214 protein-coding genes and 2 tRNA genes (2 of these 216 running past the window's edge) are annotated in these 226602 nt (G+C 59.2%); 151 read left to right on the top strand and 65 right to left on the bottom strand.

Features of this window, described 5'->3' with window-relative positions:
• The 5 genes from fhuB to ACQUTG_RS14780 all read right to left on the bottom strand — a co-directional run.
• Positions 1-1474: the 5' portion of a Fe(3+)-hydroxamate ABC transporter permease FhuB gene (fhuB, locus tag ACQUTG_RS14800; RefSeq protein ID WP_428920147.1), read on the bottom strand. Its footprint begins 557 nt before the window's first position; 1474 of the gene's 2031 nt are visible here — the first part of the coding sequence; its start codon is at positions 1472-1474; the stop codon falls past the left edge of the window.
• Positions 1464-2396, bottom strand: a complete 933-nt coding sequence (locus tag ACQUTG_RS14795; RefSeq protein WP_428920146.1) for an iron-siderophore ABC transporter substrate-binding protein — start codon at positions 2394-2396, stop codon at positions 1464-1466. The genes fhuB and ACQUTG_RS14795 overlap by 11 nt, the downstream gene beginning before the upstream one ends.
• Positions 2386-3159: an ABC transporter ATP-binding protein gene (locus ACQUTG_RS14790; RefSeq protein WP_428920145.1), complete on the bottom strand. Its 774-nt coding sequence runs from the start codon at positions 3157-3159 to the stop codon at positions 2386-2388. The genes ACQUTG_RS14795 and ACQUTG_RS14790 overlap by 11 nt, the downstream gene beginning before the upstream one ends.
• Positions 3160-3236: 77 nt before the next feature.
• Positions 3237-5027 carry an ABC transporter ATP-binding protein gene (locus ACQUTG_RS14785; RefSeq protein ID WP_428920144.1) on the bottom strand — a complete coding sequence of 597 codons (1791 nt, stop codon included), beginning with the start codon at positions 5025-5027 and terminating at the stop codon, positions 3237-3239.
• 85 nt (positions 5028-5112) lie between these two features.
• Positions 5113-5565 carry a YaiI/YqxD family protein gene (locus ACQUTG_RS14780; RefSeq protein ID WP_428920143.1) on the bottom strand — a complete coding sequence of 151 codons (453 nt, stop codon included), beginning with the start codon at positions 5563-5565 and terminating at the stop codon, positions 5113-5115.
• Positions 5566-5830: 265 nt separating this feature from the next.
• On the opposite strand from ACQUTG_RS14780, the gene ACQUTG_RS14775 reads away from it, so the two are divergent.
• The 9 genes from ACQUTG_RS14775 (at position 5831) to ACQUTG_RS14735 (ending at position 13048) form a co-directional block, all read left to right on the top strand.
• Entirely contained in the window at positions 5831-6412 is a 582-nt protein-coding gene (locus tag ACQUTG_RS14775) for a histidine phosphatase family protein (RefSeq protein ID WP_428920142.1), read from the top strand.
• Between the two features lie 61 nt (positions 6413-6473).
• Positions 6474-6812 carry a zinc ribbon domain-containing protein YjdM gene (locus tag ACQUTG_RS14770; RefSeq protein WP_428920141.1) on the top strand — a complete coding sequence of 113 codons (339 nt, stop codon included), beginning with the start codon at positions 6474-6476 and terminating at the stop codon, positions 6810-6812.
• A 40-nt stretch (positions 6813-6852) separates the two neighbouring features.
• Positions 6853-7371 (top strand): phosphate-starvation-inducible PsiE family protein, encoded by a 519-nt coding sequence (locus ACQUTG_RS14765; protein WP_428920140.1) that lies wholly within the window; start codon positions 6853-6855, stop codon positions 7369-7371.
• 77 nt (positions 7372-7448) lie between these two features.
• The gene (pdhA, locus tag ACQUTG_RS14760; protein ID WP_428920139.1) at positions 7449-8531 is read left to right on the top strand and encodes a pyruvate dehydrogenase (acetyl-transferring) E1 component subunit alpha; all 1083 of its coding nucleotides are present in this window, start codon (positions 7449-7451) and stop codon (positions 8529-8531) included.
• Complete coding sequence (locus ACQUTG_RS14755) at positions 8528-9520, top strand: alpha-ketoacid dehydrogenase subunit beta (protein WP_428920138.1); 993 nt, start codon at positions 8528-8530, stop codon at positions 9518-9520. The genes pdhA and ACQUTG_RS14755 overlap by 4 nt, the downstream gene beginning before the upstream one ends.
• Positions 9521-9613: 93 nt before the next feature.
• Positions 9614-10735 (top strand): dihydrolipoamide acetyltransferase family protein, encoded by a 1122-nt coding sequence (locus tag ACQUTG_RS14750; protein WP_428920137.1) that lies wholly within the window; start codon positions 9614-9616, stop codon positions 10733-10735.
• Positions 10736-10838: 103 nt separating this feature from the next.
• Complete coding sequence (locus ACQUTG_RS14745; RefSeq protein WP_428920136.1) at positions 10839-11342, top strand: copper chaperone PCu(A)C; 504 nt, start codon at positions 10839-10841, stop codon at positions 11340-11342.
• A gap of 341 nt (positions 11343-11683) precedes the next feature.
• Positions 11684-12454 (top strand): hypothetical protein, encoded by a 771-nt coding sequence (locus ACQUTG_RS14740; protein WP_428920135.1) that lies wholly within the window; start codon positions 11684-11686, stop codon positions 12452-12454.
• Between the two features lie 63 nt (positions 12455-12517).
• Positions 12518-13048, top strand: a complete 531-nt coding sequence (locus ACQUTG_RS14735) for a hypothetical protein (protein ID WP_428920134.1) — start codon at positions 12518-12520, stop codon at positions 13046-13048.
• Positions 13049-13412: 364 nt separating this feature from the next.
• Here ACQUTG_RS14735 and ACQUTG_RS14730 read toward each other — a convergent pair whose 3' ends face one another.
• On the bottom strand, positions 13413-14630 hold the full coding sequence (locus ACQUTG_RS14730) for a GGDEF domain-containing protein (protein ID WP_428920133.1): 1218 nt from the start codon (positions 14628-14630) through the stop codon (positions 13413-13415).
• A 465-nt stretch (positions 14631-15095) separates the two neighbouring features.
• Here ACQUTG_RS14730 and rho point away from each other — a divergent pair, with 465 nt between their 5' ends.
• Entirely contained in the window at positions 15096-16004 is a 909-nt protein-coding gene (gene rho, locus ACQUTG_RS14725; RefSeq protein ID WP_428920132.1) for a transcription termination factor Rho, read from the top strand.
• A gap of 211 nt (positions 16005-16215) precedes the next feature.
• Positions 16216-16710: a gamma-glutamylcyclotransferase family protein gene (locus ACQUTG_RS14720; RefSeq protein ID WP_428920131.1), complete on the top strand. Its 495-nt coding sequence runs from the start codon at positions 16216-16218 to the stop codon at positions 16708-16710.
• On the opposite strand, the gene ACQUTG_RS14715 is transcribed toward ACQUTG_RS14720, so the two are convergent.
• Both ACQUTG_RS14715 and ACQUTG_RS14710 read right to left on the bottom strand, forming a co-directional pair.
• The gene (locus tag ACQUTG_RS14715) at positions 16707-17747 is read right to left on the bottom strand and encodes a succinylglutamate desuccinylase (RefSeq protein ID WP_428920130.1); all 1041 of its coding nucleotides are present in this window, start codon (positions 17745-17747) and stop codon (positions 16707-16709) included. The genes ACQUTG_RS14720 and ACQUTG_RS14715 overlap by 4 nt on opposite strands.
• The gene (locus tag ACQUTG_RS14710; RefSeq protein WP_428920129.1) at positions 17744-19228 is read right to left on the bottom strand and encodes a hypothetical protein; all 1485 of its coding nucleotides are present in this window, start codon (positions 19226-19228) and stop codon (positions 17744-17746) included. The genes ACQUTG_RS14715 and ACQUTG_RS14710 overlap by 4 nt, the downstream gene beginning before the upstream one ends.
• A gap of 250 nt (positions 19229-19478) precedes the next feature.
• On the opposite strand from ACQUTG_RS14710, the gene ACQUTG_RS14705 reads away from it, so the two are divergent.
• The 6 genes from ACQUTG_RS14705 to ACQUTG_RS14680 all read left to right on the top strand — a co-directional run bounded on the left by ACQUTG_RS14705 (position 19479) and on the right by ACQUTG_RS14680 (position 26038).
• Positions 19479-20468, top strand: a complete 990-nt coding sequence (locus ACQUTG_RS14705) for an NAD-dependent epimerase/dehydratase family protein (RefSeq protein ID WP_428920128.1) — start codon at positions 19479-19481, stop codon at positions 20466-20468.
• Position 20469: 1 nt separating this feature from the next.
• Positions 20470-21864, top strand: coding sequence for a glycosyltransferase family 2 protein (locus tag ACQUTG_RS14700; RefSeq protein WP_428920127.1), 1395 nt, complete (start codon positions 20470-20472; stop codon positions 21862-21864).
• On the top strand, positions 21861-23666 hold the full coding sequence (locus ACQUTG_RS14695; RefSeq protein ID WP_428920126.1) for a tetratricopeptide repeat protein: 1806 nt from the start codon (positions 21861-21863) through the stop codon (positions 23664-23666). Before ACQUTG_RS14700 ends, ACQUTG_RS14695 begins: the two co-directional genes overlap by 4 nt.
• Before the next feature lie 104 nt (positions 23667-23770).
• On the top strand, positions 23771-24421 hold the full coding sequence (locus ACQUTG_RS14690; protein WP_428920125.1) for a DUF998 domain-containing protein: 651 nt from the start codon (positions 23771-23773) through the stop codon (positions 24419-24421).
• 66 nt (positions 24422-24487) lie between these two features.
• The gene (locus tag ACQUTG_RS14685) at positions 24488-25252 is read left to right on the top strand and encodes an SAM-dependent methyltransferase (RefSeq protein WP_428920124.1); all 765 of its coding nucleotides are present in this window, start codon (positions 24488-24490) and stop codon (positions 25250-25252) included.
• 135 nt (positions 25253-25387) lie between these two features.
• Positions 25388-26038, top strand: coding sequence for a class I SAM-dependent methyltransferase (locus ACQUTG_RS14680; protein ID WP_428920123.1), 651 nt, complete (start codon positions 25388-25390; stop codon positions 26036-26038).
• A 149-nt stretch (positions 26039-26187) separates the two neighbouring features.
• Here ACQUTG_RS14680 and ACQUTG_RS14675 read toward each other — a convergent pair whose 3' ends face one another.
• The gene (locus tag ACQUTG_RS14675) at positions 26188-29031 is read right to left on the bottom strand and encodes an AMP-binding protein (protein WP_428920122.1); all 2844 of its coding nucleotides are present in this window, start codon (positions 29029-29031) and stop codon (positions 26188-26190) included.
• 49 nt (positions 29032-29080) lie between these two features.
• Between ACQUTG_RS14675 and ACQUTG_RS14670 the strand changes: the two genes are divergently transcribed.
• The 5 genes from ACQUTG_RS14670 to ACQUTG_RS14650 all read left to right on the top strand — a co-directional run bounded on the left by ACQUTG_RS14670 (position 29081) and on the right by ACQUTG_RS14650 (position 32879).
• On the top strand, positions 29081-29770 hold the full coding sequence (locus ACQUTG_RS14670; RefSeq protein ID WP_428920121.1) for a DUF2703 domain-containing protein: 690 nt from the start codon (positions 29081-29083) through the stop codon (positions 29768-29770).
• Positions 29771-29786: 16 nt separating this feature from the next.
• On the top strand, positions 29787-30173 hold the full coding sequence (locus ACQUTG_RS14665; protein WP_428920120.1) for a hypothetical protein: 387 nt from the start codon (positions 29787-29789) through the stop codon (positions 30171-30173).
• 441 nt (positions 30174-30614) lie between these two features.
• Positions 30615-31358: a diguanylate cyclase domain-containing protein gene (locus ACQUTG_RS14660; RefSeq protein WP_428920119.1), complete on the top strand. Its 744-nt coding sequence runs from the start codon at positions 30615-30617 to the stop codon at positions 31356-31358.
• A 59-nt stretch (positions 31359-31417) separates the two neighbouring features.
• Complete coding sequence (locus ACQUTG_RS14655; RefSeq protein ID WP_428920118.1) at positions 31418-31633, top strand: GDCCVxC domain-containing (seleno)protein; 216 nt, start codon at positions 31418-31420, stop codon at positions 31631-31633.
• A 4-nt stretch (positions 31634-31637) separates the two neighbouring features.
• On the top strand, positions 31638-32879 hold the full coding sequence (locus tag ACQUTG_RS14650; RefSeq protein ID WP_428920117.1) for a Glu/Leu/Phe/Val family dehydrogenase: 1242 nt from the start codon (positions 31638-31640) through the stop codon (positions 32877-32879).
• Here ACQUTG_RS14650 and ACQUTG_RS14645 read toward each other — a convergent pair.
• Entirely contained in the window at positions 32876-33805 is a 930-nt protein-coding gene (locus ACQUTG_RS14645) for a hypothetical protein (protein ID WP_428920116.1), read from the bottom strand. The genes ACQUTG_RS14650 and ACQUTG_RS14645 overlap by 4 nt on opposite strands.
• An 82-nt stretch (positions 33806-33887) precedes the next feature.
• Between ACQUTG_RS14645 and ACQUTG_RS14640 the strand changes: the two genes are divergently transcribed.
• From ACQUTG_RS14640 to ACQUTG_RS14630, 3 genes are all read left to right on the top strand, one after another.
• A complete protein-coding gene (locus tag ACQUTG_RS14640; protein WP_428920115.1) occupies positions 33888-34946 on the top strand; it encodes a hypothetical protein in 1059 nt (352 codons plus the stop codon).
• Between the two features lie 164 nt (positions 34947-35110).
• On the top strand, positions 35111-35635 hold the full coding sequence (locus ACQUTG_RS14635) for a DUF6647 family protein (protein ID WP_428920114.1): 525 nt from the start codon (positions 35111-35113) through the stop codon (positions 35633-35635).
• Positions 35636-35826: 191 nt separating this feature from the next.
• Positions 35827-36288 carry a methyltransferase family protein gene (locus ACQUTG_RS14630; protein ID WP_428920113.1) on the top strand — a complete coding sequence of 154 codons (462 nt, stop codon included), beginning with the start codon at positions 35827-35829 and terminating at the stop codon, positions 36286-36288.
• Here ACQUTG_RS14630 and ACQUTG_RS14625 read toward each other — a convergent pair.
• Entirely contained in the window at positions 36267-37223 is a 957-nt protein-coding gene (locus ACQUTG_RS14625; RefSeq protein ID WP_428920351.1) for a DMT family transporter, read from the bottom strand. The genes ACQUTG_RS14630 and ACQUTG_RS14625 overlap by 22 nt on opposite strands.
• Before the next feature lie 126 nt (positions 37224-37349).
• Here ACQUTG_RS14625 and ACQUTG_RS14620 point away from each other — a divergent pair, with 126 nt between their 5' ends.
• The 5 genes from ACQUTG_RS14620 (at position 37350) to ACQUTG_RS14600 (ending at position 40104) form a co-directional block, all read left to right on the top strand.
• Positions 37350-38246, top strand: coding sequence for a LysR family transcriptional regulator (locus tag ACQUTG_RS14620; RefSeq protein ID WP_428920112.1), 897 nt, complete (start codon positions 37350-37352; stop codon positions 38244-38246).
• Between the two features lie 179 nt (positions 38247-38425).
• Positions 38426-38920 carry a nitroreductase family protein gene (locus ACQUTG_RS14615; protein ID WP_428920111.1) on the top strand — a complete coding sequence of 165 codons (495 nt, stop codon included), beginning with the start codon at positions 38426-38428 and terminating at the stop codon, positions 38918-38920.
• 224 nt (positions 38921-39144) lie between these two features.
• Positions 39145-39477 (top strand): SMR family transporter, encoded by a 333-nt coding sequence (locus ACQUTG_RS14610; RefSeq protein ID WP_428920110.1) that lies wholly within the window; start codon positions 39145-39147, stop codon positions 39475-39477.
• A gap of 43 nt (positions 39478-39520) precedes the next feature.
• The gene (locus ACQUTG_RS14605; RefSeq protein WP_372987809.1) at positions 39521-39751 is read left to right on the top strand and encodes a hypothetical protein; all 231 of its coding nucleotides are present in this window, start codon (positions 39521-39523) and stop codon (positions 39749-39751) included.
• Between the two features lie 2 nt (positions 39752-39753).
• Entirely contained in the window at positions 39754-40104 is a 351-nt protein-coding gene (locus tag ACQUTG_RS14600) for a DUF3147 family protein (RefSeq protein WP_428920109.1), read from the top strand.
• Here the strand turns inward: ACQUTG_RS14600 and ACQUTG_RS14595 are convergent.
• On the bottom strand, positions 40101-40922 hold the full coding sequence (locus ACQUTG_RS14595) for a zinc-dependent peptidase (protein WP_428920108.1): 822 nt from the start codon (positions 40920-40922) through the stop codon (positions 40101-40103). The genes ACQUTG_RS14600 and ACQUTG_RS14595 overlap by 4 nt on opposite strands.
• A gap of 131 nt (positions 40923-41053) precedes the next feature.
• Positions 41054-41620 carry an OsmC family protein gene (locus tag ACQUTG_RS14590; RefSeq protein ID WP_428920107.1) on the bottom strand — a complete coding sequence of 189 codons (567 nt, stop codon included), beginning with the start codon at positions 41618-41620 and terminating at the stop codon, positions 41054-41056.
• A 161-nt stretch (positions 41621-41781) separates the two neighbouring features.
• Between ACQUTG_RS14590 and ACQUTG_RS14585 the strand changes: the two genes are divergently transcribed.
• The 4 genes from ACQUTG_RS14585 (at position 41782) to ACQUTG_RS14570 (ending at position 44528) form a co-directional block, all read left to right on the top strand.
• Positions 41782-42810, top strand: a complete 1029-nt coding sequence (locus ACQUTG_RS14585; protein ID WP_428920106.1) for a GlxA family transcriptional regulator — start codon at positions 41782-41784, stop codon at positions 42808-42810.
• Between the two features lie 82 nt (positions 42811-42892).
• Positions 42893-43348: a CopD family protein gene (locus ACQUTG_RS14580; RefSeq protein WP_428920105.1), complete on the top strand. Its 456-nt coding sequence runs from the start codon at positions 42893-42895 to the stop codon at positions 43346-43348.
• A 32-nt stretch (positions 43349-43380) separates the two neighbouring features.
• On the top strand, positions 43381-43845 hold the full coding sequence (locus tag ACQUTG_RS14575; protein WP_428920104.1) for a MaoC family dehydratase: 465 nt from the start codon (positions 43381-43383) through the stop codon (positions 43843-43845).
• Positions 43846-43901: 56 nt separating this feature from the next.
• The gene (locus tag ACQUTG_RS14570) at positions 43902-44528 is read left to right on the top strand and encodes a response regulator (protein ID WP_428920103.1); all 627 of its coding nucleotides are present in this window, start codon (positions 43902-43904) and stop codon (positions 44526-44528) included.
• Here the strand turns inward: ACQUTG_RS14570 and ACQUTG_RS14565 are convergent.
• Complete coding sequence (locus ACQUTG_RS14565; RefSeq protein WP_428920102.1) at positions 44525-46273, bottom strand: hybrid sensor histidine kinase/response regulator; 1749 nt, start codon at positions 46271-46273, stop codon at positions 44525-44527. The two genes, ACQUTG_RS14570 and ACQUTG_RS14565, sit on opposite strands and share 4 nt — an antisense overlap.
• 10 nt (positions 46274-46283) lie before the next feature.
• Positions 46284-46787: a hypothetical protein gene (locus tag ACQUTG_RS14560; protein ID WP_428920101.1), complete on the bottom strand. Its 504-nt coding sequence runs from the start codon at positions 46785-46787 to the stop codon at positions 46284-46286.
• 191 nt (positions 46788-46978) lie between these two features.
• Here ACQUTG_RS14560 and ACQUTG_RS14555 point away from each other — a divergent pair, with 191 nt between their 5' ends.
• Entirely contained in the window at positions 46979-47812 is an 834-nt protein-coding gene (locus tag ACQUTG_RS14555) for a DUF6544 family protein (RefSeq protein WP_428920100.1), read from the top strand.
• Complete coding sequence (locus ACQUTG_RS14550; protein ID WP_428920099.1) at positions 47805-48638, top strand: CPBP family intramembrane glutamic endopeptidase; 834 nt, start codon at positions 47805-47807, stop codon at positions 48636-48638. The genes ACQUTG_RS14555 and ACQUTG_RS14550 overlap by 8 nt, the downstream gene beginning before the upstream one ends.
• A 10-nt stretch (positions 48639-48648) precedes the next feature.
• Here ACQUTG_RS14550 and ACQUTG_RS14545 read toward each other — a convergent pair whose 3' ends face one another.
• Positions 48649-49068, bottom strand: a complete 420-nt coding sequence (locus ACQUTG_RS14545) for a universal stress protein (protein WP_428920098.1) — start codon at positions 49066-49068, stop codon at positions 48649-48651.
• A 161-nt stretch (positions 49069-49229) separates the two neighbouring features.
• Here ACQUTG_RS14545 and ACQUTG_RS14540 point away from each other — a divergent pair, with 161 nt between their 5' ends.
• Positions 49230-49562, top strand: coding sequence for an antibiotic biosynthesis monooxygenase family protein (locus ACQUTG_RS14540; RefSeq protein WP_428920097.1), 333 nt, complete (start codon positions 49230-49232; stop codon positions 49560-49562).
• Positions 49563-49641: 79 nt separating this feature from the next.
• Positions 49642-51141 carry a CoA-acylating methylmalonate-semialdehyde dehydrogenase gene (locus ACQUTG_RS14535; protein WP_428920096.1) on the top strand — a complete coding sequence of 500 codons (1500 nt, stop codon included), beginning with the start codon at positions 49642-49644 and terminating at the stop codon, positions 51139-51141.
• A 39-nt stretch (positions 51142-51180) separates the two neighbouring features.
• Here the strand turns inward: ACQUTG_RS14535 and ACQUTG_RS14530 are convergent, their stop codons facing one another.
• The gene (locus ACQUTG_RS14530; protein WP_428920095.1) at positions 51181-52158 is read right to left on the bottom strand and encodes a ribonuclease Z; all 978 of its coding nucleotides are present in this window, start codon (positions 52156-52158) and stop codon (positions 51181-51183) included.
• Between the two features lie 69 nt (positions 52159-52227).
• On the opposite strand from ACQUTG_RS14530, the gene ACQUTG_RS14525 reads away from it, so the two are divergent.
• Positions 52228-52863, top strand: coding sequence for a phosphoribosyltransferase (locus ACQUTG_RS14525; RefSeq protein ID WP_428920094.1), 636 nt, complete (start codon positions 52228-52230; stop codon positions 52861-52863).
• Positions 52864-52912: 49 nt separating this feature from the next.
• Here ACQUTG_RS14525 and ACQUTG_RS14520 read toward each other — a convergent pair whose 3' ends face one another.
• A complete protein-coding gene (locus tag ACQUTG_RS14520; protein WP_428920093.1) occupies positions 52913-53416 on the bottom strand; it encodes a hypothetical protein in 504 nt (167 codons plus the stop codon).
• Between the two features lie 248 nt (positions 53417-53664).
• Between ACQUTG_RS14520 and ACQUTG_RS14515 the strand changes: the two genes are divergently transcribed.
• Together ACQUTG_RS14515 and ACQUTG_RS14510 are read left to right on the top strand one after the other, a co-directional pair.
• Entirely contained in the window at positions 53665-54519 is an 855-nt protein-coding gene (locus tag ACQUTG_RS14515; protein ID WP_428920092.1) for a crotonase/enoyl-CoA hydratase family protein, read from the top strand.
• A gap of 3 nt (positions 54520-54522) precedes the next feature.
• Entirely contained in the window at positions 54523-55119 is a 597-nt protein-coding gene (locus tag ACQUTG_RS14510) for a lysostaphin resistance A-like protein (RefSeq protein WP_428920091.1), read from the top strand.
• A 5-nt stretch (positions 55120-55124) separates the two neighbouring features.
• Here the strand turns inward: ACQUTG_RS14510 and ACQUTG_RS14505 are convergent, their stop codons facing one another.
• The 3 genes from ACQUTG_RS14505 to ACQUTG_RS14495 all read right to left on the bottom strand — a co-directional run bounded on the left by ACQUTG_RS14505 (position 55125) and on the right by ACQUTG_RS14495 (position 57105).
• Positions 55125-55529: a DUF2721 domain-containing protein gene (locus tag ACQUTG_RS14505; RefSeq protein ID WP_428920090.1), complete on the bottom strand. Its 405-nt coding sequence runs from the start codon at positions 55527-55529 to the stop codon at positions 55125-55127.
• 104 nt (positions 55530-55633) lie between these two features.
• Positions 55634-56203, bottom strand: a complete 570-nt coding sequence (locus tag ACQUTG_RS14500; protein ID WP_428920089.1) for an NnrU family protein — start codon at positions 56201-56203, stop codon at positions 55634-55636.
• The gene (locus ACQUTG_RS14495; RefSeq protein ID WP_428920088.1) at positions 56200-57105 is read right to left on the bottom strand and encodes a LysR family transcriptional regulator ArgP; all 906 of its coding nucleotides are present in this window, start codon (positions 57103-57105) and stop codon (positions 56200-56202) included. Before ACQUTG_RS14495 ends, ACQUTG_RS14500 begins: the two co-directional genes overlap by 4 nt.
• 88 nt (positions 57106-57193) lie before the next feature.
• On the opposite strand from ACQUTG_RS14495, the gene ACQUTG_RS14490 reads away from it, so the two are divergent.
• Complete coding sequence (locus tag ACQUTG_RS14490; RefSeq protein WP_428920087.1) at positions 57194-57799, top strand: LysE/ArgO family amino acid transporter; 606 nt, start codon at positions 57194-57196, stop codon at positions 57797-57799.
• Between the two features lie 28 nt (positions 57800-57827).
• Here ACQUTG_RS14490 and ACQUTG_RS14485 read toward each other — a convergent pair whose 3' ends face one another.
• Positions 57828-58331: a C40 family peptidase gene (locus ACQUTG_RS14485; RefSeq protein ID WP_428920086.1), complete on the bottom strand. Its 504-nt coding sequence runs from the start codon at positions 58329-58331 to the stop codon at positions 57828-57830.
• A 95-nt stretch (positions 58332-58426) separates the two neighbouring features.
• Between ACQUTG_RS14485 and ACQUTG_RS14480 the strand changes: the two genes are divergently transcribed.
• The 3 genes from ACQUTG_RS14480 to ACQUTG_RS14470 are packed head-to-tail and all read left to right on the top strand — an operon-like array spanning position 58427 to position 60980.
• Positions 58427-60346: an intermembrane phospholipid transport protein YdbH family protein gene (locus ACQUTG_RS14480; protein WP_428920085.1), complete on the top strand. Its 1920-nt coding sequence runs from the start codon at positions 58427-58429 to the stop codon at positions 60344-60346.
• A gap of 36 nt (positions 60347-60382) precedes the next feature.
• Complete coding sequence (locus ACQUTG_RS14475; RefSeq protein WP_428920084.1) at positions 60383-60604, top strand: YnbE family lipoprotein; 222 nt, start codon at positions 60383-60385, stop codon at positions 60602-60604.
• 31 nt (positions 60605-60635) lie between these two features.
• Positions 60636-60980, top strand: coding sequence for a YdbL family protein (locus tag ACQUTG_RS14470; RefSeq protein ID WP_428920083.1), 345 nt, complete (start codon positions 60636-60638; stop codon positions 60978-60980).
• A gap of 14 nt (positions 60981-60994) precedes the next feature.
• On the opposite strand, the gene ACQUTG_RS14465 is transcribed toward ACQUTG_RS14470, so the two are convergent.
• Both ACQUTG_RS14465 and ACQUTG_RS14460 read right to left on the bottom strand, forming a co-directional pair.
• Entirely contained in the window at positions 60995-61666 is a 672-nt protein-coding gene (locus ACQUTG_RS14465) for an SOS response-associated peptidase (protein ID WP_428920082.1), read from the bottom strand.
• 8 nt (positions 61667-61674) lie between these two features.
• Complete coding sequence (locus tag ACQUTG_RS14460; RefSeq protein ID WP_428920350.1) at positions 61675-62733, bottom strand: alpha/beta hydrolase; 1059 nt, start codon at positions 62731-62733, stop codon at positions 61675-61677.
• A 109-nt stretch (positions 62734-62842) separates the two neighbouring features.
• On the opposite strand from ACQUTG_RS14460, the gene ACQUTG_RS14455 reads away from it, so the two are divergent.
• From ACQUTG_RS14455 to ACQUTG_RS14410, 10 genes are all read left to right on the top strand, one after another.
• Positions 62843-63160 carry a DUF2007 domain-containing protein gene (locus ACQUTG_RS14455; protein ID WP_428920081.1) on the top strand — a complete coding sequence of 106 codons (318 nt, stop codon included), beginning with the start codon at positions 62843-62845 and terminating at the stop codon, positions 63158-63160.
• 37 nt (positions 63161-63197) lie between these two features.
• Entirely contained in the window at positions 63198-63869 is a 672-nt protein-coding gene (locus tag ACQUTG_RS14450) for an SDR family oxidoreductase (RefSeq protein WP_428920080.1), read from the top strand.
• 12 nt (positions 63870-63881) lie between these two features.
• Positions 63882-64640 carry a glucose 1-dehydrogenase gene (locus tag ACQUTG_RS14445; protein ID WP_428920079.1) on the top strand — a complete coding sequence of 253 codons (759 nt, stop codon included), beginning with the start codon at positions 63882-63884 and terminating at the stop codon, positions 64638-64640.
• 3 nt (positions 64641-64643) lie between these two features.
• The gene (gene thpR, locus ACQUTG_RS14440; protein WP_428920078.1) at positions 64644-65213 is read left to right on the top strand and encodes an RNA 2',3'-cyclic phosphodiesterase; all 570 of its coding nucleotides are present in this window, start codon (positions 64644-64646) and stop codon (positions 65211-65213) included.
• A 42-nt stretch (positions 65214-65255) separates the two neighbouring features.
• Positions 65256-66824, top strand: a complete 1569-nt coding sequence (locus tag ACQUTG_RS14435) for a nitrilase-related carbon-nitrogen hydrolase (protein WP_428920077.1) — start codon at positions 65256-65258, stop codon at positions 66822-66824.
• Positions 66825-66931: 107 nt separating this feature from the next.
• A complete protein-coding gene (locus ACQUTG_RS14430; protein WP_428920076.1) occupies positions 66932-67324 on the top strand; it encodes a hypothetical protein in 393 nt (130 codons plus the stop codon).
• Positions 67325-67341: 17 nt separating this feature from the next.
• A complete protein-coding gene (locus ACQUTG_RS14425) occupies positions 67342-67950 on the top strand; it encodes an ABC transporter ATP-binding protein (RefSeq protein ID WP_428920075.1) in 609 nt (202 codons plus the stop codon).
• On the top strand, positions 67937-68740 hold the full coding sequence (locus tag ACQUTG_RS14420) for an ABC transporter permease (protein WP_428920074.1): 804 nt from the start codon (positions 67937-67939) through the stop codon (positions 68738-68740). Before ACQUTG_RS14425 ends, ACQUTG_RS14420 begins: the two co-directional genes overlap by 14 nt.
• A 63-nt stretch (positions 68741-68803) precedes the next feature.
• Positions 68804-69793, top strand: coding sequence for a CobW family GTP-binding protein (locus ACQUTG_RS14415; protein WP_428920073.1), 990 nt, complete (start codon positions 68804-68806; stop codon positions 69791-69793).
• Between the two features lie 116 nt (positions 69794-69909).
• Complete coding sequence (locus ACQUTG_RS14410; RefSeq protein WP_428920072.1) at positions 69910-70449, top strand: class I SAM-dependent methyltransferase; 540 nt, start codon at positions 69910-69912, stop codon at positions 70447-70449.
• 12 nt (positions 70450-70461) lie between these two features.
• Here the strand turns inward: ACQUTG_RS14410 and ACQUTG_RS14405 are convergent, their stop codons facing one another.
• Entirely contained in the window at positions 70462-71457 is a 996-nt protein-coding gene (locus ACQUTG_RS14405; protein ID WP_428920071.1) for a PA2778 family cysteine peptidase, read from the bottom strand.
• Between the two features lie 12 nt (positions 71458-71469).
• Positions 71470-71871: a PA2779 family protein gene (locus ACQUTG_RS14400; protein ID WP_428920070.1), complete on the bottom strand. Its 402-nt coding sequence runs from the start codon at positions 71869-71871 to the stop codon at positions 71470-71472.
• Positions 71872-72225: 354 nt separating this feature from the next.
• Here ACQUTG_RS14400 and ACQUTG_RS14395 point away from each other — a divergent pair, with 354 nt between their 5' ends.
• Genes ACQUTG_RS14395 through ACQUTG_RS14385 form a run of 3 tightly spaced genes read left to right on the top strand, consistent with a single transcriptional unit; the run spans position 72226 to position 74942 of the window.
• Positions 72226-73821 carry a protein kinase domain-containing protein gene (locus tag ACQUTG_RS14395; RefSeq protein WP_428920069.1) on the top strand — a complete coding sequence of 532 codons (1596 nt, stop codon included), beginning with the start codon at positions 72226-72228 and terminating at the stop codon, positions 73819-73821.
• The gene (locus ACQUTG_RS14390) at positions 73821-74573 is read left to right on the top strand and encodes a PP2C family protein-serine/threonine phosphatase (RefSeq protein WP_428920068.1); all 753 of its coding nucleotides are present in this window, start codon (positions 73821-73823) and stop codon (positions 74571-74573) included. The genes ACQUTG_RS14395 and ACQUTG_RS14390 overlap by 1 nt, the downstream gene beginning before the upstream one ends.
• Positions 74574-74591: 18 nt before the next feature.
• The gene (locus ACQUTG_RS14385) at positions 74592-74942 is read left to right on the top strand and encodes an FHA domain-containing protein (RefSeq protein WP_428920067.1); all 351 of its coding nucleotides are present in this window, start codon (positions 74592-74594) and stop codon (positions 74940-74942) included.
• An 18-nt stretch (positions 74943-74960) separates the two neighbouring features.
• Here the strand turns inward: ACQUTG_RS14385 and ACQUTG_RS14380 are convergent, their stop codons facing one another.
• Positions 74961-75686: a glutamine amidotransferase gene (locus ACQUTG_RS14380; protein ID WP_428920066.1), complete on the bottom strand. Its 726-nt coding sequence runs from the start codon at positions 75684-75686 to the stop codon at positions 74961-74963.
• Positions 75687-75938: 252 nt separating this feature from the next.
• Here ACQUTG_RS14380 and ACQUTG_RS14375 point away from each other — a divergent pair, with 252 nt between their 5' ends.
• Positions 75939-76433 carry a CAP domain-containing protein gene (locus ACQUTG_RS14375; RefSeq protein ID WP_428920065.1) on the top strand — a complete coding sequence of 165 codons (495 nt, stop codon included), beginning with the start codon at positions 75939-75941 and terminating at the stop codon, positions 76431-76433.
• Between the two features lie 21 nt (positions 76434-76454).
• On the opposite strand, the gene ACQUTG_RS14370 is transcribed toward ACQUTG_RS14375, so the two are convergent.
• The 4 genes from ACQUTG_RS14370 to ACQUTG_RS14355 all read right to left on the bottom strand — a co-directional run bounded on the left by ACQUTG_RS14370 (position 76455) and on the right by ACQUTG_RS14355 (position 79699).
• Complete coding sequence (locus tag ACQUTG_RS14370; RefSeq protein ID WP_428920064.1) at positions 76455-77177, bottom strand: YebC/PmpR family DNA-binding transcriptional regulator; 723 nt, start codon at positions 77175-77177, stop codon at positions 76455-76457.
• Positions 77178-77309: 132 nt separating this feature from the next.
• The gene (locus ACQUTG_RS14365) at positions 77310-78110 is read right to left on the bottom strand and encodes an MBL fold metallo-hydrolase (protein WP_428920063.1); all 801 of its coding nucleotides are present in this window, start codon (positions 78108-78110) and stop codon (positions 77310-77312) included.
• A gap of 147 nt (positions 78111-78257) precedes the next feature.
• Positions 78258-78686: an SRPBCC family protein gene (locus ACQUTG_RS14360; protein WP_428920062.1), complete on the bottom strand. Its 429-nt coding sequence runs from the start codon at positions 78684-78686 to the stop codon at positions 78258-78260.
• Positions 78687-78778: 92 nt separating this feature from the next.
• Positions 78779-79699 (bottom strand): AraC family transcriptional regulator, encoded by a 921-nt coding sequence (locus tag ACQUTG_RS14355; RefSeq protein WP_428920061.1) that lies wholly within the window; start codon positions 79697-79699, stop codon positions 78779-78781.
• 116 nt (positions 79700-79815) lie between these two features.
• On the opposite strand from ACQUTG_RS14355, the gene ACQUTG_RS14350 reads away from it, so the two are divergent.
• The 35 genes from ACQUTG_RS14350 to ACQUTG_RS14180 all read left to right on the top strand — a co-directional run bounded on the left by ACQUTG_RS14350 (position 79816) and on the right by ACQUTG_RS14180 (position 118206).
• A complete protein-coding gene (locus ACQUTG_RS14350) occupies positions 79816-81309 on the top strand; it encodes a CoA-acylating methylmalonate-semialdehyde dehydrogenase (protein WP_428920060.1) in 1494 nt (497 codons plus the stop codon).
• A 79-nt stretch (positions 81310-81388) separates the two neighbouring features.
• Positions 81389-82555, top strand: coding sequence for an acyl-CoA dehydrogenase family protein (locus ACQUTG_RS14345; protein ID WP_428920059.1), 1167 nt, complete (start codon positions 81389-81391; stop codon positions 82553-82555).
• Positions 82556-82697: 142 nt separating this feature from the next.
• On the top strand, positions 82698-83477 hold the full coding sequence (locus tag ACQUTG_RS14340) for an enoyl-CoA hydratase (protein ID WP_410329300.1): 780 nt from the start codon (positions 82698-82700) through the stop codon (positions 83475-83477).
• A gap of 20 nt (positions 83478-83497) precedes the next feature.
• A complete protein-coding gene (locus ACQUTG_RS14335) occupies positions 83498-84568 on the top strand; it encodes an enoyl-CoA hydratase/isomerase family protein (protein WP_428920058.1) in 1071 nt (356 codons plus the stop codon).
• A gap of 64 nt (positions 84569-84632) precedes the next feature.
• Positions 84633-85520 carry a 3-hydroxyisobutyrate dehydrogenase gene (gene mmsB, locus ACQUTG_RS14330; RefSeq protein ID WP_428920057.1) on the top strand — a complete coding sequence of 296 codons (888 nt, stop codon included), beginning with the start codon at positions 84633-84635 and terminating at the stop codon, positions 85518-85520.
• A 337-nt stretch (positions 85521-85857) separates the two neighbouring features.
• On the top strand, positions 85858-87978 hold the full coding sequence (locus ACQUTG_RS14325; RefSeq protein ID WP_428920056.1) for a type VI secretion system Vgr family protein: 2121 nt from the start codon (positions 85858-85860) through the stop codon (positions 87976-87978).
• Positions 87975-88769, top strand: coding sequence for a DUF4123 domain-containing protein (locus ACQUTG_RS14320; protein WP_428920055.1), 795 nt, complete (start codon positions 87975-87977; stop codon positions 88767-88769). The genes ACQUTG_RS14325 and ACQUTG_RS14320 overlap by 4 nt, the downstream gene beginning before the upstream one ends.
• On the top strand, positions 88769-90886 hold the full coding sequence (locus tag ACQUTG_RS14315) for a LysM peptidoglycan-binding domain-containing protein (RefSeq protein WP_428920054.1): 2118 nt from the start codon (positions 88769-88771) through the stop codon (positions 90884-90886). Before ACQUTG_RS14320 ends, ACQUTG_RS14315 begins: the two co-directional genes overlap by 1 nt.
• A complete protein-coding gene (locus tag ACQUTG_RS14310; protein WP_428920053.1) occupies positions 90855-91859 on the top strand; it encodes a formylglycine-generating enzyme family protein in 1005 nt (334 codons plus the stop codon). The genes ACQUTG_RS14315 and ACQUTG_RS14310 overlap by 32 nt, the downstream gene beginning before the upstream one ends.
• A 136-nt stretch (positions 91860-91995) precedes the next feature.
• Positions 91996-93099: an AI-2E family transporter gene (locus ACQUTG_RS14305; protein WP_428920052.1), complete on the top strand. Its 1104-nt coding sequence runs from the start codon at positions 91996-91998 to the stop codon at positions 93097-93099.
• Between the two features lie 101 nt (positions 93100-93200).
• Positions 93201-94343: a zinc-binding dehydrogenase gene (locus ACQUTG_RS14300; protein ID WP_428920051.1), complete on the top strand. Its 1143-nt coding sequence runs from the start codon at positions 93201-93203 to the stop codon at positions 94341-94343.
• Positions 94343-95404: a proline racemase family protein gene (locus ACQUTG_RS14295; RefSeq protein ID WP_428920050.1), complete on the top strand. Its 1062-nt coding sequence runs from the start codon at positions 94343-94345 to the stop codon at positions 95402-95404. Before ACQUTG_RS14300 ends, ACQUTG_RS14295 begins: the two co-directional genes overlap by 1 nt.
• A 142-nt stretch (positions 95405-95546) precedes the next feature.
• Positions 95547-97196: an AMP-binding protein gene (locus ACQUTG_RS14290; RefSeq protein WP_428920049.1), complete on the top strand. Its 1650-nt coding sequence runs from the start codon at positions 95547-95549 to the stop codon at positions 97194-97196.
• Positions 97193-97618: a PaaI family thioesterase gene (locus ACQUTG_RS14285; protein WP_092006667.1), complete on the top strand. Its 426-nt coding sequence runs from the start codon at positions 97193-97195 to the stop codon at positions 97616-97618. Before ACQUTG_RS14290 ends, ACQUTG_RS14285 begins: the two co-directional genes overlap by 4 nt.
• A gap of 78 nt (positions 97619-97696) precedes the next feature.
• Positions 97697-98497, top strand: a complete 801-nt coding sequence (locus ACQUTG_RS14280) for an ABC transporter ATP-binding protein (protein ID WP_428920048.1) — start codon at positions 97697-97699, stop codon at positions 98495-98497.
• The gene (locus ACQUTG_RS14275; RefSeq protein WP_428920047.1) at positions 98494-99216 is read left to right on the top strand and encodes an ABC transporter ATP-binding protein; all 723 of its coding nucleotides are present in this window, start codon (positions 98494-98496) and stop codon (positions 99214-99216) included. The genes ACQUTG_RS14280 and ACQUTG_RS14275 overlap by 4 nt, the downstream gene beginning before the upstream one ends.
• Before the next feature lie 72 nt (positions 99217-99288).
• Positions 99289-100500 carry an ABC transporter substrate-binding protein gene (locus ACQUTG_RS14270; RefSeq protein WP_428920046.1) on the top strand — a complete coding sequence of 404 codons (1212 nt, stop codon included), beginning with the start codon at positions 99289-99291 and terminating at the stop codon, positions 100498-100500.
• Positions 100501-100608: 108 nt separating this feature from the next.
• Positions 100609-101496: a branched-chain amino acid ABC transporter permease gene (locus ACQUTG_RS14265; RefSeq protein ID WP_239039219.1), complete on the top strand. Its 888-nt coding sequence runs from the start codon at positions 100609-100611 to the stop codon at positions 101494-101496.
• Positions 101497-101498: 2 nt separating this feature from the next.
• Complete coding sequence (locus ACQUTG_RS14260; protein ID WP_428920045.1) at positions 101499-102494, top strand: branched-chain amino acid ABC transporter permease; 996 nt, start codon at positions 101499-101501, stop codon at positions 102492-102494.
• Positions 102495-102778: 284 nt separating this feature from the next.
• Positions 102779-103612: a helix-turn-helix domain-containing protein gene (locus ACQUTG_RS14255; protein ID WP_428920044.1), complete on the top strand. Its 834-nt coding sequence runs from the start codon at positions 102779-102781 to the stop codon at positions 103610-103612.
• 210 nt (positions 103613-103822) lie between these two features.
• The gene (locus ACQUTG_RS14250; protein ID WP_428920043.1) at positions 103823-104011 is read left to right on the top strand and encodes a Flp family type IVb pilin; all 189 of its coding nucleotides are present in this window, start codon (positions 103823-103825) and stop codon (positions 104009-104011) included.
• 77 nt (positions 104012-104088) lie between these two features.
• Positions 104089-104607 carry an A24 family peptidase gene (locus ACQUTG_RS14245; protein WP_428920042.1) on the top strand — a complete coding sequence of 173 codons (519 nt, stop codon included), beginning with the start codon at positions 104089-104091 and terminating at the stop codon, positions 104605-104607.
• 231 nt (positions 104608-104838) lie between these two features.
• Positions 104839-105963, top strand: a complete 1125-nt coding sequence (locus ACQUTG_RS14240; protein WP_428920041.1) for an AAA family ATPase — start codon at positions 104839-104841, stop codon at positions 105961-105963.
• Between the two features lie 5 nt (positions 105964-105968).
• Positions 105969-106778 (top strand): Flp pilus assembly protein CpaB, encoded by an 810-nt coding sequence (cpaB, locus tag ACQUTG_RS14235; protein WP_428920040.1) that lies wholly within the window; start codon positions 105969-105971, stop codon positions 106776-106778.
• A gap of 70 nt (positions 106779-106848) precedes the next feature.
• Positions 106849-108339: a type II and III secretion system protein family protein gene (locus ACQUTG_RS14230; RefSeq protein ID WP_428920039.1), complete on the top strand. Its 1491-nt coding sequence runs from the start codon at positions 106849-106851 to the stop codon at positions 108337-108339.
• A 10-nt stretch (positions 108340-108349) separates the two neighbouring features.
• Entirely contained in the window at positions 108350-108637 is a 288-nt protein-coding gene (locus tag ACQUTG_RS14225; RefSeq protein WP_428920038.1) for a hypothetical protein, read from the top strand.
• 15 nt (positions 108638-108652) lie between these two features.
• Entirely contained in the window at positions 108653-109843 is a 1191-nt protein-coding gene (locus ACQUTG_RS14220; RefSeq protein ID WP_428920037.1) for a Tad domain-containing protein, read from the top strand.
• Between the two features lie 32 nt (positions 109844-109875).
• Entirely contained in the window at positions 109876-110337 is a 462-nt protein-coding gene (locus ACQUTG_RS14215; protein WP_428920036.1) for a TadE/TadG family type IV pilus assembly protein, read from the top strand.
• Complete coding sequence (locus ACQUTG_RS14210; protein ID WP_428920035.1) at positions 110334-110819, top strand: TadE/TadG family type IV pilus assembly protein; 486 nt, start codon at positions 110334-110336, stop codon at positions 110817-110819. The genes ACQUTG_RS14215 and ACQUTG_RS14210 overlap by 4 nt, the downstream gene beginning before the upstream one ends.
• Before the next feature lie 22 nt (positions 110820-110841).
• Positions 110842-112020, top strand: a complete 1179-nt coding sequence (locus ACQUTG_RS14205; protein WP_428920034.1) for an AAA family ATPase — start codon at positions 110842-110844, stop codon at positions 112018-112020.
• A 10-nt stretch (positions 112021-112030) separates the two neighbouring features.
• Positions 112031-113398 (top strand): CpaF family protein, encoded by a 1368-nt coding sequence (locus tag ACQUTG_RS14200; RefSeq protein ID WP_428920033.1) that lies wholly within the window; start codon positions 112031-112033, stop codon positions 113396-113398.
• 3 nt (positions 113399-113401) lie between these two features.
• A complete protein-coding gene (locus tag ACQUTG_RS14195; RefSeq protein WP_428920032.1) occupies positions 113402-114385 on the top strand; it encodes a type II secretion system F family protein in 984 nt (327 codons plus the stop codon).
• Between the two features lie 12 nt (positions 114386-114397).
• Positions 114398-115357, top strand: a complete 960-nt coding sequence (locus ACQUTG_RS14190) for a type II secretion system F family protein (protein ID WP_428920031.1) — start codon at positions 114398-114400, stop codon at positions 115355-115357.
• A 29-nt stretch (positions 115358-115386) separates the two neighbouring features.
• Positions 115387-116367 (top strand): tetratricopeptide repeat protein, encoded by a 981-nt coding sequence (locus ACQUTG_RS14185; RefSeq protein ID WP_428920030.1) that lies wholly within the window; start codon positions 115387-115389, stop codon positions 116365-116367.
• Between the two features lie 477 nt (positions 116368-116844).
• Positions 116845-118206 carry a fibronectin type III domain-containing protein gene (locus tag ACQUTG_RS14180; RefSeq protein ID WP_428920029.1) on the top strand — a complete coding sequence of 454 codons (1362 nt, stop codon included), beginning with the start codon at positions 116845-116847 and terminating at the stop codon, positions 118204-118206.
• 66 nt (positions 118207-118272) lie between these two features.
• Here the strand turns inward: ACQUTG_RS14180 and ACQUTG_RS14175 are convergent, their stop codons facing one another.
• Positions 118273-118713 (bottom strand): DUF7282 domain-containing protein, encoded by a 441-nt coding sequence (locus ACQUTG_RS14175; protein ID WP_428920028.1) that lies wholly within the window; start codon positions 118711-118713, stop codon positions 118273-118275.
• A 160-nt stretch (positions 118714-118873) separates the two neighbouring features.
• Positions 118874-119848: an AraC family transcriptional regulator gene (locus ACQUTG_RS14170; protein WP_428920027.1), complete on the bottom strand. Its 975-nt coding sequence runs from the start codon at positions 119846-119848 to the stop codon at positions 118874-118876.
• 132 nt (positions 119849-119980) lie between these two features.
• Here ACQUTG_RS14170 and ACQUTG_RS14165 point away from each other — a divergent pair, with 132 nt between their 5' ends.
• From ACQUTG_RS14165 to ACQUTG_RS14150, 4 genes are all read left to right on the top strand, one after another.
• Positions 119981-121594, top strand: a complete 1614-nt coding sequence (locus ACQUTG_RS14165; protein WP_428920026.1) for an FAD-dependent oxidoreductase — start codon at positions 119981-119983, stop codon at positions 121592-121594.
• A 5-nt stretch (positions 121595-121599) separates the two neighbouring features.
• Positions 121600-122793 carry an L-lactate dehydrogenase gene (locus ACQUTG_RS14160; RefSeq protein ID WP_428920025.1) on the top strand — a complete coding sequence of 398 codons (1194 nt, stop codon included), beginning with the start codon at positions 121600-121602 and terminating at the stop codon, positions 122791-122793.
• A complete protein-coding gene (locus ACQUTG_RS14155) occupies positions 122790-124448 on the top strand; it encodes an acetolactate synthase large subunit (protein WP_428920024.1) in 1659 nt (552 codons plus the stop codon). Before ACQUTG_RS14160 ends, ACQUTG_RS14155 begins: the two co-directional genes overlap by 4 nt.
• Before the next feature lie 186 nt (positions 124449-124634).
• A complete protein-coding gene (locus ACQUTG_RS14150) occupies positions 124635-125906 on the top strand; it encodes an MFS transporter (protein ID WP_428920023.1) in 1272 nt (423 codons plus the stop codon).
• Positions 125907-125973: 67 nt separating this feature from the next.
• Here the strand turns inward: ACQUTG_RS14150 and ACQUTG_RS14145 are convergent, their stop codons facing one another.
• The 8 genes from ACQUTG_RS14145 to ACQUTG_RS14110 form a co-directional block, all read right to left on the bottom strand.
• Positions 125974-127662, bottom strand: a complete 1689-nt coding sequence (locus ACQUTG_RS14145) for an AMP-binding protein (RefSeq protein WP_428920022.1) — start codon at positions 127660-127662, stop codon at positions 125974-125976.
• 53 nt (positions 127663-127715) lie between these two features.
• Complete coding sequence (locus ACQUTG_RS14140; protein WP_428920021.1) at positions 127716-128294, bottom strand: peroxidase-related enzyme; 579 nt, start codon at positions 128292-128294, stop codon at positions 127716-127718.
• Complete coding sequence (locus ACQUTG_RS14135) at positions 128291-129199, bottom strand: hydroxymethylglutaryl-CoA lyase (RefSeq protein ID WP_428920020.1); 909 nt, start codon at positions 129197-129199, stop codon at positions 128291-128293. Before ACQUTG_RS14135 ends, ACQUTG_RS14140 begins: the two co-directional genes overlap by 4 nt.
• Positions 129199-131187, bottom strand: coding sequence for an acetyl/propionyl/methylcrotonyl-CoA carboxylase subunit alpha (locus tag ACQUTG_RS14130; RefSeq protein ID WP_428920019.1), 1989 nt, complete (start codon positions 131185-131187; stop codon positions 129199-129201). The genes ACQUTG_RS14135 and ACQUTG_RS14130 overlap by 1 nt, the downstream gene beginning before the upstream one ends.
• 5 nt (positions 131188-131192) lie before the next feature.
• On the bottom strand, positions 131193-131996 hold the full coding sequence (locus tag ACQUTG_RS14125; protein WP_428920018.1) for an enoyl-CoA hydratase-related protein: 804 nt from the start codon (positions 131994-131996) through the stop codon (positions 131193-131195).
• Positions 131997-132011: 15 nt separating this feature from the next.
• A complete protein-coding gene (locus tag ACQUTG_RS14120) occupies positions 132012-133619 on the bottom strand; it encodes a carboxyl transferase domain-containing protein (protein ID WP_428920017.1) in 1608 nt (535 codons plus the stop codon).
• A gap of 190 nt (positions 133620-133809) precedes the next feature.
• Complete coding sequence (locus tag ACQUTG_RS14115) at positions 133810-134976, bottom strand: isovaleryl-CoA dehydrogenase (protein ID WP_428920016.1); 1167 nt, start codon at positions 134974-134976, stop codon at positions 133810-133812.
• A 44-nt stretch (positions 134977-135020) separates the two neighbouring features.
• A complete protein-coding gene (locus tag ACQUTG_RS14110; protein WP_428920015.1) occupies positions 135021-135467 on the bottom strand; it encodes a MerR family transcriptional regulator in 447 nt (148 codons plus the stop codon).
• A 103-nt stretch (positions 135468-135570) separates the two neighbouring features.
• On the opposite strand from ACQUTG_RS14110, the gene ACQUTG_RS14105 reads away from it, so the two are divergent.
• The 3 genes from ACQUTG_RS14105 (at position 135571) to ACQUTG_RS14095 (ending at position 138766) form a co-directional block, all read left to right on the top strand.
• Complete coding sequence (locus ACQUTG_RS14105; protein WP_428920014.1) at positions 135571-136332, top strand: SDR family NAD(P)-dependent oxidoreductase; 762 nt, start codon at positions 135571-135573, stop codon at positions 136330-136332.
• Positions 136333-136416: 84 nt separating this feature from the next.
• On the top strand, positions 136417-137568 hold the full coding sequence (locus tag ACQUTG_RS14100; protein WP_428920013.1) for an acyl-CoA dehydrogenase family protein: 1152 nt from the start codon (positions 136417-136419) through the stop codon (positions 137566-137568).
• A 16-nt stretch (positions 137569-137584) separates the two neighbouring features.
• Positions 137585-138766 carry a thiolase family protein gene (locus ACQUTG_RS14095; protein WP_428920012.1) on the top strand — a complete coding sequence of 394 codons (1182 nt, stop codon included), beginning with the start codon at positions 137585-137587 and terminating at the stop codon, positions 138764-138766.
• 25 nt (positions 138767-138791) lie between these two features.
• Here ACQUTG_RS14095 and ACQUTG_RS14090 read toward each other — a convergent pair whose 3' ends face one another.
• Positions 138792-140729 (bottom strand): sigma 54-interacting transcriptional regulator, encoded by a 1938-nt coding sequence (locus ACQUTG_RS14090; RefSeq protein WP_428920011.1) that lies wholly within the window; start codon positions 140727-140729, stop codon positions 138792-138794.
• A 302-nt stretch (positions 140730-141031) separates the two neighbouring features.
• Between ACQUTG_RS14090 and ACQUTG_RS14085 the strand changes: the two genes are divergently transcribed.
• From ACQUTG_RS14085 to cynS, 4 genes are read left to right on the top strand one after another with little or no spacing between them, the layout of a single operon-like run.
• Positions 141032-142456 (top strand): ABC transporter substrate-binding protein, encoded by a 1425-nt coding sequence (locus ACQUTG_RS14085; RefSeq protein WP_428920010.1) that lies wholly within the window; start codon positions 141032-141034, stop codon positions 142454-142456.
• A 2-nt stretch (positions 142457-142458) separates the two neighbouring features.
• The gene (gene ntrB, locus ACQUTG_RS14080; RefSeq protein ID WP_428920009.1) at positions 142459-143286 is read left to right on the top strand and encodes a nitrate ABC transporter permease; all 828 of its coding nucleotides are present in this window, start codon (positions 142459-142461) and stop codon (positions 143284-143286) included.
• Between the two features lie 55 nt (positions 143287-143341).
• Entirely contained in the window at positions 143342-144250 is a 909-nt protein-coding gene (locus ACQUTG_RS14075; RefSeq protein ID WP_428920008.1) for an ABC transporter ATP-binding protein, read from the top strand.
• 27 nt (positions 144251-144277) lie between these two features.
• The gene (gene cynS / locus ACQUTG_RS14070; RefSeq protein ID WP_428920007.1) at positions 144278-144721 is read left to right on the top strand and encodes a cyanase; all 444 of its coding nucleotides are present in this window, start codon (positions 144278-144280) and stop codon (positions 144719-144721) included.
• A gap of 428 nt (positions 144722-145149) precedes the next feature.
• On the opposite strand, the gene ACQUTG_RS14065 is transcribed toward cynS, so the two are convergent.
• Positions 145150-145428: an ACT domain-containing protein gene (locus tag ACQUTG_RS14065; protein WP_428920006.1), complete on the bottom strand. Its 279-nt coding sequence runs from the start codon at positions 145426-145428 to the stop codon at positions 145150-145152.
• Complete coding sequence (gene ilvG, locus ACQUTG_RS14060) at positions 145425-147125, bottom strand: acetolactate synthase 2 catalytic subunit (RefSeq protein WP_428920005.1); 1701 nt, start codon at positions 147123-147125, stop codon at positions 145425-145427. Before ilvG ends, ACQUTG_RS14065 begins: the two co-directional genes overlap by 4 nt.
• Positions 147126-147470: 345 nt before the next feature.
• Here ilvG and ACQUTG_RS14055 point away from each other — a divergent pair, with 345 nt between their 5' ends.
• The 3 genes from ACQUTG_RS14055 to ACQUTG_RS14045 are packed head-to-tail and all read left to right on the top strand — an operon-like array spanning position 147471 to position 152411.
• On the top strand, positions 147471-148553 hold the full coding sequence (locus tag ACQUTG_RS14055; RefSeq protein WP_428920004.1) for an efflux RND transporter periplasmic adaptor subunit: 1083 nt from the start codon (positions 147471-147473) through the stop codon (positions 148551-148553).
• A gap of 5 nt (positions 148554-148558) precedes the next feature.
• The gene (locus ACQUTG_RS14050) at positions 148559-151648 is read left to right on the top strand and encodes an efflux RND transporter permease subunit (protein ID WP_428920003.1); all 3090 of its coding nucleotides are present in this window, start codon (positions 148559-148561) and stop codon (positions 151646-151648) included.
• 4 nt (positions 151649-151652) lie between these two features.
• Positions 151653-152411 carry a pseudouridine synthase gene (locus ACQUTG_RS14045; protein ID WP_428920002.1) on the top strand — a complete coding sequence of 253 codons (759 nt, stop codon included), beginning with the start codon at positions 151653-151655 and terminating at the stop codon, positions 152409-152411.
• Here ACQUTG_RS14045 and ACQUTG_RS14040 read toward each other — a convergent pair.
• Positions 152378-153865 carry an amidase gene (locus tag ACQUTG_RS14040; RefSeq protein ID WP_428920001.1) on the bottom strand — a complete coding sequence of 496 codons (1488 nt, stop codon included), beginning with the start codon at positions 153863-153865 and terminating at the stop codon, positions 152378-152380. The genes ACQUTG_RS14045 and ACQUTG_RS14040 overlap by 34 nt on opposite strands.
• A 144-nt stretch (positions 153866-154009) precedes the next feature.
• Here ACQUTG_RS14040 and ACQUTG_RS14035 point away from each other — a divergent pair, with 144 nt between their 5' ends.
• Complete coding sequence (locus ACQUTG_RS14035; protein ID WP_428920000.1) at positions 154010-154618, top strand: methyltransferase family protein; 609 nt, start codon at positions 154010-154012, stop codon at positions 154616-154618.
• A 3-nt stretch (positions 154619-154621) separates the two neighbouring features.
• Here the strand turns inward: ACQUTG_RS14035 and djlA are convergent, their stop codons facing one another.
• Both djlA and ACQUTG_RS14025 read right to left on the bottom strand, forming a co-directional pair.
• Positions 154622-155401, bottom strand: a complete 780-nt coding sequence (gene djlA, locus ACQUTG_RS14030) for a co-chaperone DjlA (RefSeq protein WP_428919999.1) — start codon at positions 155399-155401, stop codon at positions 154622-154624.
• A gap of 50 nt (positions 155402-155451) precedes the next feature.
• Positions 155452-158280 (bottom strand): HD domain-containing phosphohydrolase, encoded by a 2829-nt coding sequence (locus ACQUTG_RS14025; RefSeq protein ID WP_428919998.1) that lies wholly within the window; start codon positions 158278-158280, stop codon positions 155452-155454.
• Positions 158281-158364: 84 nt separating this feature from the next.
• On the opposite strand from ACQUTG_RS14025, the gene alkB reads away from it, so the two are divergent.
• The gene (gene alkB / locus ACQUTG_RS14020) at positions 158365-159015 is read left to right on the top strand and encodes a DNA oxidative demethylase AlkB (protein ID WP_428919997.1); all 651 of its coding nucleotides are present in this window, start codon (positions 158365-158367) and stop codon (positions 159013-159015) included.
• A gap of 11 nt (positions 159016-159026) precedes the next feature.
• Here the strand turns inward: alkB and ACQUTG_RS14015 are convergent, their stop codons facing one another.
• On the bottom strand, positions 159027-160307 hold the full coding sequence (locus ACQUTG_RS14015; RefSeq protein WP_428919996.1) for an MgtC/SapB family protein: 1281 nt from the start codon (positions 160305-160307) through the stop codon (positions 159027-159029).
• A gap of 177 nt (positions 160308-160484) precedes the next feature.
• Between ACQUTG_RS14015 and ACQUTG_RS14010 the strand changes: the two genes are divergently transcribed.
• Positions 160485-161336, top strand: a complete 852-nt coding sequence (locus ACQUTG_RS14010) for a universal stress protein (RefSeq protein ID WP_428919995.1) — start codon at positions 160485-160487, stop codon at positions 161334-161336.
• A 224-nt stretch (positions 161337-161560) separates the two neighbouring features.
• Entirely contained in the window at positions 161561-162673 is a 1113-nt protein-coding gene (cfa, locus tag ACQUTG_RS14005) for a cyclopropane fatty acyl phospholipid synthase (protein WP_428919994.1), read from the top strand.
• Positions 162674-162683: 10 nt separating this feature from the next.
• On the opposite strand, the gene ACQUTG_RS14000 is transcribed toward cfa, so the two are convergent.
• Genes ACQUTG_RS14000 through ACQUTG_RS13990 form a run of 3 tightly spaced genes read right to left on the bottom strand, consistent with a single transcriptional unit; the run spans position 162684 to position 165038 of the window.
• The gene (locus tag ACQUTG_RS14000) at positions 162684-163877 is read right to left on the bottom strand and encodes an NAD(P)/FAD-dependent oxidoreductase (RefSeq protein ID WP_428919993.1); all 1194 of its coding nucleotides are present in this window, start codon (positions 163875-163877) and stop codon (positions 162684-162686) included.
• Positions 163878-163920: 43 nt separating this feature from the next.
• Positions 163921-164724 (bottom strand): PhzF family phenazine biosynthesis protein, encoded by an 804-nt coding sequence (locus tag ACQUTG_RS13995; protein WP_428919992.1) that lies wholly within the window; start codon positions 164722-164724, stop codon positions 163921-163923.
• Positions 164721-165038: a hypothetical protein gene (locus ACQUTG_RS13990; protein WP_428919991.1), complete on the bottom strand. Its 318-nt coding sequence runs from the start codon at positions 165036-165038 to the stop codon at positions 164721-164723. Before ACQUTG_RS13990 ends, ACQUTG_RS13995 begins: the two co-directional genes overlap by 4 nt.
• 205 nt (positions 165039-165243) lie before the next feature.
• Here ACQUTG_RS13990 and ACQUTG_RS13985 point away from each other — a divergent pair, with 205 nt between their 5' ends.
• Positions 165244-166653: a PLP-dependent aminotransferase family protein gene (locus ACQUTG_RS13985; protein WP_428919990.1), complete on the top strand. Its 1410-nt coding sequence runs from the start codon at positions 165244-165246 to the stop codon at positions 166651-166653.
• Here ACQUTG_RS13985 and ACQUTG_RS13980 read toward each other — a convergent pair.
• Both ACQUTG_RS13980 and ACQUTG_RS13975 read right to left on the bottom strand, forming a co-directional pair.
• Positions 166650-167300, bottom strand: coding sequence for a response regulator transcription factor (locus ACQUTG_RS13980; protein WP_428919989.1), 651 nt, complete (start codon positions 167298-167300; stop codon positions 166650-166652). The two genes, ACQUTG_RS13985 and ACQUTG_RS13980, sit on opposite strands and share 4 nt — an antisense overlap.
• Complete coding sequence (locus ACQUTG_RS13975; protein WP_428919988.1) at positions 167293-168798, bottom strand: sensor histidine kinase; 1506 nt, start codon at positions 168796-168798, stop codon at positions 167293-167295. The genes ACQUTG_RS13980 and ACQUTG_RS13975 overlap by 8 nt, the downstream gene beginning before the upstream one ends.
• 154 nt (positions 168799-168952) lie before the next feature.
• On the opposite strand from ACQUTG_RS13975, the gene ACQUTG_RS13970 reads away from it, so the two are divergent.
• From ACQUTG_RS13970 to ACQUTG_RS13945, 6 genes are all read left to right on the top strand, one after another.
• Positions 168953-170581: an acyl-CoA synthetase gene (locus tag ACQUTG_RS13970; RefSeq protein ID WP_428919987.1), complete on the top strand. Its 1629-nt coding sequence runs from the start codon at positions 168953-168955 to the stop codon at positions 170579-170581.
• A gap of 98 nt (positions 170582-170679) precedes the next feature.
• Positions 170680-172056 carry a solute carrier family 23 protein gene (locus tag ACQUTG_RS13965; RefSeq protein WP_428919986.1) on the top strand — a complete coding sequence of 459 codons (1377 nt, stop codon included), beginning with the start codon at positions 170680-170682 and terminating at the stop codon, positions 172054-172056.
• A 250-nt stretch (positions 172057-172306) separates the two neighbouring features.
• The gene (locus tag ACQUTG_RS13960) at positions 172307-173140 is read left to right on the top strand and encodes a metal-dependent hydrolase (RefSeq protein ID WP_428919985.1); all 834 of its coding nucleotides are present in this window, start codon (positions 172307-172309) and stop codon (positions 173138-173140) included.
• A 108-nt stretch (positions 173141-173248) separates the two neighbouring features.
• Positions 173249-174199 (top strand): DegV family protein, encoded by a 951-nt coding sequence (locus ACQUTG_RS13955; RefSeq protein ID WP_428919984.1) that lies wholly within the window; start codon positions 173249-173251, stop codon positions 174197-174199.
• A 144-nt stretch (positions 174200-174343) separates the two neighbouring features.
• A complete protein-coding gene (locus ACQUTG_RS13950; RefSeq protein ID WP_428919983.1) occupies positions 174344-175378 on the top strand; it encodes a hypothetical protein in 1035 nt (344 codons plus the stop codon).
• Between the two features lie 27 nt (positions 175379-175405).
• Positions 175406-176035, top strand: a complete 630-nt coding sequence (locus ACQUTG_RS13945; protein WP_428919982.1) for a LysE family translocator — start codon at positions 175406-175408, stop codon at positions 176033-176035.
• Positions 176036-176104: 69 nt separating this feature from the next.
• Here ACQUTG_RS13945 and fdxA read toward each other — a convergent pair whose 3' ends face one another.
• Together fdxA and mutS are read right to left on the bottom strand one after the other, a co-directional pair.
• Positions 176105-176428 (bottom strand): ferredoxin FdxA, encoded by a 324-nt coding sequence (gene fdxA / locus ACQUTG_RS13940; RefSeq protein ID WP_239039160.1) that lies wholly within the window; start codon positions 176426-176428, stop codon positions 176105-176107.
• A 164-nt stretch (positions 176429-176592) separates the two neighbouring features.
• A complete protein-coding gene (gene mutS, locus ACQUTG_RS13935; protein ID WP_428919981.1) occupies positions 176593-179214 on the bottom strand; it encodes a DNA mismatch repair protein MutS in 2622 nt (873 codons plus the stop codon).
• A gap of 67 nt (positions 179215-179281) precedes the next feature.
• Here mutS and pncC point away from each other — a divergent pair, with 67 nt between their 5' ends.
• The 3 genes from pncC (at position 179282) to ACQUTG_RS13920 (ending at position 181532) form a co-directional block, all read left to right on the top strand.
• Positions 179282-179821, top strand: a complete 540-nt coding sequence (gene pncC, locus ACQUTG_RS13930; RefSeq protein ID WP_428919980.1) for a nicotinamide-nucleotide amidase — start codon at positions 179282-179284, stop codon at positions 179819-179821.
• Between the two features lie 176 nt (positions 179822-179997).
• Positions 179998-181044, top strand: a complete 1047-nt coding sequence (gene recA, locus ACQUTG_RS13925; protein ID WP_092004504.1) for a recombinase RecA — start codon at positions 179998-180000, stop codon at positions 181042-181044.
• A gap of 26 nt (positions 181045-181070) precedes the next feature.
• The gene (locus tag ACQUTG_RS13920) at positions 181071-181532 is read left to right on the top strand and encodes a flavodoxin family protein (protein WP_428919979.1); all 462 of its coding nucleotides are present in this window, start codon (positions 181071-181073) and stop codon (positions 181530-181532) included.
• A gap of 12 nt (positions 181533-181544) precedes the next feature.
• Here ACQUTG_RS13920 and ACQUTG_RS13915 read toward each other — a convergent pair whose 3' ends face one another.
• Positions 181545-181922 (bottom strand): PilZ domain-containing protein, encoded by a 378-nt coding sequence (locus ACQUTG_RS13915; protein WP_428919978.1) that lies wholly within the window; start codon positions 181920-181922, stop codon positions 181545-181547.
• A gap of 250 nt (positions 181923-182172) precedes the next feature.
• On the opposite strand from ACQUTG_RS13915, the gene ACQUTG_RS13910 reads away from it, so the two are divergent.
• Genes ACQUTG_RS13910 through ACQUTG_RS13900 form a run of 3 tightly spaced genes read left to right on the top strand, consistent with a single transcriptional unit; the run spans position 182173 to position 186882 of the window.
• Positions 182173-184581, top strand: coding sequence for a Lon protease family protein (locus ACQUTG_RS13910; RefSeq protein WP_428919977.1), 2409 nt, complete (start codon positions 182173-182175; stop codon positions 184579-184581).
• Between the two features lie 39 nt (positions 184582-184620).
• Positions 184621-185241: a response regulator FixJ gene (gene fixJ, locus ACQUTG_RS13905; protein ID WP_428919976.1), complete on the top strand. Its 621-nt coding sequence runs from the start codon at positions 184621-184623 to the stop codon at positions 185239-185241.
• Between the two features lie 51 nt (positions 185242-185292).
• A complete protein-coding gene (locus ACQUTG_RS13900; RefSeq protein ID WP_428919975.1) occupies positions 185293-186882 on the top strand; it encodes an ATP-binding response regulator in 1590 nt (529 codons plus the stop codon).
• Here ACQUTG_RS13900 and ACQUTG_RS13895 read toward each other — a convergent pair.
• On the bottom strand, positions 186879-187754 hold the full coding sequence (locus ACQUTG_RS13895) for a MaoC family dehydratase (RefSeq protein ID WP_428919974.1): 876 nt from the start codon (positions 187752-187754) through the stop codon (positions 186879-186881). The genes ACQUTG_RS13900 and ACQUTG_RS13895 overlap by 4 nt on opposite strands.
• Positions 187755-187906: 152 nt before the next feature.
• On the opposite strand from ACQUTG_RS13895, the gene ACQUTG_RS13890 reads away from it, so the two are divergent.
• The gene (locus ACQUTG_RS13890) at positions 187907-188938 is read left to right on the top strand and encodes an AraC family transcriptional regulator (RefSeq protein WP_428919973.1); all 1032 of its coding nucleotides are present in this window, start codon (positions 187907-187909) and stop codon (positions 188936-188938) included.
• Between the two features lie 132 nt (positions 188939-189070).
• Positions 189071-189147, top strand: a tRNA-Asp gene (locus ACQUTG_RS13885).
• 206 nt (positions 189148-189353) lie between these two features.
• On the opposite strand, the gene ACQUTG_RS13880 is transcribed toward ACQUTG_RS13885, so the two are convergent.
• Positions 189354-190412 carry an AraC family transcriptional regulator gene (locus ACQUTG_RS13880; protein WP_428919972.1) on the bottom strand — a complete coding sequence of 353 codons (1059 nt, stop codon included), beginning with the start codon at positions 190410-190412 and terminating at the stop codon, positions 189354-189356.
• Positions 190413-190550: 138 nt separating this feature from the next.
• Between ACQUTG_RS13880 and ACQUTG_RS13875 the strand changes: the two genes are divergently transcribed.
• The 21 genes from ACQUTG_RS13875 (at position 190551) to ACQUTG_RS13775 (ending at position 217628) form a co-directional block, all read left to right on the top strand.
• Complete coding sequence (locus ACQUTG_RS13875) at positions 190551-192614, top strand: FAD-dependent oxidoreductase (RefSeq protein ID WP_428919971.1); 2064 nt, start codon at positions 190551-190553, stop codon at positions 192612-192614.
• A gap of 181 nt (positions 192615-192795) precedes the next feature.
• Complete coding sequence (locus ACQUTG_RS13870; RefSeq protein WP_428920349.1) at positions 192796-194049, top strand: DNA repair protein; 1254 nt, start codon at positions 192796-192798, stop codon at positions 194047-194049.
• A 110-nt stretch (positions 194050-194159) separates the two neighbouring features.
• The gene (locus ACQUTG_RS13865) at positions 194160-195044 is read left to right on the top strand and encodes an NAD(+) kinase (RefSeq protein ID WP_092004477.1); all 885 of its coding nucleotides are present in this window, start codon (positions 194160-194162) and stop codon (positions 195042-195044) included.
• Positions 195045-195046: 2 nt separating this feature from the next.
• Positions 195047-196060 (top strand): metallophosphoesterase, encoded by a 1014-nt coding sequence (locus ACQUTG_RS13860; RefSeq protein ID WP_428919970.1) that lies wholly within the window; start codon positions 195047-195049, stop codon positions 196058-196060.
• Between the two features lie 46 nt (positions 196061-196106).
• Positions 196107-196961 (top strand): rhomboid family intramembrane serine protease, encoded by an 855-nt coding sequence (locus ACQUTG_RS13855; protein ID WP_428919969.1) that lies wholly within the window; start codon positions 196107-196109, stop codon positions 196959-196961.
• Positions 196962-197136: 175 nt separating this feature from the next.
• Positions 197137-197430, top strand: coding sequence for a YeaC family protein (locus ACQUTG_RS13850; RefSeq protein WP_428919968.1), 294 nt, complete (start codon positions 197137-197139; stop codon positions 197428-197430).
• Positions 197427-198266, top strand: a complete 840-nt coding sequence (locus tag ACQUTG_RS13845; protein WP_428919967.1) for a DUF2797 domain-containing protein — start codon at positions 197427-197429, stop codon at positions 198264-198266. Before ACQUTG_RS13850 ends, ACQUTG_RS13845 begins: the two co-directional genes overlap by 4 nt.
• Positions 198267-198288: 22 nt before the next feature.
• The gene (gene pepN, locus ACQUTG_RS13840; protein ID WP_428919966.1) at positions 198289-200931 is read left to right on the top strand and encodes an aminopeptidase N; all 2643 of its coding nucleotides are present in this window, start codon (positions 198289-198291) and stop codon (positions 200929-200931) included.
• Positions 200932-201114: 183 nt separating this feature from the next.
• On the top strand, positions 201115-202500 hold the full coding sequence (locus tag ACQUTG_RS13835; protein ID WP_428920348.1) for a DUF1329 domain-containing protein: 1386 nt from the start codon (positions 201115-201117) through the stop codon (positions 202498-202500).
• A 137-nt stretch (positions 202501-202637) separates the two neighbouring features.
• Positions 202638-203783 carry a WD40/YVTN/BNR-like repeat-containing protein gene (locus ACQUTG_RS13830; protein ID WP_428919965.1) on the top strand — a complete coding sequence of 382 codons (1146 nt, stop codon included), beginning with the start codon at positions 202638-202640 and terminating at the stop codon, positions 203781-203783.
• A 46-nt stretch (positions 203784-203829) separates the two neighbouring features.
• Complete coding sequence (locus tag ACQUTG_RS13825; RefSeq protein WP_428919964.1) at positions 203830-206214, top strand: efflux RND transporter permease subunit; 2385 nt, start codon at positions 203830-203832, stop codon at positions 206212-206214.
• A 186-nt stretch (positions 206215-206400) separates the two neighbouring features.
• Positions 206401-207384 carry a TAXI family TRAP transporter solute-binding subunit gene (locus ACQUTG_RS13820; RefSeq protein ID WP_428919963.1) on the top strand — a complete coding sequence of 328 codons (984 nt, stop codon included), beginning with the start codon at positions 206401-206403 and terminating at the stop codon, positions 207382-207384.
• Between the two features lie 87 nt (positions 207385-207471).
• Entirely contained in the window at positions 207472-210072 is a 2601-nt protein-coding gene (locus tag ACQUTG_RS13815) for a TRAP transporter permease (RefSeq protein WP_428919962.1), read from the top strand.
• Positions 210073-210236: 164 nt separating this feature from the next.
• Positions 210237-212162: a threonine--tRNA ligase gene (gene thrS / locus ACQUTG_RS13810; RefSeq protein WP_428919961.1), complete on the top strand. Its 1926-nt coding sequence runs from the start codon at positions 210237-210239 to the stop codon at positions 212160-212162.
• Positions 212159-212704, top strand: coding sequence for a translation initiation factor IF-3 (gene infC / locus ACQUTG_RS13805; protein WP_239039229.1), 546 nt, complete (start codon positions 212159-212161; stop codon positions 212702-212704). Before thrS ends, infC begins: the two co-directional genes overlap by 4 nt.
• Positions 212705-212796: 92 nt before the next feature.
• A complete protein-coding gene (gene rpmI, locus ACQUTG_RS13800; RefSeq protein ID WP_092004438.1) occupies positions 212797-212988 on the top strand; it encodes a 50S ribosomal protein L35 in 192 nt (63 codons plus the stop codon).
• Positions 212989-213038: 50 nt separating this feature from the next.
• Positions 213039-213392 carry a 50S ribosomal protein L20 gene (gene rplT / locus ACQUTG_RS13795; protein ID WP_092004435.1) on the top strand — a complete coding sequence of 118 codons (354 nt, stop codon included), beginning with the start codon at positions 213039-213041 and terminating at the stop codon, positions 213390-213392.
• Between the two features lie 138 nt (positions 213393-213530).
• Positions 213531-214529: a phenylalanine--tRNA ligase subunit alpha gene (gene pheS, locus ACQUTG_RS13790; protein ID WP_092004433.1), complete on the top strand. Its 999-nt coding sequence runs from the start codon at positions 213531-213533 to the stop codon at positions 214527-214529.
• Positions 214530-214603: 74 nt separating this feature from the next.
• On the top strand, positions 214604-216976 hold the full coding sequence (gene pheT, locus ACQUTG_RS13785; protein ID WP_428919960.1) for a phenylalanine--tRNA ligase subunit beta: 2373 nt from the start codon (positions 214604-214606) through the stop codon (positions 216974-216976).
• Positions 216977-216979: 3 nt separating this feature from the next.
• Positions 216980-217282: an integration host factor subunit alpha gene (ihfA, locus tag ACQUTG_RS13780; protein WP_007151838.1), complete on the top strand. Its 303-nt coding sequence runs from the start codon at positions 216980-216982 to the stop codon at positions 217280-217282.
• Positions 217263-217628, top strand: a complete 366-nt coding sequence (locus ACQUTG_RS13775) for a MerR family transcriptional regulator (RefSeq protein WP_092004428.1) — start codon at positions 217263-217265, stop codon at positions 217626-217628. The genes ihfA and ACQUTG_RS13775 overlap by 20 nt, the downstream gene beginning before the upstream one ends.
• Before the next feature lie 63 nt (positions 217629-217691).
• Here the strand turns inward: ACQUTG_RS13775 and ACQUTG_RS13770 are convergent, their stop codons facing one another.
• On the bottom strand, positions 217692-217880 hold the full coding sequence (locus ACQUTG_RS13770) for a YgaP family membrane protein (protein WP_428920347.1): 189 nt from the start codon (positions 217878-217880) through the stop codon (positions 217692-217694).
• 116 nt (positions 217881-217996) lie between these two features.
• Here ACQUTG_RS13770 and ACQUTG_RS13765 point away from each other — a divergent pair, with 116 nt between their 5' ends.
• The gene (locus ACQUTG_RS13765; RefSeq protein ID WP_428919959.1) at positions 217997-218638 is read left to right on the top strand and encodes a Crp/Fnr family transcriptional regulator; all 642 of its coding nucleotides are present in this window, start codon (positions 217997-217999) and stop codon (positions 218636-218638) included.
• Between the two features lie 52 nt (positions 218639-218690).
• On the opposite strand, the gene ACQUTG_RS13760 is transcribed toward ACQUTG_RS13765, so the two are convergent.
• Both ACQUTG_RS13760 and ACQUTG_RS13755 read right to left on the bottom strand, forming a co-directional pair.
• Positions 218691-218767 (bottom strand) — tRNA-Pro (locus tag ACQUTG_RS13760).
• 110 nt (positions 218768-218877) lie between these two features.
• Positions 218878-220524, bottom strand: coding sequence for an FMN-binding glutamate synthase family protein (locus tag ACQUTG_RS13755; protein ID WP_428919958.1), 1647 nt, complete (start codon positions 220522-220524; stop codon positions 218878-218880).
• 248 nt (positions 220525-220772) lie between these two features.
• Here ACQUTG_RS13755 and ACQUTG_RS13750 point away from each other — a divergent pair, with 248 nt between their 5' ends.
• The gene (locus ACQUTG_RS13750; protein WP_428919957.1) at positions 220773-222362 is read left to right on the top strand and encodes a BCCT family transporter; all 1590 of its coding nucleotides are present in this window, start codon (positions 220773-220775) and stop codon (positions 222360-222362) included.
• Between the two features lie 61 nt (positions 222363-222423).
• Here ACQUTG_RS13750 and ACQUTG_RS13745 read toward each other — a convergent pair whose 3' ends face one another.
• From ACQUTG_RS13745 to ACQUTG_RS13730, 4 genes are all read right to left on the bottom strand, one after another.
• Positions 222424-223371 carry an alpha-L-glutamate ligase-like protein gene (locus tag ACQUTG_RS13745; RefSeq protein WP_428920346.1) on the bottom strand — a complete coding sequence of 316 codons (948 nt, stop codon included), beginning with the start codon at positions 223369-223371 and terminating at the stop codon, positions 222424-222426.
• Position 223372: 1 nt separating this feature from the next.
• Entirely contained in the window at positions 223373-224890 is a 1518-nt protein-coding gene (locus ACQUTG_RS13740; protein ID WP_428919956.1) for an inactive transglutaminase family protein, read from the bottom strand.
• The gene (locus tag ACQUTG_RS13735) at positions 224887-225681 is read right to left on the bottom strand and encodes an ATP-dependent zinc protease family protein (protein ID WP_428919955.1); all 795 of its coding nucleotides are present in this window, start codon (positions 225679-225681) and stop codon (positions 224887-224889) included. Before ACQUTG_RS13735 ends, ACQUTG_RS13740 begins: the two co-directional genes overlap by 4 nt.
• A 147-nt stretch (positions 225682-225828) precedes the next feature.
• Positions 225829-226218 (bottom strand): hypothetical protein, encoded by a 390-nt coding sequence (locus ACQUTG_RS13730; RefSeq protein ID WP_428919954.1) that lies wholly within the window; start codon positions 226216-226218, stop codon positions 225829-225831.
• Positions 226219-226534: 316 nt separating this feature from the next.
• Between ACQUTG_RS13730 and rmuC the strand changes: the two genes are divergently transcribed.
• A protein-coding gene (gene rmuC / locus ACQUTG_RS13725; protein WP_428919953.1) for a DNA recombination protein RmuC crosses the window boundary here: on the top strand, positions 226535-226602 show its start. The gene runs 1321 nt beyond the window's last position; 68 of the gene's 1389 nt are visible here — the first part of the coding sequence; its start codon is at positions 226535-226537; its stop codon lies beyond the right edge, outside the window.

Raw genomic sequence — 226602 nt, 5'->3', positions numbered from 1 at the left:
TGCCGGCAAAGCGGTGTCGCCGCGCCAGCAGAATCAGCAGGCCCAGCGCTCCGGCGGCGCCGGCGGTGGCGGCTACCAGCTGCCCCATGCGGCCGGCCTCAAGACCGGAAAGCACAATGACTACCATCACCAGAGCGGCCCCACCGCTGATGCCCAGCATTTCCGGGCTGCCCATGGGGTTGCCGGTCATTCGCTGGATCAGGGTGCCGGCCAGCCCGAGGGCTATTCCTGCCAGTACCGCAGCAAGCATCCGCGGGCCGCGCCAGACCCAGGCCTCGTCCCATTGTGCGACGCCCGCCCAGCGCCAGCCATCGAGCCCGGGCGACCAGCCCATGGAAACCACCACCGTAATCAGTAGGAACCCGGTGAGCACGGCTGAAACCAGCAGGATCGGACGGCGTTTGGGCAGGAATCCGGCCGGGCTGGAGGTCTGTCCTGGCATGTGATGGGTATTCCGGAAGCCCTGAAGGGCCAGCAGGATGATCGGCCCGCCAATTAAAGCCGTGGTGGTGCCGGTGGGAATCAGGGAACCGTCGCCCCAGGTGGACGCCCAATGGGCCAGGGTGTCCGCCAGTAACAGCAGACCACCGCCAAGCAGGGTGCTCCAAAGTATGCGCCCGCCGAGAGTGCGGGCGCCCAGCAGCCGGGCCAGCACGGGTGCGGCAAGGCCAACAAAGGCAATCACGCCCACCCGGCTTACTACCGTCGCGGTCAGTAGAACCACAAGGAACAACGCCAGGGCCCGTACCCACGCGACCCTGGCACCCAGGGAGCTGGCGGAGGTCTCGCCCAGTTGCAGTAATTGCAGTGGCCGCATCAACAGCAGCATCAGGGCCACCAGGATCACGACCCTGGGCCAGAGATCCGCGAACGGTTGCCAGTTGTTCTGGACCAGGGAGCCGGCGCCCCAGATGAACAGGTTGCCCAGCCACTCGCCCTTGAGCAACAGGAACGCCATGTTGGTGGCGCCGAGGAAGAAGGTGATCACCAGGCCGGCGAGGATCACGGTGACCGGGGAAAAGCCCAGCCGCCAGGTGAGGGCGATGACCATGACGATGGCCAGCAGGCCGCCGGCAATGGCAGGCAGATCCGGGCTGAAGGCGAGCAGGCCCGGGAAGAACAGAGAGGCGACGGTGACGCCAAACTGGCTCCCGGCGGCGACGCCGAGGGTGGTTGGTGAGGCCAGGGGGTTGCCGAGGATCTGCTGGGTCACGGCACCGGCAAGCCCCAGCGCCGCGCCGACCAAGACTGCCATGGCCACCCTGGGTGCCCAGCTGAAGTGCGCCAGCACCGACGCGTAGATATCCGGATTGAAGGTCCAGAAAGCACTGAGCAGGGCCATCGGGTCCAGCTGCTGCAGCCAGGGCAGGGCACTGGCCAGAAGAGCACTCAGCCACAGGAGCGCGGCCGCCACCGGCAAGCGGGCGGGAAGGATCGGGCGCTGGGCCGGGAGGGTGGCAGTATTACTGTACATTACCGGAGCCTCCCGCCAGCAGACTGTCGGTAATCTGGGTGGCCAGCCGCTTGACCGGGTAGATGCCCCCGAAAGGCCACGTGGCCTCCACCTGGTACACCTGGTCCCGTTGCACCGCCGGCAGGTAGGTCCAGAATGGACTTTCGCCAAGAGTATCGGTCAGCCCCGGCGGTGTCGGTGAGATCACTACAAGCTGGGCTTCCGGAAACGGCGCAATCGCTTCCAGACCGACCACGGAAAACCCCCAGAAATTCCCCGGGTGAGGCCAGGCGTTGGTCAGCCCGAGGGCTTCGAGCGCAGTCTGGTAGAGCCCGTTCGGGGCATAGATGCGCACATGTCGGGCGTCGAGGAAGTTCACCAACGCTACCGGTCGCTCTGTAATACCGGCTTCGGCAAGTCGCTCCCGCTGGTTGGCGAGGGTCCGTTCGACATCCTCCACCACTGCCTTTGCCTGAGCTTCCCGACCCAGCATCTCGCCGAGGGTGATCAGCATGTCCCGGGCTTTGGTGTAGGGTTGCGAGCCTTCCTTGTACACACTGGCCACGTAGGTGGGGGCCAGTCGTTCGAGCAGGTCGGCAGCGGGGGCCATTTCGGCGCTGGTCACGATCAGGTCTGGCTTCAGTTCGGCAATGGCCTCCAGGCTGGGTGCCACCCGGGTGCCGACATTGCGCACACCGCTGTCCGGCAGTGCTGGCTCCCTGACCCAGTGGCTGTAACCTGCCAGATCGGCCACCCCCACCGGGGTGACTCCGAGCAGCAGTAACGCCTCGGTCGCGGCCCAGTTGAGGGCGACGATGCGCTCGGGGACCTTGTCGAGGGTGAGTGTTCCGTTCTCATGCTGCCAGGTGCCTGCTGTGGCGGGCATGGCGAGTGTGATTAACAGGAGAAAGAGGCCGGCCAGCCCCGTGGATTTAGTGCACATAGGAAACCCACTGCCCCGGAGCCCGTTCCATCACACCCATGGGCACGCCATAAATGGTCTCCAGGATGCCGGAATCCATGATGTCGGAGGGACGGCCATCGGCCACCAGTTGGCCGGACTTGATGGCCACCAGCCGGTCACAGAAACGGGCGGCCAGGTCCACGTCGTGCAATACCACAATCACGGTCAGCTCCCGCTGCTCCGCCAGGCGGTGCACCAGACGCAGGGTTTCCACCTGGTGTTTTACATCCAGCGCGGAAATGGGTTCGTCCAGGAGCAGGCAGCGGGTCTGCTGGGCCAGCAGCATGGCAATCCATGCCCGCTGGCGCTCGCCACCGGAGAGGGTATCCACGGAGCGATGGGTGAACGCTTCAAGGCCGGTGTCGGCAATGGCCTGGTCGATCAATCGGTGGTCTTCCCGGTTATAGCGGCCGAGCGGTCCCCGCCAGGGGTAACGGCCGAGGGCAACCAGTTCGCGCACCGTCAATCCGTCCGTACCCGGTGGATGCTGGGGCAGGTAACCGACCGTACGGGCAAATTCCCGTGCCCCGGTGGTGCGAAAGGACTGGCCGAGAAGGCTGACGGTGCCCTCCGAGGGAGCCTGGTGCCGGGCCAGCACCTTGAGCAGTGTCGATTTGCCAGAACCGTTGTGGCCCAGCAGGGCAGTAACTTCCCCCTCCTGAAAACCGATGTTGATATTGCGAAGAATGGGGGTGTCACCGATACGGACACCCAGGCTGGATACTTCGAAGAACGCCGACATGCAGACTCCCTTGTTCTGAGAGCCTGCAGGTTAATCTAAATACGAATTACTATCAATAATGATATTGTGTTCCGGGATCACACCTGCCCGGTCTGGACGCGCCATTGGGCCCGGTAGGCGCCGTCCGTTGAGAGCAGGGTTTCGTGGTTGCCCTGTTCGAACACCCGGCCGTTTTCGATCACGGCAATGGTGTCCGCATCCACGATGGTGGACAGACGGTGGGCGATCATGATCACCGTGCGATTGTGGCCGATCCGGCGCAGGGAGCGCTGGATGGCGGCTTCGGTTTCGTTGTCCACAGCGCTGGTGGCTTCGTCCAGCACCAGGATCGGCGGGTTCTTCAACAAGGCACGGGCCAGGGAGAGGCGCTGACGCTGGCCGCCGGACAGCCGAACTCCTCGCTCGCCGACCGGGGTACCCAGGCCTTCCGGCAGGGCTTCGATAAAGGACCATGCTTCAGCGGTCTTCGCGGCCTCGATGATCTCCTCGTCGGTGGCATCGGGCTTGCCGTAGGCCAGGTTTTCCCGGATAGAACCTTCAAAAAGATACACATCCTGGCTGACCAGGCCGATGGCCCCGCGCAGGGACTTGAGGTTGATGTCCCGGATAGGCTGGCCATCAATGCGGATATCACCGTGGCTCGGGTCGTAGAAACGCAGCAGCAGCTTGATCAGGGTGGACTTGCCGGAGCCGGTGGCGCCCACCAGAGCCAGGGTGTTGCCGGCCGGAACGTGCAGGCTGATGTCCCGAATGCCGGCGCCGCTGGCAGCGTAATGGAAGCTCAGGTTCCGGAATTCCACTTCACCCTTTACCGGCTGTGCCAGGTCCTTGCCGCCTTCATCGCGCACATGCACGGGTTCGGCCAGAAGGTTGAGAATCCGGCGGGTACTGGCCATGGCCCGCTCGAACAGGTCGATGACTTCTGCCAGTCCGGTCAACGGCCAGAGCAGGCGCTGGGTCAGGAATACCAGCACGCCGTAGGCGCCGACATTCAGGGTGCCTTCCAGGGCCATCATGCCGCCGACGGTAAAGGTGGCCAGGAAGCCGGCGAGAATCGCCATGCGGATAATCGGGATGAACGCGGAACTGATGCGGATGGCCCTGCGGTTGGCATCCACGTAGGCCTCGCTACTGGCCTTGAGCCGTTCAGCCTCCCGTTGCTCGGCAGTAAAGCTCTTGATGGTGGCGATGCCGCCAAGGTTGTTGGCCAGACGGCTGGACAGGTCGCCGACCTTTTCACGAACGTCGGCATACAGGGGGCCGGCCTTGCGCTGGAAGTAGAAGGCGCCCCAGATGATCAGCGGAATCGGGGTGAAAGCCAGAAGGGCCACGGTGGGTGAAATTACGAAGAACACCGCACCGACGGCCACCACGGTAACCAGCACCTGGATCATGGCGTTGGCGCCGCCATCGAGAAAACGTTCCAGTTGGTTGACGTCGTCGTTCATGGTGGCCACCAGTTGCCCGGAGCTGCGCGCCTCGAAGAAGCTCATGTCCAGCCGCTGGGCATGTTCGTAGGCATCCTGGCGAAGGTCCGACTGCAGCCGCTGGGCCAGGTTGCGCCAGAGTATCTGGAACAGGTATTCGAACAGGGATTCCCCGGCCCAGATGAAGAAGGTCAGTACCGCGAGGATGGTGATCTGTTCCCGGGCGGTCTCGAAGCCGAGCCCGGCGACGAAGCTCTGTTCCTGGTTCACCACCACGTCGATGGCGACACCAATCAGGATCTCCGGGGCAATGTCGAAGAGTTTGTTGATGATGGAGCAGGTGGTGGCGGCAATGATCTGGCGGCGGTAGCCGCGGGCGTATCTCAAGAGCCGGGCGAGGGCGGCGAAGCTGTTGGTGTTGGTGTGACTGCTGGTGGACATTTCCGCTTTCTCCCAGATGGTTGGCCCGACATCGATGGGGCAGGGAGGTTAGCGGAAATGCCGGGCAATTAAAATAGAATCATTATCATCTTCTGGCGTTGCGCTGTAGCCATCGGTCGAGCTGGTCGGCGAATTCCTTGCGGTCGGTCTGGCTGAACGGGGCCGGCCCGCCGGTGACCTGGCCGGCGCTGCGCATTTCTTCCATGAAGTTGCGCATGGCCAGGCGTTGGCGAATATTTTCTTTGGTGAAGGCCTGGCCCCGGGGGTTGAAGACGTCGGCGCCTTTTTCGATAGCCTCGGCGGCCAGGGGGATGTCCTGGGTGATGACGAGGTCGCCTTTGGTCATCTGGTCCATGATTTCGTTGTCGGCGACGTCGAAGCCGTGGGGGACCTGGCGGCGGCTGATCCAGGGGCTCGGCGGCAGGGTGATGGCGTGGTTGGCGATGAAGGTGGTCTGGATTTGCCAGCGGGTGGCGGCGCGGCAGAGGATTTCCCGGATGGGGACGGGGCAGGCGTCGGCGTCGACCCAGATTGGCATCTCGTTTTTCCTTTGGTGTTGGTTTCAAGGCTAGAGTTTAACTGTTCTGGGATTGAGCTTGTTAGTGGTTGGCCGCGTATTTCTCCTAGCCTGCGATGGTTGGAGCAGGGCGGCTTTGGGGCGAGCCTCCCAAAAACCGCTACGAGCACGTCCATGTGCGCTTGTTTCAGGCCATCCCTGGCCTTCAACATTTTTGGGAGGCTCGCCCCAAAGCCACCCCAAACCTCACGATAACTCCGCGACTGCGGAAGGAGGGCGAACTGCCATGATCAGGAAACTAGTTCTTGGCCTCACTCTGAGCGTTATCACCTTTGCTTTTTCCTTGAATGCCTCTGCCAGCGACAACAACGCGGAAGCCTGGCAAGCCCTGCGAGACGGCCAGGCCATCCTCATCCTCCGCCACGCCCTGGCTCCCGGCACAGGCGACCCCGGCAATTTTGATCTGAACGACTGTAGTACCCAGAGGAACCTGAACGAGACCGGCCGGGAACAGGCGCGGGCGTGGAAGCCGTTTCTGGCAGAGCACGGGATTGAACAGGCCCGGGTGTTTACCAGTCAGTGGTGTCGGTGTCGGGATACAGCTACGGAGATGGACGTGGGGGAGGTGACGGAGTGGCCGTCGCTGAATTCGTTTTTCCAGGGCCGGGGCGATGGGCCTACCCAGACCCTGCAGACGATTGCCCTGGTGAACGAGCTGGAGGCGGGGTTGCCGGTGGTGATGGTGTCGCATCAGGTGAATATCACGCGGTTGGCTGGCATCTATCCTTCGTCGAATGAGGGGGTGATTCTGGCGTTACCCTTGTCGGGGGATCCGACGGTGTTGGCGCGGGTGGCGCCGGGGCATTAGGGAACCGGGGGCTGGGGTTTCTGGTATAATCCGGTTCTCATTCAATTAACAGGCAATGATAATGTCCCAGCTTCCCCCTTGCCCCCAGTGTGGTTCCGAGTTCACTTATGAAGATGGTGTTCAGTTGGTTTGTCCCGAGTGCGGGCATGAGTGGTCGGAGGCTGAGCAGGCCGATGCTGATGCCGGTAAGGTGGTTCGTGATGCCAATGGCAATGAACTCCAGGACGGCGATACGGTCACTGTCATCAAGGATCTGAAGGTCAAGGGCTCAAGTTCGGTGGTGAAGGTTGGCACCAAGGTGAAGAATATTCGCCTGGTGGAAGGTGATCACGATATCGATTGCAAGATCGACGGCATCGGTGCTATGAAACTGAAGTCGGAGTTCGTCAAGAAAGCCTGACGGGTTTTGTCCGTTACCGGGAGCTTCATGGAGAGAGCAGATGGTTGAAAAGGACCAGGAAGGGGTTTCACAGCCTGAGGTCCCGCCTCACAAGAAGCACGAGCTGCACCAGGAGCTTCCGGTGGATTTTCCGGATCCGTTTTTCCGGGGCCTGCACAGGGTTATCCGTTTTGCCATCCGGGTGTTGGCCGTCCTGATGGTGGCGGTGATTCTCTGGGGCGTGGGTGATGTGATCTACATCATCTACGATCGTCTGATCACGCCGCCTTTCCTGCTTCTGGATATCAACGATATTTTCTACACTTTCGGCGCCTTCATGGCGGTGCTGATTGCGGTGGAAATCTTCATCAACATCCGGCTGTATCTGGGCACGAATGTGTTCCCGGTTCAGTTGGTGGTGGCGACGGCGTTGATGGCGATCGCCCGGAAGGTGATCGTGCTCGATTTTGAAACCCTTACTCCCATGTATCTGATTGGTATCGCGGCAACCACGCTGGCGCTGGGATTGACCTACTGGCTGCTCCGGCAGGGTAACCAGTACCAGGAGTGGGATGACTGACACCCCGGATTGATCAATTGCCTCCTCTCGTCTAAACCTTAAACAGAGCTCCGTCGGGCCAGGGTAAGGAGTACGGGATGAGACAACGCCATGAATTTCATGTGGATAGCACCCGCTATCTGGATGACCACGGCAAGCCACTGGATGACTTGCCCGCCCTGGCCGGCGACACCGAGCGTGTCCTGGCCGCCTACCGCAATATGGTGCTGACTCGCACCTTCGATTCCAAAGCCATCGCCCTGCAGCGCACCGGCAAGTGCGGTACCTATCCCTCTGTGCTCGGGCACGAGGTGATTGGAACCGCCATCGGTCAAAGCATGGCGAAAACCGATGTGTTCGTACCCTATTACCGGGACCAGGCCGCGCATATGTTGCGCGGGGTGAGCCTGAGGGAAATGCTGCTGTACTGGGGCGGAGACGAGCGGGGCAGTGCGAACTGGGAGAATTGCCCGGAGGACCTGCCCATTGCGGTTCCCATTGCGACCCAGTGCTGCCACGCGGTCGGGGTGGCCTCGGCGATCCGGATCCGGGGCGAGGAGCGGGCAGTGGTCTGCTGCGTGGGTGATGGCGGCACCTCCAAGGGGGATTTCCTGGAGAGCATCAATCTGGCCGGTGCCTGGCATTTGCCGGTGGTGTTTGTGGCCATCAACAACCAGTGGGCGATTTCCACGCCCCGCAGCCTGCAGACCGGGGCCGAGACCATTGCCCAGAAGGCGATTGGTGCAGGCCTGCCGGGCCATATGGTGGACGGCAACGACTATTTTGCGGCCTCGGAGGCTCTCGATACCGCCCTGGAGCGGGCCCGTGGCGGCAAGGGAGCGTCCCTGATCGAGGCGGTGACCTACCGGCTCGGGGACCACACCACCGCCGACGACGCCACCAGGTATCGCACCGCCGAGGATCTCAAGCGGGCCTGGGAGAAGGATGGCGTCAAGCGCCTTCAGAGTTGGCTGCATGATAACGGCCACTGGGATGCGGAGAAGGAAAAGGCGCTGCAAACCGAGAGCAAGAAAAGGGTGGAGACGGCGGTCGAAGAATACCTGGCCGTGGAAGCAGAGCCGCCCACCGCCATGGTGGACTACCTGTTCGAAACCCTCCCACCGGCCCTTCAGGCCCAGCGTGAACGGATTGCCGCCAGGTACCGGGGAGGTGAGTCATGAGCAGGGGCGAGCTGCGTGACGTGACCCTGGTGGAGGCGGTCAACATGGCCCTGCACTGGGAAATGGCGCACGACGAGAACGTGGTGGTGCTGGGTGAGGACATCGCCACCAACGGCGGTGTGTTCCGGGCCACCGTGGGCCTTAAGGAAAAATTCGGGTTCAAGCGGGTGATGGATACCCCTCTGGCGGAAAACCTGATTGCCGGCACGTCCGTGGGTATGGCCACCCAGGGCCTGAAACCGGTGGCCGAGTTCCAGTTCATGGGCTTCATCTACGCCGGCATGGAGCAGATCGTCAGCCATGCCGCCCGTATGCGTAACCGCACCCGGGGCCGGCTGCATTGCCCCATCGTATACCGGGCGCCTTTCGGCGGTGGTATCCACGCCCCCGAGCACCATTCCGAGAGCACCGAGGCGCTGTTTGCCCACATCCCGGGCCTGCGGGTGGTGATCCCTAGCTCACCGCAGCGCGCCTACGGGTTGCTGCTGGCGGCCATCCGTAATCCGGATCCGGTGATCTTCCTGGAACCCAAGCGCCTCTACCGGGCGGTGACCCAGAGCGTCGAGAACCATGGCGAGGCGTTACCGCTGGACACCTGTTTCACCTTGCGCGAGGGCGATGACGTGACTCTCATCACCTGGGGCCCCTGCGTCATGGAGACCCTGCAGGCCGCCGAGAAACTGGCACACCAGGGCGTAACCTGTGAGGTCATCGACGTGGCCACTATCAGCCCCCTGGACCGGGAAACCCTGCTCTGCTCCGTCGCCAAAACCGGCCGTGCCGTCATCATCCACGAAGCCTGCCGCAACGGCGGCGTAGGCGCCGAAATCGCCGCCTCCCTCGCCGAAAGCGCCTTCCTGGACCTCCAGGCCCCGGTCGTGCGGGTAACCGGCTACGACACCGTCATGCCCTACTACCGAAACGAAGCCGCCTACCTGCCGCAGGTGGAGGATATCGTAGATGCCGTAGAACAGGTCATCGCCCTGTAGATGAGACCTGACTCGATGGCCGGGTCCACCCCCGGGGTTGATTGGGCACCGGGGTCTAACCCCACCTTCACAAAAGAAACCAGGGGAGTAAAAATGAAAAACTTCAAACTTCCAGATTTAGGCGAAGGCCTCCCCGAAGCCGAAATCGTCGAATGGCACGTCAAAGTCGGCGACACCGTCGAGGTCGACCAGACCCTCGTCAGCGTCGAAACCGCCAAAGCCATCGTCGAAGTCCCGTCCCCCGAGGCCGGCACCATCGCCAAACTCTACGGCGAGCCGGGCGACATCATCCACACTGGCGAACCGTTGCTCGCCTTCGAAGGCGAGGGCAGTGACAGCGGCACCGTGGTCGGCGAACTCAAAACCTCCGGTAAGGAAGACAAGGGCAAGGCCGGCGAGGAACAATTCATCATCGGTGCCGCCGCCTCCAGCAAACGCGCCCGTGCCAACCGGGCCACACCGGGCGTGCGGGCGCTGGCGGAACGGTTAGGCGTAAACCTCGAGCAGATCAAAGGCAGCGGCCCCGGCGGGCTGATCACCAACGACGACGTCCACCGCCAGGCCAGCCACCAGAAAAAACTGGGCGACGCCGAGCCCCTCCGGGGCACCCGCCGAACCATGGCAAAGAACATGGCGCTGTCGCATGCGCAGGTAGTGCCGGTTTCCATCTTCGAGGATGTGGACATCGGCGCCTGGAAGAAAGGCACCGACATCACCATGCGCCTGGTTCAGGCCATCGGTGCCGCCTGCGAAGCCTGCCCCGAACTCAACTGCTGGTTCGATGGCGACAATCTCACGCGGCGGTTACTGGAAGAAGTCCACGTAGGCATCGCCGTGGACACCCCCGATGGCCTGTTCGTGCCCGTGCTCCGGGACATTACCCATCGCAGCCTGAAAGACCTGAGAAAAGGCCTGGAGAACCTGAGGGAGGCAGTCTCTACCCGCAAGATTCCACCCAAAGAAATGCAGGGCGCAACCATCACCCTCTCCAACTTCGGCACCATGACCGGGCAGTACGCCAACCCGGTCATCATTCCACCGCAGGTGGCCATCATCGGATCCGGCAGGATCCGGGAGAAAGTCATGCCCGTGGATGGCAAACCGGCGGTGCGAAAGGTGTTGCCACTGTCACTGACCTTTGACCACCGCGCCGCCACTGGCGGGGAGGCTTCCCGGTTCCTCGGGGCTATGATGGAAGCGCTCTCCGGGGCATAAGACCACCAAGCTGCGACCATTTGCCGCACACTGCCACTTGGCACGCGTACCAGACCTTCCTATGCTGGCACTAACCGGTTTACCCATTGAAAGGATCCACCCGATGAAGAAAGGCCTGAGCATCCTGCTTCTGTGCATGGCCACACTGGCCCCCTCTGCCTTCGCCGCTGATTACCAGAGCGGTGATGTGAAGATCGAAAATCCCTGGAGCCGCCCGACACCGCCCGGCACCCCCATGGGCGTGGGCTACATGAGCATCACCAACAACGGTGACAGCGACATCACCCTCGTGGCCGCCGAAACACCCCGCGCCGGCCACATCTCCATCCACGAAACCAGCATGAAAGACGGCGTGATGCGGATGCAGCCGGTGAAGGGCGGCCTGGTGGTACCGGCGGGTGCAACCGTCGAACTCAAACCCCACAGCTACCACCTGATGCTGGAGAAACTGACCCAACCCCTGGCGGAAGGCGAAAACATCCCGGTAACCCTGGATTTTGAAGGCGCCGAAGACATGGCCATCGAGCTGGCAGTGCAGCCTCTGGATGGCGGCATGAAGATGGAGAAAAAGGAAATGGACCACTCCGGGCACCAGATGGGTGACTGACGCCAACCGCTGATTGGCGGATTCATTTTATCCCCCCCCCATCCTCCCAAGACCGGAGTTATGCGAGCCAAGGCGTATAACTCCGGTGTTCTCCTCCCAACTCTCTGGTTTCCCCGCACCTTTTGACCTCTTTCCCGGAATCAGGCGCCTTGATGTTGCCGCTGGCGTGATCCAGCGTTCGCAAAAGACCATCAAGGGCTTTCGGAATGCATGATTTAACGTTTTGAACTATATTGGATTTTTGGTTTCGTTCGTGAGAGGGCAGTTGGAGTTATACGAATGCGCGATAGGCGCCCGGAGTTTTGCGAACGTGTTCGTATAATTTGCTGTTAGGTTTTAAAATGGGTAAGAAGAGCCGGCAAGAAAGGCCGAGAAGGGATTATATCTATGCGACTACGAAGGGTGAGGTTTCACACCTGACTGTCCACTATGATCCCGCCCACGATAGGGTGACAATTGTTGATGCAGATCCCGACACTGTAAGGTTAGAAACTCGGTACGAGCGTCCTTCGTCCGGCAAGGAAAAAGTCGTTAACTCCATCGCAGCGCCTTCACTGGGAGCATCATTTAGCACGTTCACAACGCTTAAAGATAGTTTTGACTACCTCATTGCCATCGACACGAATACAAAGAAAATTGGCGACCATCAGTTAAGTGTTTGCGCGTCTTACCTTATTGAACAGCCATTGAAATCTTATGTCAGTGAAGTTCCCTTCGTTGGCGGTCCCTGCTACGCAATGTTGGATGTAAATGCAGCAGTCAACTCCGAAAGGCTGGGGTGGCACTTGGTCATCAAAAAACATTTTCGAGCGTCCCCTAATGTTCGTATAGGTGTGATAGTAGACTGTGAGCTAGGTGAGCACCAGGGCATGAACTCGCGAGCCGTTCCGTATTATGAAGGGCATTTCCTGCCCGAAAACGTCAGCCTAATTTATGCCTCTGATGCGTCAAGTGACTCTTTGGTAAACCAGATGATCCGCTATTGTGACAAGCTAGCAGCTCGGGCAATTAGCGAAATATCAGGAAAGATAGACGATTTAAAGAAGGCAAGAAGTCGGGATGATAACTGCGCTGCGTACGCATACTTCAGGCCCAGAAAACCTAACCAATAGCGGCACACGGACACGCTAAAGCGTGCCGGTGCGCACCGCGTTATGTGTCATAAGAGATGAATCATGTTTGAGGTTCTGTTTGTGAGCTCTGGGATTGCTTTTATCGGCGGCGCCCTTCTAATTTTTATCGGTCTTGGCTTTTTCTTATTCCGCCGCACTCAATTAACAAAACTATTTGCCAATCGCCCTGAATCCATCGCTCTGCTTACATCAATTTTTTTGGCTGTAGCGGGCTTCACCGCGCTACTTGTTGCTCCAGTGTACCAAGGCACGGAGACACGGACCCAAATATCAATAGAGCCTGCCACGGGGGTTACTTTCGGCGAGTCAACAACGGAAAAAACAACCAAATCGTTTGTAGAGGTTAACGGCATTGAAATCTTACCTCTTTTTATCGGCCCGGTATTTATCGCTCTGCTACCCATGCTATTTTTTAAGCTTAGAATCCGCCCCGCTGTCGAAGGCATCTGCGCGTTGCTGCTTGGTGGACAAGCAGCTATAGGGATGACAGGTTACGGCACCTTTTTCGGACCAAGTGGGTTAGTAATGGTAATAGCTGGCATCTTGGCGCTGAGATCAAACAATGCCACATAACCAGGCCAGTCACGGCGACGTCTACTACATTGCGGCTTCGCCTCCATTTCGCAGCCGCGCATGCTGGTGGCGTTAAAACAAAACACAGGAGGTCACATTCAACGGACCGCATCACAAACTCTCTGGCGGATTAATCTACTCTTTCTATCCCGACTCCCGAGCTTTGTCCCTGCAGGCAACTCCGCTCCTGAAGACTATCTCGCTGGCAAACCGTTGGTATTGGACGTTCAGTATTGTGAGTGTCAGGCCACCAAAACTGACAGGGAACCCTCTGTCCTTTTGCCCAGTTTTCTGAAAAAGTTCAGAGTCAGCGTCATATAAAAAGCATGCATGCACGGGTTTACTAGCTGGCCTATATTTAGGTCTATGTCTGCTCAGCCAGCTTTAGGTCAGTTTTCAAGCTCTGGTTCGCTGTTGCCAGGTCGACAACTCGGTTACGACCCTGTTTTTTGGCAGCGTAAAGCGCATTATCAGCACGGTGCAGCACCGCACTCCATTCACTGTCACCAGCACAGTAATGAGCCACCCCGAAACTGGCTGAAAGAGTCAAGCTGATATCACCATCAATGGTAATCTGAGTTGCTGCTGTTTTTGCTCTGAGTTGCTCCGCAACCTGTAATCCCTGTTCGGTATTGCTGTTAGGCAACAGTAAAATAAACTCTTCGCCACCAAAACGCGCCACCACATCATGCTGGCGTATTCTGTTTTTGAGAATAGCAGCAAAGTGCCTCAACACCTCATCACCTATATGATGGCCGTGCTGATCATTCACTTTTTTAAAGTGATCTAGATCGCACATTATAATGGCGAAAGAAGTACCCGAACGCTGCGCGCGGCTGAATTCAATATCACAACATTCGTCGAATGCCCGCCTATTGTAGATCCCCGTCAAAGGGTCAACCCGGGCTATTTCTGAGAGCTCATCCTGCAGTTCATCGGAAGCCATCCATATAGTGCAAAACGATGATAAAATAACCAAAAACTCCCCGGCAATAATCGCCAACGCACTAAGCAACCCTGCATTCATGAAATCATCAGGCGGTATTTCATAAAACGACCAAAGCAAACGGAAAATAAAGAAGGCGCCCACCAGCAAAAACATGGCGATAAGCATTTTGGCGGCCATACGGTTATGGATTTCACGGTGTTGCAACAACCCGCTGGCACCAATAAAGCAGGCGGCTGCAAAGGCGATAGAGAAAGCCTGTATTCGCTGGTTTACATCTGGAATATGAAAGGTATAAAAATACAGTACACCTGCAAGCATCACCACCAGTGTCGGGCTCAGCCAACGCTCAAAACGCAGAGAGATACCGAGAAAGTTAAAAAGTCCTCTGTAGATCAGCACTACACCCATAATGATCGCGATGTTGGAAATCACTATGGAAGCAAAATCATAAATAAAATGACGCAGGCCGAGCAGCACACAGCCACCACCAATCAGAAAATAACCTACACCGATGGTTTTTATACCGGGGAACTTGGCATGCTCTCTGGAATAAGCAAACATACCAAGACCGAAAACCAGGCTAAAAAGCATCAATGTCAGGCTAAGGGTGCGAAAATCAAGCTGAATAGACATGGGCTTTCCTGTAAACGTACGGCAGCAGCGCCTTGCAAAGGAATATTGTAGCCTTTAACCCAGCTCCATGCAGACTATAAATGGGGGGGATTACCGTGGCACGGAACTCATCTCAGAATCGCAGTCTGAAGATTCTGAGCTTTTGCATCACGTCGAAATTTACTGCTACAAAGGCGAGAAATTCCAGTGCTGAGTAAGGCCGCTTTAACAAATGGGGAAAACCGGGACAGACCTATTTTGTGCACTGAAATTGCACCCAACAATTAGTTTTAGTTCGCCTTGGCCTGGCTTTGTCGAAAATGGTCTTCAGCAATCTGTTAGGGCTTCTGGTTTTTGGCGTTATCAGCCCATTTCGAAAAATATCTATCAAACAAGAGCCATCAAACAGCTATGACGAGACAGACATTAAGCTTGACCCGGAAACCAAATAAAGACGCTAAACCAGTGGCTAAGGAAGCCGAAGCTATGGTTGAGGTTGAAGGTGAGGCTGATCCACAAAAACGTTTTTTAAACGGTGTGGCTATCAATCCAACGCCGGGGATTCGCCTGGAGTCAGGTTCAGAAAAACTCACGGTGCGCGCGATGGATTTGATCACGCCGATTGGAATGGGGCAGCGAGGTTTGATAGTTGCACCGCCGGGGTCTGGAAAATCGACGATTTTAAAAGATATTTGTCAGGCGGTGGGAAAGGCGTATCCCGACATTAAACTTTACGCGTTATTGATAGATGAGCGACCCGAAGAGGTGACTGATTTCAAGCGTAGCGTCCCGGCTGAGGTACACGCTTCTTCTTCGGATGAAAGCTATGCTCATCACGCTCGCGTTGCCGATGAGCTTCTTGATATCGCCCGCCAACAAGCTGGCGAGGGTCACAACGTCATGATTGTGATTGATTCTCTCACGAGGCTTGCGCGTGTGCACAATGCGGAGCGAAAGAGCAGCGGTCGTACTATGTCTGGCGGGGTTGATGCGCGAGCGATGGAGATCCCGCGGAGGTTGTTTGGCTCTGCACGAAACCTTGAGAATGGCGGCTCGCTTACCATTTTGGCAACCGTTTTGGTTGATACCGGCAGCCGTATGGACCAGGTTATATTTGAGGAATTTAAAGGCACGGGGAACATGGAGCTGGTTTTATCAAGAGACGTTGCGAATCAGCGAATCTTCCCCGCGCTGGATATTTCAAAAAGCAGTACACGCCGTGAAGAGCTGCTGTTGGATCCGAAAGATTTGGACAAAATAAGAGCGTTGCGCCGAGCGCTTAGCGGTCTCAAACCGCTAGAGGGCACAAAAAGGCTGGTTGAGCTGCTTGAGAAGTACCCCACAAATGCCGAGCTTCTGAAAAACCTCCCCGGGACGCCCATCGATTGCGCATAACCCCCTCTTTTGGGTTGGTCCGAAGGATGAAGAAGCCTAACCAGGCAATGGAAGGAGCTCTAATGACTGATCATTTGGGTTCTTGTCTGTGCGGCACCGTGAGTTTTGAGGTAAAAGGTGATTTCGACAGTTTTTACCTGTGCCATTGTCTGGCAAGCCCAAAAGAGAAGCTACGGCCGTCACACCCTGGCATTAACCGCACGGAGACATCGTGAAGTATTTTGCCTACGGATCAAACATGTCACTCCCAAGATTGAAGGCGAGGGTCCCCAGTGCCGAGAGAATCGGTATGGTCACGCTTGTCGAGCATTCTCTCCGGTTTCACAAGTTGAGTAGAAAAGATGGTTCGGCAAAATGCGACGCGCTGTTCACCGGGAATCCCGATGACTACATCATTGGTGCACTGTTCGAAATACCGGTTTACGAGAAAGGCCCGCTGGATAACGCCGAGGGGTTGGGTTTCGGCTATGAGGAAAAACGGGTTACGGTAACGGATGCTCAGGGGAATTCCCTTGAAGCGTTTACCTACTATGCAACCGATACCGATCCGTCCTTGCTGCCTTACTCCTGGTATGTGCATCACGTCATCTACGGCGCGAGGGAAATCGGGGTTCCAGCCGACTATCTCGATACCGTGCTAGCCACAAAAAGCCGGGAAGATCCCGATAGAGAAAGAGATGCCAGAGAGCGGGCAATATACCGTTAAAAAATCGGTTCGCCCGTTGCCTTGACCGCATAGAACAGACAGTCACTCTTCGCGATAACCGGGTTGGTGGTAATCATGAAGGCTTTGAGGGCCTGGGCGGGGTAGATCTGCCCATTCCTGACCCGAAGAACCTGTTCCATGTTCTCCGTCCGGTTGTGGCTGATCGCCGTGAGTATGCCAAGGCCTTTTTCTCCAACCCATCCCAGAGGCTCGTCCGGGGAAACAATTCCGAAATTGCGGTGTTCGATGTCTGGCGGAAAGGTGAGGTCAGCCTGACCGCTTGGCTCAAGGCGGTATTCGATGGTCGCTTCAGGCGCCAGCTCCACCCGGATCGGATTTCGCAGTACGGCGACGTCCCACTCCGCTTTTTCCAGCGACAACACGTCGGGTCTTGAGGTGTACCGAACGAGTCCCTCGTACGCCAGTTCATGGGCCTGATCATCCTCGGCCCCGCCACACTCGATGGTTACCGTGGGTACCTCCTGTTCTGAATATTCCATTAGTGCTCCCAGGCGAAGATCCGTCATGATGAGGCGGTCGGTGAAGAGGGAGGTTAGCGCCTGATGGGCAGCGTCATTGGTGATGGTCACAGCGAAGGCAGGGCCTGTGCCTGAGGTGTTGTGCACGTCCAGCAGGCATTCAGGTTGCGCCTTGTGAAGCTCTGCCAGCATGGCTTGTGCGATGGCTCCTTCCTCGCCCTCGAATGGTTCCTTGAAACACCGGTTGAGGTCGCGTCCTTCGTGCAGCTGGCGAAATGAAAATGCTGGTGGAATTTTTGCGGGATAGACGCCTCCGAGCAGAAACAGCATGTTGACCTCGGGCGTGTGCTGCTCAATCAGCCACCGGTGAAGCGCAAACAGACCCGAAGGCTCGTTGCCGTGAAGAAGCGTTGCCATGGCCCGGGTACGGGAGCGATCCCGACCGGCCACCCGAATCACCGTGGGTTTGCGCAGTCGGTCCAGCCACTCAAGGGGGGAGCGCCCCAGCGTTTGGGGTGACGGGTTATTGAGATACTCAAGTACGTTCGAATTGCTCACGGTGACAGTGTCCATTCATGGAGCGGCAGGTTTTTTTTCTGGTTGGCCATGTAACGAAACAGCATAGTCCTGAATGCCTCATCGGGGCTCAGGGACCTGAATAAAGACTCGGTGATATGGCGCTGCCACCGGGCGCCGGACATGGCGGTTTCAATGCGGCCTTCGATGATTCCCAGCAGACGGTGAATTTCCGCCTCGTCCACGGCTGTTTGTTGCAATGCCTCCCGGGCGCGGGGCAGCAGCTCGCGGGCCACGGTTAGCAGGGGCGTATCCTGCAACTGAACCTGATCCTTGTGCGGCCAGATGATGTCTGCGCCGATACCGTCTTTGGCGGCGCGGTAGAAATTGTGTTCGGTGTAATGGAAGGGGAGTATGGACGTCAGATGACGGATGTCATCGAGCACGGCCAACGCAGCCCCGATCACGAACAGTCCGTTGGCACACATATCGACGGCAGTCGGACCTGCCGGCATGGAACGAATCTCGATGCGCAGATGGCCGCCGGCGGAGTCATCGTAGATGGCCCGGTTCCATGGCCAGGTGGTGCCCTGATGCAGGCGCAGTTCGGAAAGTTTTGGCACCTCGCCACGATCAATCACCGCCATGGGATCTTCATCCGACATCAGTGGAATGATCGGCGGATACAGCGATGCGGAGGCCGCAAACAATTCCCAGGCGCTGTGTATCCAGCCGTTGCCATAATAGACCCGTGGCGGATGGCGCCAGGTTTTGCGATTGGGGGATCGGCTGTCGATGGATTGCTTGAACAGGGCAATCCGGGTTTCGTCCCAGAGGTGGTGGCCAAAGAGGCTGGGCGAATTGCTGGCCAGGGCCAGAACAATCGGCGTGACCAGCTGAATTGAATTGAAATAGTCGGCGAAACGGTGGGCGGGCACACGCCAGTGCAGCTGGAACGAGGTATTGGCCCCTTCCATATAGACGTCGTCGGCCTCCAGGTTGATGACATCGTTGCCACCGATATGGATGCTGAATGGCTCGCCCCGTTGCTTGAGCAGCGCCCTGGATAGGGCATGATAGCGGGGCTCATCCGTCATCACATGCGCGCCCATATCGGACTGGCGAAGTGTGGGCAGAATGCCGATCGGTACCAGCTCCCCATCCAGTGGTGCGGCGTGCTGGTTGATTCGCCGGATGGCTGCGAGCAGCTCACGCTCCGTCCTGGCAAACGGATCTCCCTTGAAAGCCTGGGGGCTGAGGTTGTATTCGAGATTGAAGCGGTTGAGCTCAACGGTCAGTTGCGGGTCCTGAACGCTGGCGGCGATTTCTGTGTTGATGGGTTGAACGTTCAGATCACGGTTTACGATGTAGAACTCGACCTCGGCTCCGATGGAACTCTCTCCCTCACCAAAGCCGGGCCGGTCCAGAAGACGAGTGAGTGCCGTAAGGTCGGTCCGGACCTTGGCAGCAAACCGTTCAAACTCTTCCGGCGCAAATTCTGTTGTTTTGATCGACAGTCCCACGGTAAGTCGTCTCTAGCACTGACTTACCTTGATAGTAGTGGAAGATGCGCCCGGCACCAGCCCTGGTTACGCAGACTCTCAGGAATGGATTGTCCCTGGCGTTTTGCCGGTGATCATTTTCTTGCCTTGAAGCAAAAATGGACAGATCAAGCTGTGAAAGAATCACTCTTGAGCTATCCTGATGTCCGAAACTGACACAAAATAGTGACAGCATTCCCGCTATAGCTGAGTTTTGATAACGGAGTGTCCCTTGCACATACTCGTCACCGGTGGCGCCGGTTTTATTGGCTCCAACATTGCTGAATACCATCTCAAACGGGGCGACAAGGTACATGTGGTAGACAACCTCAGTACCGGCTCGGAAGCCAATGTCGCCGCTTTCATCGGAAATCCCAATTTCCGGTTTGACCAGGCGGACATCGTCACCTGGGATGGCCTCGACACGGCCGTTGCCTGGGCGGACCGTATCTACCATATGGCGGCGGTGGTGGGTGTGTACCGGGTGCTCAGCGAGCCGGTGGGTACCATGGCCACCAACATCGCCGGCACCGAGCGTCTGCTACGGTCAGTGAACCGTGACAGCTGGGCGCCGCAGGTGATCCTCGCCTCCAGTTCGGAGGTTTATGGCCCGCACACAGAACCGAGGTTGACCGAGGACGACTCCCTGATCATCCAATCTGGCGCCCCCCTGCGCTGGAACTATGCCATCAGCAAGCTGGCGGACGAGGGCTTTGGCCTGGCCTATGCCCGGGAACACGATATTCCCGTGATCATCGCCCGTTTCTTCAATACCGTGGGACCACGGCAAACCGGCCGCTACGGAATGGTGGTGCCCCGCTTCGTCCAGAAAGCCGTGGCCAATGAGCCGATTACCGTGTTCGGAGATGGCGAGCAGTCCCGCTCCTTTTGCGATGTGCGGGATACGGTCGTCGCGCTCGACCGCCTGGCTTCCATGCCGGATCTGCCCAACGGTGAGATCGTCAACGTCGGCAGTGATCGGGAAATCAATATCAATGAGCTCGCCCGGCTGGTGATCGAATGCGCCGGGAGCCGCTCGACCATCAAGCATATTCCCTACCGGGAAGCCTATGGCGCGGAGTTCGAGGATATCCGCCACCGTCGCCCTTCGCTGGAAAAACTCCGCCGGCTCACCGGCTTCGAACACGCCTGGACCCTCGAGGAAACCCTCAGGGATCTGATCAACCGGGCCCGCGAACAGATCACCGAAGGAGAGAAGTAGTATGGCAACCGCGCCCTGGTTCGTCATCGGTCCCAGCACGCTGGTTGCCTTCATCGGCCTGATGCGCGGGCCGGACAAAACCCCGCCCGAGAGCTCGGAGGACTGGCACGATGCCACTGTGGATGTGGTCATTCCAGCGCTTAACGAGGAGCAGAATATCCTGCTGGCTCTCAGTTCCATCGCCCGCCAGAGCCTCAAGCCCCGCAAGGTGGTGCTGGTGGATGACGGCAGCACCGACAGGACGGCCGAAGTTGCCCGTGCCTTCGGCGAGGATCTTGGCCTGGACCTGGAAGTGATCCGGCGGGAAGAATCGATCGGCAAGACCCCGACCGTCAAACGCGAGGCGAGGGACCTGGATGCCGATGTGGAGGTCGTCCTCGATGGCGACACCTTCCTGGAATCGGAGAACTACATCGAGCGGCTGGTCCAGGAAATCTATAAGGCCCCCGGCGTGGCTTCGGTCTGCGGCGTGGTGCAGCCGATGCGGGAAAAGGACCGCCGCACGATCAGCGATGAGCCGCCCCTGAAAGGCTTCCTGGAGAAACACGCAAACTACGTTACTCCGCGTCCCGGTGCCTGGCACCGTTTCAACCGGGCCATCACCAACTTCTATCGCGGCATTCTCTATACCTTCCTCCAGCGCTTCGTGTACCGGGGCCAGATGACCGTGTTCGGCAGCATTATCAATCCCGTGGGGTGTGCCGTGGCCTATCGCCGCGAATACCTCAAGGAGCTGTTCGATTACTACGAACCAATCCTGGGGGACGACCTGACCAACTCCGAGGACATCTTCATCGGGTTTGCGTTGCTGAACGAGGGTTACCGCAACGTACAGCTGCAGGATGTCACGGTACGCTCACTGGAGCCGGAGTTCCCCCGGCTGGCCCATCAGCTGTACTTCTGGTCTTCCAGCTTCCTGCAGAGCTGCTACTACTTTGACGGCCTGTTACGCAGCCCCTTCAAGGGCTTCCGCCGCTATCGCCAGAAGCATGAGGCGAAGCAGTATGAGGAAAAGCATCCGGATACCCGTGACCACATCCACCGGCGCGGTGAACCGTACCGGCAGCCCTGGGGGCAGGGGTACACCAAAAAATACGGCCGGCCCATGGGCTGGGCGGTCTTCATGGCGGCGCTGGAGAAGATCGCCTTTCCCACGGCCCTGCTGATCATGTTGATTCTCCAGTTATGGGAGCCGTTGCTGATTACCTTCCTCGCCGAGATGACACTGGTGATCCTGATCCTCATGTTCAATGCCCCGGGCCACCGGTTCCGGGCCTTCTGGGAGGCCATTGCGGTGACTCCGCTACGCTACGGCAGCCTGCTGTTTGATGCCGTCAACATCGGGCGCTTTGCAACCGATCTCTGGATTACCCGTAACCGGAGGTGGCGCAAATGAAACAACTCGTTGCCGGATTGCTGTTGTCGCTTTGTGCCGGTGTGCTGACGGCCGCCCCTGCCGTGCCCGAGGCGGGTCTGAAGGCCGAGATGGCCGGGGAGTGGGAGAGTGCGCTGACGGTCTACCGGTCGGTGCTGGAGCAACAGCCCCGACGGGTGGATCTCTGGCTGCGGATGGCCGATATCTACCATCGACTGGAGCGCCCGGACGAAGCGATTGACGCCCTGGAGCAGGCCACACAGCTTGCCCCGGACGACGCCGCCCTTGCGTATCGTTTGTCCCGCGCCTATGCCATGGCAGACCGCCCCCGGGATGCCCTGGAGCAATGCCTGAACGCGGCGGGGCTGGAGCCGACCAACGTGGAGTACCTGCATGCCTGCCTGCAGCAGGCCAACTGGGCTCGCGATCGCGCGGCGGCGCACGCCAGTATCCAGTCACTGCTGGAACTGGCGCCCGGCGACCAGGAAGCCCTGCGCAGCCGGGCGCTCTGGCACCAGTGGATGGGTGAGTACCCGGAAGCGGCCACCGCTTATGACGACTACCTGCAGTACTTTCCGGACGACCACGATGCCGCCGTGGCCCGGATTCAGGTATTGAGCTGGGCCGGCGACCGGGAAGGCGCCACCGAAGCCCTCGCGGAGTACCGGACCCGCTTCGGAGACACCGACGAGTACCAGCGGGCCAAAGCCCAGCTGCTGCTGCAACGCGGTCGGTTCTATTCCGCCTCCGATCTGCTCACGCCCCTGGCAAAGCGCCACCCGGACGACTACGACATCCATTTTGCCCGAGTTTTGGCCACCCGCGCCTCCGGCCAGCCCTCCGAAGCGCTGGGAAGTCTCGCGGTGATGGAAAAGCTGAAGCCGGAGGAACCGGAGACCCGTGAGGTTGGCCGGGTAACCCGCGCGCCCCTGCGTTCACTGGTGGGCATCACCGGCGATCATCAGTTTGACGCCGATGACATCCGGATCACTACCGGTACCGTGTTTGGTGAACTGGCGCTGACCCCGGAGACCCGCGTGCTGATGGGATACAGTGCCCGCCGGGTTAGCACCCGGGAGGATTCGGAATTCGAGGCGGACGACGGCGACCGCAACACCATGGATTACGTCGGCTGGGTAGGTGCCCGCCACCAGCTGCACCGCCGCCTTGAAGTGGAGGCGCGGGTAGGCCGCGGCAATATCGAAGGCGGTGGCGACTATGGCCATTACCGTCTGGAGGGCAACTGGTATCCCCACGACGACCTGATGCTGCAGCTGTCCCGGGAACGCTCGCTGTATGCGCTCTCGCCCCTGTCGGTCTCCCGCGAGATTGTCGAAACCGAAAACCGCCTGCGGGTTGTATGGCATCCGTACCCGCTCTACCAGGTGGAAGGCTGGGTCAGCGCCTCGGACTTCTCGGACGACAACAGTCGCCTGGAGTTCTACCTGGCGCCCAGCCGCAACGTCTACCAGAGCGGTCCCTGGGGCGTAAACCTGGGCCTTTCCGCCCAGCGCTTCACCTTCGACAAGGACCTCGACAACGGCTACTACGACCCGGACTACTTCAACCGCTTTGCCGGCACCGCGCTCTTCTACTGGAGCCCGAACGTGGATGACTGGGTAGGCCTGCGTACCAGCCTCGGCTGGCACAAGGACGACACTTTCTCCAGCTACGAATTCGGTTCGGATGTCGAACTCGAGGCCCTCATCGGCCGCTACCGGGACTGGCAGTTCCACGGCCGGATCGCCTATGCCGACCGGCTGCAGGAAACCGGCCGGTATTACGGTACCTCCCTTCACCTGGGTGTGATCCGGCGGTTCTGACGATTATCTATCTTTCCCTGATGGGGTGCTTCAGGCGGAGTTATGCGAACGCGATCATACAATTAGCTGTTAGGCGGCATTGCCAAGGCACGACACGTGGCATCATGGACATAGACACCAAGACCAATAAGCTGCTGTTGTGGTGCGGCATACTGTCCGGCCTCGCTTACATTGCCGTCGACCTCATAGCAAGCTTCCTGTATCCGGGCTACAGTCTCCGTGGACAGGCCGTCAGTGAGCTGTTCGCGGTCGGCGCGCCCACCAGTCGCTGGGTCGTTCCGCTGTTCAGCCTGTCCAGCGTGCTCCTGTTTGCCTTCGCTGTCGGCGTGTGGCGCACCGCTGATGCCAGGCGCCTGGTCCGTGTACTCGCGCTGACGTTCGCCGGCTCCGCAGTCGTCGGCTTGCTCATTTGGAATGTCTTTCCGATGCACATGCGAGGCGCCGAGCGAACCTTCACGGATACGATGCACCTGATACTGGCGACCAATCCGTTCGTGCTGCTGAGCCTCATCCTCGCGATCGCCGCATTTCGCGGTGGACTTCGCATCTATTCCGCGGTAACGGTTATCATCATGCTGGTGCCCGCTATCTTCGCATTCTCCTATGCGCCAGCGTTGGAGCTGAACGAACCGACGCCTTGGCTGGGCGCCACCGAACGCCTCGCGCAATATGGCTACTTGGCATGGCAGATGGTGTTGGCGATTGTCTTGTTGAGGAGACAGGATCGTTCCAGTGCGGATGCCCCGTCCTGTTGAAAGGATGTCCTGCCTTGGCGTTAGGCCTTTAGCGACCCCATTAGCACCTGTAAGGAAATCTACGCAATGGACATCCCACGCATCTTCAACATTATGGAAAGTGCGCACCGCATCCATAACCCGTTCACACCCGAAAAGCTTGCGACTCTTGGTGCAGCCCTGCATCTGGAATCGGGTACCCGGGTTCTTGATATTGGCAGTGGCTCTGGCGAGATGCTGTGCACATGGGCACGTGATTACGGTGTCATTGGCACCGGTGTCGACATGAGCCAATTGTTCACTGAGCAGGCTATACTTCGTGCCGAAGAACTGTGCGTGGACCATCAAGTCCAGTTCATCCATGACGATGCGGCAGACTATGTCTCGGACGAAAAGGTCGATGTGGCGGCCTGCTTGGGTGCTTCCTGGATCGGTGGGGGTGTCGCCGGGACGATTGAGCTTCTGGCGCGGAGCCTAAGCACTGGCGGAATCATCCTTGTCGGCGAGCCTTACTGGCGGCAATTGCCACCCACGGAAGAAATTGCCAAGGGTTGTCTGGCGACCGCAATCTCTGACTTCCTTGTGCTGCCAGAACTGGTCGCATCTTTCGGCCGCCTGGGTTACGACGTGATTGAAATGGTTTTGGCTAATCAAGACGATTGGGACAGATACGAGGCGGCCAAATGGTTCACTATGCGCCGATGGCTTGAAGCCAATCCCGATGATGAATTGGCCCAAGAGGTGCAATCCAAGTTGATCTCGGAGCCTGAGCGCTATGCTGCGTACACACGCGAATATCTTGGCTGGGGAGTGTTCGCGCTGATGCCGCGGCTCTTCCTCAAGCAGGCCTGAAAAGCCATCGAGCTACCTCAAGGATTCCGAAACGACCATGGAAATGTTCAAGAAACGCTATGCGAAGGGAGAGATTGCGCGAGAGGAATCCGAATAAGGGAAAAAGGACCTTCAAAGCTGACTGGGACAATCCGTATGAAAGACATCCTCGATGCCCAACGGCAACACTGGCAAAAGACTTTCCTCCAGAAGCCTGAAATATTTGGCAACGAACCGAGTCAACCAGCCCGGACCGCTGCGGAATTATTCGAGAAGGAAGGCAAAATCAGGATTCTTGAGTTGGGCGGTGGACAAGGACGGGACACGCTGTTTTTTGCCCGCTCAGGTTTTCGCGTTCATGTGCTCGACTATTCAGACATCGCGGTGAATACAATCGCGGAAAAGGCTCGGCGCCTGGGATTGACTGAGTCGGTCACTGCCGTACGACATGACGTCCGGGAACCGTTGCCTTTCGACGATGAATCGTTCGACGGTTGTTATTCGCACATGTTGTACTGCATGGCTCTGACTACGGCTGAGCTGGAATTCCTCTCTGCGGAAGTCAGGCGAGTCTTGCGTCCCAATGGCCTTCACATTTATACCGTCCGGCACACCGGCGATCCCGACTATGGAACGGGAATCCACCGGGGTGAGGACCTGTATGAAGTCGGTAGCTTCATCGTTCATTTCTTCAATAAGGAAAAGGTTGAGCGTTTGGCGAAGGGGTACGAGATACTGGGTGTAGATGAATTTGAAGAGGGAAAGCTTCCCCGAAAACTATTTCGCGTCATCCTACGCAAGCGATGACTTCTGGCGCACAATGTCAGCTCTGAACAAGAAGTTGATCAGGTAATTGCTCACAATCCATTGTTCTGGGTGGGGCCTTCTGATGAGCCAGGATAACCAATCGCAGCATTATTCGGGCCGAAAACGTTTAATAAGTAGCGGCAACGCTACTAGCGGAGTAACCGGTCCGGCTCGCCGCTGATCTCAAGTATGGTTTTCCGTGCGCGGTCCCGCAGCTGGACCGCCGATTTCCAGTCATCGCCTTCGGGCTGGATCGGTTCACCAATGACCACGCTCACCGGCCCGGGCCTCGGATTCCAGCGGTCCGCGGGAAGCTTGCGCCGCGTACCTCTGATGGCAAGAGGTATGACCTTTTCTTTCAGCACCGTTGCCGTCATGAATGCACCCATGTGGAAGGGTCGCAGGCCCGGTGCCGCATCGAAACTCCCCTCCGGGAAAAATACCAGCCGGCGGTTTTTGGTGTTCGCGGCAATCCGCCTTGAATCACTTACACTGCTCTGAGCGTCTGCGCGATCCACGGGTTCAATCCCCATGCGCGTCAGAAAACGCTTCAGGCCGCGAACGTTCATCAGCTCCGCCTTGGCAATGAAGCTCACCGGCACGGGAATCAGTGCGGCCAATACCAGGGAGTCGAGGTAGCTGGTGTGGTTGGAAACGATAATACAGCCCTTCGGAAGTTTCCTGAGTCTTTCGGCTGCCTCCACATTCAGCCGGGTTCCGGTGAACAGGGCCAACAACCTGGCACCCCAATGGGCTATCTGCCAGCGCAGCGGAAGACCCGGAAGGACATTGACGAGAAGCCATACCGGTATCGAAATCACGCCCAGCACCGTCCAACTCCAGGCTGAATAGAGCCAGCGGGCAGCGCTTTTCAGGCTACGCTGTCCTTGCTGGCTCCAGGTGCCACCGATCAGCCTGGCCAGCTGCCGCCACACGGGCTCGCTTTTGCGCTCAAGTTCATCTCGCTCATATCGGAGCCGGCAGTCGTTGCGCCGCAGTTTACCGCTGGAGGTCTTTGGCACTGTGTGGGGACGAACCATGAGGACCTCATCCACCTCTATGCCCAGGGAGTCCATAGCGATGCGGTGGATTTTTTCTTTGATTTCGTCGAGTTTTTTCTGGTCCCTTTCACGGGTCTCGGCGACCACTATCAGCCTTTCCCCTTCGCTTTCTCCCATTCCCGATGCAAAAGCCACAACGCAGCCGGCCCGGACCAGTTCAAGCTCGCCCACAGCCTCCTCGATTTCACCTGGGTAGATATTGCGGCCAGCCCGGACGATCAGGTCTTTGTTTCGACCGGTCAGGTAGAGTTCGCCATCGGCGATATAGCCCCTGTCTCCGGTATTCAGCCACTGGCCGTCAAAGAGCGCTGCCGTCTTGTCTTCATTCCGGTAATACCCCCTGGTCGCCGAGGGGCCGGTGAACTGCAGGTTACCCTCCTGTCGTTCGCCCAGTTCGTTGCCGTCATCATCCACAATCCGGATGTCATGGTTTGGAATGACCTTGCCGCAGGACACGAATCTGAGGGCGGATTTGTCACCGTTGGGAACCGGTTTTGCCTCCCCGTCTTTCTGGAATCTGTCCCGGTCAATGTAGTCGATGACGGGCTTCCGGGACTCCTCGGGAAAGGTCAGCGCCACGCAGTTCTCGGCCAGGCCGTAGACAGGTGCCATGGACTCGGCCCTGAATCCCCACTTGCTGAAGCGTTCGATAAAACGTGCCACCGTATCCGGGCTGACCGGCTCGGCGCCGTTGAAGGCCACACGCCAGGAGCTCAGGTCCAGCCCTTCCATGTCTTCATCATGGATTCGTTTCAGGCAGAGCTCGTAACCAAAATTGGGAGACGGCGAGAGGGTGCCGCCAAACCTGTCAATGGCCCAGAGCCAGTACTGGGGCCTGGTGAGAAAAAGCAGTGGCGACATGATTGCCAGATGCAAGCCATACCAGAGGCTGGACAGACAGGTGCCGATCAGCCCCATATCATGGTAAAGGGGCAGCCAGCTTACGAACACATCACCCTGATCCACCTGGATCACCTCGTTTCCGGCGCCTATATTGGCGAAAATATTGGCGTGGCTCAGGGATACGCCTTTGGGGTTCCCTGTGCTGCCTGAGGTGTATTGCAGGAAGGCAATGTCGTCGCCTTGGACCCCCGTTACTGGCCGGTCCAAGGAGTTTGCCCAGATTTCATCCAGCGTCAGTACATGCTTAAGGGACGGCACCATGCCTTTGACCACGGCGGCGAGCTTTTTGGCTTCTGGCACGGTGATCATGACCCGGGGCTGTGCATTGTTGAGAATCGCGGCCTGTCTTTTCAGGTGCTCTTCGATCTCTGAGGCCCTCATGGGCGGATACAGGGGAACAGGTATGGCGTTGGCATAGAGGGCGCCGAAAAAACCGTAGAAGTAGTCGTGACTGGTGGGGAGCATGAGGGCTATTGTGTCCCGCAGCTCGATGTCGTGCTGGAACAGACCATTGGCGACTCTCAGGGCGCCTTTGTGAAGATCCCCGAAGGTTAGGGATCTCACATCATCGTAGCTCTTTATCCAGTGAAGGTAGGTGCGATGAGGGTGCTCCCGTGCATGCCAGCTCAGTGCTTCCTGCAGGGTTTCAAAATCGGGAACGGAGAAATGGTCACGGTTTTCATTCCCGGCGTCGAGAGCGGCTTCGGTCTCTTTACCTCCCGCCCGGTGCCTTTCGGATTTCTTCTCTGGTTGCTCGCCCTTGAGGCGCATGACCTCATCAAGAATGTCACGGGGTGTGTCCGCCTCGCTGAGGAGCTGTTCCGGCAGCTGAACCCCGAATTTCCGCTCCACCGTTACCAGCAATTCTGCGCGGGTCAGGCTGTCCAGGCCCAGATCGCTGTCGAGCCTGCTGTCCATGGTGACTTCGGGTTGCCGCCCCCGGTTTTTCGGCATCGCCTCGGCCATGGTTTCCGAGACAGCATCTGCCATGTCTTCTTCCATGCTTCGTTGATTTCCCGGATGCGCCATGGTCCCTCCAGACACAGGGTTCATTGACGATTATAGTTAAGAATGGAGCATGCTCTTACAAGACCGCTTCAGTCCGGGGATGGTGGTTTCTTTTCATGGTTTGGTTCATTGGTATTGGTATCAAGCTATTCAGCATGGGAAGAAATCAAGTACAGATTCGGAACAGATGATGGCTTGTATAAATCGAGGCAAGGAGCGCATTCTGATAGCCGTGACGTTGCCGACTACTTTGGGCTGCGCCAAGTTATCGAGAAACGGCATGAGAGGAAGGGATGAGATGAAAGCACTGACTATTCGGTGGCAGCGCCTGGTCGATGACCAGGGGAGAACCTGCGACCGCTGCGGCGCTACGGAAACGGCTGTAGAGGGTGCAGTTCACAAGCTTCGGCGTGCCCTCAAAGAACTGGACATAGACGTCGTTCTGGAAAAACATATGGTTGATCCGGCCACATTCGATGAAGACCCGCTGCAATCCAATCGGATCTGGATTGGCGGCAAGCCGCTCGAAGAGTGGTTGTCGGCAACAACTGGCCAAAGCCAATGCTGTTCGACCTGCGGTGAGGCGGAGTGCCGAACGGTGACGGTCGGCGGAGAGACCTACGAGGCCATTCCTCCTCAACTGATCATAAAGGCCGGACTCATGGCGGGCGCACAGCTGCTCGACGCCGAATTCCCGGAAGAGTGTGGCCCTGAAGCATGTGCACCGAAAGATAGCGGTGGCTGTTGCCCCGCATCGTAGTGGTAGTGGAGCAACAATGAAGCTTTCCGTAAGATCGTGGTATTCCGGCGTGCTCTGTTTGTGTTTATCCAGTCTTGCGAGCGCCGAGTCTGAACCGGTGTTTGCTTTGTGCGCGCCTTACGTGGAGAAATCTTTGGTGGGCGAGCCGGCAGCCCAGGGCGGGTGGCCGGTTTATATCGGACTGACGGAGGCTGGAGCCGAGAGCTTTCAAGCATTCACCAGGGAAAATGCTGGAAAGACAATCCGCATTGAAGCGGGTGCTCGCCAGTTTGCCAGATTCACAATATGGATGCCTCTTGATAGCCGTAGGCTAGGCGGGCATTTTGTTTCCCGGGAAGAAGCTCTGGCCTGGCAGCGGATTCTGGAAGACGATTTGCCATCAGGTCCGTGTGGTGTCACCTGAGGAAATACTCTGGCCTCCGTGCAGTAGCCAATGACTGGCGCCTGCTCGCCGTCCTGTGGCATGGCTACTTTCTGATTCTCGTTCTAACGCTCGTCTCCGGTATTTGCCCAACACGGCAAGTGGCTGGGTTCTTCCTGGCGTTGCCGGTTACCTCGGTGAGTGTTCTGGCGTGGATCAACGGCAATCCATTTAACGGGGCTTCATTCGCCCTGATAACTGTTGCTCTGGGGGCGATTGCTGCGGGTTGGTCACGGCTGCGCGTGAAGGTCGCGCCAATTCAGCTGGCTGCGCCCGGAGTTCTGCTGATTTTGTTCGGATGGATCTATCCACACTTTGTGGAAGACGCCCGGTAGAAACACCGCGTATTGCAGCGGATAATGGCTCGTTTGCGCCGGCTGTTACGTACATTCAAATCCTTACCCGGCAATGATGAGACCATCCATGAAGCTGCTTACCATCAAAGATGTCATCCTGCGGATTGTCGCCATTATCATAATGGCAGAATTCCTGGTGATGCTGGTTTTACGAGCTGTCCCCCATAACGCCAGCACATTCACCGAGGCGGTTCTGGATGCCGCGGCACTCGCCTTCCTCTCCACTCCGGCCATCTACCTCTGGGTTATCAAGCCTTTTGTGTCCGCCAGAGATGATGCCTTGGCCAGAATCCGCCATCTGGCGAATGTTGATCCATTAACCAAGCTGGCAAACCGGCGACTATTGATGAGCCACCTGGAAAAGGCTTTGGCCGGCAGCATCCGGCACAAGGATCACGGAGCGGTGCTGCTCATGGATCTTGATGGTTTCAAAGCGGTAAACGACAGGTATGGGCACCCTGCCGGCGATGCATTGCTGGTTGAGGTTGCACAGCGCCTGCAGGGGTCAGTTCGCACCGATGACGTCGTGGGGCGACTGGGTGGTGATGAGTTCATTGTTCTGCTGCATCGCCTCGGAGCGAGTGAGGATGAGGCGAGGGAGAAAGCGTTGCGCGTTGGTGAAAAATTAATCAGCATTGTCGCCCCTACCGTCAACTTCGAGGGACAGAGTTTGAGCGTCGGTGTGAGTGTCGGGATTCGTATCATCGGATTTGAAGAAAGGGACGCCGAGGTTGTCATGGCTGATGCCGACACTGCCATGTATTCCGCAAAACAGAGAGGTGGAGGGTGCGCCGCCTTTTTCGGGAGTTGAACCTGACAGCTTCCGGTCAGCTATAGTGATCGGTGAAGACTGATCACAAGGAGGCAAACATGGCTGAAGTTATTCTGGAATCCACCATCACCTGTCCCGAGTGCGGTCATCAGAAAATGGAAGTGATGCCGACCAATGCCTGCCAGTATTTCTACGAGTGTGAGTCCTGTAAGGCGTTGCTGAAGCCGAAATCGGGTGATTGTTGTGTGTTCTGCTCGTTCGGCACCGTGGCGTGCCCACCGGTTCAGCAAGGTCTCTTTGCGTGTGGAGGGTAATGCCATGGATTATGATTTTCTGGATGAAAGTGGGCAGATTCTTCGTGAGGCTGGCCGTCTCGGCAGGATTGACCCCAATGTGATTGAATTTCTTGCGGCACCCGGGCGCGTGGTGACGTTCCGCATTCCGATGAAAATGGACGATGGCAGTTTCCGGGTGTTTGAGGCCCACCGTGTACGATATAACGATGCCCTCGGGCCGAGCCGGGACGGGACGCGGATTTCCCCCGATCTCGACCTGGATGAGGTGAAATCGCTCGCGATGATCATGTCAATCAAGCACGCTGCGGGCCGAATTCCGGCCGGTGGCGGCAAGGGTGGCATCGTGGCCGACCCGCGTGAATTGAGTGATAGGGAGTTTCAATCACTTTGCCGTGCCTATATCCGCTACCTGCGTCCGAGAGGGCAGGCTTACGATGTACCCGGTGCGGACATTGGTACGGATCTGCAAACCATGAGCTGGATGCTGGACGAATACGAGTCGGTCACCGGCTACCATGAGCCAGCTGCAGTTAATGATAAACCACCTATTCTCGGCGGTTCTCTGGGGGGCTTTGAGGCGACCGGGAGTGGGGTTTTCGATGTGTTCAGGGAAGCCGCCGAGCAGGCCGACTTTGATATCGAAAATGCCCGTGTGGCGATCCAGGGATTCGGCCAGGTCGGGTCGGTGGCGGCGAGTATGTTCTACGAAGCCGGCTGTGATGTTGTGGCGGTTTGCGATAGCCGTGGCGGCGTTTATTCGAACGACGGGCTCGATATTCCGGCCCTGCTGGCACACAAGAAGTCCACGGGAAAAGTCTCGGACTTTGCCGGCAACGAGCCGATGACCAGCGAATCGATGCTGGAATGTGACTGCGACGTGTTAGTGCCTGCCTCGGTTCAGGGTGTGATTACTGCGGACAACGCGGACCGGATACAGGCCCGTATGGTGGTCGAAGCCGCCAATGCGCCAACCACGTTGAAAGCGGATGCGATGTTGCTGGAAAGGGGCGTCATCATTGTTCCGGATGTGCTGGCTAATGCCGGAAGCGTGCATTTGTGCCAGATGGAGCGTAGCCAGGGTCTTTCCGATAATTACTGGGATATCGATACCATCAACCACTTGCGACAGGAAAGATTGGCAAGAAGCTATCGGGAAGCCGTGAATACTGCGGCTGAACACCAGGTGAAATCTGTCCGGCTGGGCGCATGGATTAATGCGCTCAAGCGGATTGAGGAGGCGATGCACCTGCGTGGCTGGTGTTAGGTGGGTATGGCCAGGTCAGCTCCACCGGTGGGTGAGCATTTGAGGTCCGGGTTTTCCTGGCCGATCAACTCCAGTGCCACGGCGGCATTGCTGACCCGGTCGCGCATCATCTCGTTGTGATAGCTGTCCGGGTTCCATGGTGAGTACATGGTTTCCTCCGATGGACCCGGCTCGATTTTGAAATAGCAGGGGGCCGCAACCCGGGCGATCTCGGCAGCCTCGTAGAAACGCACGAAGCCTCCCATGGACTGGACCAGGCAAAGGTATACATCCATCGGGATCTGGATACTGCTGCGGATGGCCGAAAGCATCGGCAGGCTCAGGTCGGCGAGGGGGTTGAAAGTATCCGCCCCCAATTGTTGGGCCACATGCGCACCTGCCGGGTTGGCCTGGCCGGCAAAGACTGACAGCTTGAAGATGACATCCTTCGGAATGACGCCCTTCTGGCGTAATTGGTTGACCAGCCACAGCACGCCTTCATCCGTAACCAGAAAACCACGAAATCCGGCATTCATGCAGCGTTCGAGGTCTTTCAGCCAGTGCCGGACGGAATCCATGCCGCGCAGGCGCATGCCCGAAACGAGACCCTCGGAGGTGGCCATTTGTCGGCCAGCATCCCAGCTGCGGCGTGGGCCGGGCGTCATCACCACTTCGATCTTCTGTTCTCGCGCCAGCCGCGCAAAGTCTTGCAACTCCGACTGGGTCAGATAGGTGGCGCCACCGACGGTCGCAATGATGCGATGTACCGGTACTTTCTGGCGCTCCGCCTCTTTGATCATCGCCTCCAAGGCGGAAACACGCTCGACTCCGGAGATTTCGATGCGGTAGTGGCCGCCATCGGGGAACCGGAGTCCGGATGATGTTAGTTCGTTGTTGTCATGAGCCGGTAGACCGAGCTGCTCGAGCGCTTGTTCCAGATTATCCATCACTGCCTCTTGTCCTCAGTTGTATGGGCTATCCTTCACTATTAGCACACCACACTGGAAAAGGTGGAAAACGGAGGTTCCCATGGCACTGAGTAGCGCCGAACTGATTAACGATCCTATCGGTTGTTACCCGCAGGCGACTGTGGCCTGCTTCGATCCCAGTCGTGGCGAACTGCCACGGAGGCAACTGGATGAGGTCCGGACACAGGCATTTCTCGAACGCCTTGCCGCCGCCGGGGCTCCCGCTGCACTCATCGCATCATCCACCGGCCAGGGGCACCTGCGCACCGTGCATGAGTTGGCCGCCTGGTTTCGTTGCGCGGCGGAGGCGAGCACCCGCGATATGCTGCTCATGGGCCTGCTGAGGCCCGAGGACGGGATCGATGCCAATAAGCGGCTATTAGACCTGCTGGCCGACCTTCAGTATCCGGTGGCTTTTGTACGCCCGGGAACCGACCTGTCCAGGCAGGCCAGCGATGAGCAGGTGAGTGACAGCCTGGCGCCGATCATAGCAGCGGCAGCAGATCGGGGGCTGGCCATCGGGCTGTATTCGATTTCTGATGTCAGTGGCCTGCCGCTCAGTGCCGGATCCGCAGCGCAACTGCTTGGTTGCGATGGCGGGCAACACATCGTCGCCGTGAAAGTGACCGAGACTGATTACGAGGCGAGCACCGCACGATTCCTGGCGCACCCGGCGCTGAGTCGCCTGAAGATTGTTCAGGGCTGGGATCCCCACCTGAGCCGTGCCTTGAGGGATGGTCGGCGTTTTGATGGTGAAGGCCGGCAACGTTCCGGGATCACATCGGGGCTGATGTCGTTGGCGGTTTACCAATATTTGCATATCCTGGATGCGGCCGCCGACGAGAACTGGGACGAGGTAGCGGCGGCCCAGGATTCGACCGATGCGATTTTTCGCTCAATGCAGGACGATCCCGGGCACTTTGCGGACCTTCAGCGTGCCAAGTTCATGATGGGCCTTGGGCATCCGTTAACAGGGCAAGTCAGCGACGATCAGGTCGAGCGGGTTTTTGAGGCACTTGAGCATTTGCCCCGAAACGCCGATCGGCAACGTATTGCCCGCAGCCTTGATTTGATGGGGGATGGACCGTTTCATGATCGACTTTGTCGTTTGCAGGGCTAGATTCTTGCTGTTCGGTCGTTATCAGCGTCAATAGCACCCCCCACCGCAATCTCGTGCTAGCCTTTCAGGACAGACCACCATTCACGAAGCTCTCTCGTGAAAAGGGGATTGTCATGTTACGGGGCAGGCCTGGATCGTCCGGGCGCTCTCTTTTGACCAGGAGAATGGCACTCGTCTGGCGCCTGTTTTTGCTGTGGTTGCTTGTGGTTTCCTTCCCGGTCCATGCTGTCAGCGCCCAAACCCCAGATAGTCGTCAGGCTGAATTACGGGCATTGGCCGATACGCTGAGCGGCTGGATCATCGAACGGACCGGTTATTCGGAAACGGAGCTTCCGGACATTCAGTTCAAAAGCCAGGCAGGACTGGAAGAACTGTGCTTTCCCGGATTTTCCCATGATCTTCTACCCAGCATTCGGGGCGCCTACGATGCCCGTTCGGTGGTTGTCTATCTGAATACCGATTTCGATTCCGACAGTCTTCTTGATATCAGTTATCTCCTGCATGAGCTGGTACATCATTTCCAGGTTCAGAATGTGCCCAGCAGCAACCGGGCCTCAAAGGCGGTCATGGAAGCCAGGGCACTTCGTATGCAGACGGAATGGCTGGAGCAGAAAGGCTTGACTGATGCAATGGAACAGTTGGGTGTCGACGAAAAAACACTTCGTATCCTTGAAGCGTCGCCCCGATAAAGGCCAGCGGTCCAGTTCCGAAAACACGCGCATGAAATCAGACATATATTGTTCGTGTGTGCTCATATTTTTCGATTACCATTCGGATTCGGGCGGGCCGCTCGCTCAATCCCGGCGATCAGTTTATGTTTGCGGTCAGTAAACAATGGCGCCGGCGAACAGGTCAAAGGAAAGACGGACGACAATCGATCATGAACGCACTTGAACTCAAGATCCCACCCCTGCTGCTGGTTATTTTCTTCGGAGGGGCCATGTGGGCAGTCTCTCGCCTTCTGCCGGCCGGTTACCTCACTATTCCCGGCAAGCTCTGGCTGTCCGCAGCGGTTTTGGCAATCGGTGCGTGCATTGCTTTGCTGGGCGTTCTTGAGTTCAGGTCTGCGGGCACCACGGTGGACCCGCGCACCCCGCATGAGGCGGACGCTCTGGTGGTAAAGGGTGTGTACCGTTACACGAGAAACCCGATGTACCTGGGATTCCTGCTGATGCTTGTCGCCTGGGGGCTGTTCCTGGGCAGCGTATTCGCCGCTTTATTGTTGCCACTGTTTATCGTCTACATGAACCGGTTCCAGATCCTGCCGGAAGAACGGCATATGCGGTCCTTGTTCGGAGAGGCCTACGATCTTTATGCATCTCAGGTGCGGCGTTGGCTCTGAACCCCTGTGGGCGTTTGATTTGTAGACTGTTTTTCGGAGCTCGCACGATTGCTCAGCCGAAGCCCTGTAATCACGGCAATAACGCCCAGCCAGATCGTCAGTGAATACTGTTCCCGGAACCAGACCACACCAATGAGCAAACCGAACACCGCTGCTACCGCGCCGAGCTGGCTGAAAAACACGGGTGTCGCGCGTTTCTGGATCTCGAAGGAACAGAGGTAGGCCAGTGCGGTGAGTACACCCTGGAGGACAACCACTTTCACAAGGCCTGGACCGAAATCGACCGAGACCAATGGGGTGCTGGTCAGGCTGGCAAACAGGGCGAGCGAGACTGCGCAGGCGAGCAGAGTTCCTGCCGCCAACGTCATTGGGCTCGTGTGCCCGGGCCAAGCCACTGAGCGATAGATATTGCCGACGGATAAAGCTGCAGGTATTAGCAGCCCTGATAGAAACCAGATCGGGCTTGAATCACTCAGTTCGGAGTGGCGCTGTAGGATGATCCAGGCGCACGCCATTACCGCGATCAACAAACCGGTCAGCTTGCGCCAACTGCGTTGTTCCAGGCCCATCGAGGTTGCCATCAGGAAGGTAAAAATTGGTGGCAAGGCGTACATGATGCCGGTGAAGCCGGTTCCGAGTTTCGAGACGAGGAAGAACCCGGTCACATTGGGGATTGCGATACCCGAAAGACCGCTGATCAGGAAATAGGTCAGTAGTCGCCTGTTAAGCATCTGCCTGATCGGAGCCGATCTCAGCAGAAGAATCGAACCGGCAATGAGGGTCTGCCAGAAGGCGTAGGTTGTGGCGGGCATCCCCTGGGTCGTGGCGGTTTTCGATAGCGCCAGCATCAGTGCGATAAGGAAGCCGTTGGTTATCAAGAGGCTCCAGACAATTGCCTGGGGGAAGGGGGTTAGACGTTGAGCCAGAACTTTCATCACCCGCTTGCTCCGAAGTGAGAATAAATGAGTGCTGGCCCTGAGTGTGCCCTGTTCCATTGAATTGATAATCAGAAGAGATCGAATAATACTTATTCCAATTCGGAAACGGTTGGAGAAAGGGTTGTGGCCACGGACAAACTTGCCGCTATGAAGATTTTTCGGCGTGTGGCGGAATTGGGGAGCTTCACCAGAGCGGCGGATGATTTCGGAGTCACCGCTGCCACGGTGAGCAAACACATTGCATTTCTGGAGCAGGATCTCGGCACACGGCTGATTAACCGGACCACGCGACGAATGAACCTGACTGACGCCGGTCTGGCATTTCTGAAACGGGCTCAGACCTTGCTGGACGATCTGGAGGAGGCGGAGCTTGAAGCCAGGGGATTTCAGGCGGAGCCCCGGGGTACGATCCGGCTAAATGTGCCCATGTCGTTCGGTCTGACCCACATCACCGGTGCCATCGACAGTTTCCTCGACCGCTATCCACTCATCGACATTGATCTTCAGCTCAATGACCGAATCATCGACCTGGTCGAGCAGGGAGTTGATATTGCCATTCGGGTCCGCAGCGAACTCTCCGATTCCAGCCTGCGCGCGAAGCCGCTGAGGAAATCCCGCAACATTGTGTGTGCATCACCTGACTATCTGGCAAATACGCCGGAGATCCAATCGCCTGGCGATCTCGCTCGACATAATTGTCTGAGGTATACGCTCCACGACAGGCCCGGAATCTGGGAGTTGGGTGACGAGCAGGTCACGGTCAGCGGTAATTATCGAACTGACAGCAGCCTGGCTATCCGTCAAAGCCTGCTGCGTGGCCTGGGCGTGGGGCTGTTGCCGCGATTTCTGGTGCAAGAGGATATCGAGAGCGGAGCGTTGATTCCTCTTCTTGAGGATTATCCGCCTAAGGGTTACACAATCTTCGCCGTGTTTCCTCCGGGGCGCATGCAGTCGACCAAGGTCAGAATGCTGGTGGAGCATCTGGACCAGTACCTTGGCGATAGGCCTTACTGGGAATAACCCCGCTTGGTGGATTGCGCCCGGTGTGGCCATCGATTATTTCTGTTCAGGAAACAGTATTCTTCTTTTTAATCGATTTATCGTATTAACTTGCTCATCTAAATTAACCCCTCCAATGAGCGGGAGCTCCGTCGGGTTCCCTGTATGTCGGCCCTGAAATCGCGGGATGGAGGCGGTTTATGAATATACACGAAGCCCTGGACTGGCGTTATGCCGTCCGTGAATTCTCAGCTGAAAAGCTGGATAACCAGGTCGTCGAGGAATTAATTGAGGCCACCCGAAAGAGCGCCTCCTCCTATGGGTTGCAGCCCTACCAACTGGTTGTGATCGAATCGGAGTCCGTGAAGCAGGTTCTGCTGCCGTATTCGTTCGGCCAGCAGAAGGTGGTGGATTGCTCCCACCTGGTGGTTCTGGCAGCTCATACCGACGTCGGGGATCACACCGTTGACCGGTACATCGATCGGTACATGAAGGCCCGTGGCGTTCCTTATGAGGACATCGCCGGATACGCCCGCCACATGAAGGAAGCGGTGGGGAGTAGAACGGATCAGGAGAAGCGCGAGTGGGCCCATCAACAGGCGTATATAGCCCTTGGCACGTTGCTGACGGCAGCCGCTGTTCTGAAGATCGATAGCTGTCCCATGACAGGATTCGACCATAGGGCTTATGACTAGGTGCTCGGCCTGAACGAAATGGGACTTGAATCCTCTGCCATCGTGGCGCTCGGCCATCGCAGTCCGGTGGATGAGCATGCCCGGCTACCGAAAGTGCGCTTTGATGATGAGGACATGGTGATCCGCATGTGAGCGCCTCCGCAGATCTCCCTATGCGGACGGGGGTAGGCAACTCTGAGCGTCTCAGCTAGAGTTCGGCTTTTTTCGCGATTGGGTTGTGACTGATGAAAAGCTGGATTTTCCTGGGTATTGCAATCGTCGCCGAGGTGCTCGCCACGTCCGCACTGAAGGCCAGTGACGGGTTCACCAAACTGGGGCCCAGTGTTCTGGTGGTCGGCGGCTACGCCATCGCGTTCTACTTTCTGGCGCTCACACTCAAGGCAATTCCGGTTGGCATTGCCTATGCTGTATGGGCCGGTCTGGGCGTTCTACTGGTGGCGCTGATTGGCTGGCTGGCGTTTGGCCAGCGGCTGGATCTGCCGGCGGTAATCGGGATGACGCTGATTGTTTCGGGAGTGCTCATCATCAGTCTGCTTTCGAAATCCAGTGCCCACTAGTGCGAGCAAACATGGGCCATATTGATAAGGTTCAGGTAGCCCCATGAAAGAGGATGATTTGGATACCCTGCTGGAAACCATTCCGGATGTACGGGATGGCCTGACCCGCACCGAGCGGATCATCCTGTATGTGTTGAATGAAACCCAGCGGGAGCTGAACGGCCGCAATGTGCCTACGGTAATGCTTTATGGTCGGGTACTGGAGTATGTGAATATCAGTGAGCAGGAACTCCACGTTTATCTGGACCGGCTGGGTGTCAAAGGAGACGGATAACGTTGGTTTACTACATCACTAAAGTGGCTGTGACCGCTGTCCTGGTGGTCCTTATCTCGGAAATCGCCAAGCGCAGCTCCGTGATTGGCGCTATTCTCGCTTCAGTTCCGCTGACTTCCGTCCTCGCCATGATCTGGCTGTATGTGGATACGGGGGATGTCCAGAAGATCAGTGACCTGGCGTCCAGCATCTTCTGGCTGGTACTGCCTTCTCTGGCCCTGTTCATTGCTCTGCCCCTGTTGCTGGGCAAGGGGATGAATTTCTATCTGAGCCTGATTATTTCAATTGCCATCACCGCATTGTGTTACCTGGTGATGGTGCTTGTGTTGAAACACTTCGGGATCAGTCATTAGCCCGGATTCAGCGGGTCGAATCGGTAGTAGTCTCTTAGAGCGTTGAACACTTTCGGCTGCTCGTGTCGCAAGTGCTCCGGCTGTTGGAAGAACGCTTCGGTCAGCACCGCGAAGAATTCCGCCGGTTCGGTGGCACCATACGGATCGAGCCAGGGCTTGTGGTGATGCTCAATGGTGTTTCGCAGGTGCTCATAGGCCTTCGTCATGGTCTTCTGCCAGTGTCTGGCCTGCTCGCCGCTGAGCGGAGGCGCGCCGTCGGCGGAGCCGTCCAGGTAATCCAGCTGGTGGGCGAACTCGTGGAGGATCACGTTATGCGGACTGTGGGAATCGTTGGCGGCATGCTCGCATTCGCTCCAGGCCAGCACCACCTGGCCGTGGCTTGAGGCTTCTCCCGCGCGCACTTCCTCGCCCTCGTGAACGATCATGCCATGTTCCCAGGCGTGCTGTACGCGGTACACATCCGGGTACACCAGGATGCTGCGGATATCGTCGTAGTGGGAGAAGGAGCGGCCAAGCAGCAGAAGGCAGGCGTGGCCGGCAATCGTCAGCCGAACACGTTCGTCCACTTCAAAGCCGTCGCAGCCGTAAAAGTCTTTTTCCGAGAGGAAAAGCTGAACGAAGCGTTCCAGGATCTCTTTTTGTGGTTCCGGCAAGCGGCGATAGAAGGGTACCTGCTGCTCAAGCACCGGCCGCCACTGCTCAGGAAAGGGCTCGCTGAGCTCGCGTTTGCGGCGCCAGGTCCGATAGAAAAACAGGTAGAACACCGAGACTGAAATCAGGATGACCGCAAAAACGGCAAATACCACGGGTGATGACATACAACTCCTGGCGGCTGGGCGTCGACTTAATCCCGATCATACCTGAAAGTCCCGGCACCCACCGAATACCAGAGGTCGAATCAACCAGCCGGTTGGGGACTCCGGGGCGGAGGCCGCCCCGGAGTTGTCGGTCAGGCCCGCTCGAGGGTAACGGGCACCGGTCGGCAGACGGTATTGCAGACCGGGGAATGGTCCCTGGCGAAGCTCAGCAGGTCATCCAGTTCCTCATCGCTGCAATCGGCCTCGATATCCATCACGATGCGGATGTTTTCATAGCCGATGGTGGCCTCATCATTCAGCGCCAGCAAACCTTCCAGGTTGATGTTGCCGGACAGTTTGGTGGCCAGCTTGTGGATGGTGATACCCCGCGCTGCGGCATGCAGGACCGTGGTGGTGGTCACACATCCGGCCAGTGCGTGCAGCAGGAATTCCACCGGGTTGGCGCCCTCGTTGTGGCCAAGCAGGACGGGCGGCTCGCCGTTGGTGAAGACATAGTCTTCGGTCCGGGATGTGTCCTCGGCGCCGGCGCCGTAGAAGCCGCGGATGGTGGAGCGGTTTTCGCCGCCGTTCACCCACTGGTTGCGGGCCCGGAATTCGAACTGTGCCAGAGCGGGATCGTTCTTCAGGGCTTCAACAGTCTGGCCCATTTGTACCAGATCGAGGCCGTTGCGGGTTTGGATGTGTACCTGGGTATTCATGTTCATTCACCTTGTTTCATTGTCGTAGGGATCCCCGGGGAAACCGGGAGGCGCTTTATCCGGCGCCTGGGTATAAAGTAAGGGTTTGGGGGCTGCGGGATCAGATGGACTTCTGACAAAAAGAGGGCATTCATGCCACGAAATGTCGGGAGGGCCTGAAAATGGGGCCGAAACAGACGAAAGTCCTGATTCTGGCGCTACCGGAAACCGCCGGGTCAGCGCTTTACGGGATGGTGGATGTGTTGAAGGCCACCGGAAATATCTGGCAGACCCTTGTAGGGGACGCCATTCCTTATCAACCCTTCGATGTCCGGATTGTGTCCATACAATCCGCGCCCTTTCATTGCGGCCACGGCATTCCGGTGGAACCCGCGTGTACCATCGACGATGAGCCTTGCGGTGAGCTTCTGATCCTGCCGGAAATCTGGCTCGGACCGGCGGAAGATATCGGTGGCCGGTATGAGGCCCTGATGGACTGGATCAAGCACCGTTATCGATCCGGCATGACCATCTATTCGGCCTGCTCCGGCTCGGTGCTGCTGGCGGAAAGCGGCTTGCTGGATCACTGCGAGGCGACATCTCATTGGGGTTACCAGGACCTGTTTCGAACCCGCTACCCGAAGGTGCATTTTCGACCGGAGAGCAACCTGGTCTATGCTCATCCCGGTGGCCGACTGGTGACAGCCGGGGGAACAACCTCCTGGCATGACCTGGCGCTGCATATCATTGCCCGTTATGTCGGGATCGGCGAGGCGCTCCGTATTGCCAAGGTGTATCTGCTGAAGTGGCATGGCGAGGGCCAGTTGCCGTTCACCGGGCTGGTTCGCCGGACCCATCACGCAGACTCTGCCGTACGCAAATGCGAGGAGTGGCTCAAGGAGCATTTCCGGGAGCCGGGTGCCATTTCCCGGCTGGTTGAGGCTTCGGCGCTTCCGGAGCGAACGCTGAAACGCCGGTTCAAGGAGGCCACCGGAAACTCCCTCATCGGGTACCTGCAGAACCTGCGTATCGAAGAGGCGAAAAGGGCCCTTGAGCATGGCAATCTGTCTGTGGAAGAGGTGAGCCTGGCCGCAGGCTACGAGGATGTTTCCTTCTTCCGCAGACTGTTCAAGCGCCTCACCGGTCTTACGCCTGGCGAATACCGGCGCCTGTTCCGGCCGCTGCTGGAGGAGTCGGCACTGACTTCGTGACGGGTTGGCTTCATGACAGGTTGGCTTTCTAGCAGGTGGCGCTTATGCTCATCACACATATTTCTCTTCCGGGAGTCGTTTTATGAGTCTGGCTGTTGCATTGCACCTCCTTTCCGCCGTGATCTGGGTCGGCGGCATGTTTTTCGCCTACATGGCCATGCGGCCGGCGGTGGTCGAGGTGATTGAAGCGTCCCAGCGCGGTGTACTCTGGTGCCATACCTTGTCCCGCTTCTTCCGGTGGGTGTGGGCGGCCGTGATCCTGTTGCTGGTGACCGGTTACTGGATGGTCTTCAGCGTGTTCGGCGGTATGGCCGGCGCCGGCTGGCATATCCACGCCATGCAGGGGCTGGGCATCGTGATGATGTTGCTTTATTTCCACGTATATTTCGCGCCCTTCCGGCGGCTCAAACAGGCCGTTGCCAACAAGGATCCCCAGGAGGGCGGGCGTCAGGTGGCGCAGATCCGCAGGCTGGTGGGTACCAACCTGATACTGGGATTGGTCGTTGTGGCGATCGGTGCCGGTGGCCGGTATCTCTGAACCAGGCGGCTGTTGATCGGAGATCCGGATTGATGTCACCCATACGCGAGAAGGCCATTGCGGGTCTGAAGGCCGGCGACTCCTTTACCATCACCCGCACCTTTACCGAAGAAGAAACCCTGGCGTTCGGCGAGATCAGCCGGGACCACAATCCGGTTCACTACAATGACCGGTTTGCCGGGGAAAAGAACCTGCAGGGCCGTATCTGCCACGGGCTGCTGGTGGGCGGAATGATTACCGAAGTGGGCGGCCAGATCGGCTGGCTTGCATCCGGCATGAATTTCCGGTTCCGGCGGCCGGTGTATTTCGGGGACACCATTGCCTGCGTGTTCACGATCACTGAGGTGGATGAAAGGAACCGCGCTAAGGCGGAGGCGGTTCTGTCGAACCAGCAAGGAGAAACAGTGATCGAAGCCTGGTTGACGGGCGTGCTGCCTGGCGAGCCTGAGCGCCAGATCATGGCGGAGTCGTCTGGCGTTTCCCGGGAAACGTCCTAGAATTTGGGGAAGGTCCGGGATCCGGGATGGAAGCCGGCCAAATGCAGGATGCGCCAATGAAACTGTTCATTGTGGACGACCATCAACTCTTCATTGATGGTATGCGACACCTGCTCGGTCATCTGGAAGGTGTCATTGTCATTGAAGAATGCAATCGGGCTGAGGAGGCAATCGAGAGGCTTGAGGCAGAGGACAGTTTTGACCTGGTGCTGGTCGATCTCGGCATGCCAGGCATGGATGGTCTGGCCATTCTCCAAAGGCTGCGGGAAACCGGCTCTGTCACCCCGGTTGTTGTCGTCTCCGCCGAAGAAGATATCGTCCGTATCGGAACCGCGCTCGAGCTGGGCGCCCTGGGCTACATTCCCAAGGAGCAGAGCGGGATCGACATGCTCCGTGCCCTGGAGCAGGTGTTATCGGGTGAGATCTATGTGCCCGCACCGGTTCGAGAGCGCCTCAGCCATTACCATTCCCGCCGTCATCCAGAGCATGGCACCCTGACCCGGCGCCAGATGGATGTTCTCGGGCTGGTCGCCAAGGGCTATTCCAACAAGCAGATCTCGGCCGCATTATTCGTAGCGGAACATACGGTCAAGGTCCACATCGCTGCCATTCTGAAAGCGCTCAATGCCAACAATCGGACCGAATGTGTGCATAAGGCCCGGAGCCTGGGTCTGCTGGATTAATCGATACTGGCAGTGTTGGTGAGCTGTCGCTGTATGAGGCTCCTGAGTCTGGCCGGGCTGACCGGTTTGTGAATCATCCTGAGACCGCTCCTTTCAACCTCCCGCAGCTGCCGGGAGCTGGTGGTGCCGGTGATAATGATGCCTGGTAACTCGGCCCCATATCGTCGCCTGAGGCTCCGGATGACTTCAACACCATTTTTCGAGCCCTCCAGACTGAAGTCAGACAGCACCAGGTCCGGTTGCTCCGGTGATTGCCGGAGGGCTTCCGCCAGGGATGACACGGCAGTGACCCTGAACTTCCAGCGCCTCAGCAGTATGTCCATCGCATTAAGCACATTCCTGTCGTCGTCGATGACCAGAATGCGATGTCCTGAGGCCTGCCAGATCGGCTCCGCAGGTTGCTCTTCCCTATGTTTCATCCTGGCCGGATCACCGTGTGGAATAGTGAGGCTGAAAACGGATCCCCTGCCTTCGTCGGAGCGCAGGTCCAGCGGCAGCTCCATCAGCTCACAGAGCTTGTGAACGATAGCCAGGCCAAATCCCAACCCCTTGTCTCTCTCATCCTCGTGGGGAGAGGGGTGTGCCTGTTCGAACTCCACGAAAACTCGCTCCCGTGCCTCCCGGGGAATGCCGATGCCGGTATCCCATACCTGGACAAGTGTCGAGTCCTCCCTCGGACGGGCGCTGATGAGAACGCCCCCCGAGCGGGTGTATCGAATGGCATTGGCGATCAGATTACGCATCACTCGCTCAAGAAGGCCCCGATCGACTCTCACTACGGCGGGTCGGGTATGAAGCCTGAGATCCAGTTCCTTCTGTTCGGCTTTTTCCCGGAATTCTTCCGATAGCTGAATGAGAAAAAATTCAATGTCGAAGTCCACCGGCTCCGGCTGGATAATTTTGGCATCGAGCCGGGAAATATCGAACAGGGCATCAAACATCCGGCGCATGGCATCCAGGGAGGTATCGATCCGGCGGAGAATGCGTTGTTCTTCCTGTGGGCTGCCCGCGCCTTTGAGTGCATCGAAGAAAAGCGAGAGTGCGTGCAGAGGCTGCCGGAAATCATGGCTCGCTGTTGCCAGGGTACGTGACTTTGCCTGAATGGCGGTCTGCAGTTCCTTGGATTTCTGCCTGAGCTGATCGGCAAGATCGGCGGTTTCGAAGCGAAGGTGCATTTCCGAACGCACGATGGAGTTGAGCTTTTTGGCAAAGCTGTAGGACGCCAGAATCGCGAACGCGACCATCATCGCCAGGGCAAACCAGGCGACTTCTCCGAGGCTGATAAAGTGTGCCACCAGAGCGCCCTTGATGGGCATGCCGTAGCTGTAATAGAGAGGCAGCCAATGGGTACCGGCAGAGATGGAGCCGATGCCCAAGATCAGGGCCATAGTGATCATGAATACCTGATGGGGCACGGACTCGGTGCCCGCAAACAGAAAAACCGCGATCGCCCACAGGGCTCCGAGGTAAACCTGTAACATAAGGAGTTTACAATGCCAGGGTTCGGCACTGGTGAGGGTGACATCCTGCTTCTGGTAGGCGGCCGTGAGCAGATAGCGGGTGCCAATGCCCGCGATCACAAGAACGAACCATCCTGAAAGCAATACCCGGTCCACCTGGTTCCACAGAACCAGAACAACGGTCAGGGGAACCAGGATGGTAATAGCAGCCCACTCACGCATCTTGTTGAAGTGAGGGGCCAGCGCCTCGAACGTGATGCGTTGCTCGATCTCCGTGGCATTCATGGGTGGCCGGTTACCTCAGCGCCTGTATGGTTCGCTGGTTTTCCTGGTGTCGTTCCACGAGAACCGAGAAGGTTTGCGGACGACACTGAACCCACCAGGAGCCGACAAAAGGCCTCTGGCGGTGCGGATGTGCCACTTCGCGACCGGTGTTAACGAATCCCCAGTTTGTTGCTTCATCCAGAAGCATGGCCCGTTCTCTGGAGAAAGCAAACGGTTGGGTCCTGGCAGGGCCACCACGGGGATCGCTGGCTTTCATGTTGCCACAGACCACCATGCCTCCGTCCGGCCCCGCGCCGGCAACGCCATAGACGTTGAAAAACTCGACGTCCCCGGCGTCCGCCAGCAGCTCGCCGACAGAACTGGTGGCAGCGGCCTTCTGCTCGGAAGAGAGGATGACCAGAAGTGATTCCGAATTATCGGAAGCAGGTGGGGTCAGTGATGCATAGCGCTGGGTATCGGTGCTCGCACAGCCGGTGATCACGGCAAGTGCGAGCAGTAAGGGTAAGGTTTTCATTGTTATCTCCGCTATTCCCTGTTCAGGCTCTGGTTGAGCCATCTCCCGGGGCTGAGATAGTCGCCGGGTCCTTGCGTGAAACTGCAATGAGCGTCACATTTCAAGTATTGGGAATCGGCGGTGGTTCTTGTATTACTCAAAAGAGCTAATTTCATGGCCCGAAACGAACAGACAAGGAAAGTCCTGTAACCATGGTGATCTACGCACTCAGCACTCTGATCTTGCTCGGACTTGCCGGACTGTCTGCCCGCCGCTTTGCCGATCACAGGGCAGATTGCCGGACCGTGGAGTCACTGGTCCGGCACCAACCACGGGATCCCGCCCGGTTCGACCCGGCCATGGTCGACCACCTGCCGGAACCGGCTCGGCGTTACTTTCGCTACACCATCGCCCCGGAAACGCCGCTGTATACCGTGGCAACGTTCTCGATGGAGGGAAAGTTCGGGATGGGAGATCGGGACTTACCAAAATACCTGGCGATGTCGGCCCGGCAGACCCTGGCGGCGCCGGTCGGTTTCATCTGGAGTATGAATGCGCGGCGCGACTGGATGCGGCTCTCAGGTTCGGACACCGGTCGCTGGACACGATTCTGGTTAATGGGATTGCTGCCGGTGGCCCGCATGGGGGGTACGCCGGATCATGCCCGTTCGGCATTCGGGCGCTACGTGGCAGAAGCCGTGTTCTGGACGCCCGCAGCGCTGCTGCCCGGGCCTAACATGCATTGGGAGCTGGTGGATGTGAATGTTGCCCGGGTAACGGTGCGGCATAACGGGTTATCCCAGGCGGTGGATGTGACAGTTGCAGAGGATGGCCAACCGATTCAGGTGCGCTTTGATCGCTGGAGCAATGCCAATCCGGAAAAGGAATACCGCTGGCAGCCTTTTGGTGGCTATCTCTCAGAGTTTCGGGAAGTGGAGGGCTTCCGGTTGCCGATGCATGTTGAGGCGGGCAACCATTTCGGAACGGAGCGCTATTTTCCGTTCTTTGTGGTGGATGTAACGGAGATCAGTTTTCCCAATGCCTGAGCAGAGAGAGCGGGTGGCGAAGCTGGGGACCTGGGTTCGCGCGCATCCGGTGCTGGCATTTCCTCTGGTGTATCTGGGCTGGGCTTACCTGTTCTGGATGCCCGTTTTGCTCTCGGACTCGTCGGTCTGGGCCTTCCCCAATCTGTTGTGGTTCCTGTTAGGCGGTGCCAGCCCCTTGGTGGCCGGGCTATCACTGGCGGCGCTTTCCGGCGGCAGGCGCCAGTTGCGTGATCTGGGCAGGCGACTGGTGGACTTGCGCCGGATTCCCGCCACTTGGTGGTTGGGAATCCTGCTGTTTTGGCTGGTGTTTGACCTCGCCAAGGCGGGTATCGCCGTTTTTCTCGGTATCACGGACACACCGCTGGATCCGGACTGGGGGTTGTTTTCCAACCCTGGTCCTCTGTTGTTTCTCCTGCTGTTATCCTTCGTGTTTCCGGCGATTGAGGAAGTGGGCCTGAGGGGCTATTACCTCGAGACTTTGCAACAACACCTGAACCCGGTCCTGTCTGGCGTGATCAATGGCCTGGTCTGGGCCACCTGGCATGCGCCCTTTGTCTGGTTCCCGGGCTACTATGCCAATACCACCTTCAGCCCGGAGCTATACTGGTGGCTGCCCATGATTGTCTGCCATACCCTGATGATCATGCATGTCTACAATCGCACCGGCCGCAGTATCCTGGCGGTACTGGTCTTCCACGCGATGATGAACTTCACCGGCGAGTGGCTGCGCATCTCGCCGGATATGTATCCTTTCATGCTTGCCGGTAATGTCATTCTCGCCACACTGGTCGTTATGGTGTGGCAGAAACGGAATTTAGCGACCTGATGTTCCGTGCTTAGCGAACAACGAAGATCGACACATCACTATGCTTTACCAGCCTGGCAGCGTTGGAATGCAGAATATGCAGCCGGTCGCCGGTGCCGGGCGGATGGGAGGCCATCACCACAAGATCCGCGCCTGTTTCCTTGATCACATCCAGAAGCCTGTCATCAAGTTCCACTGCGGTGTCCGGCGTCTCGATCACTTTTGACTGGGTCTTGATGCCGTGGGACTTGCCTTGCTCCTCTGCGAACTCCCGGAGCTTTTCCGCCAGCTCTTTGGGATTGTGAGCGGCAGCACCCGGCGTCGTGTTGGTGACGGTCACGTAGCAGAGGGTGGAGTTGTAATGTTTGGCGATATCAATGGATATCTCCAGCGTTTTGGGCATTTTATCGAGGTGAGACAGGTCCACCGGAACCAGGATTTTGCTGAACATGGCGTGTTTCTCCTGTTTGGCTTGGCAAATGCGTGTTGTTCTACATACTCAAAGAGTGGCATCCAAAAGCGGATGCTGCCAATTCTTTGGCCGGCTGGTTTGATTCGACGCAAATTCACTCGGACTATGGTCGTGAAACAAAGTCGAAATGGGAGCGAGCGATGAAATTTATCTTCGAAGTCCGGGTCCAGGAAGGCCACACCGCCGAGGAATACGCAGACGCCTGGGTTCGCGCCAGCGAACTGATCCAACAGGCGCCGGGCGCCCGTGGCACCATGCTCCACCGGAAAATTGGAGAGCCGAACACCCTGATTGCCATCGCATCCTGGGACAGCAAGGAAGCGCGGGATGCCATGGAGTCGGGCAAGGACCCCCGCATAACAGAAATCATCCGCAGTGCAGCTCCCTTTGTGGAGATCACTCCGCTGGGAGAGTTCGAGGAGCCGGAGTGGGTGGTGATGCCGCCGGACTCGGGGCAGGAATGGGGAATGTGAGCGACGGCTGACCCGGCGAGGAACGATCCAGTGGTCTATATTTATTCGACGCCCTGTTTCGTTCATCCGGAGGTCAGTCATGTCTGTTCGTGAGATACCCCTTTTCATTGATGGTAAGCCAGTCCGTTCGGAGAGTTCGGAGTGGCGCGATGTTATTAATCCGGCCACCCAGGAGTTGGTTTCCCGGGTGCCGTTTGCCACTGAGGCTGAAGTTGAGCGGGCGGTGTCGTCAGCCCGGGAGGCATTCCGTGATTGGCGCAAAGTGCCGCTCGTTCAGCGCATGCGCATCATGCTGAAATTCCAGGCTCTGGTACGGGAGCACACCACGGAGCTGGCGGAGCTGATAACCGAGGAACACGGCAAGACCCTGCCGGATGCCGAGGGTGAGGTCGGCCGGGGCCTGGAGGTCATCGAGCACGCCTGTTCGATCACATCATTGCAGTTGGGTGAGATTGCCGAGAACGCCGCAGGTGGCGTGAACGTCTATTCGCTGAACCAGCCGCTGGGCGTGGGCGCGGGAATCACCGCTTTTAACTTCCCTGTGATGTTGCCCTGTTTCATGTTCCCGCTGGCCATTGCCACCGGTAACGCGTTTATCCTGAAGCCTTCCGAGCAGGATCCCAGTTCCACCATGCGACTGGTGGAGCTAGCCCACGAAGCTGGCATTCCAGCCGGGGTGTTGAACGTGGTCCATGGTGGGCCGGATGTGGCCAACATGATCTGTGATCACCCGGATATCAAGGCAGTCTCCTTCATTGGCTCCACCCACGTCGGTACCCACATATACAACCGCGCAGGTGCAGCAGGAAAACGCGTCCAGTCCATGATGGGTGCGAAGAACCACTGCGTAATCATGCCTGATGCCAACCGCAGCCAGGCTATCAACAACATGATCGGTTCAGCGTTTGGTGCGGCCGGCCAGCGCTGTATGGCCAACTCGGTGCTGGTTCTGGTGGGCAAGGCCCGGGAGTGGTTGCCGGAAATCATTGAGAAATCGAAAAATCTGAAGGTTGGCCCGGGCATCCAGCGTGATGCGGATCTGGGCCCGTTGGTCTCTCCCCAGGCGCTCAAGCGGGTCGTCGGCCTGATCGAGAAAGGCGAGAAGGAGGGCGCTACCCTGGCGCTCGATGGTCGTGGTTGCACGGTTGAGGGGTATCCGGAGGGCAATTTCGTGGGGCCGACGGTCTTCACCAACGTGAAGCCGGAAATGATCATCTATCAGGAGGAAATTTTCGGGCCCGTACTGTGTGTCGTCGAGGTGGATACCCTGGATGAAGCCATCGAGTTCATCAACCGGAACCCGAACGGCAATGGCACGTCCATCTTCACCGGTTCTGGCTGGGCCGCCCGTCGTTTCGAGAACGATATCGATGTGGGCCAGGTGGGTATCAACGTGCCGATTCCCGTGCCGGTCGCCTTCTTCAGCTTCACCGGCTCCCGGGGTTCCAAGCTGGGCGACCTGGGGCCCAATGGCAAGCAGGCGATCCAGTTCTGGACTCAGACGAAGACGGTCACCGCACGCTGGTTTGAGCCGGATCATCTGTCTGAAGAGGTGAATACCACCATCTCGATGAAGTAGCGCTGCGTTGCCGTTCGAAGCTGGCGGCCCAATGCTGATCTATTGTCCCGCCGGCTCCCGAAGCTGGAGTGTCAGGTCCTTTTCGAGCCGGTAGCTGGCGAAATCCCGGGCAAGAAAAAGCGTTCCGCGATACAGCCCTGTGGCTTCGGCTTCGACTTCGCCGATGTGGGGGTAGGCATCCCGGCTTAGCTGATAGCGGGAGCTGAAATGCGTCAGCACCAGGTTGGGAATGCCCACGGCCTCGGCGAACCGGGCGACCTGTGCCGCCGAGCTGTGCTGAGGCCAGGAGCCAACGCGGTCAGCGACTTCCTGGGTATAGGTGGCCTCGTGGATCAGCACATGGGCGTCCTGGCAGGCGGCTTCGAGTAGTTCCGGGTTGTCGTTGTCGCCGCCCACCACGATTTTTCTGGGTTGCCGGGTAATGGCGGTGTACTGGTCACTGCGAAGTACCGTCCCGTTCTCCAGCACCACATCCCTGCCTTGCTGCAATTCTCCCCAGGCCGGGCCCGGTTCGACATTGTCGGCCTCGAGTCTGTCCTTCAGCAACTGCCGTTCAAGGTTCTTCTCGGTGAAGGTGAAGGCGCGGCTGGAAACCCGGTGGGAGAGCGGGGTGGTCATGACCTCGACTGCGTCGTCTTCCCAATAGAATTCGTCGGCTTCCGAGTCGATGAATTTGAGCTCATAGCTCAGGCTGGAATCGCTGTTGCCCAGGGCGGTTTCCACAAAGGTTTTCACCGGCCTGGGAGCAATCAGGAACAGGGGCTCGGTACGGCCGAGCATGGAAGCGCTGGTGAGCAGGCCGGGCAGGCCGAAGGTGTGGTCACCGTGCACGTGGGTGATAAAAATCGCCTGCAGCTGCATCACGGAGTGGCGGGTGTGCAGCAGTTGGTGCTGGGTGCCTTCTCCGCAATCGATCAGGTACCAGTGTTTCGGTTTGCCGTGCATCAGTGCCAGGCCAGTGACATTCCGGGCCTTTGTTGGTGTGCCGGCGGAGGTGCCGAGGAAGGTGAAATCCATGGAGTTTCCTGTGGTGGCTTTCCAGAGAGTATAAAATTGAAAGACAGGATCACAAGCAAGGAGTGCCCGATGGCAGAGCCAACAATCATGCAGGTCCAGTTACTCACACCGGATGATGTGGTGGATGCCTGCGATACGGTGGCGCGGCACATCCTGGCAAGCCGGTTCCGCCCGGATATGATCGTCGCCGTCGCCCGCGGTGGTTTCATGCCTGCGCGTTTTCTGTGTGATTTCCTGAATCTGGGCACACTGTGTTCTATCCGTGTCCAGCATTATGAGGCCGGTGCCAGTAAGGGTGAGGAGGCTCGGGTGACCATTCCACTGGCAACGGATATCCGCGGTGCCCGGGTGCTGGTGGTTGACGATGTGAATGACAGCGGCGATACCCTGCGGGCCGCCCGCGCGTACCTGGAACGCCTCGGGCCGGCGGAGCTCAGAACCGCCGTTCTGCATGAAAAACTGGTGACTACCTGCCCGGCGGATTTCAGTGCCGGTGAGGTGCGAAAGTGGCGGTGGATTCTCTATCCCTGGGCCATGGTGGAAGATATCGCCCAGTTTGTCCGGGAAATGGCGCCTGCTCCACATGATGCAGACGAAACCTTGCAGCGTTTGCAGACCTGTTATGAGCTGGAACTGACGCCCACCCAATTGTCCCGGGTGGTCTATTTCGGCGGTTTACCGCACGCCCTTTTGCCGGGTGCCTGACAAACAAACCCGCACCTCGCAGGCGCGGGTTCGCGTCAAGCAAACGGCCTTACCAGCCCTGATAGTATTGGCGCTGGCGGTCCTGGAGCTGTTGGCGCTGCTCGTCAGTGAGCACGTCGTTCATTTCTTCCTGGAATTTCTGACGCCGCTCGTACATCTCCTGCATTCTCTCCTGTTGTTGTTGCCAGTGCCGGTTCTGGATTTCCTGCATGCGCTGTCTTTGTTCATCTGTCAGGTCCAATCCGGCACCCGGCCCCATGCCCGGGTAGCCCCCCATCATGCCCGGGCCGGGGCCATAGCCCATGCCGGGACCCATGCCACGGTGCATCCCGGGGCCGTAGCCCATGCCCGGTCCCATGCCATGCATTCCGGGGCCATAACCCATACCAGGGCCGTAACCCATACCTGGCCCCATGCCATAGCCCATTCCGGGGCCCATACCGGGTCCCATCATACCGGGCCCCATGTAACCCTGTGCCGCTGCGAGGCCGGAGAGACCGAGCCCCATAATGGAGACCAGCAATGTTTTCCTGAATGCTTCTGAAGTGCGCATTCCGGCTTCCTCCCTGTTGAATCAGATGATGAATCCCGAAAAAGGATTTGTTCACGTTAAAGCTTGGCACAAGTTTTTCTATCGGCAAGCGGAGGGCAGAGTTGGGACGGAGTTGTAATGCGCCGCTTTCGTCTGTGGCGGTTGAGCGGTATATTCGGAGGCAATCACGGAAAATCATCAGAAAATAGCTGAAAATATTACAAAATTTCCGATATTTATCGCTTTTAATGACCCAGCGGAGACAAAACGTGACCGAATCCTTCTCCTATCAGAGCTTCTCGGTTGATGTGTCCAATCACATTGCCCATGTCCAGTTCAAACGACCTGATGCCCTCAACACCATGAACAAGGCCTTCTGGCTGGAATTGCCCCGTTGCGTGCAAGATATCGAAGCATACTCCGATGCACGTGTCATCGTGATCTCGTCTACCGGCAAACATTTTTCCGCCGGCATGGATCTCGGGGTGTTTACCGATCCCAAAGCAGTGCCGATGGGTGGCGATCCCGGCCGGATGGCCGAGAACCTGCGCCGGGTGGTACTGCAGCTGCAGGATACCCTGAGCTCCCTCGAGAAGGTGCGCCTGCCGGTGCTGGCGGCGGTGCATGGAGGCTGTATCGGTGGTGCCCTGGACCTGGTCTGCGCGGCAGACAGTCGGTATTGCACCGCCGATGCCTACTTCACCATCAAGGAAACGGAACTGGGCATGACGGCGGATGTGGGCACTCTGCAACGCCTGCCCAAACTGATACCGGAAGGTGTGGTGCGTGAGCTGGCCTACACCGGTCGTAAATTTGGTGCGGAAGAGGCCCACCGGCTGGGGTTCGTGAATACCGTATATGACAATCACGAAACCATGCTGGAAGGTGTGATGGAGATCGCCGCCCGGATTGCTGCCAATTCGCCGCTGGCCGTTACCGGCTGTAAGGAAATGATCAACTACAGTCGGGACCATTCTGTGGAGGACAGTCTTAAGTACATGGCCACCTGGCAGGCCGGTATGTTCCGTCCCAACGACATGATGAAGACCTTCCAGGCCAAGGGGCAGAAGCAGCCGCCAGAGTACGATGACCTGTTTCCGGTAAAAGACCTGTTCAGCCAGTAAGTCATGGCAAAATCCGGAGGTTCTTCCATCTCCACCAGGGCTGCCCTGGTTTTTCAGGGCGGCATCGGTGTCGTTGGCCTGCTGGCGATCTGGCTATTCGATATTCCGGTACAGTGGGGTGGTTTGGGCGGGTTCGATATTGTGCTGTACGGCGTTCTTGGCGCTGTCGGCACTTATCTGACCCTGATTCTGGTAACCCGGATTCCGGGGTTATTCCCCGACAATCTGGAACGGCAGATGCGCGGGCTGCACAGTTTCGCCCGAAGCTTTTCCTGGACGGTTCTGGTGGCCTTGTCGGTGCTCGCCGGTGTCGGGGAGGAGCTTCTGTTCCGGGGAGCTGTCCAGGGCTGGCTGATTCAACACACCGGGCCCTGGACTGCGGTTATTGCATCATCGGTGCTGTTTGGCCTGGTCCACTACGTGTCATTTACCTATTTCCTGGTGGCCACGGGACTCGGTCTGGTCCTGGGCGTTGCCTACCATCTCTCCGCCAGCCTGGGCATGGTCATGCTCTGGCATGCGCTTTACGACGTGCTGGCCCTCTATTGCCTGCTGCGCTTCCCCCACTGGTTCGGAATCGACTCCACGGGCTCACGATAATCGCTTCAGCCCTGACTCTCACTTTTTCTCGCCTCGAAGTTGGATAGCTCCACATTGATTGCATTGGTGGAAATCTGGATTTCGTATAGCGAGTAGAGGAGTGACAGCGACAGCAAGACCAGACTGGTACCAAACGCCACAATGCCCGGCATTTCAGATCCCAGAAACAGCAGGAACATGGAGACGGTACACAGGAAAAAGCTGAGCACGCCAAATGTCTGCATTCGTTTGGTCAGCACGATGCGCTTTCTCAGCATACCGATCTGGCGGGCAATCAGGGCGTGATCGTCTTCGGAATCCATCTGCTTGAGCTGGCGGATCAACTGCGCCAGCACGAGGAATCGGTTGGTGTAAGCCAGCAAAAGCAGCGAGATGGCCGGGAAGAGCAGCGCAGGGGTGGTCAGGTCCAAATGTAAATCCTGTAATGTGCCAGTGTGGTTTCTTACCAGTTTTCGAAGGCAATAAGCTCTTTACTGGTAACGGGTTGGTTGTAAACAAGAGCCCGAGCCATTGCTCAGACCGGTGATACACCAAAGAGCCACTGGTGGGCCCAGAAGACCGTGATGACGTATATCGCCAGGCCACCGACAACCGCGATGGCATCGTTGGCCCGTGACGCCGGCAGCGTCGGGATTGACCGCTCGGTGCGGCGTTTCATGGAGATCCGGTCCACCACCGCCCAGGCCAGAAAAGCGCCGAAAAGCAGCACATCATGCAACATGCCGTTGGCCAGCAGGTGCGCCAGGGCCCAGAGCTTTACGGCAACCAGCATCGGGTGTTTGAGCTTTGCCTTGATCTTCCCCGGGAAATAAGTCGCGAACAGTAACGGAAAAACCGGAATCAGTAACAGCATGGCCAGGTGCCGGAGCCATCCGGCAGGTGTGTACAGTACCGTTGGTTCCATCCGCGCAGCCCCATATCCCCAAACAATCAGCACCAGGCCGATGATAGAAACCAGCGAGTAGAGGCCCTTGTACGCGCCCTCCCCAAGCCGATCATGTAGCTGGTTGCGCAGCGGTTCATTGACGATGGACAGGGAGTGGATTCCCAGAAACAGGATCAGGCCAACAATCAATATGGTCATATACAGCGACTCCTTGGTTTGTTCCTTTCCGCGGTAAGCGCGCAGGCATTCTGCAGGGCCTTGGTAAGGCGATCCATGGCACCTCCGCTGTGGCGCCAGAAATGCCAGTATAGCTTCACTTCCAATTGTTGCCCGTTGGCGATGCTGGTCAGTCTTCCCGCCTCCAGTTCCTCCCGCACCTGGATTTCCGGAATCATGCCATAGCCCATGCCGGTGGTTGCCAGCTTTACAAATCCTTCTGAGGACGGGCAGAGATGGTAGGGAAAGGAACCATGAAAACCGCATTGTGCCAGAAAACGATGCTGCAACTGATCGTTCGGTCCGAATACAATTGCCGGTGCCTGACGGAGTGAATCGTCGATCAGTCCGTCCGGAAAGTAGCGTTTTATGTATTCGGGGGTTGCCAGCGGCAAGTAGATCATTGAGCCCAATGGCACGCAGCGCGCGCCCGCCACCGGTTGCGGGCTGCTGCACAGGCAGGCGGCGACGTCGCCCTCGCGCATGCGGCGCAGACCAATGTCCTGATCCTCGATCACAAGGTCGAGTAACAGCGCCTCGTCCCGGCAGAAGTCAGCGATGGCATCGGCCCACCAGGTGGCCAGGCTGTCGGCGTTCAAAGCAATGCGTAGCCGCGCCGAGGGCTCGTTCAGGGTGGGCAGGGATTTCGCCAGATCCCGTTCCAGTAACTGCACCTGCTGAACATGGTTGAGCAGCCGCTGGCCGGCGGGCGTGGCTTTCAGGGCTGGACTGCGAACGAGCACCGGCTGGCCCAGCCGAATCTCCAGTGTTCGGATTCGCTGGGATACTGCCGACTGGCTGAGCCCGAGGGCAGCGCCGGCGCGCTCAAAGCCCCCGCATTCGATGACCGTCGCCAGCGCTTCCAGCAGTTTGTAGTCAATCATAAGAAAAACTGATGCAATATTACGAGTATGAATTTCCAGTATATAGCCGTCGCGGTATGCTTGCGCCAGTTTTTCAGGGAGATTGAGCGTGTTTGAGAGTTATCTGACCGGGTTGGTGGTTTGCGGCGGTATTATTGTGGCGATCGGAGCCCAGAATGCCTACGTATTGAGCCAGGCTATCCGCCGCGAGCATCACTGGTGGTCAGCCGGACTGTGCATGGCCTCGGATGTGATCCTGTTTACCCTCGGCATGTTCGGCGTGAGCGCGGCATTGATGGCCATGCCCCAGGCCCTGGAGTTGCTGCGCTGGCTGGGTGTCGCGTTTCTCGGCTGGCTGGCTCTGCAGGCGCTGGTGAGGGCAAGCCGGGGCAGGGCGGCGCTTGAGGCCGGGGAAGTCACCCGGCGCAGTCTGAAAGGGGTCCTGTTTACCACCCTGGCCGTCACTCTGCTCAATCCCCAGGTTTATCTGGACACCCTGCTGCTGATCCCGGCTGTGGGCGCCCAGCAGGAAGACGCCACCAGCTTTGTGGCGGGTGCCAGCAGTGCGTCGATCCTGTGGTTCGGCGGACTCGCCTGGTGCGGCTCGGCACTGGCACCGGTCCTGTCACGGCCGGTGGCCTGGCGGATAATTGATGGGGTAATCGGACTGATGATGGCCGCCATCGCCATGCAACTGGCCATTGGAGGGCTGTAATTCTGTTGCCGGGCCGGCGACCTGCCGGTCACTTCTCTTCGAAACGCCGTGCTTCGGTAAAACGGTCTGCCCAGTAGTAGCCGTCCAGTTCTGACAGGGTGACTCCGACAGAGGTGGACGCATGAATGAACCGGTTCTCCCCCATATAGATGCCGGCATGCTGCTCCTTGCCGCCAATCCTGAAGAACACCAGGTCTCCCGGTTCTACCTGGTCCGGCGATACCTCCCGACCATGGCGAAGCATCTGTGCGGTGGTACGGGGCAGTTGCTGGCCAAGGCCCTCCTGATAGGCGGTGATGATGAACCCGGAACAGTCGAACCCCCGGGCTGACGTGCCGCCGTATTGATAGGGCGTACCCTGATAGCGCTCGAAGACCTGCCACAACCGGTTGATCTTCTCGGGTGAATCAGGCGCTTCGACAGGCGCGGGCTGTACGCTCTTCCCGGTCTGCAGGTGCTGATTACTGGCGCAGCCGCCCAGTGCCAGCCCCAGCAATGTCATAACGAGAATTTGTCGCAGCATTGACGCCATGCCGTTACTCCGCAACATTGAATCTGTATAAACCTTATTACTGATTGGGCCGGATGTCAGGTTACGGCTTGTTTGACGTTGGCAGGAAGGGATTAGTGGGAGCAGAAAAGCGTACAAGGGCCAGCAGGATCGGCCGGTGGGTCGCCGGGGCCGCTGTTGTTCTGTTGCTCGTGGTAATCGGTGCGGGTATTTATGCCCGGGACGCCTGGCAACAGTTGATGGCGAACCAGGCAATCCGGGAGTTGGACTGGCAGGGAATGCACCTCTCGTTGGACGGAATTCGTGCCGATGGCTTCTCCCTGGTCAGCTCCGATCCGGCGCGGCCGTTCGCGGTAAGCGGTTCCGGTTTTGTGATGGGTTGGGACTGGCAGACTTTCTCGCTGGCCAGTGTCCGGATTGAGCAGCTCAACGTTGAACTACCAGCATGGCCGGAGCCCGCATCGGATGGGGGAGGGGCGAGTCAGTCGCTGTTGCCCGAGCAGACGCCAACGTGGCTTCCCGACACAATCTCGGTAGACAGTTTGGAGGTCGATCTGCCCGAAGAAACCGAAATCCGCGGCAACCTTTACGTCGAGCTGGCGCCGGCTCCGGCGCAGTGGCGGATGGAGACGACCGAGCTCTGGATCAGCGGTTCGTTGCCGGACTCCGAGCGTTCAGGCTGGCGTATCAGCAGTGTCGACGGGCGTATCGGCCTGGCCGGAACCGCGGGTGCGGAGTCAGCGAAACTGGACATTCTCGCCGGTTCAATCCTGCAGATGGATAGGGTGAGTAGTCCGGACGATGGCGCGACACTTACTCTGGCGCAGGTGGAGGTGCGGCCGGGCGGTAGCACGCTGGAAGCCGGCTACAGCCTGAGCGATCCAGGCCTTGGGACAATGCGCGTGGCTGGCCCTCTGGGATTCGATGTCGGGACGTTGCAGCAGGCCAACCTGAAGCCGCAGTCCTGGAGCTTTGAGGGCCAGCTGGATGCCGGTTTGAATCGGGTCGATATCCTTGGCGCGGCGAAGGGGGCCTCGGGGCTGGTATTGGATGTCGATGCCCGCTGGCCCATCAGCGGGACTCCCGAGGTGGATGTCAGCGCGGAGCTGGAGGGCAGTCAGGCGAGCCGGATCCTGGGGGAGACCCTTGAGCAGTGGCCAGCCGGGATCGAGATCAGCGATGGGCGTCTTTCTGCCCAGGCCCGTGTTCGCCTGCCAGACACGGGGCCAGAGCTTGAGGGCAAGGTAATCGCCAGCGGGATGTCCGGTATTGCGGATCGAATGGCCTGGACCGGACTGAACGGCACTCTGGAACTGTCCCTGGACGATGCCCTGATCGCCCGCACCTCGGAACTGCAGCTGGAACAGCTCAATCCCGGTGTGCCGCTGGGGCCGGTCTCCATCACGGGTAGCTACCGTGCGCCGTTGCAGGCACTGACGAAAGGAAAGGTTTCACTGATCCGGGGGCATGCCGGATTTCTGGGTGGAGAGATCCGGGTCAAGCCGGGAGAGTGGAGCCTGGCTGATCTGCCGGTGACCGTCCCGGTGTGGCTCAATGACATACAGGTCGACCGTCTGATGACCGTGTATCCCGCCGAGGGCCTGGCAGGCAGTGGCACGCTTGAGGGCGAGGTGCCACTGGTGATCGACAGCGATGGTGTGGAGGTTGCCGGAGGCAACATCAGGGCAGTCGCCCCGGGGGGCACCCTGAGACTCCCCGCGGACCGGTTGCAGGCACTCGCCCGGAACAATGAGACTATGGACCTGGTGGTCCGGGCCCTTCAGAACTTTAACTATTCCGTACTCAGCAGCACGATAGACTATGATCAGAAGGGAACCCTGAACCTCGGCCTCAGGCTGGAGGGCAACAATCCGCAGGTGCGGGATGGCCATCCGATTGTGGTGAATCTCAACCTGCAGGAGGATATTCCGGCACTGTTGACCAGCCTGCAGCTCAGCGGTCGGGTGAACGAGGCGGTCACGGAGAAGGTCCGGAAAATGATGGAGAAGCGTGAGGCCGGTAACGGGGAGAACTGATCCCGCTGGTCCGGCCACAATCTACGGGGGACATCTATGAAAGTGCAAAGCCGGAAATTTCCCGGCACCGCCCGATTACGGCAGGGTGCTGGGATACTCACCTTTGCCCTGCTGTCCGCGGCCTGCACGCCAACGGTGCAGATGGCGGCGCCAAAGGAGCCCATCACCGTCAACCTGAACGTCAAGATCCAGCACGAGATCTACGTAAAAGTTGATAAGGAAGTGGACGAGTTGTTCGAAGACCAGGGCCTGTTCTGATGGTCTGGGACGCTTCAAGGGGGAGAGAATCATGAGATTGTTCAGTAAATTCGGCGTGCTTCTGCTGGCCCTGTGTCTGAGTCTGCCAGCGCTTGCCATGAGTCTCGAGGAGGCCAAGCAGCAGCTCGACACTGCCAAGCAATCCGGGCTGGTGGGTGAGACGCCCTCGGGGTATCTGGCGGTGGTGAAGGCTGAAGGAAACGCCCGGGAAATCGTCGAGGCCATCAATGAGGCCCGGCGCCAGGAATACAGCCGCATTGCCTCGAAGCACAATATTCCGGTTGCCGAAGTGGAGGCTGTTGCCGGCAAGAAGGCCGTGGAAAAAACTCCCGCCGGCCAGTTTGTCCGGATCGGTGACAAGTGGGTGCGGAAATAGCCGGCCGATCCCGTCTATTTTACCTTCTGCAAAAGCTCCGGATTGTTGTGGCGGGGATTGTTGACCGCCTGGGATACTTCGTATTCCTGAAGACGCTCCGGAGGCAGCCGGTGTGTTGACGCCCGGACCTCGCTGCGGCCGGTGAGCTCCGGATCCAGCCAGTTCCGAAGGCAGCCGGGATCGAGTACCACGGGCTGTCGGTCATGAATGTGTTTCAGGGAGTCGTGGGCGGGTTCGGTGATGATGGCGCAGGCTGTGGTCTCATCCCCTTCCATAGGCGTCCAGACGCCGGCAAAAAAGATCGCCGGGTCCTTGTCCGGAGCCCTCGAAGTGACGTAGTGCGGTTCCTTGCCATGATCCGTTATCATCCATTCATACCAACCGTTGGCAGGGATCAGGCACCGGTGGTGGGCGAAGGCCTCCCGGAAGTATTTTGAGGCGGCCACGGTTTCAGCCCGGGCGTTAATGGGTGAGGGCGCTTTGTCGCCGGCCCAGACCGGACGGAAGCCCCAGTGGGAGTGGGCCATGACCAGGGTGCCGTTCATGGTCATACGGATCATGGGAATGCCCACCCCGGGCGTGATGTTGTAACTGGGGTCAAACTGGCCATCCACCTCCAGGCCTTCCGGAAAATACTCCAGAATCAGGGTTTCCGGCGGTGTGTAAAAGGTGAACCGTCCACACATGGGGCAACCTATTCGCTCTTGCCGGCCTCGACATCGGCCAGGAATTCCCGGATGTCCTCGAACGCTTCCTCGGCCTCCGGGAGCATGTCACCAAAAATGTGCCATACATGCACCATGCCTGGCCACGTATGGAGCTCTACCACGGATCCTTCGGACCGGGCCTTGGCAGCATAGCGCCGGGCATTATCCAGCAGCATTTCGGTATCACTGGCGTGGATCAGGGTCGGTGGCAGGTTGGCGAGACTGCCCCGTAGCGGGGAGGCGACTGGATTGGTCGGAGAAACGCGCAATGCCGCCAGGGTTCCCCACCAGATAATCGGCAGCGGGATCTTTGCCAGACCGCCAAACACCGGGCCCAACAACGGATCGGTGGGAATGTTGTTGCGGTTGCTGGGGGCGGTCAGGGTCAGGTCGGTTGAGGGTGCCAGGGCAACAGCCGCATCGGCCTGCCTGAGGCCATTATCCCTCGCCCAGGCCAACAGGCTGAGAGTGTGGCTGCCACCGGCGGAGTCTCCCGCCACCACGACAAAGCTGGCGCGCTCCCCACCGTCCGGTCCGTGATCCAGCAGCCAGCTGTAGGCCCTTTGACAGTCCCGTACCCCATCCATGAAACGGTGTTCCGGCATCAGCCGGTAATCCACGGCGAAAACCGCGGCATTGGCCAGCCTGGAGAAACGGTCGGTAATGGTCCGGTGACTTCTGGGGCTGCCCGCCGCCCAGGCCCCACCGTGAATGTAGAGCACACGCCGGCGGGTATCGACGCCCGGGGCAATAACCCATTCGCCTCGCGGCTCCTCGTTATGTCGGAACTCGGATACCAGCTCCATGCCTTCGCTGAGGGTGTCCATGTGCTGGCGCAGGGCTATCAACCGGGCCTTGCCCTTGAGGTCCCTGGCAGCTTCCCTCAGCTCCCGGAGCTGTCCCAGGACCTGCTGATGACCTTCGCTCGGGGTTCTTTCCCGCACCGGGTAATCGCTGTCGTCCAGGTGGGACAGGTCTTCAATCCTGAACAGGAGAAAGGTGGCGGCCACGATGAGCAACACGATGGCCAGAACAATCCAGATAATATCCACTGCGTATCCTTGATGGCTCCCTGGAGCGGGTGGGTCTATGCTGAAATCATAACCGCGTTAACGGGCGGGTGCTGCCCCTGAATGTCACAGAAGGAGTAGGCCTTTGCAAATAGCCTATCGGGCCCGAGACATTACCGAAGCACACATTGTAGCCGGGTTTCTGGAGGTCCATGGTATCGAATCCCACGTTGGCGGCCATTACCTGCAGGGCGCTCTGGGGGAGATCGGTGCGGCGGGTTTCAGCAATGTCCATGTGGATGATGAAGACCTCTACCGGGCCCGCGAGCTGATCCGGGAATACGAAGAGGGAGGCTCCACAATCACTGCTTCATCCCCGGATGAGGACAAACCCGACCAGTACGCCCGCTGGTTTCTGCTGGCACTGATCGTTACAGTGTGGCTGCTCGTCCAGATTTACTGATCCAACCAATTGAATCCAATAGTGAAACGGAGGAATCATGTCTGCATCTGGAGTAGTTGTCATTACCGGTGCCAACCGGGGAATCGGCCTGGAACTGGCGCGGCATTATGCCCGTGAGGGCTGCGATGTGATCGGCGTATGCCGGCAGTCTTCCGATGAGCTGGGAGAAGTGGCCTCCGAAGTCATCGACGGCGTCGATGTCACCACCGACGCCGGTATCGAGAAACTGAAATCGGCCCTGGCGGGCAAGAAGATCCAGCTGCTCATCAACAATGCCGGCCTGCTGCAGGACGAACAGCTCGGCAGCATCGATTTCGATTCCATCCGCAAGCAGATGGAGATCAATGCCTACGCGCCGCTGCGGGTAGCCGAGGCCCTGGTACCGCAGATCGCAGAGGGCGGCAAGATCGCCAACATCACCAGCCGCATGGGCTCCATTGCCGACAACGATTCCGGCGGCCGTTATGGTTACCGCGCCTCCAAGGCGGCCCTGAACGCTTTCGGCAAGTCCCTGGCGGTGGACCTGAAGCCCAAGGGCATTGCCGTTGCCCAGTTGCATCCGGGCTATGTGAAGACCCGCATGGTGAACTTCGGGGGGATGATCACGCCCGAGGAATCGGCCCGTGGGCTGGCGGATCGGATTGCCAACCTGAACCTGGAGAACACCGGCTCCTTCTGGCACAGCAATGGCGACGAGCTGCCCTGGTAAGCGGAGGTCACTGTGACAAACGAAGCCCGAGTGGCCCTGGTAACCGGCGGAGCCCGGGGAATTGGGCGTGGCCTGGTGCAGTTCCTGGCCGACCGTGGCTGGCAGGTGGCCTTCTGCGATGTTGACCGGGAGCAGGGTGAATGGTTGCAGCAACGGCTAGGCGACCAGGTGCGGTATTTCCAGGCCGATGTGGCCAGTGAAGCGGAAGTTGCCGGCATGATCCGCGCGGCGACCGACTGGCACGGCCGACTGGATGCGGTGATCAACAACGCCGGGCTGGCCGGCCCGGAGAACGGGCCTGTTGAGGAGCTGGACCTGGCTGTCTGGCAGCGTCGACTGGACGTGAACCTGACCGGCCCCTTCCTCGTTACCAAGCATGCGGTACCCCATCTCCGCAAAAACGGCGGCGCCATCGTCAATATTGCCTCCACCCGGGCCCTGCAATCGGAGCCGGATACCGAGGCCTATGCGGCCACCAAAGGCGGCATGGTTGCCCTGACCCACGCCCTGGCCATGAGCCTGGGGCCGGAAATCCGGGTCAACTGCATCAGCCCCGGCTGGATCGACACCCGTGCGTGGCAAGATAGAGTGGAAAAGGCGCCGCCGCTTTCAGAGAGTGATCATAGCCAGCATCCCGCCGGACGAGTGGGGGTGCCGCGGGATATTGCCAGCCTCGCGGCCTTCCTGATTTCCGAAGAAGCGGGTTTTATCACGGGCCAGAATTATGTGGTGGACGGCGGCATGACCCGCAAGATGATCTACGAGGACTGAACCGTGTCCCGGGTGTTTTTCGGGGTGGAAATCCCGTCAGAGGTCAAAAAGCGCTTGCTGAAGCTCAAGAGTCCGATCAACGGGGCCCGATGGCAGAGCCGAAATCAGCTGCACATGACCCTGATCTTTATCGGGAGCGTGGAAGATGAGGATCTTGAGACGCTGAGCTACGCCGCCTCCCTGGTTTCCACGCCCGCCTTCGAGGTGGAGGTGACCGGTCTGGGTGCTTTTGGCCGCCCGGAACACCCCCGGAATCTCTGGGCCGGCGTCTCACCGGAGGCGGGTGTGGCGGAGTTGTACCGACAGCTGTCCGCCCAGGTTGCGGCTGCCGGCTTTGAGATCGAGCACCGTGGTTTCCGGCCGCATATCACGGTGGCGCGGTTCCGCAAGCAGGCTGCCTCGATTGTGAACCTGCTGGAAGAGCACGGACAGGACCGGTTCGGGGTTGTCCCGGTGACGGAATTTGTTCTGTTCGAGAGCGCCCCGGGAGCCGGCGGATCGGTATATACCGTGATCGAACGCTTCCCGCTGCAGCCACCGCTTGACGAAACGGATCAGCCCGACCAAATATGAGTGCATGCCACCGCGCATTTCCGCGCCCGCTTCGAGGTATGTATGTGCCCACCTTTCTCCGATCCCGACCAGCGCCTTTTTGTTCGCAACGCCACCCTCTCTGATATACCCGGCATCATCGACCTTAGCCGCCGGGTCTACGAGGGCACCGGCATGTACGGCTATACCAAGGGGCCCCTGACCGGACAGATCAATACCTTCCCGGAGGGGCAGTTTGTCGCCATGCTCGGGGACCAGGTTGTGGGCTACTGCGCCACTTTCCGGATTGCCGGCGAGGTGGCCCTGGCCCGCCATGACTGGACGTCGATTACCGGCAACGGTTATGCCTCCCGCCATGACCCGGAGGGCGACTGGCTTTATGGCATGGAGGTGTGTGTTGATCCGGAGTGCCGCGGGTACCGGATCGGCGAGCGCCTGTATAACGAACGAAAAAACCTGTGCCAGGCCCTGAACCTCCAGGGCGTGGTGTTTGCCGGGCGATTGCCTACCCTGCGCCAGAAACTGAAGAAATACGGCACGGTGGAGGCCTATGTTGAGGCCGTCCGTAACAAGGAACAGAAAGACCCGGTGCTGTCGTTCCAGATGCATCAGGGCTTCGAAATCCACGACATCATTCCCCACTACCTGGATGCCGACCATGATTCCATGGGCTATGGCATTCACCTGGTCTGGCGCAATCCCAAGGTTCCCCAGAGCGGCCGGGACGAGAAGCGCAAGCGATACGGGCACCGGATGCCGGATACCGTTCGTATTGGGACGGTCCAGTACCAGCAGCGGCCCGTGGCTTCGTTCGATGAGTTCAGCGAGATCGTCCGTTACTTCGTGGATGTTGTCTCTACCTACAAGGGCGATTTTGTGGTCTTCCCCGAGCTGTTCACCCTCCAGTTGCTGTCCATCGAGGCCCGTAGCGGCAGCCCGGCGGAGGCGTTCTCGGCGGTCACCCACTACGCCGAACGCTACCGGGAGCTGATGCGGGATCTCGCGCTGCGTTACAACATCAATATTGTGGCGGGCTCCACCCCGGTGCGGGAAGAGGACGGCACCATCCGGAATATGGCCCATGTGTTCCTGCGGGATGGCCGGGTGTACACTCAGCCGAAGATTCACCCGACACCCAACGAGGCCTACTGGTGGAATGTGCGTGGCGGCAACCGCGTGAATGCCATTGAAACCGATTGCGGCACGATCGGGGTGCTGATCTGCTATGACGCGGAGTTCCCGGAGCTGGCCCGGCACCTGGTGGATCAGGGGGTGAGCATTATCTTCGTGCCGTTCTGCACCGATGAACGCCAGAGTTACCTGCGGGTCCGCTACTGCTGCCAGGCGCGGGCGGTGGAGAACCAGGTTTACGTGGTGCTGTCGGGAAATGTCGGCAACCTGCCCAACGTGCCGAACATGGAGATCCAGTATGGCCAGAGCTGCATTCTGACCCCCTGTGATTTTCCCTTCGCCCGGGACGGCATCGCGGCGGATACCGAGCCTAATGTCGAGACGGTGGCGTTTGCAGACCTGAGGCCGGAGACCCTGATCACTGCCAGGAACAGCGGAACGGTAAAAAACCTGCAGGATCGACGGCACGATCTCTACAGCGTGAACTGGCGCGGCGAGTAATCCCGGTTGGTGGTCTCGGCTGGTACTCCAGGCCGGTCTCTGCCATATTGTTGGCCGACTATGGCCGCTGGCCAATCGGCTTTCAAAACAACAAGTTCAGGGGCTCCATGGAAAAAACCCGGATTACCATCGTCGCGATTACAGGCATTGTCCTGTTCTTTCTTGCCAACTATTTGTGCCGGTTCCTGCTCGGTTTCAGCGGGCTGCTGGCCTCGCTGATTATTGCTGCGGCCATTGCCGCCTACATGGGCTTTTCTGTGGCGAAAGCGCTGGAACGCCTGCCCATGGCCGAGGAAAGATCCAGGCTGCTGTGGATTTACGGTGGTTTCCTGGGGGCATTGTTCGCTGCTTTCACAGCCTGGTTGTTTCTTGGGGAGGGTTTCGACGCAGTGGTGCTGGCAACCCTGTTCCTGCATTACCTGCCTTACCCGGCGCTGGCGCATGTTTTCCTCTCCGACGGGGTGATGCGGCGCTTTCTCGGCAGCAAGCACAAACCCTGATCAACGGAGTTCCGGATTTGAGTGAGCTGCGTCTCGACACCGTATCGGTCGGCACCCTGCGGGAGGCCTCGTTGCTGGTTGGAAGCGGGGCGGTGGTGTGCATCTCGGGTGCCTCCGGTAGTGGCAAGAGTCGCCTGCTCCGGGCGGTGGCCGATCTGGAGCCCCACGATGGCCGGGTCTACCTCGATGGTACTGAGCAGGCTTCTCTACCGGCGCACGAGTGGCGTAAACGGGTGGTGATGATCCCCGCGGATAGTCAGTGGTGGTTTGATGAGGTAGGTGCCCACTTCGCCGAGGATGCACGTCACACCATGCCCGCAGCCCTCGGCTTTCCTCCCGGGGTAATGGATTGGCCCGTGAGTCGGCTTTCATCCGGTGAACGCCAGCGCCTGGCCCTGTGGCGGGCGCTGGCAATGGCACCCGAAGCCCTGTTGCTGGACGAGCCCACGGCGAACCTGGATGAAGACATGACGGGTGCGGTGGAGGCCTGGCTGCTGGATGAAATCCGGCGCCGGAACCTGGCCGTGCTCTGGGTGGCCCATGATCAGGGGCAGATCCGTCGGGTGGCGAATCACCACTACCGCATCAGCGGATCGCAGCTGGAGTGTGTGAATGGGAGTCATTGACCTTGCCTGGTGGAAGCTGGGGCTGGCAGCCTTGCTGGTTCTGGCGCTGGCTGGCGTCAGCCTTTGGGCCAGGCTGGGTATCACTCGCAGCCTGCTCATCGCCAGTGCCCGTACCGGCATCCAGCTGGCTCTGATCGGGCTGGTGCTTGAGGCGCTGTTCGCCTCCGCGAGGCTGTACTGGATTGCCTTGTTGGCCACGGTCATGCTGCTGGTGGCAGGCAGGGAGGTGATGGCGCGCCAGCAACGCCGGTTGCGGGGCATCTGGGCGTTCGGGATCGGCACTGGGGCGATGTTCATTTCTTCCTTTGCGGTGACGGTATTGGCCCTGACGGTCATTATCGGTCCATCGCCCTGGTATGCACCTCAATACGCCATCCCTCTGCTGGGCATGATGCTGGGCAATACCATGACCGGTGTCGCCCTGAGCCTTGATCGCCTCAACGAAGCTGTCTGGCACCAGCGGGCGGTGATCGAGAACCGACTGATGCTCGGGCAGACCTGGCGTGAGGCGGTGGAAGATATCCGCAAGGACGCCATGCGCGGGGGCATGATGCCGTCCATCAACGCCATGGCCGCTGCCGGTATCGTCAGCCTGCCGGGCATGATGACGGGCCAGATCCTCGCCGGCAGTCCACCCGCGGTTGCCGTAAAATATCAGATCCTGGTGATGCTCATCATTACTGTCGGCACCGGCTTTGGTGCCCTGATGGCGGTATCCTGGGGCAGTCGCCGACTGTTTGACGAGCGCGAACGGCTCCGGCTGGACCGGCTGGTGAAAGTGGGAAAATGAATCGATGCTGGTCAACGCCGTAGCGAGGTTGTTATATTATAACAATTTCGAGGCCCGTAACCGATGCCGGACATTTCCCGCCCCATTCCAACCAGCCTGATTCTGGGTTTCCTCGGTGTTGGCAAGACCACCGCCATTCTGGATCTGCTCCGGCACAAGCCGGAACATGAAACCTGGGCTGTACTGGTCAACGAATTCGGTGAAGTCGGCATCGATGGTGCGCTCCTGGAGACCGAAGGGGCATTTGTTCGGGAGATACCCGGCGGATGTATGTGCTGCGTGGCAGGTTTGCCCATGCAGATCGGCCTGAACCAACTGATCCACAAGGCCCGGCCGGACCGGTTGCTGATCGAACCGACGGGGCTGGGCCACCCTTCCCAGATTCTGGATACCCTGACCAGCGAGCACTACCGGGACATCCTGGCGATCGGCCCTGTGATTACTCTGGTCGATCCCCGCAAGCTGGAAGATCCGCGGGTACTGGGAAATGTGCAGTTCCGGGATCAGGTCGCCGCCGCCGATATCCTGGTGGCCAACAAGACTGACCTGTGCACCGACACTCAGCTTGCGGACTTCGACCAGTGGGCCGCAGCCCTGGAGCCCGCCAAGCAGCAGGTTTTCCATATCCTGCATGGCCAACTGTCACCGGCCTGGCTCGACGGCAAGGCGGATCCAAGAGACGTAAGTGATCCCCACGCCCATCATCACCATCATGCCAAACCCGCGACCCCGGCACCGGATATGGAAGACGAGCCCTGGCAGATGGTAGCCAATCGCGGGCAGGGGCATTTCAGTCTGGGCTGGCGGATTCATCCGAAACTGGTATTCGACGAAAACCTGCTGATGGCGCTGGCCATGGATGAGCGTGTCGTGAGGTTCAAGGCTGTGGTGCATACCCTGGACGGCTGGCGCGCGATCAACATGGTGGATGGAGCTCTCTCGGTATCGCCTTCCCAGTCACGCGAGTTGAGTCGGATCGAGTTGATCAGTGCGGTTGAGCCCGACAGCCAGGAATTCGATCAGGTGCTTCGGTCGGCAGCGGGGCTGGATTGACTATGGCCAGCGCCGAACTATCCCGCTGCCCACTCTGTCTCGAGGGACATCCGGAATTTTTCCGGCAGATCGGCAAACAAATCTACCTGCGGTGCTCCACTTGCCGGGCGACAATCATGGCCCCGCAATCCCGGCTGACCGCAGGGGAAGAAAAGCAAATCTATGAACTCCATGAAAATGACCCGGAGGACGAAGGCTACCGGCGATTTCTTGCGAAACTGGCCAATCCGCTGACAGAGCGGCTGGCACCCGGGGCGGAAGGGCTGGATTTTGGCTGCGGGCCGGGCCCGGCCCTGGCCAGAATGCTGGAGGAGGCCGGTTTTGCCATGGCGCTCTACGACCCCTTCTTCCACCCGGACAAGGCGAGTCTGGCCCGGTCCTACGATTTCATTACCTGTACCGAGGTGGTGGAGCATCTTCACGAACCGGCCGAGGCTTTCAGCCTGCTGGACCGGTTGCTCAGGCCCGGCGGCTGGCTTGGCATCATGACCTGTTTCCAGACCGACGATGAGCGATTCGATAACTGGCACTACCGTCGGGATCCGACCCATGTGGTGTTCTATCGGCAGGCAACCTTCAAATGGCTGGCATGGAAGTATGGCTGGACGCTGGAGGTGCCGGTGAAGGATGTGGTGTTGCTGAGAAAAGGCCGGTAATCACCGGCCCCTTCACTGAGTGGGCGCAGGGCAGGATGGCAGGACCGGGCAGTTCTCGCCGTCGCCGGTTTGCTCGGCATCGAAGGCTGCCTCTTCCTTGCTGAACCGCTCTGGTGCCAGGGTCCGGGCGCAGGAAAAGGCAGATGTCGCCTGTGCCGGGCAGCCAGCCCGGTCGAGGGTATACGCCAGATTGTTCCAACCCTCGGCGTAGTCCGGAAATTGCTCCACCACCCGCCTGAAATGGACCACCGCTCCGGGCCACTGCTGTTGCCCGTAGGCCAGATTTCCCTGGGCCATGATGGGAGCCGGTTGTTGCGGCCAGGTCTGCTCCGCCGTCTGGTAGGCAGTGAGTGCTGCCCGGGTATGCCCGGTGGACTCCAGGTCGTGCGCGGCCCTGAGGAAAGTCAGGGGGTCTGCCGTGGCGGGTATCTGCTCCGGAGGCAGAACCACGACGGCCCAGCGCTCGGCCCGGCTCCAGGTGGCGTGGAAAGCCTTGTAGGGCATGGCGTGGTGTTTGCGGGTATCGGTGTTAAGGATGATGGCTTCATCGTCACTGTCAAAGCCCACCACAACCGCGAAATGCCACTGGGGCCACCAGTCGATGAGCAGGTTCTGCATGACCAGCACCGGATTGCCGGCACTGACTTCCTCGAGAACGGCCTCCAGTTTCGGCTCCAGCGGGTACACGACCATGTTGTGTGAACGGGCACCCGCCACCATCTCGACCTGCAGCGAGCCTTCCCGGGCGGGAATGTAGACCAGTTCCTTGAGCACATCAGGGTCGGTTTCGAGCCCCTGGCTGTTAAGCATCATGGCCAGGGAAGCGGGGCCGCACTGGTACTTTTCCTGGGCATAGAAGGGCACATCTTCCAGAAGGACACGGTTGGGCAGTACGGGCTTGCCAGCCGCGGATTCAGGTTCCGGCCAGGGTGGGGTGGAGGCACACCCGACCAGCAGGACCAGCCCTGTCAGAGTCAGGATCCTGCTGGCAATTCTCAGTCGATACATCAGGACGTTCGATCAGCGTATACAGTTGATGAACGGGAAGATGTTTGTGGCACAGAGCATGTCGGTGATGATGAACACCAGCAGGAACAGCACGATAATCCCCACCACATCCTGGCCGGCGGGTGCCTCTGCCAGCTGTTGTTCAAAATCGGCCAGTTCGGCCGGCGTCAGGTTCTGGATGCGATCAGCCACCTGATCCTTGCTCACCCCCATCTCCGCCAGCTTTTCCTGGACCTCCTGCCTTTCCAGCATGTTGAGGAGTTGTTGCCGGTCCAGTTCGACCTGTTGTTGCTGGATGATTTCTCCGGTCCCGACCATGCCGGCCTGGGCGGTGGTGGAGAAGGTAGTGGCCATGGCCATGAGTACGGCCATCACCAGTGAAACCTGCTTCAGATAATTACGTATCTCGGACATTTCAGGCTCCTTCTTGTGTTGTCATCTAAAACAGTAGGTTCAGATATGTATTCATTCAACCTACAAAATTGTCATGATCGCCGGATCTCAGGACGCCGCTCGGGCCAGTGGAGAATCGCCGACCGTCGAATCATCGTGCTCGCAAGCCGGGGAAAGGCTTCCTCGACCACCCCGGCGGCAAACTCCTCCACAAAGTCCGACTTGAGAACAGCACGCGCTTTCTGGGGGCCGGGTTCCATACGTGACCTCGCTCTCAGGTAAACAAACCCTTACAAAAAACGCCGGCCGGCAACTGTCACATCATTGGTTCGCTTTCTAAACTAGCCGGATCAATCATTTACAACGAAGTTGCCTGTGAATCCGTTATCACATCCGTTATCGAGCCTGTTCAGTCTGCGTTCGCTCGTGGTCGCGCTTGCGGCTGTCTTTATCGTGGCCGGCCAGCAGATCCCCTGGGTTGCCTGGCTGGATAGCGAGCTGCTTGCATTTCTGGGCACCGAAGAGACCGGAGGCCTCGACCTGCCTGTCTGGGGCCGGCTTGCGGTGGATGCCGGTCTGGTGCTTGCGGCGGGCTACCTGGTATTCGCCATCCCCCGGATGGGCGCGTTTGTTTCGTTGCCGGTGACACTCCTTCTGGCGGGTGGTCTGTTGGTGCTCCAGGCAGCGCTGATGTTCTACCACAACGTCTGGCTTCCCCTGGGAGAGATCAACACCCTGCTGGCGGTGGGGTATGGAATCATGCTGTTCTGGCTGCAACCGTACCGGCAGATCCGGGCGCTCACGGACAACGCCAGGGAGGCACGGCTGAGACTGGGTCAGCTATTGCTGGACCAGGGGCAGACCGACGAAGCACTCGCGGCTATGGCCAGCTGTCCGGAGGGAGAGGAAAGCCTGGACCTGCGCTACCGTATCGCCCTGCAGCAGGAGCGGAAACGCCAGTACGATAAGGCCATGCAGACCTACAAGGGCATCCTGTACCGCAAGAAAAAATTCCGGGATACGGCTGAACGCCTGAGCGCGCTGGAGAAACTTGCATCCGGATCGGTCGGAGTAGCGCCAGGGAACATTGACGCTACCCAGACTCTGGTGATGCCGGACCAGTCGGTCAGCCGGCCAACATTGGGGCGTTATGAAATTGAGCGGGAGCTGGGTCGGGGCGCGATGGGGGTGGTGTACCTGGGCAGGGATCCTGCCATTGCCCGCACGGTGGCCATCAAGACCTTGAGCTATCAGGCATTTGAAGGCAAAGAGCTGCAGGCTCTCAAGGGTCGCTTTTTTCGTGAGGCCGAGGCGGCAGGCCGGCTCAGCCATCCGGCCATCGTCACCGTTTACGATGTGGGCGAAGAGGCAGACCTGGCTTATATTGCCATGGATTACGCTCGGGGGCGGCCTCTGAGTGAGTTTGGCCGGGCCGGCCGGCTCTTGCCTCTGGTAACTGTGCTGGATGTGGTCGCGCGGGTGGCGGATGCCCTGGCCTATGCGCACGAGCAGAAGATCATTCACCGGGATATCAAACCGGCGAACCTGATCTATGATCCGGACAGTGGTGACATTCGGGTTACCGATTTCGGGATCGCCCGGATCTCCGACGATTCCGTTACCAGGACCGGGAGCGTGATGGGTAGCCCCCTGTATATGTCTCCCGAACAGCTGAAAGGGCAGAAGGTGACCGGAGCCTCGGATATCTACAGCCTCGGGGTTACCCTGTACAAACTGGTGACCGGGGAAACGCCGTATCAGGGCGACACCCTGGCCAACCTGACCTACCAGATCCTGAACAAGCGGCCGCGAAGTGCCCGTTCCTTGAATCCGGATCTGCCCAACGGTGTGGTCAGGCTGATAAACAAGGCGATCCAGCGTGAGCCTGACAAACGATTCGCCAGTGCTTCCGACATGGCCGAAGCACTCAGGCGCCAGGCACAGCGCGAGGCAAGGGAGGTGGCCTCCTGATGGACTATGACATTGCCGGCGACTCCCACGTAGGGGCGGTGCGCCAGACCAATCAGGACAGGGTGGAGTGGCGGCGCAGCCATGATGGTCGCCAGGTTTTGCTGGTGTTGGCGGATGGTATGGGTGGCCACCAGGGCGGTGAGATGGCCAGTCAGCTTGCGGTAGAGGCGGCGCTGGATTCCATACTGCCCGCGCTGTCTGCCTCGGTGGTTCCGGACTCGGTGGCCGTCCGGGAACGGCTGGACGTCGCATTCGGTGTGGCTACGGCGCGGATACAGGAAGAACAGGCCAATGACGCCCGGCTGGAAAAAATGGGCACGACCCTGGTGGTGGTCTGGGTCATCGATAGCACCGCCTTTATCGCCCATATCGGTGATTCCCGCTGTTACCTGATTGCGGACACCGGCCTCCGGTGCCTGACCCGGGACGATACCGTGGTCCAGAACATGATCGAGGATGGCAGCATCAGCGAAGCCGAAGCCCCAAGGGTGCCGTTCCGGAACGTGCTCACCCGGGCCGTGGGTGCTTCCGATGACGCCATGCCCAGCTTCCGGGTGCAGGAGCTGGTACCCGGGGAGAGCCTGCTGCTGTGTTCTGACGGTCTCACCGAAGCGCTGCCGGAGGCCCGGTGGGCCGAGATCATCGGACATGGTGAGGATGCAGATGAAGCTGTGCAGGCACTGATTGACCAGAGCCTGGAAAACGGCGCCGGAGACAACGTCTCCGTTGTTTTAATGATGTTGAAGGACTAAGGACTGAGGAATACGAGAATGGCATCAATTTCGCAGCTGGTGGACAACGTGGTGGTCCATACCTTTGAGCTGGAACAACCCGTGACCCGGATCGGACGGCGGCCGGACAATGACATTCGTATCGATGAGATTTCCGTGAGTGGGCAGCACGCTGTCATTGAGGCGTCCCCTAATGCCTACCTTGAGGGTACGACTGATTTCTACATCGTCGACAGCAACAGCACCAATGGCACCTTTGTGAACGACCTCCGTGTGGAGGGAAGGCAACGGCTCAACAGTAATGACATGATCCGGGTAGGCTGGAATGAGTTCCGGTTTATTGATGAGGAAGAAAACACCCTGGAGAAGACCGCCTACATCCTCGACTGACCGGCGGTCTTCCGCCCGTCAGGTCTGCCCCTTCAAGACCAGCTCGGAGAAGCGCTGCAGAAGACCGCTTGCCTCTGGAGCCGGTGCGACGTCATTGAGCAGCGCCTGCGCATCCAGCCCTTCCCGGTCCAGATCCGGCGCCTGGACTTCCAGGTAGGCCCGCATGATGGCATCGGAAAATTCAGGGTGGAACTGCACGCCCCAGGCGCATTCGCCCACCCGGAACGCCTGGTGTGGCTCGAAATCGGAGTGGCCCAGCAGTACGGCATCAGGCGGCAGTCTCAGGACCGACTGTTTGTGGGTCAGTTGCGCCCGGAAGCGCCGGGGCATAGGGCTGAACAAGGGATCCTGCCCGGCCTCGGGAAACAGTTCGACGATCCTGGTGCCGGTCTCGCGGCCTTTGGGGTGGTAGCCCACCTCTCCGCCGAGGGCATGGGCCAGCAACTGGTGGCCGTAACACACGCCCAACACCGGGACGCCGGCGTCCACCGCCTTCGCCAGCCACGCCGCTGCGTTTTCACTCCAGTCTTTCCGGTCACTGACCATGGCGGGGGAGCCGGTCACCACAATGCCGTCCCACTCCGAAGGGGCTCCCGGTTCTTCGCCGTGGGGAAGATCCATCACGGTGAGCTCGAGTTCCGGGGCAAGGCCCTTGATGAACCAGTCCTCGAAATCGCCGAAGTCAGCGCGGATGTCGGCGTAGGTAGTGCCCGTTTTGAGAATCAGAACTCGTGTCTGTGCCATTGATCAGTTCACCCGTGTAACAGCGTAAGCGTGATTTATTTCGGTTTTGGTAAGCTGTGTAAGGAAATGTAGTTTCGTGGATCCAATTGTGGGGATCGTTCGTTAGATTGCGTACGTTTTCGAAATTAAACCCGAACGGCAGTCGACTATTCAATGAATACATTCCCCAGATTGTTATTTTTCCTTCTTTTGACCGTGATTGTCACGGGCTGTGGCGGCGGATCCGGCGGTGGTGGGTCCTCGAAATCGGCAGTGTCCGACACCAATGATCAGAACCGTTCAGCAGCGACCGAGCCGGCCACGATACTGGTGGATGGCTGCGAGGTGCGGGAGTATCAGGCGGCGATGCTGGAATATGTGAACGCCGCGCGCACCCAGGGTCGCGAGTGCGGATCCGAGTATTTTCCTGCGGTTGAGCCGCTCGTTTATAACTGTCCCATCGAGGCGGCTGCCACGAAGCACAGTAACGATATGGCAGAGAATAATTTCTTCAGCCACATCGGTTCCGATGGTCTCCGGGTTGGCGGCCGTGTTACCGAAACCGGCTACGAATGGTCCGTGGTCGGCGAGAACATTGCCGCGGGCTATGACGATGTGGAAGCGGTCATGACCGGCTGGCTGGAGAGCCCGGGACATTGCCGGAACATCATGGACAGCCGGTTCACAGGCATCGCTGTTGTCAGGGTGAATGCCCGGGCAGCAGATTATCCGAATTACTGGACCCAGGTATTCGCCAGGCCCCGGTAACGGGGCTGTCAGTCCAACCGGTTATTCGCTGACTTCTGCGTTGTGATAAACGTTCTGGACGTCATCCAGTTCGTTCAGCATGTCCAGGAATTTCTCGAACATGGCCACGTCGTCGCCCTCCACCGGAGTGGTGGTTTTCGGCAGGAACTGGATTTCGTCCACGTCGAACTCGATTCCCTCGAAGGCAGCTTCCAGGGCCTGCTTGGCCTTGGCGTACTCTGTGTTCGGTGTGAATACGGTGATGCGGTCGTCCTCGTTCTCGATATCCGTCACGTCCACGTCTGCTTCCATCAGGGCCTCGAGTACCGCTTCCTCGTCCTGACCGGTGAAGGCGAAAATCGCGCAGTGATCGAACATATGGGCAACGGCCCCCGGAGTCCCGATCTTGCACTTGGTCTTGGTGAAAGCCAGTCGGACGTCGCCGAAGGTGCGGTTCGGGTTGTCGGTAAGGCAGTCCACGATCACCATGCAGTTGCCGGGCCCGTATCCTTCGTACCGGGCAGGGGAGTAATCTTCGCCACCGCCACCTTTCGCCTTGTCGATGGCCTTTTCAATGACGTGGCTCGGCACCTGGTCCTTCTTGGCCCGGTCAATGAGGCCGCGCAGCGTCAGGTTGGCCTGGGGGTCAATGCCGCCTGACTTGGCGCACATGTAGATTTCGCGGCCATACTTGCTGTAGACCTTGGTTTTTGCCGCAGCCGTCTTGGCCATGGACTCTTTGCGGTTCTGGTAGGCTCTGCCCATCTGACCTGCCTCTTCTTGCTGTTCAGGAAAACGCCGGATTTTACTCAACAAAACGGTTCGGGGACAGGTTTAATGCTGTTGTGCTGATTCAGCAGGGGAAACGGGCGGCGACAGCACCGCCGCCCGGAGGGGTCAGATGTAATCGGTCGGCGGGGTGTAATTGTCCGGCCCCATCAGATCGATCCCGCAGGGTACATCCGAGACCCAGTTCAGGAAACGCTCCACCATCTCGGGACCTTCGAAACGCTTGCCATGCTGGGGCACGATCATGCTCACCTCCAGTCCCCGAACCATGTCAGCCCAGAGGCGGCAGACCTTCTGGGAGGCAATGTAGCGTTTGTGGAAGCCGATCATGCTGGGAATGTGACGGTCGAAATCCTGTACCGGCTTGTGATCGTCCTCGCCACCAAGCGAGGCGCCCAGGTCGCCCGAGAAGAGGATCTTTGACACCGGATCGTAGAACTGCAGATTGCCGACCGAGTGCATGAAGTGCGCCGGCAGGCAGGTCAGGTAGGCGTTGCCGAAAGGTACCCTGGCTCCGGGATCCGGGATGCTGACAATCCGGTCGTAGACGCTGCCGGTGAGCTGGTTGGTCACATAGCTGGACACCAGATGCGGCAGGAACCGGGCCCAGAGCCGGGATGTCACAATCTTGGCGCGGGTGTGGACGATCCAGCGGTCAATGGCGCCGATGATGTCCGGATCCTGGTGGGAGGCAAAGACGTAGTCCATGTCCTTGATGTTCATGTAGCGCGAAGCAGCCACAGAGAGCGGGGTGTAGGTCAGGTCTCCGCCCGGATCGATCAGGGCTTCGTGCTTGCCGTCAACGATCAGGAACTGGTTGGACTGCACGCCCTCACCGGTTACCAGGGAATCGAACATCAGGCATTTGTGGTGTCCGTCATCGAACAGAACAATGGGCTCTGCTGCCATTACTGTCTCCCGCCAGGATATTGTTTTCGGCCGATTAGCCGGATATTGCAAACCTGGCGGAAGATTACAGAATTGATAAATGCAAATTTTTGCCTCAAGTCAATTCTGTGACATTCATCAAGTAACGGTTTGTTGCCGGCTGGCGTGTCAGGCCAGATCCGGCACCCGTTTGATTCCCCGGCGAATTCCCTGTTCCAGAGCGCTGGAGACCACCTTTCCGGTGAACGGAACGATGTCCTCGAAGCTGATGGTGTAATGCACCCGGGTCTGACCGTCCGGGGTGTCTTCAAAGCGAATCCGTCCCAGGTGATTGCGTATCGGGCTCATGCTGGTAACCGTGTATTCGATCAGCGTTTCCGGCTCGAAGCTGAGCACGGTTTCTTCAAGGCCGATAGGCCCGATGCCGATCTTGCGGACCGAGCCGATGCCGTTGGGATCGGCCTGGTCGCTGTCCCGGATCCGCTTGACAGGAGCACCCAGCAGCTTGCCGAAGCGCTGGTGGTCGGCAAACAGGGCGAACACCCGTCGTCGTGGGATATCGAAGGTTTCGTCGATTTCTATTGTGTACTGTGCCATGGCGCAATCTCTTGTTATTGGCTATGGCCCCAGAGTAACGGTTCGGCGTATTCAACGAAAGTCGTAGGCGGGACGCCCGCTCACTCTGGCCTTCAGTGACGGGCCGTGTGCCGGTAATCCCTCGGCGATTGGCCCATTACCTTCTTGAACAGTCGAGAAAAATAGTAGGCATCGTCGTAACCCAGCCGGCGGCTGATGTCCGCAAAGCTGAGGCCGGTGGTGTCCAGCATCTGACACGCACGCTCCACTTTCAGGTGCAGGAAATGCTGGATGGGCGAGGTGCCCGTTTGTTCCCGATAGCGAGTGGCAAAGTGCGCCGGAGAAAGGCCTGCCAGATCCGCCAACTGTTCGAGGGACAGGCGCTCCTCCAGGTGCTCGCGCATGTAGTTGTGGATGGTGTCCAGTTCGGACTGGCGTTCCTGGCTGGTTTCATCCGCATTCAGAGGTACCGCAGCCAGTAGCTGGCGCAGTCGGTTGGCGGCATGGATCAGTCCCCGGGTGCGGAAGCCGGTCTGGCGTACCGAGAGCAGGCCGTTGAAATCCACCAGCAGCCGGGGCTGGCGGCCCAGGTGCCGGATGCGGGTAGGGCCATCAAATCCCATGTAATTGCGGAAGTCCTCGGCCAGCGGGCCGGTGTAGTGCACCCAGTGTATGGTCCAGGGATTGTCCGGGTCGGCGGTATAGCGATGGCTGGCTCCCGCAGGCAGCAACAGCAAATCACCGGCCTCTACGGTATAGGGCTCGCCCGCGACGTTCAGGAATGCCTTGCCTTCCGTGCAATAGATCAAAAGATTGTCTCGATGGTGCTCCCGGTGCATGTGGTGGCCGGCCGCCTTGCGATAATGCCCGAAGGCCAGTGGATAGAGCTCCCGGGTCAGGGGGTGACTGGCAAGCAGGCGGACAATGGGGTCCGGCACCACGTAGCGGACGCTGTCTGGTGGTACCGGCCATTGCGAGGTTTGTGCTGTGGATTGTCTATTCAGAACTCTGCTCATCGAAAAATAATCCATCATGGGCGAAATTTAGTCAATCACCTCCGGCCAAACCACGTGCTAGGATTTTTGCAATCGTGGCCGAACCCCGCCGGGGCGAGGCTGTTCCCGCATAACAACAAACCAGGGATTTCAACATGAAAAATGTTCCCCAGTATATTGCCGGTGAATTTGTCCAGAGCCAGACCAGTAACTGGATCGACGTCACCGATCCTGCCACCAACGAAGTGATCGCCAAGGTGCCGTGCGCCACCGAAGAGGAGATGCGCAAGGCCATCGATAACGCCGGAGAGGTGTTCAAGACCTGGAAAGAAACGCCGGTTTCCGAGCGGGCGCGGGTCATGCTCCGCTACCAGGCGCTGCTGAAAGAGCATCACGATGAGATTGCCCAAATCCTGTCCCAGGAAACCGGCAAAACCTTCGACGACGCCAAGGGCGATGTCTGGCGCGGTATCGAGGTGGTAGAGCACGCCGCCAACGTGGCCTCCATGATGATGGGTGAGACCGTCGAGAACGTGGCCCGCGAGGTGGATACCCATTCCTGGATCCAGCCGCTGGGCGTGTGTGCGGGCATCACCCCGTTCAACTTCCCGGCCATGATTCCGCTGTGGATGTTCCCGATGGCCATTGCCTGCGGCAACACCTTCATCCTGAAGCCGTCCGAGCAGGATCCGCTGACCCCGATGCGTCTGGCCGAGCTGTTCGAGGAAGCTGGTGCACCCAAGGGCGTCCTGCAGGTGGTCCACGGTGCCAAGGAGCAGGTTGATACCCTGCTGACCGACCCGGCCATCAAGGCCATTTCCTTTGTCGGCTCTGTCCCGGTTGGCCGTTACATCTACGAAACCGGCACCCGTCACATGAAGCGTGTCCAGAGCTTTGCCGGTGCCAAGAACCACATGGTGATCATGCCGGATGCGGACAAGCAGCAGGTCATCAACGCCCTGGTGGGTGCCTCCGTGGGTGCAGCCGGCCAGCGCTGCATGGCGATTTCCGTCGCGGTATTCGTAGGCGAGGCCCAGCAGTGGATTCCGGAACTGAAAGAAGCCATGGCGAAGGCCCGTCCGGGCGCCTGGAACGACTCCGGTGCCAGCTATGGCCCGATCATCAGTGCCAAGGCCAAGGACCGTATCGAGTCCCTGATTGCCACTGGCGAGGTCCAGGGTGCCAAGCTGTTGCTGGACGGTCGCGGCTGTACCGTTGATGGCCTGCCGGACGGTAACTGGGTAGGGCCGACCCTGTTCAGTGAAGTGACGCCGGACATGGACATCTACAAGGAAGAGATTTTCGGCCCGGTACTGTCCTGTGTGAACGTGGACAACCTGGGCGAGGCGATCGACCTGATCAATCAGAGCCCCTACGGTAACGGTACCTCTATCTTCACCAACCACGGTGGTGCCGCCCGTCGCTTCCAGCATGACATCGACGTGGGTCAGGTGGGTGTGAATATCCCCATTCCGGTGCCCCTGCCGTTCTTCTCCTTCACCGGCTGGAAGGGCTCCTTCTACGGTGACCAGCACGCCTACGGCAAGCAGGCGGTTCGCTTCTATACTGAAACCAAGACGGTAACGTCCCGCTGGTTCTCCAGTGAAGCGACCTCCTCTGAAGCCAATTTCTCCATTCAGCTTCGTTAAAGCGTTGAGGGTGAGGTCTTGGGCCGGAATCTTTTCCGGCCCCTTCTTTTTACCCTTTTGACATGACAGGAGCCTGGTAATGGACTTTAACCTGACCGACGACCAGCTGGCGTTCCGGGATGCGGCCCGGGCCTTTGCCGAGAAATCCATGGCCCCCCATGCCGCCCAGTGGGATGAGGAGCACATCTTCCCGGTCGACGTGATGAAGGAAGCCGGCGAGATGGGCTTCATGGGCCTTTACACCCCGGAATCCCTGGGTGGGATGGGACTGTCCCGACTGGATACCTCGGTGATCGTGGAGGAGCTGGCGGCAGCCTGCCCGTCCACGGCCGCTTTCATCACCATTCACAACATGGCGACCTGGATGGTGGCCAGTTTTGCTTCCGATGATCTGAAGCAGGAGATTGTGCCCAAGCTCGCCAGCGGTGAATGGCTGGCCTCCTATTGCCTCACCGAGCCCGGCGCCGGCTCCGATGCAGCCAGCCTGCGTACCAAGGCTGTACGCGATGGCGACAGCTACGTGATCAACGGCAGCAAGATGTTTATCTCCGGCGCCGGTAGTACCGACATCCTGGTACTGATGGCCCGTACCGGGGATGCCGACAGTGGTTCCAAAGGCATTTCCACCTTTGTGATTCCCGCCGATGCCGACGGCGTTTCCTACGGCAAGAACGAGGACAAGATGGGCTGGCACAGCCAGCCGACCCGCCTGGTCAGCCTGGAGAATGTGCGCATTCCCGCCAGTAACCGGGTGGGCGAGGAAGGCGACGGCTTCGCCATCGCCATGAAAGGCCTGGACGGTGGCCGCCTCAACATCGCCACCTGCTCACTGGGCGGCGCCCAGGCGGCCCTGCTGAGGGCCCGCAACTACATGCACGAGCGCGAGCAGTTCGGCAAGCCACTGGCAGCGTTCCAGGCCCTGCAGTTCAAGCTGGCGGATATGGCTACCAACCTGGTGGCGGCCCGGCAGATGGTGCGACTGGGCGCATTCAAGCTCGACAGCGGCGATCCGGAAGCGCCCCTGCACTGTGCCATGGCAAAGCGGTTTGCCACCGACGCCTGTTTCGACGTGGTCAATGAGGCGCTGCAGCTCCATGGTGGCTATGGTTATATCCGGGAGTACCCACTGGAACGCTATGTCCGGGATCTGCGGGTGCACCAGATTCTCGAGGGCACCAACGAGATCATGCGCCTGATTATTGCCCGCCGGTTGTTGGACGACGGCGTGGCTGAGGCGATTCAGTGAGTTGAACGCGAAAACGGGGTCATAAAAAGGGGTCTGAAGAACGCCTTCTTCTGACCCCATGTTCAAGCTGAACCCCAAAGTCAAACCCGGGGTCAGAAGAACGCTTTCTTCTGACCCCATGTTCACAGGAAGGAAAAACAAAATGAGCGACCTCATCCAGCTCGAAAAACGCGGACACATCGCAATCCTGACCATCGACAACCCGCCGGCCAACACCTGGACGGCAGAATCCCTGCAAGCCCTGACCAAAACCATCGAGGAACTCAACGAGGACAAGCACATCTTCGCGCTGGTGGTTACCGGGCAGGGTGAAAAATTCTTCTCCGCCGGTGCCGACCTGAAATCCTTTGCCGACGGCGACAAGGCCAACGCCAACTACATGGGCCAGCTCTTTGGCCAGGCCTTTGCCGCACTGACCGCCTTCCGCGGCGTATCCATTGCTGCCGTCAACGGATATGCCATGGGTGGTGGCCTGGAATGCGCCATGGCCTGTGACATTCGCATTGCTGAAGAACACGCCCAGATGGCGCTGCCGGAGGCTAGTGTGGGCCTGCTGCCCTGCGCCGGTGGCACACAGAATCTGCCCTGGCTGGTAGGTGAAGGCTGGGCCAAGCGCATGATCCTCTGTGGTGAGCGCGTTGATGCCGACAAGGCCCTGAAAATCGGTCTGGTCGAGGAAGTGGTACCCGCCGGAAAAGGTTTGGAAAAGGCACTGGAACTGGCTGAGGGTGCCTGTAAACAGAGCCCGTCTGCCGTTGCCCGCTGCAAAAACCTGATCATGAGTGCCCGGGACGGCCGCAGCCACAGCGATGGCTGGCGCATGGAGCGGGAGCTGTTCGTGGAGCTGTTCTACACCGAAGACCAGCGGGAAGGCGTGAACGCATTCCTTGAAAAGCGCAAACCGCAGTGGAAGAACCGGTAACCGCCGGGGCGAGGACTGTTATGAGCGATCAACCGATTGTCTTTGAAGAGTGGAAAACCGCCGACGGCAGCGTAATTGCCGTGGCCCGGCTGAACACTCCGAAAAACCTGAACTCACTGTCCATGGACATGATTCACCTGCTCAAGCCCCAGCTCCAGCGGTGGGCGAAGGATCCGCAGGTGTGTGCGGTATGGCTCGAGGCCGAGGGTGACAAAGCGTTCTGCGCAGGGGGCGATATCGTCTCCCTGTACCGCAGTATGACCGAGCCGGGCACTGCCAGTGAGGGCGAACGATTCTTCACTGAGGAGTATGAGCTCGATTACCAGATTCATACTTTCCCGAAGCCCCTCATCTGCTGGGGCAACGGTATCGTGATGGGCGGGGGGATCGGGCTCATGGTGGGCGCCTCCCATCGGGTGGTGACCGAAAACTCGAAAATGGCCATGCCCGAGGTAAACATCGGACTTTACCCCGATGTGGCCGGTGGCTGGTTCCTCAATCGCATGCCGGGACGTACCGGTTTGTTTCTCGGAGTGACCGGAGCCCGGATCAACGCTGCCGACGCGCTGTTTGTGGGCATGGCAGATCGTTTTGTGAAGCACAGCCTCAAGGAGCGGGTGATCGAAGCGCTCACCGCGAGCGAGTGGCGCGATGACAATGCCCACGCCGTGGTTGGCGGGGTGCTCCGCCAGTTCGAGCAGCACAGCCAGGACGCCCTGCCGGAGTCGCCGGTTCGGCGACACTTCGATGAGATCAATCAGGTAACCGATGCCGACTCCCTGGAGCAGGTGGTCAATCAGTTGACCGAGCTGGGCAGCCGTGAGGACTGGATGGGCAAGGTCACCAAGGGGCTTGGCAATGCCTCGCCCACCTCCCTCGCGTTGGTGTGGCGCCACCTCCATGGCTGCCGGCACGACAGTCTCAAGGAGGTGTTGAACAAGGAACTGGTGCTGTCCTGCAACTGCCTGAAGAAGGGCGAGTTTGCTGAAGGTATCCGGGCACTGCTGATCGACAAGGATCTTCAGCCCCGCTGGCGCTACGCCTCGTTGGAAGAAATGGACAGCGACTGGATCGACGACTTTTTCAACTGATTGCCGGATCGGCCGTGGGGAGCCTCGGCCCGCTCATCGGAATACAACAACAAGGGGAAGAGATATGGCAAAGATTACATTTATCGGTCTGGGCAACATGGGTGGACCCATGGCTTCAAATCTGGTCAAGGCCGGCCAGGACGTGACAGTGTTCGATCTGTCCAAAGCAGCAGTCGAAGCCCTGGTGGGCGAGGGTGCCAAAACCGCGGACAGCGCCGAAGCAGCCGCTCAGGGCGCGGAGTGTGTGATCACCATGCTGCCGGCTGGCAAGCACGTGGAAGCGGTTTACCTCGGCGACGACGGCCTGCTGGCCAAGCTGCCTGCGGGAACGCTGGTCATTGATTCCTCCACCATCGCGCCGGAAACGGCCCGTGGAGTGGCGGAAGTTGCAACCGACAAGGGGCTGGATTTCATCGATGCCCCGGTTTCCGGTGGCGTCGGTGGCGCCAAGGCCGGCACCCTGACCTTCATCTGTGGTGGTGAGGAGAGCACCTTCAATCGCGCCAAGCCGATCCTCGAGGGCATGGGGAAGAACATCTTCCACGCCGGCCCCCACGGCTCCGGCCAGGTCGCAAAAATCTGCAACAACATGCTGCTGGCGATTCTGATGGCGGGCACCAGCGAGGCCCTGGCCCTGGGTGTTCGGAACGGCCTGGACCCTGCCGTGCTCTCCGAGATCATGAAGCAGAGCTCCGGTGGCAACTGGGCCCTGAACGTCTACAACCCCTGGCCAGGCGTCATGGAAGGCGTACCCGCCTCCCGCGACTACCAGGGCGGTTTCCTGGTCAACCTGATGACCAAGGACCTTGGCCTCGCCTTCGACAACGCCGTCAAGAACCAGGCCTCCATCCCCATGGGCGCCTTGGCCCGCAACCTGTTCCAGCTGCACGCCGGACAGGGCAATGGCGAACTGGATTTCTCCAGCATCCAGCGGCTTTACAAGCCCGAGTGACCAGAGACTGCGCCCCGGTGAAAACGGGGTCGGTTCAGCCTAAGGGGTTTGATGAAAACCTTCATCTGACCCCAAGTTCAGCCCACCCCAAAAGCTTCCGGGTAAAGTCGGGGTCAGAAGAAGGCTTTCTTCAGACCCCAAGGTCTTGCTCAAGGTCATGCTCAGGGGTCTGATGAACTCGTTCATCTGACCCCATCTTCATTCCCATCCCCCAACTCTGGATTTTCTCCAAACACGCTGGTACCTTTCCCCACTTCGCGGGCACCCCATCAAGGATCCGATGGCCAAAACCCGCACCGATTCAACGGACCGAATCAACCCTTCAAGGACTGAAGACATGCCCCAGGCAAGCGGACTGCAGTTCACCGCCCGTGTCGGTGACTTCCCCTCTGATCATTTCGCCGTGGTCGCCTTTGCGCTGACCGAGAGCCTCTCCGAGCTGTTCCAGGGCCGACTGGAACTGGCCAGCACCGATCCCGACGTCTCTGCCGAATCCATGCTGGAACAACCCGTTGACCTGGTGGTCTGGCAGGACGGCCAACCCCTGCGCCGTTTCACCGGCGTGGTCAACGAATTCGCCCGGGGCGACACCGGCCATCGGCGTACCCGTTACGAAGTGTTATTCCAGCCCCCGCTCTGGCGCCTGGGTCTGATGCACAACAGCCGTATCTTCCAGGGCCAGAGCCCGGAGACCATCGTCCGCACCCTGCTGGAAGAGCGGGGCATTGTGGATACGATTTTCGATCTCAAGCGGGGCCCTCAGGAACGGGAATACTGCGTCCAGCACCGGGAAAGCGACCTGGCCTTTATCGAAAGGCTGGCCGCCGAGGAAGGCTGGCATTACCGCTACCAGCACGGCAGTGTGGATGGGGAAGACCAACCGGCCCTGATTTTTGCCGATCACCATGGCGATGCCCCGAAACTGGAGCCGGCACCCTACAACGGCCGGGCCGGGGGCAGTACCCGGCAACCCTGTATTTTCCGCTTCAAATACCAGGAGCGGGTCCGGGCTGGCTCGGTGGCCCTTAAGGACTACACCTTCAAAAATCCCGCCTACGCCCTGCTGCACGAGCAGGCGGACGCCGACCTGAACCACCGGGAAGACTACCAGCACTACGACTACCCGGGTCGCTACAAGGCCGACGCCAGCGGCCAGCCCTTCACCCGGGCCCGCCTGGACGCTCTGAGAAACGATGCGGCCACCGGCCACGGAGAAAGCAACCGACCGGATTTAGCCCCCGGCGCCAAAGTCGCGCTCACCGACCATGACAACGAAGCCCTGAATCGGGAGTGGCTGCTCACCGCCGTTACCCATACCGGCAAACAGCCCCGGGCCCTGGAAGAGGAGGGCGGTCAGGAACCGACCACCTATCACAACTTCTTTAGCGTTGTGCCCGCCGACCGAACCTGGTGCCCGAGCTGCGAACACAAACCCTGCATGGACGGCCCCCAGATCGCCATCGTCACCGGCCCGGAGGGCGAGGAAATCCACTGCGACGAGCACGGTCGGGTCAAGGTCCGGTTTCCGTGGGACCGATACTCGAAAAACAACGAACACAGCAGCGCCTGGTTAAGAGTCAGCCAGGGCTGGGCCGGCGGCCAGTACGGGTTCATGGCGCTGCCCCGCATCGGCCACGAAGTGATCGTCAGCTTCCTGGACGGCGATCCGGACCAACCCATCATCACCGGCCGAACCTACCACGCCACCAATCAGCCACCGTACGAACTACCGGCGCACAAGACCCGCACCACCCTGAGAACCAAGACCCATAAAGGCGAGGGCAGCAATGAGCTGCGCTTCGAGGACGAGGCGGGAGAAGAGCAGGTCTACATTCATGCCCAGAAAAACCTGGACCTGCTCACCGAACACACCCGCACCGAGGTCATCCGGAACGACAGTCATCTGACTGTGGACAACAACCGTCTCAGCCACACCAAAGGTAACGAGCACCACATTATTGGTGGCGAGTATCGGACGGCTGTTGGCCGTGACTACAGCCTGGCGGTGGGTGGAAGCCACCACAGCAAACTGGGCAAAAACCAGCTTGTTGAAGCGGGCAGCGAAATCCACCACAAGGCCGGTTTGAAGATCGTCATTGAGGCGGGGGCAGAGGTGACTATCAAGGCGGGTGGCAGCTTCTTGAAGTTGGATCCCAGCGGCGTCACGGTTTCCGGACCCCTGGTGCGAATGAACTCCGGTGGCGGGCCGGGGAGTGGGAGCGGGGCGGCGGTTCAAGGCCCGGAATTGCCCGCGAGTCTGAGCGGGCAATCAGGTAGAAATGCGCCTGTGCAGCTCGCGGATACCGACACCCGACCCCTGTCAGGTGCCGCTCCAGGCACGGTGCAGGCCTTGAAGGCGGCGGCGAAGAAAGACGTTGCACTGGTTAAACAGTGTGGGCGACAGCCCGATGGCTCCTGCGCGCTTTCTTCCTGTTCTTGCGGGAATGCAATTCTATGACCGGACTGGAATCGAACACCATGTTGCAGGCCTGCATCCTGCTGGACGGCGCGGCCATCAACGCACCACGGTTTATCTACGAAAACGATGATCAGCCTGATGTGGAGTATCTGTTTCTGGGCACGCCCCACGAGCCAGCCCTGGAAGTCAGTCCATGTCTGGTGAAGCCGTCCGGAGCGACCCGGCTATGGCAAGCGCAGTCACAATGGCGGGATAAAGCCGTGGTTCTGATTGCAGACGAGAGCCTGCCGGTCATCGCGGAGCATTTGCGCAGCCTGCTGAGCGTTCAGTTACCGGATGGCGGGTATTCGTACCTGCGGTATTACTCGCCCAAACACCTTCAGCGGTTAATGTTGGCATTCAATGATCAGGAGCGAAACCGCTTCAGCGGCCCGGTCCGGGAGTGGCTGGCATTCCAGCCTGATGGCTCCTGGCAGCGAATTACCGCTGAGCGTACTGGCCCTTCCAAAGCGGCTTCCGAGGAAGGATGGTTTGTGCTCTCGGAGCAGCACATCGCAGCGTTATCGGTGGGAGCAAGGGATGAATTCGTTGAAAAACTGGCCCGCTTTCTTGGAATGGATGATCGAACCAGGCTGAACCTCTGGATTGAGGACGCAAATTCACTCGGTTTCCGGACCGAGAAGGATGTGAGCCAGTATGCGGAGCTGACTCTGGTTCATGGGGACCGGATTAAACACCCGGAGAGCCAGATCATCTTGTCGAACCATCAGCTGTCGACTGGCTCGCGCTTAAAAGAATTGGATAAACATTTGGCATACGGAGTTGCCTGATGAGTTCTGAATACACCGTTCGCTCCGGCGATACCCTCAGTACGATTGCACAACGGCACCAAACCACCCTGAGCAGCCTGATGCGGCTCAACCCTGACATTGAAAACCCGGACCGTATTTTCCCGGGGCAGTTGCTCAAGCTGCCGGCCGCAAATGATTCAGGGTTTTCCAGGTGTGAAGTAGGGCAGGTTGCACAGGAGCCCTCCTGTTCCGAGACAATCGTCGAAGTTGTGCACGTTACCGGCACCGATGAACTGATCCTTCTGACGGAGGATGAGCTTGCCGAGTGGATCGAGGAAGAAGAGTTCGTCTGTGGGCCCGTCAACGATTTCTATAGCAGGCTGGATAGGCTTGATGACGGCAAGATGGATTCTGATCTCAGCCCAACGGATGGCGAAGGGCAGCTGTTGTCGGAGGTACAGCAGGAAAAGGAACGCCTGGTCAACGAACTGGAAGCGCGTGCGGTGTTGACCAACGACATGCAAACCATCCCGCCCATTACCGAGATAAAGCGGTTGGCTGGCAATAAACACGTCACCTTTGTGCGCTCTGACAAGATAGCGAATCACCCGCGCAGGTACCCTGTTGGGGCCAGAGATCGGGCGCGTAGTCAGGGCTGGTTGACTGAAAACGGCGTTGACCCGACAAAGCTGCGGGATGCCATTCGAAGCGAACTCAACATCAAGTTCAACGCGACCTTGTGGGACCCGGATCAGAATGGCGCGCTCATGACAACGCTGAACAGGTTCTACGACGAGGCGTCCTGGTCCGTCTGGGGCGATGCCCAGACCCGACAGGAAGCTGTGGATGAAACCGGGTTCGACGCCTCTGGCGAGGCACAGTTCATGCGCTTCGCCGCTGGCGCGACGGCCTCAGGTGAATTCGATCCCCGCAAAGGAAAAGTGCATTTCCAGGCGAAAGCGGAAGGACAGTATGCGCTGGCGCAGGGCAAAGTGGGCATTGAGCAGGCGTTCCCGGTGAACAATCGGTCAGAGATCAGGATTCCCTACCGGGTTGGAGGCTGGGACGGGGAACGAAGAATCGCTTCACTGGGCCATTTTCAGGCGGCGATCAATGCTTCGCTTGCCGGCTTCGCCGGTGCTTCGGCGCTGATCGCCGGCAACGTTCACGTGTCCACCACCGATGGCCTTCCAACGCTGAAGGGGATTGCCGCGCGAAAGAACGGGCAAAAAGCGGATATGGAAGCGGGCGTATTCGCAGGCATTCGTGGCGGATGTGAGGTGGCCGGTGAGCTGCGCTGGAAGGATGTGTTATCCGAGCAGCCTGACTGGGATAGGTTGTGCCGGATAGGGAAGAAAGTGGAGATGGCGCTGGGGGCAGGTGCGGCGGCCGAAATCAGGCTGCTGTTCAGCCCGGGAACCGGCAAGTTTTACTTTAACGTGCATGCGGGACTTGTGTTGGGAGTAGGGCCATCTGGCAGCTTTCTCCTGGAGGTCGAAACTGAAAAAGTCCTGCGGATGCTTCACTTCGTCTACAACGCTTTGCTTGATGTGGATTTTAGGTACTTGGAGTTGTTTGATCAGAGAACATTTGCATTTGCTTGGTATCAACGGATGAGCTTGTATGCACTGTGTCGTGGTTTGACCGCGATTGATGCTGCCGTTGACTTCGCTGCAGTTGCAACTGATCGAATCAGCGAACTGATAAATGACGTATTCGTTGGTCGCAAACGTGAAAGCAAAGGGGCTGAGCTCGCCCAAAATATCGTTAATGATATCAAGCTCAAAGAGGACTCAGTCTTTCTCCACTCACCCCCCGAGGTAAAAGGAATAGTACTGGATAACATTCTTTACGACTGGTGGGTAACGCCCGACATATGGAGCGACACGGATATTAAGATACAAGCCGTTAATGAGATTCTGAATTCGTTTCAAGGTTGGCGCGATTTTGAGGAAACCGTGGTTAGAATGAATCCGGAGGGCAATGCCCAGCGCTCAGAGTTTGATAAAAACATTGAAAGATTGTTCGATTTCATTGGTAAAAACAAATCGGATCAGCGTCTCTTTATCCGCGGGTTGCGTGACCAGCCTGCCATAGCTAACAGGCCGGTGAGGAAGGATCCTTTTGACGTTTGCCGCATATGTAGAATTGGTTAAGGGAGCTTTGTTTATGTTCAGGGATGACCGGCTAAAGCTATCTGGTTGGATTGTATTATCCGCTGTGTTGGTTGCTTGTGGGGGCCTGGCTGCTGATAATCAGGCGGCCAAGTCAGTAAAGCGAATTGCAGAACAGGCTGTCGATAATCAGGTTTTCGTTGAAGGAGGAACCTTTGAGCTCGGAGATGTGGGGCGCCCAAATGGTTCTCCTTATGTAGTTCTTACGGACCACGCCCGGCCCACAGTCGAAGTAAAAGTCGATGGCTACTCCATCTCCCGGTATGAAACCACCTGGGGCGAGATGGAGGTATACTATGCCGATGTCGGGCGAGCACATTTATATGAGGACGAGTTTACCGTAAGCAAGTACCTGAAAGCCTCGGATGACCCTCTGTCGCCATACTACTACCGTAAACCGGCGAGGGTGCCCAATTACGGCGAGGCTGAACGTTATTGTGCATGGTTGGCTGAGCAATCAGGATTACCTTTCGCACTGCCGACTGAAGCTCAGTGGGAATTTGCTGCACGAAGCCGGGGGCGGAATGTTCCTTACGCGACGAATACAGGGAAAGAAGATAACGACACCTATTTACAACGACCCAAGGAGTACATCGATCCAAGCGTACGTCCGTCAGGTAATATGCTGAGCCATTCTTCTCTTGTCATGGAGCGCCGACCGGTTGGAACCTACCCTCCGAATCCTCTGGGTCTCTATGACATGACCGGAAACGTTGGTGAATGGACGCAGGATTGGTTTCAGAAAGATTATTACAAGCACGCACCCTTCGATAATCCGCGGGGCCCTGTGGAGCCTGTCAATCCGGACAAGCCAGAAAAAACTGTCAGGGACTGGGCTGGAAAGGGCGGTGGATTTGGAGGTGGCGGCACAGTGTTTGCCCGGAGTGGCGTGCACGTTGACGCTCCCGGCACTGGCTTCCGCTGCGTCGTCAATCATCCCGAGCCGATCAACTGATCGCTCCGACGGGACACCAGGAACCATGGTGTCTCATGGCACCGACGTGATTCCATCGTCAGATGCACCCCGTAACCGGGATAGGTAAACTGGTCGTTCTTACTCCGGAATTCTCTGATCGTTTACAGGATCTTTCATGGACGGCCAATCCCCGAACAACGAAGCGGCGGGCAATGATAAACGCCCGCTGATTTCCTCGGATCTCGCCACACCGATCTACGGCCTGTTTGGTCTGGGTATCCTGTACACCCTGTATGTCGCCCATCAGATCATCTTGCCCATCGTTCTTGCCGTGATGACCAGCCTGCTGCTGTCGCCGCTGGTAAAAAAGGCTTATGTGAAGTGGCGAATCCCCCGGATGGTGAGTTCCATGGTGTTCGTATTGCTGGTGCTGGCCGGTATTGTCGGCATCACGTTGGCCGTAGCCACACCGGCCCTGAAATGGGTCGAGGAAGTGCCCGGGGCAATTTCCCGCGTACTGGTGGGGGAGAGTGAAATCAGCCGCCAGATTGCCAGGGTGACCGAGTCCGCCGAACAAGTGGAGAAGTCGGTCGAGCAGCTCTCGGATGGCGAGCAGCGGCAGCCCACGGCCGTGGTTCTGCAAACCGATTCCTGGCGCAGTCAGCTGATGAACAAGGTTCAGAACGGCATTGTCGGCCTCGCTCTGGCCCTGGCGCTTACCTACTTTCTTCTGGTAAGCGGGGACCGTCTGATCCGGAACTTTGTGCGCCAGTTGCCTATGGGCCAGCGAAAGACGGTGCTGCGAATAACTCATGACTCCCAGCACCTGATTGCCCAGTATCTTGGTGTGCTGGGGTTAAGCAACATCTTTGTTGGCGCAGCCACGGGGTTGATCTGCTGGGGGGTGGGCCTGCCAGATCCTGCGGTGTGGGGGCTGGTGGCGGGGCTGGCCCGGTTTGTTCCGTATCTGGGGGTGGTTATCTCAGTCTCCATGCTTTCTGTGATTTCCGTTATCAGCCTGGAAGAATTCTGGATGATGGCCATCGCCCCGCTCGGATTCCTGGCGCTGACCACCCTGGTGGGCGCCTTTATCGAGCCCTGGATTCATGGCTTCCGCATGGCCATCAATCCGGTCATCATCTTCGTCTCCATCTTTTTCTGGGGCTGGCTTTGGGGGCCCGTGGGCGTGCTGCTGGCGGTGCCACTGATGACGGTCATTCAGGTCGTGCTCAAGCAGATACCCAAGCTGCGTCCGGTGTACCGGGTCATCGCCCGCTAGGGCAAATAACGGATACCCGCAACACGCCCTGACACGCCCGGGAATCTCACCTATTCTGTCTGGATAACCCAAATTCAGCAGACAGGGAGGATGCCCCGTCCATGATCCCGAACACCATGAAAGCCATGGTACTTACCGGTCACGGCGATATCGACAAGCTCGAATATCAGGACGTTCCCACCCCTCAACCGGGGCCGGGCCAGGTCCTGGTCCAGGTGACGGCAACCGCCAAGAACAACACCGATCGCAAGGCGCGGGAAGGGCTCTATCCCACCAAAAAAGGCGAGATGACGTCCTTCAGGATGGGCGGCAAGCCAACCCTGACCTTTCCCCGTATCCAGGGCGCCGACATTGCCGGTCGGGTAGTCGCTGTCGGTGAGGGCGTCGAGGAGAGCCGCATCGGCGAACGCGGACTGCTGGACTTCAATATCTACGCCGATGGCCGTCGGGACATCAACCTCACGCCGGACTACTACGGCCATGGCGCCGACGGTGGGTTTGCCGAGTACGTCGCGCTGCCCTCCGACCAGTTCCATCACATCCCGAATCCGGACTTGTCCGATGCAGAGCTGGCGGCCATGGGCATGTGTTCCTACCAGACCGCCATGCATATGCTGACCTCGGCCAATATCCGGGCAGGGGAACGGGTTCTGGTTACCGGCGCTAGCGGCGGAGTCGGTACCGCGCTGATCCAGCTGTGCCGGATCATGGGCGCCATTCCCTACGCGCTCAGCAAGAAGGACAAAACCGACGCGCTGATGGCCCTTGGTGCCGAGGCGGTACTGGATCGCTCGGACATGGACAGCTTCGAGGAGCGGGTGAAAGCGCAGACCGGAGGCAAGCCCATTGATGCGGTCATGGATCTGGTGGGCGGTGAAATGACCGACCGGTTCATCGACACCATGATCTTTGATATGAATGCCCGCGCCACCTACCCGCGCCTGAGCATTGCCGGCGCCAGTGGCGGCAATATCAGCGAGATTCTCTGGACCCGAATCTATCTATATCAGGTACAGATCTTTGGTGTCTCCCACGGCACCCGTGAGGAGGCGGAACAGCTGATGGCCTGGATCCGGGGAGGCCAGCTCAAACCGGTTCTGCACGGAGCCTTCAGGCTCTCGGATCTGCATCGTGCCGAAGAATACTTTGTTAACCGGGGCAGCAATTATCTCGGCAAGATCGTGATCGTTCCCGACGCCCAGTGGGAAGAGCACGGCAAATCCTATGCCCTGGAGAACGCCTGATGAAACCAGAGCTCACCATTCAGTTGATGGATACCCATGCCGGCGGTGATGTCAGCCGGATCGTGACCGGCGGTATTGATCTCTTGCCCGGAGACACCGTGCGTGACCAGATGGAGTACCTGCGGGATGACGCCGACGGTCTCCGGAAACTGTTGCTGGAGGAGCCCTACGGAATCCCGGAAATGTCGGTGGACCTGCTGGTTCCCGCCACGGACCCGCGTGCGGCCGCCGGCTACATCATCATGGAAGTAATGGGTTACCCCATCTACTCCGGTTCCAATACCATCTGCACCGCCACCGCCGTGCTCGAGGCCGGTATCGTGCCCAAGCAGGAAGGCAAGCAGAACTTCATGCTGGAATCGCCGGCCGGACTGGTCCAGATCGAGGCCACCGTACACGACGGCGTGGTCGAGGCGATCACCTGTGAGGGGTTGCCCAGCTATATTCACACCTATAAAGCCAGTATCGAAGTGCCGTCAGTGGGCAAGGTGACCTACAGTGTCGCCTACAGTGGTGGCTTCTACGCGCTGGTGGACGCAAAAGAACTGGGCTTTGATCTGACCCTGGACGAGGAGCGAAAGCTGGCGGAAACCGCCCATGCCATTGTCGAGGCGATCCAGGCGGAACGGGGCTTCTCCCATTACACCCTGGGGGATGTCGGCCCGCTTCCGTTCCTGCATTTCATGGGGCCGGAGGAGCACGTAGCGGAAGGCTATTACCGGTCTCGCTCGGCCACCTATGTTCATCCGGGAGTCATCTGCCGCAGCACCACGGGCACCGGTACCTCGGCGCGCCTGGCATTGATGAATTATGAGGGCAGGATCCGGCCAGGCGACAAACTGGAGACCGTGTCCCTGAGGGAAACCGGTTTTATCGGCGAGTTTACCTCGGTGGAAACCGAGGGCGATTACCAGGTGGTCAAGAACAGCATTACCGGTAAGGGCTATGTGATTGCCCGCTCCGATATCGTGGTGAACTGCGATGATCCGATGGTCGACTGTGACGGCCTCCATCATGTCCTTTCCGCACGCCACAAAGGTGATATTACGCCAACATCCTGATCTCCCGGCCCGTTTGTGGATGACGTGATAAAACGAACGCAAATGGGCCGGTTATTAGTCTAAGGTTTACCTTTACGTAAAGTGAAGCCTGTGCTAAACCTTGGACCTGTGCATTCAAAGATAAAAACAACAGGAGTTCACGATGAGCCTTCCGAAATACACCGATGTGTACAACAACTTTGATGCGGCCGCTCTGGAGGCGGACATCCTGGACGGACGTCTTGATAGCGGCCTGAACGTATGCCACGAGATCTGTGACAAGTGGGCCAACGACCCCCAGAAGGTAGCCCTGTTCTACGAAACAGTAGACGGCGGTGATGGCACCCTGACGTTTGCGGAGCTCAAGGCCGCCTCTGCCCGCTTTGCCAACTACCTGACATCCCAGGGAATCGGCAAGGGCGACCGGGTTGCCGGCCTGCTGCCCCGAGGCCCGGAACTTCTGATTGTTATTGCCGGCGCCCTCCGGGCTGGCGCGGTCTACCAGCCGCTGTTTACCGCGTTTGGCTCTGGAGCCATCGAATACCGCCTTGAGCGTGCCGGTACCAAACTTGTTGTAACTGACCCCGCCAACTACCCGAAACTGACCGAGGTCAAAAACTGTGCGCCGGTACTGTGCGTCAATGCCAGTGATACGGGCGCGGATGTCCAGGACTTCGAGGAGACCCTGGCGAAGCAGTCCGATCAGTTCGAGCCGGTGATGATCAAGGGCACGGATCCGTTCCTGCAAATGTTCACCTCCGGCACCGTCGGCAAGGCCAAGGGTGTTGCGGTACCGGCGAAGGCGCTGCTGGCGTTTTACGTTTACATGAAGTACGCCATCGACCTGCGCGAGGACGATGTGTTCTGGAACGTGGCCGATCCGGGTTGGGCCTACGGCCTTTACTATGCGGTGGTCGGCCCGCTGATGATGGGCCACGCGACCCACTTCAACCCGGGCGCGTTCACTCCGGAGTCCACCTACGACATGATCCGCAAATACAAGATCACTAACCTGGCGGCGGCCCCCACGGCTTATCGTCTGCTCAAGGCTAACGATCATGTGTTGCCGGAGGGCGAGAACCTCGGCCTGCGGGTCTGCAGCAGTGCCGGTGAACCTTTGAACCCGGAGGTGGTCAACTGGATCAAGAATCGTCATTTCTGTCCGGTGAAGGACCACTACGGCCAGACTGAGACCGGCATGACCTGCTGCAACTTCCATGGCCTCGAGCATCCGGTACGGGAAGGCTCCATGGGTTATTCCTCGCCGGGTCACAAAGTGGTCGCGCTGAACGAAAAGAACGAAGAAGTAGGTGAGGGCGAGATCGGCCAGCTGGCCGTGGACGTGAAAGCGTCTCCGTTGTTCCACTTCGACGGCTACACCTGGGGTGAGAAAGATCCGTTCGTGAAAGGCTACTACCTCACCGGAGACATGGTGATCTGCCACGGCGACGGCAGCTTCTCCTTCAGTGGCCGTGACGACGACATCATCACCACCGCCGGATACCGGGTCGGTCCGGCCGACGTGGAGAGTACCCTGCTTGAGCACGCGGCCGTGGCGGAATCCGGTGTTGTAGCCAAACCGGACGAGAAGCGGGGCGCTATCATCAAGGCCTATGTGGTCATCAAGAGCGGTCAGGAGCCAGCCGATGAGCAGGCCCTGAAAGACGAGCTACAGGAACTGGTTCGCCGCCGCCTGTCCACCCACGCCTTCCCCCGGGAGATCGAATTCGTGGACGAGCTGCCCAAGACTCCGAGCGGCAAGATCCAGCGATTCGTGCTCCGTAGCCGTGCCAAGGACGAAGTCGAAGCATGATCATCACCTTCGAAGAGCTTCAGGCGTTCCTCGAGGAGCAGTTTCCGCAGGGTGAGGCATTCGGCACCCTGCAGAAGCTCGGGGACGGCTGGGCCGAGATGCGGCTGGAGGTGGACGAAGAGCACTTGCGGCCCGGAGGCACTGTCTCCGGACCGGCTATGATGGGCCTGGCGGACGTGACCATGTACGCCGCCCTGTTGAGCAAGATCGGGTTGGTGCCCCTTGCGGTGACCACCAACCTGAACATCAACTTCCTCAGAAAGCCGGCGGCGCATGCCGCGATATGGGCCCGTGCCAACCTTCTGAAGGTCGGTCGCACCATGGGGGTCGGGGAAGTGTTTGTCTATTCCGAGGGGGTGGAAGAGCCGGTGGCGCACTCCACCATGACCTATTCGATTCCCCCGGAAAAATACAGGAATTAGGTATTGACGTTTACGTATACGTCAATCTACTCTGTAGTTAATTCAGAAGTACAACAATAACAAAGGGTATAGTGGCTCATGAGTGAACAGTACGTTCTCGAGACCCGTAACCTGGTCAAGGAGTTCAAGGGGTTCGTCGCCGTAGACGACGTGAACCTCAAGATCCGGAAAGGTGATATCCATGCGCTGATCGGCCCTAACGGTGCCGGCAAGACCACGGTTTTCAATCTCCTGACCAAGTTCCTGATCCCGACCAGGGGACAGATCCTCTATAAAGGCGAGGACATCACCTCCCTGAAATCCGCAGCCATCGCCCGCAAGGGTGTGGTTCGCTCCTTCCAGATATCGGCTGTATTCCCCCACATGACGGCGCTCGAGAACATTCGTGTTGCGCTGCAAACGTCTGAGGGCACCTCGTTCAGTTTCTGGAAGTCCGGTAACTCACTGCACAAGCTCAACCAGCGTTGTATGGAGCTACTGGATGCTGTGGGCCTGGCGGAATTCGCCAATACCACCACAATCGAGTTGGCTTATGGTCGCAAACGGGCGCTGGAACTGGCGACGACCCTGGCCATGGAGCCTGAGATCCTCCTGTTGGATGAGCCTACACAGGGCATGGGGTCGGAAGATGTGGACCGGGTCGTCGAACTCGTTCGCAAGGCCGCTGATGGGCGAACCGTACTGATGGTGGAACACAACCTCAGCGTGGTCAGCAAACTGTGTGATCGCATTACCGTACTGGCGCAGGGCTCAGTTCTGACCGAGGGGGACTACGCTGCTGTCTCTGCCGACCCGAGGGTGCGCGAGGTATACATGGGCAGTGAAGGCAGCGGTGAGCGGGGAACAGCCAGCAGCGAACAGGCGGAGGCAGCACAATGAGCGCGATTCCGGATCGGGAATACGAACAGCTTCGGCTCTCCGGGCTGCATGCTTTCTACGGAGAATCCCACATTCTTCATGGTATCGACATGGTGGTGAACCGCGGCGAGCTGGTGACGCTTCTGGGCCGTAATGGCGCGGGGCGAAGCACGACGCTAAAGGCTATCATGAACATGGTGGGCCGCCGCACCGGCTCCATCATGATCAACGGTGAAGAAACCATGGCGCGCGCGCCGCATCACATTGCCAGGTTGGGTGTCGGGTATTGCCCCGAACACAGGGGCATTTTTTCGTCACTCAGCGTCCAGGAAAACCTGACCCTGCCCCCGGTGGTACGTAGTGGGGGCATGAGTCTGGAAGAAATCTATAACATGTTCCCCAACCTCTATGAGCGGCGCTACAGTCAGGGCACCAAGCTGTCCGGCGGTGAGCAACAGATGCTGGCCATGGCCCGTATCCTGCGCACCGGTGCCAACATGCTGTTGCTGGATGAGATTACCGAAGGTCTGGCGCCGGTTATTGTGGAGAAACTGGGGGAGGTCCTGGTGGCCCTGAAAGAAAAAGGGCTGACCATCGTCCTGGTAGAGCAGAATTTCCACTTTGCGGCACCGTTAGCCGATCGTCATTACGTCGTGGAGCACGGTCAGATCGTGGAAGAAATCAGCGCCAATGAACTGAGTGCCAAGCAGTCGGTGCTGGACAGCTATTTGGGAGTCTGATCCCGGATAGAACGAAAGTAAGAAAATCAACAACAACCCGAACCAACGCAAGACAGTAGCGGAGATAAAACAATGACAATGATGAAAAAGCTTCTGACATCAGCCGTTGCATCAGCCCTGATGGTGGGCGGCGCCCAAGCAGAAATGTCCAACGATACCGTCAAGATCGGTTATCTGGCAGATATGTCCGGCACCTACCGGGATCTGGCTGGTCCGAACGGACTGAAGGCACTGGAAATGGCCATTGCTGATTTTGGCGGTAAGGTAAACGGCACCAAGATTGAAGTGGTCAGTGCCGACGACCGTAACAGCCCCGATTCCGCCTCCAGCACCGTTCGTCGCTGGGTCGAAAACGAGAATGTAGACCTGGTGGCGGGGATGGTTGCTTCCTCCGTTTCCATCGCGGTCAGCAAGATTCTCGAAGAAAACGACCGGCTGGGTATCATTTCCGGTTCTGCAGCCTCCAGCATCACCAACGAGCACTGCACACCGAACCACATCCATTACGTCTACGACACCTATCCACTGGCTAATGGTACCGCCAGTGCGGTTGTAAAAGAGGGTGGCAAAACCTGGTACATGCTGACTGCGGACTACGCCTTCGGCCACGCATTGGAGGGCGACGTGACGCGGGTTGTCGAGGCCAATGGCGGTGAAGTGATCGGCACCGTGCGCCACCCGTTCCCGACCCAGGATTTCTCATCCTTCATTCTTCAGGCTCAGGCCTCTGGCGCTGACGTGGTTGGCCTGGCAAACGCAGGTGCAGACACCACCAACGCAATCACCACTGCCAGTGAATTCGGGGTAACCCAGTCCGGCCAGACCCTGGCGGCGCTGCTGCTGTTCCTGACCGACGTTCACGCCCTGGGTGCCGAAACCGCTCAGGGTATCCAGCTGACCACCGGCTGGTATTGGGACATGAACGACGAGACCCGTGAATGGTCCGATCGGTTCATGGAAGAAACCGGTGTGCGTCCGACCATGGTTCACGCGGGCATCTACTCCAGCGCCATGCAGTATCTGAAAGCTGTTGAAGCGACCGGCTCCGACGATGCTCAGACTGTTCGCCAGCAGATGATGGACACGCCGATCAACGACATGTTCGCCAAGAACGGCAAGATCCGCGTTGATGGCCGCATGGTCCACGATATGTACCTGGCGGAAGTGAAAACTCCGGAAGAGTCCACAGGCGAATGGGACCTGTACAAGATCCTGCGGACCATTCCGGCTGAAGAGTCTTACCGTCCGCTCTCCGAGAGTAAGTGCAAGCTGGTAAACAACTAAGAAAAGCTGCAACAACGGAGCTCCCCGCAATCATGCGGGGAGCGCCCGGAAACCTGCAGAGACGAGAAGTCCAACAATAACGTCTGTGCTGCTTTTGGAGTTAGCAACATGTCCATGATTTTCGGCGTCCCTCTCGCTGTGCTCTCTGGCCAGCTCCTCATCGGAATCATCAACGGCGCCTTCTACGCCCTGCTGAGCCTGGGGCTCGCGGTAATCTTCGGCCTGCTGAAGATCATCAATTTTGCCCATGGTGCCATGTATATGCTGGGCGCCATGACCACTGTCCTGATGTTTGACTACCTGGGCGTCAACTACTGGGTTGCCCTTTTCCTGGCACCGCTTGTGGTTGGAGTCTTTGGTGTTGTCATCGAATACTTCCTGCTTCGCCGCATTGCCGGGCAGGACCATATCTACAGCCTGCTCCTGACCTTCGGTGTGGCCCTGATCATTCAGGGCGTGCTGATTAACTGGTTCGGTGTTTCCGGCCTGCGCTACACCATGCCTGACATGTTCAAGGGAGGAGTGAACCTCGGCTTCATGTTCATGCCGTACTATCGAGCCTGGGTCATCGTAGCGGCCCTGCTGGTGTGTTTCGGTACCTGGTTTGTGATCGAGAAAACCAAACTGGGCTCGTATCTGCGAGCCGGCACCGAGGATTCGCAACTGATGCAGGGCTTCGGCATTAACGTACCGCTGCTGATCAGCCTCACCTATGGTTTCGGGGTGGCTCTGGCCGCGTTTGCCGGAGTCCTGGCCGCACCCATTTACTCCGTTACGCCGGTCATGGGCTCCAGTACCCTCATTGTGGTCTTCGCAGTCGTGGTTATCGGCGGTATGGGTTCCATCGGCGGGGCGATCATTACCGGTATTCTCATGGGGGTCATTGAAGGCCTCACCAAAACCTTTTATCCACCGGCGTCGTCGGCGGTCATCTTCCTTGTCATGGTTCTGGTACTGATGTTCCGGCCCAGTGGCTTGTTCGGTAAGGAGGCATAAACATGAATCAGCCAGTCAATTCCGCCGACATTCACAAGGCTATTGTGGAACAGCAAGCCGCCCAGGACCGCAAGAAACTGGTGCTCAATGGCGTGCTGTTGCTCCTGCTGCTCGCGGCGCCGTTCATGATTTACCCTGTCTTCCTGATGAAGATCCTGTGTTTCGCGCTGTTTGCGGTGGCATTCAATCTGCTGTTCGGTTTTACCGGATTGCTGTCCTTTGGCCACGCCGCCTTCCTGGCGACCGGCGGATACACCACCGGTTACCTGTTGAGCAATTATTCCGGACTGACCACCGAGATGGGCATCATTGCCGGGACCCTGACCGCAACGGCGCTTGGTGTCGCCTTCGCGCTACTGTCCATCCGCCGGCAGGGCATCTACTTCGCCATGGTCACCCTGGCCCTGGCGCAGCTGGTGTTTTTCTTCTTTGTGCAGTCCGAGTTCACCCACGGTGAGGACGGTATGCACGGAATTCCCCGCGGCGAGCTGTTCGGCCTGATCAACCTCGAAGACAACCTGAACATGTACTACTTCGTGCTGGTGGTCTTTATCGCCTGTTACCTGTTGGTACAGCGCATCGTAAGCAGCCCCTATGGCCAGGTTCTCAAGGCAATCAAGCAGAACGAGCCGCGAGCGGTGTCACTCGGCTACAACGTGGACCGTTACAAGGTGCTGGCGTTCGTTATTTCTGCGGCGCTTGCCGGACTCGCCGGTTCCATGAAGTCCGTGGTGTTCCAGCTGGCCTCCCTGAATGACGCTCACTGGCATATGTCCGGCGAAGTGATTCTGATGACGCTGGTTGGCGGCATGGGGACTCTGCTTGGCCCGGTGGTGGGGGCTACATTTGTCGTGAACATCGAGTATCAGCTATCCCAGGGTGCCCTCAGGGACTGGGTGGATCCGATTCTTGGCGGTATCTTTGTATTGACGGTTCTTGCCTTCCGTAGCGGGATCGTGGGTGAACTCCAGAAGTTCGTCAAAAAGAACCTCGGTTGATCCCTGGCTGAAGTCCGCCAGGTCGGGGTCAGATGAAAAACCCGTTTTTCATCTGACCCCTTTTTCATGCTTTTCACTTCTTTTCGCACACCTGTCTCTCAGATTTCCTATCCCACCAGTTACAAAACACTGCAATAAAATGTGCCTGCTTTCTTGACGTGTACAGTTGCCTTTCCTATTAGTTGGTATTGCGTCATCAATTTATTAAGAAAAATACATGTTAATCCCACCAGGTCCAGACGGAGCTGGAAGCCCAAGAATCAAGAAAAAGGGGAAATGGGGGGATGGAGAGAGCTACGGTTGTACTGGTGGACGCCACGCAGTATGGGGCGGACCCGGAGGTCGTCAGGGTTATTGAGCGGCATTTTCCGCTGGTCAGGGTTTCCGCGAAGGATGAACTGGCATCAGTTTATGCGTCGTATAATCGTGTGATCAGCTGTTTCGAGTTCGATTTTCCGGATATTACCAGTCTGTCCATCCTGAGTGAGGCCAAGCAGGAGTTCACCTCCGTGCCCGTGGTGATGTTCACCCAGCAGCACTCAGAGGCCCTGGCAGTATGGGCTCTCCGAAGCCGGGTGTGGGATTACTTTGTCAAACCGGTGCAGACGGACAGCGTTCTGGACTCCCTGCAAAGGCTGGAAAAGCTGGTCGGTAATCGCAGGGAACGCTCCGAACGGACCACCATCCTCAAGTCCCAGCCTCTTCCTGACGACGCCCGCTTCAAGAAACACCGTTGCGAGGACAAGGTTGTCGAATCTGCCGTCGCGTTCATTGAGCAGCATCTCTCCGAAAAGCTGATGCAGACGGACATCGCCGAGCTCTGCGGCAGCAACAGCTACCAGCTCAGCCGGGCTTTCAAGAAAGCCCACGGCATTACCTTCCAGGAATACATCGTCCGGCGCCGGATCAAGAAGGCGACCGAGCTGCTGCAGAACAACAGTGCATCAGTGATTGATGTTTGCTGGGCTGTAGGCTTCCACGATGCATCCCACTTCACCCGGATGTTCCAGCGCCATATGGGCATGACGCCCAGTCAGTATCGCCATAAATGCCATGCCAGTCGTGAAGAGGCAGCTTCCTCTCCTCAGCTTTCTCTGTATCAATTCCTTGAAACCTGACCGGCACCTGCTAGGGCGCCTCTGATTAACCCGGAACCGCCTGTGCGTATTCTGAAGGCTTCCGGGATCCTCCTTTTGCAAAATCCTCCTATTGTTTCGCCGGAATACTCCTAACCGACTTCTGAATAACTTCTTATGCTGAAACTACAGCGCACGGAGATGGCGCTGTGCCATCAAGGAAGTATGTCTAACGACTGCAGGAGTTATGAGATGAAAAACTTCAAGGAAAAAGTAGTTGCGTTTATTCGTGATGAGGAAGGTTTGGAGCTGTCTGAGTATGCGGTGGCTGGGTCTTTGATTGTTCTTGGAGCCGTTGCTGCGTTTACGCTTCTGGGTGACAACATCGCAATCGTTATTGACGGTATCGCGGACATTATTGTTCCTCCAGCGGGGGGTTAACCACGAAGTGACTCACGCCAGGGGAGGGCAAAATGATCCCTCCTCTGGCCCCTCAAGCTGGTTTGTCGGAGGAAGCAATGGATGCCACTAGCGTAGGGATAGCGACGACACTCCTTTTCGGACTGCTTACCGCGGTCTACTTCGACTTTTCAAGTCGCAGGATCCCGAACATTTTAACGTTTTCAATGGTGGTTCTCGGAATCACTCTCCACAGTCTCGGCGGGCAGTGGCAAGGAGCCGCGTTTGCGTTCTCGGGTCTACTCGTTGGCTTGTTCTGTTTCTTGCCATTGTACTTTTTCGCAGCGCTTGGTGCAGGGGACGTCAAGCTCCTCGCCGCTGTTGGTGCTCTGATTGGGCCCTATGCCGTGTTTTTGAGCGCTGTTATGACTTTGCTTGTCGGCGGAGTTTTTGCCTTGGCGTTTATTGCCTGGAAAGGCGGGCTGTTTGTGATGGTTCGTCGGTATTGGTCAATGTTTTTATCTCTTGCCTACTTACAGCCGACATACATAGCCCCTGCGGAGGACGAGGCTGCAGGGCTGAGGCTGCCTTACGCACCGGCAATAGCCTGCGGAACAGCCCTGTCGGTTCTTCTTTAGGCGGAAAAATTAACGGAAGTGAAGGAGCAAGCAATGGACGCCGAACTTTTGTTAACCGACTACAGGGATAAGCATCCAAAAGCGAGTAATGATGTTAGCCGTCCCCATAGCCTTCCGGACACTGGCCTTGACCATTTCTTTGTCGCGGACCTGCTAATCAAACATCTTAACCTCGCAAGCAACCAGCCCCTCCAGCAACTGGCCAGGAATATTTCCCTGCCAGGCGCAATTTTGGAACCGGTTATTGGGCACCTGCGCCAGGAAGCAAAGGTTGAAAGCAAGGGTGCCGACTTCTCGGAGGGCGGTGTGCGCTATGCCCTGACAGACCGTGGTCGTGCTGCCGCTCTCGAGGCGCTATCCCGCGACGGCTACTGCGGCCCCGCGCCAGTAACTCTGGAGGCCTATTCAAAGCTGGTGCGCCGGCAATCGGTCTCCAAGTGCGTGGTCACTGAAGACGATATCCATCGCCTGTTCCGGGATACCGTCATCGACGAAAACCTTCTGGCCCAGCTTGGACCAGCGGTGCACTCCGGTCGCGCCATGTTCATCTACGGCCCGGCGGGCAGTGGCAAGAGCTACATTACCCGTCAACTGGTCAAGCTCCTGGCCGGCCCGGTATATGTCCCTTATTCCATCCTGGTAGGCGACACGGTCATCAGCCTGTTCGATCCTGAATTCCATCACCCGGTTCATGGCGAGGAGCAGGACCCCGTGCACCTGGGGAACGGCCATGATCCCCGCTATGTCCTGTGCCACCGACCGGAAGTGACCACCGGCGGCGAGCTTACCCTCGATATGCTTGACCTGAAATTCGACGAGCAACGCAAGCAATACCAGGCACCGCTTCAGCTGAAGGCAAGCAACGGTATGTTGCTGATCGACGACCTGGGCCGGCAGCGGGTATCTCACGTGGACCTCCTCAACCGGTGGATCGTGCCGATGGAGGAAAAGCGGGACTTCCTCAACCTGAGGGCAGGGCAGCACTTTGCGGTTCCCTTCGACATGCTGTTGATCTTCTCCACCAACCTGAACCCGCTGGAGCTTGCAGATGAGGCGTTTCTCCGCCGCATCGGTCACAAGATCGGATTCAAAACCCTGGAGCCGGAGCCGTTCCTGCGGCTGTGGCAACAGGTCTGCCAGACCATGGGGATCGACGATGATCCCGAAACAACCCGGTACATGATGACAGAGCTTTACCCGACCCAGGGCAATGTCCTGTTGCCCTGTCATCCCCGGGATCTGCTTGGTCTGGTAAGTGATTACTGCAGGTACCGCGGGTTACCGGCCCGGCTCACTACCGAATCCATTCGGTGGGCCTGGCAAAACTACTTCGTGCAGCTGGAAAACGTGGGGTGACCGCTATGTTCAAGTCAAGAACCATTCTGATGCTCTCTTTTGCCCTGATCATGGGCCTAGGCGCCGCATACCTGGCCAGGGGCTGGGCGCTTGACCGATTTGCGTCACCAACTACGGAGGATGGTGTCCCTGTCGTTGTGGCTGCCCTGCAGATTCCCTTTGGCAAGAAGGTGGAAGCCAGTGACCTGAAAGTCGCCACCATGCCGAAATCCATGGTTCCGTCCAGTGCACTGACCGAAGCCGAGTCAATTGAAGGACAGGTAGCGACCACGACGATCTACCCAGGCGAAATGATCCTGAAGGAGAAGGTGGCCGCGTTTGGTGGCGGCAGTGCCCTCTCAGCAGTGATTGCGCCGAACAAGCGCGCGGTGACGGTCCGGGTCAATGACGTTATTGGTGTGGCCGGCTTCCTGATGCCTGGTAACCGGGTGGATATTGTCGCGGCTAAGCGAAACGGTAACTACCGCTACGAATCCCGCACCCTGCTGGAAAACGTCAAGGTGCTGGCGGTGGATCAGACCGCTTCTCCCGAGAAGGACAAGCCCGTCATTGTGCGTGCTGTCACGCTCGAGTTGAGTTCGGATGAAGCCGAGGAATTGGTCAAGGCCACCCAGGAGGGCATGATCCAGCTGGCGCTGCGCAATCCTCTGGATGACAGCATGCGTCCGGCTCCTGAGCCCGAACCTGTGAAGGAGGAAGTCGTGGCCGAGGCCAAGCCGGCTCCGAAACCTGCGCCACGCCGGGTTGTCGTGACCAGTTCCCGCGTAACCATCATCCGTGGAACCGATGTCAGCACCTCGAAGGTCTCCATGTAAGACGGATTTGAATGCAGCGGTTGCCGGGGGTTGGCAGCCGCAAAGGAAGTAACCCAGGGAGTGAGTGACCATGACAATAAACACGAAGAAGCTGTCACTGCAGGGATGCCTGATCGGGCTGTTCCTGCTCTTGTCCGCCATCCCGGTCGCAGTGAAGGCCCAGGTGATGCTGGCAAGCGGAATGGACCGGCAGGTGGTTGAAGTAGCCCTTAACCAGTCCCAGATCCTTTATCTTGAACAACCGGTGGCGAAGATCTCTGTTGGTAATCCCGATATTGCCGACATCCTGATCCTGCGGTCCCGTCAGCTTTATGTGGTAGGTAAACAGCTCGGCTCCACCAACGTGACCCTGTGGGATAACAATAACCAGGTGGTGGCCGCCGTCGGCATCGATGTGACCCACGACCTGGAGGGCCTGAAAGCCAAACTGCATCAGGTGCTGCCCGGCGAGGAAATCGAGGTTCGGTCCTCCCAGGGCGCCATCATTCTCAGTGGTGAAGTCGGCAGCTCTGCCCGCATGGCGGCGGCACTGGATCTGGCCCGGAGTTTCCAGGGTGGGGATGACGGCAAGGTCCTGAACATGATGCAGGTGGGCGGCGCCCAGCAGGTGATGCTGGAGGTCCAGGTAGCTGAAGTCTCCCGGGACTTTCTCAAGCGCATCGGCGCCAAGTTCGAGGCCATGAACGCCAATTCCCTGCTCACCATCGGTGCCGGCAATAACGGAACTGCCCTGGCACCCGCCGCCTCGATACCGGGCGGCGGCACCAACACCCTGAGCCCCTTCGGTCCGCCGGCAACCCAGATTCTGAGGGAACCCCTGACTTTCGAAAGCACTGGTCTGTTCGCCAGCTTTCTGGATGGTGACACCCTGTTTGATCTGGTGATTGATGCAGCCCAGGAAAACAACCTGGCGAAGGTGCTGGCCGAGCCGACTCTCACCACCCTCACCGGGCAGGAAGCCACTTTCCACGCCGGCGGCGAGTTCCCGATTCCCGTCGGCAGCGGGCAGGACAACGGTATCAAGATCGAGTTCAAGGAATTCGGGATCAGTCTTGGCTTCCTCCCAACAGTCCTGGACTCAGGGATGATCAGTCTGAAGCTCAATATCAAGGTGAGTGAGCTCAGCAACCAGAACTCCATTGTGCTGGATGTGCCGGACACTGCCGCGACCTTCTTTATCAATGCGCTTACCAGCCGCAGTGCTTCCTCCACGGTCGAACTGGCCAACGGGCAGACCATCGGTGTGGCCGGCCTGATCAACGAGAACCTGCGGGAGCGGGTGAACAAATTCCCGGGTCTGGGCGACCTGCCGATTCTGGGCAACCTGTTCCGTAGCCAGGAATTCGTGAAGGGCAAGACTGAGCTTGTGATTCTGGTCACGCCACACTTCGCCAAGCCTGTGGATCGCAAGCAGTTCAGCCTGCCCACGGACTACTTTGTGGAGCCCTCCGATCTTGAGTTCTACCTCCTGGGTTACATGGAGGGCAGGCGTAAACCCGGTGCGGAATCCGCACCCGGGGCACAAGGTAGCGTGGAAGGACAATTCGGACACGAACTCTGAGGTGGAAGCCATGGACGCATACAAGCAAACAATCAAAGTAATAATGACAGGGCTGGCCACGGGGTTGCTTCTGGCAGGGTGCGCATCACCCAGTTCGGAAGACCAGTTCGGCAATTCCGTCCGCCAGATGATAGCCGCCCAGAAGTACGTTCCGCCCGGCCAGGAACCGCCCGAGCTGCCGGTGCTGGATGGCCGGAAGGCCGAGGCCGGGTACAACAGTTACATCAAGGATACCGGCAAGCCCGAAAGGCTTGGACCGGATATGAGTGGCGGCGTTGGCATGGGGCTTCAACGCTGACAGGGAGGATGGACCATGGACGCGGTCGATAAGGCAAGGAACTCTCAGCAAGGCGCCATCCTGCCCATGGTTGCCATTTCCCTGGTGGTTATCCTGGGGATGGCGGCCCTGGCGCTGGATATCAGTAATGCCCACCTGGAGAAGACGCGACTTCAGAACGCTCTGGATGCCGCCGCGCTCAGCGCGGCCAAGGTCCTGGATCAGACTGGCAATACGTTGCTGGCAGACGCGGCCGGGCATACTACGTTCGACGCCAACACGGCGGCGCCAGGCAATGCCGGCCTGGGTGAGGCCTCGGCCAGTGGCGACCTCACGTTGGTACTGGAGTTCTCCAACACACTCAATCCCTTTGTCCCGGGCACAACACCGGCACAGTATGTCCGCGCCCGGGTTGACAACTATGACGTAGCCGAATGGTTCGCGCCGGTGCTCGGAATCAATGATCTGGCGATCGCGGGTACCGCAGTCGCAGGTCCGAGCCCGACCATCAAGACAGCCTGTAACGTAGTTCCGATGATGGCATGTGGAACGCCTGGCGAAGACAACTATGGCTATTCGCGGGGTGAGGTAGAGCAGCTGAAAATCGGCTCAGGTACAAGTTCGGAGGTCGGTAACGGGAATTTCTATCTGATTCGCCTTGATGGTAGCAGCGGCGGTGCTGATATTCGGGAGGCGGCAGCGGGCAAGTTTGATGCTTGCCTGGATGCCGGTGGGGACGGGGATATCGAAACGGAGCCCGGCAATACCGTCGGACCCTTCGCCCAGGGAATCAATACCCGTCTGGGAATTTACAACGGCCCTGTGAGCGCGGCCGACTACCCGCCGGATTGGTTTACCGACCATGCCCCATATGACGAAGACGATTATATCGCTGAAACGGTCCCGGAATTTAATCTCGACTGGTATCTGGATCAATACGAGAACGTGAACCCGGATGCTCCTCCCACCGGCCAACCGGGTCGCCGCATTCTGACCATGCCCGTGGGCAATTGCGACGGCCTTGCCAACGGCCAGAGTTCGGTGGAGCTGCTGGGCTTCAGCTGCTTTTACATGGTTGACCGGATGCAACAGGCCGGCCAGGCGGTGTTCTACGGCCAGTTCAAGGATGACTGCGGTGGCAATGGCGTGCCGGGGCCAGATCCCGGCGTAGGGCCTGGACCGCGCATTATCCAGTTGTACAAGGATCCGGATACCTTCGATAGCTGAGAAGGTATTCGAAGCGGGAGGGAAGTAAGGACATGGGCGCACTACACAGACCTGCCAAAAAACAGAAGGGTATTGCCACCCTGGAGTTCTGGCTGACCGCTCCGTTTCTGCTTCTGGTCGTATTTGCCGTGAGCGAACTGGGTTGGGCGTTCAGCCAGTATCACACCATGACCCGGGCGACCCGTGACGGTGCCAGGCACGTTTCCTCATCGGCGCTGAATGGAAGTCTGAACCTCATTCTCCTGGACAGTGGCCTGGTACAGCAAACGAGTAACCTCGTGGTTTATGGCAATACCCTGGGGGCCGGAGATCCTCTGCTGCCGGGCTGGTCCACCAGCGATATTTCGGTAACCAGTCCTGACGCCAGCCACGTCTCCGTTAGTGCCACCTACAACTATATCCCGCTGATCGGACAGATTCCCGCTTTCTACGGGGGAGAGCCAATCAGCATGGCCTTTGTAATGCAGAGCACTGTGCAGATGAGGGCGCTATGAACATCAGAAAGCAGTCGGGCTTGCACACCGTGGAGTTCGCGATTGTCGGGGCAATGTTTTTCATCCTGTTGTTCGCCAGTATCGAGTTCGGGCGGCTGATGTTTGTCTGGAACACGCTGGATGAGATGAGTCGTCGCGCCGCCCGGGTGGCGGTGGTCTGTCCCATTGAACACAGTGCCATTCGCCGAGTTGCCATGTTCGATGAGCCGGGTACTTCGGGCGAGAGCCCGATACTGAAGGGGCTGATGGAATCGCATATTTCCATCGACTATCTGACCTCCACCGGCGGTGTTCTTGCCGACCCAGCAGGCAACTATCTCGATATTGCCTTTATTCGCAGTGAAGTGAGCGGTTTTCAGCATCAACTGATTATTCCGTTCTTTTTCCGGACGTTCGAGCTGCCACCTTTCGTGACGGTGCTGCCGCGCGAGAGCCTCGGTGTGTCGCGGGAAGGCACCGGTTGTTTCGGGACCATCAGTTGAATCAGCAAGGAAGGGCGAAGCCATGAAAGCACGTATTACCGTTTTGATTGCCGGGCGCAATGCCCAGGAATTGCAGGAGCTTGAAGACATGCTCGGCGACCAGCCGGGCCTTGCCCTTAGCAAACGCCTCATCACCAACGGGCATTCGGATCCGCTCTATAACGTCAAGGAACTCCCGGATGCGCTGATCTTCTGTACCACGTCCGCCTGGGAGGACGAACTCCGATCCCTGGATGATCGGCCAGTCACAAGCCGGGTGCCAACCGTGGTCACCGGTCCGGAAAACATGACGATCATGCGCACCGCCATGCGAGTCGGTGCGCGGGACTACTTCAGCTTTCCGGCACCCAAGCAGGAGGTTCTGGAATCCCTGGTCCGGATAGCCGCCGAACTGACGCCGGATTCGGATTCAAAGGGCGGAATGTTTGCCGTAATCAATGCCAAGGGCGGATCCGGAGCCAGCACCATCGCCGCGTCCCTGGCCCACAGTCTGGCGGAGCGGATCGAGCAACGGGTGGCCCTGCTGGATATGGATCTGCAATTCGGTAGCCTGGCGTCGGCCTTCGACCTCCACGAGGGCGGTGGGTTGGTGGACGCAATCCTGCGAGCCGACAACATGGATCTGGTGGCACTTGAGGGCCATATGCTCAAACACAAGAGCGGGTTGCATCTGCTGGGTAATGGCTCGGATCAGCTTGTTGTGCCAGGCGATATCGATGAGGGCCAGCTGCAGAAACTGTTGGCGTTGCTGCGAACCGGCTATGACCACACTGTGGTTGACCTGCCCCGTCAGATCGACAGCGTGACCGGGATGTTACTGGAATCCGCCGACCGGGTACTGCTGGTCCTTCAGCAAAGTATCGCCCACGTTCAGGATGCCCGCCGTTTACTGCACTACCTGACCCGATACATGGGGGTGCCTGCCGATAGGATCGGAATTGTGGTGAACCGTTGGGACAAGCGCCTGGCACTCACCGCCGGTGACATCGAAAAGGCCCTGGGCATCGGGGATATGACCTTTATTCCCAACGACTACGCCAAGGTGGCGGAAAGCTCCAACCTGGGGGTGCCTCTGTTAGAGGCGGCGCCTTCGTCACCGGTCAGCCGGAGCATGGTCCGGATGGCGGAAGTGCTGAGCGGCAAGAAAGTAGTCCCGCAGTCTGGCCTGGGCCGGATGTGGCGGAAACTGGCAGGAGCCTGAGGAGAGTGTCATGGAACTGAACAGACTGAACGAATTTGGCAAGGGTGAGCCGGAGCCGCCCCTGGTTCACAATGGCAGCACGCTCTCTCCGAGCCGCCGAGCCGAGGAGGAACAGGAACGGGTCTGGAAGCAAAAGATCCATCAGAAGCTGATGAAGGTTCTCGATCTTTCGCTCCTGGGCACTCTGGGCAAGGAAGAAGCCGAGCGCCAATTGCAGGAAATCGGTCAGCGGCTGATGTCAGAGGAGTCTATTCCACTCTCGCTGACCGCCCGCCAACGCATCATCCGTCAGATCCAGGATGACATCCTCGGCCTCGGTCCACTTGAGCCGCTGCTGGCTGACAAGTCCATCGCCGATATCCTGGTCAATGGCCATGACAGCATCTACGTCGAGCGCAACGGCAAGCTGGAAAAGGTGGATGTGAGTTTCCACAGCGACACCCACCTGCTGAATATCATTGATCGCATTGTTTCCAGTGTCGGGCGGCGGATTGATGAATCTTCCCCGATGGTGGATGCCCGACTGAAGGACGGTTCCCGGGTCAACGCCATCATTCCTCCCCTGGCGGTGGACGGGCCGCTTCTGTCCATCCGCCGTTTCTCCATCGGTCGCCTGTCCATGGAATCGTTGATGGAGAAGGGCACCCTGACCGCGCCCATTGCCGGCCTGCTGGAAAGCATTGTGCGGGGCCGGTTGAACGTTCTGATTTCCGGTGGCACCGGTTCCGGTAAGACCACGTTGCTCAACGTACTTTCGGGCTTTGTGCCGGATAACGAGCGGATAGTCACCATCGAGGATTCGGCGGAACTCCAACTTCAGCAGCCCCACGTGGTTCGACTGGAGACCCGGCCACCGAACATCGAGAACAAGGGCGAAGTCACTCAGCGGGACCTGGTCCGGAACAGCCTGCGGATGCGGCCGGACCGGATCATCGTGGGCGAGGTCCGTGGCGCCGAAGCGCTGGATATGCTCCAGGCCATGAATACCGGTCATGACGGTTCCATGACCACGCTGCACGCCAACGCTCCGCGGGATGCCCTGACCAGGATCGAGAACATGGTGTCCATGACGGGTACCAGCATGCCGATCAAGGCGATCCGCTCCCAGGTGGCATCGGCCATCGATGTGGTGCTCCAGGTGGAGCGCCAGGAGGACGGTACCCGTCGCCTGGTCAGTGTGCAGGAGATCAATGGCATGGAGGGTGACGTGATCACCATGTCCGAGCTCTTCAACTTCCGGCGCGTGGGCCGGGATGAGGAAGGCAAGGTGATAGGGCATTACAAAGCGACTGGCATTGTGCCCCGCTTCCATGAGCATCTACACCAGCGGGGCATCGCGGTGCCTCTGTCGCTTTTCGACCCGGACTTCGAGGACTGAACCATGGACGTATTGGGAGACAAACTCTGGATATTTCTGGCCCTGGTGTTCGTGGCAGTTTTTCTGCTGTCCCAGGGGTTGGTGATTCCGGTTTTCGGTGAGAGCCGGGGCGCCCGAAAGCGGCTCAATGAGCGCATGCACAAAATGACCCAGGGGGAGGAAGGGCAGAAGCGGCTCTCTCTCATGCAGGAGCAGTATCTCAGGGATCTGTCACCTCTGGAGAAACGCCTGGAATCCATGCACCTGCTCCAGCCACTGGTCAGCCTGATTGCTCAGAGCGGCTACCGGACAAGGGCTTACCGGGTGCTATTGTTGGCGCTTCTGCTGGCTGCTGTCGCCGCCTTCGTGGGCTTCAGCATGACCAAGGCCTGGTGGGCGCCAGTGGTGCTGGCTCCGCTGGCGGCCAGTGCACCGTTTCTCTATCTGCGTAACAAGCGGAGCAAACGGATTGCCAAGATCGAGGAACAGTTACCGGATGTGGTGGATGTCATCATCCGGGCGCTGCGGGCCGGGCACCCGTTCATCGAAGCAATTCGGCTGGTCTCCACGGAAATGCCCAGTCCCGTGAAAGAAGAGTTCCAGAAAACCTTTAACGAGATCAACTACGGCGGGGATGTGCGGGCGGCATTGTTCGGCCTTCTGCAGCGGGTTCCCAGCGTACTGGTGATGGCTCTCATCACTGCTGTTCTTGTGCAGCGCGAGTCGGGCGGCAATCTAGCCGAAGTGCTGGAAAAGATCGCCGGTGTTATCCGGGGCCGCTTCCGTTTCCAGCGCCGGGTCCGCACCCTTTCTGCAGAGGGAAGGATTTCAGCCTGGGTACTGACCATGACACCGTTTGTGCTCTTTGTGCTGATCTCGCTGGTGAACCCGGACTACATGCCCATGCTTATCGAAAGTCCCCGGGGCGCCGACATTGTTCTGATAGCACTCATTCTGATTGTGATAGGCGTGTTCTGGATCAAGAGGATCCTCAATATCAAGGTGTAGGAGAAACCAGCCATGGAATACGTAATCGGACTGCTCGATACCGTCATACAGGACCGCCAGATGGCGCAATACGCCTTTATCGGGTTGATGGCGGTGGCGGTGTTCTGCCTCGCCCTCGCCGGCATGTACCTGCTCTCTACCATGTTCCATCCGGTGCGCAGCCGATTGCACAATGTCGTCGCTCCGGAGGCGGCTAAAGCGCAACGGGAGGGTCATGTATCTTCGTTCCTGAAATCAACGGCACCCCATTTTCTGCCCAAGAAGGAGGGAGATCGTAATCGCACCCGGGAGCGGCTGATACACGCCGGTTTCAGGAATGACGGCGCCCTCGCCAACTTCTATGCGATCAAGACATTGCTTATCGTGGGTCTGCCATTGGCGGTTTTCTTCGGTCTGCGCTGGGTGCCGGGGGTAACGACCATCGAGGTGGTGCAGGCAGCGGCTGGTGCAATGCTGGCTGGCGCACTGGGGCCCAACTATGTACTGGCCAAGATGATCGAACGCCGGAAGCGCCGGTTATATAACGGCTTTCCGGATGCGTTGGATCTGCTGGTGGTTTGCACCGAGGCTGGTTACGGACTGAAGCCGGCATTGCAGCGGGTTGCCGACGAGGTGGTGATCGGCCACCCCGAGCTTTCCGAAGAACTGGCTCTGGTAAACAGTGAAATGCGGGCCGGGGTAGATCGGGTCGACGCCCTGAAAAACCTGGCGGATCGCACTGGCCTGGAAGAGATCGCTGGCCTGGTGGCGTTGCTCAGTCAGAGCCTGCGTTTCGGCACCAGTATTGCGGAGTCCCTGCGGATCTATTCGGAGGAATTCCGTGACAAGCGCATGCAGCGGGCGGAAGAAGAGGCTGGCAAGGTGTCCACCAAGATGGTCTTTCCGCTGGTGTTGTGCATGTTTCCGGCCTTTTTCGTGGTGGCCATTGGCCCGGCCGTTGTCGGGTTGCTGGATCACTTCCAGGTCTATTGATCTCTATAACAAGAAAGGGAGAGTTTGCCATGATTGGACAATGGATGAATGCCAAGGCCGGTTTGAAGGATCGCAACTTTTCCCGGACAGGCATGCGGAAGCTGGCTGGTGCTGGCCTGATGGCCACGTTGCTGTTTCTGGGCGGTTGCGCCAGCGGCCCCCAGGTAAAAAGCGGCAATATTTATACAGACCTGTACGACGGCAAATCGGAACTGACCTTTTCCACCCTGATGCCGGTGGAGTCCGCACAAGAGGCCATTGCCCGGGGCGATGCTGCCTATCGGCAGGGGAAGCTGGATGAGGCGGTGTTCGAATACATCCGCTCCCTGGAACTGGATCCGGAGAATGCGGATACCTTCTACAAGGTGGGCGCCATCAACCAGCACAAGGGTGCTTTGGATAAGGCGGCCTCGGCATTTCAGCTCGCCCTGCAACTGGAGCCCGACCATGCCGGTGCTCTTGAAGGCCTGGGCCTGATGCTTATGAAACAACGGCAGCATGAGAAAGCCAAAACCCTGCTGGAACAGGCGGTGGCTGCTGATGAAAACCGTTGGCAGGCATTCAATGCCCTTGGCATCATGGCCGACCTGCGGGGCGAATTTGCCGCTGCGAGAACCTACTACGACCGGGCCCTGGCCATTTCTCCCCACAATGCGAGACTACACAACAACCTGGGTTATTCCTTCTACCTGATCGGTCACTGGAATCGGGCGGAGTACCAGTACCAGACCGCGCTTAACATCGATCCCGAGCATGAGCGTGCCTGGCGCAACCTCGGTCAGCTCTATTCTCGCCTGGAGCGATTCGATGAGGCCCTGGAGGCGCTGATAAAGGTAATGCCGGAAGCGGACGCCTGGAACACCATTGGCTATATCCTGATGAACGAAGGCAACTACCGCCAGGCGGAGGAGTTCTTCAGCAAGGCTGCCAAGGCATCACCCAGCTACCACGTAACTGCCAATGACAACCTGGCTCAGGTGCGGAGGTTGATTGCGCGCAGCGGGGATTGAGGATCTGGGAGTTGGTTTCGGTGAAAATGGGGTCAGATGAAAAGCGCGTTCGCGCTTTTCATCTGACCCCCGTCTTGGGTTTGGCCTCGGAGTCGTTTTCTTTGCCCCGGAATTATGGATTTCTACTGTTTAAATTTGTAAACACCATTTCCGTTCCCCGCAGGCCCCCGCTCATTCACTCCTTCCCATTGTATAAAATATAACCGTTAAAACATGGGGTTAAGCTCCACCTGATAGCCCCCACTGATGTAACCTTCAATGTCCCTGTGTTTCGTACCGTAAACGCCACTTTCCCGACGAATTTCACCCCATAAAAAGCGAATCTGATCACATTTTGGTCAGAAAAGGACGCAGTATGATTTGCCCAATTCGTCAATAAATTGGTGCAAAACGATGTCATATTGCGGCAAAAAATTATCGAAGCAGGGGCTGCTGCTTCTCTCGGCGTCCGTTCTTCTTTCGGGCTGCTTCAAGGATATGACGGCCAGCGAAAGCAATGCCGTGACGCAGACCCAGGAGCCCGGAGTCGAGGTTGCCGGTGCGGCCATGAAAGGCGTTATCCAGAAAGGAATCGTGACGGCGAACCGGTTGCTGGCGGACAAAGACGGTTACTACGCACCCGATCGGCTGGCGGCCAAACCTGTGCTGACCGCTGATGACGGCAGTTATGATCTGCGCTTGCGGGGTAAGGCCGACGGTTGGGCGCTGGTTACACTCGAGGCGGACGGTGCCACTCGCATGATCTGCGACGTGGTTCCCCGGTGTGATCAGGCAGGCGCCGAGGCTGTCGCGTTCGGCCAGCCCATGTCGCTGGATAGCCAGTTCAGCTTGCGCGGTGCTGGCGACCTGACCACAGAAACCGTGCACCTGACTCCGTTGACCCATCTGGCCGTCACGCTGGCGGAACGCAGTGCCAACGGGCTATCTCCGGAGGCCCTGTCTGGTGCCTACCAGACGGTGGAAGGCTGGTTCGGGCTTTCTGCCGGTTCCCTTCGTCTGGCCCCGCCGGATCTGACCCGACTTGATAATCTGGGCAGTGTTTCCGCGGATGCGCTGCAGGTGTCTATCGCCAACGCCGCGTTCCTGGCCCTGGTGAATGATAGTGCCCAATGGAGCACCATTTCCGAGGTGCTGAACAACATGACCTCCCAGATCGCAGCTACCGGCCAGATCGACATCATGGGAGATGGAATAAATGTGGCGCTGGCAGATCTGGTCAGTGCCGCAGCTCTGCAGTCCTCCGAGCTCCAGGCTACGGTGGAGTCGAGTGTCATCAGCCAGAAGCTCGTTGTTGTCGAATATCGTAATGTCCAGCGTTTCAAAACCATTGCTGATGTGTACGCGGACTCCGACACCGCCGTTGCCGATTCAGAAGGCAGTGCAGACAGCAGCGAAGGCACAATTGACAGTGGCAGTGACACCACCACTGGAACAACTCAGGATGGCACCGGAGAGCAGGTTGCTGACAACACTGATACGACGGCCACAGACAACTCCGGCGACACCGTAGCGGATAACGGAACCGATACCAGCGAGCCGCCGGCAACCGATACCGTTCAGGAGCCAGCGATCCCGGCCGACGCCGCACTACTAAGCTGGACCGCTCCGCTCACCCGAGAGAATGGTGAAAGCCTGAGCATGGGTGAAATTGCAGGCTTCGAGGTGGTCTACGGAACCAATCCGGACAGCCTCGACCAGAGCCTGGCAATCGGTGATGCGTCGGTGGATGAGCTCCTGGTGGACGAATTGACGGCCGGTACCTGGTATTTCGCCATCCGCACCCTGGATACCGATGGCAACCGCAGTCGTCTGTCCGAGGTTGTGTACAAGCAGATCTGACTTGACGCTGGGCTGCCCCGCCCACTCGGGGCGTGGCAGCCGAGAGGCCTCTACAGACCTTACTTCTTATTTCGCGGTAATGGTGGTCATCACCAGTTTCCCGTCCTTGCGGACCGGTCCGTCTTCCTTGGCACCCAGGGTATATTCGAAGGTGCCGGTTTTCATACCACCATCCTCACCATGAACCATCAGCATGAGCATGTCGCCAGGCTTGACCTCTTCGGTCAGGATGGCGGCGACGTCCATGTTCTTGCCTTTTTTCAGGGGCGCGTGGCCAACAACCGGGCCGGGCTTCATGTTTTCACCGGTTCGGTGAACCACCAGCCAGCCGTTCTTTTCCGCATTTATTTTCTTCGCGGTGACGGTCCCGGAAGTAACGCTCTGGTCATCCGCCCAGACCTGGGCACCGTCCATTGCATGGTCGCCGGCGAGGGCGGTGCCCGCCATCATGGCGCCGGATACCAGAGTAGCTGTCAGCAATGCTGTTTTCTTACCGTGTTTTTTCATGACGTTCTCCTCGTGCTTGGTTGTGACCCACCTGTTCAGAGGGATCCGAGATGGGTGTACATCGGCTACGGGACAACGCAGCGGAAAGTTGCAGTTCGCGAAAGTTTTTTTGATTTGGCGGAACCGCCATATCAGCAGAGGGTGGTCGGTTTCGTTAGCACTACTGGCCTGAATCTGCCTGTCGTTTGCGCCAGCGGACCGGCGGTGAGCCGGTCCAACGCTTGAAAGCCCGGTAGAAGGTGCTTACTTCGGCGAACCCCAGAGACTCGGCTATCTCCGGCAGCGAGGCGCTGGTCTCGGCTACCGCCTGGAGTGCTTTTCGGCAACGGGCTTGATCGAGCAGACCTTCGAAGCTTTGTCCCTGTTCCCGGAGCCGCCGGGCCAGTGTTCGCTCGCTGATGCCGAGTGCCGAGGCCGCATCGCCTCGGCGGGGGAGAACCGGTCCCACACGAGCGGCCAGCCATCGCTGTAATTCGGCGACCGAGGCACTGCTCATGGTAAGAGCCGCCAGACGGGCGCTGGTGAAGCGCTCATGAACCTGTGCAAGCTGAGGGTCTGCCTGAGGCAGGGGCTGATCCAGCACGGAGTTATCCACCAGCACGCCGCTGAACGCCTGCTCGAACGCCACTGGGCAATTGAATACCGTCTGATAGCCCTGAGCCGGTCCAAGGCGGGGCTGACTGAACTGGACCCGGGCCGGCTGCATTCGGGTTCCGGTTACCCAGCTGGCGAAGCCAACCACGGACGCAAGTACCGCCTCGATCTGGTGAGGACTGAATGCCAGCTCGCCTTGTCGGGGATGGTAGACCAGCCAGGTGGCGTTATTGCCGGCGACGATCTGGAACCGGCCGCCATCGGATATCAGCCGTTGAAAGCGCTGGACCATCACGATGGCCTCGCGCAGGGTTGCGGCGGACTGCAGTGCAAACCCCACACCGCTAATGCTCATGGGACTGAACTCTGCACCGACTTTCAGCCCGAAGCCCGGGTCCCCGGTGCAGCGTTCCGCCGCATGCCAGAGGCGGGTGATGTCATCGATCGGCCAGCGTTCCAGCTCGCAGGCAAAGGCGGGAATACCGGCTTCTGCCAGCAGGGTATCCGTATCCACAGAAAGGCGCTTTGCTGCACCGATCACCGTGTTCACCCAGCCAATGGAAACTGTGGCCTCTAAAGTCAATTTTGCTGGCCTCTAATGTCAATTTTAAAGCCATGGTACCGGTCTATCTTTAAACCTGACAACTCATTGCTAACGGGTCGGATACACATCATGGCGAAGGTAGTTTCTTCAGACATTCTGGTGGTCGGAGGCGGCCTGGCAGGCATTGTCACCGCTCTCGAGGCTCTGCGGGCCGGGAAAACGGTCACCCTGGCGGACCGCGACACCGAAGAGCGCATGGGCGGCCTGGCTCTGTGGGCCTTCGGCGGCATGATGCTGGTGGGTACACCCCTGCAGAAGCGAATGAAGATCACGGACACGCCCGAAATCGCCCTGGGTGACTGGCTCAGCTTCGGCGAATTGGCGCCCGATGACCAATGGTCTCTGCAATGGGCTCGCTACTATGTGGAGAACTCCCGAAGCGAGGTGTACGACTGGCTGAGCAACGAAGGCATCAAGTTTCTTCCAGCCGTAAACTGGGTCGAGCGGGGACGCTTCGGTGATGGCAACCGGTTGCCCCGTTATCACGTGGTCTGGGGTACTGCCCGCGAACTGGTCCGCTGCCTGTTGGCAGCCCTGCACCGGGAAAACACTGCCGGTAAGCTCACACTGCTGCACGAGCACCGAATCACCGAACTGGATCACGAAGCCGGCAAGGTCAGCGGCGCCCTGGCTGTAAATGAGGCCACCGGCGAGGAAGTCCGCCTGGCGGCTTCCGCCGTGGTTCTGGCCACCGGCGGTATCAACGGCAGCCATGAGCAATGCCGGACCAACTGGCCCGCTGACCGACCGCAACCCGCCCGCATGCTGAACGGGGCTCACCCCTACGCGGATGGCCGCATGCACCATTGGGTTGCCGACACACTGGATGGGCAGATCACCCACGCGGGCGAAATGTGGAATTACGCCGCCGGTTTCCCGCACCCGTATCCACATTTCCCCGGCCACGGATTATCGACCATCCCCTGTAAATCCGCCCTCTGGCTGAACCATCGCGGCGAGCGCATCGGCCCGGAGCCCCTGGTGACCGGGTTCGACACCCACTGGCTGTGCCAGCGGGTGGCCGAGCAGGAAAAACCCTGGACCTGGCACCTGCTGAACTGGCGCATCGCCGCCAAGGAATTTGCCATTTCGGGCGCCGAACACAATGCCCGCATCCGGGACAAACAGTTCCCCCAGTTCGTGAAAGAGTTGTTGCTGGGCAATCACGCGTTGGTCCGCCAGATGCAACACGAAAGCCGTGACTTCCTGGTTGCGGATACCCTCGCCGACCTGGCCGGTAAGATGAACGCGCTGACTTGCTCCAACGACATCAGCCCGGAGACGCTCCAGGCCACCGTCGATACCTTCGACGCCAACTTCGCCGTCGGCACCAGTCTGCACAACGATCCCCAGATTCGAATGATCCAGCATGCCCGGGAATGGAAGCCGGACCGCCTGCGTACCTGCAAGCCGGCCCCGCTGCAGAAACCGGGCGCCGGCCCCTACATCGCCATCCGCATGCAGCTGATCACCCGCAAGAGCCTGGGTGGCCTGCAAACCGACCTGCAGAGCCGTATTCTCAACGGCCAGGGAACGCCCGTTGAAGGCCTGTATTGTGTGGGCGAGGCCGCAGGCTTTGGTGGCGGTGGTGCGAACGGCAAGCGCTCCCTGGAAGGGACGTTCCTGCCGGGATGCATCATGACGGCCCGGGCAGCGGTGCGCTCCATTGTGGCCGGAGGCTGACCGCTATGCCCCTGAAGCTGACCTACCCTGCCACCGCTGAAGATTACCGAGCTCTGGCCCGCGCCCGGTTGCCCCGGTTCCTGTTCGATTACCTCGACGGAGGCGCAACAGACGAACAGACCCTCCGTGCCAATGAAACCGAATGGGACGGCATAAAACTGCGCCAGCGGGTGTTGATTGATGTCGACCAGGTGGATACCACAACCACCCTGGCCGGGGAGACCTGCGACATGCCCGTGGTGCTCGCGCCGCTCGGGCTGGCCGGCATGATGGCCCGGCGTGGGGAAGTGCAGGCGGCCCGCAGTGCAGAAACGGCCGGTATTCCATTTACCCTCTCCACCGTGGGCATCTGCCCGGTGGAAGAAGTGCAGGCCGCCGTTTCCAGGGCGGCCTGGTTCCAGCTCTACATGATTCGTGATCGGGCCCGTATCGAAGCCCTGCTGGATAAAGCCTGGGCCGCCGGCTGCCGCACACTGGTGTTTACCGTCGACCTGCCGCAGCCGGGAATGCGCCATCGCGATTTCCGCAATGGCCTCTCCAGCACCGGCGCCCGTGCGAAGGCCCTGAAGGCCGTTCAACTGCTGTCACGCCCCGGCTGGCTTTGGGATGTGGCTGTGCGCGGCGGTCCCCTGAACTTTGGCAACCTCAGTGACGTGGTGCCCGATGCCGGGGATCTCGACGCGTTCAAGGCCTGGATTGATGCCCAGTTTGATCCCACCGTGACCTGGGCCGACATTGAATGGCTGCGCCGCCACTGGAAGGGTACCCTGCTGCTGAAAGGCATCCTGGATGGGCAAGACGCTCGCCAGGCGGTGAACGTGGGGGCAGACGGGATCATTGTCTCCAACCACGGTGGCCGGCAGCTGGACGGAGTCGCCTCTGCCGCAAGCAAACTGCCCGAAATCGTGGCCGCCGTGGGATCAGAAACCGAACTGCTCGTGGATGGCGGTGTTCGCAGTGGCGTGGATATTTTCCGGGCGCTGGCTCTCGGTGCCCGGGGCGTGATGATCGGCCGCCCCTGGGCCTGGGCGCTGGCCGGCGGCGGTGAGGCCGGGCTGAACAATCTGCTGGCCAGTCTCCAGCAGGAGCTGCGCCTGGCCATGACCCTCACCGGCGTTACCCGAATTGCCGATATCGGCACACACCAACTGGATAGAAACCCAAACCCTGAACCCGGAAAGCTTGGAGAACAACAATGACAAACGGCGCACAAGCCCTGATGAAAACCCTGGTGGATGCCGGTGTCGAGGTCTGCTTCAGCAATCCCGGCACCAGTGAAATGCACTTTGTGGCCGCCCTGGATGACGAGCCCAAAATGCGGGCGGTTCTTGCCCTGTTCGAGGGGGTTGCCACCGGCGCCGCTGACGGCTATGCCCGCATGGCCGACAAACCCGCCGCCACCCTGTTGCACCTGGGCTGCGGGCTGGGTAACGGCCTGGCCAACCTGCACAACGCCCGCAAGGGCAAGGTGCCGGTGCTGAACATTGTTGGCGACCACGCCACCTACCACGTGAAATACGATGCCCAGCTGCAGTCTGATATCGAGACCGTTGCCCGCAATGTGTCCCCGGGGTTTGTACGCACCGCCAGGAGCACCCAAACACTGTGCCAGGATGCCGCCGAAGCCATTGCCGCTGCCCGCACGGCGCCCGGGCAGGTTGCCACTCTGATATTGCCGGCCGATGTGTCCTGGGGGGAGGGTGGTGTGCCCAACGCGCCCCTGGCACCGCCGACGCCGGTTCCGGCAGACGATGCCACGGTAGAGGCCATTGCCTCGGCCATCCGTTCCGGCAAGAAAACCGCCCTGCTGATGGGCGGTCATTCCCTGCGCGAACCGAGCATGCTGGCGGCCGCCAAACTGGCCGCGCACAGCGGCGTGACTCTGCTGGCGGAAACCTTCCCCACCCGCATGGAGCGGGGCACCGGGCTGCCCTGCATCGAACGCCTGGCCTATCTGGCCGAACTGGCCACGGTGCAGCTGTCGGATGTGGAGCAACTGATCCTGGTGGACGCCAAGGCGCCGGTTTCCTTCTTCGCCTATCCCGGCAAGAAGAGCTATCTGGTGCCGGATACTTGCCAGGTACATACCCTGGCGGCACCCGATCAGGACATCCTGGCCAGTCTGAACAAACTCAATGACGCCGTTGGGGCCAGCCAGGCCGAACCCGGGCTACAACCCGAGAAACGGCCGGGCCGGCCACGGGGCAAGCTGACCGCCGAGAAAGTCTGCAAAGCGGTGGGTGAACTGATGCCCGAGAACGCCATCATCGTGGACGAGGGCATTACCTCCAGCCTGATGCTGTCGGTAATGACCGCCGGCGCGCCCCGCCACGACATGATTACCCTCACCGGCGGGGCTATCGGCCAGGGCCTGCCCAATGCCGTGGGTGCCGCCGTGGCATGCCCGGACCGGCCGGTCATCGCCCTGATCGGTGATGGCACCGCCATGTACACCATCCAGGCCCTCTGGACCATGGCCCGGGAACAGCTGAACGTAACTTCCATCATCTTCAACAACGCCTCTTACTCCGTGCTCAACATCGAGCTGGAGCGGGTCGGCGCGGAAGAGGCCGGTGAGAAAGCCAAATCCCAGCTGGACCTGCGCGGCCCGGTGATCAACTTCGCGGAAATGGCCAACGGCATGGGGGTTCACGGCGTGCGGGTGCACACCGCCGAGGAAATGGCAAAAGCCCTGGAATACGCCCAGAGAATGCCGGGACCACACCTTATTGAAGCCGTGATCCCGGAATCCCTGAGCGGGGTGAAACGCCGGATACTGCCGTGGATGCTGCGCTCATTGCCAAGCCTGCCGTTATCGGTTTCCAGGGCCTTGAAGCGCAAGTTGGCACCCTGAGACACGAGATTACCGCATCAACCGCGACGCGCCGCCTCAAGGGCGGCGATGTCGACGCTCTCCGTAGTTGTCATGACTTTAAACCCACGCCTGGCACTGTCGATGGTGGCTGGTTAGTGGCTTCTTTGCGGTCTACGCTAGTATTCATGAAAAACGCATAAGCCACAGATGTTTAGCGGGGGGTGAATGAAGTTACCTTCAAGCACGTCGTTTGCGCTTCTGGGCGCAGCGTTGATTGCGATCAGTTACGGGCTTGCGCGTTTCGCCTTCGGTTTGTTCGTACCGCCGATCCGGGCCGAGCTGGAACTGACGCCGTATGTCATCGGTCTCATTGGCGCACTTCCGCTGGTCAGTTTTGTTCTCGCCACAGTGGTTGCGCCACTCGCCGCCGTTCGTCTCGGAGCAAGGAATACAGCGCTGCTTTCCGGTGGTTTTGGTACCGTTGGTCTGGCAGTGATCAGCCAGGCCTCCGGGGGAGTATCCCTGGGTGTGGGCGTGTTCGCCTGTGGTATCTGCACCGGCCTGATGATGCCGGCACTCACGGCAGCCATGCAGGCACTGGTGAAGCGTTCGCTGCATGGCAGGGTAAGCTCGGTAATGAACGCAGGCACCAGTGTTGGTGTCGTCATTGCGGTACCGACCATTCTTTTTATGGCCGGTGCCTGGCGCTATGCCTATGCTTCGTTCGCCGTGCTGGCGGTTATCGGCATGGTGGCCACCTGGTTTTTCATCCCTTCGGTGTCGAGGGTCACGCCTTCCACCGCGGCGCCACCGCCTCCGATCACTGCCATGCAATGGATGCGTCTGTTCCGGCTTTCGCTGTTTGCCTTCATGATGGGGTTTGTCTCCGCGGCGTACTGGATCTTTGCGCCCGATCTGGTGGTAAGCCTGGGTAACTTGCCGTCGGGTTCAACCGGGTGGCTATGGTTGGCGGTAGGTGTCGCCGGTCTCGGTGGTGCAGTGGTGGCCGACCTGGCCGATCGCAACAATCCGCCCATCACTCAAGCCCTGATGCTGATGATGCTGGCCGCGAGCCTGGCATTGCTTGCGGCCAGTCCCGGTCAGCTGGCGATTGCGGCATTTTCGGCGCTGGTATTCGGCCTGGCATACATGAGTCTGACGGGGCTTTACCTGATGACCGGCATTCGCCTGCTGCCGGGCAGGCTGTCCATGGGCCCTGTGCTGCCATTCATCGCTGTCTCGCTCGGGCAGGCCACGGGCTCGCCGATGGTTGGTCTGCTGGTCAATGATTTCGGTTACGCCGGTGCCTTTTCCATGTTCTCGGCCATCGGCATCGTGGTGGCGATGCTGTCGCCCTTTTATCCCCGCTCCCTTGAACAGGAAGCCGATGAGGGAGCTGAGGAAGAGACGGGGCTTCAGGCGGCCTACGATTATCAGCTTCAGGATGAGAAGGGCGAGCCATTCCGACATGAATCGATCCCGGTCAAGGATTCATGAATCCCCGAAAAAAGCAGACCCCGGCAGGGACCGGGGTCTGATGGTTCAACTGAGGTCTTGAACTTGTTTACTTCTGCAAGCCCATTTCCTCGATCGAAATCTCCCGCATCTTGAACTTCTGGATTTTCCCGGTGACGGTCATCGGGAATTCGTCCACGAACTTGTAGTTCTTCGGGATCTTGAAGTGGGCGATCTTGCCCTTGCAGAAGGCCTGCAGGTCGTCTGCGTCTACAGGGTCCGCATCCGGGCGCAACTTGACCCACGCGATCAGCTCCTCACCGTATTTCTCATCCGGGATGCCGGTGACCTGTACTTCCTCGATGGAAGGATGGGTGTAGAGGAACTCCTCGATCTCTTTCGGGTAGATGTTCTCCCCGCCGCGGATCACCATATCCTTGATGCGGCCGACGATCTGGATGTAGCCGTCTTCGTCCATGGTGGCCAGATCGCCGGTGTGCATCCAGCCGGCATCGTCGATGGCTTCGCGGGTTTTTTCTTCGTTGTTCCAGTACTTCAGCATCACGCTGTAACCACGAGTGCACAGCTCGCCGATCTCGCCGCGCGGGACGACGTTGCCGGTGCCCGGATCGACGATCTTGGTCTCCAGGTGCGGCTGGGTGCGGCCCACGGTGGTGACCTGCTTCTCGAACGGATCAAGGGAGCTGGTCTGGGTGGAAACCGGGCTGGTTTCGGTCATGCCGTAGGCAATCTGAACCTCTTTCATGTTCATCTTGCCGTTGACCTTCTTCATCACCTCCGCCGGGCAGATGGAGCCAGCCATGATGCCGGTGCGCAGGGTGGATAGATCGTAGGTCTCGAACTCGGGCTCAGCCAGTTCGGCGATGAACATGGTAGGCACGCCGTACAGGGCGGTGGCCTTTTCCTGGTGTACGGCCTGTAGTACGGACTTGGGCTCGAAGCCTTCGCCCGGGTAAATCATGGTGGAGCCGTGGGTGATGCAGCCCAGGTTGCCCATGACCATACCGAAGCAGTGATACAGGGGCACCGGAATAACCAGGCGATCCTTCTCGGTGAAGCGCTGGCTCTCCGCCACAAAGTAGCCGTTGTTCAGGATGTTGTGGTGGGTGAGGGTGGCGCCCTTGGGGTTGCCGGTGGTGCCGGAGGTGAACTGGATATTGATAGGGTCATCAAACTGGAGCTGGTCCTGGCGCTCGTACAGTTCCTGCTCGGACACTTCACCTGCAAAACCCAGGAATTCTTTCCAGGTCCACATGCCGTCGTGTTTGTCTTCATGCACATTGATCACGGCACGCAGGTCCGGTACGTGGTCGGCCTTGAGTTTGCCGGGGGCGCTGCGCTTGAGTTCCGGCGCCAGCTCGTAAATCATCTCCCGGTAGTTGGATGCCTTGAAGCTGTCGGCGGTGACCAGCACGGTGATACCGGCCAGGTTAAGGGCGTATTGCAGCTCATGCACACCGTAGGCGGGGTTGATGTTGACCAGAATGGCGCCCACTTTCGCGGTGGCAAACTGGGTGACGGTCCACTCGTAGCGGTTGGGAGACCAGATGCCCACCCGGTCGCCACGTTTCACGCCGATGGCCATGAAGGCACGGGCGGCCTCGTCGACCTTTTCCACGAACTCCTTGTAGGTCCAGCGGATGTCCTGGTGCAGGCACACCAGGGCTTCGGTATCCGGATACTTCTCTGCGGTACGGTCCAGCATTTCACCGATAGTCATGCCCAGCAGGGGCACTTCTGCGGTTCCGCTGGTGTAGCTTGGTAGAGTCTTGCTCATATCTCTGCCTCCAATTGTTGTTGTATTCGAGGGCAAGCAAGTCTGCGTACTTGCTAGCGACTCTGGCTGTGATACTCGGGGTTTGGTTGCATATCGCTGGCAATTGCCACGCGGTTGGACATGTTGTAGAAACCGACCAGGTTGCTCAGATCCCAGATGCCCCGGTCGCTGAGACCGGCATCCCGCAGGGCCTGGATGTCGTCTTCGGTAACAGTGGCGGGTGAACGGGTCAGGTGGGATGCGAAATCCAGCATCGCCCGCTGGCGCCTGTCCAGTTTGGCGCTGCGGTAGTTCATCACCATGTGTTCACCCAGCTGGGGATCGCCGCTCAGTACCCGCACGGCGGCGCCGTGGGCTACCAGGCAGTAGAAGCACTTGTTCTCGGAAGAGACCACCACGGCCACCATTTCCCGCTCCAGTTTGGAGAGTTCGCCTTCGCCGAGCATGAGCTCGTTGTAGAGGCGGGTGAAGCCTTCCAGCTGTTTCAGGTTCTGGCTATAGGCGGTCAGTACGTTCGGGATCATGCCGAGTTTTTCCTGGCAGATCTGGAAGTACTTCTGGGTATCCTCCGGCATGTCACTGATCTCCGGAATCGGGAGATCCAGGGCGACAACGTTCTTGTTCTTATTCATTTGCAGTTTCCTCCAAGCGCCTGGCCGACTTTGGAGCCATTATGGCGATTCAGTTGCTGGCAAACCCAGTCGCCGGTGGCGACCAGTTTGTCCAGATCGACATCTGTTTCGATGCCAAGACCGTTAAGCAGATACAACACGTCCTCGGTCGCCACGTTGCCGGAAGCTCCTTTGGCATACGGGCAGCCGCCCAGGCCGGCGACGGAGGCGTCTATTACGCTCACGCCTTCTTCCAGCACCGCATAGAGGTTGGCCAGGGCCTGACCGTAGGTGTCATGGAAGTGGGCGGCCAGGCGTTCCATGGGGACGTGTGCGGCCACCGCTTCCAGCATACGCTTTGCTTTTAGCGGCGTACCTACGCCAATGGTATCGCCCAGGGAAATCTCGTAGCAGCCCATGTCGTAGAGGGCTTTGGCGACAGTGGCGACCTGTTCCGGAGCAATGTCACCCTCGTACGGGCAGCCCAGGACGGTTGAGACGTAACCGCGAACGGGAATATTGTGCTTGCGGGCTTCCTCGACCACCGGTGCAAACCGCTCCAGGCTCTCGGCGATGGTGCAGTTGATGTTCTTTTTGGTGAAGGACTCGGACGCGGCACCGAACACGGCAACCTCGTCCACCTTCGCTGCCAGCGCGCCTTCAAAACCCTTCAGATTGGGAGTGAGGGCGGAATAGCGGACGCCGGCCTTGCGGTTGATTCCGGCCATGACAGCGGCTGCGTCGCCCATTTGCGGCACCCACTTGGGCGACACAAAGCTGGCGGCCTCGATGTGGCTCAGGCCGCAGTTGGCGAGCCGATCAATCAGACCGGTCTTGATGTCAGTGGCGATGACGGGGCCGGGTTCGTTCTGCAGACCGTCCCGGGGGCTCATCTCCACCAGTCGCACCTGTTTCGGAAAAGCCATCAATCAGCCTCCTCGGTTTCGATGGCAATGAGTTCGGCACCTTCAGACACCTGGTCGCCCTCGGCGAAGAAGATCTCACTCACCACGCCATCGGCGGGGGCCTTGATGGCGTGTTCCATCTTCATGGCTTCCATGATCACCAGTGTCTGGCCGGCGCTTACCTTGTCGCCCACCTTGGCCTGAACGGCAACGATCGCGCCGTTCATGGGCGCCGCCAGGCTGCCTTCACCGGCCATTTCCTCGAAACCGTAGGTTTCGCGGTACACAGTGCACTTGAAGGTGTCGCCTTCGTAGAACAGGACCAGTTGGTTATCGTGAAGGTTCCCGTGAACACTGATCCGGTGACCGTTGACCACCGCCTGCAGGTAGTCGTCGTCCAGTTTCGCGTTCAGGTGGTACACGCTGTCGCCCACGAAGACCTGGTAGCGGTCGTCGCGCTCAAGGATCTTGAGCTCGTGGATGTCGTCACCCACCTGCAGTTTCAGCGGCTGGGCGTATTCCGAATTCATGCGCCAGCTGTTCTTGCGGCTGAACGGGGACCAGGGGTCCGCGGTCACCGGCTCGGAGGATTTACGTTGCTCCAGCACGAAACCGGCAGCCAGCACCAGGGCCTTGTGGGTGTCGAGCCTGGATTTCGGAAACAGCAGTTCCTCGTGGGCACTGATGAAGTTGGTGGTCAGGTCCGCTTCCCGGAACGGCTGGGCGTCGGCCAGGGCGTGCAGGAACCGGATGTTGGTCTTCACGCCAGCGATGCGGAAGTGCTCCAGTGCCTGGACCATGCGGTTGATGGCCTGGTCGCGGGTTTCGTCCCAGACGATCAGCTTGGCGATCATCGGGTCGTAGTGGATGCTGATCTCATCGCCTTCGGTGACGCCGGTGTCCACCCGCACGTGGGCGGATTCATCCGGGGTGCTCAGGTAGCGCAGTGTCCCGGTGGCCGGCAGGAAGTCCTGGTCCGGGTCCTCGGCGTAGATCCGTGCTTCCAGGGCATGGCCGCGGGTTTTGACCTGGTCCTGGTGCAGCGGCAGGGGCTCGCCCCAGGCGACTTTCAGCTGCCACTCCACCAGGTCCTGGCCGGTAACCATTTCGGTAACCGGGTGTTCCACCTGCAGGCGCGTGTTCATCTCCATGAAGAAGAAGGAGCCGTCCACGTCGTACAGGAACTCGACGGTGCCGGCGCCCACGTAGTTGATGGCCTGGGCGGCGCGCACAGCGGCTTCGCCCATGGCTGTGCGGGTGTCCTCGGTCAGGCCCGGCGCCGGTGCTTCTTCCAGGACTTTCTGGTGGCGGCGCTGGACGGAGCAGTCCCGCTCGGCCAGGTAGATGCCGTTGCCGTCCTGGTCGCAGAACACCTGGATTTCCACGTGCCGTGGCTGGGTCAGGTAACGCTCGATCAGCATATCCGGGTTGCCGAAGGCGTTCTTCGCCTCGCGTTGGGCAGCGGCCAGGGCATCGTCAAATTCAGACATGCTCTCGACCACCCGCATGCCCTTGCCGCCGCCGCCGGCGACGGCTTTCAGCAGCAGCGGGAAGCCGCATTTCTCAGCTTCGGCCCGCAGGGTTTCAACAGACTGGTCGTCGCCATGGTAACCGGGCACCAGCGGCACGCCGGCTTTCTCCATGATGGCCTTGGCCGCGGACTTGGAGCCCATGGCGGCAATGGCAGAGGAGGGCGGACCGATAAAGACGATGCCGTTGGCTTCACAGGCTTCGGCGAATTCGGTGTTCTCCGAGAGGAAACCGTAGCCAGGATGCACGGCCTGGGCACCACTCTGTTTGGCAATCTCGATGATTTTCTCGCCCCTGAGGTAACTCTCGGAGCTGGACGCCGGGCCAATATGGAAGGCCTCGTCGGCCATGGCTACGTGCCGGGCACTGGCGTCTGCGTCGGAGTAGACCGCGACACAGCGAATCCCCATGCGGTGGGCGGTCTGGATGATCCGGCAGGCGATTTCGCCCCGGTTGGCTATCAGAATCTTGCTGAACATTGTTGTTATTCCTCCGGAACCCAGTTGGCCTTGCGTTTGTTCAGGAAAGCACTCAGCCCTTCCTGGCCTTCCTCGCCCACGCGGATGTCTGCGATGCGATGGGCGGTATCGTCGATCACGGTTTCATTGATCGGCTTGTGGCTGACGGCAAAGACCAGGTCCTTGGCGGCTTTCATGGCCTCGGGGCCGTTCATGGCCAGCTGCTGGAGCATTGCGTTGCAGCGCTGCTCCATGGCGTCCAGGTCATCGCATACGATATGCACCAGGCCATACTCCTGTGCCTGTTTTGCGGTGAAGATCTCGGCGGAGATGAAGTAGCGCCGGGCCTGACGCTCTCCGATAGCGCGCACCACGTAGGGGCTGATCACCGCCGGAATCAGGCCGAGTTTCACTTCACTCAGGCAGAAGCTCGATTTTTCGGTGGCGATGACGATGTCGCAGCAGGCGGCGAGACCCACGGCGCCGCCGAAGGCCGCGCCCTGCACCAGGCCGATCACCGGTTTGGACAGGTGGTTGAGTACGTTCATCAACCGCGCCAGTTCCCGGGAGTCGTCCAGATTCTCCTGACGGGTGTTCTCGGCCATGCGGCGCATCCAGCCCAGGTCCGCGCCGGCGGAGAAGTGCTTGCCTTCGGAGCGCAGGATGACGACGTTCGTTTCGACGTCGCTATCGACCTCGCTGAAGGCTTCGATCAGCTGCTGGATGATGGCATCATCAAACGCGTTGCGTTTGTCCGGGCGGTTCAGCACGACCTCGGTGACGCCGCCCTCGCGGCGTCTGAGCAGAACCGCAGATTCCTGTTCTGACATGGTATTGATCCTCGGTTACATGCGGAACACGCCGAAGCGCGTGGGCTTCGCCGGCCGGTTCAGCGTAGCGGACAGGCTCAGGGCGACCACTTCCCGGGTCTGGGCCGGGTCGATGACGCCGTCGTCCCACAGGCGGGCGCTGGCGTAATAGGGGTGGCCCTGGTGCTCGTACTTGTCGGCGATGGGCTTCTTGAATGCCGCCTCATCTTCTTCGCTCCAGGTCTCGCCCTTGCGCTCGAGGCCTTCGCGGCGAACCTGGGCCATAACACCGGCGGCCTGTTCGCCGCCCATGACGGAGATGCGGGCATTGGGCCACATCCACAGGAAGTCCGGACTGTAGGCGCGGCCACACATGCCGTAGTTGCCGGCGCCGTAGCTGCCGCCGATAAGCACGGTGATCTTGGGTACTTCGGCACAGGCGACGGCCATGACCATCTTGGCACCGTGTTTGGCGATGCCTTCAGACTCGTACTTCTGGCCGACCATGAAGCCGGTGATGTTCTGCAGGAACAGCAGCGGGATGTTGCGCTGGCAGCACAGTTCGATGAAGTGCGCGCCTTTCTGGGCAGACTCGCTGAACAGGATGCCGTTGTTGGCGACGATGCCTACCGGGTAGCCGTGAATATGGGCAAAGCCAGTGACCAGGGTCTGGCCGTAGTAGCGTTTGAATTCGTCGAATTCGGAGCCGTCGACGATGCGGGCAATGACGTCGCGCACGTCGAATTGCTTGCGCAGGTCGGTGCCGACGATGCCGTAGATTTCTTCCGGATCGTATAGCGGTGCCCGGGGCTTCTGGACTTCCACCGGGACCGGCTTGCGGCGGTTCAGGTTGGAGACGCATCGGCGGGCGATTTCCAGAGCGTGGGCGTCGTTCTCGGCGTAGTGGTCCGCCACGCCGGAGATCTTGCAGTGCACGTCGGCTCCGCCCAGGTCCTCTGCGCTGACCACTTCACCGGTGGCGGCTTTTACCAGCGGCGGGCCGGCCAGGAAGATGGTGCCCTGGTTGCGGACGATGATGGATTCGTCGGCCATGGCGGGCACGTAGGCGCCCCCGGCGGTGCACAGGCCCATGACCACGGCGATCTGGGGGATGTCGTCGGCGGACATGCGGGCCTGGTTGTAGAAGATGCGGCCGAAGTGGTCACGGTCCGGGAAGACTTCGTCCTGTCTCGGGAGGTTGGCGCCGCCGGAGTCGACCAGGTAGATGCAGGGCAGGCGGTTTTCCAGGGCGATTTCCTGGGCGCGCAGGTGCTTTTTGACCGTGAGCGGGTAATAGCTGCCGCCTTTTACTGTGGCATCGTTGGCGATGATCATGCATTCGGTGCCGGAGACGCGGCCTACGCCGGCGACGACGCCCGCAGCGGGAACTTCTTCGTCGTAGACGTTGTAGGCGGCGAACTGGCCAATTTCGAGGAACGGGGAGCCGTCGTCGAGCAGGCGGTTGATGCGCTCCCTGGGCAGGAGTTTGCCGCGGTCGGTATGGCGCTTCTGGTAGTCGGGGCCACCGCCTTGCTGGATCTTGGTGACTTTTTCCCGCAGGTCCGCTACGGCTGCTGCCATGGACTCTTTGTTGACCTGAAACTCTTCAGATCTTGGGTTTATTTTGCTTTGCAGTATGGTCATAGGACTGACTTCCATGCATTCGGGGGCATCGGGCCTGGTGGCAGGGCGATCCGGGAACCGCTACTAGCACGTCCATGTGCGCTTGTTTCAGGCCATCCTTGGCCTTCAACATTCCCGGATCGCCCTGCCACCACGCCCTCGTCATACATTGGGTGCTGGTTTCCGATATCGGATCTTTATCGGCCGAGCTCTACTTATTCAGGAACAGCTCGCGACCGATCAGCATCCGGCGGATTTCGGACGTACCGGCACCGATTTCATACAGCTTGGCGTCCCGCAGCAGGCGGCCTGTCGGGTACTCGTTGATGTAACCGTTGCCGCCGAGCAGCTGGATAGCGTCCAGGGCCAGTTTGGTAGCCATTTCGGCGGAGTAGAGGATGGCACCGGCAGCGTCTTTGCGGGTGGTCTCGCCGCGGTCGGCGGATTGGGCCACCATGTAGACGTAGGATTTGGCGGTGTTCATCCAGGTGTACATGTCGGCGACTTTGCCCTGTACCAGTTCGAACTCGCCGATGGCCTGGCCGAACTGTTTGCGCTCGCGGATGTAGGGGACGACCACGTCCATCGCGGCCTGCATGATGCCCAGGGGGCCGCCGGAGAGGACGAGGCGTTCGTAATCGAGGCCGCTCATGAGGACCTTGGCGCCGTTGCCTTCGCCGCCCAGGATGTTTTCCTTGGGGACTTTGCAGTCTTCGAACACCAGCTCACAGGTGTTGGAGCCGCGCATGCCGAGTTTGTCGAGTTTCTGGTGGCGGCTGAAGCCCGGGAAGTCGCGCTCGACGATGAAGGCGGTGATGCCTTTGGAGCCACCTTTCGGATCAGTCTTGGCGTAGATGACGTAGGTGTTGGCGTCCGGGCCGTTGGTGATCCACATCTTGTTGCCGTTGAGGACGTAGTGGTCGCCTTCGTCTCGGGCGTGGAGTTTCATGGAAACAACGTCGGAGCCGGCGTTGGGCTCGGACATGGCGAGGGCGCCGACGTGTTCGCCGCTGACCAGCTTGGGCAGGTATTTCTGTTTCTGCTCTTCGGTGCCGTTGCGGTGAATCTGGTTCACGCAGAGGTTGGAGTGGGCGCCGTAGGAGAGGCCAACGGAGGCGGAGGCGCGGCTGATTTCTTCCATGGCGATGACGTGGGCCAGGTAGCCCATGTCGGAGCCACCGTATTCTTCGCTCACGGTAATACCCAGCAGGCCCATGTCGCCCATTTTCCGCCACAGGTCCATGGGGAACTCGTTGTTGCGGTCGATCTCTTCGGCGCGTGGGGCGATTTCGGAGGCAGCAAAGCCGTTGACCTGCTCACGCAGCATGTCGAGGGTTTCACCGAGGCCGAAATTCAGCTCTGAGTATTGTGATTTCATCGTTGGCTACCTTCTTGTTTTGAAAGCTTGATGTTTGGTTCCCGTCACTTCTGGGCAACGGCTTCTTCTGTCTCTTTTGTCACCAGTCCCTGTTCTTTTTTCTTCTTCTCCAGGTCGGCCAGGGCTTCGCGGCACCGGGTTTCGGCGGTATCTATTTCCATTTCCGCCTGGGCTATGTCGTTTTTCTGCTGTTCCAGCATGGCCTTCCGGGCTTCCAGGATTTCCAGCATTTTCAGCAGCTGTTTTTCATTGCCGGTCAGGGTCTCGTCCCAGAGGTCGAAAAGTTCCTTGGTTTCTGCAAGGGTGAAGCCCATGCGTTTGCCGCGGAGAATCAACTTCAGGCGCACCCGGTCCTTGGTACTGAAAATGCGCGTCTGCCCGCGGCGCCTGGGTTTGAGCAGGCCCTGATCCTCATAGAAGCGGATGCTTCGCGTTGTGACATCGAACTCCTGGGAGAGCTCGCTGATGCTGAAGGTTCTTTTTTCGACCATGACGATTTCCTTTTTCGACTAAGGTTAGATAAAGTTTACGTAAACGTAAAGTAGTTTTCTGGTCCGATTTCACACAAGCGGATTACAAAAAGAGGAGTGAACGATGGATTTCAATAATGTACCGGCCATTGTAACAGGTGGAGCCTCCGGTCTTGGTGAGGCGTCGGCTCGCGCACTGGCGGCTGCAGGTTGCAGGGTGGCGATCCTGGATGTGAATAAGGAGCAGGGTGAGAAGGTGGCAGCCGAGCTTGGTGGCATCTTCGTTGAGTGCGACGTGACCTCTCCTGAGAGCGCCGAGGCGGCCCTCAGCGCGGCCCGGGATGCACACGGCCCCTGCGGCATCGCCGTCAACTGCGCCGGTATTGCCCCGGCCTCGAAGATTCTGGGTCGCGATGGCGTGATGCCTCTGGAGAAGTTCAGCAAGGTTATCCAGGTCAATCTGATTGGTACCTTCAATATCCTGAGACTGGCAGCAGCGGACATGGCCCAGCGTGAGCCCAATGCCGATGGCGAGCGGGGTGTGATCATCAACACCGCTTCCGTGGCGGCGTTTGAAGGCCAGATCGGGCAATCCGCCTACAGCGCGTCCAAGGGCGGTGTGGTAGCCCTTACCCTTCAGGCTGCCCGTGAGCTGGCCCGGGAAGGCATCCGCGTGAACACCATCGCACCGGGCATCTTCATGACCCCCATGATGGCCGGTATGCCCCAGGAAGTTCAGGACAGCCTGGCCGCCACCCTGCCGTTCCCGAAGCGCCTTGGCAAGCCGGAGGAATTTGGCATGATGGTGGACCAGATGGTGCGCAACCCGATTCTCAATGGCGAGGTGATCCGCCTCGACTGTGCGCTGCGCATGGCACCCAAGTGATTTGACGAACAGGGTCCGCCACAAGCGGATCCTCAATACCCACGTGATCTGCCAAAAGCGATCTGATAACCACAGGTGAGCGACATGACCAATCCTGTCGATCAAGAAGAACTGGCGCTGTTCCGGGACTCCGTTATCAAGGCCCTGGAAACCGAAGTGGCGCCCCATTACGAAGCCTGGGAAAAGTCCGGCATCGTTCCCCGGGAACTCTGGAACACGCTCGGCAACGCCGGGATGTTGTGCGTGGACGTGCCCGAGGAGTGCGGTGGCTGCGGCGCGCCTTTCCAGTACTCGGTTGTTGTCGGGGAAGAGCTGGCCCGCATGGGCTTCGGTGCGCTTTCCACCAACGTCATGGTGCATTCCGACATCGTTGCGCCATACCTCAGCCACATCGGTAACGAGGAACAAAAGCAGCAGTGGCTGCCGAAGATGGTCTCCGGTGAAGCCGTCGGCGCCATTGCCATGACCGAACCGGGCGCCGGCAGTGACCTCCAGGCCATCCGCACCAGTGCGGTACGGGATGGGGATGACTACATCCTGAACGGTTCCAAGACCTTCATCACCAATGGCCAGCATGCCGACATGGTGATCGTCGCGGCCAAGACCGACCCCAGTGCCGGAGCCAGGGGCATCAGCCTGTTCCTGGTGGACACCTCCTTGCCGGGTTATAGCAAGGGCCGGAATCTGGACAAGATCGGTCAACACTCCGGCGATACTTCGGAACTGTTCTTCTCGGACATGCGCATCCCCGCCTCCGCGTTGCTCGGGGAGGAGGGGCAGGGCTTCGTTTACCTGATGCGCGAGTTGCCGCGGGAGCGCCTGGTGATCGGCGCCCTCGGCGTTGCCGCCGCCCGCGGCTCCCTGGACATGACCATCGCTTACACCCAGGAACGGGAACTGTTCGGCCAGAAGCTGGCCCAACTGCAGAACACCCGATTCGAAATTGCCCGGATGGAAACCGATTACCGGGTGAACAAGGCGTTCGTGGACCAGTGCATCCGGGAGTATGAAGAGGGCAAACTCGATGCCCCGACCGCATCCATGGCCAAGTACAGCGCCACCGAAATGCAGTGCCGGGTGGCCGATGGCTGCCTGCAGCTGTTCGGGGGCTATGGCTATACCACGGAGTACCCGATTTCCCGGAACTTTATCGATGCCCGGGTGCAGCGGATTTACGGTGGTACATCCGAAGTGATGAAAGAAATTATTGCCCGCTCTGTGCTGGGCAAAACCTGATTAAGTGAGGACAGCAATGAGCAACAATGACGTAGTGATCGCAGGATCAGCAAGAACCCCGATGGGCGGCATGATGGGCTCCCTTAGCTCCGTGCGCTCCCCGCAACTGGGCGCCACTTCCATCAAGGCGGCCATCGAGCGGGCAGGTCTCCAGCCGGCGGATGTCCAGGAGGTCATCATGGGCTGCGTGCTGCCCGCCGGCCTTGGCCAGGCCCCGGCCCGTCAGGCGTCCCGTGCCTCCGGCATACCGGACAGCTCCGGCTGCACCACCATCAACAAGATGTGTGGTTCGGGCATGCAGGCGGTCATCATGGCCCACGACCAGATCAAAGCCGGTACCAACAACATCATGATCGCCGGTGGCATGGAAAACATGAGCCAGGCACCGTACCTGCTGCCCAAGGCCCGTGCCGGCATGCGTATGGGGCATGGCCAGGTGCTGGACAGCATGTTCCTGGATGGCCTTGAGGACGCCTATGAGGGCGGCCTGATGGGCGTGTTTGCCCAGCGCACCGCCGACAAGTTCGACATCAGCCGTCAGGCCATGGACGAATTTGCCATCGGCTCCCTTCAGAAATCCCTGGCCGCCATCGAAAACGGCTGGTTCAAGGACGAGATTGTTCCGGTGACTGTCTCTGGTCGTGGCGGTGATACCGAGGTGGATACCGACGAGCAGCCGGGCAACGCCAAGCCGGAAAAGATCCCGCACCTGAAGCCGGCGTTTGCCAAAGATGGATCGGTGACCGCCGCCAACTCCAGCTCCATCAGCGACGGTGCGTCCGCCCTCGTGCTGGCCTCCGCGGCCGAAGCGGACGCTCGCGGCCTGACTCCCCAGGCCCGGATTGTGGCCCATGCCACTCACGCGCGCCTGCCCTCGGAGTTCACCCTGGCGCCGATCGGCTCCATCGAGAAGGTGCTCAAGAAAGCCGGCTGGACTGTGGATGATGTCGATCTGTTCGAGATCAATGAAGCCTTCGCCGTAGTCACCCTGGCGGCAATCAACGAACTGAAGCTTCCTGCGGAGAAGGTGAATGTCCATGGCGGCGCCTGTGCCCTCGGTCACCCGATCGGCTCCTCCGGCTCCCGGATCATCGTCACCCTGATCAATGCCCTGAAACAGCGTGGGCTCAAGCGTGGCGTTGCCTCGCTTTGTATTGGCGGTGGTGAGGGCACTGCCGTGGCGATTGAACTGATCTGATCGAAACAGGTCTTCGGGGCTCCGCTCAATGCCTTAAGGCATTGGCGGTGCCTTGGAACGCCTTTGTGTCTAACTTCCATTTTTTCAGTCGTGAGGAAAGGGTGGTCGGCTTGATACCAAGCAGCGCCGCCGCTCCATCGTCACCGAAGACCCGCCCCCCACTCATCTCCAGCGCCCGGACCAGGTTCTGTTTCTCCAGTTCCCGGAACTCGCTTTCCGTCATCAGTTCGCCGTTGAAATGCCGGGCCGGCGTTATTTCTGCTGCTGCAGGGCGGACACCGGTATCCGCACCGGCTAAATCGAGATCCAGCCTGCCATCGGCGGTGATCACCTGGCGCTCGATGACATTCTCCAGTTCCCGCACGTTACCCGGCCACTGGTAGGCCTTGAGGGTTGCCACGTCCCGCTCTCTTAAAGCCAGCGGAGGCCGGTTGAACTTCTGGCAGGCCCGGCTCAGGAATTCCCTGGCCAGGATGGGGATATCCTCGATACGCCGACGCAGGGGGACGGATTCGATGGGAAAAACGTTCAGGCGGAAGTAGAGATCTTCCCGGAAGGTTTTCTCCTGAACCTCCGCTTTCAGGTCCCGGTTGGTGGCCGCGATCACTCGCACATCCACTGCCCGGGTGCGGTTCTCGCCCACCCGTTCGAACTGCTGATCCTGCAGAACCCGCAACAACTTGCCCTGCAGTTCCAGGGGGATTTCACCTACCTCATCGAGAAACAGTGTGCCGCCGTCCGCCAGTTCGAACCGGCCCACGCGGTCGCTGACGGCGCCGGTAAACGCACCCTTGATGTGTCCGAAGAATTCGCTCTCGAACAGGTCCTTCGGGATCGCAGCGCAGTTAACCCGGATCAGGGGCCGGTCCCGCCGGGTGCTGGACTGGTGGATAGCCCGGGCGATCAGTTCCTTGCCGGTGCCGGATTCACCGGTAATCAGTACGTTGGCATCGGTAGGGGCGACCATGCCGATCCGCCGGACGATGGCCTTGATGGCGTCGCTCTGGCCAAAAATTTCATGGAAGTGGTATTCGGCACTGAGTTCCTCCTGCAGGTAGGCGTTTTCCATTTCCAGGCGGTGCTTGAGGCTCTCCACTTCCTTCAGAGCCCTCTCCAGCTCCTTTTGCGCCTGCAGGCGAGGGGAGATATCCCGGAACACCACCACGGCACCGACCGGGTGCCCGTTATCCAGAATCGGCGTGCTGGTGTACTCCACGGGAAATCCGGTGCCGTCCTTGCGCCAGAACCAGTCCTCACCCACGCGTTTCACGCTGGCGTCCCGGAAGGCGGCGTAGATAGGGCACTCTTTCAGGGGGTAGAGACTGCCGTCTTCGTGGGAGTGGTGCACCACCCGGTGAATGACCCGGCCCATGAGTTCGTCAATACGCCAGCCGAGCATTCGTTCTGCCGCCGGGTTGGCGAAGGTTGTGCGGCCCTCGGCATCCACGCCGTAAATGCCTTCCCCCACGGCGTGCAGAATGAGCTGGTTTTCCCGTTCCATGTCTTTGAACAGCTCCTCCACCCGTCGCCACTCCAGCAGGCCGCCCCGGTGATAGTGGTTGGCGTCGTGCCGCTCGCGCAGTGTGCGCAGATGGCGCCGGTCCCGAAGCAAGAGCAGCACGTTCTGGGATTCGGCCTCGCCAACCCGGGAGGAGGATATTTCCAGCTCTACGGTGTGGCCGTCCCGGTGCTTGATCACGAAATCCCGGCTCCAGCCATGGCTGCGGAACAGGGTTTCCTCGGTGAAGGTAATCAGTTGTGGTCGCTGGTCCGCGAACAGGTGGGTGCAGGGGGTGTCTGTCAGGGATTGCCGGTCGGTGCCGATCATCCGGCCCATGGCGCTATTCGCGGCGAGGATCAGATCCCGGGCGGCATCCACAAGTAGCGCCGCCTCTGGCAGGTGGTCAATCCAGCTTGTCGTGCTGATAGGGGCAATCGGGGCAATGGTGGTCTCGGTGTTCATGGGGGTGTCCTGTGCTGTTCCGAAAAGAACAGAACAAACCCCGTGCCAACTACGAAAATTCGGTGTTCCCGCCACGAAAAATCGTGAATTACGAAAACTCGTAGCCGAGTCCGATCCTCGGATCTTCCTGAAAAATCAATAGAAACAGAAAGGTACAAAAACGTCCGTAGTTGGCACGAACCCTGCGATAGCTCTCCCAGAACGCGTAGCCCGAACCGCACGAGTCTTGCTGACGGTCCCGAGCCGCAACCTTGTCGCACCGTATGTGTGCATAAACAGTCCGAGAGTAGGGAGAGTGCCCCATGACTACGAAAAGCCTTGGCAATCCGTTTGACGGTGACCAGTCACTGATCCACGCCAAAACCTGCGGTTGTCCGGAATGTAAACCCGGACAGGAAACGCCGTCGGTGTCTCTGAATCTTCAGCAATCACCAAGCCAGGATGCGTCGGTCTCTGAAAGCGCCATGGATTCCGAGGCCATGATGGATCGGGCGATCGAGAGTGCCGTCGTCCGCTCTGTGTTCGGCCACAACGACCACAGCCGCCGGAGCTTCATGAAGATGATGGGAGCGGGCACCGCGGCCGCGCTGCTGGGCAGCGTGTTCCCCATGGACAAGGCCAAGGCAGCCGTGAAGGAATCCCTTGGCAAGCTGGAGAAAACCAAACTCAACGTTGGCTTTGTGCCGATCACCTGTGCCACGCCAATCATCATGGCTCACCCCATGGGCTTTTATGAGCGCTACGGCCTGGATGTCACCGTGACCAAAACCGCCGGCTGGGCGGTGGCCCGGGACAAGTCCCTGGCCGGCGAATACGACGCTTCCCACATGCTGACACCCATGCCCCTGGCGATGACCATGGGCGCCGGCTCCACACCGGAACCTTTCATCATGCCGGCGGTTGAGAACATCAACGGCCAGGCCATCGTTCTGCACGTGGACCACAAGGACAAGCGGGACCCGAAGCAGTGGAAGGGCTTCAAGTTTGGCGTGCCGTTCGAGTACTCCATGCACAACTTCCTGTTGCGCTACTACCTGGCCGAGAACGGCATCGACCCGGACAAAGACGTGCAGATCCGGGTGGTTCCGCCACCTGAAATGGTCGCCAACCTGCGCGCCGGTAACCTGGATGGCTACCTGTCCCCGGATCCCTTCAACCAGCGTGCCGTTTGGGAGAAAGTGGGCTTCATCCACATGCTCACCAAGGATATCTGGGAAGGCCACCCGTGCTGCGCCTTTGCCTGCAGCCAGCAGTTTGCGACCCAGAACCCGAACACCTACGGCGCCCTGTTACGCGCCATCATCGATGCGACGCAGTACTCCAACAACCCGGATAACCGGAAGGAAATCTCCGAAGCCATCGCGCCGAAGAATTACCTGAACCAGCCGGTACCGGTGATTCAGCAGGTGCTGACCGGCTACTACGCCGATGGCCTTGGCGAGGTGAAGGACGTGCCGGACCGCATCGACTTCGACCCGTTCCCGTGGCACTCCATGGGCGTGTGGATCCTCACCCAGATGAAGCGCTGGGGCTACATCGAAGGCGACGTGGACTACAAGGCCATTGCTGAGCAGGTGTACCTGGCCGGTGAGACCGGCAAGCTGATGGAAGAAATGGGCTACACCGCGCCGGACAAGACCTACAAGACCCACACCATCATGGGTAAGACCTTCGATCCGGAACACCCGGAAGAGTATGCCCGCAGCTTCGCGATCGGGAGGGTGTAATCATGGCTTCCCTGAACGTGCGGGCAGCTTTGCTGTCGGTGTCGTTCCTGATTCTGGCCCTGGGGCTCTGGGAAATGGCAACCCAGCCCCCGGAGGCCCAGACCGGAATGACCGAATACGAAATGCTGATGGGCGGCGCGGATCAGGAATCGCGGGTGCCGCCGCCTTCAGCGGTGATAAAGCTGGCCTGGGCTGAACTGTCCAATCCCTTTTATGACGCAGGCGCCAATGATAAGGGCATCGGTATCCAGCTGGCCTATTCGGTATACCGGGTACTGACCGGGTACCTGGCGGCCATGGCCATTGCGCTGCCCGTCGGCTTCCTGATCGGTATGTCGCCGCTGATGTACAAGGCCCTGAACCCGTACATCCAGGTACTGCGGCCTATTTCGCCGCTGGCCTGGATGCCCCTGGCCCTGTTCATCATCCAGGATTCCGATGCCTCGGCGATCTTCGTGATCTTCATCTGCTCGATCTGGCCCATGTTGCTGAACACCGCCTTTGGCGTGGCCAACGTCCGGCAGGATTGGGTGAACGTGGCCCGCACCCACGAACTCGGCCCGCTACGCACCGCCATTACGGTGATCCTGCCAGCCGCCGCACCCACCATCCTGACCGGTATGCGCATTTCCATCGGGATTGCCTGGCTGGTCATCGTGGCCGCAGAGATGCTCGTGGGCGGCACCGGCATTGGTTACTACGTGTGGAACGAGTGGAACAACCTGGATCTGGCCAGTGTGATCTTCTCCATCCTGATGATCGGGGTGGTGGGCATGCTGCTCGACCTGGCCCTGGGCAAGGCCCAGAAACTGGTGGAATACAAAGAATGAGCGGTCCGGCACCGGTTACCGGTGCCGGCCTCAACCCTCCGAATGGAGACCTGTTATGAGTAAATCATTCCTGGAAGTAGATGGTCTGTCCAAGGTGTATCCGGACGGCCAGGGCGGTGAGCTGACCGTCTTCGAGGATATCCGCTTTGCCCTGGAGAAAGGTGAGTTTGTTTGCATCATCGGCCACTCCGGTTGCGGCAAATCCACCATCCTTAACGTCCTGGCAGGCCTGGACGAAGCCAGCGCCGGCAACGTGGTAATGAACGGCAAGGAAATCAAAGGCCCCGGCCTTGAGCGCGGAGTAGTGTTCCAGAACTACAGCCTGCTGCCCTGGAAAACCACGCTTAACAACATTGTCTTCGCCGTGCGCGCCCGCTGGCCCAAGTGGTCCAGGGAAAAGGTGAAAGAGCATAGCGAACGCTATCTGAAAATGGTGGGCCTGGACCACGCCCTGAACCGCAAGCCGTCGCAGTTATCCGGCGGCATGCGCCAAAGGGTCAGCATCGCCCGGGCCTTCGCCACCCAGCCGGAATTGTTGCTTTTGGATGAGCCTTTCGGCGCGCTGGATGCGCTGACCCGGGGCGTGATTCAGGACGAGCTGGTCAAGATCTGGGAAGAAACCCGCCAGACCGTGTTCATGATCACCCATGATGTGGACGAAGCCATTCTGCTCTCCGACCGCATCTTCCTGATGTCCAACGGCCCCAACGCCCGCATCGCCGAAAGCGTGAAAGTGGACATCCCGCACCCGCGGGCCCGCGCCACCATTTTCCAGAACCCGGCCTACCACAAAACCCGGGACTACCTGGTGGACTTCCTGGTCAACCGCAGCGGCTCGGCCCTGCCGGAAAAAGACGGCAGCCCGAAACTCGTCGAGCCTGCCAAGGGTGTTTCCCAGCCAGAGCCGGCAGCTGCCGAACCTGAAACTGAATCCGAAACTGCCGCTCGCGCGGTGAATGCCTGACGTTAAAAGCGAAGAGAGGAAACAACCATGATGAACAAAGAACTGATGACCGCAAAAATCCTGGAAGCCAAAGTTTCCAAGGGCATGACCTGGGAGGCGATTGCCGAGGCCATCGGCATGTCCCCGGTGTTCACCACTTCGGCGGCCCTGGGTATGAACAGCCTCACCGAAGACAAGGCCTTCGCCCTGTGCGAAGTCCTCGACCTCGACAAGCCGATAGCCGAAGCCCTGCAGGTCTGCCCCAAAAAAGCCTGGGACGGTGCCGTTCCGCAGGATCCGCTGATTTACCGCTTGTACGAAGTGGTGGGTGTGTACGGCGATACCATGAAAGAGCTCATCCATGAAAAATTCGGCGACGGCATCATGAGTGCCATTGATTTCACCATGGACATCGAGAAGGAAGAGAATCCGAAGGGCGACCGCGTTGTGGTTACCATGAACGGGAAGTTCCTGCCCTATAAAGCCTGGTAACTTTGGAGTTAACGTCCTTGTAGCCTGTTGGTTGAGGGGCGGGCTTGCGGGGTGGCAGGTGGAGTTTTTCTTGGAAAAAGAACTCGCTTCGCTCAGACACCTTTTTCCGGCGAAAAATCCACCTACCACCCCGCGCCGACGTGCAACACGGGTTCACCGACTTAAAGACTTTTGAAATGCTTTTGGGATCGCCTTGTCAGTGCAAGTCGAAACCTCAAACAACCTGACAGAAAAGTCAGTGCCCTCGTCTTTGTTTTTTCTTTTTCCCTGACATTTCGTTTCTGCCCGTCGGTAGGGGGTGGGGGTATCTTTTCTGACAGGGAAAAGATGTCTGAGCGAAGCGAGTTGTTTTCCCCGAAGAAAAGATACCCCCACCCCCGTACCTGCCCGCCAAACCTCAGGCTACAAAAAGACCAGCCCCCAAAACCTCAGGCTGAACGAGACCGGGCCACAGACCCAGACGCGAGGGCAACCTCCGCAACCGTGTGAAGCTTCTCCAGTTGCGACTGCAACATGGCAATAGGCCGGGTACCTTCCAGGGTAAGAGCAATATCCAGATGCTCGCCGGCGGTTTCAACCGCCATGGTGGCAATCCGGAACCCGCGGATGCGGACCACCTGGCACAGCCGCTCCAGGGCGGCGGCTTCCTGGGTCATTCGACAGTTGATGGTATAGCTGGGCGTTGATGGCTGGCTCTGCGGGTTCATGCAACTTGCTCCTTGCTGGCTTTGGCGGTGCGGGCGGTTTCGTCGATCATGTCTGTGTTGCTGGCCCCGGGTTTGACGATGGGCCATACGTTTTCTTCACGGCTGATGGCAACGTGCAGCAGCATCGGGCCGTTGTAGGCCAGAATGGTTTCGATGCCACGGCGGATCTGGTCGGTGCGTTCGATGTGCAGGGCCGGGATATCGAAGGCCCGGGCCATGGCAACGAAGTCGGGGTTGTCGTCCAGGTTTATCTGGCTCTCCCGGTTGTCGTAGAACAGCTCCTGCTGCTGGCGGACCATGCCCAGGCACTGGTTATCCATGATGATCAGTTTCAGCGGCAGGTTGTAGCGGCGGATGGTGGCCAGTTCCTGGGCGTTCATCATGAACGAGCCATCACCAGTCACGTTGATCACGGTGCTGTTGCGGTCCGCAAACTGGGCGCCGATGGCCGCAGGCAGGCCGAAGCCCATGGTGCCCAGGCCGCCGCTGGTCAGGTGATGACGCGGGTGGTCGAACTCGTAGTGCTGCGCTACCCACATCTGGTGCTGGCCAACGTCGCAGGCGATCACAGTGTCGTCCGGGGCAATTCGGGAGAGCTGGCGGATGAAGGCCGGGCCGGTGATCGGGGCCATCGGATCATCGTTGTCGGCCGCATGGAAGCCGCCGGTGGTGTACCAGGTGCGGCACTGTTTCTGCCAATCCTTGATGGCCAGTGGCTCGGCCTGCAATGCATCCGCCAGTGATTTCAGGATGGCGTCCAGATCGCCACGGATAGCCAGGTCTGCGTCACGCAGTTTGTTGATCTCGGCCGCGTCGGCATCAATGTGGATCATCCTGGCATTGGGGGCGAAGCCATCCAGTTTGCCGGTCGCGCGATCGTCCAGGCGGGCGCCGATGACCAGCAGCAGGTCGCACTCGTCGACGGCCTTGTTAGCTGCCCGGGAGCCGTGCATGCCCAGCATGCCGAGGTTGTAGGGGTTGTGTTTGCCCGGGTTGCCGATGCCTTTGAGCGTAACAACCGCTGGCAGGGCCGATGTTTCAGCGAAAGTGCGGAAGCTGTCCTCTGCGTGGGCCAGGCTGATGCCGCCGCCGCTGTAGAGCAGGGGCTTGCGGGCGGAGCGCAGCATGGCCACGGCTTCAGTCAGGTCCGGGCAGGCTGCTTCACAGGATTCGGGTTGAGAGAAGGGCGCGTCGGCCACTTTGGTCAACAACAGGTCTTTGGGGATATCAATCCACACCGGCCCCGGCCGGCCACTCTGGGCCAGTTCGATGGCTTCTTCCATGATCGCGGGCAAGGTGTCCGCGTCGTCCACCAGGTAACTGTGCTTGACGATGCCCAACGTCATGCCCAGAACATCGGTTTCCTGGAAGGCATCGGTTCCGATCAGGCCCGAGGGCACCTGGCCGGTGATAACCAGCATGGGAATGGAATCCCGGTGGGCGTTGGCCACGCCGGTGATCAGGTTGGTGGCACCGGGGCCCGAGGTGGCGATGCACACCCCCAACTTGCCACTGGCGCGGGCGTACCCGTCGGCGGCCAGGGCGCAGCCCTGTTCATGGCGGCACAGCACGTGTTCCACACCCACATCATCCACCAGCGCGTCGTATAGCGGCATGATGCAGCCGCCCGGATACCCGAAAACCGTGCTGATGTTGTGGCGGTGGAACGCTTCAAGAATGTGCTGTGCGCCGTTCATGGTCGTTTTTCCCTTTTCTTTTGCCGTAAAAAAAGAAACCCCCGGGACCTTTCGGTGCCGGGGGTTTCTGGTGTCTTGTCAGGTTTGTCGCTATCTCACCCGCTTGTCCACGCAGAAGCCCCCGGACGGTACCACGACCACCAGGACAAGCTTCACAAGGACAATCACTGCGTTGAGATTCATGAAATCGACAGTCTGCTCTGAATTCGTAAAAGGATTCTGTGTAGAATCTACCCCACGTCTTAAATCGGATGCAACCGTTAATTGCCGGTTTTTTCTCCAGGCCGGCGTACGGTTTCTCTTTCCGCATCCTTATTCACCGTCTTCAGGCACAGCGAGCATTCAATGACGAAAGCAAGATGGGGATCCCTCGGGTTATCCCTGCTGGTGGTGGTTCTCCTGGTAATCTGGATGATGACCGGCGAGGTCAAGGTTTCATCGGATCAGGCGCCCGAGCAGCAGCAGGACCCTGAGGCGGGACTGACCAGCGTGGAGGTGGAAACGCTGCAGGCGCGCCTGCACGAGCCGGGAATCCAGCTTCAGGGCCAGCTTGAGCCCTGGTTTTCCGTCAGTCTGGGTGCCCGGGTGCCGGGAACGGTTGAAGAAGTTGCCGCCGATCTCGGGGAAAGTGTGACGAAAGGGCAGGTGCTGGCTCGACTTTCCGACGACGGCCGCACGGCCCTGGTGGATCGCTGGAACGCCCGGGTGAAACAGCTGGAGGCCGACCTTGCGGCGGCGCGTCGGCTGCGTTCGGACAACTTTACCTCGCAGTCGCAGCTGCTGGACCTGGAGAGCGAGCTTGCCGCGGCCCGTGCCGAACTGACGTCAGCCCGCCTGGCGGTGCAGCATCTGACGCCGAATGCACCATTCAACGGCATCATAAACGCCCGACATGTGGATCCGGGAACCCTGGTACAGGTTGGCTCGCCGCTTTTCGAGCTGGTGCGTATCGACCGTCTGAAGGCCACCGGCCAGGTTCCGCAGCAGTCGGTCAGCCAGGTCGCCGTGGGGCAGCCGGTCCGGATTGATCTGCTGGACGGCGGCCGGCTACAGGGTTTGGTGACCTTCGTGGCCAGTGCGGCCAACCCCGAGACCCGGAGTTTCGCAGTAGAGATTGCCGTGGAGAACCCGGAGCTGAAACGGGTTGCCGGAGGCAGCGCCAGCCTCCGGATCGCGCTACCGGAAGTCAAAGCCATGTTCATTTCTCCCGCCTATCTCAGCCTGGGTGATGACGGCCGTCCGGGCATCAAGTACGTGGATGTGAATAACAGGGTGGTCTTTGCTGCGGTCCGGCTGCTCAGTGTCTCTACCGAGGGTGCCTGGGTAACCGGTTTGCCTGATGAGATCCGTCTGATCACCCGTGGTGGTGGTTTTGTCAGCGAGGGTGAGGAAGTCATCCCGGTCGATCGTTCGGACAATAGAGGCTGATCGGTATGCGGGCTCTGATCTTTGCCGCCATGGACCGGAGCAGGACCACCCTGCTGACCTTGTTGTTCCTCATTCTTGGGGGTATCACGGCGTTCAATACCATCCCCAAGGAAGCTAATCCGGATGTCACCATCCCGATCATTTACGTCTCCATGACGCTGGACGGCATCAGCCCGGAAGACGCGGAGCGTTTGCTCGTGCGACCGATGGAACAGGAGCTGCGCTCCCTGGAAGGCATCAAGGAGATGCGCAGCACCGCCTCCGAGGGCCATGCGTCGGTGATGCTGGAGTTCGATGCCGGCTTCGATCCGGACATGGCGCTGCAGGATGTCCGGGAGAAAGTGGATACTGCGCGGACCAAATTGCCCCAGGAAGCGGACGAACCGCGCGTGAACGAGATCAATGTGTCCCTGTTCCCGGTACTGTCGGTGGGCCTCTCCGGGCCGCTGTCCGAGCGGGAGCTGATCACCATCGCCCGGCGACTGCAGGATGCCATCGAGGCCATTCCCGAGGTGCTGGAAGTGGAGATCGGCGGTGACCGGGAGGATCAGCTGGAAGTCGTGGTGGACCCACAGGTACTGGAGAGCTACGGCATCGATTTCGACCGGCTGGCGTCCCTGGTGACTCGCAATAACCAGCTGGTGGCAGCGGGTTCCCTCGATACAGGTAACGGCCGTATGGCGCTGAAAGTGCCCGGTGTGATCGAGAACATCGAGGATGTTATGTCCATGCCGGTGAAAGTGGATGGTGACACCGTGGTGACCTTCGGGGATGTCGCCATGCTCCAGCGTACCTTCAAGGACCCCACCGGATTTGCCCGCATCAACGGTGAGCCTGCGCTGGTGCTGGAAGTGTCCAAGCGATCCGGCGCCAACATTATCGAAACCGTGGACCAGGTGCGGGAACTGATCGGGCAGGCCCGCCCTCGGCTGCCGGAAAGCCTCGATATCCGTTACATAATGGATCAGTCGGACGAGGTGCAGGACATCCTCTCGGATCTGCTCAATAACGTGCTGACCGCCATTGTGCTGGTGATCATTGTGGTGATCGCGGCCATGGGCCCGCGCTCGGCGCTGCTGGTCGGACTCACCATTCCCGGCGCCTTCCTGACCGGCATCCTGGTGATCTGGGGTATGGGCCTGACGCTCAATATCGTGGTTCTGTTCAGCCTGATTCTGGTTGCCGGCATGCTGGTGGACGGCGCTATTGTGGTGTCCGAGCTGGCGGACCGGAACCTGTCTGAAGGCGGCACTGTCGGCTCCGCCTGGGCCGAAGCGGCGAGTCGGATGGCCTGGCCGATCATTGCCTCCACCGCGACCACCCTGGCGGTATTCGTACCGCTGTTGTTCTGGCCCGGCGTGGTGGGCGAGTTCATGAAATTCCTGCCGATCACTGTGATCATCTGCCTGAGCGCGTCCCTCGCCATGGCCCTGGTATTCCTGCCGGTGCTCGGCGGTGTCAGTGGCGGGCGCCGGGCCCGGGCGTCCCATACCGATGGTCGTATGATGGCCTGGTACCGGCTGGTGCTGTCCCGGCTGCTGCAGTTCCCGGGGGTCACCCTGGTGGGCGTGCTGGTGGTCATTCTGGTGATCTACGCCGCCTACGCCCGCTTCAACCACGGCGTGGAATTCTTCCCCAGCGTGGAGCCGGATTCGGCCCAGGTGCAGGTTCGGGCCCGGGGCGATCTGTCTGTCTGGGAGCGCGATGCCATTGTCCGGGAGGTCGAACGGCGTCTGCAGGGGATGCCAGAGGTAAAGGCCCTCTACGCCCGCTCCATGCTCAGTAACAACACCCGGATGGCGCCGGATGTCATCGGGGTGTTGCAGTTCCAGTTCACCGACTGGTTCACCCGCCGGCCTGCCAGCGCGATTCTGGAGGATTTCCGGGAACGAACGGCCGATATCCCTGGCATCGAGCTTGAGTTCCGCAAGCAGGAGGGTGGGCCGGCCGAGGGCAAGCCGATCGAGATCCAGCTAAGCAGTCGCGATAACGGTCAGCTAAACGGTTTTGTGGATGCCGTCGAGGAGCGCATGCGCACCCTGGACGGGTTCGTGGAAATCGAGGACGACCGCAGCCTGCCGGGTATTGAATGGCAACTGCAGGTGGACCGGGAAGCGGCAGCACGCTTCGGCACCGACGTGCTCAGTATCGGCAGTGCGGTACGTCTGGTCACCAACGGCCTGGTACTGGCGACCTATCGGCCCGAGGATGTCCGGGACGAGGTGGACATTGCGGTGCGTGTTCCCAACAACTGGCGGGAACTGGATCAGTTGCAGCGCCAGACCATCAATACCTCCAGGGGTCAGGTGCCGCTCTCCGAATTCGTCAATCTCGAGCCCGGAGACAAGACCGGCAGCATCGTGCGGGTTGACGGTCAGCGCACGGTAACCATCAAATCGGATCTGGCGCCGGGCCGGCAGGTGGATGAAATGCTGCGGGTGCTGCAGGAGAAGATGCCGGAACCGCCGGAGAGTGTCACTGTTGCGTTCGCGGGCGAGAGCGAGGACCAGCAGCAGGCTGCATCGTTCCTGACCACCGCATTTCTGGTTGCTATTGGCCTGATGCTCCTGATTCTGGTGACCCAGTTCAACTCGCTTTACCAGACCTTCCTGATCCTCTCGGCCATCGTGCTGTCCACTGCCGGCGTCCTGATCGGCCTGCTGCTCAATGGCCAGCCCTTCGGCATCGTGATGGTCGGGATGGGGATCATTGCGCTGGCGGGCATCGTGGTGAACAACAACATCATTCTGATCGATACCTACAATCAGATGCGCCGGGACGGGCTGTCGCCCTACGAATCGGCACTGGAAACCGGGTGCCTGCGTTTACGACCGGTCCTGCTGACTGCGATCACGACGGTCCTGGGTCTCATGCCCATGGTGCTGGGCATCAACGTCGATCTGCTTAGTCCGTCTCTGGGCCTCGGTGCGCCGTCCACCCAGTGGTGGACCCAGCTCTCCAGTGCCATTGCCGGTGGTCTGGGTTTTGCGACCATCCTGACATTGCTGCTGACCCCGTCCCTGCTGGTGCTCGGTGAGAAAGCCGGGCGCAAAGTACGGCAGCTCACCGGCCGGTTGCAGCCGGAGGCGGGGTAGGGCCATGACGGGAGCCAATCCGCTCCAGGAACTCTACCGCGACGACCAGCTGTTGGTTGTGCATAAACCGGCCGGCCTGCTGGTTCACCGCAGCCCGATCGACAAACATGAAACCGAGTTTGCCCTGCAGTATGCCCGCTCGCTGAACGGGGGCGAGCATGTCTACCCGGTGCACCGTCTGGACCGGCCCACCTCGGGGGTTCTGGTCTTCGCCCGGGACCCCGAAACCGCCCGCCGCCTCGGACTGGCCATGATGGCAGGGAAAGTGAGCAAGACGTATCTGGCCATGGTGCGAGGCTGGCCGCCCGGCGAGGGAACAATTGACCACCCGCTGCGGGAGGAGCCGGAAGACCGGCGGCTGAAAGGGCAAGAGCGGCCGGTTCGGGACGCCAGGACCCGGTACCGCACCCTGGCCACCACCGAGATACCGGTTGCCGTCGAGAAATATCCGACCAGCCGCTACGCCATGGTCGAGCTGTATCCGGAAACCGGCCGCAAGCACCAGCTGCGCCGTCACATGAAGCACATCAGTCACCCCATTATTGGCGATGCCAATCACGGGCGCGGGCGTCATAACCGTTACTTTGCCGAGCGTTTCGGTGAGGGGCGGCTGATGCTGGCCGCCACCCGGATGGCCTTCTCCCACCCGGTGAGTGGCGAGCGCGTGATCTTTGATGCTCCTCTGGAGCAGAGTTTTCTGCAGGTGATGTCGATATTCCCGGGCTTCCGTTACCCGCCTGCCGAAGCGGTTTTTTCGGCCTGAACCTGCCGTACTTGCTGCCACAGTCCGGGCCAGGGCTGCTCTGCCTCGAGGGCAAAGGCGAGGTCCAGCAGGGTGGCTTCCCCGCCGTGCCTGCCCATCAACTGGACCGAAACCGGAAGGTTATCCTCCGTCAGCCCCGCCGGCAGTGAAATGGCGGGTGCACCGGTGGCATTCGCCAGAGGGGTAAAGTTGACGTATCGGGTGAGTCGCTCGAACAGGATTTCGAAGGGCACATCGGGGCCCAGATGGCCCAGGGGCGGTGTGGTGTGGCCAAGCACCGGGGTCAGCACGGCATCATAGCCGTCCATGGCCCGGGCATAATCCCGCATGGAACGCCTGAGGCGCCACAAGGCACCGGGTAAGCGCCAGAAGTTGCGCTTGAACATCGTCGCCAGGCCATTGGTGAGACCGTCCACCTTGCGCTTGTCGAAAGCGGGATTGAGCAGCTTGTGGCCGTTGGCCTTCACGCCAAAGGCGAGCAGGGCCCAGTACAGGGCAAAGTCGTCCGGAAAGCTCTCCGGCACGGGGACTGCGACAGGCACGATCTGATGGCCCAGCCGTTCCAGCAGTCGGGCGGTATCTTCAACGGTTTTCCGGGTTACATTGTCGGTCCGGTGGCCATTGATCGAATCCAGCACCAGCCCGATGCGAAGCTTTTTGTCCGAAGCTCCCTCGATCCGTCCGACGGGAGGCAGTTTCGGGTTCTGAAACCAGTCTTCCGCCTCGGACAGGAAATTTGCCGTGTCCCGCACCGACCGACTGACAATGCCATCGCTGATGATGTTGATGGGCAGGGAATGAACTGCATCGTTGGCCACCAGGCGGCCCCGGGTGGGTTTGAGCCCCACCAGGCCACAGCAGGCGGCGGGGATGCGGATCGAGCCACCACCGTCATTGGCGTGGGCGACCGGCACCACGCCGGCGGCCACCAGCGCGGCTGATCCGCCCGAGGACGCGCCTGTGGAGTAGGCCAGATTCCAGGGGTTGCGGGTCGGTTCGGCGTGAGCGGGTTCTGTGGTGGCGTTGAAGCCGAACTCGGGCATCGAGCTCTTGCCCAGGCATACGTACCCCTGCACCAGCATCTGTTGGGTAAAAGGGCTGGTGTCCGGTGCGGTGTTGTCCGGGATGGCCGCCGAGCCGTGCCGGGTGGGTAACCCGGCCACATTGAGGTTGTCCTTGATGAAGGTAGGCACGCCCCGGAAGAAACCGGGGTTGCCGCCCGGCCGCTCATTGTCCAGACGCCTGGCCGCTTCCAGAGCCTGATCATAGTTGTCCGCCACCACGCCATGCAGCAGGGGTTCGACCATCCGTGCCCGCCGGATCGCCGCTTCCGCTACATCGGCATTGGAGACTTCCCGGCGGCGCAGTCGTTGTGCAAGACCGGTGGCGTCGTCTTGCCCCAAGGCGTCATCGGAAAAGGCGTGAACGGTCTCTGGCAGGTCTGGATTGGACATCGGATGAGCTCCTTGAGAATTCTCCTGCAACTCTATCCCATTCCATAACGTGACGATATGTCATTTCAGGAAGTAAGATGACGCTTTTCATGAGTGGTTTCAGGTAATAAGCTTGCAGGACAATTACTGCAGTAAGCGCACCTGATGGACCTTATCGAACCGCTGGTCAGGCATTTCCTGGGCATTTTTTTTCTGATGATCGGCCTGCAATTTGCCGGCCGGACACTCGGGCTCTATGACCGGCTCAAATATTCTCACATCAATTACGGTAAGCGCGGCTCCGCGCCCTGGTGGCACCGCCATACCTTCAACCTGTTCCGTGCGGCCATTCTCGGCGTTTGCGTGGTGCGGGTGTTTGCGGACATCGACCCTTGGCTCGGGGTATTTGGCCCGCTGTACCATTGGCCGGTGTTGCTGGTGGGCATGCTCTTGCTGCTGACATCCTTTTCTGGCGTGAACTACCTGCAAGCCTACATGCACGAGGACTGGCGCTCCGGCATTGAGGCCGGGAATGGGCGCCAGAAGCTCATTACGGAAGGCCCGTTCGCCCGCAGCCGCAATCCCCTGTTCATCGCCGTTATTACCGGTCAGATCGGCTTCTTTCTGGCGCTGCCCAGTGTGTTTTCGCTGGTTTGCCTGATAACCGGGGCCACCGTGATCGTGAGGCAGGCGCACGAGGAGGAAAAGGCGCTGGCACGGCAGTTCGGTGATGCCTACGAGCAATACCGGAAGCGGGTGCCGCGCTGGTTCTGAGGTTTAACCGGCTTTTTTGCGGGCGTCCTTGATCACGTCGTAGGCGTGGCTGATCTCGCGGGTCCGTTCCTCGGCCATTTCCCGCATGCTCTCGGGCAACCCCTTGCCGGCGAGCTTGTCTGGATGGTTCTCACTCATCAGTTTGCGGTAGGCCTTCTTGATTTCCTCGTCACTGGCAGAGGGTGATACGCCCAGTGCCTTGTAGGCATCGTCAAGTTGGTCGCTGGTGGAACGCTGCCCTGCACCTGCCTGGCCGGCATGAGCGCCGCGCAGCATGGCTTCCAGCTGGTCGACCTGGCTTTCCGGCAGTCCCAGCCGGCGGGCTATGCGCACCAGCATCTGGTGCTCTTCCGGATGGACCACGCCGTCGGCGGCGACCGCGGACACCTGTACCTGGAGAAACATCTGTAGCAGGGCCGGCTGGCGGGCGCTCAGGCGCATGAACCGGTCCAGCTCGGCATCCAGGTCAAAATCTGCGGCTTTGCCCCGGTTGAAGGCCTGTTTGGCAGCCTCCCGCTGCTTATGATTGAGCCGGAAACGCGCAAACATGGATTCCGCCATCTGGATTTCATCCCGGGTGACCACGCCGTCAGCCTTGCAAAGCGCTCCCATCACCGCGAACACCGATTCCAGGAATCCGCTCTGGATATTCTGGAGTTTGCCGATCAGGCGGGCTTTGGCGCGGTTGAACAGAAATGCGCCGATGGCGGCACCGATGAGAAATCCGGTGAATTTTCCGAATGCATAGCCAATCAGGCCGCCAATAATGATTGCAAACAGCATCAGGTTGTCCTTGGTCCAGCGAAAATACGACTTGAGAATATACGTGTTTTTCAGTTCCGATTCATGAACAGGCTTTCATCCACCTGATCGATCTGTTCCGGCCGAAGGTGTTGTTCTGCATAGCGCAGGTAGGTACCGGAGCGCACAAACAGCTCAAAGGTCTCACGATCGATGTGGCCGTTATCGACCATGCCGGACATGATCGTCAGTGCCTGGGTCAGCGTCTTGCCTTCCTTGTATGGCCGGTCGACAGCGGTCAGTGCCTCGAAGACATCGGCTACAGCCATGATCCGCTCGGGGATGCCCATCTGCTCGGCGGTCAGTCCGCATGGATAGCCCTTGCCATCCATGCGTTCATGGTGAGTGCCGGCAAGTTGCGGCACGTTGGCCAGGCGATCGGGCAGGGGCAGGGCATCGAGCATGCAGATGGTCTGGACAATGTGCTCGTTGATCTTGAACCGCTCCTCATCCGTGAGCGTGCCTTTTGCCACCGTAAGGTTGTGAATTTCGCCCCGGTTGTAGGCATGTTCCGGCAGCTTCATATCGAAGCCCCAGACATTCCGGGGGTCGTCCTTCTCAACCGGCGGGCGGTGATCGGCCCACGGTTGGAGGTGCTCGGGCTTGTCGGCCAGTAGACGTTCCGTGGCTGGCAGGCCAGTTTCCGGGACATCGGCCAGTCTTTGCCGTTCATCCGAGGACAGGCCCAGGCGGTCGCTGAAATGCCTCTGCCAGGTTTGCTGGCCGATGGTCCGGATGCGCTCGATATCCTGTTCACTCATGGATTCGCCACCCTTGTTGGCCCGGGCCAGGAAGGCAAATTCTTCCTGTAGTCGGGTATGGGTATGGTCGCGCCTATCGCGGGCAACCGTTTCCTCCTCGCCATCGAGGAGCGCCTGAAGATAGTCGACGTCCGCATCCCGGTACAGAACCTCAAAGCGGGTGCGAACCTCGTGGATGCGGTTGTGCAGTGTCTCCAGCTTCACCGCCTTGTCCACCACGTATTCCGGGCTGGTGATCTTGCCACAGTCGTGGAGCCAGGCTGCCAGCTCGAACTCATGGCGCTCGTCGTCGTTCATCGAGAAGTTGGTAAACCGGCCCTCGTTGCTGGCCTCGGCTTCCGCCAGAATCATCTGCGCCAGTTTCGGAACCCGTTCGCAGTGCCCGCCGGTGTATGGGGATTTGGCGTCGATGGCATTGGCCACCAGCCGGATAATGCCTTCCAGCAGGGCCTGCTGGCTCTCCAGCAATTCCCGTGTCTCGATGGCAACGGCGGCGGAGCCGGCAATTTCATCGACAAAGACAATAAGGTCATCGCTCAGGTGGGTGTGTTTTCCGTGTTCCATTTCAATCACCAGCACACCCACCAGTTTTTTCCTGCGGTTGCGCAGGATCGCAAACACCGGGTGGCCGCCGATGTGCTGGCGTAGTTCGCGAATGAGGTCGCTGTCGTCGATGCCGGTGTTGATGCCTTCGATGCGTTCGGGGAGTTCGGCGTGCTGGTCCACCGCCAGGCGCAACTCCTGCTCCTGCCTACTGAACAGGTAGATGCCACCGCGCTCCTGGCCGACGATGTGGACAATCTGTTCGAGGACATCCCGTAGTAACTGGTTCAGGTCCTGGCCCCGGTTCAGGACCGACGCGATGTTCTGGAAGCTGCGGATGGTGCTCGACATTTCGTCGAGGGCAACGCCCAGTTGGTGGGCTTCCCGGATGTGGGAGTCCGAGCGGACCGGGGTATCGAACCTGAAGCGGGACAGCCTGCCAACCTCGTCGGTCAGCTTCTCCAGGGGCCGGCCCACGCGACGGCCCAGGAACCAGGCGACAACAAGCAGGGCCAGACCGATGCCCCCGGCGATCAGGGTTTGCCGGGTCAGTGCGGCCCAGACATCGGCCAGCAGCTCGTCTGATGGAATGGCCACAGCCACCTGAAGATGTTCGTCCGCCAGCGCGTTCAGAGGTTCCCGGATGCCGTACCAGTCCCGGTCCTGTGCGTTGAACAGAGAAACCGGGGCATCGGTGGCACGTTGGCCGCTCTGGTTCAGGACCGTGGTAATGACTTCACCGGCTTCGGTTCGGCCCGACGAGTCCGCGAGCATCTGGCCTTGTTGGTTGACGATGGCAATCCGGGTTCCCGGTGTCTGGCGCAGCTCGTTCAGATGGGCACCCAGATCGGTGACGGTGACGTCGATACCGAAGACGGCCGACCCGGCCCCGGAATCGAAGCCGGTGCTGCGGCGAGAGAGCGTAAGGCCGGTTTCGTGTGTGGTGAAAAACACATAGGGGGCCGACAGTTCTGTTTTCGGGGAGTCCACTGCCGCCTCGAACCAGGGGCGGGTTCTCGGGTCAAAGGTATAGTCGGGCACCAGTCTTCGATTGATCAGTTGCATCCCACCATCGTAAAAGTACCATTCGCCGGTAACAGTGCCGGCCTCCCGTGTAACGGTCTGAAGCAAATATTCAGTCCCCCCTGGCGCGTCGGGAAACTGCAGGGTGCCGGAGCTGCGGACCTTGCGCAGCAGGAAGAAGTCGCCATCGATCCAGCCGGCATATACGGCACTGACAATGTCGCTGCTCGCCAGTATGTCGGCGAGAACGCTGAGGCGTTCAATCCGCTGGTCGTTGGTCTGGCTTGTGGCCAGAGGGTCATGGCTGAGAACCGCGAGGGCCGTTGAGGGTGGGGCGGTGATGGCATTGATGCGGTCATCGACGCTGACCGCCAGTTGCCTTGCCGTCGCGCTGGCTGCCGAGACTTTGGCGCTCTCCATGCCATGGAAGCTCTGTCCGAGCAGAACCAGTGCCAGCACCAGCATGCCGGAGGTAATGGCCGAGGCAATCAGTAAAGCCAGGGAAATCTGGGCCGACTGGCTCTTGAGGTTCATCGTTCATCCTTACTTGAAAACCCGGTTAAAAGGGTAGACTGTTTAGGCAGAACTTTCCGGTTTTTCCATACAAAGTCGTAAGTTATGACCTTTGAACTGTTTGATGGCGAGGGTGTTGAACCCCGCCGGGAAATCATTGCCGAAGGCGCCTTGGTGCTCAGGGGATTCGCAAGTGGGACGGGGCCGGCGTTATTGGCCGCCATTGATCTGGTCGCCTCACAGTCGCCGTTCCGCTTCATGGAAACGCCGGGTGGGCATACCATGTCGGCGGCGATGACCTGTTGCGGTGAGCTTGGTTGGGTTACCGATCGGCGCGGTTATCGCTATGAAGCGATGGATCCGGTCACCGGGCAGGCCTGGCCCCGGATGCCAGAGGTGTTTCTGAAGCTGGCAGCAGAGGCCGCTTCGGAAGCAGGCTTCGATGATTTCGTCCCGGATGCCTGCCTGATCAACCGATACCAGCCAGGGGCAAAGATGGGTTTGCATCAGGATCGGGATGAGAGGGATTTTAGTCAGCCCATCGTGTCGGTGTCGTTGGGGCTGCCCATTGTCTTCCAGTTCGGCGGGCCACGCCGCAATGATCCGCCGGTGAGAGTGACCCTCGGGCATGGCGATGTAGTGGTCTGGGGTGGCCCGGTCCGGCGCAATTACCATGGGGTACTGACTTTAAAGGCGGGTGATCATCCTCTGACTGGTGGTTACCGGTACAACCTTACGTTCCGGAAGGCCAGTTAGCCCCTGCAAGGTTATTGAAACCACGCAACCGCGAGACCCGCCACCAGAGAAATCGCCATAGGACCAGCAACAAGCAGTCCCAGCCGTCGGTTTCCGATGCCCCAGGCCATGCCCGATTTGACCAGGTTGTTGACCGCAGCGGCGAGGACGATACCGACAACCGCAGTGCCCATCGCCAGGGAGTCGTTGGACATACGGGTGAGCGAGAGGGTAATGGCATCGACATCGGCGACACCGGAGCTGGCCGCCAGCAGATAAATACCGGCATCGCCCAGCCAGTTCTTCAGGAATTCACCGAGCAGGAGAATGGCGGTCAGCAGCAGCCCGAACACCAGGGCCGAGGTCAGGTCCAGCGGGTTCTGGTTCAGGGTCGGTTGGGAGACTTCCAGTTTTCCCGAATTGCGGCGCCAGATGAGCAGGGCCGGACCATAGAGCAGTGCTGTCATGATCAAAACCGGCCAGATCAGCAGCGGAAGCAGGTCGCGGTTGATGACAAAGCAGTACACCAGGATGCGGGGAAACATGGTGCCGCAGGCAATCAGGATGCCGGTGGCGAACTGCGGACTCAGTTCCGGATTGCGGGCTGACTGCCGGGCGAAATGCAGGGTAAGCGCGGTGGAAGAACTGAGCCCGGCAAACAGGCTGGTAAAGAGAATGCCCCGGCTGGTGCCTGCCACCCTGATTGCGAAATAGCCGACAAAGGAGATGGAGGCAATCATTACCACCATCCACCAGATTTCACGGGGATTAAGCACCCCTCCGGGCCCCATGGCTTCGTTCGGAAGCAGAGGCAGCATCACGACGGAGATCAGCAACAGTTTCAGGGCTGCATCCAGTTCGTGGGCCTTGAGTTTGTTGACCCAGCCGTGAATCTCTTCCTTGTTGTCCAGAATGATGGCGGTCACCACGGCCGCTGCCGTCGCCATGACCGGATCCACGACCACCGCGATGGTGCCAAAACAGAATGTCAGCATCATGCCGACCATGCCGGTGATACTGAAGTTGCGGATATGCGCCAGACGCTCGCTGTAGGCAACGATGCCCATGGCAACGACACACACCAGCAGGACCGGGAAGGCCCATTCGGTGATCTCCCGGGCCAGTACACCGGAGATGCCGCCAAGCAAGCCGATGAGCGCGAAGGTCCGGATTCCGGCAATGCGTTCGCCGGCCTTCTGTTCCCGGGCATCCCAGCCCCGTTCCAGGCCAATAATGGCACCGAGGAGCAGGGCCACCGCAAGGTTGATGATGGTTTGATTGGACGTGATGAACTGGCTTGCTACATCATCCATGTGTCAAAGAGAGCTCCAGACTTTGCATTCGATCGGCACTTTGATCCAATGTGTTCCGACAGGTGGATTTTACGAGTTTTACTTTAATGGCAGGCGTTTGCAAACCTTGAGTGCGCTTATGTTGATCGCTTGCCCTACATTAATAATGAACATGATCATTTGGAAGGCGAGGTAAAGATGTTGAACGTTGTTGCCTGTATTGATGGTTCCCGCGCGGCTCCGGCTGTCTGCGATTACGCGGCCTGGGCGGGTCGGCACATGGAAGCGCCCCTGCTGCTGCTGCACGTGCTGGATCAGGAACGTTATCCGGCTGAGCCGGACCTTGCCGGCAGCATCGGTCTCGGTAGCCGGGAGCACCTGCTGGACGAGCTGGCAGAACTGGATCGCAAACGGGCAAAGCTTGCTCTGGAACACGGTCATCACCTTCTGGATGAGGCGGAGCAGCGAGTCAAACAGGCCGGTATTACTGACGTGACCAAGCGCCAGCGCCATGACGAGCTGACCGAATCCCTGCTGGCACTGGAGAGCCAGACCCGCTTACTGGTCATGGGCCTGCATGGTGAGAGTAGTTCGGACCGGGACATTCATATCGGCAGCCAGCTGGAGACTGTGATCCGCAGTGTTCATCGGCCCATTCTGCTGGTACCGGACGAATACGCCGAGCCGAAGAGTGCGATGCTGGCCTTCGATGGCAGTGCGACTGCCTTCAAGGGTGTCGAACTTCTGGCAGGCAGCCCGGTATTGAAGGGCATGCCCCTGCACCTGGTGATGGTCGGCCCCGATACCGGCGACCGTTGGGAGCAGCTGAAAAAAGCGGAAAGCATGCTTGCCGGGCTGGAGAGTGAGATAACCCTTGCGATCCGTGCTGGCGATGTTGAACCGGCCCTGCATCACTACCAGGAGGAACACGATATCGATATCCTGGTGATGGGGGCTTACGGTCACTCCCGCATTCGCCAGTTCCTGGTGGGCAGTACCACCACAACCATGCTCAAGACGGCAAAGAAGCCTCTGGTTATCCTGCGCTGATCTCATGCTTTGATCTCTCTCTGCCGGGGCAGGGTAGCCCCGGCTATTGTTCTTATTAAGAAATTCAAACCCCGCCCTCGCGTTTTTTGACTAAGGTTATGGTTAAGGAGTCTTTCTTTTTCACGGCAACCGTGTAGTCACGTTTGTTCTGGATCTGGAAAGGAGGGGTGGTTTTGCCTCAAGTTGCGTCGAACCAGCGTCTGACCAATCTGCGGGAACGGAGAATGCCCGCGTCTGAGCGGTATATGGCGGAACTGCTGACCGAGGCTGGTATACGCCTCGATGGTCAGTCTCCGTGGGATATGCGGCTCAATGCGCCCGGCGTCGCCGACCGGGTGTTTGCCCGGGGCAACCTGGGGCTTGGTGAAAGTTACATGGATGGCGACTGGGACTGTGACCGGCTCGACGAATTCTTTCATCGGCTGCTCCGGGCGGGCCTGCACCACAAGGTGCGGCCTTCGCGGGTCATGTTTCATGCCCTCAAGGCGAGATTGCTCAACCGCCAGAATGTACGGCGTTCCTGGCAGGTAGGGGAGCAGCACTACGATCTGGGCAACGAGTTCTATGGCGCCATGCTCGACTCCCGAATGACTTACACCTGTGGTTACTGGGAAAACGCCAGTAACCTGGAGCAGGCGCAGGAAGCAAAGCTCGACCTGATCTGCCGGAAGCTCAAGCTGGAACCGGGAATGCGGGTGCTGGACATCGGCTGCGGATGGGGCAGCTTCATGAGCTACGCCGCCGAGCACTTCGGGGTGGAGTGTGTCGGGTTGACCATCTCGAAGGAACAGACCGCCTGGGCCCGTGACCGTTATCCGGACCTGCCGCTGGAGTTCCGTCTACAGGATTACCGGGAAGTGAATGAGAAGTTTGACCGGGTGGTCAGTGTTGGCATGTTCGAACATGTCGGGCGCAGGAACTACCGCACGTACATGGATGTGGCCCATCGCTGCCTGAAGGATGACGGCCTGTTCCTGCTGCATACCATTGGCAGCAATAGCCGGTCCGGTGGCTCCGATCCCTGGATCGACAGGTACATCTTTCCCAACGGGGAGCTGCCTTCGCTGAGCCACGTCAGCAACGCGGTCGACAACCTGTTTGTGGTAGAAGACCTGCACAACTTCGGCGCCGACTATGACCGGACACTGATGGCCTGGTACGACAACTTCAAGGCTGCCTGGCCAGAGTTCCGGGAGCAGCTCGGCAAGCGCTTCTATCGGATGTGGGAGTATTACCTGCTGTCCTGCGCCGGGGCCTTCCGGGCCCGGGATATCCAGCTATGGCAGTGGGTGTTGTCGAAAAATGGCCTGGAAGGTGGTTATCGCCGGGTGAGCTGAAGACCGGCGCTCAGGCGACATTACCGGCAGCAACGCCGGACGCCCAGGCCCACTGGAAATTGTGGCCGCCCAGATGGCCGGTGACATCCACCACTTCCCCGATAAAATACAAGTTCGGCCGGTCCAGGACCGCCATGGTCTTTGACGAGAGCTGGCGGGTGTCGATGCCGCCAAGGGTGACTTCGGCTGTGCGGTAACCCTCTGTGCCGGCGGGCTTGATGGTCCAGTCTCCCAGGTTGTTTGCCACCTGTTCGATATCGGCGTTCTTGTATTCCTGCAGCGGGCCGGACCAGCCGTGGAGTTCGTTGAAAGCGCTGGCAAAGCGTTTCGGAAGGTACTCCGCCAGATACTGGGCGACGGTGGTGCGCGGTTTCTGCTTGCGCAGGCCCATCAGGTCGTCTTCGATCCGGCGCATTGGCAACAGGTTGATGCTGATGTCATCCCCCGGATACCAGTAACTGGAAATCTGCAGCATGGCCGGGCCACTCAGGCCCCGGTGGGTGACCAGCATGGGTTCCCGGAAATGCTGACGGTTGCATTCGGCATCCACCGGGCAGCTGATCCCGGCCAGCGGTGCCAGCTGGGTTTTCAGCTCCGGCTGGAGCGTGAAAGGCACCAGGCCGGCACGGGTGGGGAGCACCTCCAGGCCGAATTGCCGGGCTATCTCGTATCCGAAGCCGGTCGCGCCCATGGTCGGGATTGAGAGCCCGCCGGTGGCAATCACCAGGGATTTGCAGGTAAGTGCGCCACTGCCGGTTTTCAGGCGATAGCCCTCCCCGGTCTCACTGACGGAAGTGACGGCGGTTTTCAGCCGGATTTCGGCCCCCGCCCATTCGCATTCGGTCAGCAGCATGTTCAGGATGTCCTTGGCGCTGTCCCGGCAGAACAGCTGACCTGCGGCTTTCTCCTCGTGCTCGATACCGTGGCGATCCACCAGTTCCAGGAAATCCTGGGGCGTATAACGCTTCAATGCCGAAATGCAGTAGTGGGGGTTATCGGACAGGAAATTGGCCGGTGTGCTGTTCAGGTTGGTGAAATTGCAGCGTCCGCCGCCGGACATGAGGATTTTTTTCCCGGGCTTGTTAGCGTGGTCCACCACGAGTACCCGGCGCCCCCGGTAGCCTGCAGTCGCGGCACACATGAGCCCGGCAGCACCGGCGCCGATGATGATTACGTCGTAGTGGGATGCCGAGGATGCTGTCATTACTGCCCGCCGGTGTGAGTGAACGGCGGGCAGTATACCAGTCTCAGGGCAGGTGTACGGAACCTTCCATGTAGAACGCGGCCTGGCCGGCGATATCGATGCGGTCGCCCTTCAGTTCACAGCGCAACAGGCCACCCCGGGCTGACAGCTGCTTTGCCTTAAGGGAGGACTTGCCCAGTTGCTGTGCCCAGTAGGGCACCAGCACACTGTGGATGGAGCCGGTCACCGGATCTTCGTCGATGCCCGCGCCGGGTGCAAAATAGCGGCTGACAAAGTCGCAGTCCTCGCCCCGGGCAGTGACGATCAGCCCCTGGTTGCCGAGGGTCTTGAGTTTGCGAAGATCGGGCTCGGCCGACCGGACGGCCGCTTCGTTTTCCAGCACCACCATGTAGTTGGTGTCGTTGGGCACGTAGAAGGCGGTCTCCGGCGCACCCTCGAGGGCCTCGTGGATAATGTCCGGTGTCTGGCGTTGTTCGGAGGCCAGGTTGGGGAAGTCGAGCACCAGCCAGTCCCTGTCCCTGCGAACACCCAGATGACCACTCCTGGACTGCAGGGTGATCTTCTCTCCAGCCCAGTCCAGCTTGTTGAAGATGACCCAGGCACTGGCCAGCGTGGCATGGCCGCACAGGGGCACTTCCACCGTGGGCGTGAACCAGCGAATGTGGAAGTCGGCTTCATCCGATTCCGGCAGCCGGACCAGGAAGGCAGTTTCGGACAGGTTGTTCTCCATCGCCAGGGCCCGGAGGGTGTCATCCGGCAACCAGCTCTCCAGGGGCATGACGGCGGCCGGATTGCCGCCAAAAATGCGGTCGGTGAAAGCGTCAACCTGATAGATCGGGTGCATCATGGGTTTGTCTCCTCGAGTGCTCGTTCAGCGTAATCATGGGCCTTGTACCTGGCAAACTGCTCCAGCTCTCCCTCGCTGTAAAGGTGCACTTCCGTCAGCAGCTGTCCGAGGGTCAGAATCCAGTGGCCGAGGGTTGGCTGGTTGATGGAGAACCCGAGGTCTCGCAGCCATTTCAGGGTAACCTCCGGCCGGACAGTACCCAAAGGCAGACTGGGTGTTGCCAGCCCAAGGATATCCTTGCGCGTTGGGGCAGGAACGTCCGGGAGCAGGACAGGTACAACTGAATGTCGGGTAAGAACAGTGGCGGATCCCATGGTGAAACTCCTTCTTCAATGAGCTTGTCATCATTGTCCTGCTTCGCTGACAGGCATAACAGATTCAGTTAATCTGTTTTTGAACCGATACAGATTGCTCTGCGGACTGTCTGTACTGGTCCATTTCCCGCCGATCTGTACTGCCCTGTTGCAGCACAGGTCTGGTGCAATAGGAGAGGAGCCAGAAAGCCGGGAGGGAGACAGTATGGGCGTTCTATACAGCCAGGTGGCAGATCAGCTGCAGGCGCTGATCCAGGAAGGAGTGTACCGGGAAGGCGACCGGTTGCCCGGTGTACGGGTATTGGGCCGCCAGTTCGGAGTGTCGATTTCGACGGTATTGCAGGCCCACCAGACCCTGGAGGCACGAGGGTACCTGGAAGCCCGGGAGCGCAGCGGCTATTTTGTGCGCCTGCCGGTCCAGGATGTGCCCGAACCCAGGATGCCAAAGCACCGGAGCCGGCCGGTCCCGGTGACCGCCCGGGAAATGACCCTGGATCTGTGTGCCGATGAACAGAAACGCATGGTGCCTCTGGCCACAGCCATTCCCCACCCGGATTACCTGCCTCTGCGCCAGATCCAGCAAAGTACGCTTTGGGCGGCACGAAGGGGTCTGGAAACCCTGGATTACGCTTTTCCCGGCAAGGAATCGTTCCGCCGACAGATTGCCCAGCGCATGGCTACCATCGGTGTGCCGGTTACGCCGGATGATATCCTGGCAACCAACGGGGCGCAGGAAGCGATCATCCTGGCTCTGCGGGCGGTGACCCAGCCGGGGGACATCGTGGCGGTGGAATCGCCGTCGTTCCCCGGTATTCTCCAGGCGCTGGAGGTAGTGGGCTTGCGGGTCATTGAAGTCCCCACCCACCCCTCGGAAGGCCTGAGCCTCGAGGGCCTTGAGCTGGCCCTGGATCAGTGGCCCCTGAAAGCCTGTGTGGTGGTGACCAACCACAGCAATCCCATGGGCGCGCGCATGTCCGATGAGCGCAAGAAGCAGCTGGTGTCCATGCTGGCGGCGGCCGACGTGCCCCTGATCGAGGATGATATCTACGGCGACCTGTACCACACCGGTGAACGGCCCCGGCCCGCCAAGGCCTTCGACCGGGCTGACAACGTGATCTATTGCAGTTCCTTTTCCAAGACCATTTCCCCGGGCCTGCGCCTGGGCTGGATGATCCCCGGCCGTCACATGGCCAGCGCCCGCCAGCACAAGTACTTCGTGAATCTGGCAACCTCCTCCATTCCCCAGCTGGCGGTTGCCCACTTTCTGGAACAGGGCGGCTATGACCGGTACCTGCGCTCCGCCCGACAGCACTACCGGGAAGCGACCGAGCGCATGCGATCGGCGGTAGCCCGCTCCTTCCCGGAAGGGACCGCGGTGAGTCGGCCCCAGGGCGGGTTTGTACTCTGGGTGCAGCTACCGGAGGGGGTGTCCGGAACGGGGGTGTACCAGCGGGCCAGGGCAGAGAATATCAATGTGGCTCCCGGGCTGATGTTCTCCACCACCAACAAGTTCGATAACTGCCTTCGCCTGAACGGCGGGAACCCCTGGACCGGCACCATCGAAAAGGCCGTCGCCAGGCTCGGTGCGCTGGTTCACGAGGAGGCGGCGCGCTAGCTCTCGCGGCGCAGATCCAGGGGATCAACGAGCCCTGCCGCAATGGCGATGCCGGTCACATCCGGTAGCCGTTCGGCGCCCAGACGTTTCATGACCCGGGCCCGGTACAGGTCGATGGTCTTGACGCTGACCCCCAGCTGATCGGCAATCTCACGGCTGGTATACCCCTGCGCCAGAGGCAGGAAGACATCCCGCTCCCGGCGGGTGAAGGTATCGATCAGTGCCTCGGTGCGGGCATTGCCATGGAAACGCTGCCCGCTTTGCCGCTCCTGGAGAGCCTGCTGGACGCTGTCGAGCAGCAGCTGCTCGTTGAACGGCTTTTCGATGAAGTCGAAAGCACCGGATTTGAAAGCCCGGACCACGATAGGTACGTCCGCATGGCCGGAGACAAAAATGATCGGCACCTCCAGTCCCCGTTTCTGCAGCTCCTCCTGGACGTTGAGGCCACCGAGCCCGGGCATCCGCACATCCAGCACGACACAGCCGGCGCTGGTATGCCCTAGCGCATCCAGGAATTTCCGGCCGTCGCTGTAGGCCTCAACTCTCAGTCCCACGGACTCAAGCAGCCACTGGGTCGACTCGAGCATGCCGGCATCGTCGTCGACCACGTAGACGGTGGTGGGCTGGTTACTGGGTGATTCAGTCATTCCGGGAAATCTCCGTTGTTATCGTCTTGTTCTTGTTTCCGCTGGCGGGGAAGCGGCAGGTGAGGGTAAGGCCACCGGTCTTCGCGGGCCGGGCATCCAGGAAGCCGCCAAAACCTTCGATAATGGAGCGGCTCATGGAAAGGCCAAGCCCGAGACCCTGGGGCTTGCTGGTATAGAAGGGCTGAAACATCTGGCGAATTTCCTGCTCGCCCAGTCCGGCGCCCTGGTCGGTGACCTCGATCAGCGTCTCATTCCGGTCATTGATACAGGTAGTCAGGGTAAGCTCGGCCGGGCCTCCCTGGTCAGTGCTGCCCGTTTGCCGGGACTCGACGGTGGCTTCGATCCCGTTGCGGATGAGATTGATCAGGACTTGCTCAAGTAACACGGGATCGGCGGTTATCACCGGGGCAGCATCACACAACCGCTCCCGGATCCTGACCCGGTTCTTGTCTGCTTCCCACTGGCACAGGCGGGCCACATTGCTGACCACGTCATTGACGAAAATCGGGGCAGTCCGTTTCTGGCCCTTGCGCAGGAAAGCCCGGAGCCGCTTGATCACTTCCGAGGCCCGGTTGGCGTGGTGAACGATCTTCTGCAGGCCGTCGTCCACCCGGTCCAGGCATTCGGGATTGCTTCGCGCATTCTTCAGGTACCGCTGACTGGCGCTGGCAAAGTTCACAATGGTGGCCAGTGGCTGGTTCATCTCGTGGGCGATGCTGGAGGCCAGTTCGCCCAGGGTCGCCAACCGCGCGGCATGAGCCAGTTCGTCCGCCAGCCGCCGGTTGCTTTCCTCGGATTCCACCCGGGCGGTAATGTCCCGGGACACGCTGATGACTTCCACCACCGCACCGGTGTAGGTCTCGCGGATAGCGCGGCTGGCAATCTCGAACCAGCGCTTGCTGCCGTCCCGGTGCAGGATTTCCAGGGTCATGGTGGCGTAGCCGTCGTCCCGCAGGCGGTTACGGGCTTCCACCAGCTGCTCGACCACGTGATCGCCCCGGAACACCTCTTCCAGCGGCTTGCCCCGAAGCTCCTCGGGCCAGTACCCCAGCAATCGCCACGACGCCGGCGTTGCATCGATGAACCGACCGTCCGGGGCGTGGCGGGAGATCAGATCGGTGGTGTTTTCGGTAATCAGCCGGTACAGACGGTTGGACTGCACGGCCTGCTCCCGGGTGCGAACTTCCTCGGTGGCATCCCGCCCCCGGAGCAGTACCTGATTGCCGTCCTGATCCGGTATCAACGTCCAGAGCAGAATGTGGCCGGGTATCCGGGATTCGACATTCTCGATGGCCCGGTTCTGCTGAAGCGTAGAATGCACCAGGGCCTCTGTGTTCACCGGCAGCAGGTCCGCCGCACTTTCCAGGCCGGCACTGCTGACCAGATTGATGGCACTGAGGCTGGCCTTGAGCAGGGCAGCGTCCCGGTCAAGAATCAAACCGGGTTGCGGGTCGGCGTCCGGCAAACTAAATACCGTATCAGGGGGAAAGTCGGTCATATCATCGTTGTTATAGTATCAATACTATAATACCTTGGTGTAGTTTCTAGTATTTGTAACATCAAATACCATTTTGACCAGCGTGAATTATAGCCAGATTAGCGATTTTCCTGAATACGCCATAAGAACAACAGAGCTTCAAGAGGAACCCGTCATGACCTCGATTTTTGACCAGGGCCTGGCGCCCGTCGATGCCAACTACGCCGTTCAGTCGCCGATTGATTTCATCGAGCGTACCGCGAGTGTTTATCCGGAGTACCCGGCCATCATTCACGGCGCGATCCGTTACAACTGGGCACAAACCTACGAGCGCTGCCGTCGCCTGGCCTCGGCCCTGCAGGGGCGAGGGATCGGTCGTGGCGATACCGTCGCCGTGATGCTGCCGAATATCCCCGCGATGGTGGAATGCCACTTCGGTGTGCCCATGATCGGCGCCGTGCTCAATACCCTGAACGTGCGCCTGGACGCCGACGCCATCGCCTTCATGCTCGAGCATGGAGAAGCCAAGGTAGTGATTGCCGATCGCGAGTTCGGTCAGGTCATCAAGGATGCTGTCCGTCACCTGGAGCACAAGCCGCTGGTCATTGATGTGGATGACCCGGAGTATGGTGAAGGCGTGCAGGTCAGCGACCTTGATTACGAGGCGTTCCTGCAGGAGGGTGACCCGCAGTTCCAGTGGAGCTTCCCCGAAAATGAGTGGGACGCGGTTTCCCTGAACTACACCTCCGGTACCACCGGCAACCCCAAGGGCGTGGTCTATCACCACCGCGGCGCCTACCTCAATGCGTTGGGCAACCAGGCCGTCTGGTCCATGGACATGCATCCGGTCTATCTGTGGACCCTCCCGATGTTCCATTGCAACGGCTGGTGTTTCCCCTGGACCGTTACCGCCATGGCTGGCACCCACGTTTGCCTGCGCCGGGTCGACCCGGAGAAGATCCTGCAGCTGATCCGCGATCACCAGGTCACCCACATGTGCGGTGCGCCGATCGTTCTGAACGCGCTGCTCAATGCGCCGGCAGCGGCCAAGGCCGGGATCGATCACGAAGTGAAATCCATGACCGCCGGTGCGGCGCCCCCCGCCCAGGTGATCGGGGCGGTCGAGGAAATGGGTATCAAGGTGACCCACGTTTACGGTCTGACCGAAGTGTACGGCCCGGTGACCGTGTGTGCCTGGAAATCCGAGTGGGATGAGCTTCCGCTGCATGACCGTGCCCGGAAAAAGGCACGCCAGGGCGTTCGCTACCATACCCTGGCCGGCACCATGGTCGGTGATCCCAACACCATGGAACCTGTGCCCAAAGACGGCAAGACCATCGGTGAGATCTTCCTGCGCGGCAATACCGTGATGAAGGGCTACCTGAAGAACCCGAGCGCCACCGAAGAGGCCTTCCGTGGTGGCTGGTTCCACACCGGTGACCTGGCGGTCTGGCACGAGGACGGTTACCTGGAAATCAAGGACCGCCTCAAGGACATCATTATTTCCGGTGGTGAGAACATCTCCACCATCGAGGTGGAAGATACCCTGTACCGCCATCCGGCCGTGCTGGAAGCGGCGGTGGTTGCCCGTCCGGACGAGAAGTGGGGCGAGACTCCCTGCGCCTTCATTACCCTGAAGCCGGAAGCTGGCGAGGTCAGCGAAGAGGACATTATCACCTTCTGCCGCGAGCATCTGGCCCGCTTCAAGGTGCCGAAAACGGTCGTCTTCACGGAGCTGCCCAAGACCTCCACGGGCAAGATCCAGAAGTTCGTGCTGCGGGATCAGGCCAAAGAGCTGGACTAATCCTCTGACCGGCTGCGCCAGCCCGGCGCAGTCGGTACGTTACCACAAAAACAACACCATCAGGCACACGCCGCCCGCGTGGGGCCGGAGACCTTTTTATGCAAATGTGCCATCGAAAGAACGGCGAAGAGCAGCCGTATTGGCCCGCTGGCCCCTTCAAGATCCGCCTTCCGTTTGTCCATTACCGCTGGGAATTCGCGGAAATGGTCCAGGCCCTGATCATGTTCGTGGTCAGCCTGGCAATGATTCCCCTGCTTGAGAAATACCTTGGCGTGCCCTACGACGTGGCGCTGGCCTACGTGGTCATCTGTGGTGTCGGTTTCATGCTTCCGGCGCTTCTGGGAGTGCCGCTGGTACCGGGCTGGATTACCCCGGGTATTCCCGTGGTGCTGTTGTTCCTCGGCGATTATGAGCCGGGCCCCGAAGCCATCCAGGCATTGTTTGCGCTGCAATTCCTGGTGTTCATTATCTTCCTGGTTCTGGGCATTACCCGTCTGGGCAGCAAGCTGGTGGAGCTGATTCCCCGGTCCATGAAAGGCGGGATCATCATCGGTGCCGGTATTGCGGCCCTGATGGGTGAAATCGAGGCTGGCGGGCGTCTTGCTAATACCCCGATCTCTCTGATCATTGGTGGCCTGGTGTGCCTGTACCTGATGTTCTCCGTGTCGTTCAAGGGCTTTGTAGAAAGCAATTCAATCGCCCGCAAGATCGCCAACTACGGCATGGTGCCGGGCATGGTGGTTGCGATCATAGTGGGCTTTGTCACTGGCGAGTACGCGGTACCTGAAGTTGAGTGGGGCATCACCAAGCCGGCATTTGACGAGCTGTGGAATTATCTGCCGTTTGCGGTTGGTTTCCCGGATTCCAGCGTGTTCCTGTACGCCATTCCGACCGCTGTGATTGCCTACGTTATTGCTTTCGGTGACATCGTGGTGGGTCAGTCCCTGATGAGCCGTGTCGACCACCTGCGCAAAGACGAAGATATCGACAACAGCATTGATCGGGTACACCTTGTAACCGCGCTCCGGAATGGTGGCCACGCCTTCTTTGCGCCTTATCCCGGCCTGGCAGGCCCTATCTGGACGGCAGTGACCGCCACTATGGCCGAGCGCTATAAGTACGGCCGCAATGCCATGGACTCCATCTACAGCGGTGGCGGCACCTTCTGGATTACCGGTTTCATTGCCCTGTTTATCCTGCCACTGGTGAGTTTCTTCCAGCCGGTACTGCCCATCGCCTTGTCCCTGACCCTGTTGCTGACCGGTTATATCTGCCTGATGGTTGGTCTGGAGCAGCTGGAGAACAACACCGAGCGCGGTATCGCGGGCACCATGGGTGTGGTGCTGGCGGTCTATGGCGCAGGCTGGGGCCTGGCGACCGGCGCGGTGCTGTATTTCCTGATCGAGCGTACCAAGCTGCTTGGCTTTACCGCAGACCCCGAAGCCCCGGGCGTTCGCGCGGCAGAAGAACACTGAACCGGCTGCCTCCGTGCATCGCGGAGGCAGTCTTCCCCTCTGTGTGTCCTTGGGAGGTATCGGCCTGGCCATACCTCCCTTTTTTGTTCCTTCCCGCTATCGGCGACATTGTCATTTAATGACAAAGTGTCAGTTATTTTCGCTGGGTGCCTTCCTTCGGTTTTGTGATCGGGTTTAAACTGAGTCTCTGGTTACGTTTTGTCCGTTGTTGATTGCATAACAAAAACATTACCGACAACAGGAGGCCACCATGTCAGTCAGCTCGACCCCGGAAGGGGTGTCTGTCTCACCCCGGCACATCCATTTCGATGTCAGCGAGGACCTGAAATCCTTCTGGCATGGCAATGACGCCTTCCGCACCGCCTTTTTCAATGCGTTGTCGCTCCAGTTTCCCGATGGCGAGCAGCAGTTCATCAATGCCGTGAGGCTTTACCGCGACAGGATTGAGGATCCCAAGCTCAAGCAGGAGATCAGGGGCTTTATCGGCCAGGAGGCGCTGCACAGTCGCGAGCACAAGAACTACAACGAGGCGCTTAAGGCCCGGGGCTATGACATTGATGCAATTGACCAGCGCTTCCTGAAGCACATGGAGTGGGTCGGCAATTTGCCCCCGAGCCGGCAGCTGGCGGGCACCTGTGGCGCCGAGCACTACACGGCGGTCCTGGCCAATGCCATCCTGAAGAACCCGGAGTGGATGGAGGGCGCCACGCCCGCCATGAAGCAGCTGTGGCGCTGGCATGCCATCGAGGAAACAGAGCACAAGTCGGTCGCATTCGATGTCTACCGGGCCTGTGTGGGCAATGAGCGCCTGCGCCGGATCGTGTTCCTGTTCGTGACCTGGAATTTCTGCAAGTACACCTTTCTGAATACCTGCAGCCTGCTGCGTACCGATGGCAAGCTCTGGAGCGTTCGAACCTGGCTGGGTGGGCTGAATTTCCTGTGGGGGAAGCCGGGGGTCATCCGCCAGTGCCTGCCCGAGTTCCTGGCCTACCTGCGCAAGGACTTCCACCCCTGGCAACAGGATAACCGGCGGCTGCTCGACGAGAATCTGCAGGAGTTGGAAGGTCTGGATGCACCGAGCTGAGCGGGTACTGAAATTCCACCCCGCTTATGTAAAACTTGGCGACTCAAAATAACGACAAAATAAAGGGCGTTCCCGTTGAGGAATGGCCCGCAGCTGGAGAGTCTCACCATGCGAGTAGGTTTGATCGTCGATTCCGCGTGTGATCTGCCCTATGAGTTCAGTCGCAAGCACGACCTCTTTATCCTCCCCGTGACTGCTGTCATCGACGGCCAAACCTACATCGACGAACACGACCCGGTGCGCACCCAGGAGTTTTACCAGAGCGGGCTGCTGCAGAAAGGGCATCATGCCGAGACCCAGGCCTTCACCGAGGAGCAGATCCATGATCTGTTCATGGAGAAAATCGTCACCCAGTTCGACGTGGCCATCTGTGAAACCGTCACCCGCAGCCGCAGCCTGATTTTTGAGAACGCCACCAAGGCGATGAACAGTGTCCTGGCCAACTACGAGAAGGCCCGGGCTGCCGCCGGCCGGGAGGGCAAGTTCTCCATGCGGGTGATCGACAGCAAGCAGATCTTTGCCGGCCAGGGGCTGCTTGCCGCTCATACCCTGAGACTGATCGGTCAGAAACTCTCCAAGAACGCCCTGCGCCATGAGGTGGAGTCCTTCACCGACAAGATCTATACCTGTGTTATCCCCAGGGATCTGCACTACATCCGCGAGCGTGCCCGCCGCCGTGGCGACAAGAGCATCTCGGCCCTTGTCGCTTTCCTGGGCAAGGCACTCAACATCACGCCGGTGATTTTCGGGCAGGGCGCCGAGGGTCAGCCGGTAGCGAAAACCCGGAACTTTGACGTGGCCGTGGAGAAGGTCATGAACTACGCGGCGGCGCGGGTCGATGCAGGCCTGCTGACGCCCTACGTCAGTCTGTCCTGCGGCCTGACCTGGACTGAAATCGAAGATCTGCCCGGTCTGAACCGGTTGCGGGAGGCCTGTGAGCGTAATGGCGTCGAGTTGCTGCTGTCCCAGATGGGGATCACCAGCAGCATCTATGTCGGTCCGGGCAGTCTGTGTCTCGCCCTGGCGGCAGACCCTCATACCTTCAACGATTTCCAGTAACTGCGGGCACGGGCCTGTCGATGCTTCCTCAGCTGCTTGGCCTGTCCGCATCCGTGATTCCGTAATTTGGGCAAACCCCCGGATGCCGGCTTCGTGTTAGCCTCGGGGTTGCTGTTTCCATCGCCCACAAGGATTGAACCTACCATGACCAAGTCCGCTGGCACTCTGGCCGACCGGCTGTACGAAGAGCATGTCCGCCATGAGATGGCCGCCCTGAAGGGGGCGAAGCTGAAGAAATTCCTGGAGCGGGAGCTGGACGAGCTGCTCGACCATGCCGGACGGATCACCCTGAACCGGGTAGCCAGTATTGATCAGGTGATGGGCGTGATCGAGCGCGTCGTCGTCGACATGGAACTGGATGCCGGCATCCCCGAGCTGGCGGCCGAGATGGCGACGGAGGTCATGAACTCGCCGGTCCAGGCCGAAACCACACTGGGGGAAATCATCTCCCGGGAGCAGGCCACCGGATTCCTGGAGGAGGCTCTTGAGCTGCGCCAGCAGCGGGAACGGGTCATCAGCGAGATCATGGCCCATCCGGTCTACCAGGAACTGGTGTCCAATGTGGTCTATCACGGGCTGGTCAATTACCTGTACGAAGACAACCTGATTGCCCGCTCCGTGCCCGGGGTGGGCTCCATGATGAAGTTTGGTAAGAAGGTGGCCAACCGGGCGGTGCCGGGCCTGGATGAGACTTTTGAACGGCGGATCAAGGCCTGGCTCGCGGACAGCCTGCCCGGCCTGATCGCCCGCAGCGAAGCATTCCTGCACCGGGCGCTCAGCGATGACGAACTCCGGGACAGCGTGATGGCCGCCTGGGTGGCGGTGGAAGACAAGACCATCGCCGAGCTCCGCGAAGGGCTGGGCGATGTCGAGTTGCAGGAGTTCGTGGTCCTTGGCTATGAATTCTGGTTGGAGTTCCGCAGGACTGGTTATTTTGAAGGCTGTGCCCGGGCTGTAGTGGAGCACCTGTTCGCCAAGTATGGCGACCGGCCGGTGACGGACCTGCTGAATGATGTGGGGGTGACCCGCGAGGTGATTCGCACGGAAATCGAAGCCTACGGGATTCCGGTTATGGACGTTCTGCGGGAAGAGGGCTATCTTGAGGCCCTTGTCCGGCGCAGACTTTCCTCATTCTATCGTTCTGCGGCGGCGAAGAAATTGCTGACCGGGGAAGACTAGGATAAGCCCCCGGTAACTGGGGGTAGCGTGTTTCCTGACCTGATCTGGACCTATCTGATTGCCATAACCTTGTTGACCATTACGCCGGGTGTGGACACCTTGCTGGTGTTGCGTAATACCGGTCGGGGGGGTCTGAAAGACGGTTGCGTCACCAGCGTGGGTATCTGTAGCGGCCTGTTCATCCACGCCACACTCTCCGCGCTGGGTATTTCCATCCTGTTGGTCGAGACGGCGTGGGCCTTTAACGCGCTGAAGTGGCTCGGTGCTCTGTACCTGGTGTGGCTTGGCATCGGTTCCCTGCGCCAGGCGTTCCGGGGCAGGGTGGAAGCCGCCCCGGTCCAGGTTCGGGAAGCGCGAACCGTCAGTATGGCCGTGTCATTGCGGGAGGGGCTGCTGTCAAACGTCCTGAATCCCAAGACGGCGCTGTTCTATATGGCGTTGCTTCCCCAGTTCGTGGATCCGGCCGGTAACGCCTTCCAGCAGTCGCTGGTGCTGGCGGCCCTGCACTTTGTGCTGGCCATGGTGTGGCAATGCGGGCTGGCCTGGATCGTGGCCACCTTTCGTTATCTGCGTGCCAGTGCCCGACTTGGCCGGGCACTCAATACCCTCACTGGCGGGTTCTTCGTGGCCATGGGCGCAAAGCTCGCGACTACCTGAGCAGAGCGTCAGCGACCGACCAATAAAAAAGGGAAGCCTCAGCTTCCCTTTCTGATCCGCAACCGGAACTCAGCGCTCCAGGTATTGCAGTTTGTTGGGCTTGCCGTCCCATTCCTCGGCATCCGGCAGCGGATCTTTCTTCTCGGTGATGTTCGGCCACTTGGCGGCCAGCTCGGCGTTGATCTCCACGAACTGCTCCTGATCCGCCGGCAGCTCGTCCTCGGAGAAGATCGCTTCGGCCGGGCACTCGGGCTCACACAGTGCACAGTCGATGCACTCGTCCGGGTCAATTACCAGAAAGTTCGGGCCTTCATAGAAGCAGTCCACGGGGCAGACTTCCACGCAGTCCGTGTATTTGCACTTGATGCAGTTATCAGTAACGATAAAAGCCATAGTCAGATCCCTGGTCGTCGAGTGTTCAGTCTCATCAGGAGCCGGATAGTGCGAGCCCCTACCTTATATTTTAGTGCGCGATATTGTAGGGAGCGGTCCCTGAGGGGGCAAGCTTTCGCCTGCTATATCCTTATTACATAGGTCATTTCCGCGCAATTTTCCCGTTATTTATCCATTATATCCCGCAGCTCGTAAAGCCGGTTCAGGGCTTCTCGTGGCGTCAGGTCATCGAGGTCCAGCTTCCTGAGTGCTTGTTCCACGGCGCTGGGCTCGAGGCTGGCAAACATATCGCCCTGGAGCACGGGTTCGCTTACCGTCTGCCTGGCCCCGGTTTGGGGTGGCTCCGGTACCCGGTCAGTCATCGGGGCGCTGGGTGTCGCGCTGCCCTCGAGATGGGTCAGCTGCGCCTTGGCGTTGCGGATGACATCCTGGGGAACGCCCGCCAGTTGGGCGACCTGGAGGCCGTAGCTCTGGCTTGCCGGGCCATCATGAACGTTGTGCAGGAACACGATGCTGTCGTCGTGTTCGGTGGCGGTCAGGTGCACGTTGACCGCATGCTCCAGATCATCGGCCAGCTGGGTCAGTTCGAAGTAGTGGGTTGCGAAGAGGGTATAGCAGCGGATGTTCTTCGCCAGGTGCTCGGCGGTAGCCCAGGCCAGGGACAGGCCGTCAAAAGTGCTGGTACCCCGACCCACCTCGTCCATCAGCACCAGGCTGTGCTCGGTGGCGTTGTGCAGAATGTTGGCGGTTTCAGTCATTTCCACCATGAACGTGGAGCGGCCGCCGGCGATGTCATCGGAGGAGCCCATGCGGGTGAAAATCCGATCCACCGGCCCGAGCACCGCCCGGTTGGCGGGAACGAAGCTGCCGGTGTAGGCGAGCAGTGCAATCAGGGCCGCCTGACGCATATAGGTGGACTTACCGCCCATGTTCGGGCCGGTAATGACCAGCATTCGGCGCTTGGCGTCCATCAACAGATCGTTGGGCACAAACGGTTCGTCCAGCAGCTGCTCGACCACCGGGTGGCGGCCTTCCTCGATGTCAAAACCTGGTTGGTCCGTGAACTCGGGAGCGGCAAAACGCAGGGAGGTTGCCCGTTCGGCGAAGTTGCTCAAAACATCCAGCTCCGACAGGGCCTGGGCGGCATCCTGCAGCGGCGCCAGCTGCTCGGCGACGCTTTCGAGGACCTCATCGTACAGCGCCTTTTCCCGAGCCAGTGCCCGGCTCTTGGCGCTCAGGGCCTTGTCCTCGAATTCCTTCAGTTCCGGGGTGATGAAACGCTCGGCGTTTTTCAGGGTCTGCCGGCGGATGTAGTCCGCCGGTGCCTGGTCCGATTGCGCCCGGCTGATCTCGATGTAGTACCCATGAACCCGGTTGTAACCCACTTTCAGAGTGCTGATGCCGGTGCGTTCCTTTTCCCGGGTCTCCACATCCAGCAGGTACTGGCCAGCGTTTTCGCTGATGTTGCGCAGTTCGTCCAGTTCCTCGTCAAAGCCTTCCCGGATAACGCCGCCGTCCCGGATCACCACCGGTGGATTGTCGATGACGGCCCGTTCCAGCAGGTCGGCCAGCTCCGGATACTCACCGATGATGGTGGCCAGCTTGACCACGTGGTGGGAGTTCACCGGTTTCAGGGATTCCTGGAGTTCCGGCAGGGTCTGGAAAGCATCCCGGAGTCGTGCCAGGTCCCTGGGGCGTGCAGATCTCAGCGCCACCCGGGCCAGCACCCGTTCAATGTCGCCCACCTGCTTGAGCAGGTCATGGACCGGTTCGTAATGGAAGCCGTCGAGCAGGGCAGAGACCGCCTGCTGACGCTGGCGGACCACGTCCACGTCCCGGAGGGGGCGGTTCAGCCAGCGGCGCAGCTCGCGGCCCCCCATGGCGGTGGCGGAGCGGTCCATCACCCAGGCCAGGGTATGCTGGTGGCCGCCCATCAAGTTGGTGTCGATTTCCAGGTTGCGGCGGCTGGTGGCGTCGAGGATCACCGCCTCTTCCCGGCGCTCCCGGGTCAGTTTGCGGATGTGGGGCAGGGCGGTACGCTGGGTTTCTTTCGCGTATTGCAGCAGGCACCCGGCGGCGCAGATGGCCAGGTGCAGGTCTTCACAGCCGAAACCGGTGAGGTCGCGAACCTGCAGCTGCTGGGTAATCACCCGGTGTGCCGTGTCCCCTTCGAACAGCCAGGGACCCTGTCGTCGGATGCCGGTGAAACCTTCGAGGATCTCGCCGTAGGGAAAGTCCTCGCTGATCAGGATTTCCGCCGGGCGAAGGCGTTGCAGCTCGCCCTGGAGTGCTTCCAGCCCGTCCAGTTCCGAGACCGCAAAACGCCCGCTGGAAATATCCAGGGAGGCAAACCCGAACTGCTCCCGGTGGCTGTAGATGGCCACCAGCAGGTTGTCGCGCCGATCCTCGAGAAAGGCATCGTCGCTCAGTGTACCGGGCGTGACGATCCGGACCACCTGCCGCTCCACCGGTCCCTTGCTGGTCGCCGGATCGCCAATCTGTTCACAGATGGCGATGGATTGACCCGCCCGGACCAGACGGGCAATGTAACTCTCGGCAGAATGAAACGGCACACCGGCCATGGGAATCGGGTTGCCACCGGACTGGCCGCGGGCGGTCAGGGTGATGTCCAGGAATTCAGCGGCCTTCCGGGCGTCTTCATAGAACAGCTCGTAGAAATCCCCCATGCGGTAGAACACCAGCTCATTGGGATGCTCGCCCTTGATTTTCAGGTACTGCTGCATCATCGGGGTGTGCTTGGAGAGATCGGTCTGGGCTACTGACATGGATGGGTCCGGTTGCCTTGCTTTTGGATGAAGCCGTGAATTGTAAGAAAATAACGGCGGCGATGAAATGAAGGGTTTGTATCCCCACTTATGGAAGGAGCGGATCATAGTGGCAAGCGATCAGGAACTCGAACAGGCCGGCGATCGCCTGGGCGAACTGTTGAAGGAGCAGGGACGCACCATTGCTACGGCAGAGAGCTGTACCGGCGGCTGGGTGGCCAAGGTGCTCACCGATCGCCCGGGTTCCTCCGCCTATGTGATGGCTGGTCTGGTGACTTACAGCAACGGCGCCAAACAGGCCCTGCTCGGGGTGTCGGCGGAAACTCTGGAGCAGCATGGCGCTGTCAGTGAGCCGGTTGTCCGCCAGATGGTGGCCGGAGCCGTTCAGGCTGCCGGGGTGGATGTGGCCGTGGCGATCAGCGGTGTGGCAGGCCCGGGTGGTGGCAGTCCCGACAAGCCGGTGGGGACGGTCTGGTTTGCCTGGGGCAGCGGTCAGGACCAGACCGAGGCCGTGGTCAAACACTTCGACGGTGACCGGGATGAGGTGCGCCGACAGTCGGTTTTGTTTGCATTGCAGGCAGTTACCAGCTTCCTTGAGGGGGCGTGACAATTTTCTTGATCAGGTTCACGGGATGAGGGGTTGGTCTCCCCGTTCGCTTGTGTTTTAATACTGTTCAAATATACAGGGAATCTGCTGGATGAACACAGCGGTTTCCCTTCCGGATTCCGCTGCCAATACCTTGGAATGACTTGGCAGCCCAGTCGACAAGGGGTTTTGCACCGATGGAAGACAACCGCAAGAAAGCACTTAGCGCAGCACTGAGCCAGATTGAGCGCCAGTTCGGCAAGGGCGCCGTCATGAAGATGGGGGATCAACCCCGTGAAGCCATTCCTGCGGTGTCTACCGGCTCCCTGGGGCTGGACGTGGCTCTGGGTATTGGTGGTCTTCCTTACGGTCGAATCTGCGAGATCTACGGTCCGGAGAGTTCGGGTAAGACCACGCTCACCCTGCAGGTGATTGCTGAAGCCCAGAAGGCCGGCAAAACCTGTGCCTTTGTGGATGCCGAGCATGCCCTGGATCCGGTCTATGCCGAAAAACTGGGTGTCAACGTCGACGACCTGCTGGTGTCCCAGCCGGACACCGGGGAACAGGCCCTGGAAATCGCGGACATGCTGGTCCGCTCCAACGCCGTTGACGTCATCATCGTTGACTCCGTAGCGGCCCTGACGCCGAAAGCGGAAATCGAGGGGGAAATGGGCGACAGCCACGTTGGCCTGCAGGCGCGACTGATGTCCCAGGCGCTGCGGAAACTGACGGGTAACGTGAAGCACGCCAACTGCCTGATGATCTTCATCAACCAGATCCGCATGAAGATCGGCGTCATGTTCGGTTCCCCGGAAACCACGACCGGCGGTAATGCCCTGAAATTCTACTCCTCCGTGCGCCTGGACATCCGCCGCATCGGCTCCGTGAAAGAGGGCGATGAAGTGGTCGGTAACGAGACCCGCGTCAAGGTCGTGAAGAACAAGGTATCGCCGCCGTTCAAGCAAGCCGAGTTCCAGATCATGTACGGCAAGGGTATCTACCACATGGCCGAAGTGCTGGATATGGGCGTCAAGGAAGGCTTCGTGGACAAGTCCGGTGCCTGGTATTCCTACAACGGCGACAAGATCGGCCAGGGCAAGGCGAATGCCTGCAAGTTCCTGGAGGAGAATATGGATATTGCCAACGAGATCGAGGCCAAGGTCCGGGACAAGCTGATGCCCAAGCCGGAAAAGAAAGAAGCGGCCGCTGAAGCGCCGGCGGAAGCCAACGGGGAACTGCTCTAAGGTTCCGTTTGTCGGGGGAGGATGCCATGAAGCGACTGCTCATTGTTGCCCACACACCTTCCCCGAATACCCTCCGTTTACGGGACGCTGTCGAGAACGGCGCCCGCCACGAAGACATCGAGGCGGTCGAAGTGGTGGTCAAACCACCGCTGGAGGCCGGTCCCGATGACATCCTCGCCTGTGACGCCATCATCCTGGGTACCACTGAGAATCTGGGCTACATGAGTGGCGCGTTGAAAGACTTTTTTGACCGCAGTTACTATCCCTGTATCGAGAAAACCCAGGGCTTGCCCTTTGCCTATTACATCCGCGCCGGCCACGACGGCACCGGCACCCATCGCGCCATCGAGAGTATTACCACGGGCCTGCGCTGGAAACTCGTCCAGGATCCACTGATCTGTCGCGGGGAATACCGGGATGAATTCGAGGAGCAGTGCCGAGAGCTGGGCATGTACGTGGCGGCCAGCCTGGATGCGGGGCTGATCTAGGGCACCGTCCGGTTAGCCGGCGAGCCGGTTGTAGAAGCCTTCGATGCGGGACAGGGCGTTGTCCATGGCCCGTGAATAGCCTTTTTTGTTAAGGCAATAACTGAACTGGACGCTGACCCGGTATCCGGCCTGGAACGGCTGGCAATCCACCACCCGTGCGTCGACCCGCGACTCACTGATGTATTTCCCCTGCAGGTCGAGAAACAGTCGCGCGCCGGGAGCCATTGGCCGGGGGCATAGCACCGCCATGCCGTAGCGATTGAGATCAAGACAGCTAACCGCGATGACATTCCTGCTTCGGCCAAAGAAGCCGCGCTCCTGCAATTGCACTCTCAGGCACGAAGCCGGATAGCGATCCTTGATTCTGCGATCAGCGGAATCATGTGTCATAACTGGGCATCCATTGCGTTTCTTGTCTTGTACTGGCCTGAACCATGGCCGGGTGAAGAAGTTTAGTGCCGGGATCGGCGGCTGAAAAATGACCAGCTGTGGTTTTGTGCGCTGTTTAACAAAACCCGCCGAGACCCTGACCGCTAAAACTTTGGCTGAAACGCGACATGGCGGCCCGCAGAATCTACAATGGGCGGCCAAAGAAAGACGATAAATCACCAATGCATTCTGACTGTTACAGGACCACACATTGAAGTCACTGCCTCTGCATCAGCTGTACAAGGCCTGCGTACTGAAAGACCTGCCCTTCAAGACCACCCGGCAGCTGGAACCCCTGGCGGAGATTGTCGGCCAAAACCGCGCACAGGAAGCCGTCCGGTTTGCGCTGGCAATGCCTCACGGCGGGTACAACGTCTATGCGGTCGGGCGTAACGGGCTGGGTAAGCGCACCATGATGCTTCGCTACCTGGAGCATCATGTGGATACCGAGCAGCAGAGCCATGACTGGTGCTATGTTGCCAATTTCGAAGAGCCCCGGGTGCCAAAACTGTTGCAGTTGCCGGGGGGCAAGGGCACCCAGCTCAAGCAGGACATGGAAAAGCTGATGTCGCGCCTGGTCAAGGTGATTCCCCAGACCTTTGACAGTGACAGCTTCCTGGAGCGGTCCGAACAGCTGAAGAATGAATACGCGCAAAAGCAGGAAGAGGAACTCGAGAAAGTGGCCACCCAGGCCAAGCGCAAGAAGGTGCGCCTGACGGTCTCGACGCCCGGTGGCTATCGTCTGGTTGCGATGAACGGTGAAGAGCCTCACACCGCGGAGACCTTCCAGGCGCTGACCGAAGAACAGCGGGACAAGTTCGAGGATTCCATCAACAGGCTCGAGAAAAGACTCCGCCAGGCTCTGCGCAGGATTGCCGACTGGGAGCAGGAGTACGCCGAAAAGCAGCAGGCGCTGAACCAGGAGACCCTGGAGGGTATTTCCGGTCACCAGATTGATGAGCTCATCGAAAAGTACAAGGATCTGCCCGATGTGGTCGGTTACCTGGAGGCAGTGCGCGCCGATCTGGTGGAAAACCTGGACATCTTTCTCGAAGATAACGACGAGCAGGCAGCCATCGCCTACGCTTCCCTGGACAAGAAAATGCCCCGGCGTTACCTGATCAATCTGCTGGTGCACCAGAAAACCAATGAGGTGCCGGTGGTGGTCGAGGACAATCCCACCTATCACAACCTGTTCGGCTACGTGGAGAATGTCACGTACAAGGGCACCGTGTTCACCGACTTTTCGCTGATCCGACCGGGCAGCCTGCACCGTGCCAACGGGGGTTACCTGCTGATGGACGCCATCAAGGTCCTCGAGCAGCCCTTTGTATGGGACGGCCTGAAGCGGGCGCTGCGCTCACGCGCTTTGCAGATCAATTCCCTGGAGCGGGAAATGACGCTGTCCGGAACCATTTCCATCGAGCCCGAGGCAGTGCCGCTGGACGTGAAGATTGTGCTGTTCGGGGATCGGGAAACCTGGTTGCTGCTGCAGGAATATGATTCCGAGTTCGCCGAACTGTTCCGGGTGACGGCGGACTTCGAGAACGAGATGTACCGTACCGACGACAGCCAGTTGCTGTACGCCAAGTTCATCGCCAGCCTGGTGGTGGAAAAGAATCTGCTGCATTGTTCCAACAAGGCAGTAGCCCGGATTATCGAGCACAGCGCACGCATGGCGGAGCACCAGAACCGTCTGTCTCTTCATGCAGCCGACATCGCCAACCTCCTGCGCGAGTCGGATTTCTGGGCCCGCCAGGCCAAGGCCCGGCTGATCACCGAGGTTCACGTGGAGCGGGCCCTGGAAAGTGCCCGGTACCGCAGCAGCCGGATCCGGGACCAGTTCTACGATTCGATCCGCGATGGCTCCACCCTCGTCACCACCGTGGGCACTTGCGTGGGCCAGGTCAACGCCTTGTCCGTATTGTCCACCGGTGGCTTCGAGTTTGGTCTTTCCAACAGGGTGACCGCGACCTGCTACTATGGAGATGGCGGTGTCATGGATATCGAGCGTGATGTGAAGCTCGGTGGCAACATCCATTCCAAGGGCGTGATGATTCTCACCTCCTGGTTGTCCTCCCGGTTTGCCGTGGAGGACCCGATGCACCTCTCGGCCAGCCTCACCTTTGAGCAGAACTATGGTGAGGTGGAGGGCGATAGCGCATCGCTGGCGGAACTGTGTGCGCTGGTGTCATCGCTCTCCGGTGTGCCCGTGCGCCAGGACCTGGCCATTACCGGCTCGGTCAACCAGTTCGGAGAGGTGCAGCCCATCGGTGGCGTGAACGAGAAGGTCGAGGGTTTCTTTGCCACCTGCCAACTGAAAGGCGGGCTTACGGGGACCCAGGGCGTGGTCGTTCCCGCCACCAACGTCCAGAATCTGATGCTCGACAGCGAAGTGGTCCGGGCCGTCCGGGAAGACAAATTTGCGGTCTACGCCGTATCCCACGTGGAGGAGGCCATCGCCTTGCTGCTGGGCCGCCCGGCGGGCAAGCCCGACAAGAAGGGCCGGTACCCGAAGCAGAGTGTTTTTGGCATTATCCAGCAACGGCTTGAAAAAATGCGTGAACACGAGCGCCAGGAGCACGCGAAAGAAGAACATAAGGATCCGTCAATTCACTGACCGGAAACGACAAGAAAGCGGACAGGAGAGAATACACCCATGACTGATATCCAGCAGACGGTATACGTAGTGGAGGATGACGAGGCGGTGCGGGATTCGCTGGAGCTACTGTTGAAATCCGACAGTAAGCCGGTGAAAACCTACGAGAGCGCCAACGCCTTTCTCAAGGATTATTCCGACCAGATGGCCGGCTGTATCGTGCTGGATATCCGGATGCCCGGAATGGATGGCATGGAGCTGCAGAAGAAGCTGAACGAGAAGCACTCGATCCTGCCGATCATATTTGTCACCGGTCACGGTGATGTTCCCATGGCAGTTGATGCCATGAAAGAGGGCGCAGTGGACTTCATCCAGAAGCCCTACCGCGAGGAAGCCCTGCTGGAGAAGATCGAAGCCGCCCTGGAGCAGGATCTCGAGCAGCGCAAGACCCTTGACGAGAAGCAGGAAATCATCCGTCGCATCAAGAGTCTGACCCCGCGGGAGCACGAAATCATGGACCGTATGATTGCCGGTCAGGCCAACAAGGTGATCGCCATCGAACTGGAGATCAGCCAGCGCACTGTGGAGATCCATCGTTCCCGGGTCATGCATAAAATGGGCACCCACTCCCTGGCCCATCTGGTTCGTATGGTCTTGTCCGTAAAGGACCTTATCGACTAAGCCGGGTGGCACCGGCATGATAGCCGGACGTTTCTAACCGGCCACGTTTGTATGACTGAAGCTGTCTGCGAGAACTCCGAGGTGACGGTTCTGCTGGTTGATGACAACCCGCAGAACCTGAAAGTCCTCTACGAAACCCTGAAAGACAAAGGCTACCGGCTGCTCATTGCCAACGAAGGTGAAAAAGCGCTGGACCTTGCCCACCGGCATCAGCCGGAAGTGATCCTGCTGGACATCATGATGCCCGAAATGGATGGTTACGAGGTGTGCCAGCGCCTTAAGGCCGATCCCCAGACGGCCGATTGTGCCGTGGTTTTCCTGTCCGCACTCGATGACTTGCAGGCCAAGGTCAAGGGTTTCAATCTCGGCGGGGCCGATTACATCTCCAAGCCGTTCCAGTCCCAGGAAGTCATTGCCCGGGTCAAGACCCATGCCCGTGTGATCCGGCTCGAGCGGGAACTGCAGGCTCGCAACCGGGAACTGCAGGGTGACCAGGCGCGGATCCTCAACTCCATCAGCGAGGGTATCTACGGACTGGACGAGAACGGCGTCATCGAGTTCGCCAACCCGGCTGCGGGCCAGATTGCAGGTGTTCCCGTTGACGAGCTGATCGGTCGCAACTTTTTTGACACCCATTTTGCCACCGCGTCCGACAACCCGGACGGACTGCCGGTGCAGATGACCTGCCGCCAGGGCGAGGCCGAAGGCCAGCGCGACATACGCATGTTGCGCATGGACGGTTCCGGTTTCCCGGCCGAGTACCGTGCCACGCCCAAACTGGATAACGACGAGCTTCATGGGGCGGTTGTTGTGTTCCGGGATATCACAGCGGAGCTTGAGAGCGAGAGGGAGCTTCAGGAGGCCCGGGAACTTGTTCAGGAACAGCGCGATCAGTTGGCCCATACCTCGCGCCTGACCACCATGGGTGAGATGGCCGCCGGCTTTGCCCACGAGGTGAATCAGCCGCTGACGGCGATCACCAATTATGCCCGGGTTGCCAAGCGGATGATGGGCAAGGAATCCCCGGACCATTCCCTGCTGCAGGAGACCCTCGACAAGATCGAGGCCCAGTCCCATCGCGCCAGCGAGATCATCCGCCGGATCCGTCGGTTCATGAAGAAGCCGGCGACCGGCAAGGAAGTGCTTTCGGTTCCCGCCCTGCTGGAAGATACCCGCCAGTTTGCGGAAGTGGACATGCGCAACAATGAAGGTGGTATAGAGGTCACCGTTGACGAGAACCTGCCTGAAGTTATGGCTGATCCCATCCAGGTGCAGCAGGTGGCTCTGAACCTGATCCGCAACGCCCTCGAAGCAACACGCTCGGCGGATTCCTCGGTGCCGGTGGAGGTCACTGCGCGTCTGGCCGGAAACAGCTGTGTTCGGGTCGAGGTGAGAGACCATGGGGTCGGCCTGCCGGAGGAGGCCGAGGAGAAGTTGTTCCATCCGTTTTACACCACCAAGGACGAGGGCATGGGTATCGGGCTGGCGACTTGTCGCTCGCTGATCCAGGCCCAGGGTGGTGAAATCGGCTTCGAGCGCCCCGAGGATGGCGGCGCCCGCTTCTTCTTCACCTTGCCGGTCGCCGGTGCAGAGGGCGAGCCCTGCAAGGCACCGGACAGCACCAGAGAAAGCGAAAGCTAGAGCCAGTCGATGCGTCCGCTCAGGTGGGGCGCATCGCCCTTGCTGTTCAGTAGCTGGTAATCCCAGCCCTGTTCCCCCGTTTGCCAGTTCAGTTGCGCCGTTCCCGGCAGGAACAGGGGCTTCTTGAACTGGCAGCTGACCCTCACTGCGCCGCCCCTCCATCCTTCTTGCTGCTCCAGCAATGCCAGTGCCCGGGCTTTGCTCCACATGCCGTGGGCAATGGCCCTGGGAAAGCCGAATGCCTTTGCGCTCAGGGCATGCATGTGAATCGGGTTACGGTCACCGGAAACCGAGCCATACTGCCGACCAATCGACTCCGATGCCTGGATGCTCAGGGTGTTCGGATAGCGCTCCAGTTCCGGACGCTCCGTTTTCCCCGCCGGCTTGTCGTTCTTGCGTGCCTGGCGGAACAGGTTGGTGCTGGTCTCCTCCCAGGCCAGGGCGCCGGCAGAGCGAGCCTCGGTGATCAGGTCGAATTCGATGCCGCGGTCGGTGCGTTGCTGGTTGCCCAGGCGCACGGTAAGGTCCAGGGATTCGCCTTCACCAATGGGGCGGTGTTGTGTAATGGTATTGCGCAGATGCACCAGGCCCAGCAGGGGCAGGGGGAAGTCCGGCTCGGTGAGCAGCTTCAGGTGCAGCGGAAATGCCAGGATATGCGGCCAGGTGATCGGAGCGTGGGTATGCTGACTAAACCCGCAGATCCTCTTGTAGCCCGGCAACTGGCGGGTGATCGTGGACGCCCCCAGAAGACGCGCTTCAAGTGCCGGAATTTCAGGGTTACCTTCTGCGCCGGCCTTTTGCGGAAGCACGGCCTTGGCGAACAGTGGGAACAGTGGTGGCGGGGTGTGGTGATAAATCAATGGGTTTGGCATGGTGCAGGTCTCCTTGTGGCCTGATATGCTCTAATATAAGACGATGGTCTTAGAGTCTGGCAAACCCGGCCAGAACAGGCATTGACTTGGCGAGCCCGGCCGGTTGTCCAGCCGGTCAAGGTAGTACCCATAAAAAATAAAAGCGGGATCATATGCAGGAACTTCGTGACGCGGGAGTGATGTTACGCCTGATCTACGAGGCAATGAAGAAAAAGGGTATCGACACCGATGCCATCTTCAGTCGTTTGGGCGTGGATGAAAGTTACGTATACACCGATCAGTTGCGCACGCCCCACAGTGCCCAGCTGTACTTCTGGCAAGCCGTGGAAGACGTATCGGGCGACCCCGATGTCGGGTTGCATCTCGGGCCGCTGCTGCCCGCTTACAAGGGCCAGGTGCTTGAGTACCTGTTTCTCAGCAGCCCGACCTTCGGTGAGGGCCTTCGCCGCGCGCAGAACTATCAGCGCCTGCTGAGTGATGCGGCCAATACCGATTTCTTCATCGAGGGCGATGACGCCTGTATGGTGCTCGACGCCGCATCCGACGCTGTTCGTCGTCTGAAGCACTTCAACGAGTGCTTTGTCCAGGGCCTGATTACGTTCTTCCGGTCCGTTACCGATGACAGTTTCTATCCGTCGCGCATCGAGTTTGAACATGAAAGGGAAGAAGGCCAGGAGCACGCCCGGGAGGTTCTGGGCTGTGATGTGGTCTTCGGGGCCCCTGAGAACCGGCTGTATTTCCCCGCCAAGCTGCTGGCCCACGCCTCACCCCATGCCGAGCCGGAATTGCTGGACCTCCATGAGCGGTTTGCCAGCGAGCAGGTTGCGCGCCTGGAGAAAAAGGACATCGTAGGGCAGGTGGAGCGGATTGTTGCCGAGCTTCTGGACAGTGGCGAAGTGACCCTCGATGCGGTCGCCGAACGCCTTGGTATCAAACCCCGGACACTCCGGACCCGGTTGACCGAAGCCGAAACCAGTTTCAACCAGGTGTTGGCGGATTTCCGCTATCGCCTGGCCCGGCAGTTGCTGGCCACCACGGACGAATCCATCGACGAGATCGTCTACCTGACCGGCTTCTCCGAGCCAAGCACCTTCTATCGGGCGTTCAAGCGCTGGTCCGGCATGACCCCGATCGAGTATCGAAAGACATCCCAGGGTAAGGACGCCCTGGTCGATGCCATGTAAGAAAACTTTTTCGGACTTTTTTCAGGAAAAACGTTGACATGGTCGGGGGCGTCTTTATAATGCGCCCTCGTTGTCACCGAGCAGTCACACAGAGGGCTGCAAGCCTTTCGAGGCGTAAGTGATAGCCCACGCGGAGCGGTAGTTCAGTTGGTTAGAATACCGGCCTGTCACGCCGGGGGTCGCGGGTTCGAGTCCCGTCCGCTCCGCCATTTTTCTCCCCCCTTACTTTCTTTTGATCCATTCCGGATTCTGAAATAGTCCTGTCACACGAAGCGTTTACCTTGGCGATTAAAGTTCGCACGAGGTTAAAGTCATGTCTGACTACGAAGAAGAGTTGCTGGAAACCCGACTGGATGAATTCGACGATGATGGCGAATTTATCGACGACGCCACGGAGCTCTGATTCCGTATCCGGTTAATCCCCGTTATTTCTGTTTGTCCGCATTTGCCGGCGATGCTCGCCGGGGCTGACCCCGAACCAGCGTTGGTAGGCTTTGTGAAAGGCCGGTGGGTTGGCAAACCCCAGGAGCCAAGCAATTTCCGACAGCGAGCTGTTGGTTTCCCTGAGATAGTCCAGTGCCAGCTGTTGTCGGGTCTGATCCAGTAGCAGCCGGAAGTTGGTGCCCTCTGCCGACAGTTGCCGTTGCAATGTCCAGGGCGAGGTCCCGAGCCGGGCGGCAACCGTTTCCAGTCCCGGGGTTTCGCCACGGAACAGGGGTGTCATTAAGTGCCGCACCCGGTCCGAGGTGCTCCATCCCCGTTTAATCCTTTCCAGTTCGCGTTCACACATCATGCAGAGTTGCTCGTGCATGGCCGGGTGCGCCTGGTTACTCGGTTGATGCCAGGCGCTGTTCTTGAGCGTAAGGCTGTTATCTGTGGCGCTGAATTCCACCGGGCAACGGAACCAGCTTTCAAAGAGATCGTCGAGGCCGATGGAGGGATATTCGATGCGCACCCTCTCAAGTACGTCATAGCGGCCGGTCAGGGTGCGTGCCAGCTGGGTCCAGGCCGCGAGCACCGAGTCCACGACGAAGTAATTGAACCGGTTGTAGGGGCGGATCGAATAGAAGCTGATCTCTTTCCTGTCGGGGTTGGCTCCCGGGTGGCCGCGACTGTTCTGGCTGGTCAGCCGGGAATAACGCACCAGTCTCATCAGCGCCTGCCCGATGGTTGGTGCGGTTTCTGCCGACAGGCCGGCCAGGCCGGCGTCGATCGGGCGGGACAGAGCCCCCATTCGCAGCCCCAGTGCCCGATTGCCGGTCAGACTGATGGCAGCCTCTCCCATCCGCATGAAGCGGGGGATGCTGATTCGGGCTTCCGGGGAGGCCAGTGCGGTCTCATCCAGATTGAATTGCCTGGCCAGTGCCTCGTCGTCCGCTCCTTCTTCCGCTGCAGCGCGCAGCAGCACTGAGACATACAGGAGGCTGATGTCACCGAGGGCGTTGCGGTTTTCCGGTTTTGAGGGTGTTTTCACGGGTCATTCCTGGCCAGGTGTCATTTGAGGATAACATAAAGTTCTCTGAAGATATTGAGGGCAAACAGCCAGGTCGCTACTTTGTGCCGTATAACGAAAGACGGCCACTACGCGGGCTGCCAATATGAGGAGATCAATATGACCGCAACACCGGGCACACAGAAATACCCGAACCTTCTGGAACCGCTGGATCTGGGCTTTACCCGTCTTCGGAACCGCACCCTGATGGGCTCCATGCACACAGGCCTGGAGGAAGCCAGAAACGGATTTGACCGTCTGGCGGCTTTCTATGCCGATCGCGCCCGCGGCGGCGTTGGTCTGATTGTCACCGGTGGTATCGGTCCCAACGAAGAGGGCGCGGTGTTCCAGCACGCGGCCAAGATGAGCACCGAGGAAGAGTCCGATCGGCACAAGGTGATCACCGAGGCGGTGCACGAGGCCGAGGGCAAGATCTGCATGCAGATTCTCCACGCCGGCCGCTATGCCTATTCGCCTGCTCTGGTGGCGCCGTCGCCGATCCAGGCACCGATCAACCCGTTCAAGCCCAGGGAGCTGGACGAGGAAGGTATCGAGAAGCAGATCAACGACTATGTGAACTGCGCGGCACTGGCCCAGCGGGCCGGCTATGACGGCGTCGAGATCATGGGCTCCGAGGGTTACTTCATCAACCAGTTCATCGTTGCCCACACCAACCAGCGTACAGATCGCTGGGGCGGCAGCTACGAGAACCGGATCCGCCTGCCGATCGAGATCGTGCGCCGGGTCCGGGAGCGGGTCGGTGAGAATTTCATCATCATCTACCGCCTGTCCATGCTGGATCTGATCGAGGATGGCAGCACCTGGGAAGAGGTGGTCCACCTGGCCAAGGAGATCGAGAAGGCGGGGGCTACCATCATCAACACCGGCATCGGCTGGCACGAGGCCCGGGTGCCCACGATCGCCACCTCGGTCCCCCGTGGCGCATTTACCAAGGTCACGGCCCGTTTGAAGGGGGAAGTGAGCATTCCGCTGGTGACCACCAACCGGATCAACATGCCCGATGTGGCGGAGAAGGTCCTGGCCGAAGGGGATGCCGACATGGTTTCCATGGCCCGTCCGTTCCTGGCGGATGCGGACCTGGTGCTGAAGGCTGCGGAAGACCGTGCCGACGAGATCAACACCTGCATCGGCTGCAACCAGGCGTGCCTGGATCATACCTTCAGCGGCAAGCTGACCTCCTGCCTGGTCAACCCCCGAGCCTGTCACGAAACCGAGCTGACCTACGTGAAGGCAGCCAATCCGAAGTCCATCGCCGTGGTTGGCGCCGGCCCTGCCGGTCTGGCGTTTGCGACCGTGGCTGCCGAGCGGGGTCACAAGGTCACCCTGTTTGACGCCGGCAGTGAAGTCGGTGGCCAGTTCAATGTCGCCAAGAAAATCCCCGGCAAAGAGGAGTTCCATGAGACCCTGCGTTACTTCCGGGTGATGCTCGACAAACACGGCGTCGATGTCCGTCTGAACACCCGTGTCAGCGCCGACGACCTGAAAGCCGGAGGTTTCGATGAAGTGGTCCTGGCCACCGGTGTTGAGCCGCGGACTCCGGAGATCGAGGGTATTGACCATCCGAAAGTCATCGGTTACCTGGATGCGTTGCTGGAACGCAAGCCGGTCGGCCGGAAGGTGGCGGTCATCGGTGCCGGCGGCATCGGTTTCGACGTCTCCGAGTTCATCGTGCACCAGGGCGCCTCCGCGTCGCTGGACACCGGCGAGTTCATGAAAGAGTGGGGCGTTGATCTGAGCGTCGAGCATCGCGGTGGTATCCAGGGAGTGACGCCGGAAGTGCCGGAGCCTGCGCGTGAGGTTTACCTGCTTCAGCGCAAGGCATCCAAGGTGGGCAAGAACCTGGGCAAGACCACGGGCTGGATTCACCGGACGTCCCTGAAGAACCGCCATGTGCAGATGGTTCCGGGGGTGTCCTATCGCAAGATCGATGACGACGGACTGCACATCACCGTGACTCCGAAGGGTGCCGAGCAAGGTGAGGACAGGGTACTGCCGGTGGATACAATCATTATCTGTGCCGGCCAGGAACCGCTGCGGGAACTCCAGGCCGGTGTCGAAGCCGCCGAGATCCCGGTGCACCTCATTGGCGGTGCCGATGTGGCCGCCGAGCTTGATGCCAAGCGGGCCATCGATCAGGGCAGCCGGCTGGCCGCGGAAATCTGATCACAAAACGTTGCAGTTTTTATCTGTCCATCGATATTTGTCTGGCTAGACTATTGGAAAGCCTACGGTTATCCGTAGGCTTTCTGGTATTGGTGCATGCCGCTGGACGAATTTTCCGATGGAACGCTCCGGGGAAGCGAAGCGTGTAAGTGTCCAATTTCTGAATCCTGGAGATGGAATGATGGTTTCTGCCGATCAGGCAACCGATGGCTACTCAGCCGTGTTTTTTATGGAGGAGGGGCGTATTGCCCGTCAAATGCGCGCTTCCGAGTTCGGCGCTTTCCTCGACGGTTATGTCGGTTTATCTGACCTGGCGGAGACGGACGTTAAAGCCGTCCTGATAGAGCTGGGAGGCGATCTTCTGGTGCGCTCCCTGGTGTTCTTCAGGATCTGGTTTGATGAGGAGGGCAGAGCCGACACCAGCTGGAACGTTCCCATTGAGGCGTTGGCCAAAGACGGTGCCAAGGGGCCGGATATGGGGGCGGGCCCCATCCGCCTGGTGTGTCGCAGCCAATGCCCGGATCCGAAGTTCGCCAAGGAGCTCTGGGACCCGGATATGACGCCGGGCAACAACCATTTCCTCGCCATCCGCAAGGCGGTGGAAAGCAATACCCTGAGATTCCAGAAGATCGAACCTGTCGAGGAGGATATTCCCGTCCTCAACGCCAAGGAAGAGCCGGCGAAGAGGAAGGAGAAGGAAGACGAGACACCGGCCTCGGAAGACCGGGCCCGCCTGGCGCAGCTGATCCGCGAACAGCGTTTACGCATCAAGACCCTGCAGAGTGTACACCGGGATTCCCTGGCGGATCTCCAGCGGGAGCACCGCAATGAAATGCAGTCCCTGCGCAGCGAGATGGCCGATCTGGAGCAAAAATACGAACGCCAGCGGCTGAACAGTGAGCAGCTCAAACAGCGGCTCTCCGAGCGCAACGAACAATACCTCTCCATGCAGGAGCAGATCGGGAGTGCCGACGAGGATAAAAAACGGGATGACGCCAACGTCGGTGCCGAACTGGTTTTGCTCCGGGAGCAGCTTGAACGCAAGCAGCGAGAGCTGGAAATGCGTGATGAGAAAATTGTCTCCCTGGAGGAGGAGAACCACGAATTGCGGCACCGGGAGCCCCCCGAGAACTCCATTCTTGACCATCTGCGCAATCAGTCGGTCTTTCTCGTGGCCTACCATGCCGGTGTTGGCCACGTGACCCTGCCGTTTGAAGACATTGAGACCTACTTCACCAACCCCGTGGCCTATGCCGCCGAACGTTGTGGCATGAATGAGCCGGCCTACCGGGAATGGCTGGAGCACTATGAGAACCCGGTATGTTGCCACAAGGACGGGGATGGCAAACAGTGTGCCGAACCCATCATGCGGGTCAGCCAGCCGGCGGAATTCCGCCCGGGTGTGGACGACCGCTGCGAGCAGCACCAGGCCTGATCAGCGCATCTTTTTTCAGAATCCTGCTGACTTTCGTTACACTGTACGCCATCGTTGCAGGGTAGCGGAGGTGCTGTTCCCTGTTGCATCCCGGGATCACAGGACATTTCATGGATCAGTTCAGGAATATCGGCGTAATCGGACGGATGGGCAGCGTCAAGGTGGTGGAGACGCTGAGGCAACTCAAGCAGTATCTGCTCGCCCAGAACTACCAGGTCATTCTGGAAGAAGACACTGCGGGAATGATTCCCGGTCATGGTCTGCAGGTGGCCAGCAAGAAACTGCTGGGTGAAATCTGCGACCTGGTGATCGTCGTCGGCGGTGATGGCAGTCTCCTGGGCGCCGCCAGGGAGCTGGCAAAGTCGAAAATCCCCCTGCTCGGGGTAAACCGGGGACGCCTCGGCTTCCTCACCGACATTTCTCCTTCGGATCTTGAAGAACGCCTCGGCAAGGTGCTGGAAGGGGAGTACATCGAGGAAACCCGTTTTCTGCTTGATGGCAATGTCGAGCGTAACGGTCAGCCACTGGGTTTCGGCAGTGCCCTGAACGACGTGGTGCTGCATCCGGGTAAATCCACCCGGATGATCGGCTTTGACCTGTTTATTGACGGCCACTTCGTCTACAGCCAGCGCTCAGACGGCCTGATTGTTTCCACGCCCACCGGTTCCACGGCCTATTCCCTCTCTGCCGGTGGGCCGATCATGCACCCGAAGCTCGACGCCATTGTGCTGGTGCCCATGTTCCCCCACACTCTGAGCAGTCGCCCGATCGTGGTGGACGGCAAGAGCGAGATCAAGCTGGTCATCGGAGATACCAACGAGACCTACCCGCAGGTGAGCTTTGACGGCCAGATGAACATCTCCTGTGCGCCCGGGGATATCATCCGGATCACCAAGAAGCCGTTCAAGATCCGCCTGATCCATCCGACGGACCATAACTTCTATGCCACCTGCCGTGACAAGCTTGGCTGGGCAAGTGAAATCGCAGCGAGTTGATCATGGCTGGTAAGACCCCTTCCGCAAATCGCGGTTTCGATATCATCGGCGACATCCACGGTTGCGCCCACACCCTGGAACGGCTCCTGGACCGGATGGGTTATCGCAGGGTTAACGGTGTTTACGAACATCCCCGTCGCCAGGCCATTTTTATAGGTGACATCATTGACCGGGGCCCGCGTATCCGGGAAGCACTGCACCTGGTCCGGGATATGGTGGAGCACGGCTCGGCACGGATTGTCATGGGTAACCACGAGTACAATGCCCTGGGTTATTGCACCCGTGCGCGTCCGGGCAGTGGCAAAACCTGGTTGCGGGAGCACAACTCGCGCCATGATCGATTGATCAGGGAAACCCTTGAGCAGTTCGATGCCCACCCCCACGAATGGAACGAGTTTCTGGAGTGGTTCTACACCATCCCCCTGTTCATCGAGGAAGAGGACTTCCGGGTGGTGCATGCCTGCTGGGATGGGGATCTGATCGAGAAGTTCAAGCAGGTCCAGGGTGGCGCCTGCATTGATGAGGATTTCCTCCATGCCTCGGCGGCCATCGAGTCCTTCGCCGGACAGGTCATGGATACGCTCCTTCGGGGTACGGACCTGCGTCTGCCGGAGGGTATGTCGATCACGGGCAAGGACGGCTATGTCCGCGAATTCTTTCGGACCAAGTTCTGGGCCGACCAGCCCCATACCTATGCCGATGTGGTGTTCCAGCCCGATCCGTTACCGCCAGAAGTGGCGAAGCACGTTCTGACAGAAGACGAGCGCAAGCAGCTCATCAGTTACCCCCTGGACGCGCCACCGGTCTTCGTCGGCCATTACTGGATGGAAGGTCGGCCCGCGCCGCTAAAGCCCAATGTGGCCTGCATCGACTTCAGTGCCGTGAAGTACGGCAAGCTGGTGGCCTACCGGTTTGACGGTGAGCGGGCACTTTCCCGGGACAAGTTTGTCTGGGTAGATGTGGAGCGGCCGGAGGCTCCGGAGTACCCCACCAGTGAAGACAGTGTTGCGCGCTAGCGGTATGTCTTCCGGTGAGCCAATACCCCTGATCATGAGGTGAGAATTGTATCGGGTAAAGCAGTTGGATACCTCGGTGAACCTTGCCGACTTCAGTCAGTGGCTGAGGGATCAGGGCGTGGGCCATCGTATAACTGAGGAAGGCGGCCAGCAGGTGCTCTGGCTGGAACATGAAGAGCACGCGGAACCGGTGCTGGCAGCGCTTGAGCGCTACCTTGCGGAACCCGGGCTCAGGGAAGCGGTAGCAAGCCAGAACCGCTCGCCGACCTTTGTCGGAGGGCGCTGGCAGCCGGCACCCCGGCACGCGCCAATGGTCCTGGGGCTGATCGTTTTTGCCGTGCTGATGGTCTGGCTGACGGGGATGGGCTCCAATGAGTTCTCTGCCACCCTGATGGTGGTGGACCCGCGGAATTTTGACTGGACCACCTTCGACGGTCGCATCGATGCGCTCTCGGCCACCCTGGCCAGTGGCCAGGTCTGGCGTCTGATCACGCCGGATTTCCTGCATTTCAGCTGGACCCACATCATTTTCAACTCGGTGATGCTCTGGTTCCTTGGCAGCCAGGTCGAGTGGTTCGACGGCAAGGGCCGGCTGATTACCCTGTTCCTGGTGACCAGCCTGTTGTCCAATGGTTTGCAGTACCTGGTTTCCGGGCCTCTGTTTGGTGGCCTGTCCGGTGTTGTTTACGGAGTTCTCGGTTATTGCTGGCTGAGCCAGCAGCGGGCGCCCCGGTTCCAGTTCCCGCCGGCGCTGGTGACCTTTGCGGTGATCTGGATGGTTCTCGGTTTTACCCCATTGCCGGAAATGCTGGGTCTGGGCAGGATGGCCAATGAGGCACACCTGGGTGGTTTTGTCGCCGGACTGCTCTGTGCGCTGGTTTTGCCCGTAAGGAAAGGGTGAGCGGATAAAAAAAGCCCCGCCAAAGGGCGGGGCGCAAGAAGAGCTTTTAGCTCCTGATGAGAGAGACCAAATGATACGACCGTTGTCATTTGGTGAGGTAATGATAATTATTATCGTTTGCATCTGTCAAACGATAATGCCGATTTTTTTGTGAAGGTTTTTTCAGGAGAGCGGAATGACTTACGAAGAGCTGATCGAACGTCTGGATCCGGCGGTATACCGGAACCTTCGCCAGGCCATTGAGCTGGGCAAGTGGCCGGATGGTCGCAAGATGACAGCCGAACAGCGCGCTATCAGCCTGGAAGCGGTGATTCACTACGAGAACAAGCACAACGTGCCTGAAGAAGAGCGCGTGGGTTACCTGGATCGTGGCAGCAAGGCGGGAACGGCCTGTGATCCTTCCGTCCAGCACACCAAAAGTCAGAACCGGGATATCGATCCGGACCAGTTCGTAGAGGTCAAGTCTTGAGCGAAGCCATCGATGTAACCGGCCGGTTGCGCAAGATGCCGGTGGAGGCGGGACAGCCGGTTTCCTACACCATTGCCGTGGGTGATGCCCGGTTGCCGTTGAATCACCTGATCGGTCACTCCATCCGGATCGATTTTGACGGGGTCATCCGCTGTATCCATTGCGACCGCAAGACCAAAAAGAGTTTCAACCAGGGCTATTGCTATCCCTGCTTCCGCAAGCTGGCGGCCTGCGACAGCTGCATCATGAGCCCGGAAAAGTGTCACTACCACCTCGGCACCTGTCGCGAGCCGGAGTGGGGGGAGGCCCACTGCATGGTCGAACATGTGGTGTATCTGGCCAATTCGTCCGGACTCAAGGTCGGCATCACCCGCGCTTCCCAGGTGCCGACCCGCTGGATTGACCAGGGGGCGGTGGAGGCCATTCCCCTGGTCCGGGTCAGGACCCGCTACATCGCCGGCCTGGTTGAAGTGGCATGCAAGAGCCATGTCACTGATCGCACCAACTGGCGCGCCATGCTCAAGGGTGATGTGCCCGAACTGGATCTGGTGGAAGAACGTCAGAAAATGCTTGCGGCCATCGCCACCGATCTTGCCGAACTGCGTGAGGTTCACGGTGACGATGCCATCCGGGAGGTGGACGAATCCGGGCTCGGGCTCAGTTATCCGGTCGAAGTCTGGCCGTCAAAGATCAAAACCCATAATCTGGACAAAACACCGGAAGTGGAAGGGGTGCTGGAAGGCATCAAGGGCCAGTACCTGATTCTCGACACCGGTGTGATCAATATCCGCAAATTTACCGGGTATGAGGTCCGCTTCCGGGCGGACGCCAGCTGAACAGAACTCCGTGGAGAATGTAATGCGTAGCAACCAGCCACAAACCATTTACCTGAGCGAATACAAAGTACCGGCGTATCTGGTTGATCATGTGGATCTGAGGTTTGAGCTTTTCGAGGACGGTGCCCGCGTTCACAGCACGCTGTCGGTCCGCCGTAACCCCGATTCCAGGGAGACCGGTGCACCGCTGGAGCTGGATGGTGACAGCCTCAAGCTGGAATCCGTCGCCCTGGATGGCTCCGGATTGTCGGCGGCCGATTACGAGGACAGGGGCGATCAGCTGGTCATTGCCTCGGTGCCCGAGCAGTTCGAGCTCTCTGTGGTAACCTGGATAGAACCCCAGAACAACACCCGCCTCGAAGGCCTGTACAAGTCCTCCGGCATGTTCTGTACCCAGTGCGAGGCTGAGGGCTTCCGCTGCATTACCTTCTTCCCGGATCGCCCGGACGTCATGGCCCGTTTCCGGACCCGTATCGAAGCGGACAAATCGTCGTATCCGGTGCTGCTGTCCAACGGTAATGACGTTGAGCGGGGCGAGCTTGATGGCGGCCGTCACTTTGTTACCTGGGAAGACCCCTTCCCGAAGCCCTGTTACCTGTTTGCCCTGGTGGCTGGCGATCTGGTGGAAAAACGGGATGCCTTCCGGACCTGTTCCGGCCGCGGCATCGACCTGCGCATGTATGTGGAGCCGCGGAATGCGGAGAAATGCGAACACGCCATGGATTCCCTGAAGCGGTCCATGCGCTGGGATGAGGAAGTCTATGGACGGGAATACGATCTGGATATCTTCATGATCGTGGCCGTCGACGATTTCAACATGGGTGCCATGGAGAACAAGGGCCTGAACATCTTCAACTCGTCCTGTGTCCTGGCAAGTCAGGATACCGCCACCGATGCGGCGTTCCAGCGCATCGAGGCGATTGTCGCCCACGAGTACTTCCACAACTGGTCCGGTAACCGGGTCACCTGCCGTGACTGGTTCCAGCTGAGCCTGAAGGAAGGTTTTACCGTGTTCCGGGATTCCCAGTTCTCCGCAGACATGGGATCGCCGACGGTGAAGCGTATCGAGGACGTTACCCTGTTGCGCACGGCCCAGTTTGCCGAGGATGCCGGCCCCATGGCCCACCCGGTGCGCCCGGCTTCCTATATGGAAATTTCCAACTTCTACACCCTGACCATCTACGAGAAGGGCGCCGAGGTGGTGCGCATGATCCACAATCTGCTCGGGCCGGAAATGTTCCGCAAGGGCTCCGACCTCTACTTTGAGCGTCATGACGGTCAGGCGGTAACCACCGATGATTTTGTAAGCGCCATGGAAGATGCCTCAGGGCGTGATCTGAGCCAGTTCCGACTCTGGTATGAGCAGGCGGGTACACCGGTGCTTAATGTCTCTGATGAGTTTGATGCAGAGCAGGGCGTGTATCGCCTGACCATCGAGCAGCACATCCCGGATACCCCGGGCCAGAAAAGCAAAAAGCCGCAACACATCCCGTTTGCCCTCGGCCTGTTGGGTAGCCGGGGGGAGGCCCTGCCGCTCATGCTTGAGGCGGGTGAGGAACACGCACCGGCTGAGCGGGTGCTGGAGCTTACCGAGGCGAGCCATACCTTCGAATTCCACGGCATCAGTGAACGCCCCGTGCCATCGCTCCTGCGTCACTTCTCCGCGCCGGTCCGGGTGAATTACCCGTGGTCGCGGGAACAGTTGCTGTTCCTGATGAGCCACGATCCTGACGGATTCAATCGCTGGGATGCGGGCCAGAGGCTGGCGGTGGACGTGATCCAGTCACTGATTGGCGCTCCCAGGGACGCGGCTGTCGAGCCCAGACTGGTGACTTCCTATCGCCACCTGATCTGCGACTCCTCCCTGGATCAGGCACTGGTTGCCAAGATGCTGCAGCTGCCTTCAGAGGCTTACCTGATCGAGCTTGCGGACAATGCTGATGTCCCGGCCATCCACCATGCCCGGGAACGGGTGCTCAAGCACCTGGCTATCTCCCTGCGGGATGAACTGGTTGCCTGTTATCGGCGCAATCTCGAGTCCGGAGACTACGAGATTAACCCGGAAGCGATTGCCCGCAGAAGTTTGCGCAATACGGCCCTGGCATGGCTCCTGATGATCAATGACGAGGAAGGGCGTGAGCTTGCCCTCCGCCAGTTCCGTGGGGCCGATAACATGACGGACCGCATGGGCGCACTTCGAGCCCTGGTGAACTCCGATTACGGGGAAGACCGAAACCTGGCACTGGAAGAGTTCTACCAGCAGTTCCGGGAAGATCCGCAGGTGATCGAGCAATGGTTCTCGGTTCAGGCTGCCAGCGACCGCGCCGGCCAGTTGCCTCAGATCCATGCCCTGCTGGAGCACCCGGCATTCGACTGGAAGAATCCGAACAAGGTTCGTTCGGTGGTGGGCGCCTTTGCCGGCCAGAACCTTGCAGCCTTCCATAACCCGGATGGTTCGGGCTACGACTTCCTGACCGAGCAGGTGTGTCGCCTGGATGACAGCAACCCCCAGATCGCCGCGCGCCTGGTCACGCCCCTGACCCGTTGGCGGAAGTTTGCGCCGGAGTACCGCGAACAGATGAAAGCGGCGCTGGAACGCATCCGTGACAAGGCCGGTCTCTCCCGGGATGTCTACGAGGTGGTTCACAAGAGCCTGGCTGGCTGAGTCGCCGGTGTCCGGCTGTGATTCCAGTTCAGAATCGTGGTCACAGCCGGATACAAAATCGCACTTTCGGTCGATAGACAATATTGCCCGATCCGTTAATCTGGTCGAACGTCTCAAGCTCCACGAGACCACAACAAAAAAGCCCCTCAAGAGGCTTCCAGACGGATTGAAGGTTAGACCATGATGTATAACAAAAACACGCTGTTGAGTGGCCTGTTGGCCCTGTCTGTCTCGGCTGTACCGGCCTACGCTGCTGTCTCCCAGAGCGAGGCTGCCCGTCTTGGCAACGAACTGACCCCCTTTGGCTCTCCCAAGGCGGGTAATGCCGCCGGAACCATCCCCGCGTGGGACGGCGGACTGACTGAACCGCCGGCCGGTTACAGGGAGAGTGGTCAGCACCACATCAATCCGTTCCCGGATGACGAGGTGCTGTTCACCATCACCGCCCAGAACATGGATCAGTACAGCGAATATCTGACGGATGGCGTCAAGGCCATGTTCGAGTCCTACCCCACGACGTTTCAGGTTCCGGTGTACCAGACCCGTCGCACCCATGCGGTGCCGGACTGGGTTGCCCAGAACACCCGGGATAACGCCACGAGCGCCGATATCGTGGGCGAGGGCGCCGGTATCGAGGGCGCCTACGGTGGCTACCCCTTCCCGATTCTCCATGGCAATGATGAAGAAAAAGCCTGGCAGGTCATCTGGAACCACCTGACCCGTTGGCGTGGTGTCTACGTTACCCGTCGTTCCAGTGAAGTAGCGGTCCAGCAGGACGGCGACTACTCGCTGGTAACGTCCCAGCAGGAAGCCTTTTTCAATTATTACAACCCGGAAGGCGACGAGAGCACGCTGGACAACGTCATCTTCTACTACCTGTCATTCACCCAGTCTCCGCCCCGTCTGGCTGGTGGCGCGATCCTGATTCATGAAACCATGAACCAGATCATCAATCCGCGTAATGGTTGGGGGTATAACGCCGGCCAGCGCCGTGTGCGTCGGGCTCCGAACCTGGGTTACGATTCCCCGATCGCCGCCTCCGATAACCTCCGTACCGCCGACGATACGGACATCTTCAATGGTGCCCTGGACCGTTACAACTGGACCTACGAGGGCAAGCGAGAGATCTACATTCCCTACAACAATTACCGTATCGGGGAAAAAGGCCTGTCTTACGACGATATTCTGGGCATTTCCCATGTCAATCCGGACCTGACCCGGTGGGAGCTGCATAGGGTGCACGTGGTCGAAGCGACCCTTAAGGAAGGTGAGCGCCATATCTACGGCAAGCGCCGTTTCTATGTCGACGAGGATAGCTGGAACACCGTGCTGCTGGACCAATACGACGGCCGCGGCGAGTTGTGGCGTGTCACCATGGGCCTGCCCAAGAATTATTATGAATTACCCGGTGTCTGGACGGTGCTGGACGTCTATCATGACCTTCAGGCCCGCCGCTATCACGTTCTCGGACTCGATACCGAAGAACCGAATACCCGGGTATTCACTGACAAGGTTCCCAACAAGCGTTACTTCTCGCCGGCTTCGCTGCGCCGCAGGAGTGTTCGCTGAGGCGCGAGGATCGCAACCCCGCCCAGATGGATTGGCAATCAACATACCGGCAGCCGGGAGGCTGCCGGTATGTTTACAGTTAAGACCGGCCTTGCCGGACAGAGACACACAGTAAAAACAACCGATAGGCAAACCGAATGGCTACAAGCTTGATGCGTAAAACCCTGGGTGCAACCTGCCTTGGGCTTTCCATGGCCTGTGCATCTCCGGCTGTATGGGCAGTGGGGGATTTGCTTGAAACACCGGCCCGTCCGACGGAACTCGCCCCACAAAGCCTGCTGAATGATGTTGCCGTTGCCGGCGACCGTATCGTAGCGGCCGGAGAGCGTGGGCACATCATCTACTCCGACGACGAGGGTCAAAGCTGGACCCAGGCCGAAGTGCCCGTGTCCGTTACCCTCACCGGCGTGGATTTTGGTACTGAAAATCATGGCTGGGCGGTAGGCCACAGCGGTGCAGTGCTGCATTCGAGCGATTCAGGTGCAACCTGGGAGCTCCAGCTGGATGGTATCCGGGCGGCTGAGCTGGCCATAGCAAGCCAGGAGGATGCCATTGCCGAAATGGAGGAACGCATCGAGCAGGCGCCCGAAGAAGAAAAAGAAGATCTCGAATGGGCACTGGATGATCTGTTTTTCCGCCTGGAAAACATGCAGGCGGACCTGGACATCGGTCCGGTCAATCCGTTTCTGGATGTCTGGTTCGAGAACGACAGCCACGGCTTTGTGGTTGGCGCCTACGGCATGATCTACCGCACGACCGATGGCGGAGAAAGCTGGCAGGACTGGTCACCGAAGGTAGACAACCCCCAGGGTTTTCACCTGAATGCCATTTCCCGGATTGCCGGCGGAGCCCTGTTCATTGTGGGTGAGGCAGGCCAGATCCATGTTTCCATTGACGGCGGCGAAACCTGGGAGCGTCGTGAGAGCCCCTACCCGGGGTCACTGTTCGGCGTGATTGGCACCGGTCGCGTCAACGAGGCCCTGGCCTTCGGTCTTCGCGGCACGCTGATGTATTCCGCGGATCTCGGCAAGTCCTGGTCTGTGGTCAATACCGGTTCCACGGCAACGCTCAATGACGGAGCAGCCGAGGGTGACCGGATCATCCTGGTCGGAAATGGTGGGGCTGTGCTCACCAGCGGCAACGGAGGAGATACCTTCAGGGAATACCTCCGTGATGACCGTCAGGGAGTAATGGGTGTGGTACCGGTCTCGGATACCAATCTGCTCCTGGTGGGCGAGGGTGGCGTCAAACACGCCGACCCCCAAGGCAAAAACCTTCAATAACGCCCTGATGTGGCAACAACAGAACCAATAATAGAGGGGCTTTTGAATGTCCAACCCGAAGCATGACAAGGGCGAACATTACCTGACCACGCCCAAGGCGGAACCGTTCCTGGAACGTCTGATTTTCAATAATCGGGCAATCATCCTGGTTCTGCTGACCATTTTGACCCTGTTCCTCGGCTACAACGCGGTCAAGATTCAGCCGGATGCCAGTTTCGAGCGGATGATTCCGCTCGAGCATCCCTACATCGTCAACATGCTTGACCACAGGGATGACCTGGAGAATCTGGGTAACTTTGTGCGGATCGCCGTGGAATCCAAAGACGGCGATATCTTCTCGCAAGAGTACATGGAGACTCTGAAGCAGATCACCGACGAGGTTTTCTACCTCAATGGGGTGGACCGTTCAGGTCTGAAGTCGCTGTGGACCTCCAACGTGCGTTGGGTGGAAGTAACCGAACAGGGCTTCCAGGGTGGCACCGTCATTCCGGATGACTACGATGGCTCCCGGGAAAGCCTGGAACAGCTGCGTCAAAACGTACTGCGTTCCAATGAAGTTGGCCGGCTGATCTCGGACAACTTCAAATCCACGATCGTTTACGCACCGCTGTATGAGAGTGATCCGGAAACCGGTGAGCCCCTGGATTACGGCACCTTCTCGCGTCAGCTCGAAGAGAAGATCCGGGAAAAGTACGAAGCCCAGAATCCGAACATTGATATTCATATCGTAGGCTTTGCCAAGAAAGTCGGGGATCTGATCGAGGGGATCGGCTCCATTGCCTGGTTCGCCGGTATCACCATTGCACTGACCACACTGTTGCTGTTCTGGTATTCCCGCAGTGTTTCCGGGACCCTGGTGCCGGTCTTTACCTCCATCATCGCGGTGTTCTGGCAACTGGGCGCCCTGCGTTTGCTGGGCTATGGCCTGGATCCGTACTCCGTGCTGGTCCCGTTCCTGGTATTCGCTATCGGTATCAGTCATGGCGTGCAGATCGTCAACGCCATGGCTGTGGAAGCGGCCAAGGGCTTTGACGCCATCACCGCTGCCCGGCTCGCGTTCCGCGCGCTTTATATCCCCGGCATGCTGGCGTTGATCTCCGATGCCTTTGGCTTCCTGACCCTGTTCTTCATCGAGATCGATGTTATCCGGGATCTGGCGGTTGCCGCCGGTATTGGTGTCGCCTTTGTGATCATCACCAACCTGGTGCTGCACGTACTGATCATGTCGTACATCGGTATCTCCAAGGGTGGTGTGCGCCATGTGCAGAACCACGGTGAGAAGCAGGATCGCAAATGGCGCCTGCTGTCCAACTTCTCCCACCCCGGTGTGGCGCCGATCTCCCTGCTGATTGCAGTGATCGGCCTCGGTCTGGGCCTCTACTACAAGCAGGACCTTAAAGTAGGTGACCTGGACCAGGGCGCACCGGAACTGCGCAAGGATTCCCGCTACAACAAGGATAATGCCTACATCATCGACAACTACTCGACCAGTGCCGATGTCATGGTGGTGATGGTGAAAACGCCGGTGGAGCAGTGCACCCAGTACAGCGTGCTGCGGGCCATGGACTCGCTGCAGTGGGAACTGGCAAACACGCCGGGCGTCCAGTCCACGGCATCGCTGGCGGACGTCTCCAAGATCGTCACCAAGGCACTGAACGAGGGTAACTGGAACTGGTATGCCATTTCCCGCAACCAGACCATCATCAACGCCTCCATCCGTAATGCGCCTTCGGGGCTGATCAATACCGACTGTAGCCTGACACCGCTGCTGGTCTTCCTTGAGGATCACAAGGCTGAAACCTTGCGCACGGTGGTTGACGTGGTCGAGGAGTTTGCCCAGGCAAACAGCAACGAGGAGCATACGTTCCTGCTTGCTGCCGGTAACGCGGGTGTTGAAGCGGCCACCAACGAGGTCATCTCCAAAGCCAAGGACATGATGCTGATCTTCGTCTATGGCGTGGTGAGTCTGCTATGCTTCCTGACCTTCCGCTCCATCCGCGCGGTACTGTGTATCGTGGTTCCGCTGGGCCTGACCTCAATTCTGTGTGAGGCGATCATGGCGGTCTCGGGTATCGGTATCAAGGTGGCGACCCTGCCGGTCATTGCGCTTGGTGTGGGTATCGGTGTGGACTATGGTATCTACATCTACAGCAAGCTGGAAAAGTACCTCCTTGAAGGCAAGACCCTGCAGGACGCCTACTTCGAAACCCTGCGCTCCACCGGCAAGGCTGTCGTCTTCACTGGTGTGACCCTGGGTATCGGCGTTGTGACCTGGATCTTCTCGCCGATCAAGTTCCAGGCTGACATGGGCTTCCTGCTGTTCTTCATGTTCCTCTGGAACATGATCGGCGCCATCTGGCTGCTGCCGGCACTGGCCCGCTTCCTGCTTCGCCCGGATCGCATGCTTGAAAAGGCGAAGGCGGCGAAATAAGCTTGTCACCTCCGTTCAGAAAAGCCCGCCATGCGGGCTTTTTTGTTGTTGGGTCAACTGTTTAGAGTGCTAACTCTGACTTTATTTATGCCATGAAGTGGTCTATGTTCTAAGACGGACGTGAAATATGTCCGTATGAAAGACGGGCATTCTTTAACTACAACGAGCAGAAAAGGAACAACTCACATGACACTGAAACTCAAAGCTTCCGCTCTAGCTGTAGCCGCCGCAGTCAGCCTCGGTGCTGCCTCCACTTCGGTCTCTGCGCAGGAGCAGCGTTTCGTGACCATCGGTACTGGTGGTGTGACCGGCGTTTACTATCCTGCGGGTGGCGCTATCTGCCGTCTGGTCAACATGGACCGGAAAGAGCACGGAATCCGTTGCTCGGTCGAGAGTACTGGTGGTTCTGTGTACAACCTGAACGCGATCCGTCAGGGTGAGCTGGATCTGGCTGTAGCCCAGTCCGACTGGCAGTACCATGCCTATAACGGCACCAGCCAGTTTGAGGACGACGGCGCCAATAAGGAACTGCGTGCGGTTTTCTCCCTGCACCCGGAGCCGTTCACCGTGGTGGCCAGCAAAGCCTCTGGCATCAAGAACTTTGAAGACCTGGAAGGCAAGCGTGTTTCCGTGGGTAACCCGGGTTCCGGCCAGCGTGCCACTGCCGAGGTGCTGATGGATGAAATGGGCTGGACCATGGACAAGTTCTCCCTGGCCGCCGAACTGAAGGCCGCCGAGCAGTCCCAGGCCCTGTGTGATGGCAACATCGATGCCTTCTTCTACACTGTTGGTCACCCGTCTGGTTCCATCAAGGAAGCGACCACTTCCTGTGACAGCGTAATCGTCAACGTGGACAACGATGCGACCAAAACCCTGATTGAGGAAAACCCGTACTACCGTAAGGCGGTTATTCCGGGTGGCATGTACCGTGGTAGCGACGAAGATGTCACCACCTTCGGTGTGGCGGCGACCTTCGTCTCCTCCACTGACGTGCCGGATGAAGTGGTTTATGAGGTCGTGAAGGCGGTCTTCGAGAACTTTGACAGCTTCAAGCGTCTGCACCCGGCCTTCGCCAATCTGCAGAAAGAAGAAATGGTGCAGGATGCCCTGAGTGCTCCGCTGCATCCGGGTGCTGCCAAGTACTACAAGGAAGCCGGCCTGATCGACTGATCCGGCGCTTTCCTGAAAGCCGGCCGCGGGCAGCCCCGCCCGCGGCCTTTACTGATCTTCCCGATTTCCCTCTGACAGGATCCGGCTATGACAAATAGCGACCCGAGAGCCGGGGATGCCATCGATAAGCAGAAAGTTGAGGAATTCCTCCAGACCGAATCGGGCGGAAGGGCTGCGACCGGTCCCGCCGCCGTCATTCTCTTTATCGTTCCTCTGCTCTGGTCTCTTTTTCAGCTTTGGATAGCGTCACCGCTTCCCTATATTTTCGAGATCGGCGTGTTCAATTCCACGGAAGCACGTTCGATTCACCTGGCGTTTGCCTCTTTCCTGGCATTTGCCGCTTTCCCGATGATTCGGGGCAAGCACCAGAATCATGTGCCGGTTTTTGACTGGATACTGGCCCTCGCAGCTGCCTTTGCGGCTTCTTATCTCTATGTTTTCTATGACCAGCTGGCAACCCGTCCGGGCGCGCCGAACACTCAGGACATGGTTGTGGCCCTGGGCGGACTCGTGCTGTTGCTTGAGGCTACCCGCCGGGCTCTGGGTCTGCCGCTGACGATTGTGGCGGGTGTCTTCATCATCTATTCCCTGGCCGGCCCGTACATGCCGGACGTGATTTCCCACAAGGGCGCCAGCCTGAGCAAGCTGGCCTCGCACCAGTGGCTCGGTACCGAGGGTGTGTTCGGTGTGGCACTGGGGGTTTCAACCAGCTTTGTGTTCCTGTTTGTCCTGTTCGGGGCCTTGCTTGAGCGGGCCGGGGCCGGCAACTACTTCATCAAGGTTGCCTATGCGCTACTTGGTCATATGCGTGGAGGCCCTGCGAAAGCGGCCGTGGTCTCCAGTGGCCTGAGTGGCGTGATTTCCGGCTCCTCCATTGCCAACGTGGTAACCACCGGTACTTTCACCATTCCGTTAATGAAGCGGGTGGGCTTTCCCGCCACCAAGGCAGGGGCGGTTGAGGTGGCGGCGTCCACAAACGGCCAGCTGACGCCCCCGATCATGGGTGCCGCAGCCTTTCTCATGGTGGAGTATGTGGGTATTTCCTATCTGGAGGTCATCAAGCACGCGATTCTGCCCGCGATGATCTCCTACGTGGCACTGATCTATATCGTCCACCTCGAGGCCTGCAAGCTGAACATGCACGGCATCGAACGGCTGGATCGTCCGACCCTGGCCCAGCGCATGCTGAACTGGGTGGTGATCCTGCTGGGGCTGTGTGTGCTGACCTTTGTGGTCTATTACGGCATCGGCTGGATGAAGACTGTACTGGGCGAAGCCGCTATCTGGGTTCTGGCCCCCCTGTTGCTGGCGGTCTACATCGGGCTGGTCGGCTACGCCAGCAAGTTTCCCGATCTTGAGGAAGACGATCCGGAGAAGGCCCTGGAGGAATTGCCCCCGGTCGGTCCGACGGTCAAAACCGGTCTTTATTTCCTGCTGCCGGTGGTGGTGCTGGTCTGGTGCCTGACGGTAGAGCGCTTCTCCCCGCAGCTGTCCGCTTTCTGGGCGACCGTGTTCATGATCTTTATCGTGATCACCCAGCGGCCGCTGAAAGCATTCTTCCACAAGCGTGGTGACTACTTTGCGGGACTGAAGCAGGGCGGTGTTGATCTGGCACACTCCCTCGTCACGGGTGCCCGGAACATGGTGGGTATCGGCGTGGCGACGGCTACCGCCGGCATCGTGGTGGGGACCGTCACGCTGACCGGCATCGGCCTGGTGATGACCGAGTTCGTCGAGTTCATCTCGGGTGGCAACCTGCTGCTGATGCTGATCTTCACGGCGATCATCAGTCTCATACTCGGTATGGGGCTGCCGACCACAGCAAACTACATCGTGGTCTCCACTCTGATGGCGCCGGTTATCGTGACGCTTGGTGCCGAGAATGGTCTGCTGGTGCCGTTAATCGCGGTGCACCTGTTCGTTTTCTATTTCGGTATCCTGGCGGATGATACGCCGCCGGTGGGTCTTGCCGCCTACGCGGCCGCCGCGATCTCCGGTGCCGATCCGATACGCACGGGTGTGCAGGGCTTCACCTATGACATCCGGACCGCGATCCTGCCTTTCATGTTCATTTTCAACACGCAGCTGTTGTTGATCGGGCTGACTGGCTGGGTGGACTTGCTCATCACCATCTTTAGCGCGGTGACCGCCATGCTGGTATTCTCGGCAGCGACCCAGGGATTCTGGTTCACCAAAACCCGGTGGTGGGAGACGGCCTGCCTGCTGTTGATCACCTTTACGCTGTTCCGGCCAGGATTCTGGTGGGACAGGATCTATCCGCCCACTGAGGACCGGCCCGGATCGGAGATCTTCCAGTATGTCGAGGACGTACCGGCGGACCAGCCCATTATTATCCAGGCTTCCGGCATGTCCATCGATGGCGACGAGGTGTCGAAATACCTCCGTTTGCCGTTGCCCGAGGCAGAGACGCCGCAGCAGAGACTGGCCCAGGCCGGGCTGGAGGTTTCTCCCCAGGGTGAGCAGATGGTCGTGGACTTCGTGAATTTCGGAAGTATTGCGGAGCAGGCGGGCATCAGCTTCGGTTGGACTATCGACAAGGTTCAGGTGGAGAAGGACCGGCCGCCCAAGGAATTGATGTTCATTCCGGCACTTCTGTTGCTGGCGGCACTGGCCTTCGGCCAGCTCCGGAGAAAGGCCAGGGAAGAGGCGACAGCCGCTCCGGCCTGACCGGCTAACCGGTTTTTGTTGAGTCCGTAGAAGCCCGGCGTTAACCCGCCGGGTTTTTTTCTGGTAGACTCGCCGCAGATCCGGGCCGCGGTTTGTGTCGCGGTGTCCCGGCACCATGTGATCTTTGGTATAGATCACCGCTGAGTAAACAACAGGAGTATTCCATGCCCGTCATTACCCTGCCGGATGGCAGCCATCGCAGTTTTGCTGAACCCGTAACCGTACACGACGTCGCCGCCGACATTGGCGCCGGCCTGGCCAAGGCTGCATTGGCCGGTAAGGTCGATGGCCAGCTGGTGGACACCAGCCACGTGATCGACCGAGATGCCGAACTGGCCATCGTTACCGATCGTGACGAGGATGGTGTCGATATCATTCGTCACTCCACTGCCCACCTGATGGCCATGGCCGTCCAGGAGCTGTTCCCCGGTGCCCAGGTAACCATTGGCCCGGTGATCGACAACGGCTTCTATTACGACTTCAAATACGACCGCCCGTTCACCAATGAGGATCTGGCGCGGATCGAGAAGCGGATGGAAGAGCTCGCCAAACAGGATCTCCCGGTCTCCCGCTCCATTATGTCCCGCGACGAGGCGATCAAGCTGTTCGAGGATATGGGTGAGGAATACAAGGTTCGAATTATCCAGGATATTCCCGGTGATGAGGACCTATCGTTCTACCGTCAGGGTGATTTCATCGACCTGTGCCGTGGTCCCCACGTGCCCAGCACCGGCAAGCTCAAGGCCTTCAAGCTCACCAAGGTGGCCGGTGCCTACTGGCGTGGTGATACCAGTAATGAGCAGTTACAGCGAGTCTACGGCACTGCCTGGGGCAACAAGAAGGACCTCAAGGCCTACCTGAACCGCCTGGAAGAGGCCGAAAAGCGGGATCACCGCAAGATTGGCAAGAAGCTGAACCTGTTCCACATGCAGGAAGAAGCACCGGGCATGGTGTTCTGGCACCCGGATGGCTGGTCCCTGTACCAGGAAATCGAGCAGTACATGCGGGCCAAGCTGCACAGGCATGGCTACCAGGAAATCAAGACACCCCAGGTGGTGTCCCGTACCCTGTGGGAGAAATCCGGGCATTGGGACAAGTTCAAGGACGACATGTTCACCACCGAGTCCGAGAAGCATGACTATGCCATCAAGCCCATGAACTGCCCCTGCCACGTACAGGTGTTCAACCAGGGCCTGAAGAGTTACAAGGATCTGCCGCTGCGCCTGGCGGAGTTTGGCTCCTGCCACCGCAACGAGGCATCCGGCGCACTGCACGGCCTGATGCGGGTGCGGGGTTTTACCCAGGATGATGCGCACATCTTCTGCGAAGAGGATGCCATCCAGGAAGAAGTGTCCGCATTCATCAAGCTGCTGCACGAAGTCTACGAGGACTTCGGCTTTACCGAGATCCTGTACAAGCTCTCCACCCGGCCGGAAAAGCGGGTAGGCTCCGACGAAGTCTGGGACAAGTCCGAAGCCGCACTGGAAGAAGCCCTGAACCGGGAAGGTGTGGATTGGGAGCTGTTGCCGGGTGAGGGCGCATTCTACGGACCGAAAATCGAGTTCTCCCTGAAGGACTGCATCGGCCGGGTCTGGCAGTGCGGTACCATCCAGGTGGATTTCTCCATGCCGGGGCGCCTGGGTGCCCAGTACGTGGCCGACAACTCCGAGCGCCGGACCCCGGTCATGCTGCACCGTGCCGTGCTGGGTTCCTTCGAGCGTTTCATCGGTATCCTGATCGAAGAGTATGAAGGTGCGTTCCCGGTCTGGCTGGCGCCAACCCAGGTGGCGGTGCTGAATATTACCGATAATCAGCGTAATTATTGTCAGAATCTGGCCAAAAAGTGGGATTCTTTGGGCTTTAGGGTTAATGCTGACTTGAGAAACGAGAAGATCGGCTTTAAAATCCGCGAGCATACTCTTAACAAGGTTCCCTATCTGGTTGTTGTCGGAGATAAAGAAATCGAGAACAACGCGGTTGCGGTGAGAACCCGCAAGGGCGAAGATCTGGGGACCATGTCGGTCGACGAATTCGAAGCGCTACTGGCCAAAGACGTCGAACGCAAAGGTAGAACCAAAACGGAGATCTGATTATTAAACAGCGAGCGAATCGGGGTGGGCGTACTCCAAAAGCGCCTATCAATGAAAATATTGACGCAACTGAAGTCCGTCTGATTGATGCCGAAGGCAATCAGGTTGGCATTGTTCCCATTGAGGATGCACTCAAGCAGGCAGAAGAAGCGTCTCTTGACCTGGTTCAGGTTACGGATTCCGATCCGATCGTCTGTAAGATAATGGACTACGGCAAGAAGATCTTCGAGGAGAAAAAGGCCAAGGCGGCTGCCAAGAAAAAGCAGAAGCAGACGCAGGTCAAAGAAGTCAAGTTCCGTCCAGGAACTGAAGAAGGGGATTATCAGGTCAAACTACGCAACCTGGTACGTTTCCTTGAAAACGGGGACCGCGGCAAAATCACTATCCGCTTCCGTGGCCGTGAGATGGCACACCAGGAAATTGGTATGAAGCTCATGAACCGCATCGAAGCAGATATTGAAGAGCTGGGCCAGGTAGAACAGCGGCCGAAAATGGAAGGCCGCCAGATGACCATGGTCGTGGCACCCCGCAAGAAGAAGTGAACCTGATCCAATGACGGGTCCCCCGCATCGGCGGGGGATTTGTCGTTCAGGGGCACATTTGTTTATCCAAAATAGAATGCGGAGTTTTAAAAATGCCTAAGATGAAAACCAAAAGCGGAGCTACCAAGCGGTTCAAGAAAACCGCGACCGGCTTCAAGCACAAGCAGTCCTTCACCAGTCACATCCTGACCAAGAAGAGCCCGAAGCGTAAGCGTCAGCTGCGCGGTACCAAGCTCATCGCCAAGTCAGATGTAGCAGCTATCAAGCGCATGACCGCGTGCTGAATCAGCCGCGCGAATCATTCCTGAGAAAGTAAAGGTAGAAGGATTAAAGTATGGCTCGTGTAAAGCGTGGCGTGGTAGCACGTCGTCGTCACAAGAAGATCATGAAGCAGGCCAAGGGTTACTACGGTGCCCGTAGCCGTGTTTTCCGGGTTGCCAAACAGGCGGTTATCAAGGCCCAGCAGTATGCCTACCGTGACCGTCGTAACCGCAAGCGTGCATTCCGCGCTCTGTGGATCTCCCGTATCAACGCCGGTGCCCGCGCTAACGGTCTGTCCTACAGCCGTCTGATCGCAGGCCTGAAGAAGGCGAATGTTGAAATCGATCGTAAGGTTCTGGCCGACCTGGCCATGAACGAGCAGCAGGCGTTTGCCGCTGTTGTTGAGAAAGCCAAAGCGTCCCTGTGATCGCTTAAGATCTCTCATCGATTGCTGATCGATCCGGCGTCTCATGGCATCATGAAGGCGCCTTCTGAATAGGGGAAGGGCACGCTCTTCCCCTATTTTTGTTTTAACCTACCCCATTTCTGGTTTGGAGCAGGGTCAATGGAAAACCTGGAGCAACTGGTTCAGGACGGGCTGAGCGCCGTTGAGAGTGCGGACAGCCTGCAGGCACTTGATCAAATTCGTGTGGAATACCTCGGCAAGAAGGGTGTGATCACCCAGCAAGCCAAGACACTGGGCAAGCTGTCTCCCGAGGAGCGTCCTGCTGCCGGCCAGAAGATCAACGAAGCCAAGGGGCAGGTGGAGCAGGCGATCAATGCCCGCCGCACGGATCTGGAAAAGGCCGCCATTGAAGCGAAGCTCGCCAGTGAATCCATTGACGTTACCCTGCCGGGCCGCGGTCAGGATCTGGGGGGGCTGCATCCGGTGACCCGCACCCTGCAACGGATCGAAGAGATTTTCTCCCGCGCCGGCTACAGCGTGGAGCAGGGCCCGGAAATCGAAGATGACTATCACAACTTCGAGGCCCTCAACATTCCCGGTCACCACCCGGCCCGTGCCATGCACGACACCTTTTACTTCAATCCCGGCACGCTGCTGCGCACCCACACCTCTCCGGTCCAGATCCGCACCATGGAAGCCGGCAAGCCGCCGTTCCGCATGATCTGCCCGGGCCGTGTATACCGTTGCGATTCCGACATGACCCACACCCCGATGTTCCATCAGGTGGAAGGTCTGCTGGTGGAGAAAAATGTCAGCTTCGCCGACCTCAAGAGTACGGTGGAAGAGTTCCTGCGGGTGTTCTTCGAGCGGGACCTGGAAGTGCGTTTCCGTCCATCTTATTTCCCGTTCACCGAGCCCTCTGCGGAAGTGGACATCGAGTGGGGCCGGGAAGCCGATGGCAGCATCAAGTGGCTGGAAGTGATGGGCTGCGGCATGGTGCACCCGAAAGTATTCGAATATTGCGGTATTGATGCCGAGGAGTACCGTGGCTTTGCCTTTGGCCTGGGCGTTGAGCGCCTGGCCATGCTGCGCTACGGCGTGAATGACCTGCGCATGTTCTTCGAGAACGACCTGCGCTTCCTGCGCCAGTTCCGGTAATCATCCGGGCAGTCTGCAGGCATAAACGGCAATCAAACCAACAGGCAAAACCGCATCAGGACAAGGCAAGAACCATGAAATTCAGTGAACAGTGGCTGCGCGAGTGGGTTAACCCGAACATTGGCTCCCAGGAATTGATGGACCAGATCACGATGGCCGGGCTGGAAGTGGACGGCTTTGAGCCGGTCGCCGGTGAATTCAGCGGTGTAGTGGTTGGCGAAGTCCAATCCGTTGAACCACACCCGGATGCAGACAAGCTGCGGGTCTGCCAGGTGAGCGATGGTGAGCAGACCGTTCAGGTGGTTTGTGGTGCCCCTAACGTGCGTCCCGGCCTGAAGGTTCCCTTTGCCGTGGTTGGTGCGGTGCTGCCGGGAAACTTCAAGATCAAGAAAGCCAAGCTCCGCGGCCAGCCCTCCGAAGGGATGCTATGTTCCGAGTCTGAACTGGCACTTTCTGATAACCACGAAGGCTTGATGGAGTTGCCCGAGGACGCGCCGGTTGGTCAGGAGATGGCCGACTACCTCGAGCTGAATGACATCACCATCGATGTGGATCTGACCCCGAATCGCAGCGATTGCCTCTCCATCAAGGGCATTGCCCGTGAAGTGGGTGTGCTTAATAGTCTGGTGGTCACAGAGCCTGCTATCGAGCCGGTGGAGGCGGTGCACTCGGAGGTTCCGGATATCCGTGTCGAAGCACCGGAAGGTTGTCCCCGCTACCTTGGTCGGATCCTGCGAAACGTGAACCTGAAGGCGGAAACGCCATTGTGGATGCAGGAAAAACTGCGTCGCTCGGGCATCCGCTCCATTGACGCCGCGGTTGATGTAACCAACTACGTGATGCTGGAACTTGGCCAGCCCATGCACGCCTTTGATCGTGACGAGATCAGCGGTGGCATCGTTGTGCGTATGGCCAGGCCCGCCGAGAAACTGGTTCTCCTCGACGGCCAGGAAGTGGAGCTCACCGAGAACACCCTGGTGATTGCCGACCACGAAAAGCCCATTGCCATTGCCGGTGTGATGGGTGGCGAGCATTCCGGTGTCAGCGAAAAGACCCGGGATCTGGTGCTGGAGTCCGCCTACTTTGACCCCATCACCCTGGCTGGCAAGGCTCGCCATTACGGCCTGCATACCGATGCCTCCCACCGTTTCGAGCGCGGCGTCGATTACAAGCTGGCCCGTGATGCCATGGAGCGTGCCACCGAGCTGCTCATGGATATCGTTGGTGGCGAGCCCGGTGAAATCGTGGAAGTGGCCAGCGACGAGCATTTGCCGGCTGACCGAACCATTGACCTTCGGGAGCAGCGGCTGGCCGATGTTCTCGGCATGGCGATCGACCGCACTACCGTCGAGGAGATCCTCACCCGGCTCGGGTTGCATATCGACAAGCTGCTCAAGGATGGCTGGCGGGTCAGTGTGCCCAGCTTCCGTCCGGACATCACCATCGAGGAAGACCTGATCGAGGAAGTCGGCCGGATCTATGGCTACAACAACCTGCCAGTGACCGAACCCACTGGTTCCCTCGGCCTGGTTGCGCGGGAAGAGGCGAAACGCCCGGTATCCGCCATCCGCAATTTTTTCGTGGCCGAGGGCTATCAGGAAGCCGTTACCTACAGCTTCGTGGATCCGAAGGTGCAGAAACTGGTGGATCCGGAGCGCGAGGGTATTGCCCTGGCGAACCCGATTTCGGCGGATCTGTCGGTCATGCGTACGACACTCTGGAGTGGTCTGCTCAAGACCGTGGCCTATAACCAGAACCGGCAGCAGCCGCGCATCCGGCTGTTCGAGACCGGCCTGCGCTTCGAGCGGGACGGCGAGCGCATCGATCAGCAGCCCATGCTGGCCGGTGTGGTGGCCGGTGGCCAGTATCCGGAAAACTGGGCAAACGGTCGCAGAACAGCGGATTTCTTTGATGTAAAAGGGGAATTGGAAGGCCTGTTCCGGCTGCTGGGTATCGAGGTCCAGTTCGTGGCCAGCCAGCACCCGGCGCTGCATCCGGGCCAGACCGCAGAATTGATGCGTGACGGCGAACATGTAGGCTGGTTGGGCACGTTGCATCCACAAGTTCAGAAAAATCTGGAACTTAATGGCACGATCCTGATGTTTGAGCTATTCTTGAATTCGATCGTCACCGGATATGTGCCTAATTTCAAAGAAATTTCAAAATTCCCGGAAGTTCGCAGGGATTTGGCTATCATTATCGGGAGCGATGTAGCGTTTGCCGATGTGGAGCGTGTAGCCAGGAAGCATGCCGGTGAGCGTCTGACAGCGCTGCGTGCGTTCGATGTCTATGAAGGCGAGAGCCTGGGTGAGGGAAACCGGAGCCTGGCCCTGAGCCTGTTCTGGCAGCATCCCGAACGCACCTTGAACGAGGACGAAGTGCATTCGCTCTTCAATGGCGTCATTGATGCCTTGAAAGAAGAGTTGGGGGCAACACTGAGGAGTTAAGAGATGGCGGCTTTGACGAAAGCGGAAATGGCGGAGCGCTTGTACGAGGAATTGGGCCTGAACAAGCGGGAAGCCAAGGAAATGGTGGAAGCTTTCTTCGATGAAATCAGAGGCGCACTCAGCCATAACGAACAGGTGAAGTTGTCCGGTTTCGGCAACTTCGACCTTCGGGACAAGAAACAGCGGCCGGGACGGAATCCGAAAACCGGTGAGGAGATCCCGATCAGTGCACGGCGTGTTGTTACGTTTCGACCCGGACAAAAACTAAAACAGAAAGTGGAAGCGTATGCTGGAACCCAGTCATAACAATGAACTCCCGGCTATCCCCGGGAAGCGTTACTTCACCATCGGTGAGGTAGCCGATCTTTGTGACGTCAAAGCCCATGTGTTGCGGTACTGGGAACAGGAGTTTCCACAGCTGTCGCCGGTCAAGCGCCGGGGCAACCGTCGTTACTATCAGCGGGCGGATGTAATTACCATCCGCCAGATTCGCAGCCTGCTCTATGATCAGGGCTACACCATCGGTGGCGCCAAGCAGAAGCTGAGCAGTCACGAGATAAAGGAAGACACCTCCCAGTACAAGCAGCTCATCCGTCAGATGATTGTTGAGCTCGAAGAGGTGCTTGAGGTGCTCAACACGCCGGTCAAATAAACCGGGTGTAAAAAAGAGAAAGCCGGGGCGGCCCTCAGGACCGCCCCGGCTTTTTTTTGGCTATTACTTTTTCTTGCAGGTCTTGATGCCCAGGATGCTGTAGGCGGGGCAATTACCCATCAGCGCAGTCGCCAGCGGTATAATCCCAATCCATCCCCACGCGGTCTGGGGGCCAACGAAAACCAGGGCAATCAGAGCCACGCCAACAACAGCGCGGATGATGCGGTCAGCAGAACCCATGTTTACAGTCATCATTCAGTCTCCTTTGCTGATATGAGCTTATGACTTAACTTTAGGTCATACTTCCCGTTAGTTCAGTGATAAAGTCACACTCGATCAGCCAATGTAAGGAATCAGGACGTCATTTCATGCCCCAGCACAGTATCCTCGACATTCTGCCTGCGCAGCTTCGAAAAGACGCCATGGAGAACATCCAGATCGTACGTTTTCCGGCGGGTCAGGTACTGTTCAGCGCCGGCGAGCGGTGCCAGGGGTTGCCGCTGGTGCTGCAGGGCAGTGTGAAGGTGCAGATGACCGGTGCTTCAGGCCACAGCATTGTGTTGTATCGCATGGGTAAGGATGACATCTGCACGCTCTCTATTGGCTGCCTGATGACCGGCCGGGCTTACCGGGCGGAAGCGGTCGTCGAGGAAGAGGGAGAGGCGGCGATGCTCCCGCGGGGATTCTTTGACCGGCTGATGGACCAGTCCCCCGAATTCCGTCTCGGGATCATGGAGTCCTACGGGCGTCGTCTGGATGATCTCATGCTGCTTGTCGAGGAGGTTGCCTTCCACCGCATGGATGAGCGGCTCGCAGAGTGGCTCCAGGCACGGGCCAGCCGGGGCGTGATTACGATCACCCATCAGGAGCTGGCGGTTGAGCTCGGAACCGCGCGGGAAGTGGTTAGCCGATTGCTCAAGGAACTGGAGCGGCGAGGGATGGTGTCACTGTCCCGTGGGAAGATCGAGTTGACAGGATTGTTGGATTCCTCGGCCGTGGCCGGAGCCTGATCCGAAAACAACAAAGCCCAGACCTCTCGGCCCGGGCTTTGTCAGGGAATTTTGGTCGGGACGGCAGGATTTGAACCTGCGACCCTCTGCACCCCATGCAGATGCGCTACCAAGCTGCGCTACGCCCCGTTAACTGCCAGCCATGAGAAAACAGGTTTATCTCAGTGGCTTAGCGGGAGCGAAGTCTACACCAGCCCATCAGAAAAATAAACAGGCTTTCGGCAAATCGCCCTGAAAATTCACCTCAACTTTGTTTCCCGGAGCTTCATGATGAACTGGGGCGGTTCGAAGGTATTGGGGCGGGCCTCCGGCCAGTATTTGTCGAACACTGTAAGGCCGGTTTTTTCTCCGGTCAGCAGGGCGCCGGGCTCCAGAAACGGGTAGAGGTCCAGGTACGAATGCACCTCGGTCTTGGAGGTCCGGCGGATGACATGCTCCGGACCCAGCTCGGACGGATGGCGCAGGCCGGCGGCTTCCAGCAGGTTCTGCAGCGCGCCAAGAGTGTTCTTGTGAAAATTGTAAACCCGGACGCTCTTGTGCCGGACATCCAGCTTGTTGCCCCGCCGCGGGTCCTGGGTGGCCACGCCGCTCGGGCAGCGCCCGGTATGGCAGCTGAGCCCCTGAATACATCCCAGTGCAAACATGTAGCCACGCGCAGCGTTGCACCAGTCAGCCCCCAGGGCGAGTGTGCGGGCGATGTTGAATGCAGAGGTAATCTTGCCGGCAGCCCCTATCGCGATGTCCTCCCGGAGGTTGGTGGCCACCAGGGTGTTGTGGACCATCAACAGGGCTTCGGTCATGGGCATGCCCAGCCGATTGATGAATTCCAGTGGCGCCGCGCCAGTGCCGCCTTCGCCGCCATCAACAACAATAAAGTCCGGTTTGATGCCGGTTTCCAGGATCGCCTTTACGATGCCGAACCATTCCCAGGGATGGCCGATGGCCAGCTTGAACCCCACCGGCTTGCCGCCCGCGAGCGCACGAAGATGATCAATAAATTCGAGCATTTCAATCGGATTGGAAAACGCGGAGTGACTGGGGGGCGAAACGCAGTCCTCGCCGACAGACACCCCTCTTGCTTCCGCAATTTCCGGAGTCACCTTGGCGCCCGGGAGGATGCCGCCATGACCCGGTTTTGCACCCTGGGATAGTTTGAGCTCTATCATTTTTACCTGATCGAGGGCAGCGTTCTCTTTGAACATCTCTTCGTTGAAGCTGCCATCCTTGTTGCGGCAGCCAAAGTAGCCCGAGCCAATTTCCCAGACCAGGTCCCCGCCCGGCTGGCGGTGATAGCGGGAAATCGAGCCTTCGCCGGTATCGTGGTAGAAACCACCCATTCTTGCGCCGGTGTTCAGGCTGAGAATGGCATTTGCTGACAAGGACCCGAAGCTCATGGCCGAGATGTTAAAAACACTGGCGCTGTAGGGCTTCGCGCGACTTTTTCCGATCACGATGCGGAAGTCTGATTCTGTAATGCGTGTCGGGGTCATCGAATGATTCATCCATTCGAAGCCCTCGTCGTACATGTGCAACTGTGAGCCGAATGGACGCTTGTCGAGCACATTCTTGGCGCGCTGGTAGACGATGGCACGCTGTTCCCGGGAGAAAGGGCGCTCTTCGGTATCGGACTGAATGAAGTACTGCCGAATCTCCGGGCCAATGGATTCAAAGAGATACCGCAAGTTGGCCATGATGGGATAGTTCCGGCTGACCGTATGCCTGGTCTGAACCAGATCGTAGGTACCCACAGCCGTAAGTACAGCGAACAGAGCCGGGAAGATGTAGCCATAGCCCAACCAAAGCGTGACGGGTAGTGAAACGATCAGCCCTGCGATACTCAAAGCGTAGGCGCTGTAACGCAGTGGAAAGGTTTTGGTTTTCTCCATGAATACCTCGGTTTGCTCGACATGAATGTCTTGATGCACTGAGTATATAGATACCAGAGGCGCAAGGCAGCGGATTGCCGACGCGGCCACTTGTAATTTCGATAAATGGACTATTCTGGTAGGGATAGATACTGAAAAATGACTTCGCGCAACTTTTGATGTTTTGACCTCAAAACATTAGACTTTCGCGCTTGTAATAAATGAACTCCGACTCTGACATTAAATATCTGACCCAGGAGGCGCCAAACGTGGGCGAGGTAGTGAAAGACGAGTATCAGACGGATTACGTCGCGGGCCAGGATAATATTAACGTCCTGGGCCTGGATCTCCATAACTGGGTGTTCCCCGTTTCCGCTCTTATCGTCGTGGCTTTCGTCATCGGAACCTTGATGTTCCCGACGCCGGCGAAAGAGATGCTCGATGGAGCAAAGTGGGACATCATTGCCAGTTTTGACTGGTTTTTCCTGATCAGTGCCAACATCTTTGTGGTGGTTTGTCTGGCATTGATCTTCATGCCGGTGGGCAAAATCCGGATCGGTGGCCAGGACGCCAAGCCTGAGTTCTCCAGACCGTCATGGTTCGCCATGCTGTTCGCCGCCGGTATGGGTATCGGCCTGATGTTCTGGGCCGTTGCGGAACCGACCGCCTATTACACCGGTTGGTACGAGACGCCCTTCAATGTTGAAGCGAACTCTCCGGAGGCAGCCAACCTCGCCATGGGCGCGACCATGTATCACTGGGGTCTGCATCCCTGGGCAATCTATGCCGTGGTGGCGCTGTCACTGGCGTTCTTTGCATTCAACAAGAACATGCCGCTGACTATCCGTTCGGCGTTCTTCCCGCTGCTTAAAGACAAGGTCTGGGGCTGGCCTGGCCACATCATTGATGTCCTGGCCGTGGTTGCGACCATCTTCGGCCTGGCAACCTCTCTGGGTTTTGGCGCACAACAGGCCGCGTCCGGTCTCGATTACCTGTTCGGTACCGGCAATGGGATCAACGTTCAGATGGCCATTATCGTGGGGGTGACCGCGCTTGCGTTGATTTCTGTTCTCCGTGGTCTGGAGGGCGGTGTTAAGGTCCTCAGTAATATCAACATGGGTCTGGCGGGGCTGCTGCTGTTCTTCGTCATTTTCGCTGGCCCGACCATGACCATTCTGGAGACCATGTGGGTCACCTCCTCAAGCTATGTGGTAAACATGGTGCCGCTGAGCAATCCGTTTGGCCGTGAGGATGAAGCCTGGTTCCAGGGCTGGACCGTCTTCTACTGGGCCTGGTGGATCTCCTGGTCACCGTTCGTCGGCATGTTTATCGCCCGGGTATCCAGGGGTCGCACGGTTCGGGAATTCATTACCGCTGTTCTCCTGATTCCGACTGTCATCACCGTTGTCTGGATGAGCAGCTTTGGCGGCTCGGCGCTTGAGCAAATCCAGAATGGTGTTGGTGTTCTGGCCGAGGAAGGCCTGACCGATGTGTCACTGGCCCTGTTCCAGATGTTTGCCAATCTGCCGCTGACCGGCATTATCTCTTTCGTGGCAATCGTTCTCGTGCTGGTGTTCTTCGTGACATCCTCGGATTCCGGCTCGCTGGTCATTGACAGCATCACCGCCGGCGGCAAGACCGACGCTCCCACTGCTCAGCGTGTATTCTGGGCTGTCATGGAGGGTGCGATCGCCGCAGCGCTGATTTTCGGCGGCGGTGCCGATGCCCTGGGTGCGATCCAGGCAACGGCCATCAGTGCCGGCTTGCCGTTCACGGCCATTCTGTTGGTCATGACCTGGGGGCTGCTCAAGGGGCTCAGTCATGAGCGCAAACTGCTGGTAGCCAGGGGCGAACTCTGATCATCAGCGGATAAAAAAACCGGGGTCTAGGCCCCGGTTTTTTTGTGTCTGGTTTATGAGCTCAGAGGCTGGCGAAGGTTTCCATGGCAAACCGTGCGCGTTCGCGAGGCGAAAAATGAGGGCGCTTGAGGTTCTCGATAGCGCGGAGTCTCGGCAGGAGGCCACATCCGTTAGCCATCTGGATCGCGAGGCCCGGGCGGGCGTTGAGCTCAAGCAGCAGAGGGCCTTCGTTGGCATCCACCACCAGATCCACGCCCATGTAGCCCAACCCGGTGGCTTCATAGCAGCGGGAAGCCATCTCCAGCATCTCGTCCCACGCCGCTATCTCGATGTTTTCCAGCGCCAGGCCGGTGTCCGGATGCAGGGTGATCGGTCGGTTGAACTGAACCGCATTGAGGCTACGACCGGTTCCGATATCAAGACCCACACCTACGGCACCCTGGTGCAGATTGGCCTTGCCGTCCGAGGCAGTGGTGGCCAGACGTAACATCGCCATGACGGGATAGCCCTGGAACACAACAATACGGATATCGGGCACCCCCTGATGGGAGTAACGGGCCAGGTCCGGATCGGACTGGACCAGACTTTCGACTATGGCGACGTCTGGCGTTCCTGCCAGCGAGTAGAGGCCTGCCAGGATGTTGGTCAGGTGGCGTTCCAGGTAAGGGGCGTCGACCCGGGCTCCTGAGGCCTTGATGTATTCATCGCCGTCCCGGCCGGTGATCACGGTGATGCCCTTGCCCCCGGAGCCTTTTGCAGGCTTGATGGCGAAGCCTTCGAGGTCCTCGGCGATTTCCCGGAAGTGGGAGATCTCATGTTGCTCGCGGACGATCTGCAACAGCCTGGGCGTTCTGACGCCATACTCCGCCACCACCAGCTTGGTCTTGAGTTTGTTATCCACCAGTGGGTAGGACGAGCGCTCGTTGTACCGGGCAATGTAATCCACATTGCGCCGGTTCATGTTGAGCATGCCGAGCCGGTTCAGTCTCCGGGGAGAAATCCACTCCATGTCAGTCATACACCTTCATGGGTGAAAATCGACGAAGTTCGCTGAGCTTATAGCCGGTGTACTGACCCATCAGAAGAATAAACCCGAGAATCACCAGGTGCAGTTCCGGGAAGTTGAAGGTCAGATGGCCGGCGATCGGGGCACTCATAATCAGGTAGGCGCAGATGGCCACGAACAGGCTGCCCGAGCCCTGGATCATGACCTCATGAACCCCTTCTTCCTCCCAGAGGATGGACATCCGCTCGATGGTCCAGGCGATAATCACCATGGGGAAGAAGGTCACGGTCATGCCGGTGTTGAAGCCCATTTGATAGCCGATAATGGACAGCCCGGCGGTAATGAAGATGACGAGGATGATCAGTGCGGAGATCCGGGACACCAGCAACAGGTTCAGACTGGACAGATAGCTCCGCATCAGAAGCCCGATTGCCACCACGGACAGAAAGGCGATCAGTCCGGGAAGCAGGGTTGTCTGCACAAAGGCCACGGCGATCAGAACAGGCATGAAAGTGCCCGACGTCCGAATGCCGATCACCATTCGCATGAACGCCACGATCAGTGCGCCCAGGGGCAGGAGCAGCAGCATCCGGAACATGCTCTGTTCCTCGATGGGCAGTTCATAGAAGCTCAGGAAACCGAGCCCGTTGGAGTCGGCCTGCATCGTCGCCAGCTGCAGGGCAGGGACGGTCTGACGGAGCATTGAAAAGCTCACTTCCGAATTGTCGCCGCCGACCACATCCAGCAGGGATTCGGAACCCTGGCGCCAGAGCAGCAGGTCCTCGGGGACCCCCTGTTCCGCTGTCTGCGGATCGAAGGTCAGCCATTGATCACCGTTGTAGATCTGCAGGAAGGGCATCAGCTGCTGGCGGCGGCGGGCATCCTCGAGCCGCAGGCCATCTGCGGTACGGGCGGGGATGCCGGCGTGATTAAGCATATCCACCAGTAGCTGGAGGTAATTCTCTTCGGCCACCAGTAGTGTGGTGTTCTGGGTCCGTGTGTCGGGCTGCATCAGCCGGATCAGCTCCCGGGTCATGCTTTCGGGCGTGCTGGAGCGTGCGCGGGCCTGGGTCAGGACCTCCCGTACGGCGGTCGCCTGGGGTTCTTCCCAGAACATTTCACGGGGTTGCGGTTCCCGTGCCTGGCGCCGGGACCGCGGATCATCCGTGGGAATGAACTGGGCCTTGAAGTATAGGGTTTGCGGGCCGGAGACGTCGCGTTTGCTCCATTCCCCCCTCCGGCCGCCGGAGTTTTCCACGATGGAGAAACCGTAGCCCGGAGAGGCCGCCTGCTCGGAGATAATGCTGAAGCCAGGGGGCTGTTCCGGGATGTTCAGGCTTGCCAGCACCGGCTCACCGGTACCGTCAAAATCCACCCGGGCCTCGACCATCCAGACCGGGCGCTGTTCACCGGTTAACCAGGGTATGCCCAGTTCAACATGGCGCCAGACGGCCAGGGAAATACCAGCGCCGATCAGCAGCAGTACGGCAACATAAAAAGGAATGCGTGAACGGGTGGTCAAGCGTCGTCTCCGTTCCGTTTGAGTTTCTTGGGCAGTTCAGTGGCAAATTCCTTGCCGACATCAATCAGCATCACATCCCGGAGGACATTCCGGCCAATCAGTACTTCATAGGTCAGGTTACTGCGGTCGGCGAGGGTAAACTCGGCAACCTGCTTGTGATCACCGATGGCAAACTGCAGTTCGACCACGACCCGGCGCTCCGAGTCTTCGGCACTGGCCTGGATGATGCGGACGCGGCGGGAAATCTCCTTCTCCATGGTGACCAGCTCATCGGTGCCGGGGACCGGGACATCAAAGCGCACCCAGTTGTTGCCATCCCGTTCGAAACGGGTGATGTTACGGGCATCCATGGAGGAGGTTTCGGCACCGCTGTCGATCCGGGCGGTATAAACCAGACCGGGTTCTGCCAGATAGAGTTTTTCCACTTCGCCAACGACTACCTTGCCTTTCAGGCGGTCGGCACGGCCGGTGTCCTCGAGTGTCGGGCAGACTGGCTTCGGCGGAGTTGGTGGGCAGACCGGCTTTTCGACTTTCTTTTCGATGGCTTCCAGGATGGTCTGAGTGGACAGCTCCTCCCGTTGCAGGAGCTGCTCATGGCGAACCGCTGCATTGCCCTCCATGGTGACGAGCGTTGCCCGCTGGGACTGGACGGAGGAATTCAGTTCTGTCAGGTCTTTTTTCGGAACCATGAAGTAGCGGTTCGACGAACAGCCGGCCAGCGCCAGGCTCAGCACTGCGGCCGCGATAACAAAAAGGAGGGGAAAACCAGCCCGCGAACGTTTGTAACCCATGAAGTACCCCTGAGCCGGCAGACAAAAACGCCCGAAAAATACGGGCGCGCTGATGGTCTGTGCCTTGAAAATGTTCAATTAAGGCCGGGGAGTATACCGCAACCAACCTGTGTAGTGACTTTACAGTTGGTTAACGGGCAATGCGGATTATCCGGACAGGAAGGGACCTTCGCCGAGATCGGTCTGGGAACGCAGATACTCCTGAATCACCGGGGAGCAATTCAGGTAAAACAGCAACAACTCGCGTTGGATATCCTGATCCTGGATACGGGAGGCAAAGCTGATCAGTTCCCTGATGGCGCCATCATTCTCGCTTCGGCTATCCGGAATCGAGAAGCTCTGGCCATAGCGCTCTTTCAGGATTCTTGTCAGGCGTTCAAGGTGGAATTCACCGGTGTGGGTAATGTGGGGCAGAATCCGGAAACCTTTCGGATAGGTTTTCTTTCTCCCCGCCAGAACACACGACGGCGCGCCATCCCCGGCCCGGTTATCCTGCCAGAGTTCTGATCCCAGTTTTCGCCACAGTTCTTTCAGCATAACTTGCCTGTCCATCCTCTGACTGCGGTTTCGCCCCGGCCGTGAAAAAAATGTAATCAAAATAAACAGGACGAACACTTTATTCTTTTAGTGGATATTACGAGGCACGTCCAGAGTCAGATGTACACCGGTCATGAATTTGCCAATCAGTCGAGGTGCCGGAGCCCTTCTGATACCTATGAACGGGAGGCAACGCAAAAGGTTCCATTGTTACGTTAAACTGTTCGTCATGATGTGATCATCCGGGAAAACCAACCAGGAGCGTCTTGCAGTGCCGGAAGCGATAACCCGATGGATAGTGGCCTCGCCGGAATTGATGGCTGGATTAGTTGGAGTGCTGGCACTGCTGATAGTGCTTCTTGTTGTTTTCCTGGTGCGCTCGGT

Source organism: Marinobacter sp. DUT-1, from assembly GCF_050379415.1.
In the GTDB taxonomy this organism is placed as follows: Bacteria; Pseudomonadota; Gammaproteobacteria; order Pseudomonadales; family Oleiphilaceae; genus Marinobacter.
Note: the sequence above shows the minus strand (reverse complement) of the source record. Positions and strands in the feature narration are given on the sequence as shown.

Bases quoted from the DNA above. Each gene is read 5' to 3' on its own strand.
- ACQUTG_RS14795 (WP_428920146.1), bottom strand. From the start codon at position 2,396: ATGTGCACTAAATCCACGGGGCTGGCCGGCCTCTTTCTCCTGTTAATC.
- ACQUTG_RS14790 (WP_428920145.1), bottom strand. From the start codon at position 3,159: ATGTCGGCGTTCTTCGAAGTATCCAGCCTGGGTGTCCGTATCGGTGAC.
- ACQUTG_RS14785 (WP_428920144.1), bottom strand. From the start codon at position 5,027: ATGTCCACCAGCAGTCACACCAACACCAACAGCTTCGCCGCCCTCGCC.
- ACQUTG_RS14780 (WP_428920143.1), bottom strand. From the start codon at position 5,565: ATGCCAATCTGGGTCGACGCCGACGCCTGCCCCGTCCCCATCCGGGAA.
- ACQUTG_RS14775 (WP_428920142.1), top strand. From the start codon at position 5,831: ATGATCAGGAAACTAGTTCTTGGCCTCACTCTGAGCGTTATCACCTTT.
- ACQUTG_RS14770 (WP_428920141.1), top strand. From the start codon at position 6,474: ATGTCCCAGCTTCCCCCTTGCCCCCAGTGTGGTTCCGAGTTCACTTAT.
- ACQUTG_RS14765 (WP_428920140.1), top strand. From the start codon at position 6,853: ATGGTTGAAAAGGACCAGGAAGGGGTTTCACAGCCTGAGGTCCCGCCT.
- pdhA (WP_428920139.1), top strand. From the start codon at position 7,449: ATGAGACAACGCCATGAATTTCATGTGGATAGCACCCGCTATCTGGAT.
- ACQUTG_RS14755 (WP_428920138.1), top strand. From the start codon at position 8,528: ATGAGCAGGGGCGAGCTGCGTGACGTGACCCTGGTGGAGGCGGTCAAC.
- ACQUTG_RS14750 (WP_428920137.1), top strand. From the start codon at position 9,614: ATGAAAAACTTCAAACTTCCAGATTTAGGCGAAGGCCTCCCCGAAGCC.
- ACQUTG_RS14745 (WP_428920136.1), top strand. From the start codon at position 10,839: ATGAAGAAAGGCCTGAGCATCCTGCTTCTGTGCATGGCCACACTGGCC.
- ACQUTG_RS14740 (WP_428920135.1), top strand. From the start codon at position 11,684: ATGGGTAAGAAGAGCCGGCAAGAAAGGCCGAGAAGGGATTATATCTAT.
- ACQUTG_RS14735 (WP_428920134.1), top strand. From the start codon at position 12,518: ATGTTTGAGGTTCTGTTTGTGAGCTCTGGGATTGCTTTTATCGGCGGC.
- ACQUTG_RS14730 (WP_428920133.1), bottom strand. From the start codon at position 14,630: ATGTCTATTCAGCTTGATTTTCGCACCCTTAGCCTGACATTGATGCTT.
- rho (WP_428920132.1), top strand. From the start codon at position 15,096: ATGGTTGAGGTTGAAGGTGAGGCTGATCCACAAAAACGTTTTTTAAAC.
- ACQUTG_RS14700 (WP_428920127.1), top strand. From the start codon at position 20,470: ATGGCAACCGCGCCCTGGTTCGTCATCGGTCCCAGCACGCTGGTTGCC.
- ACQUTG_RS14695 (WP_428920126.1), top strand. From the start codon at position 21,861: ATGAAACAACTCGTTGCCGGATTGCTGTTGTCGCTTTGTGCCGGTGTG.
- ACQUTG_RS14690 (WP_428920125.1), top strand. From the start codon at position 23,771: ATGGACATAGACACCAAGACCAATAAGCTGCTGTTGTGGTGCGGCATA.
- ACQUTG_RS14685 (WP_428920124.1), top strand. From the start codon at position 24,488: ATGGACATCCCACGCATCTTCAACATTATGGAAAGTGCGCACCGCATC.
- ACQUTG_RS14680 (WP_428920123.1), top strand. From the start codon at position 25,388: ATGAAAGACATCCTCGATGCCCAACGGCAACACTGGCAAAAGACTTTC.
- ACQUTG_RS14675 (WP_428920122.1), bottom strand. From the start codon at position 29,031: ATGGCGCATCCGGGAAATCAACGAAGCATGGAAGAAGACATGGCAGAT.
- ACQUTG_RS14670 (WP_428920121.1), top strand. From the start codon at position 29,081: ATGCTCTTACAAGACCGCTTCAGTCCGGGGATGGTGGTTTCTTTTCAT.
- ACQUTG_RS14665 (WP_428920120.1), top strand. From the start codon at position 29,787: ATGAAGCTTTCCGTAAGATCGTGGTATTCCGGCGTGCTCTGTTTGTGT.
- ACQUTG_RS14660 (WP_428920119.1), top strand. From the start codon at position 30,615: ATGAAGCTGCTTACCATCAAAGATGTCATCCTGCGGATTGTCGCCATT.
- ACQUTG_RS14655 (WP_428920118.1), top strand. From the start codon at position 31,418: ATGGCTGAAGTTATTCTGGAATCCACCATCACCTGTCCCGAGTGCGGT.
- ACQUTG_RS14650 (WP_428920117.1), top strand. From the start codon at position 31,638: ATGGATTATGATTTTCTGGATGAAAGTGGGCAGATTCTTCGTGAGGCT.
- ACQUTG_RS14645 (WP_428920116.1), bottom strand. From the start codon at position 33,805: ATGGATAATCTGGAACAAGCGCTCGAGCAGCTCGGTCTACCGGCTCAT.
- ACQUTG_RS14640 (WP_428920115.1), top strand. From the start codon at position 33,888: ATGGCACTGAGTAGCGCCGAACTGATTAACGATCCTATCGGTTGTTAC.
- ACQUTG_RS14635 (WP_428920114.1), top strand. From the start codon at position 35,111: ATGGCACTCGTCTGGCGCCTGTTTTTGCTGTGGTTGCTTGTGGTTTCC.
- ACQUTG_RS14630 (WP_428920113.1), top strand. From the start codon at position 35,827: ATGAACGCACTTGAACTCAAGATCCCACCCCTGCTGCTGGTTATTTTC.
- ACQUTG_RS14625 (WP_428920351.1), bottom strand. From the start codon at position 37,223: ATGAAAGTTCTGGCTCAACGTCTAACCCCCTTCCCCCAGGCAATTGTC.
- ACQUTG_RS14615 (WP_428920111.1), top strand. From the start codon at position 38,426: ATGAATATACACGAAGCCCTGGACTGGCGTTATGCCGTCCGTGAATTC.
- ACQUTG_RS14610 (WP_428920110.1), top strand. From the start codon at position 39,145: ATGAAAAGCTGGATTTTCCTGGGTATTGCAATCGTCGCCGAGGTGCTC.
- ACQUTG_RS14605 (WP_372987809.1), top strand. From the start codon at position 39,521: ATGAAAGAGGATGATTTGGATACCCTGCTGGAAACCATTCCGGATGTA.
- ACQUTG_RS14595 (WP_428920108.1), bottom strand. From the start codon at position 40,922: ATGTCATCACCCGTGGTATTTGCCGTTTTTGCGGTCATCCTGATTTCA.
- ACQUTG_RS14590 (WP_428920107.1), bottom strand. From the start codon at position 41,620: ATGAATACCCAGGTACACATCCAAACCCGCAACGGCCTCGATCTGGTA.
- ACQUTG_RS14585 (WP_428920106.1), top strand. From the start codon at position 41,782: ATGGGGCCGAAACAGACGAAAGTCCTGATTCTGGCGCTACCGGAAACC.
- ACQUTG_RS14580 (WP_428920105.1), top strand. From the start codon at position 42,893: ATGAGTCTGGCTGTTGCATTGCACCTCCTTTCCGCCGTGATCTGGGTC.
- ACQUTG_RS14575 (WP_428920104.1), top strand. From the start codon at position 43,381: ATGTCACCCATACGCGAGAAGGCCATTGCGGGTCTGAAGGCCGGCGAC.
- ACQUTG_RS14570 (WP_428920103.1), top strand. From the start codon at position 43,902: ATGAAACTGTTCATTGTGGACGACCATCAACTCTTCATTGATGGTATG.
- ACQUTG_RS14565 (WP_428920102.1), bottom strand. From the start codon at position 46,273: ATGAATGCCACGGAGATCGAGCAACGCATCACGTTCGAGGCGCTGGCC.
- ACQUTG_RS14560 (WP_428920101.1), bottom strand. From the start codon at position 46,787: ATGAAAACCTTACCCTTACTGCTCGCACTTGCCGTGATCACCGGCTGT.
- ACQUTG_RS14555 (WP_428920100.1), top strand. From the start codon at position 46,979: ATGGTGATCTACGCACTCAGCACTCTGATCTTGCTCGGACTTGCCGGA.
- ACQUTG_RS14550 (WP_428920099.1), top strand. From the start codon at position 47,805: ATGCCTGAGCAGAGAGAGCGGGTGGCGAAGCTGGGGACCTGGGTTCGC.
- ACQUTG_RS14545 (WP_428920098.1), bottom strand. From the start codon at position 49,068: ATGTTCAGCAAAATCCTGGTTCCGGTGGACCTGTCTCACCTCGATAAA.
- ACQUTG_RS14540 (WP_428920097.1), top strand. From the start codon at position 49,230: ATGAAATTTATCTTCGAAGTCCGGGTCCAGGAAGGCCACACCGCCGAG.
- ACQUTG_RS14535 (WP_428920096.1), top strand. From the start codon at position 49,642: ATGTCTGTTCGTGAGATACCCCTTTTCATTGATGGTAAGCCAGTCCGT.
- ACQUTG_RS14530 (WP_428920095.1), bottom strand. From the start codon at position 52,158: ATGGATTTCACCTTCCTCGGCACCTCCGCCGGCACACCAACAAAGGCC.
- ACQUTG_RS14525 (WP_428920094.1), top strand. From the start codon at position 52,228: ATGGCAGAGCCAACAATCATGCAGGTCCAGTTACTCACACCGGATGAT.
- ACQUTG_RS14520 (WP_428920093.1), bottom strand. From the start codon at position 53,416: ATGCGCACTTCAGAAGCATTCAGGAAAACATTGCTGGTCTCCATTATG.
- ACQUTG_RS14510 (WP_428920091.1), top strand. From the start codon at position 54,523: ATGGCAAAATCCGGAGGTTCTTCCATCTCCACCAGGGCTGCCCTGGTT.
- ACQUTG_RS14500 (WP_428920089.1), bottom strand. From the start codon at position 56,203: ATGACCATATTGATTGTTGGCCTGATCCTGTTTCTGGGAATCCACTCC.
- ACQUTG_RS14495 (WP_428920088.1), bottom strand. From the start codon at position 57,105: ATGATTGACTACAAACTGCTGGAAGCGCTGGCGACGGTCATCGAATGC.
- ACQUTG_RS14485 (WP_428920086.1), bottom strand. From the start codon at position 58,331: ATGGCGTCAATGCTGCGACAAATTCTCGTTATGACATTGCTGGGGCTG.
- ACQUTG_RS14475 (WP_428920084.1), top strand. From the start codon at position 60,383: ATGAAAGTGCAAAGCCGGAAATTTCCCGGCACCGCCCGATTACGGCAG.
- ACQUTG_RS14470 (WP_428920083.1), top strand. From the start codon at position 60,636: ATGAGATTGTTCAGTAAATTCGGCGTGCTTCTGCTGGCCCTGTGTCTG.
- ACQUTG_RS14465 (WP_428920082.1), bottom strand. From the start codon at position 61,666: ATGTGTGGACGGTTCACCTTTTACACACCGCCGGAAACCCTGATTCTG.
- ACQUTG_RS14450 (WP_428920080.1), top strand. From the start codon at position 63,198: ATGTCTGCATCTGGAGTAGTTGTCATTACCGGTGCCAACCGGGGAATC.
- ACQUTG_RS14435 (WP_428920077.1), top strand. From the start codon at position 65,256: ATGTGCCCACCTTTCTCCGATCCCGACCAGCGCCTTTTTGTTCGCAAC.
- ACQUTG_RS14430 (WP_428920076.1), top strand. From the start codon at position 66,932: ATGGAAAAAACCCGGATTACCATCGTCGCGATTACAGGCATTGTCCTG.
- ACQUTG_RS14420 (WP_428920074.1), top strand. From the start codon at position 67,937: ATGGGAGTCATTGACCTTGCCTGGTGGAAGCTGGGGCTGGCAGCCTTG.
- ACQUTG_RS14415 (WP_428920073.1), top strand. From the start codon at position 68,804: ATGCCGGACATTTCCCGCCCCATTCCAACCAGCCTGATTCTGGGTTTC.
- ACQUTG_RS14410 (WP_428920072.1), top strand. From the start codon at position 69,910: ATGGCCCCGCAATCCCGGCTGACCGCAGGGGAAGAAAAGCAAATCTAT.
- ACQUTG_RS14405 (WP_428920071.1), bottom strand. From the start codon at position 71,457: ATGTATCGACTGAGAATTGCCAGCAGGATCCTGACTCTGACAGGGCTG.
- ACQUTG_RS14400 (WP_428920070.1), bottom strand. From the start codon at position 71,871: ATGTCCGAGATACGTAATTATCTGAAGCAGGTTTCACTGGTGATGGCC.
- ACQUTG_RS14390 (WP_428920068.1), top strand. From the start codon at position 73,821: ATGGACTATGACATTGCCGGCGACTCCCACGTAGGGGCGGTGCGCCAG.
- ACQUTG_RS14385 (WP_428920067.1), top strand. From the start codon at position 74,592: ATGGCATCAATTTCGCAGCTGGTGGACAACGTGGTGGTCCATACCTTT.
- ACQUTG_RS14380 (WP_428920066.1), bottom strand. From the start codon at position 75,686: ATGGCACAGACACGAGTTCTGATTCTCAAAACGGGCACTACCTACGCC.
- ACQUTG_RS14370 (WP_428920064.1), bottom strand. From the start codon at position 77,177: ATGGGCAGAGCCTACCAGAACCGCAAAGAGTCCATGGCCAAGACGGCT.
- ACQUTG_RS14365 (WP_428920063.1), bottom strand. From the start codon at position 78,110: ATGGCAGCAGAGCCCATTGTTCTGTTCGATGACGGACACCACAAATGC.
- ACQUTG_RS14360 (WP_428920062.1), bottom strand. From the start codon at position 78,686: ATGGCACAGTACACAATAGAAATCGACGAAACCTTCGATATCCCACGA.
- ACQUTG_RS14355 (WP_428920061.1), bottom strand. From the start codon at position 79,699: ATGATGGATTATTTTTCGATGAGCAGAGTTCTGAATAGACAATCCACA.
- ACQUTG_RS14350 (WP_428920060.1), top strand. From the start codon at position 79,816: ATGAAAAATGTTCCCCAGTATATTGCCGGTGAATTTGTCCAGAGCCAG.
- ACQUTG_RS14345 (WP_428920059.1), top strand. From the start codon at position 81,389: ATGGACTTTAACCTGACCGACGACCAGCTGGCGTTCCGGGATGCGGCC.
- ACQUTG_RS14340 (WP_410329300.1), top strand. From the start codon at position 82,698: ATGAGCGACCTCATCCAGCTCGAAAAACGCGGACACATCGCAATCCTG.
- ACQUTG_RS14335 (WP_428920058.1), top strand. From the start codon at position 83,498: ATGAGCGATCAACCGATTGTCTTTGAAGAGTGGAAAACCGCCGACGGC.
- mmsB (WP_428920057.1), top strand. From the start codon at position 84,633: ATGGCAAAGATTACATTTATCGGTCTGGGCAACATGGGTGGACCCATG.
- ACQUTG_RS14325 (WP_428920056.1), top strand. From the start codon at position 85,858: ATGCCCCAGGCAAGCGGACTGCAGTTCACCGCCCGTGTCGGTGACTTC.
- ACQUTG_RS14320 (WP_428920055.1), top strand. From the start codon at position 87,975: ATGACCGGACTGGAATCGAACACCATGTTGCAGGCCTGCATCCTGCTG.
- ACQUTG_RS14315 (WP_428920054.1), top strand. From the start codon at position 88,769: ATGAGTTCTGAATACACCGTTCGCTCCGGCGATACCCTCAGTACGATT.
- ACQUTG_RS14305 (WP_428920052.1), top strand. From the start codon at position 91,996: ATGGACGGCCAATCCCCGAACAACGAAGCGGCGGGCAATGATAAACGC.
- ACQUTG_RS14300 (WP_428920051.1), top strand. From the start codon at position 93,201: ATGATCCCGAACACCATGAAAGCCATGGTACTTACCGGTCACGGCGAT.
- ACQUTG_RS14295 (WP_428920050.1), top strand. From the start codon at position 94,343: ATGAAACCAGAGCTCACCATTCAGTTGATGGATACCCATGCCGGCGGT.
- ACQUTG_RS14290 (WP_428920049.1), top strand. From the start codon at position 95,547: ATGAGCCTTCCGAAATACACCGATGTGTACAACAACTTTGATGCGGCC.
- ACQUTG_RS14285 (WP_092006667.1), top strand. From the start codon at position 97,193: ATGATCATCACCTTCGAAGAGCTTCAGGCGTTCCTCGAGGAGCAGTTT.
- ACQUTG_RS14280 (WP_428920048.1), top strand. From the start codon at position 97,697: ATGAGTGAACAGTACGTTCTCGAGACCCGTAACCTGGTCAAGGAGTTC.
- ACQUTG_RS14275 (WP_428920047.1), top strand. From the start codon at position 98,494: ATGAGCGCGATTCCGGATCGGGAATACGAACAGCTTCGGCTCTCCGGG.
- ACQUTG_RS14270 (WP_428920046.1), top strand. From the start codon at position 99,289: ATGACAATGATGAAAAAGCTTCTGACATCAGCCGTTGCATCAGCCCTG.
- ACQUTG_RS14265 (WP_239039219.1), top strand. From the start codon at position 100,609: ATGTCCATGATTTTCGGCGTCCCTCTCGCTGTGCTCTCTGGCCAGCTC.
- ACQUTG_RS14260 (WP_428920045.1), top strand. From the start codon at position 101,499: ATGAATCAGCCAGTCAATTCCGCCGACATTCACAAGGCTATTGTGGAA.
- ACQUTG_RS14255 (WP_428920044.1), top strand. From the start codon at position 102,779: ATGGAGAGAGCTACGGTTGTACTGGTGGACGCCACGCAGTATGGGGCG.
- ACQUTG_RS14250 (WP_428920043.1), top strand. From the start codon at position 103,823: ATGAAAAACTTCAAGGAAAAAGTAGTTGCGTTTATTCGTGATGAGGAA.
- ACQUTG_RS14245 (WP_428920042.1), top strand. From the start codon at position 104,089: ATGGATGCCACTAGCGTAGGGATAGCGACGACACTCCTTTTCGGACTG.
- cpaB (WP_428920040.1), top strand. From the start codon at position 105,969: ATGTTCAAGTCAAGAACCATTCTGATGCTCTCTTTTGCCCTGATCATG.
- ACQUTG_RS14230 (WP_428920039.1), top strand. From the start codon at position 106,849: ATGACAATAAACACGAAGAAGCTGTCACTGCAGGGATGCCTGATCGGG.
- ACQUTG_RS14225 (WP_428920038.1), top strand. From the start codon at position 108,350: ATGGACGCATACAAGCAAACAATCAAAGTAATAATGACAGGGCTGGCC.
- ACQUTG_RS14220 (WP_428920037.1), top strand. From the start codon at position 108,653: ATGGACGCGGTCGATAAGGCAAGGAACTCTCAGCAAGGCGCCATCCTG.
- ACQUTG_RS14215 (WP_428920036.1), top strand. From the start codon at position 109,876: ATGGGCGCACTACACAGACCTGCCAAAAAACAGAAGGGTATTGCCACC.
- ACQUTG_RS14210 (WP_428920035.1), top strand. From the start codon at position 110,334: ATGAACATCAGAAAGCAGTCGGGCTTGCACACCGTGGAGTTCGCGATT.
- ACQUTG_RS14205 (WP_428920034.1), top strand. From the start codon at position 110,842: ATGAAAGCACGTATTACCGTTTTGATTGCCGGGCGCAATGCCCAGGAA.
- ACQUTG_RS14200 (WP_428920033.1), top strand. From the start codon at position 112,031: ATGGAACTGAACAGACTGAACGAATTTGGCAAGGGTGAGCCGGAGCCG.
- ACQUTG_RS14195 (WP_428920032.1), top strand. From the start codon at position 113,402: ATGGACGTATTGGGAGACAAACTCTGGATATTTCTGGCCCTGGTGTTC.
- ACQUTG_RS14190 (WP_428920031.1), top strand. From the start codon at position 114,398: ATGGAATACGTAATCGGACTGCTCGATACCGTCATACAGGACCGCCAG.
- ACQUTG_RS14185 (WP_428920030.1), top strand. From the start codon at position 115,387: ATGATTGGACAATGGATGAATGCCAAGGCCGGTTTGAAGGATCGCAAC.
- ACQUTG_RS14180 (WP_428920029.1), top strand. From the start codon at position 116,845: ATGACGGCCAGCGAAAGCAATGCCGTGACGCAGACCCAGGAGCCCGGA.
- ACQUTG_RS14175 (WP_428920028.1), bottom strand. From the start codon at position 118,713: ATGAAAAAACACGGTAAGAAAACAGCATTGCTGACAGCTACTCTGGTA.
- ACQUTG_RS14165 (WP_428920026.1), top strand. From the start codon at position 119,981: ATGGCGAAGGTAGTTTCTTCAGACATTCTGGTGGTCGGAGGCGGCCTG.
- ACQUTG_RS14160 (WP_428920025.1), top strand. From the start codon at position 121,600: ATGCCCCTGAAGCTGACCTACCCTGCCACCGCTGAAGATTACCGAGCT.
- ACQUTG_RS14155 (WP_428920024.1), top strand. From the start codon at position 122,790: ATGACAAACGGCGCACAAGCCCTGATGAAAACCCTGGTGGATGCCGGT.
- ACQUTG_RS14150 (WP_428920023.1), top strand. From the start codon at position 124,635: ATGAAGTTACCTTCAAGCACGTCGTTTGCGCTTCTGGGCGCAGCGTTG.
- ACQUTG_RS14145 (WP_428920022.1), bottom strand. From the start codon at position 127,662: ATGAGCAAGACTCTACCAAGCTACACCAGCGGAACCGCAGAAGTGCCC.
- ACQUTG_RS14140 (WP_428920021.1), bottom strand. From the start codon at position 128,294: ATGAATAAGAACAAGAACGTTGTCGCCCTGGATCTCCCGATTCCGGAG.
- ACQUTG_RS14135 (WP_428920020.1), bottom strand. From the start codon at position 129,199: ATGGCTTTTCCGAAACAGGTGCGACTGGTGGAGATGAGCCCCCGGGAC.
- ACQUTG_RS14130 (WP_428920019.1), bottom strand. From the start codon at position 131,187: ATGTTCAGCAAGATTCTGATAGCCAACCGGGGCGAAATCGCCTGCCGG.
- ACQUTG_RS14125 (WP_428920018.1), bottom strand. From the start codon at position 131,996: ATGTCAGAACAGGAATCTGCGGTTCTGCTCAGACGCCGCGAGGGCGGC.
- ACQUTG_RS14120 (WP_428920017.1), bottom strand. From the start codon at position 133,619: ATGACCATACTGCAAAGCAAAATAAACCCAAGATCTGAAGAGTTTCAG.
- ACQUTG_RS14115 (WP_428920016.1), bottom strand. From the start codon at position 134,976: ATGAAATCACAATACTCAGAGCTGAATTTCGGCCTCGGTGAAACCCTC.
- ACQUTG_RS14110 (WP_428920015.1), bottom strand. From the start codon at position 135,467: ATGGTCGAAAAAAGAACCTTCAGCATCAGCGAGCTCTCCCAGGAGTTC.
- ACQUTG_RS14105 (WP_428920014.1), top strand. From the start codon at position 135,571: ATGGATTTCAATAATGTACCGGCCATTGTAACAGGTGGAGCCTCCGGT.
- ACQUTG_RS14100 (WP_428920013.1), top strand. From the start codon at position 136,417: ATGACCAATCCTGTCGATCAAGAAGAACTGGCGCTGTTCCGGGACTCC.
- ACQUTG_RS14095 (WP_428920012.1), top strand. From the start codon at position 137,585: ATGAGCAACAATGACGTAGTGATCGCAGGATCAGCAAGAACCCCGATG.
- ACQUTG_RS14090 (WP_428920011.1), bottom strand. From the start codon at position 140,729: ATGAACACCGAGACCACCATTGCCCCGATTGCCCCTATCAGCACGACA.
- ACQUTG_RS14085 (WP_428920010.1), top strand. From the start codon at position 141,032: ATGACTACGAAAAGCCTTGGCAATCCGTTTGACGGTGACCAGTCACTG.
- ntrB (WP_428920009.1), top strand. From the start codon at position 142,459: ATGGCTTCCCTGAACGTGCGGGCAGCTTTGCTGTCGGTGTCGTTCCTG.
- ACQUTG_RS14075 (WP_428920008.1), top strand. From the start codon at position 143,342: ATGAGTAAATCATTCCTGGAAGTAGATGGTCTGTCCAAGGTGTATCCG.
- cynS (WP_428920007.1), top strand. From the start codon at position 144,278: ATGATGAACAAAGAACTGATGACCGCAAAAATCCTGGAAGCCAAAGTT.
- ACQUTG_RS14065 (WP_428920006.1), bottom strand. From the start codon at position 145,428: ATGAACCCGCAGAGCCAGCCATCAACGCCCAGCTATACCATCAACTGT.
- ilvG (WP_428920005.1), bottom strand. From the start codon at position 147,125: ATGAACGGCGCACAGCACATTCTTGAAGCGTTCCACCGCCACAACATC.
- ACQUTG_RS14055 (WP_428920004.1), top strand. From the start codon at position 147,471: ATGACGAAAGCAAGATGGGGATCCCTCGGGTTATCCCTGCTGGTGGTG.
- ACQUTG_RS14050 (WP_428920003.1), top strand. From the start codon at position 148,559: ATGCGGGCTCTGATCTTTGCCGCCATGGACCGGAGCAGGACCACCCTG.
- ACQUTG_RS14045 (WP_428920002.1), top strand. From the start codon at position 151,653: ATGACGGGAGCCAATCCGCTCCAGGAACTCTACCGCGACGACCAGCTG.
- ACQUTG_RS14040 (WP_428920001.1), bottom strand. From the start codon at position 153,865: ATGTCCAATCCAGACCTGCCAGAGACCGTTCACGCCTTTTCCGATGAC.
- ACQUTG_RS14035 (WP_428920000.1), top strand. From the start codon at position 154,010: ATGGACCTTATCGAACCGCTGGTCAGGCATTTCCTGGGCATTTTTTTT.
- djlA (WP_428919999.1), bottom strand. From the start codon at position 155,401: ATGCTGTTTGCAATCATTATTGGCGGCCTGATTGGCTATGCATTCGGA.
- ACQUTG_RS14025 (WP_428919998.1), bottom strand. From the start codon at position 158,280: ATGAACCTCAAGAGCCAGTCGGCCCAGATTTCCCTGGCTTTACTGATT.
- alkB (WP_428919997.1), top strand. From the start codon at position 158,365: ATGACCTTTGAACTGTTTGATGGCGAGGGTGTTGAACCCCGCCGGGAA.
- ACQUTG_RS14015 (WP_428919996.1), bottom strand. From the start codon at position 160,307: ATGGATGATGTAGCAAGCCAGTTCATCACGTCCAATCAAACCATCATC.
- ACQUTG_RS14010 (WP_428919995.1), top strand. From the start codon at position 160,485: ATGTTGAACGTTGTTGCCTGTATTGATGGTTCCCGCGCGGCTCCGGCT.
- cfa (WP_428919994.1), top strand. From the start codon at position 161,561: ATGCCCGCGTCTGAGCGGTATATGGCGGAACTGCTGACCGAGGCTGGT.
- ACQUTG_RS14000 (WP_428919993.1), bottom strand. From the start codon at position 163,877: ATGACAGCATCCTCGGCATCCCACTACGACGTAATCATCATCGGCGCC.
- ACQUTG_RS13995 (WP_428919992.1), bottom strand. From the start codon at position 164,724: ATGATGCACCCGATCTATCAGGTTGACGCTTTCACCGACCGCATTTTT.
- ACQUTG_RS13990 (WP_428919991.1), bottom strand. From the start codon at position 165,038: ATGGGATCCGCCACTGTTCTTACCCGACATTCAGTTGTACCTGTCCTG.
- ACQUTG_RS13985 (WP_428919990.1), top strand. From the start codon at position 165,244: ATGGGCGTTCTATACAGCCAGGTGGCAGATCAGCTGCAGGCGCTGATC.
- ACQUTG_RS13980 (WP_428919989.1), bottom strand. From the start codon at position 167,300: ATGACTGAATCACCCAGTAACCAGCCCACCACCGTCTACGTGGTCGAC.
- ACQUTG_RS13975 (WP_428919988.1), bottom strand. From the start codon at position 168,798: ATGACCGACTTTCCCCCTGATACGGTATTTAGTTTGCCGGACGCCGAC.
- ACQUTG_RS13970 (WP_428919987.1), top strand. From the start codon at position 168,953: ATGACCTCGATTTTTGACCAGGGCCTGGCGCCCGTCGATGCCAACTAC.
- ACQUTG_RS13965 (WP_428919986.1), top strand. From the start codon at position 170,680: ATGCAAATGTGCCATCGAAAGAACGGCGAAGAGCAGCCGTATTGGCCC.
- ACQUTG_RS13960 (WP_428919985.1), top strand. From the start codon at position 172,307: ATGTCAGTCAGCTCGACCCCGGAAGGGGTGTCTGTCTCACCCCGGCAC.
- ACQUTG_RS13955 (WP_428919984.1), top strand. From the start codon at position 173,249: ATGCGAGTAGGTTTGATCGTCGATTCCGCGTGTGATCTGCCCTATGAG.
- ACQUTG_RS13950 (WP_428919983.1), top strand. From the start codon at position 174,344: ATGACCAAGTCCGCTGGCACTCTGGCCGACCGGCTGTACGAAGAGCAT.
- fdxA (WP_239039160.1), bottom strand. From the start codon at position 176,428: ATGGCTTTTATCGTTACTGATAACTGCATCAAGTGCAAATACACGGAC.
- mutS (WP_428919981.1), bottom strand. From the start codon at position 179,214: ATGTCAGTAGCCCAGACCGATCTCTCCAAGCACACCCCGATGATGCAG.
- pncC (WP_428919980.1), top strand. From the start codon at position 179,282: ATGAAGGGTTTGTATCCCCACTTATGGAAGGAGCGGATCATAGTGGCA.
- recA (WP_092004504.1), top strand. From the start codon at position 179,998: ATGGAAGACAACCGCAAGAAAGCACTTAGCGCAGCACTGAGCCAGATT.
- ACQUTG_RS13920 (WP_428919979.1), top strand. From the start codon at position 181,071: ATGAAGCGACTGCTCATTGTTGCCCACACACCTTCCCCGAATACCCTC.
- ACQUTG_RS13915 (WP_428919978.1), bottom strand. From the start codon at position 181,922: ATGACACATGATTCCGCTGATCGCAGAATCAAGGATCGCTATCCGGCT.
- fixJ (WP_428919976.1), top strand. From the start codon at position 184,621: ATGACTGATATCCAGCAGACGGTATACGTAGTGGAGGATGACGAGGCG.
- ACQUTG_RS13900 (WP_428919975.1), top strand. From the start codon at position 185,293: ATGACTGAAGCTGTCTGCGAGAACTCCGAGGTGACGGTTCTGCTGGTT.
- ACQUTG_RS13895 (WP_428919974.1), bottom strand. From the start codon at position 187,754: ATGCCAAACCCATTGATTTATCACCACACCCCGCCACCACTGTTCCCA.
- ACQUTG_RS13890 (WP_428919973.1), top strand. From the start codon at position 187,907: ATGCAGGAACTTCGTGACGCGGGAGTGATGTTACGCCTGATCTACGAG.
- ACQUTG_RS13875 (WP_428919971.1), top strand. From the start codon at position 190,551: ATGACCGCAACACCGGGCACACAGAAATACCCGAACCTTCTGGAACCG.
- ACQUTG_RS13870 (WP_428920349.1), top strand. From the start codon at position 192,796: ATGGTTTCTGCCGATCAGGCAACCGATGGCTACTCAGCCGTGTTTTTT.
- ACQUTG_RS13865 (WP_092004477.1), top strand. From the start codon at position 194,160: ATGGATCAGTTCAGGAATATCGGCGTAATCGGACGGATGGGCAGCGTC.
- ACQUTG_RS13860 (WP_428919970.1), top strand. From the start codon at position 195,047: ATGGCTGGTAAGACCCCTTCCGCAAATCGCGGTTTCGATATCATCGGC.
- ACQUTG_RS13850 (WP_428919968.1), top strand. From the start codon at position 197,137: ATGACTTACGAAGAGCTGATCGAACGTCTGGATCCGGCGGTATACCGG.
- pepN (WP_428919966.1), top strand. From the start codon at position 198,289: ATGCGTAGCAACCAGCCACAAACCATTTACCTGAGCGAATACAAAGTA.
- ACQUTG_RS13835 (WP_428920348.1), top strand. From the start codon at position 201,115: ATGTATAACAAAAACACGCTGTTGAGTGGCCTGTTGGCCCTGTCTGTC.
- ACQUTG_RS13830 (WP_428919965.1), top strand. From the start codon at position 202,638: ATGGCTACAAGCTTGATGCGTAAAACCCTGGGTGCAACCTGCCTTGGG.
- ACQUTG_RS13825 (WP_428919964.1), top strand. From the start codon at position 203,830: ATGTCCAACCCGAAGCATGACAAGGGCGAACATTACCTGACCACGCCC.
- ACQUTG_RS13820 (WP_428919963.1), top strand. From the start codon at position 206,401: ATGACACTGAAACTCAAAGCTTCCGCTCTAGCTGTAGCCGCCGCAGTC.
- ACQUTG_RS13815 (WP_428919962.1), top strand. From the start codon at position 207,472: ATGACAAATAGCGACCCGAGAGCCGGGGATGCCATCGATAAGCAGAAA.
- thrS (WP_428919961.1), top strand. From the start codon at position 210,237: ATGCCCGTCATTACCCTGCCGGATGGCAGCCATCGCAGTTTTGCTGAA.
- rpmI (WP_092004438.1), top strand. From the start codon at position 212,797: ATGCCTAAGATGAAAACCAAAAGCGGAGCTACCAAGCGGTTCAAGAAA.
- rplT (WP_092004435.1), top strand. From the start codon at position 213,039: ATGGCTCGTGTAAAGCGTGGCGTGGTAGCACGTCGTCGTCACAAGAAG.
- pheS (WP_092004433.1), top strand. From the start codon at position 213,531: ATGGAAAACCTGGAGCAACTGGTTCAGGACGGGCTGAGCGCCGTTGAG.
- pheT (WP_428919960.1), top strand. From the start codon at position 214,604: ATGAAATTCAGTGAACAGTGGCTGCGCGAGTGGGTTAACCCGAACATT.
- ihfA (WP_007151838.1), top strand. From the start codon at position 216,980: ATGGCGGCTTTGACGAAAGCGGAAATGGCGGAGCGCTTGTACGAGGAA.
- ACQUTG_RS13775 (WP_092004428.1), top strand. From the start codon at position 217,263: ATGCTGGAACCCAGTCATAACAATGAACTCCCGGCTATCCCCGGGAAG.
- ACQUTG_RS13770 (WP_428920347.1), bottom strand. From the start codon at position 217,880: ATGACTGTAAACATGGGTTCTGCTGACCGCATCATCCGCGCTGTTGTT.
- ACQUTG_RS13765 (WP_428919959.1), top strand. From the start codon at position 217,997: ATGCCCCAGCACAGTATCCTCGACATTCTGCCTGCGCAGCTTCGAAAA.
- ACQUTG_RS13755 (WP_428919958.1), bottom strand. From the start codon at position 220,524: ATGGAGAAAACCAAAACCTTTCCACTGCGTTACAGCGCCTACGCTTTG.
- ACQUTG_RS13745 (WP_428920346.1), bottom strand. From the start codon at position 223,371: ATGGAGTGGATTTCTCCCCGGAGACTGAACCGGCTCGGCATGCTCAAC.
- ACQUTG_RS13735 (WP_428919955.1), bottom strand. From the start codon at position 225,681: ATGGGTTACAAACGTTCGCGGGCTGGTTTTCCCCTCCTTTTTGTTATC.
- ACQUTG_RS13730 (WP_428919954.1), bottom strand. From the start codon at position 226,218: ATGCTGAAAGAACTGTGGCGAAAACTGGGATCAGAACTCTGGCAGGAT.